The organism is Pseudomonas sp. RIT-562, from assembly GCF_026241895.1.
In the GTDB taxonomy this organism is placed as follows: Bacteria; Pseudomonadota; Gammaproteobacteria; order Pseudomonadales; family Pseudomonadaceae; genus Aquipseudomonas; species Aquipseudomonas mandelii_F.
Window position 1 is genome coordinate 1 of record NZ_JAPJIV010000011.1, and the last position, 171089, is coordinate 171089.

General features: G+C 57.6%; 164 protein-coding genes and 5 pseudogenes. 105 read left to right on the forward strand and 64 right to left on the reverse strand.

Features of this window, described 5'->3' with window-relative positions:
• Positions 1-92: 92 nt before the first annotated feature.
• Together ORL50_RS14970 and ORL50_RS14975 are read right to left on the reverse strand one after the other, a co-directional pair.
• A complete protein-coding gene (locus tag ORL50_RS14970) occupies positions 93-1313 on the reverse strand; it encodes a CaiB/BaiF CoA transferase family protein (RefSeq protein WP_266016229.1) in 1221 nt (406 codons plus the stop codon).
• A 13-nt stretch (positions 1314-1326) separates the two neighbouring features.
• A complete protein-coding gene (locus ORL50_RS14975; protein WP_247289475.1) occupies positions 1327-2508 on the reverse strand; it encodes an acyl-CoA dehydrogenase in 1182 nt (393 codons plus the stop codon).
• A gap of 157 nt (positions 2509-2665) precedes the next feature.
• Here ORL50_RS14975 and ORL50_RS14980 point away from each other — a divergent pair, with 157 nt between their 5' ends.
• The 10 genes from ORL50_RS14980 (at position 2666) to ORL50_RS15025 (ending at position 12455) form a co-directional block, all read left to right on the forward strand.
• Positions 2666-3565, forward strand: coding sequence for a LysR family transcriptional regulator (locus ORL50_RS14980; protein ID WP_266016230.1), 900 nt, complete (start codon positions 2666-2668; stop codon positions 3563-3565).
• Positions 3566-4001: 436 nt separating this feature from the next.
• Entirely contained in the window at positions 4002-5123 is a 1122-nt protein-coding gene (locus tag ORL50_RS14985; protein WP_266016231.1) for a Re/Si-specific NAD(P)(+) transhydrogenase subunit alpha, read from the forward strand.
• Positions 5124-5138: 15 nt separating this feature from the next.
• Positions 5139-5462, forward strand: a complete 324-nt coding sequence (locus tag ORL50_RS14990) for an NAD(P) transhydrogenase subunit alpha part 2 (protein WP_007947884.1) — start codon at positions 5139-5141, stop codon at positions 5460-5462.
• Positions 5462-6895 (forward strand): NAD(P)(+) transhydrogenase (Re/Si-specific) subunit beta, encoded by a 1434-nt coding sequence (locus ORL50_RS14995; protein ID WP_266016232.1) that lies wholly within the window; start codon positions 5462-5464, stop codon positions 6893-6895. Before ORL50_RS14990 ends, ORL50_RS14995 begins: the two co-directional genes overlap by 1 nt.
• Positions 6896-7085: 190 nt before the next feature.
• Positions 7086-8579, forward strand: coding sequence for a succinyl-CoA:acetate CoA-transferase ScpC (gene scpC / locus ORL50_RS15000; protein WP_266016233.1), 1494 nt, complete (start codon positions 7086-7088; stop codon positions 8577-8579).
• Positions 8580-8898: 319 nt separating this feature from the next.
• A complete protein-coding gene (locus ORL50_RS15005) occupies positions 8899-9114 on the forward strand; it encodes a DUF1127 domain-containing protein (RefSeq protein ID WP_007902752.1) in 216 nt (71 codons plus the stop codon).
• Between the two features lie 290 nt (positions 9115-9404).
• The gene (locus ORL50_RS15010; protein ID WP_045059072.1) at positions 9405-9722 is read left to right on the forward strand and encodes a DUF2388 domain-containing protein; all 318 of its coding nucleotides are present in this window, start codon (positions 9405-9407) and stop codon (positions 9720-9722) included.
• A 109-nt stretch (positions 9723-9831) separates the two neighbouring features.
• On the forward strand, positions 9832-10149 hold the full coding sequence (locus tag ORL50_RS15015; protein WP_266016234.1) for a DUF2388 domain-containing protein: 318 nt from the start codon (positions 9832-9834) through the stop codon (positions 10147-10149).
• Between the two features lie 27 nt (positions 10150-10176).
• A complete protein-coding gene (locus ORL50_RS15020) occupies positions 10177-10497 on the forward strand; it encodes a DUF2388 domain-containing protein (RefSeq protein ID WP_266016235.1) in 321 nt (106 codons plus the stop codon).
• Positions 10494-12455, forward strand: a complete 1962-nt coding sequence (locus ORL50_RS15025) for a DUF7844 domain-containing protein (RefSeq protein WP_266016236.1) — start codon at positions 10494-10496, stop codon at positions 12453-12455. The genes ORL50_RS15020 and ORL50_RS15025 overlap by 4 nt, the downstream gene beginning before the upstream one ends.
• Before the next feature lie 13 nt (positions 12456-12468).
• Here ORL50_RS15025 and trpA read toward each other — a convergent pair whose 3' ends face one another.
• Positions 12469-13278, reverse strand: coding sequence for a tryptophan synthase subunit alpha (gene trpA / locus ORL50_RS15030; RefSeq protein ID WP_266016237.1), 810 nt, complete (start codon positions 13276-13278; stop codon positions 12469-12471).
• The gene (gene trpB / locus ORL50_RS15035; protein WP_266016238.1) at positions 13278-14513 is read right to left on the reverse strand and encodes a tryptophan synthase subunit beta; all 1236 of its coding nucleotides are present in this window, start codon (positions 14511-14513) and stop codon (positions 13278-13280) included. The genes trpA and trpB overlap by 1 nt, the downstream gene beginning before the upstream one ends.
• Before the next feature lie 112 nt (positions 14514-14625).
• Here trpB and ORL50_RS15040 point away from each other — a divergent pair, with 112 nt between their 5' ends.
• The gene (locus ORL50_RS15040; RefSeq protein WP_266016239.1) at positions 14626-15519 is read left to right on the forward strand and encodes a LysR family transcriptional regulator; all 894 of its coding nucleotides are present in this window, start codon (positions 14626-14628) and stop codon (positions 15517-15519) included.
• On the opposite strand, the gene ORL50_RS15045 is transcribed toward ORL50_RS15040, so the two are convergent.
• Positions 15516-15842, reverse strand: coding sequence for an ElaB/YgaM/YqjD family protein (locus tag ORL50_RS15045; RefSeq protein ID WP_045059079.1), 327 nt, complete (start codon positions 15840-15842; stop codon positions 15516-15518). The genes ORL50_RS15040 and ORL50_RS15045 overlap by 4 nt on opposite strands.
• 157 nt (positions 15843-15999) lie before the next feature.
• Here ORL50_RS15045 and ORL50_RS15050 point away from each other — a divergent pair, with 157 nt between their 5' ends.
• Both ORL50_RS15050 and ORL50_RS15055 read left to right on the forward strand, forming a co-directional pair.
• A complete protein-coding gene (locus ORL50_RS15050; protein WP_266016240.1) occupies positions 16000-16215 on the forward strand; it encodes a dodecin in 216 nt (71 codons plus the stop codon).
• A gap of 121 nt (positions 16216-16336) precedes the next feature.
• Positions 16337-16558, forward strand: coding sequence for a DUF1161 domain-containing protein (locus ORL50_RS15055; RefSeq protein WP_266016241.1), 222 nt, complete (start codon positions 16337-16339; stop codon positions 16556-16558).
• A 68-nt stretch (positions 16559-16626) separates the two neighbouring features.
• Here the strand turns inward: ORL50_RS15055 and ORL50_RS15060 are convergent, their stop codons facing one another.
• Positions 16627-17628 (reverse strand): LLM class flavin-dependent oxidoreductase, encoded by a 1002-nt coding sequence (locus ORL50_RS15060; protein WP_266016242.1) that lies wholly within the window; start codon positions 17626-17628, stop codon positions 16627-16629.
• A gap of 245 nt (positions 17629-17873) precedes the next feature.
• Between ORL50_RS15060 and ORL50_RS15065 the strand changes: the two genes are divergently transcribed.
• On the forward strand, positions 17874-18305 hold the full coding sequence (locus ORL50_RS15065) for an OsmC family protein (protein WP_266016243.1): 432 nt from the start codon (positions 17874-17876) through the stop codon (positions 18303-18305).
• A 176-nt stretch (positions 18306-18481) separates the two neighbouring features.
• Positions 18482-18721 (forward strand): DUF1161 domain-containing protein, encoded by a 240-nt coding sequence (locus ORL50_RS15070; protein WP_266016244.1) that lies wholly within the window; start codon positions 18482-18484, stop codon positions 18719-18721.
• A gap of 6 nt (positions 18722-18727) precedes the next feature.
• Here the strand turns inward: ORL50_RS15070 and ORL50_RS15075 are convergent, their stop codons facing one another.
• On the reverse strand, positions 18728-19147 hold the full coding sequence (locus tag ORL50_RS15075) for a PA0061/PA0062 family lipoprotein (protein ID WP_266016245.1): 420 nt from the start codon (positions 19145-19147) through the stop codon (positions 18728-18730).
• A gap of 40 nt (positions 19148-19187) precedes the next feature.
• Complete coding sequence (locus ORL50_RS15080; protein WP_266016335.1) at positions 19188-19610, reverse strand: PA0061/PA0062 family lipoprotein; 423 nt, start codon at positions 19608-19610, stop codon at positions 19188-19190.
• Positions 19611-19670: 60 nt separating this feature from the next.
• Here ORL50_RS15080 and ORL50_RS15085 point away from each other — a divergent pair, with 60 nt between their 5' ends.
• Complete coding sequence (locus tag ORL50_RS15085) at positions 19671-20747, forward strand: aminopeptidase (RefSeq protein ID WP_266016246.1); 1077 nt, start codon at positions 19671-19673, stop codon at positions 20745-20747.
• Positions 20748-20855: 108 nt separating this feature from the next.
• On the opposite strand, the pseudogene ORL50_RS15090 reads toward ORL50_RS15085, so the two are convergent.
• The 3 genes and pseudogenes from ORL50_RS15090 to ORL50_RS15100 all read right to left on the reverse strand — a co-directional run bounded on the left by ORL50_RS15090 (position 20856) and on the right by ORL50_RS15100 (position 22757).
• Positions 20856-21313, reverse strand: a pseudogene (locus tag ORL50_RS15090) (REP-associated tyrosine transposase).
• A 220-nt stretch (positions 21314-21533) separates the two neighbouring features.
• On the reverse strand, positions 21534-22184 hold the full coding sequence (locus tag ORL50_RS15095) for an HAD family hydrolase (RefSeq protein ID WP_266016247.1): 651 nt from the start codon (positions 22182-22184) through the stop codon (positions 21534-21536).
• Positions 22185-22211: 27 nt separating this feature from the next.
• On the reverse strand, positions 22212-22757 hold the full coding sequence (locus tag ORL50_RS15100; RefSeq protein WP_266016248.1) for a gamma carbonic anhydrase family protein: 546 nt from the start codon (positions 22755-22757) through the stop codon (positions 22212-22214).
• A 62-nt stretch (positions 22758-22819) separates the two neighbouring features.
• Between ORL50_RS15100 and prlC the strand changes: the two genes are divergently transcribed.
• The 3 genes from prlC to ORL50_RS15115 all read left to right on the forward strand — a co-directional run bounded on the left by prlC (position 22820) and on the right by ORL50_RS15115 (position 27334).
• Positions 22820-24898, forward strand: coding sequence for an oligopeptidase A (gene prlC / locus ORL50_RS15105; RefSeq protein WP_266016249.1), 2079 nt, complete (start codon positions 22820-22822; stop codon positions 24896-24898).
• Entirely contained in the window at positions 24895-25176 is a 282-nt protein-coding gene (locus tag ORL50_RS15110; RefSeq protein WP_266016250.1) for a YheV family putative zinc ribbon protein, read from the forward strand. The genes prlC and ORL50_RS15110 overlap by 4 nt, the downstream gene beginning before the upstream one ends.
• Positions 25177-25294: 118 nt before the next feature.
• Positions 25295-27334: a M3 family metallopeptidase gene (locus ORL50_RS15115; RefSeq protein WP_266016251.1), complete on the forward strand. Its 2040-nt coding sequence runs from the start codon at positions 25295-25297 to the stop codon at positions 27332-27334.
• A 177-nt stretch (positions 27335-27511) separates the two neighbouring features.
• Here the strand turns inward: ORL50_RS15115 and ORL50_RS15120 are convergent, their stop codons facing one another.
• Entirely contained in the window at positions 27512-27817 is a 306-nt protein-coding gene (locus ORL50_RS15120) for a hypothetical protein (RefSeq protein ID WP_266016252.1), read from the reverse strand.
• A gap of 188 nt (positions 27818-28005) precedes the next feature.
• Between ORL50_RS15120 and ORL50_RS15125 the strand changes: the two genes are divergently transcribed.
• From ORL50_RS15125 to ORL50_RS15135, 3 genes are all read left to right on the forward strand, one after another.
• Positions 28006-29064: a PA0069 family radical SAM protein gene (locus ORL50_RS15125; protein ID WP_266016253.1), complete on the forward strand. Its 1059-nt coding sequence runs from the start codon at positions 28006-28008 to the stop codon at positions 29062-29064.
• A gap of 243 nt (positions 29065-29307) precedes the next feature.
• On the forward strand, positions 29308-30039 hold the full coding sequence (locus ORL50_RS15130) for a carbonic anhydrase (protein WP_266016254.1): 732 nt from the start codon (positions 29308-29310) through the stop codon (positions 30037-30039).
• An 89-nt stretch (positions 30040-30128) separates the two neighbouring features.
• On the forward strand, positions 30129-31655 hold the full coding sequence (locus tag ORL50_RS15135) for a SulP family inorganic anion transporter (protein ID WP_266016255.1): 1527 nt from the start codon (positions 30129-30131) through the stop codon (positions 31653-31655).
• 111 nt (positions 31656-31766) lie between these two features.
• Here ORL50_RS15135 and ORL50_RS15140 read toward each other — a convergent pair whose 3' ends face one another.
• Positions 31767-32417, reverse strand: coding sequence for a hypothetical protein (locus ORL50_RS15140; protein ID WP_266016256.1), 651 nt, complete (start codon positions 32415-32417; stop codon positions 31767-31769).
• Between the two features lie 368 nt (positions 32418-32785).
• Here ORL50_RS15140 and coxB point away from each other — a divergent pair, with 368 nt between their 5' ends.
• From coxB to ORL50_RS15165, 5 genes are all read left to right on the forward strand, one after another.
• Positions 32786-33913, forward strand: a complete 1128-nt coding sequence (gene coxB / locus ORL50_RS15145; protein ID WP_266016257.1) for a cytochrome c oxidase subunit II — start codon at positions 32786-32788, stop codon at positions 33911-33913.
• Between the two features lie 82 nt (positions 33914-33995).
• A complete protein-coding gene (gene ctaD, locus ORL50_RS15150; protein WP_266016258.1) occupies positions 33996-35585 on the forward strand; it encodes a cytochrome c oxidase subunit I in 1590 nt (529 codons plus the stop codon).
• Positions 35582-35719: a hypothetical protein gene (locus ORL50_RS15155; RefSeq protein WP_266016259.1), complete on the forward strand. Its 138-nt coding sequence runs from the start codon at positions 35582-35584 to the stop codon at positions 35717-35719. The genes ctaD and ORL50_RS15155 overlap by 4 nt, the downstream gene beginning before the upstream one ends.
• Positions 35712-36263, forward strand: coding sequence for a cytochrome c oxidase assembly protein (locus ORL50_RS15160; protein ID WP_266016260.1), 552 nt, complete (start codon positions 35712-35714; stop codon positions 36261-36263). The genes ORL50_RS15155 and ORL50_RS15160 overlap by 8 nt, the downstream gene beginning before the upstream one ends.
• Positions 36264-36288: 25 nt before the next feature.
• Positions 36289-37176 carry a cytochrome c oxidase subunit 3 gene (locus tag ORL50_RS15165; RefSeq protein WP_266016261.1) on the forward strand — a complete coding sequence of 296 codons (888 nt, stop codon included), beginning with the start codon at positions 36289-36291 and terminating at the stop codon, positions 37174-37176.
• Between the two features lie 4 nt (positions 37177-37180).
• Here the strand turns inward: ORL50_RS15165 and ORL50_RS15170 are convergent, their stop codons facing one another.
• Positions 37181-37384, reverse strand: a complete 204-nt coding sequence (locus tag ORL50_RS15170) for a twin transmembrane helix small protein (RefSeq protein WP_266016262.1) — start codon at positions 37382-37384, stop codon at positions 37181-37183.
• Positions 37385-37454: 70 nt separating this feature from the next.
• Between ORL50_RS15170 and ORL50_RS15175 the strand changes: the two genes are divergently transcribed.
• The 5 genes from ORL50_RS15175 to ORL50_RS15195 are packed head-to-tail and all read left to right on the forward strand — an operon-like array spanning position 37455 to position 41363.
• Complete coding sequence (locus tag ORL50_RS15175) at positions 37455-38195, forward strand: SURF1 family protein (protein ID WP_266016263.1); 741 nt, start codon at positions 37455-37457, stop codon at positions 38193-38195.
• Positions 38161-38754, forward strand: coding sequence for a PA_0111/PP_0108 family redox-active disulfide protein (locus ORL50_RS15180; protein WP_266016264.1), 594 nt, complete (start codon positions 38161-38163; stop codon positions 38752-38754). Before ORL50_RS15175 ends, ORL50_RS15180 begins: the two co-directional genes overlap by 35 nt.
• A gap of 10 nt (positions 38755-38764) precedes the next feature.
• A complete protein-coding gene (locus ORL50_RS15185) occupies positions 38765-39844 on the forward strand; it encodes a COX15/CtaA family protein (RefSeq protein ID WP_266016265.1) in 1080 nt (359 codons plus the stop codon).
• Positions 39832-40731: a heme o synthase gene (cyoE, locus tag ORL50_RS15190; RefSeq protein WP_266016266.1), complete on the forward strand. Its 900-nt coding sequence runs from the start codon at positions 39832-39834 to the stop codon at positions 40729-40731. Before ORL50_RS15185 ends, cyoE begins: the two co-directional genes overlap by 13 nt.
• Entirely contained in the window at positions 40728-41363 is a 636-nt protein-coding gene (locus tag ORL50_RS15195) for an SCO family protein (RefSeq protein ID WP_266016267.1), read from the forward strand. Before cyoE ends, ORL50_RS15195 begins: the two co-directional genes overlap by 4 nt.
• A 141-nt stretch (positions 41364-41504) precedes the next feature.
• On the opposite strand, the gene ORL50_RS15200 is transcribed toward ORL50_RS15195, so the two are convergent.
• From ORL50_RS15200 to ORL50_RS15210, 3 genes are all read right to left on the reverse strand, one after another.
• Positions 41505-42275 (reverse strand): MetQ/NlpA family ABC transporter substrate-binding protein, encoded by a 771-nt coding sequence (locus ORL50_RS15200; RefSeq protein ID WP_266016268.1) that lies wholly within the window; start codon positions 42273-42275, stop codon positions 41505-41507.
• An 80-nt stretch (positions 42276-42355) separates the two neighbouring features.
• Positions 42356-43030 (reverse strand): methionine ABC transporter permease, encoded by a 675-nt coding sequence (locus tag ORL50_RS15205; protein ID WP_266016269.1) that lies wholly within the window; start codon positions 43028-43030, stop codon positions 42356-42358.
• Positions 43030-44037, reverse strand: a complete 1008-nt coding sequence (locus ORL50_RS15210) for a methionine ABC transporter ATP-binding protein (RefSeq protein WP_266016270.1) — start codon at positions 44035-44037, stop codon at positions 43030-43032. The genes ORL50_RS15205 and ORL50_RS15210 overlap by 1 nt, the downstream gene beginning before the upstream one ends.
• A 262-nt stretch (positions 44038-44299) precedes the next feature.
• Here ORL50_RS15210 and katE point away from each other — a divergent pair, with 262 nt between their 5' ends.
• Positions 44300-46438, forward strand: coding sequence for a catalase HPII (gene katE, locus ORL50_RS15215; RefSeq protein ID WP_266016271.1), 2139 nt, complete (start codon positions 44300-44302; stop codon positions 46436-46438).
• Positions 46439-46560: 122 nt separating this feature from the next.
• On the opposite strand, the gene ORL50_RS15220 is transcribed toward katE, so the two are convergent.
• Genes ORL50_RS15220 through zur form a run of 4 tightly spaced genes read right to left on the reverse strand, consistent with a single transcriptional unit; the run spans position 46561 to position 49363 of the window.
• A complete protein-coding gene (locus tag ORL50_RS15220; protein WP_266016272.1) occupies positions 46561-47277 on the reverse strand; it encodes a PA5502 family lipoprotein in 717 nt (238 codons plus the stop codon).
• 37 nt (positions 47278-47314) lie between these two features.
• The gene (gene znuB, locus ORL50_RS15225) at positions 47315-48103 is read right to left on the reverse strand and encodes a zinc ABC transporter permease subunit ZnuB (RefSeq protein WP_247289547.1); all 789 of its coding nucleotides are present in this window, start codon (positions 48101-48103) and stop codon (positions 47315-47317) included.
• Positions 48096-48881: a zinc ABC transporter ATP-binding protein ZnuC gene (znuC, locus tag ORL50_RS15230; protein WP_266016273.1), complete on the reverse strand. Its 786-nt coding sequence runs from the start codon at positions 48879-48881 to the stop codon at positions 48096-48098. The genes znuB and znuC overlap by 8 nt, the downstream gene beginning before the upstream one ends.
• A complete protein-coding gene (zur, locus tag ORL50_RS15235; protein ID WP_266016274.1) occupies positions 48881-49363 on the reverse strand; it encodes a zinc uptake transcriptional repressor Zur in 483 nt (160 codons plus the stop codon). Before zur ends, znuC begins: the two co-directional genes overlap by 1 nt.
• A gap of 66 nt (positions 49364-49429) precedes the next feature.
• Between zur and ORL50_RS15240 the strand changes: the two genes are divergently transcribed.
• Positions 49430-50350: a zinc ABC transporter substrate-binding protein gene (locus ORL50_RS15240; protein WP_266016275.1), complete on the forward strand. Its 921-nt coding sequence runs from the start codon at positions 49430-49432 to the stop codon at positions 50348-50350.
• Between the two features lie 126 nt (positions 50351-50476).
• On the opposite strand, the gene ORL50_RS15245 is transcribed toward ORL50_RS15240, so the two are convergent.
• On the reverse strand, positions 50477-51427 hold the full coding sequence (locus tag ORL50_RS15245; RefSeq protein ID WP_266016276.1) for a homoserine kinase: 951 nt from the start codon (positions 51425-51427) through the stop codon (positions 50477-50479).
• 58 nt (positions 51428-51485) lie between these two features.
• The gene (locus ORL50_RS15250) at positions 51486-51776 is read right to left on the reverse strand and encodes a DUF2782 domain-containing protein (RefSeq protein ID WP_266016277.1); all 291 of its coding nucleotides are present in this window, start codon (positions 51774-51776) and stop codon (positions 51486-51488) included.
• Between the two features lie 74 nt (positions 51777-51850).
• On the opposite strand from ORL50_RS15250, the gene polA reads away from it, so the two are divergent.
• Positions 51851-54619 carry a DNA polymerase I gene (gene polA, locus ORL50_RS15255; RefSeq protein ID WP_266016278.1) on the forward strand — a complete coding sequence of 923 codons (2769 nt, stop codon included), beginning with the start codon at positions 51851-51853 and terminating at the stop codon, positions 54617-54619.
• 322 nt (positions 54620-54941) lie between these two features.
• Here polA and yihA read toward each other — a convergent pair whose 3' ends face one another.
• Positions 54942-55586 (reverse strand): ribosome biogenesis GTP-binding protein YihA/YsxC, encoded by a 645-nt coding sequence (gene yihA, locus ORL50_RS15260; protein ID WP_266016279.1) that lies wholly within the window; start codon positions 55584-55586, stop codon positions 54942-54944.
• A 191-nt stretch (positions 55587-55777) separates the two neighbouring features.
• On the opposite strand from yihA, the gene ORL50_RS15265 reads away from it, so the two are divergent.
• From ORL50_RS15265 to ORL50_RS15295, 7 genes are all read left to right on the forward strand, one after another.
• Positions 55778-56068, forward strand: coding sequence for a c-type cytochrome (locus tag ORL50_RS15265; protein ID WP_034149449.1), 291 nt, complete (start codon positions 55778-55780; stop codon positions 56066-56068).
• 46 nt (positions 56069-56114) lie between these two features.
• The gene (locus ORL50_RS15270) at positions 56115-56726 is read left to right on the forward strand and encodes a c-type cytochrome (RefSeq protein WP_266016280.1); all 612 of its coding nucleotides are present in this window, start codon (positions 56115-56117) and stop codon (positions 56724-56726) included.
• A gap of 199 nt (positions 56727-56925) precedes the next feature.
• Positions 56926-57567 (forward strand): thiol:disulfide interchange protein DsbA/DsbL, encoded by a 642-nt coding sequence (locus tag ORL50_RS15275; RefSeq protein ID WP_266016281.1) that lies wholly within the window; start codon positions 56926-56928, stop codon positions 57565-57567.
• A gap of 14 nt (positions 57568-57581) precedes the next feature.
• On the forward strand, positions 57582-58445 hold the full coding sequence (locus ORL50_RS15280; RefSeq protein ID WP_266016282.1) for an endonuclease/exonuclease/phosphatase family protein: 864 nt from the start codon (positions 57582-57584) through the stop codon (positions 58443-58445).
• A 12-nt stretch (positions 58446-58457) separates the two neighbouring features.
• Positions 58458-60344: a diguanylate cyclase gene (locus tag ORL50_RS15285; protein WP_266016283.1), complete on the forward strand. Its 1887-nt coding sequence runs from the start codon at positions 58458-58460 to the stop codon at positions 60342-60344.
• A 102-nt stretch (positions 60345-60446) separates the two neighbouring features.
• Positions 60447-61226 (forward strand): N-acetylmuramoyl-L-alanine amidase, encoded by a 780-nt coding sequence (locus ORL50_RS15290; protein WP_266016284.1) that lies wholly within the window; start codon positions 60447-60449, stop codon positions 61224-61226.
• Between the two features lie 76 nt (positions 61227-61302).
• A complete protein-coding gene (locus tag ORL50_RS15295; protein ID WP_266016285.1) occupies positions 61303-62916 on the forward strand; it encodes an EAL domain-containing protein in 1614 nt (537 codons plus the stop codon).
• Positions 62917-62923: 7 nt separating this feature from the next.
• Here the strand turns inward: ORL50_RS15295 and ORL50_RS15300 are convergent, their stop codons facing one another.
• Both ORL50_RS15300 and algB read right to left on the reverse strand, forming a co-directional pair.
• Positions 62924-64714 carry a KinB sensor domain-containing domain gene (locus tag ORL50_RS15300; protein WP_266016286.1) on the reverse strand — a complete coding sequence of 597 codons (1791 nt, stop codon included), beginning with the start codon at positions 64712-64714 and terminating at the stop codon, positions 62924-62926.
• 10 nt (positions 64715-64724) lie between these two features.
• Positions 64725-66071, reverse strand: coding sequence for a sigma-54-dependent response regulator transcription factor AlgB (gene algB, locus ORL50_RS15305; RefSeq protein WP_266016287.1), 1347 nt, complete (start codon positions 66069-66071; stop codon positions 64725-64727).
• Positions 66072-66504: 433 nt separating this feature from the next.
• Here algB and ORL50_RS15310 point away from each other — a divergent pair, with 433 nt between their 5' ends.
• The 5 genes from ORL50_RS15310 (at position 66505) to ORL50_RS15330 (ending at position 70984) form a co-directional block, all read left to right on the forward strand.
• Complete coding sequence (locus ORL50_RS15310; protein WP_266016288.1) at positions 66505-66792, forward strand: hypothetical protein; 288 nt, start codon at positions 66505-66507, stop codon at positions 66790-66792.
• A gap of 81 nt (positions 66793-66873) precedes the next feature.
• Positions 66874-67038 (forward strand): DUF1328 domain-containing protein, encoded by a 165-nt coding sequence (locus tag ORL50_RS15315; protein ID WP_003177151.1) that lies wholly within the window; start codon positions 66874-66876, stop codon positions 67036-67038.
• 2 nt (positions 67039-67040) lie between these two features.
• On the forward strand, positions 67041-67505 hold the full coding sequence (locus tag ORL50_RS15320; protein ID WP_266016289.1) for an inhibitor of vertebrate lysozyme family protein: 465 nt from the start codon (positions 67041-67043) through the stop codon (positions 67503-67505).
• 711 nt (positions 67506-68216) lie between these two features.
• A complete protein-coding gene (gene gltP / locus ORL50_RS15325) occupies positions 68217-69548 on the forward strand; it encodes a glutamate/aspartate:proton symporter GltP (protein ID WP_266016290.1) in 1332 nt (443 codons plus the stop codon).
• Between the two features lie 206 nt (positions 69549-69754).
• A complete protein-coding gene (locus ORL50_RS15330; RefSeq protein WP_122840888.1) occupies positions 69755-70984 on the forward strand; it encodes a nucleoside recognition domain-containing protein in 1230 nt (409 codons plus the stop codon).
• Between the two features lie 115 nt (positions 70985-71099).
• Here ORL50_RS15330 and ORL50_RS15335 read toward each other — a convergent pair whose 3' ends face one another.
• From ORL50_RS15335 to ORL50_RS15380, 10 genes are all read right to left on the reverse strand, one after another.
• Entirely contained in the window at positions 71100-71723 is a 624-nt protein-coding gene (locus ORL50_RS15335) for an ABC-type transport auxiliary lipoprotein family protein (protein WP_266016291.1), read from the reverse strand.
• Positions 71720-72658, reverse strand: a complete 939-nt coding sequence (locus ORL50_RS15340; protein WP_266016292.1) for an MlaD family protein — start codon at positions 72656-72658, stop codon at positions 71720-71722. Before ORL50_RS15340 ends, ORL50_RS15335 begins: the two co-directional genes overlap by 4 nt.
• Position 72659: 1 nt before the next feature.
• A complete protein-coding gene (locus ORL50_RS15345) occupies positions 72660-73463 on the reverse strand; it encodes an ABC transporter ATP-binding protein (protein ID WP_266016293.1) in 804 nt (267 codons plus the stop codon).
• On the reverse strand, positions 73460-74608 hold the full coding sequence (locus ORL50_RS15350) for an ABC transporter permease (protein ID WP_266016294.1): 1149 nt from the start codon (positions 74606-74608) through the stop codon (positions 73460-73462). Before ORL50_RS15350 ends, ORL50_RS15345 begins: the two co-directional genes overlap by 4 nt.
• 54 nt (positions 74609-74662) lie before the next feature.
• A complete protein-coding gene (locus tag ORL50_RS15355) occupies positions 74663-75691 on the reverse strand; it encodes a DUF5924 family protein (protein WP_266016295.1) in 1029 nt (342 codons plus the stop codon).
• A 290-nt stretch (positions 75692-75981) separates the two neighbouring features.
• Complete coding sequence (locus ORL50_RS15360; RefSeq protein ID WP_266016336.1) at positions 75982-77358, reverse strand: M16 family metallopeptidase; 1377 nt, start codon at positions 77356-77358, stop codon at positions 75982-75984.
• A gap of 176 nt (positions 77359-77534) precedes the next feature.
• On the reverse strand, positions 77535-79193 hold the full coding sequence (locus tag ORL50_RS15365; RefSeq protein WP_266016296.1) for a Na/Pi cotransporter family protein: 1659 nt from the start codon (positions 79191-79193) through the stop codon (positions 77535-77537).
• 215 nt (positions 79194-79408) lie between these two features.
• On the reverse strand, positions 79409-80176 hold the full coding sequence (locus ORL50_RS15370) for a TerC family protein (RefSeq protein ID WP_045061647.1): 768 nt from the start codon (positions 80174-80176) through the stop codon (positions 79409-79411).
• Positions 80177-80262: 86 nt separating this feature from the next.
• The gene (locus ORL50_RS15375; protein ID WP_266016297.1) at positions 80263-81570 is read right to left on the reverse strand and encodes a CitMHS family transporter; all 1308 of its coding nucleotides are present in this window, start codon (positions 81568-81570) and stop codon (positions 80263-80265) included.
• A gap of 315 nt (positions 81571-81885) precedes the next feature.
• Entirely contained in the window at positions 81886-82212 is a 327-nt protein-coding gene (locus ORL50_RS15380; RefSeq protein ID WP_266016298.1) for a DOPA 4,5-dioxygenase family protein, read from the reverse strand.
• Positions 82213-82295: 83 nt separating this feature from the next.
• Between ORL50_RS15380 and ORL50_RS15385 the strand changes: the two genes are divergently transcribed.
• Positions 82296-82961: an NAD(P)-dependent oxidoreductase gene (locus ORL50_RS15385; RefSeq protein WP_266016299.1), complete on the forward strand. Its 666-nt coding sequence runs from the start codon at positions 82296-82298 to the stop codon at positions 82959-82961.
• Between the two features lie 6 nt (positions 82962-82967).
• Here ORL50_RS15385 and ORL50_RS15390 read toward each other — a convergent pair whose 3' ends face one another.
• Complete coding sequence (locus ORL50_RS15390) at positions 82968-83918, reverse strand: choline sulfate utilization transcriptional regulator (protein ID WP_266016300.1); 951 nt, start codon at positions 83916-83918, stop codon at positions 82968-82970.
• 114 nt (positions 83919-84032) lie between these two features.
• On the opposite strand from ORL50_RS15390, the gene betC reads away from it, so the two are divergent.
• The 3 genes from betC to ORL50_RS15405 all read left to right on the forward strand — a co-directional run bounded on the left by betC (position 84033) and on the right by ORL50_RS15405 (position 88213).
• Positions 84033-85547 carry a choline-sulfatase gene (gene betC / locus ORL50_RS15395; protein WP_266016301.1) on the forward strand — a complete coding sequence of 505 codons (1515 nt, stop codon included), beginning with the start codon at positions 84033-84035 and terminating at the stop codon, positions 85545-85547.
• A gap of 16 nt (positions 85548-85563) precedes the next feature.
• Positions 85564-86484, forward strand: a complete 921-nt coding sequence (gene choX, locus ORL50_RS15400; RefSeq protein ID WP_266016302.1) for a choline ABC transporter substrate-binding protein — start codon at positions 85564-85566, stop codon at positions 86482-86484.
• Between the two features lie 160 nt (positions 86485-86644).
• Positions 86645-88213, forward strand: coding sequence for a SulP family inorganic anion transporter (locus ORL50_RS15405; protein WP_266016303.1), 1569 nt, complete (start codon positions 86645-86647; stop codon positions 88211-88213).
• 81 nt (positions 88214-88294) lie between these two features.
• Here the strand turns inward: ORL50_RS15405 and aroE are convergent, their stop codons facing one another.
• Together aroE and hemF are read right to left on the reverse strand one after the other, a co-directional pair.
• A complete protein-coding gene (aroE, locus tag ORL50_RS15410) occupies positions 88295-89116 on the reverse strand; it encodes a shikimate dehydrogenase (RefSeq protein ID WP_266016304.1) in 822 nt (273 codons plus the stop codon).
• A gap of 13 nt (positions 89117-89129) precedes the next feature.
• Positions 89130-90044, reverse strand: coding sequence for an oxygen-dependent coproporphyrinogen oxidase (gene hemF / locus ORL50_RS15415; RefSeq protein ID WP_266016305.1), 915 nt, complete (start codon positions 90042-90044; stop codon positions 89130-89132).
• A gap of 158 nt (positions 90045-90202) precedes the next feature.
• Here hemF and ORL50_RS15420 point away from each other — a divergent pair, with 158 nt between their 5' ends.
• Positions 90203-91180 carry an NADPH:quinone reductase gene (locus ORL50_RS15420; protein WP_266016306.1) on the forward strand — a complete coding sequence of 326 codons (978 nt, stop codon included), beginning with the start codon at positions 90203-90205 and terminating at the stop codon, positions 91178-91180.
• 92 nt (positions 91181-91272) lie between these two features.
• Here ORL50_RS15420 and tsaC read toward each other — a convergent pair whose 3' ends face one another.
• From tsaC to ORL50_RS15435, 3 genes are all read right to left on the reverse strand, one after another.
• Positions 91273-91830 (reverse strand): L-threonylcarbamoyladenylate synthase type 1 TsaC, encoded by a 558-nt coding sequence (tsaC, locus tag ORL50_RS15425; protein WP_266016307.1) that lies wholly within the window; start codon positions 91828-91830, stop codon positions 91273-91275.
• A 54-nt stretch (positions 91831-91884) separates the two neighbouring features.
• Positions 91885-92985 (reverse strand): DNA-processing protein DprA, encoded by a 1101-nt coding sequence (gene dprA / locus ORL50_RS15430; protein ID WP_266016308.1) that lies wholly within the window; start codon positions 92983-92985, stop codon positions 91885-91887.
• An 80-nt stretch (positions 92986-93065) separates the two neighbouring features.
• Positions 93066-94091 (reverse strand): LysM peptidoglycan-binding domain-containing protein, encoded by a 1026-nt coding sequence (locus ORL50_RS15435; protein ID WP_266016309.1) that lies wholly within the window; start codon positions 94089-94091, stop codon positions 93066-93068.
• Between the two features lie 169 nt (positions 94092-94260).
• Between ORL50_RS15435 and def the strand changes: the two genes are divergently transcribed.
• From def to ORL50_RS15460, 5 genes are read left to right on the forward strand one after another with little or no spacing between them, the layout of a single operon-like run.
• The gene (gene def, locus ORL50_RS15440) at positions 94261-94767 is read left to right on the forward strand and encodes a peptide deformylase (protein WP_017341723.1); all 507 of its coding nucleotides are present in this window, start codon (positions 94261-94263) and stop codon (positions 94765-94767) included.
• Positions 94768-94825: 58 nt separating this feature from the next.
• Positions 94826-95785 carry a methionyl-tRNA formyltransferase gene (gene fmt, locus ORL50_RS15445; protein ID WP_266016310.1) on the forward strand — a complete coding sequence of 320 codons (960 nt, stop codon included), beginning with the start codon at positions 94826-94828 and terminating at the stop codon, positions 95783-95785.
• Positions 95782-97092, forward strand: a complete 1311-nt coding sequence (rsmB, locus tag ORL50_RS15450; RefSeq protein ID WP_266016311.1) for a 16S rRNA (cytosine(967)-C(5))-methyltransferase RsmB — start codon at positions 95782-95784, stop codon at positions 97090-97092. Before fmt ends, rsmB begins: the two co-directional genes overlap by 4 nt.
• A 23-nt stretch (positions 97093-97115) precedes the next feature.
• Positions 97116-98489, forward strand: coding sequence for a Trk system potassium transporter TrkA (gene trkA, locus ORL50_RS15455; RefSeq protein ID WP_266016312.1), 1374 nt, complete (start codon positions 97116-97118; stop codon positions 98487-98489).
• 22 nt (positions 98490-98511) lie between these two features.
• Positions 98512-98820: a tetratricopeptide repeat protein gene (locus ORL50_RS15460; protein ID WP_266016313.1), complete on the forward strand. Its 309-nt coding sequence runs from the start codon at positions 98512-98514 to the stop codon at positions 98818-98820.
• 101 nt (positions 98821-98921) lie between these two features.
• Here ORL50_RS15460 and ORL50_RS15465 read toward each other — a convergent pair whose 3' ends face one another.
• Entirely contained in the window at positions 98922-99809 is an 888-nt protein-coding gene (locus ORL50_RS15465) for a lysophospholipid acyltransferase (RefSeq protein ID WP_266016314.1), read from the reverse strand.
• Positions 99810-99849: 40 nt separating this feature from the next.
• On the reverse strand, positions 99850-100407 hold the full coding sequence (tag, locus tag ORL50_RS15470; RefSeq protein ID WP_266016315.1) for a DNA-3-methyladenine glycosylase I: 558 nt from the start codon (positions 100405-100407) through the stop codon (positions 99850-99852).
• A gap of 81 nt (positions 100408-100488) precedes the next feature.
• On the opposite strand from tag, the gene glyQ reads away from it, so the two are divergent.
• The 4 genes from glyQ to ORL50_RS15490 all read left to right on the forward strand — a co-directional run bounded on the left by glyQ (position 100489) and on the right by ORL50_RS15490 (position 104899).
• Complete coding sequence (glyQ, locus tag ORL50_RS15475; protein WP_008155694.1) at positions 100489-101442, forward strand: glycine--tRNA ligase subunit alpha; 954 nt, start codon at positions 100489-100491, stop codon at positions 101440-101442.
• The gene (gene glyS, locus ORL50_RS15480; RefSeq protein ID WP_266016316.1) at positions 101439-103493 is read left to right on the forward strand and encodes a glycine--tRNA ligase subunit beta; all 2055 of its coding nucleotides are present in this window, start codon (positions 101439-101441) and stop codon (positions 103491-103493) included. The genes glyQ and glyS overlap by 4 nt, the downstream gene beginning before the upstream one ends.
• 4 nt (positions 103494-103497) lie before the next feature.
• Positions 103498-104037, forward strand: coding sequence for a D-glycero-beta-D-manno-heptose 1,7-bisphosphate 7-phosphatase (gene gmhB / locus ORL50_RS15485; RefSeq protein ID WP_266016337.1), 540 nt, complete (start codon positions 103498-103500; stop codon positions 104035-104037).
• An 82-nt stretch (positions 104038-104119) separates the two neighbouring features.
• Positions 104120-104899, forward strand: coding sequence for a lysophospholipid acyltransferase family protein (locus tag ORL50_RS15490; RefSeq protein WP_266016317.1), 780 nt, complete (start codon positions 104120-104122; stop codon positions 104897-104899).
• A gap of 180 nt (positions 104900-105079) precedes the next feature.
• Here ORL50_RS15490 and ORL50_RS15495 read toward each other — a convergent pair whose 3' ends face one another.
• Entirely contained in the window at positions 105080-106612 is a 1533-nt protein-coding gene (locus ORL50_RS15495; protein WP_266016318.1) for a sensor histidine kinase, read from the reverse strand.
• A gap of 180 nt (positions 106613-106792) precedes the next feature.
• Here ORL50_RS15495 and ORL50_RS15500 point away from each other — a divergent pair, with 180 nt between their 5' ends.
• The gene (locus tag ORL50_RS15500; protein WP_266016319.1) at positions 106793-107503 is read left to right on the forward strand and encodes a response regulator transcription factor; all 711 of its coding nucleotides are present in this window, start codon (positions 106793-106795) and stop codon (positions 107501-107503) included.
• 70 nt (positions 107504-107573) lie between these two features.
• On the opposite strand, the gene gyrB is transcribed toward ORL50_RS15500, so the two are convergent.
• Genes gyrB through dnaA form a run of 4 tightly spaced genes read right to left on the reverse strand, consistent with a single transcriptional unit; the run spans position 107574 to position 113786 of the window.
• Entirely contained in the window at positions 107574-109991 is a 2418-nt protein-coding gene (gene gyrB, locus ORL50_RS15505) for a DNA topoisomerase (ATP-hydrolyzing) subunit B (protein ID WP_266016320.1), read from the reverse strand.
• A gap of 5 nt (positions 109992-109996) precedes the next feature.
• Positions 109997-111100, reverse strand: a complete 1104-nt coding sequence (gene recF / locus ORL50_RS15510; protein ID WP_266016321.1) for a DNA replication/repair protein RecF — start codon at positions 111098-111100, stop codon at positions 109997-109999.
• A gap of 20 nt (positions 111101-111120) precedes the next feature.
• Positions 111121-112224 carry a DNA polymerase III subunit beta gene (dnaN, locus tag ORL50_RS15515; RefSeq protein ID WP_266016322.1) on the reverse strand — a complete coding sequence of 368 codons (1104 nt, stop codon included), beginning with the start codon at positions 112222-112224 and terminating at the stop codon, positions 111121-111123.
• 38 nt (positions 112225-112262) lie between these two features.
• Entirely contained in the window at positions 112263-113786 is a 1524-nt protein-coding gene (gene dnaA / locus ORL50_RS15520; protein WP_266016323.1) for a chromosomal replication initiator protein DnaA, read from the reverse strand.
• A 566-nt stretch (positions 113787-114352) separates the two neighbouring features.
• Between dnaA and rpmH the strand changes: the two genes are divergently transcribed.
• The 5 genes from rpmH (at position 114353) to mnmE (ending at position 118281) form a co-directional block, all read left to right on the forward strand.
• Positions 114353-114487 carry a 50S ribosomal protein L34 gene (gene rpmH / locus ORL50_RS15525; RefSeq protein WP_003213577.1) on the forward strand — a complete coding sequence of 45 codons (135 nt, stop codon included), beginning with the start codon at positions 114353-114355 and terminating at the stop codon, positions 114485-114487.
• Positions 114488-114503: 16 nt separating this feature from the next.
• Positions 114504-114905 carry a ribonuclease P protein component gene (rnpA, locus tag ORL50_RS15530; RefSeq protein ID WP_266016338.1) on the forward strand — a complete coding sequence of 134 codons (402 nt, stop codon included), beginning with the start codon at positions 114504-114506 and terminating at the stop codon, positions 114903-114905.
• On the forward strand, positions 114898-115143 hold the full coding sequence (gene yidD, locus ORL50_RS15535; RefSeq protein ID WP_052966011.1) for a membrane protein insertion efficiency factor YidD: 246 nt from the start codon (positions 114898-114900) through the stop codon (positions 115141-115143). The genes rnpA and yidD overlap by 8 nt, the downstream gene beginning before the upstream one ends.
• 2 nt (positions 115144-115145) lie before the next feature.
• Positions 115146-116831: a membrane protein insertase YidC gene (yidC, locus tag ORL50_RS15540; RefSeq protein ID WP_266016324.1), complete on the forward strand. Its 1686-nt coding sequence runs from the start codon at positions 115146-115148 to the stop codon at positions 116829-116831.
• 79 nt (positions 116832-116910) lie between these two features.
• A complete protein-coding gene (gene mnmE, locus ORL50_RS15545) occupies positions 116911-118281 on the forward strand; it encodes a tRNA uridine-5-carboxymethylaminomethyl(34) synthesis GTPase MnmE (RefSeq protein ID WP_266016325.1) in 1371 nt (456 codons plus the stop codon).
• A 48-nt stretch (positions 118282-118329) separates the two neighbouring features.
• Here mnmE and ORL50_RS15550 read toward each other — a convergent pair whose 3' ends face one another.
• The 3 genes from ORL50_RS15550 to ORL50_RS15560 form a co-directional block, all read right to left on the reverse strand.
• Positions 118330-120762: a TonB-dependent siderophore receptor gene (locus ORL50_RS15550; RefSeq protein ID WP_266016326.1), complete on the reverse strand. Its 2433-nt coding sequence runs from the start codon at positions 120760-120762 to the stop codon at positions 118330-118332.
• Positions 120763-120869: 107 nt separating this feature from the next.
• Positions 120870-121817 (reverse strand): FecR domain-containing protein, encoded by a 948-nt coding sequence (locus ORL50_RS15555; RefSeq protein WP_266016339.1) that lies wholly within the window; start codon positions 121815-121817, stop codon positions 120870-120872.
• Positions 121817-122323: a sigma-70 family RNA polymerase sigma factor gene (locus ORL50_RS15560; protein ID WP_266016327.1), complete on the reverse strand. Its 507-nt coding sequence runs from the start codon at positions 122321-122323 to the stop codon at positions 121817-121819. The genes ORL50_RS15555 and ORL50_RS15560 overlap by 1 nt, the downstream gene beginning before the upstream one ends.
• A 592-nt stretch (positions 122324-122915) precedes the next feature.
• Here ORL50_RS15560 and mnmG point away from each other — a divergent pair.
• The 24 genes and pseudogenes from mnmG to ORL50_RS15680 all read left to right on the forward strand — a co-directional run bounded on the left by mnmG (position 122916) and on the right by ORL50_RS15680 (position 147684).
• Entirely contained in the window at positions 122916-124814 is a 1899-nt protein-coding gene (mnmG, locus tag ORL50_RS15565; protein WP_266016328.1) for a tRNA uridine-5-carboxymethylaminomethyl(34) synthesis enzyme MnmG, read from the forward strand.
• Positions 124811-125455: a 16S rRNA (guanine(527)-N(7))-methyltransferase RsmG gene (gene rsmG / locus ORL50_RS15570; protein ID WP_266016329.1), complete on the forward strand. Its 645-nt coding sequence runs from the start codon at positions 124811-124813 to the stop codon at positions 125453-125455. The genes mnmG and rsmG overlap by 4 nt, the downstream gene beginning before the upstream one ends.
• A gap of 18 nt (positions 125456-125473) precedes the next feature.
• Positions 125474-126271, forward strand: coding sequence for a ParA family protein (locus tag ORL50_RS15575; RefSeq protein WP_266016330.1), 798 nt, complete (start codon positions 125474-125476; stop codon positions 126269-126271).
• A 9-nt stretch (positions 126272-126280) separates the two neighbouring features.
• The gene (locus ORL50_RS15580) at positions 126281-127153 is read left to right on the forward strand and encodes a ParB/RepB/Spo0J family partition protein (protein ID WP_045061243.1); all 873 of its coding nucleotides are present in this window, start codon (positions 126281-126283) and stop codon (positions 127151-127153) included.
• Between the two features lie 148 nt (positions 127154-127301).
• A complete protein-coding gene (locus ORL50_RS15585) occupies positions 127302-127709 on the forward strand; it encodes a F0F1 ATP synthase subunit I (RefSeq protein WP_010465473.1) in 408 nt (135 codons plus the stop codon).
• 16 nt (positions 127710-127725) lie between these two features.
• Positions 127726-128595, forward strand: coding sequence for a F0F1 ATP synthase subunit A (gene atpB, locus ORL50_RS15590; protein WP_010465471.1), 870 nt, complete (start codon positions 127726-127728; stop codon positions 128593-128595).
• A 133-nt stretch (positions 128596-128728) separates the two neighbouring features.
• Positions 128729-128986, forward strand: coding sequence for a F0F1 ATP synthase subunit C (atpE, locus tag ORL50_RS15595; protein ID WP_002555987.1), 258 nt, complete (start codon positions 128729-128731; stop codon positions 128984-128986).
• Between the two features lie 54 nt (positions 128987-129040).
• Complete coding sequence (locus ORL50_RS15600; RefSeq protein WP_008027535.1) at positions 129041-129511, forward strand: F0F1 ATP synthase subunit B; 471 nt, start codon at positions 129041-129043, stop codon at positions 129509-129511.
• Positions 129512-129523: 12 nt separating this feature from the next.
• Entirely contained in the window at positions 129524-130060 is a 537-nt protein-coding gene (locus ORL50_RS15605) for a F0F1 ATP synthase subunit delta (protein ID WP_008027533.1), read from the forward strand.
• Between the two features lie 21 nt (positions 130061-130081).
• Positions 130082-131626 (forward strand): F0F1 ATP synthase subunit alpha, encoded by a 1545-nt coding sequence (atpA, locus tag ORL50_RS15610; protein ID WP_028620322.1) that lies wholly within the window; start codon positions 130082-130084, stop codon positions 131624-131626.
• Between the two features lie 50 nt (positions 131627-131676).
• The gene (atpG, locus tag ORL50_RS15615; RefSeq protein WP_045061245.1) at positions 131677-132537 is read left to right on the forward strand and encodes a F0F1 ATP synthase subunit gamma; all 861 of its coding nucleotides are present in this window, start codon (positions 131677-131679) and stop codon (positions 132535-132537) included.
• A 27-nt stretch (positions 132538-132564) separates the two neighbouring features.
• Positions 132565-133944, forward strand: a complete 1380-nt coding sequence (gene atpD / locus ORL50_RS15620) for a F0F1 ATP synthase subunit beta (protein ID WP_045061246.1) — start codon at positions 132565-132567, stop codon at positions 133942-133944.
• A gap of 45 nt (positions 133945-133989) precedes the next feature.
• Positions 133990-134415 carry a F0F1 ATP synthase subunit epsilon gene (locus tag ORL50_RS15625; protein WP_007969909.1) on the forward strand — a complete coding sequence of 142 codons (426 nt, stop codon included), beginning with the start codon at positions 133990-133992 and terminating at the stop codon, positions 134413-134415.
• 117 nt (positions 134416-134532) lie between these two features.
• On the forward strand, positions 134533-135900 hold the full coding sequence (gene glmU / locus ORL50_RS15630) for a bifunctional UDP-N-acetylglucosamine diphosphorylase/glucosamine-1-phosphate N-acetyltransferase GlmU (protein WP_266016331.1): 1368 nt from the start codon (positions 134533-134535) through the stop codon (positions 135898-135900).
• 191 nt (positions 135901-136091) lie between these two features.
• On the forward strand, positions 136092-136868 hold the full coding sequence (locus ORL50_RS15635) for a DeoR/GlpR family DNA-binding transcription regulator (RefSeq protein WP_266016332.1): 777 nt from the start codon (positions 136092-136094) through the stop codon (positions 136866-136868).
• Position 136869: 1 nt separating this feature from the next.
• Positions 136870-138702, forward strand: coding sequence for a glutamine--fructose-6-phosphate transaminase (isomerizing) (glmS, locus tag ORL50_RS15640; RefSeq protein WP_266016333.1), 1833 nt, complete (start codon positions 136870-136872; stop codon positions 138700-138702).
• Between the two features lie 281 nt (positions 138703-138983).
• On the forward strand, positions 138984-139838 hold the full coding sequence (locus ORL50_RS15645) for a TnsA endonuclease N-terminal domain-containing protein (RefSeq protein ID WP_045061250.1): 855 nt from the start codon (positions 138984-138986) through the stop codon (positions 139836-139838).
• On the forward strand, positions 139835-142003 hold the full coding sequence (locus ORL50_RS15650) for a TnsB C-terminal domain-containing protein (protein WP_045061251.1): 2169 nt from the start codon (positions 139835-139837) through the stop codon (positions 142001-142003). The genes ORL50_RS15645 and ORL50_RS15650 overlap by 4 nt, the downstream gene beginning before the upstream one ends.
• Positions 142000-143459 (forward strand): annotated as a pseudogene (locus tag ORL50_RS15655) (ATP-binding protein). The gene ORL50_RS15650 and the pseudogene ORL50_RS15655 overlap by 4 nt, the downstream one beginning before the upstream one ends.
• Positions 143460-143476: 17 nt before the next feature.
• Positions 143477-143794 (forward strand): TniQ family protein, encoded by a 318-nt coding sequence (locus ORL50_RS15660; RefSeq protein WP_266016334.1) that lies wholly within the window; start codon positions 143477-143479, stop codon positions 143792-143794.
• A 13-nt stretch (positions 143795-143807) separates the two neighbouring features.
• Positions 143808-143912 (forward strand): annotated as a pseudogene (locus tag ORL50_RS15665) (hypothetical protein); the annotation flags it as partial.
• 192 nt (positions 143913-144104) lie between these two features.
• Positions 144105-145154: a TnsD family Tn7-like transposition protein gene (locus ORL50_RS15670; RefSeq protein WP_266016340.1), complete on the forward strand. Its 1050-nt coding sequence runs from the start codon at positions 144105-144107 to the stop codon at positions 145152-145154.
• A gap of 378 nt (positions 145155-145532) precedes the next feature.
• Positions 145533-147164 (forward strand): TniQ family protein, encoded by a 1632-nt coding sequence (locus ORL50_RS15675; RefSeq protein WP_225568932.1) that lies wholly within the window; start codon positions 145533-145535, stop codon positions 147162-147164.
• A 187-nt stretch (positions 147165-147351) separates the two neighbouring features.
• Positions 147352-147684 carry a DUF2790 domain-containing protein gene (locus ORL50_RS15680; RefSeq protein WP_032872197.1) on the forward strand — a complete coding sequence of 111 codons (333 nt, stop codon included), beginning with the start codon at positions 147352-147354 and terminating at the stop codon, positions 147682-147684.
• A gap of 303 nt (positions 147685-147987) precedes the next feature.
• Here ORL50_RS15680 and ORL50_RS15685 read toward each other — a convergent pair whose 3' ends face one another.
• From ORL50_RS15685 to ORL50_RS15710, 6 genes and pseudogenes are all read right to left on the reverse strand, one after another.
• Positions 147988-148455, reverse strand: a complete 468-nt coding sequence (locus ORL50_RS15685; RefSeq protein WP_032872163.1) for a DUF411 domain-containing protein — start codon at positions 148453-148455, stop codon at positions 147988-147990.
• A pseudogene (locus ORL50_RS15690) lies at positions 148445-149248 on the reverse strand (c-type cytochrome). The gene ORL50_RS15685 and the pseudogene ORL50_RS15690 overlap by 11 nt, the downstream one beginning before the upstream one ends.
• Positions 149249-149257: 9 nt before the next feature.
• Positions 149258-150232 (reverse strand): copper resistance protein B, encoded by a 975-nt coding sequence (locus ORL50_RS15695; protein ID WP_019816897.1) that lies wholly within the window; start codon positions 150230-150232, stop codon positions 149258-149260.
• Positions 150204-150452: a hypothetical protein gene (locus ORL50_RS15700; RefSeq protein ID WP_131670796.1), complete on the reverse strand. Its 249-nt coding sequence runs from the start codon at positions 150450-150452 to the stop codon at positions 150204-150206. Before ORL50_RS15700 ends, ORL50_RS15695 begins: the two co-directional genes overlap by 29 nt.
• 12 nt (positions 150453-150464) lie before the next feature.
• Positions 150465-152441 (reverse strand): copper resistance system multicopper oxidase, encoded by a 1977-nt coding sequence (locus ORL50_RS15705; protein WP_019816896.1) that lies wholly within the window; start codon positions 152439-152441, stop codon positions 150465-150467.
• 177 nt (positions 152442-152618) lie between these two features.
• Entirely contained in the window at positions 152619-152825 is a 207-nt protein-coding gene (locus ORL50_RS15710; RefSeq protein ID WP_019816895.1) for a co-regulatory protein PtrA N-terminal domain-containing protein, read from the reverse strand.
• Between the two features lie 383 nt (positions 152826-153208).
• Here ORL50_RS15710 and flgB point away from each other — a divergent pair, with 383 nt between their 5' ends.
• A complete protein-coding gene (gene flgB / locus ORL50_RS15715; RefSeq protein ID WP_019816894.1) occupies positions 153209-153622 on the forward strand; it encodes a flagellar basal body rod protein FlgB in 414 nt (137 codons plus the stop codon).
• A 110-nt stretch (positions 153623-153732) separates the two neighbouring features.
• Here the strand turns inward: flgB and ORL50_RS15720 are convergent, their stop codons facing one another.
• The gene (locus ORL50_RS15720; RefSeq protein ID WP_019816893.1) at positions 153733-153933 is read right to left on the reverse strand and encodes a heavy-metal-associated domain-containing protein; all 201 of its coding nucleotides are present in this window, start codon (positions 153931-153933) and stop codon (positions 153733-153735) included.
• Between the two features lie 361 nt (positions 153934-154294).
• Between ORL50_RS15720 and ORL50_RS15725 the strand changes: the two genes are divergently transcribed.
• The 4 genes from ORL50_RS15725 to ORL50_RS15740 are packed head-to-tail and all read left to right on the forward strand — an operon-like array spanning position 154295 to position 156137.
• Positions 154295-154570, forward strand: coding sequence for a metal/formaldehyde-sensitive transcriptional repressor (locus ORL50_RS15725; RefSeq protein WP_019816892.1), 276 nt, complete (start codon positions 154295-154297; stop codon positions 154568-154570).
• Positions 154571-154590: 20 nt separating this feature from the next.
• Complete coding sequence (gene dmeF / locus ORL50_RS15730; RefSeq protein ID WP_019816891.1) at positions 154591-155523, forward strand: CDF family Co(II)/Ni(II) efflux transporter DmeF; 933 nt, start codon at positions 154591-154593, stop codon at positions 155521-155523.
• A 39-nt stretch (positions 155524-155562) separates the two neighbouring features.
• On the forward strand, positions 155563-155934 hold the full coding sequence (locus ORL50_RS15735) for a hypothetical protein (RefSeq protein WP_045061253.1): 372 nt from the start codon (positions 155563-155565) through the stop codon (positions 155932-155934).
• Positions 155935-155936: 2 nt separating this feature from the next.
• On the forward strand, positions 155937-156137 hold the full coding sequence (locus tag ORL50_RS15740; protein WP_019816980.1) for a DUF1289 domain-containing protein: 201 nt from the start codon (positions 155937-155939) through the stop codon (positions 156135-156137).
• Positions 156138-156157: 20 nt separating this feature from the next.
• Here the strand turns inward: ORL50_RS15740 and ORL50_RS15745 are convergent, their stop codons facing one another.
• From ORL50_RS15745 to ORL50_RS15755, 3 genes are all read right to left on the reverse strand, one after another.
• Positions 156158-158515, reverse strand: coding sequence for a heavy metal translocating P-type ATPase (locus tag ORL50_RS15745; RefSeq protein ID WP_024014913.1), 2358 nt, complete (start codon positions 158513-158515; stop codon positions 156158-156160).
• Between the two features lie 180 nt (positions 158516-158695).
• Entirely contained in the window at positions 158696-159229 is a 534-nt protein-coding gene (locus ORL50_RS15750) for a cupredoxin domain-containing protein (protein ID WP_019816982.1), read from the reverse strand.
• Between the two features lie 157 nt (positions 159230-159386).
• Positions 159387-159740 carry a co-regulatory protein PtrA N-terminal domain-containing protein gene (locus ORL50_RS15755; RefSeq protein ID WP_024014911.1) on the reverse strand — a complete coding sequence of 118 codons (354 nt, stop codon included), beginning with the start codon at positions 159738-159740 and terminating at the stop codon, positions 159387-159389.
• A gap of 204 nt (positions 159741-159944) precedes the next feature.
• Here ORL50_RS15755 and ORL50_RS15760 point away from each other — a divergent pair, with 204 nt between their 5' ends.
• The 5 genes and pseudogenes from ORL50_RS15760 to ORL50_RS29130 all read left to right on the forward strand — a co-directional run.
• A complete protein-coding gene (locus ORL50_RS15760) occupies positions 159945-160631 on the forward strand; it encodes a heavy metal response regulator transcription factor (RefSeq protein ID WP_019816984.1) in 687 nt (228 codons plus the stop codon).
• Complete coding sequence (locus ORL50_RS15765; protein WP_019816985.1) at positions 160631-162019, forward strand: heavy metal sensor histidine kinase; 1389 nt, start codon at positions 160631-160633, stop codon at positions 162017-162019. Before ORL50_RS15760 ends, ORL50_RS15765 begins: the two co-directional genes overlap by 1 nt.
• A 359-nt stretch (positions 162020-162378) precedes the next feature.
• Entirely contained in the window at positions 162379-162762 is a 384-nt protein-coding gene (gene copC, locus ORL50_RS15770; RefSeq protein ID WP_024014909.1) for a copper homeostasis periplasmic binding protein CopC, read from the forward strand.
• Between the two features lie 3 nt (positions 162763-162765).
• A complete protein-coding gene (gene copD / locus ORL50_RS15775) occupies positions 162766-163704 on the forward strand; it encodes a copper homeostasis membrane protein CopD (RefSeq protein ID WP_019816987.1) in 939 nt (312 codons plus the stop codon).
• A 73-nt stretch (positions 163705-163777) separates the two neighbouring features.
• Positions 163778-164001: pseudogene (locus tag ORL50_RS29130) on the forward strand (hypothetical protein); the annotation flags it as partial.
• Between the two features lie 290 nt (positions 164002-164291).
• Here ORL50_RS29130 and ORL50_RS15780 read toward each other — a convergent pair.
• Positions 164292-164699: a MerR family transcriptional regulator gene (locus ORL50_RS15780; protein ID WP_019816989.1), complete on the reverse strand. Its 408-nt coding sequence runs from the start codon at positions 164697-164699 to the stop codon at positions 164292-164294.
• A 913-nt stretch (positions 164700-165612) separates the two neighbouring features.
• On the opposite strand from ORL50_RS15780, the gene ORL50_RS15785 reads away from it, so the two are divergent.
• The 3 genes from ORL50_RS15785 (at position 165613) to ORL50_RS15795 (ending at position 169056) form a co-directional block, all read left to right on the forward strand.
• Positions 165613-167685 (forward strand): heavy metal translocating P-type ATPase, encoded by a 2073-nt coding sequence (locus tag ORL50_RS15785; RefSeq protein WP_232392676.1) that lies wholly within the window; start codon positions 165613-165615, stop codon positions 167683-167685.
• Between the two features lie 130 nt (positions 167686-167815).
• Positions 167816-168319 (forward strand): signal peptidase II, encoded by a 504-nt coding sequence (lspA, locus tag ORL50_RS15790; protein ID WP_019816991.1) that lies wholly within the window; start codon positions 167816-167818, stop codon positions 168317-168319.
• 143 nt (positions 168320-168462) lie between these two features.
• Positions 168463-169056: a helix-turn-helix transcriptional regulator gene (locus ORL50_RS15795; RefSeq protein WP_225568928.1), complete on the forward strand. Its 594-nt coding sequence runs from the start codon at positions 168463-168465 to the stop codon at positions 169054-169056.
• Positions 169057-169112: 56 nt separating this feature from the next.
• Here the strand turns inward: ORL50_RS15795 and ORL50_RS15800 are convergent, their stop codons facing one another.
• Complete coding sequence (locus ORL50_RS15800; protein WP_032872266.1) at positions 169113-170006, reverse strand: cation efflux transmembrane domain-containing protein; 894 nt, start codon at positions 170004-170006, stop codon at positions 169113-169115.
• Between the two features lie 158 nt (positions 170007-170164).
• Between ORL50_RS15800 and ORL50_RS15805 the strand changes: the two genes are divergently transcribed.
• The gene (locus tag ORL50_RS15805; protein ID WP_019816994.1) at positions 170165-171037 is read left to right on the forward strand and encodes a sterol desaturase family protein; all 873 of its coding nucleotides are present in this window, start codon (positions 170165-170167) and stop codon (positions 171035-171037) included.
• Positions 171038-171089 lie beyond the last annotated feature (52 nt).

Consider the following 171089-nt stretch of genomic DNA (forward strand, 5'->3'; position numbering starts at 1 on the left):
CACTGATTCCGCTTTCCCATCAAATACTTACGCAAAGCCTCGAAAAGCGCCTTTTAGCTCTATAAAAGGCGCCTCTATATAGAAGCAATGGCTCAAAGCACCTCTGCCTCCTTAAAAGCAGCCACCGCATCGGCGTCTAGACCCAGCACCCGCTGCAACACCTCCAACGTGTGCTCACCCAACAAAGGCGGGGCACTACGGTATTCCACCGGGGTCTCGGACAGACGAATAGGACTCGCGACCTGCGGCACCATGCCAGCGAGCACATGAGGCATCTCGATTGCCAGCCCGCGAGCCTTTACCTGGGGATCGGCAAACATCTGCGCCAAGTCATTGATCGGCCCGCACGGCACGCCGGCCTGCTCCAGCTGCAGCACCCACTCGGAGGTGGTCTTGAATACCGTCGCCTGGCGGATCAGAGGGATCAGGACCGCACGGTTCGCCACACGTAACTTGTTGGTAGCGAAGCGCGGATCGTCTGCCCACTGCGGCTGTCCAGCCACCTCGGCAAACTTGCGGAACTGCCCGTCGTTCCCCACGGTAAGGATGAAATCACCATCCGCCGTAGGAAAGTCCTGGTAAGGCACGATGTTCGGATGGGCATTGCCCAAACGCTTGGGTGCGTTCCCGGTAGTCAGGTAGTTCATCGCCTGGTTAGCCAGGCAAGCGACCTGGACGTCCAGCAACGCCATATCAATGTGTTGACCACCACCACTGTGATCGCGATGGGCCAGCGCGGCCAGAATCGCTACAGTCGAGTAGAGCCCGGTCAATATGTCGGTCAGCGCGACGCCCACCTTCACCGGCCCCGCACCCTCATCGCCCTCGGGCCGCCCGGTCAGGCTCATCAAGCCGCCAAGCCCCTGGATCATAAAATCATAACCAGCGCGCTTGGCGTATGGACCGGTTTGACCAAACCCGGTGATCGAGCAATAGATCAGGTCGGGATTGATTGCCTTGAGCGATTCATAGTCCAGGCCATAAGCCGCGAGACCGCCGACCTTGAAATTCTCGATCAGGATGTCCGACTTCGCCGCCAGGTCGCGCACCAGCTTCTGCCCTTCAGGACGGGTGAAGTCGATAGTCACTGATTGCTTGTTGCGATTGGCAGACAGGTAATAGGCCGCCTCGCTGGTGTTCTCGCCATAGGCGTCTTTAAGAAACGGAGGCCCCCAGGCGCGCGTATCATCACCATTGCCCGGACGCTCGACCTTGATCACTTCAGCGCCAAGGTCGGCCAGGATCTGCCCGGACCAGGGCCCGGCCAGCACTCGTGATAAATCCAATACCCGCAAATGCGAAAGCGCGCCCATGGCCGTTCTCCTATTAATAGAACGCCTGGATGCCGGTCTGCGCGCGACCGAGGATCAGCGCGTGGACGTCATGCGTACCCTCATAGGTATTCACCACTTCCAGGTTCACCAGGTGCCGGGCAACGCCGAACTCGTCGGATATGCCGTTGCCGCCCAGCATGTCGCGGGCCATGCGCGCGATATCCAGGGACTTGCCGCAGGAGTTACGCTTCATCATCGAGGTGATCTCGACCGCTGCAGTGCCTTCATCCTTCATGCGACCCAGACGCAGGCAGCCTTGCAATGCCAGGGTGATCTCGGTCTGCATGTCGGCCAGTTTTTTCTGGATCAACTGGGTGGCCGCCAATGGACGCCCGAACTGCTGACGGTCCAGGGTGTATTGACGAGCGGTGTGCCAGCAGAACTCGGCTGCACCCAGCGCCCCCCAGGAAATGCCATAACGGGCGGAGTTAAGGCAGGTGAACGGGCCTTTCAAGCCGCGTACGTCGGGGAAGATGTTCTCTTCAGGAACGAATACGTTGTCCATGACAATTTCGCCAGTGATCGATGCCCGCAGGCCGACCTTGCCGTGGATCGCTGGAGCGCTCAGGCCTTTCCAGCCCTTCTCCAGCACGAAACCGCGGATGTCGCCGGCATCATCCTTGCCCCAGACCACGAACACGTCAGCGATCGGGCTGTTAGTGATCCACATCTTGCTGCCGGTCAGGCTGTAGCCACCCTCGACCTTGCGGGCACGAGTAATCATCGCTCCCGGGTCAGAGCCGTGGTTAGGCTCGGTCAGGCCAAAGCAACCGATCCACTCACCCGACGCCAGTTTCGGCAGGTACTTCTGCTTCTGCGCTTCGGTTCCGAATTCGTTGATCGGCACCATGACCAGCGAAGACTGCACGCTCATCATCGAACGGTAACCGGAGTCGACGCGCTCCACTTCACGAGCGATCAAGCCGTAGCTGACGTAGTTCAGGCCACTGCCGCCGTATTGTTCAGGGATTGTTGCACCCAACAGGCCGACTTCGCCCATTTCGCGGAAGATTGCCGGGTCGGTTTTTTCATGGCGGAAAGCTTCCAGAACACGCGGCGCAAGCTTCTGCTGAGCAAATTGCTCGGCGGTGTCGCGAATCATGCGTTCTTCTTCAGTGAGCTGTTGATCCAGCAGCAGCGGATCGATCCAGTTGAAGCTAGCTTTACCGGCCATGAGCAAGTCCTCTCGAAAGGAGTCAAATAACGTGGACTGATCCTAGGCCTGCCAAAGCCTCACGGCAATCGAGGATTTTGCATACTGTTGTGCTAAATTCTCACTCCGTAACATCGCCGAAGTCGAATCGTGCGATAGATTAGTGAGGTTGAGGTACATGCGCAGAAAAATCCCCAGCACTACCGCCCTGATCAGTTTTGAAGCGGCTGCGCGCCATGAAAGCTTTACCAAGGCTGCCCAGGAGCTTTCGCTGACCCAAGGCGCCATTTGCCGACAGATCGCCAGCCTCGAGGATTTCCTGAGCGTCGAACTGTTCCGGCGCTCTCGCCGTGGAGTGAAACTCACTGAAGCCGGACTTTCCTACAGCCGGCGAGTGGCCACTCAACTGGACGCCGTAGAGCGTGACACCCTGTCAGTGATGGGCCAGCAGGGCACAAACGTCATCGAGCTCGCCGTGGTACCGACATTTGGCACGCAGTGGCTGTTGCCGCGCTTGAAGGACTTCCAGCACAAACACCCGGAGGTGACAGTCAACCTGACTAACCGGACCCGCCCTTTCCTGTTTGCCGATACCGATTTCGATGCGGCCATCTACTTTGGCGACGCCGATTGGTCGGGTACTGAATCCCACAGGTTGATGGGAGAAAATCCTATGCCCGTGTGCAGCCCAAGCCTACTTGCAGATAACGATTCGCTGACACCTGCGGAAATCGCCGAGCTACCACTCCTGCAACAGACCACCCGCCCTTATGCCTGGCGCCAGTGGTTCAACTCGCAGCACCTGAATATCCCGCGGGACATGACAGGCCCGCGTTACGAGCTATTCTCCATGCTCGCCCAGGCGGCGATGCATGAGATGGGGATTGCGCTGATCCCGCCCTTCCTGATTCAGCGGGAGCTGGCGGAGAAACGCCTGGTGATTGCGAACCCGAATGCACTGTCGAGCATCAAGGCCTATTACCTGATGATTCCGGAGCGAAAGGTCGAATCAGCCTCTTTAAGGGCTTTTCGTGATTGGCTGGTCAATCAAGCGCAGAGCTATAGCCTAGAGTCCTAGAGGCTTACAGCGATTAGCTGACCCCGTAGTCAGCAAAATAAAAGCCCTACAGATATAAGTAATTGTCGCATTTATGCAGACTGTACTGAAAGGGTGCACAATCGTCCCACAAGCTCCTGAAGTCGTGGCTTTGCGCCGGTATTCCCAGGCAATAACTGCCCATTCACCTGACTCATGCGCAAATTTCTTATTTTCCAAAAAATTCTCTGCAGGCCACGGTTCGTAAGGGTTTATCTCGAATGCTTGCGACATTCGGTCACGGGGTGACTTGTAGTTAATTTTCCGTCACGCATCATATTCCCTTGAAGGGTGCAAAGTTCGCCTGCAAAATGCCGCGCCCCGCCCTGATTTAGCGGGATCGTGCTGATCGGCCGCCCCAGCTCGCACCATCCGCAGTGCCTGGGTTTACTCAATAAGATCACGCAGGAGATTTGACGTGCACATTGGTGTTCCTCTCGAAACCCAGACGGGTGAAACACGGGTTGCTGCAACCCCGGAAACCATCAAGAAGCTGATCGGCCAGGGTCATAAGGTCACTGTGCAAAGCGGCGCCGGCATCAATGCCAGTGTTGTCGACAGTGCCTATGAAGCGGCAGGCGCGATTATTGGCAGTGCCAACGATGCGTTTGGTGCCGAGCTGATTCTCAAGGTGGTCGCTCCCAGCGACAGCGAACTCGCTTTGATCAAGAGCGGAACCGTTGTGGTGGGCATGCTCAACCCGTTCAGCAATGAAACCATCGCCAAGCTGGCCGAGTGCGGCATTACCGCGTTTGCGCTGGAAGCGGCCCCGCGTACCTCTCGGGCCCAGAGCCTGGACGTGTTGTCCTCCCAGGCAAACATTGCCGGCTATAAAGCCGTGCTGCTGGCCGCTCACCACTATCCGCGCTTCATGCCAATGCTGATGACAGCAGCGGGCACCGTGAAAGCGGCCCGGGTGCTGATTCTCGGAGCCGGCGTCGCGGGCTTGCAGGCCATTGCCACAGCGAAACGCCTGGGTGCAGTGATCGAAGCGTCTGATGTACGTCCTGCCGTTAAAGAGCAGATCGAATCCCTCGGCGCCAAGTTCGTCGACGTTCCCTACGAAACCGATGAAGAGCGCGAATGCGCTGTCGGCGTCGGCGGCTACGCGCGGCCAATGCCTGCCAGCTGGATGCAGCGTCAGGCCCTGGCCGTTCACGAACGCGCCAAGCAAGCTGACATCGTCATCACCACCGCCCTGATCCCGGGGCGCAAAGCGCCGACGCTGTTGAGCGCGGAAACCGTGGCACAGATGAAACCAGGCTCGGTGGTCATTGACCTTGCTGCTGCCCAGGGCGGCAACTGCCCGCTGACCGTGGCGGACCAGGTGGTTGTCGAGAATGGCGTGACCATTTGCGGCCCGACCAATCTGGCCGGGGCAGTCGCGGCGGATGCTTCGGCACTGTACGCACGCAACCTGCTGGACTTCCTGAAGCTGGTCTTCAACAAGGAAGGCCAGTTCGAGATCAACCTCGAAGACGACATTGTCGCTGCGTGCCTGATGTGCCGCGACGGCCAAGTCATCCGCAAAAACGCCTAAGCAGGGATTCAGACGATGGAAGAGCTTATCTCCCCCGGTATCTACAACCTGATCATCTTCGTGCTGGCGATTTATGTCGGTTACCACGTGGTCTGGAACGTTACTCCCGCACTGCACACCCCACTGATGGCGGTGACTAACGCCATCTCGGCGATCGTGATTGTCGGCGCCATGCTGGCTGCGGCGCTCACCGTGACCCCACTGGGCAAGACCATGGGCACCCTGGCCGTGGCCCTGGCGGCGGTGAATGTGTTTGGTGGCTTCCTGGTCACCCGCAGGATGCTTGAGATGTTCAAGAAAAAAGCCCCGAAAGTCGTAAAAGAAGAGGCGCCGAAGTAATGAGCATGAACCTTGTAACGACGCTCTACCTGATCGCGTCGATCTGCTTCATCCAGGCCCTCAAAGGCTTGTCGCACCCGACCACGTCCCGTCGCGGCAACCTGTTCGGCATGCTCGGCATGGGCCTGGCAATCCTCACCACGGTCGGCTTGATTTATAAGCTGGGCGCTGAACTTGCCACCGCCGGCATCGGCTACGTCATCGTCGGTCTGTTGGTCGGCGGCACTGCCGGTTCGATCATGGCCAAGCGCGTTGAAATGACCAAGATGCCGGAACTGGTCGCCTTCATGCACAGCATGATCGGCCTGGCAGCGGTGTTCATCGCCATCGCAGCAGTGGTCGAGCCGCAGTCTTTGGGCATCGTCAAGCAGCTGGGTGATTCGATTCCTGCAGGCAACCGTCTTGAACTGTTCCTTGGCGCTGCTATTGGTGCAATCACCTTCTCCGGTTCGGTAATCGCCTTCGGCAAACTTTCCGGCAAGTACAAGTTCCGCCTGTTTCAGGGTGCACCTGTACAGTTCGGTGGTCAGCACAAGCTGAACCTGCTGCTGGGCCTGGCCACGCTGGCCTTGGGCATCACCTTCATGCTTACCGGCAACCTTGGCGCCTTCGCGCTGATGCTGGTACTGGCCTTCGTCCTGGGCGTGTTGATCATCATCCCGATCGGCGGCGCGGACATGCCTGTGGTGGTGTCGATGCTCAACAGTTACTCGGGCTGGGCTGCTGCAGGTATCGGGTTCTCGCTGAACAACTCGATGCTGATCATCGCCGGTTCGCTGGTGGGCTCTTCCGGTGCAATTCTCTCGTACATCATGTGCAAGGCGATGAACCGTTCGTTCTTCAACGTATTGCTCGGTGGTTTTGGCAACACGGCAGATGCAGGCCCTGCAGGCGCCAAGGAAGCCCGTCCGGTGAAATCCGGCTCGGCTGACGACGCGACCTTCCTGCTGACCAACGCCGACACCGTGATCATCGTGCCTGGCTACGGCCTGGCGGTGGCTCGCGCGCAGCATGCGCTGAAAGAGCTGACCGAGAAGCTCACCCATCGTGGCGTGACCGTGAAGTATGCGATCCACCCGGTGGCCGGTCGGATGCCCGGACACATGAACGTATTGCTGGCTGAGGCCGAAGTGCCATACGACCAGGTGTTCGAGATGGAAGACATCAACTCCGAGTTCGGCCAGGCCGACGTGGTGCTGGTGCTTGGGGCGAACGACGTGGTCAACCCGGCAGCCAAGAACGATCCGAAGTCGCCAATCGCCGGCATGCCGATCCTCGAAGCGTTCAAGGCCAAGACCATCATCGTTAACAAACGCTCGATGGCCAGCGGTTATGCCGGCTTGGACAACGAACTGTTCTACCTCGACAAAACCATGATGGTGTTCGGCGACGCCAAGAAAGTCATTGAAGACATGGTCAAAGCAGTCGAGTAAAACCTGCTCCAGCGCAATACCCCAAACCTCAGCCTTTAGTAGGCTGGGGTTTTTTATTGCCGGTGAAAACCCCTGCCAACCCGACCAAAGGCTCTAAATCAGCGGTCTGCATTCGACCATGGTAGCGGGAGGATTTTTTTCGAAATCACTAAACTGCACACCTTGCTTCCGTTGCCCGAGATAACAATCCATGTACCGTGATCGTATTCGCTTGCCTTCGTTGTTGGATAAGGTGATGAGCGCCGCTGACGCTGCCGCTTTGATTGAGGACGGCATGACCGTCGGCATGAGCGGCTTCACCCGCGCCGGCGAAGCCAAGGCCGTGCCCCACGCACTCGCCGAGCGCGCCAAAATCACTCCGTTGAAAATCACCTTGATGACCGGCGCCAGCCTGGGCAACGACCTCGATAAGCAGCTTACCGAAGCCGGCGTACTGTCGCGGCGCATGCCATTCCAGGTCGACAGCACACTGCGCAAGGCGATCAACGCTGGCGAGGTGATGTTCATCGACCAGCATCTTTCGGAAACCGTCGAGCAACTGCGTAATCAACAGCTCAAGCTGCCGGATATCGCCGTCATCGAAGCTGTGGCGATAACCGAACAAGGTCATATCGTTCCCACCACTTCGGTAGGCAACTCGGCCAGCTTCGCGATTTTTGCCAAACAGGTGATCGTCGAGATCAACCTGGCACACAATCCAAACCTGGAAGGTTTGCACGACATCTATATCCCGACCTACCGGCCGACCCGCACGCCCATTCCGCTGGTCAAGGTCGACGACCGCATCGGCAGCACTGCCATCCCGATCCCGCCGGAAAAGATCGTGGCGATCGTCATCACCAATCAGTCCGACTCACCCTCCACCGTCTTGCCACCCGACGTGGACACCCAGGCCATTGCTGATCACCTGATCGACTTCTTCAAGCAGGAAGTTGCTGCCGGGCGCATGACCAACAAGCTCGGCCCGCTGCAGGCAGGCATCGGCACCATTGCCAACTCGGTGATGTGCGGCCTGATCGATTCGCCGTTCGAAGACCTGACGATGTACTCCGAAGTCTTGCAGGATTCGACCTTCGACCTGATCGACGCCGGCAAGCTGAGCTTCGCATCGGGCAGCTCCATCACCTTGTCGGCCCGGCGCAACAGCGACGTGTTCGGCAATCTGGAGCGTTACAAGGACAAGCTGGTGCTGCGCCCTCAGGAAATTTCCAACCATCCGGAAGTGGTGCGTCGGCTGGGCATTATCGGAATCAATACGGCGCTTGAGTTCGATCTGTACGGCAACGTCAACTCCACTCACGTCTGCGGCACCCGGATGATGAACGGCATCGGCGGTTCCGGTGACTTTGCGCGAAATGCCCACCTGGCCATTTTCGTGACCAAGTCGATTGCCAAGGGCGGCGCGATCTCCAGCGTAGTGCCCATGGTCAGCCACGTTGACCATACCGAGCATGATGTCGACATCCTCGTCACCGAAGTTGGCCTCGCGGACCTGCGCGGCCTGGCGCCGAGAGAACGCGCGCGGGTCATCATCGACAATTGCGTGCACCCGGACTATCGCCAGGCGCTGGATGACTATTTCACAGCCGCCTGCGCCATCGGCGGCCACACGCCGCACATCCTCCGAGAGGCACTGAGCTGGCACATGAACCTGGAAGAAACCGGGCGCATGCTTGCCGTGTAAATAGTACAGATGGCCGCTGGCGCAAACACAGTTTCGCCAGCGAGCTATTGCGCAGATCCCATCTGCATAAAACTGTACTACTGTACCGGTGTTTTCCTACAGAAAAGTCCTACCCTTACCGGCGAATCCTATATAAGTGCACCAATTCAGTGCCGATAGGTACAGTTGCCTCAATTTAGACCAGTACACCCCCCATTAACAGTTAACTGGTACCTCACAATACAGGTGAACTGTATCTACAGGGACTAGCCAAACAAGAGGATCATTGGCATCAGTTAAACCACTACCTAATCCCGCCACAAGCGGAAGGATGTCAACCATGGAACGTACACTCAGTTCCGAACTGTTCTTCGAAGATACCGCTGCAAAAACCCAGGCTTCGATGCCTCTTCGCGTTATCGCCAACCTGATGTTGTGGCAGCGCCGCATCTCCAGCCGCCACCAATTGGCTCGCCTGGATTCACGTCTGCTGGCTGACGCCGGGATTAGCGAAGCACAACGCTACGAAGAGCTCAGCAAGCCGTTCTGGCGCTAAGTAGCGTCGCTGGCTCTGACCTGCAGGTCCACCGCCAGCAACCGAATTGAACAAACAAGACCCGTCGTGGGAAACCGCGACGGGTTTTGTCGTTTGAGGGCTTTAAAAAGGCAAACCAGTACAGTTTCAAGACTTCACGTTAATATCAGTACAATTGCTATATCACCAATATTGGCTGTTCGAACGCGCCCACCCGGGCCTAATATCCAACTAGTACGTGGCGAATGCTGCAAAACAGACGTCTTGTTCAATAAGCCACCTCCCATCCGGTTCATTTAAGGAGTTACACCATGTCCCGTCTTCGTCTGCTCAGCGCTGCAGCCCTGCTCGCCGTGGCTGCCAATTCCCACGCCACCAGCTTCATCGTGACCACAGATGCCGTTGTTGGCGCACTGAAAGCTACTTCCGATGCGACTTCCGACGTCACCTCCTCCTTCCGCGACGACAAAATCGTCCGCGCCGCTCGTGATGACGCTGCCAGCTTCGTTGCCAGTGAAGGCTCGATCCGTGGCGTGAAGCTGGAAAGCGCACTGGATCACATCCGCCACCAGGCGCCTCAGCTCAATGCAACCGACGCACAGCTGGCCCAGGCCATCCTGACCATCTAAAGTGGATGCCTGATATGGGGCACGCAAGTCGTGTCCCATTGTTTCAGCGCTGGCTCTAGAACAGGCATTCCGCTAGCCTTTGGACTCGCTTTTTCAACTATCGAGTCTCATGCGTTTTCTTTCAAAACTGTTGTTCACTCCGCTATTAATCACCATCGGCTGGTCTGGATCAGCCCAGGCTTACGACGCCTTCAACCTGTCCACCCAGGGCATCGTCGCCAGCGGCTATGCCACAAGCATGGTGACCTCGGCCCCCTTCGACCGTAAGCTACTGCTCGCTGCACAGGACGACGCCGCCACCTTCATCGCCACCGATGGGCAACTGCGAGGCGCGCGCCTGGAGTCCGCACTGGTTTATCTGCGCCATACCCGGCCAAAACTTCATGCAAGCGACCTTGAACTGGCGCAGGCAATTCTCGTCCAATAGTTATCTTTGTATTTCCGGAGTCGTTCCATGCGTAACCCGCTGATTGCCGCCGCCCTTGGCTTGTTTTTCTTGGCCGACATGGCCCAGGCGCAAACCCTGGTAGCCACCAGTAACATCGTGATTCGTGCCAGCCAGCGCACGCTGGATTTCACCTCGGACACCACCACATCGATCCGCGACTCGAAAATCGTCCGTGAAGCCCATGACGATGCCGCCAGTTTTGTAGCCAGTGACGGAGAAATCCGTGGTGCACACCTCGAAGCGGCTTTCGACACCTTGCGCACCCGCGTCCCGGAAGCGCGCGACGCCAGTGACCAGGTTCTCGCTGAAGCCATCCTCGCACTGTGAGGTCGGTAGGCGCCTGGCTGCTGGCCGGGGTTGTATTGCTGCTCGGCAATACGGCCCAGGCTGACCTGCAATTACGGCTCAAGACCACAGGCCTGAGCCCCGCGCAACAACAGGCCAGCCAGGCGCTCATTGATGAAGCCATGCAGGCATTACCGCCGCGGTTCATCCAGCAGCTTGACCGCCGTATCGACGTTGGCTGGACCGACGACATGCCGGCCAACGCCTACGGCCAGGCGTCACTGGTTTCCGAACTCGACCTGAACCGTAACCTGCTCGACAGCCTCACCGACGGCAGCGCCGCGAGCAAAAAAACTTACCGTCCCCACGGCACAGTGCGCCGGGAGATGCTCGCCACGGTGTTGCACGAGCTCACTCACATCTATGACCGCTCACGCCTGTGGTCAGGCTCTGAGCGCACCCTGATCCAGCGCTGCACCCGGCGTAACAGCAGTGCCGGGTTGATCGGCCTGCCCGACGAGTGTCGGGGCCAGAACGACCGGCGTTTCACCATCAGCGACGACCCACGTCTGCTCGATCTTGCAGGCTGGCAACAATATGTCGGCAGGCGTGGTGAGCGAGAACAGCACAATCGGCAGATCGCGCGCAGCCCTGACATCTACGAAACCAGTAGCCCCAAAGAGTTCGTGGCGGTCAACATGGAGTATTTCCTCCTCGACCCGAGCTACGCCTGCCGTCGCCCCGCGCTCTATCGCTACTACAAGGAGCACTTTGGCTGGGCACCTGCCGCCAAGGACACCTGCGCCAAATCTTTCGCCTTCCTCAATGCAGGCAACGATTTCGCCAAACAACCCCTTGGGCAGGTCGACCCGGAGCGTGTTTACGCAGTCGACTATTTGCTGGCCGAGGCCAACCAGAACTGGGTCAGCCGCTGGGGCCACAGCATGTTGCGCTTGGTAATTTGTGCGCCGGGTCGGCCACGGGGGCCGGATTGCCGCCTGGATCTTGATCAACACCTGGTGCTGTCATACCGCGCCTTTGTCGGCGATGTGCAGCTGTCGAGCTGGGACGGTCTGGTCGGGAAGTACCCGTCGCGCCTGTTCGTGCTGCCCCTGGCCCAGGTCATCGATGAATACACCAAGACCGAGCTGCGCAGCCTCGCCTCGATTCCGCTGACCCTGTCGCGCAACGAGATCGAGGAGGTGGTCGAGCACGCGGCCGAGATGCATTGGAGCTATGACGGCAACTACTTTTTTCTGTCCAACAACTGCGCAGTGGAAGGCCTGAAACTGTTGCGCAGTGGCACCAACAACAAGCAACTGGTCGGTCTCGACAGCATCATGCCCAATGGTTTGCTGGAAGTACTGAAGGGTCGCGGGCTGGCAGATACCAGCGTTCTCGATGATCCGCGCGAAGCCTTGCGCCTGGGCTATCGCTTCGACTCATTCCGCGACCGCTACCAAGCGATGTTTGAGGTGCTGAAAAAACATCTGCCGATCAAGCAGGAGACGGTCGAGGAGTGGCTGGCGATCAAGGCTCTAGAGCGACGCCAGTGGATCGACCAGGCAGACCTGCGCACCAGCGCCGCCCTGCTTCTGCTGGAGCAGGCAGCGTTTCGGCAGCAATTGGTACTGGCGCAGGATGAGGTCAAGCAACGGTATCTGGGCGCGCGGGAATTGAAGAACGGCGGCATGGACAAGGCCAACGCCACCCTGCAGCAGATCCTCGCTAACAGCGGCTTCCTCAGCCGGCCGGCAGAACTGCTCGGCACTGGCGGCTATGGATTACCGCAGCCAAGCGAGTGGCAGCGCCTGGAATCGGAAAGCAGCCTGCGGCAGAAACAGCTTCAGGTGCTGACGGGGGATCTGGACAAGGAGGTCAGAGCGCTGCTGGACCCGGCCCGAGCAGCAGAGATGGCGGAGAATGAAGCCAACCTGAAGCAAGTTGGCGAACATTTGCGCAAATTGCACAAGGCAGCCGGAGGACTCGAGCTGCCTTGAGCAAAAACCGCGCTTAGACTCGAGCCTTGCGCACACCTTCCGACAAGGCTGCGCAAAGGCTCAATACGCCGTCGATGGCCTGGTCAGGGGTGGTCGCATTGGCGATATGATCGATCAGTGCCGATCCCACCACTACCCCGTCAGCAAGACGCGCGATCGCTGCGGCCTGCTCTGGCGTGCGGATCCCAAAACCAATGCTGATCGGCAAGTCGGTATGTCGACGCAGGCGGGCAACGGCCTCTTCCACGTGCTCCAGAGTGGCTGCGCCAGCGCCGGTCACACCGGCCACCGACACGTAGTACACGAAACCGGAGCTGCCGTTCAGTACCGTTGGCAGACGCACATCATCGGTAGTCGGCGTGGTCAGGCGGATGAAGTCGAGGCCAGCGGCCTGGGCCGGGTCGCACAACTCACCGTTATGCTCAGGCGGCAGATCGACCACGATCAGGCCATCCACACCCGCAGCCTTGGCATCTTCAATGAAGCGCGGCACGCCATACATGTGGATCGGGTTGAAATACCCCATCAACACCAGCGGCGTATCGGTATTGCCTTCACGGAATTCGCGAACCATCTGCAGGGTTTTTGCCAGATTCTGCTTGGCACCCAAAGCACGGATGTTGGCCAGCTGGATCGCCGGGCCGTCCGCCATAGGGTCGGTGAACGGCATGCCCAGTTCGATCACGTCGGCACCGGCACCCGGCAGTCCTTTGAGGATTGCCAGCGAAGTGTCATAGCTCGGGTCGCCGGCGGTGACGAAAGTTACCAGGGCTGCGCGATTCTGTTCCTTGAGTTCGGCAAAACGCGTTTGCAGGCGGCTCATCAGTGTTTCTCCTGCTGGGATTGCTGTTGTTGGGACTGCTCCATGTGATGCATCACGGTCTGCATGTCCTTGTCGCCACGGCCGGACAGGTTGACCACCATCAAGTGATCCTTAGGCAGCGTTGGCGCACGCTTGAAGACTTCGGCCAGGGCATGGGCGCTTTCCAGTGCAGGAATGATCCCTTCCAGGCGGCAGCATTTGTGGAATGCGTCGAGGGCTTCGTCGTCGGTCACGGACGTGTACTGCACGCGGCCGATGTCATGCAACCAGGCGTGTTCCGGACCGATACCGGGATAGTCGAGGCCGGCGGAAATCGAGTGAGCGTCGATGATCTGGCCGTCATCGTCCTGCAGCAGGAAGGTACGGTTGCCGTGCAGCACACCAGGCACCCCGCCATTCAGGCTGGCAGCGTGCTTGCCGGTTTCGATACCGTGGCCGGCCGCTTCGACACCGATGATTTCGACGCTCTGGTCGTCGAGGAACGGGTGGAACAGGCCCATGGCGTTGGAACCGCCGCCGATGCATGCCACCAGGCTGTCTGGCAGGCGGCCTTCCTGGGCTTGCAGCTGGTCGCGGGTTTCCTTGCCGATGACGGCCTGGAAATCACGCACCATGGCAGGGTAAGGGTGCGGGCCCGCCACCGTACCGATGAGGTAGAACGTACTATCGACGTTGGTGACCCAGTCGCGCAGTGCCTCGTTCATCGCGTCTTTCAACGTGCCGGTGCCAGCGACGACCGGAATCACTTCGGCGCCCAGCAGCTTCATGCGAAACACGTTGGCCTGCTGACGCTCGATGTCAGTGGTGCCCATGTAGATCACGCAATCCAGACCAAAACGCGCGGCAACGGTGGCAGTCGCCACTCCGTGCATGCCGGCTCCGGTCTCGGCAATGATGCGCTTCTTGCCCATGCGCCGCGCCAGCAGGATCTGGCCGATGCAGTTGTTGATTTTGTGCGCGCCGGTGTGATTCAGCTCTTCGCGCTTGAGATAGATCTTCGCACCACCACAGAATTCAGTGAGGCGTTCGGCGTAGTAGAGCGGGCTCGGACGTCCGACGTAATCGCGCTGGAAGTAGGCCAGCTCTTCCTTGAATGCCGGATCTTCCTTGGCCAGTTCATATTCGCGGGCCAGATCGAGGATCAACGGCATCAAGGTTTCAGCGACGTAACGGCCGCCGAAGCCGCCGAACAGGCCGCTGGCATCGGGGCCATTGCGCAGATTGGTCTGGGTCATGAGTTGCTCCAGTTGAATTCGTGTGATGACAATGAGGCTCACTTTACCCCTGACGTCCCATACTGAAAACCGATAAGATCGCTACAACCTGTCAGGAAAACTCACACATCCCATGAGCCATGACCTTCCCCCGCTAAATGCCCTGCGCGCCTTCGAATCCACCGCCCGTCTGAACAGCGTGAGCCAGGCTGCCGAACAGTTGCACGTCACCCATGGCGCAGTAAGTCGGCAACTCAAGGTTCTTGAGGAGCATCTGGGAGTCAGCCTGTTCATTAAGGATGGTCGCGGCCTGAAACTCACAGATGCGGGCGTTCGACTGCGCGATGCCAGCAGTGAAGCCTTCGAGCGCCTGCGCACCGTTTGCGCGGAACTGACGCAAAGCACCGCAGATGCGCCTTTTGTGCTGGGCTGCTCGGGAAGCCTCCTGGCGCGCTGGTTCATTCCGCGTCTGGGCCGGCTCAATGCAGACCTGCCGGACCTGCGCCTGCACCTGTCAGCAGGCGAAGGCGACCTTGATCCACGGCGCCCCGGGCTGGATGCCCTGCTCGTCTTCGCCGAGCCACCCTGGCCGGCGGACATGCAGGTGTATGTCCTGGCCAGCGAAAGGATCGGCCCGGTGCTGAGCCCGCGTTTCACCGGCTTTGCCAAACTGCAGGACGCCCCGGCCAGCGCATTGCTGGGCGAGCCGTTGCTGCACACCACTTCGCGGCCACAGGCATGGCCGAGCTGGGCACAGCAAAGCGACCTCGACGCCAAGGCGCTGAAGTATGGTCAGGGGTTTGAGCATTTGTATTATTTACTGGAGGCGGCGGTAGCCGGGTTGGGTGTGGCGATTGCCCCCGAACCACTGGTAATCGAAGACTTGAAGGCGGGTCGCCTGGTTGCGCCGTGGGGTTTCAAAGAGACCCCGGCGCAACTGGCGTTGTGGTTACCCAAGCGCGCCGCGGATGGGCGCGCAAGGCAGCTGGCGCAGTGGCTTAAAAACGAGCTGCGCCAAACAGATTAGTCACCACGTTTGCACAGCAGGTAGGCTGCCAGCAAACCCAGTGCGCCTACAGCGACGCCGGCTGTGGTCCAAGGGTGTTCCTGAGCGTAGTCACGAGTGGCAATCCCGGTTTCGCGGGTTTTCACTTTGACTTCTTCGTAGGCATCGCTGAGCAGGTGGCGCGAATGTTTCAGCGCGCTCTCGGCGTTGGCTTTCAAGACTTTCAGGGTTTTGCGCGACTCGTCCGAGGCGTCGTCCTTCAGGCTTTCCAAAGACTTCAGAAGACTCTCGATCTCGGCTTCCATGCTTTGCAATGAGGCTTTACGTAAAGAGGTGTTGGCCATGGTGGCTCTCCTGCATTGGTGATGAGTGGCGTGTGTTGGTTGGGACTACAGCGGTTTGAGAAAGTGCAGTAAATCTGAACTTCTGCATCGAGTTGAGCGACAGAAGTAATACGAAAATTCACTGCTAGTCTGTATTTCATAACCCAAGGAGAACGCTATGACTGATCACCACACGTACAAGAAAGTCGAGCTGGTTGGCTCATCTGCCAGCAGCATCGAAGACGCAATCAACAACGCGCTGGCCGAAGCCAGCAAAACCATCAAGCACCTTGAATGGTTTGAAGTGACCGAGACTCGCGGCCATATTGAGAACGGCCGGGCTGCGCATTTTCAGGTAACACTTAAGGTCGGCTTCCGGATTGCCAGCAGCTGAGATTGAGCTAGTCTTCTGAACTTGCGCGCTGGCCGAATGCCATAGGGAATGGCAAAGCGCTACATGAGTGCGCCCGGTTAAATTTGGGCGCCCCTATTACTCCGACCAGAGAATGCATCAGATGAACAAGTTTATTTTGGCGGTAGGTCTGTTGAGCCTTGCCGGCACAGCATTCGCCGCGGGCAAGCCGTGCGAAGAACTCAAAGCCGAAATCGCCGCGAAGCTTGATGCCAAGGGCGTTTCCGGTTACTCGCTGGAAATCGTGGACAAAGGCACTGCGGCAGATGGCAAGGTGGTAGGCACCTGTGAAGGCGGTGCCAAAGAAATCGTCTACAAACGATAGGTTGATTCTGCGGTAACACTCAAAGCCGACGCGGTGGCGTCGGCTTTTTTATGCGCGGGGTTCAAGAATCAGCCCTTCATCACCTGCGCCAACAGTTCGTAGGAATGCACTCGGTCGGCATGCTCGTAGAGGTCGCTGGTGAAGATCAACTCGTCTGCCTGGGTCTGCTCAATCAGCACCTCCAGCTTCGCGCGAATTTTCTGCGGACTGCCGACCATCGCCAAGCCGAGGAAATCCCCCACCGCTTCCTTCTCATGAGGCAGCCACAGGCCGTCCATGGTTTTCACCGGAGGACGCTGCACCAGACTCTGCCCACGCATCAGCGCGAGGATTCGCTGGTACACCGATGTGGCCAGGTAATCAGCTTGTTCATCGGTATCGGCAGCCACCAACGGCACGCCCAGCATCACGTAAGGCTTGTCCAGAACCGCTGAAGGCTTGAAATGATTGCGATAGACGCGAATCGCCTCATGCATGAAGCGCGGTGCGAAATGGGAAGCGAAGGCGTAGGGCAAACCGCGCTCACCGGCCAGTTGCGCACTGAACAAGCTCGAACCCAGCAACCACACCGGCACGTTTGTGCCTGTGCCAGGCATGGCGATGATGCGCTGGTCCGGCGTGCGCGGGCCAAGGTAACGCACCAGCTCCGCGACATCCGCCGGGAAGTCGTCGGCACTGCCGGAGCGTTCACGCCGCAGTGCGCGGGCGGTCATCTGGTCAGAGCCGGGGGCGCGCCCCAGGCCAAGGTCAATGCGGCCTGGGTAAAGGCTTTCCAAGGTGCCGAACTGTTCGGCGATCACCAAAGGCGCGTGGTTGGGCAGCATCACCCCACCGGAACCAACACGAATGGTCGAGGTACCACCTGCCAGGTAACCCAGCAAAACCGAGGTTGCCGAACTGGCGATGCCGTCCATGTTGTGGTGTTCAGCAACCCAGAAGCGGTTGTAGCCGAATTTTTCGACATGCTGCGCCAAGTCCAGGGAATTGCGCAGAGACTGGGCCGCACTGCCGTTTTCGCGCACAGGCACCAGGTCCAGGGTGGAAAATTTTACGTCGGTCAATCGTTTCATAAACCTGCTTCTCCAATCGGGGGGGCGCAGGTTTTTTCTTGCGAACGAAAACCTGCCGAATCCATAAGCGTGTTTCATGCAATGAGGGCATATACCCGAGTTTCAATAGGCAAGGCAAAAAAACCTACGAAAATGGTAGGACTTTTCAGTTCGGGTGAACTTTGCACCTACGTCTATCCTCAGAACCCTAGCAACCGAAAACCACGAAGGCGCGGCAATTCGCGCCCGAACTTGAGGAGGCAGACATGGCTATCACTAAGAAAGCATCGGCTCACTGGGAAGGTGACCTGAAAACCGGTATCGGCTCGATTTCCACCGAAACCGGCGTACTGCGCGAGGCCCCATATGGCTTCAAGGCTCGGTTTGAAGGCGGTAAAGGTACCAACCCGGAAGAATTGATCGGCGCCGCACATGCGGGCTGTTTCTCCATGGCGTTCTCGATGATCCTCGGCGATGCCGGGCTCAAGGCTGACAGCATCGATACCAACGCCGAAGTGACCCTGGATCAGGTTGAAGGGGGTTTCGCGATCACTGCGGTCAAGCTGATCCTCAAGGCGAAGATCCCGGGCGCGTCCCAGCAGCAGTTTGAAGAATTAAGTAACAAAGCCAAAGAAGGCTGCCCGGTTTCCAAAGTGTTGAATGCGAAAATCACTCTGGACGCCACCCTGGTCAGCTAAATCTGCCTGGGCGGGACAAAGATCGCGGTCTGCGGCAGCTTCTACCCAGGTAGAAACTGTCATGGACGGCGATCTTTTTTGTCCTGAAACAAAACCCCGAAGGTCAATCTGTGGTCGAATAAATGACAGCAGCTTTAGCGCACGACCGTGCGCGCTGCCGGAAAAGGAGCTTCACCATGAAACGTTTTGCCTTGGCGATTATCTGCGGTGCACTGGCGACTTCGGCCATGGCGGCGCCCAAGGATTGCGAAGAACTCAGGAAAGAGATCGAGATCAAGATCCAGGCGAATGCCGTGCCTTCCTACACACTGGAAATCGTGTCCAAGGAAGAAGCGGACAAGCATGACGTGGCAATGGTCGTCGGTTCCTGCGAAAACGGCACCAAAGCCATCATCTACCAGAAAAACGACACCTGATCCGACTCACATCAGGCAGTTGACCTGGCGGTCTTCCGCCACGATCTCACGCTTGGCGTTGTACAGCCGGGCACTTGGGGTAAACGCCAGATTTCGGGCTTCCAGCAAGTATCGCTGGCCAGCCTCGAAATGGTCGTAGTTGATGGTCAGGTAGCACAACCGCTCTACCGGTCCAGTCATCAGGCTCCCGCCGCCGCCAAACACTTCGAAGTCAAAACGCACCAGCAGCTCATGGCTGCCTGGCGTGACCTGATAAAAGCGGCCATCCCGTAATCTCTGGTTATCCAGGCGCTCGGCCATCAGCAACTTGCCACCGGGACTCGGTGTCGCGAAGTCGACCCACGCCATCTGCGGGTTGATGGCTGGCATCGGGCTTTGGCATCCGGCGACGAAACTGGCGGCGAGCAACAGCAGCAACCTGCGCATGATAGATGTCCTGGGTTCTGGACATTCAGCATAGCGCCGATCAAGTGCGCTGGCAGCCTGCCGGTGTGGCTTGGCCGATCACCTTGCGCTGTTGATCATAAAGCTTTGCCCAGGGCCGGAAGCCGATGTTGCCCGCTTGTAGCTGATAACGTTCCCCTGCGTTGAAATCCTTGAATTTCAAATTCAGTTGGCAATCTCGCCACAGTGGTTCGGCATCAGGACCGATGTTGGTCGCGGCCACCGGGAATTGATAACGCACAGTCAACTCATGGCTACCGGGCTGAACCTCAAAATAACGCTTGTCGGTAGCAGCTTTGGCATCGACTTGCAGTGCTTGCAGGGCGCTGTCTTCCTGCTTCGAGTCGAGGTCGATCCAGGCCTGCGATGGGTCGTGATGGGGCAATCCGAATCCAGCACAGCCTGTCAGCATCAACAGGCCACCCGTCAGCATCAATTTGCGCATAGCGGAGCTCCAGTGCGGCGGGATAGTCTTGCGAGCAGACTTTCCAGGGATGATTTTATTTTGATCAGGCCTTTTCCAAGCCATGGGTTACTTGATCGCGTTTTCCGCATTTTGTTTCCGGGTGTGATGCTTTTGTTGCTCAATGGCTGCACCAGCATCAGCTATTACAGCCAGTTGGCCAGCGGACAGTTGCAGCTGTTACGTGCTCGCGAGCCAGTGTCCGAGGTAGTCGCCGATCCCGCGCGAGACCCGCAATTGCGTGCGCATTTGGCTCAGTCGCAGCAAGCCCGGTCGTTCGCCAGCGATCAACTGCACTTGCCAGACAACCAGAGTTACCGCCTGTATGCCGACATTGGCCGACCGTTTGTGGTGTGGAACGTTTTCGCCACCCCGGAGTTTTCCCTGACTGCGCAAAATCACTGCTTTCCGATCGCCGGCTGCGTGGCTTATCGCGGTTATTACAGCCAGGGTGCCGCTCGCGGCGAGGCCGCTGTGCAGCGACTGCAAGGTATGGACGTAACAATTGGCGGAGTCGAGGCCTATTCGACGCTCGGCTGGTTCAACGATCCGATTATCAGTTCCATGATGAGCTGGGGCGACGAGCGGCTGGCGACGCTGATCTTCCACGAGCTTGCCCATCAGCGTCTTTACGTGAAGGACGACACCGAGTTCAACGAGTCCTTTGCGACATTCGTGGAGCAGGAAGGCACACGGCAATGGCGCGCCTTCCGCCACCTGCCCGCAGACAATGGCTCGCAAGCGCGACAACGCGATGAATTCATTGAACTGGTCCTGGCCACCCGCGCGCGCCTCGAACTCCTCTACACCCTGCCGCTCCCACCCGAACAGATGCGTCAGCGCAAGGCGGCGGAATTTGAACGGTTACGCACGCAATACCGCAAAATCCGCGACAGCCAGTGGTCTGGGGACAAACGGTACGACGCCTGGATCAACGCCCCAATGAACAACGCCCGGCTGCTACCGTTTGGACTGTATGACCAGTGGGTGCCGGCATTCGAGGTGTTGTTTCAGCAGACAGGCGGGAACTGGCCAGCGTTTTACGCAGCGGCAGAGAAGCTTGGTGCGTTACCGGCGGAGCAGCGCAAGGCGGCGCTGAAGGCGCTGGCAGAGTCTTGATGCTTTGCTGTCGGGGCGGACGCCATCGCGGGCAAGCCTTGCTCCCACAAATTCTGTGGGAGCAAGGCTTGCCCGCGATGAGGCCGACATATACTCCCTAATTCTCGACTAAACCCAGATTGCGTCCCACAACGGATACTCACCGGCTTTCTTGACCAGACCGGCGCGCAGCGGATTGGCGACTATGTATCGCGCAACTGCCTGCAAATCCTCTTCCCGACGAATCGCCCGATCATGAAAACCCTCCTGCCACAGTGGGCCGACTCTGCCCAGAGCCCGATTGAGGGCAACCGTCGACCGCGACTTCGTGCGGCCGATTAGTTTGGATAACTCAATGTTCTGTAGCTCGATCAGCCAATGAAAATGATCTGGCATGACACGAATGCCAATGTGTTGGCAAATTGTTCCTGCTGAGCCTTTTTAAATGCATCGACGACTATTCGACCATGTCGGAACTCGGAAAAAATCGGCTGGCGATGCAATAGGACGACGGTCAGCAGGTAAATTTGTCCTGATTCCGAATATCTTCCGGCTCGTAATTGATGAGAGAGATGCTGGCTGGGCATGGCGATCCTCCTTGATCTGGTCTTGTTGAGGCTAGATCAACGGAGGAAGCATTGGCGTCGGACAGTTGGTCGGGATGTGTCCTCAAGGACGCCATCGCGGGCAAGCCTTGCTCCCACAGGATCAACGCAATTGTTGCGACATTCTGCAGGCCAAGGCTTGGCTTGGCTTGGCTTGCCTTGGCAGCTGTGGGAGCAAGGCTTGCCCGCGATGACTTAGTCACTAACGCCTCAAAAACGCCTTATGCAGCTCATCCAGCGTTTCAAAATGATAGGCCGGGGTTTCTGCGCTCAACTCTTCCCGACTGCCAAAACCATACCCCACCGCAGCCGCATCCAGCCCGTTACTGCGCGCGCCGATGAGGTCGTGCTTGCGATCGCCGATCATCAGCGTGGTCGTCGGGTCCAGCCCTTCTTCGGCCAACAGGTGAGCAATCAGCTCAACCTTATTGGTGCGGGTGCCGTCCAGTTCGCTGCCGTAAATCACCTTGAAATGCTTGGCGAAATCGAAGTGGCGGGCGATTTCCCGGGCGAAAACCCAGGGCTTGGAGGTCGCGATATATAGCTGGCGGCCCTGCCCGCCCAGGGTTTCCAGCATGGGCGCGACACCGTCGAAGACCCGGTTCTCATATAGCCCGGTGACCTTGAAACGTTCGCGGTAAAAGTTGACCGCTTCCCAGGCTTTAGGCTCATCGAAGTCGTAGAACTGCATGAACGCCTGTAACAGCGGCGGACCGATGAAGTGTTCAAGCTTGCTCAGGTCGGGCTCGTCGATCCCCAACTTGCCCAACGCAAACTGAATCGAACGGGTGATACCCTCGCGCGGGTCGGTCAAAGTGCCATCAAGGTCAAACAAGACGTTCTGGTAATGCATATCAAATCCTGAATTGAGGGTGTCCGATCAGAGCTGGTCGTAGCCTTCAGCCAAGTGCAGATCCTTGAGCTTCACGTAGTTCGCCGCGCTGTAGGTAAAAAAAGCGCGCTCCTTGTCCGTCAGCTCACGGACCTGTTTCACCGGGCTGCCCACATAGAGAAAGCCGCTCTCCAGGCGTTTTCCCGGCGGCACCAGGCTGCCGGCACCGATGATCACATCGTCGGCCACCACTGCACCGTCCATTACGATACTGCCCATGCCAATCAACACCCGGCTGCCCACGCTGCAACCGTGCAGCATGACTTTGTGCGCGATGGTCACGTCGTCGCCGATCAGCAACGGAAAGCCATCAGGATTGAACGGACCGGCATGGGTAATGTGCAGCACGCAGCCATCCTGGACACTCGTACGTGCACCAATGCGGATGCGGTGCATATCGCCCCGAATCACCGTCAGCGGCCAGACGGAACTGTCTTCGCCGATTTCGACGTCGCCGATGACCACCGCCGAACTGTCGACAAAAGCGCCCTTGCCCAGCAATGGCGCGTGGTTCTGATATTTGCGAAGCGTCACGATAGGCTCTCTCTCTGTAGCTGATAGCTGCGGTCGGCGTCGATTGTAATTAAGATGGGGCAATGTTTCTTCCAGCCAAGGTGCCAACCGTGAGCGTGAACAACCCTCTTTTGCAGTCCTATGACCTGCCGCCGTTCTCCGCGATCCGTGCCGAGCACGTGCAACCGGCCATCGAACAGATACTCGCGGATAACCGCGCAGCCATTATCGAGATCCTCAAGACCCAGGGCAAACAACCGACCTGGGCCGGCCTGGTATTGGCGATGGACGAACTGAACGACCGCCTGGGCGCCGCCTGGAGCCCGGTCAGCCATTTGAATGCCGTGTGCAACAGCGCTGAATTGCGCGAAGCTTACGAATCCTGCCTGCCAGCCCTTAGCGCCTATTCCACCGAGATGGGCCAGAATCGCGAGCTGTTCCAGGCCTTCGAAGCCTTGGCCAACAGCCCGGAAGCTGCCGGATTCGACGTTGCACAGAAAACTATCCTGGAACACTCCCTGCGCGACTTCCGCCTGTCGGGTATCGATCTGCCGGAAGCCGAGCAGAAGCGTTACGCCGATGTGCAGAGCAAGTTATCGGAGCTGGGTAGCCGCTTCTCCAATCAATTGCTCGATGCCACGCAGGCGTGGACCAAGCACGTTACCGATGAGGCCAACCTTGCTGGCCTGACCGATTCCGCCAAGGCGCAAATGGCTGCTGCTGCCCAGGCCAAAGGGCTGGATGGGTGGCTGATCTCCCTGGAATTCCCGAGTTACTACGCGGTAATGACGTATGCCCATGACCGCGCCCTGCGCGAAGAAGTCTACGCCGCCTACTGCACCCGTGCGTCGGACCAGGGGCCAAATGCCGGGCAGAACGATAACGGCCCGGTGATGGAAGAAATTCTCGACCTGCGCCAGGAGCTCGCCAAACTGCTGGGCTTCGCCAGCTTTTCGGAGTTGAGCCTGGCCACCAAGATGGCCGAGTCCAGCGACCAGGTCATCAGCTTCCTGCGCGACCTTGCCAAACGCAGCAAGCCGTTCGCAGCCCAAGACCTCGAACAGCTCAAGGCCTACGCCGCCGAGCAAGGCTGCCCGGACCTGCAAAGCTGGGACAGTGGTTTCTACGGGGAAAAACTGCGCGAACAGCGTTACAGCGTTGCCCAGGAAACACTGCGTGCCTATTTCCCGATCGACAAGGTACTCAGCGGCCTGTTCGCCATTGTTCAGCGTCTGTACGGCATCGAGATCGCCGAGCAGAAAGGCTTCGACACCTGGCACCCGGATGTCCGTCTGTTCGAGATCAAGGAAAATGGTCAGCACGTGGGCCGATTCTTCTTCGACCTGTACGCCCGCGCCAACAAGCGCGGCGGCGCCTGGATGGACGGCGCTCGCGATCGTCGCCGCACTGCTGAAGGTTTGCTGCAGAACCCGGTGGCCAACCTGGTGTGCAACTTCACCCCAGCCGACAGCGGCAAGCCGGCGCTGTTGACCCACGATGAAGTGACCACGCTGTTCCACGAATTCGGTCACGGCCTGCACCACCTGCTCACCCGTGTGGAACACGCAGGCGTATCCGGCATCAACGGCGTAGCCTGGGATGCGGTCGAACTGCCTAGCCAGTTCATGGAAAACTGGTGCTGGGAACCAGAAGGTCTGGCGCTGATTTCCGGTCACTACGAAACCGGCGAACCGCTGCCTCAGGACCTGCTGGAAAAAATGCTCGCAGCGAAAAACTTCCAGTCCGGGCTGATGATGGTCCGCCAACTCGAATTCTCGCTGTTCGACTTCGAACTCCACGCCACCCACGGCGATGGCCGCAGCGTGCTGCAAGTGCTCGAAGGCGTGCGTGACGAGGTTTCGGTAATGCGCCCACCGGCCTACAACCGTTTCCCCAACAGCTTCGCGCACATCTTTGCCGGCGGGTATGCGGCGGGTTACTACAGCTACAAATGGGCAGAAGTGTTGTCCGCAGACGCGTTCTCGAAGTTTGAAGAAGACGGCGTCCTCAATGAACAAACCGGTCGCGCCTTTCGCGAAGCGATCCTGGCTCGCGGCGGCTCTCAGGAGCCGATGGTGCTGTTCGTCGACTTCCGTGGCCGTGCGCCATCGATTGACGCACTCTTGCGCCACAGCGGCCTGAGTGAGGACGCGGCAGCATGAGCGAGGGGCCTGTGATTACCAAAAGACGCTTTATTGCCGGAGCAGTTTGTCCGGCATGCAGCGAGCCGGATAAGTTGATGATGTGGAGCGAAAACGACGTTCCGCATCGGGAATGTGTGGCCTGCGGTTATGCCGACACACTCAATGAACAAGGCTTGTCGGTGCCCAAGGAATTGGGCACTCGGGTGAATACTTCAGCACTGAAGGTCGCGGACGCGAAAGTTCAGGCTGTGCAGTTTTTCCCCAACCCGAAACTAAAGAAAAAAGCTGACGAATAACACTGAGTAAGTACCACCTTCCGCTGCTCGACCGGGTGGAAGGTGGTATCTATTTACCACCCTTCTCCTGCGCTTCGTCCTTAGGCTGAACCCTTCAGCCCAACTCAAGGAAGAAGCCATGTTTGATACCAATCCACTACTGCAACGCGGGAACCTGCCGCCGTGGACGGACATCCGTGCCGAGCACCTGGCTCCCGCCATCGACTCCCTGATTGCCGATAACCGCCAAGCCATAGCCGAAATTATCGCCAGTCAATCAGCGACCCCGAACTGGGACGATCTCGTACCCGCCGTGGACGAAATAAATGCGCGCCTGGACGAGGCCATGAGCATCATCCAGATTCTCTCATTGGTGAAGCAAGAGGATGAGGCTTGGGAGGAGGAGAGCGAAAAATGCAGCGATGCCGTTGCGCAGTACATGCCTGAAACATTGGCTAATCACGCCCTGTTCAGCGCTTATCAACGACTGGCAGAGAGTCCGCCTGCGCTGAATTATGATGAGCCGCGCAAAGCAGTTTTGAACAAGATTTTGCGCAGGTTTCGCTTGGCCGGCATAGGTTTGCCCAACGAACAACGACAGTTACTCGCCCGCCTGAACCGGAATATCGATGTGCTGCGGAACCTGTTTCTGAGCAATCTGGACAGTGCCAGTGCAGCCTGGAGCAAACGCGTCGACGATGTCACCCAACTGCGTGGTTTGTCTGCGGCGACACTGGAGCGCCTGGCGCTCAACGCGCGACAGGCGGGGCACGAAGGTTGGCTGATGCGTCTGGATCAGGACACCTGGAGCCGAGTGATGGCGTATGCCGAAGATCGATCGCTACGCGAAGAATACTTTATCGCTTACTTCACGCGAGCCTCTGATCAAGGTCCTCATGCCGGTCAGTTCGATAATGGTCCGGTGCTGGAGTTGTTGTTGTCTCTGCGTCACCAGAAAGCCAGGTTGCTGGGATTTGAGAACTTCGCGCAACTCAGCCTCGCAACGGAGATGGCCGAATCCACTGCGCAAGTCACAGGCTTCCTGCGGCAGCAAATCATGCTGACGACGCCGGCCATTGAAAAGGATGCCGATGAGTTGAACGCGTTTGCTCTCGAGCGCGGCCTGACAGAGGTCCAACCGTGGGATCTTGAGTTTCTCTGCGAACAATTACGCCAGCGAAAAATCGGTGGGGCGCTGAAGAACCTTCGGGCGTATTTTCCGCTGGATGGGACATTGCAGCGACTCTGCCTGTTCAGCGAGCACATGTTTGGCATCCAGATCGTCGAACAGAAGGTCTTCAGTCGCTGGCATCACAGCGTGCGACTGTTTCAAGTCTGCGAACATGGCTCGGTGATTGGGTATATTTACCTCGACCCTTTTCATCGGGATGAAGCGCCGGACTATGCCTGGACGGCTACGCCAAGCAATCGGCGGTTAGACGCTGAAGGTCGATTGACACTGCCGATCGCTGTGCTTTATGGCAACTTCACACCTGGGAATGCCGGTACTCCTTGCCTTCTGGCCCAGAAGGACTTGCGCGTTTTATTCCACGAGTTCGGCCATTGCCTGCAGCACGTATTGACCCGCTCGCCTCACCATCACCTGTCCGGTATTACCCAACTGGGACGCGATACGGCGGAGTTCACCGGACAATTGTTCGAGCTTTGGTGCTTATCAAGAGATTTTCTACTGTGGTTGGCCGCTCACCATCACACAGGTGAGCGCCTGACCGAAGAGCGCGTCGACGCAGCTCTGGCAGCCATTCACACCCAAACCAGTCGGCAAACTGCTGAGCTGTTAATGGCAGCACTGTTCGACTTCGAATTGCACAGGAGCCAAGGTGATGGGCGCAGTGTCGAGCAAATCTTCGACGCCGTGCAGGGCGAGATTCCCCAAATGCAACTGCCGTCCTACTGTCGGTTCGCCAACAGCTTCGACTACATGGTGACGGGGTACGCGGCTTCGGTTTACGCCTATAAATGGTCGGGCGTACTGGCGACGGAGGTATTTGAACGGTTTCAGAAAGATTGGGTGTTCAACCCGCAAACAGGAAGGGAATTTCGCGAAGCGTTTTTTTCACCGGGTGATTCGCGCTCGCTGCTGGTCGCCTTGGAAGAGTTCCTCGGACAGCCGCTCCCGGACAGTTTTTTCAACACGCCAGTGACGCCTCCCAACTAAACGGATGCTCCCTGGCAAACATCTGCACCACCTTCCCCCTGAATGTGGGAGGGTGGTATTCACTTATAAAAAAACCATTAAAAACTTTCAAATAAAAAAAGGCGCTAAACTACCGCGCCAAAGTCAGGGAATCGCTAGATACTATTGGAGGACAGTAACAAGATCATAATTCTTATATCAGGGATTAACGATTTTTGAGTACGCTTTAGCCAATGCCAGTAAAACCGCCTTGTCCTGCGGGTCGATAGTACCGTTACCGTCATAGTCGTTGAGAACCGGGTCCATCGAGAAAGTTAAACCGCCATCATTCGACACCGCCTCGCGGCAGGTGGAGTCCAGCAATGAACAGACTGCCTCACGCCTGACCGGATCATAACCCTCTTCTTTCAATGCAAATTGCATCGAAACTCGCACTTCGTTGGGATTTATGGCAGATGGCCTTAGCAGCTGGAGAAATATACCGCGCTGGTTGTAGCAAGACATTATTAAATCCTTTTAATAAGTTAGAAGTGTGCACTTCAGTGCACGAAAGAATACTGACAGAAGGGATAAATACGCCAGTCGCCAAGTATTTCTCAACATGACCTGAACGAGATACTCCGCCGAACGGCACTGTTCGATTACACCGAAGCCGTATACTGTATGCACATACAGCTAAAGAGGCCTTTCCGATGGCTACCCCACTCCCACCCCGTGGCCGCGGCACTGCCACCAACCCGCACAATCGATTCGCGCCGAATCGATCGGTAGCCGAGGACGACGGTTGGTATCAGGAAGTGCCGCTCACCCAAGGCACGGAAGTACGCTTCGAAACTGCGAAGACCATCATCACTCGCAACAACTCGCCAGACCTTCCATTCGACCGTTCGATCAACCCTTATCGCGGCTGTGAGCACGGTTGCATCTACTGTTATGCCCGGCCCAGCCATGCCTATTGGGACATGTCGCCCGGGCTCGATTTCGAAACCCGGCTGATCGCCAAGACCAATGCCGCCGACGTGCTGGAAGAACAGCTATCCAAACGCGGCTACCAATGCGCGCCAATCAACCTGGGCTCCAACACGGACCCTTACCAGCCGATCGAACGCGAACACAGGATCACCCGTAAAACCCTGGAAGTGCTGCTGCGCTACCGACATCCGGTCACCATCATCACCAAGGGCTCGCTGATTCTTCGCGATCTTGATCTGCTGACCGAGCTCGCCGAACAAAGACTGGTGGCGGTCATGATCAGCCTGACCACCCTGGACGATGAGCTCAAGCGCATCCTCGAGCCCCGGGCCGCAGCGCCAAAAGCCCGGCTGCGAGCGATCCGGGTGATGCGTGAGGCCGGAATTCCGGTGGGAGTGCTGTGTTCGCCAATGATTCCGATGATCAACGACAGCGAACTTGAGAGCCTGCTCACCGAGGCGCAGGCAGCTGGCGCCCAGAGTGCCGCATACATGATGTTGCGCCTGCCTCTGGAAGTGGCACCGCTGTTCGAAGAATGGCTGGCCGCTCACTATCCTCAACGAGCTGCGCATGTGCTGAGCCTGATCCGCCAAAGCCGCGGTGGCGAGCTGTACGACAGCCGATTCGGCGCACGAATGCGCGGTGAGGGGCCCTTCGCCGACTTGCTTGCCCAGCGCTTCGCCAAAACCATCAAGCGCCTGGGGCTGAATCGTCGGGAGGGGTTTGATCTGGACTGCAATGCCTTCTGTCCACCGGGTCGCCAAATGTCGCTGATTTGAAGACAATAGGCCTATGGTTGAGATGTTGGAACAGCACTTGGCCACTAGCCCAGTCACGTTTTTTGTGACCTGGAACACAGGTTCTAGAGCGGTTGATTCAGTTTGAGTTAAGTTTCGCGGGCTACCTTGTTCATCGAGTGACTGACGGGTCGAGATTTTTTGGCCTGGATGTTTTCAACAGCCACTGGCTTCATATCGGATACAGCGGGAAAATTCCCTGACTCCGCCCAAGAGGATGAATTCATGAGTGACAAGGATAAACAGCCGCTGGCTGCGTCGGCTTCCGCCCAACCAGAGGCGGAGTCGGCCGATGCAGCGCTGCAGCATATCGTTGACGGCTTCTTGCATTTTCATCACGACGTCTTCCCCCAGCAGGAAGAACTGTTCAAGAAACTCGCGACGGCACAAAGTCCCCGGGCGATGTTCATCGCCTGCGCCGATTCTCGCATCGTTCCTGAATTGATCACCCAGAGCGCACCAGGCGACCTGTTCGTCACCCGTAACGTCGGCAACGTGGTGCCGCCTTATGGGCAAATGAACGGCGGTGTATCCACCGCAATCGAGTACGCGGTGTTGGCGCTCGGCGTGCAGCACATCATCATTTGCGGACACTCCGATTGCGGCGCCATGCGCGCAGTGCTGAACCCCGATAGCCTGGAAAAAATGCCAACGGTCAAAGCCTGGCTGCGCCACGCAGAAGTGGCCAAGACCATGGTTCATGAAAACTGCAACTGCGCCGATGAAAACGAAAGCATGCACGTCCTCACCGAAGAGAACGTGATCGCGCAGCTCCAGCACCTGCGCACGCATCCTTCGGTGGCTTCGCGCATGGCCAACGGTCATCTCTTCATCCATGGCTGGGTCTACAACATCGAAACCAGCGAAATAAAAGCTTACGACGCGGACAAAGGTTGTTTCCTGCCATTGGATGGCAGCCATCCGATCCCGGTGGCGACGCCCAAAGCGCGCTTCTAACTCCTCCTAAACCCCTGTGTGACAAGACCAAGGCTGCTGAAAAAGCAGCCTGGCTTTGCCACGCCTGAAGAAATGTCGGGAGAATCAACATGCGTGCTGCGCAACTCAAAGCTGCACTGCCACGGGAGCTGCTCGCTTCTGTGGTCGTATTTCTGGTGGCCCTGCCCTTGTGCATGGGCATCGCCATCGCTTCCGGCCTGCCACCGGCGAAGGGCCTGATCACCGGGATCATCGGCGGGCTGGTAGTAGGCTGGCTCGCCGGGTCGCCCTTGCAAGTCAGTGGTCCTGCGGCCGGGCTCGCGGTACTCGTGTTCGAACTGGTGCGCCAGCACGGCATCGCCATGCTCGGGCCGATCCTGCTGCTGGCGGGATTCCTGCAACTGGTGGCCGGTCGGCTGAAACTGGGCTGCTGGTTTCGGGTGACGGCACCAGCAGTGGTCTACGGCATGCTCGCCGGTATTGGCGTGCTGATCGTGTTATCACAGGTCCACGTGATGCTCGACGCGGTGCCTAAACCCTCCGGCCTGGATAACCTCGCCGCCTTCCCTGCTGCAGTTGCACAAGCCTTGCCCTCGGTTGGCTGGCAGGCTGGCTTGCTGGGACTGGGAACAATTGCAGTGATGTGGTTGTGGGAAAAGTTTCGTCCACATTCGTTGCGCTTCATTCCCGGCGCCCTTTTGGGTGTAGGTCTGGCGACCGGCGCGAGTCTGCTGATGGCCCTGCAGGTGAAACGAGTGGAGGTTCCCGCCAACCTTGCAGAAGCGATCGACTGGCTGAAGCCTGCGGACTTGCTGAACCTGGCCGACCCGACGGTGCTGATCGCCGCCTTTGCCGTGGCATTCATCGCCAGCGCCGAAACCTTGCTCTCCGCTGCAGCAGTCGACCGCATGCACAGCGGGCCGCGTTCCGACTTTGATCGGGAGCTGTCGGCCCAAGGTGTCGGCAACATGCTGTGCGGCCTGCTGGGCGCGCTGCCAATGACCGGTGTGATCGTGCGCAGCTCTGCCAACGTGCAAGCGGGCGCGACCACTCGACTGTCGACGGTGTTTCACGGGCTGTGGTTGCTGGCGTTCGTGTTGTTGCTTTCAAGTGTATTGCAGAGTATTCCGATAGCGAGCCTGGCGGGTGTTCTGGTCTACACCGGGTTCAAGCTAGTGGACATCAAGGCGTTTCGCGGTCTGGGGCGTTACGGCAGGATGCCGATGTTCACCTATGCGGCGACCGCACTGGCGATCGTCTTCACCGATTTGCTGACGGGTGTGTTGATCGGCTTCGGCCTGACACTGGCGAAGCTGGCATGGAAGGCTTCGCGCCTGAAGATCAGCCTGATCGATCTGCCTGCCGATGGCGAGATGGAGTTGCGCTTGAGCGGCGCTGCGACCTTTCTCAAGGTACCGGCGCTGACGCAGGTGCTGGGCACCATTCCCCCAGGCGCGACCGTGCACGTGCCGCTCAACAACCTGAGCTACATCGATCACTCGTGCCTGGAGCTGCTTGAAGAATGGGGACGGGCCAATGCGGCGAAGGGTTCGAAGCTGCTGATCGAAGCGCGTGGGCTCAAGCGCAGACTGGAAGGACGTTTACGTACCACTAGCGGTGTCGGATCCAGCGCATAGCCCTGTAGGAGCCCGATTGCTCGCGAAGGCGGCGCATCAGTCAACGATACTGTTGAATGACACATCGCAATCGCGGGCAACCCTTGCTCCCACGGGCGGCAGGTCAAGCCATCAAGCCGCTGGTTGATCCAGGTCCAGGCCCAACCCCAGCCGGCGCGACATGCAAGGCCAGCGCTTCCAGAAGTCCCCAGTATCCGGGCTGCTGAGTTTCTCACGATAGGCATCAACCGACTCCAGCGCAAAACTCTGGTCGTCGAGCAGTTCGTCGAGCGCGTGATGCACCGCCTCATCCAGCTGGTTGGCAAACTCTTCACCGATCAACTGATGGGCAATCAGGTTGGCAACAGTCATGTCCAATGGGATCAAGGGCTGGCCGAGATGCTTGATATACAGGTCGTTGACCTCTTCGACAAAGCGATGTGCCAGATAGGCTTCATCCAGCAGGCTGTCGAGCCCGATGTGGCCGGCCATGATGGCGGGCGGCTGGAGGAAATACTGCTCGGCAATTTTCAACACCGGTTTGATCTGCGACTCGATACCCGCTTCCTGCGCCACTGCGTTGGCTGCGTCCAGCAGGTCAGGCACCTCGTCGATGTAGGCGCAGACAAAACGTGTCAGCACACCTTTGGCATCCGTCTCCGGCAGCTGGATGGAGGGGTGTAGATGTGGCAGTTTGCTTTCCAGCTGACGAGTCAGCAGGCCAGTTTCGGCTTCGTGCTGTTGGGCTTTTTGGATCTGCTCGCGCAATGCGGCGGTGTTCATGAAAACTCCAGGGAACAAGGCAAAGAAATAGGGAAGACATAACTTAGCTGGCGTAGGAAAAATCCTCAGACGCATTTGTCATAATTATTTCACTCTTAAGACATCAAAGTTATATCCATTTGCCACCACTCGTCTGCATCCTTCTCCATTCGTGCCCTTGAGCGCAAGTGCGCTCTGTCTCGGTTGTTTTACGCCATCGCATTGCGAGGTCCCAGTCGGTGTCTATACTCGGGTTGGAATGGAGTTAGCTGATGACGCCCGACTGCACACGCAGCAAGGCCCGGCAATCAAGTTCGTAGTCTGAAAAGCCGCTCCCTTGCCACTGGTGAAAGCCGGCGGGATAACAAGAACGATAAGGGGAACCCGCAATGATGCGACATCCACACGTCTGGATGGGCCTCCTGTTGTGGTCGATTTTCAGTCAGGCGCAAGCGGCCTGGACTGTGAATATGGCGCCTGGAGCGACTGAAATCAGTCACGCAGTATTTGACCTGCACATGACCATATTCTGGATCTGTGTAGTGATCGGCATCATCGTCTTCGGCGCCATGTTCTGGTCGATGATTCTCCACCGCCGCTCGACCGGGCAGGTGGCCGCGAAATTTCATGAAAGTACGACCGTAGAAATCCTTTGGACCATCGTGCCCTTCCTTATCCTGGTGGCCATGGCGGTTCCCGCGACTGCAACCCTGATCAAGATGTACGACGCCAGTGAGCCGGATATCGATATCCAGGTCACGGGCTATCAGTGGAAGTGGCACTACAAATACCTGGGTCAGGACGTCGAGTTCTTCAGCAACCTGGCCACCCCCGCCGAGCAGATCCACAACAAGGAAGCCAAGGGCGAGCACTACTTGCTCGAAGTCGACAAGCCTCTGGTGCTGCCGATTGGTGCCAAGGTGCGTTTCCTGGTGACCTCCGCCGACGTGATCCACTCCTGGTGGGTACCCGCCTTTGCGGTCAAGCGCGATGCGATTCCGGGGTTCGTCAATGAAGCCTGGACCCGCATCGACAAACCCGGCATCTACCGCGGTCAGTGCGCCGAGCTGTGCGGCAAAGACCATGGCTTCATGCCGATCGTAGTCGAGGTCAAGGAAAAGGCCGATTACGAAAAATGGTTGGGCGAACGCAAGGCTGAAGCGGCGCAACTCAAAGAGCTGACGAGCAAGGAATGGACCCTCGAAGAACTCGTAGAGCGCGGTGACAAGGTCTACCACACCACTTGCGTGGCCTGTCACCAGGCTGAAGGCCAGGGTCTGCCGCCGATGTTCCCGGCTCTCAAGGGCTCGAAAATCGCAACCGGGCCGAAAGACGCACACTTGGGCATTGTCTTCCACGGCAAACCCGGCACTGCCATGGCGGCGTTCGGCAAACAGCTGTCGGAAGTCGACATTGCAGCGGTGGTGACTTACGAACGTAACGCCTGGGGCAACAACAAAGGCGACATGGTCACTCCTAAAGAAGTGCTGGAGCTGAAACAGGCGGAAAGCAAATGACCCGGTCTATTGCGTACCCAAGGAACCGGTCGGGGCAACGTGCCTCGGCCTGCCTAGCCCATTCGTTCTCGGGAGTACGGCCATGAGCGCTGTAATCGATGACCACGGTCATGCCGCTGACCATGCCCACGGCCCCGCCAAAGGCCTGATGCGCTGGGTGCTGACCACCAACCACAAGGACATCGGCACGCTGTACCTGTGGTTCGCGTTTTCCATGTTCCTGCTCGGTGGTTCGTTCGCGATGGTGATTCGCGCCGAACTGTTCCAACCGGGCCTGCAGATCGTCCAGCCGGAGTTCTTCAACCAGATGACCACCATGCACGGCTTGGTGATGGTCTTCGGGGCGGTGATGCCGGCGTTCGTCGGCCTCGCCAACTGGATGATCCCGCTGATGATCGGCGCGCCGGACATGGCTCTGCCGCGGATGAACAACTTCAGCTTCTGGCTGTTGCCGGCCGCATTCATTCTGCTGGTATCGACCCTGTTCACCCCCGGTGGCGGGCCCAACTTCGGCTGGACGTTCTACGCCCCGCTGTCGACAACCTATGCACCGGAAAGCGTGACGTTCTTCATTTTCGCCATCCACCTGATGGGGATCAGTTCGATCATGGGCGCGATCAACGTGATCGCCACCATCCTCAACCTGCGCGCCCCTGGCATGACGTTGATGAAAATGCCGCTGTTCGTCTGGACCTGGCTGATCACCGCTTTCCTGCTGATTGCGGTGATGCCGGTACTGGCCGGGTGCGTGACGATGATGCTGATGGACATCCACTTCGGCACCAGCTTCTTCAGTGCTGCCGGCGGCGGTGACCCGGTTTTGTTCCAGCATGTGTTCTGGTTCTTCGGACACCCTGAGGTATACATCATGATCCTGCCGGCCTTCGGCGCCGTCAGCTCGATCATCCCGACCTTCTCGCGCAAGCCGCTGTTCGGCTACACCTCGATGGTCTACGCCACGGCGAGCATCGCGTTCCTGTCGTTCATCGTCTGGGCGCACCACATGTTCGTGGTCGGCATTCCGCTGGTAGGCGAGTTGTTCTTCATGTACGCCACGCTGCTGATCGCGGTGCCGACGGGGGTGAAGGTGTTCAACTGGGCCAGCACCATGTGGCAAGGCTCGCTGACCTTCGAGACGCCGATGCTGTTCGCCGTAGCGTTCGTGATCCTGTTCTCTATCGGCGGCTTCTCCGGCTTGATGCTGGCCATCGCTCCGGCGGACTTCCAGTACCAGGACACCTACTTCGTGGTCGCGCATTTCCACTACGTGCTGGTGCCAGGGGCGATCTTCGGGATCTTCGCTTCGGCCTACTACTGGCTGCCGAAATGGACCGGCCACATGTACGACGAAACCCTCGGCAAGCTGCACTTCTGGCTCTCGTTCATCGGCATGAACATGGCCTTCTTCCCGATGCACTTCGTGGGGCTGGCGGGCATGCCGCGGCGGATTCCGGACTACAACCTGCAGTTCGCCGACTTCAACATGGTGTCGTCTATTGGCGCATTCATGTTTGGCACCACGCAGCTGTTCTTCCTGTTCATCGTGATCAAAACCATTCGTGGCGGCCCGCCCGCACCGGCCAAACCGTGGGATGGCGCGGAGGGCCTGGAGTGGAGCATTCCATCACCGGCGCCGTATCACACCTTCACCACGCCGCCGGAAGTGAAATGAACGCTTTAGCTTTTGTGGGAGCGGGCTTGCTCGCGAAGAACGATGACGCGGTGTTCCTGTTAAACCGCAGCGCCTGCTTCGCGAGCAAGCCCGCTCCCACAGTGATCGGCGCCGAGGGCAGGGATCATGGCTGACTCGATTTCGATGAAAAAACTGGTCACCCGCCTGTTACTGGTGGTGGTGGCAATGTTCGTCTTCGGGTTTGCCCTGGTGCCGATCTACGACGTGATGTGCAAGGCGTTCGGTATCAATGGCAAAACGTCCGGACAGTATGAAGGTGAACAGACGGTCGACCTGTCGCGCCAGGTGCGGGTGCAGTTCCTGTCCACCAACTCCGCCGACATGTCCTGGGACTTTTATCCGAAGCACGATGAATTGACTGCCAACCCAGGCGCGGTGAACGAGATGATTTTCATCGCGCACAATCCGACTGATCGCCCAATGAGCGCCCAGGCCGTGCCGAGCATCGCGCCCAGCGCTGCAGCTGCGTACTTCCACAAGACCGAATGTTTCTGCTTCACCCAGCAAGTGCTGCAGCCCGGTCAACGGATCGAGATGCCGGTACGTTTCATCGTTGACCGTGACATGCCCAAGGATGTGAAGCACCTGACGCTGTCCTACACGCTGTTCGATATCACCGCCCGACATCCACCGGTAGCTGTAAACACTGGCGGCTGAGCGTGCCCGATAAGGAGAACAATAAATGGCAACTCATGAACACTATTACGTACCGGCCCAGAGCAAGTGGCCGATCATTGCCACGGTCGGCATGTTTGTCACCGTGTTCGGCCTGGCGACCTGGTTCAACGACCTGAAAGCAGCGCGACCGGAATCCCACGGCCCGCTGATCTTTTTCGTCGGCGGCCTGCTGGTGGCGTACATGCTGTTCGGCTGGTTCGGTACGGTAATCAAGGAAAGTCGCAGCGGCTTGTACAGCGCGCAGATGGACCGGTCGTTTCGCTGGGGCATGAGCTGGTTCATCTTTTCCGAAGTGATGTTCTTCATCGCCTTCTTCGGAGCGCTGTTCTATGTGCGGCAAGTCTCCGGGCCCGCGCTCGGCGGAGAAGGCGCCAAAGGCATAGCTCACATGCTCTGGCCCAACTTCGAATTTGTCTGGCCGTTGCTGAACAACCCTGACTCAAAACTCTTTCCACCACCCAAGGACGTCATCAGCCCATGGGGCCTGCCGTTGCTCAACACGGTGTTGTTGGTGAGCTCCAGCGTGACCGTGACCATCGCCCACCACGCCCTGAAAAAGGGCCATCGCGGCGCGCTGAAAATCTGGTTGGCGATCACCGTGCTACTGGGCTGTGCGTTTCTTGGCTTCCAGGCTGAAGAGTACATCCACGCTTACAAGGAACTGGGCCTGACCCTGGGTTCGGGCATCTACGGCGCGACGTTCTTCATGCTCACCGGGTTCCACGGCGCCCACGTCACCATGGGCACGATCATCCTTTTCGTGATGCTGATGCGGGTGATGCGCGGGCACTTCGACAACGAGCATCAGTTCGGCTTCGAGGCGGCGAGCTGGTATTGGCACTTCGTGGACGTGGTGTGGATCGGTTTGTTCGTCTTCGTTTACGTGCTTTGACGCTTCACCAAGGTGCGTGAGAAACCAACTGGCCGCTGAAGAAACCCCAGGCGATCAAGCCGACAGTGATGGCGGCCAGGGCTACACGAACACTCAAGGCAATGACGAGGCGATTCGAGTTGCTGTCGTCCTTGACCAGAAAAAACAGGCCGCTGAACAGGCTGACAACCGTGGCAATCAGCATCAGGACGATAGCTGCTTTGAGCATGGTGAGACTCCAGGGGAAATGCGATGCACTTGAGTATAGCTATCGCGACTACCGACTTTCTGGCGACGTCATGAAGCGCTTCCGGCCGGGTTTCGTGCCGACTTTGGTGGTAGCCCTGTTGCTGCCACTACTGGTCTCGCTCGGCTTCTGGCAACTGAGCCGCGGCGCCGAGAAAAGCGCGCTGCTGGACAGTTATGCCGAGCGACGGGTGGCGGAACCGATGTCCAGCACCGAACTGCCACACACAGCGGACCCGGCCTTCCGCCGAGTCGTGCTGCATGGCCAGTTCGACGCGGCGCACAGCCTGCTGCTGGATAACCGCCAACGCGGCGGCAAGGTTGGGGTCGAATTGCTGCAACCGTTTCAGGACCGAGCCAGCGGCCAGTGGCTGCTGGTCAATCGCGGCTGGCTGCCATGGCCGGACCGGCGCATCCCTGCGCAATTCGCCACGCCTGGCGAAGCGCTGACCCTTATCGCCTGGGTCTACGTATCTCCGGGCGCGACCTTCCAGCTCCACGCCGACCCCGCGACCGCCGCCTGGCCGCAACTGGTAACAGCGGTTGAACCGGCGAAGCTCTGGGCAGCACTCGAGCGCGATGGCTTCCCTTACGAATTACGTGCAGAACCCGGCCCCGGCATCTATCAGGCTGATTGGCCGGTGGTTGCCATGGGTCCGGAAAAACACATCGCTTATGCCGTGCAGTGGTTCGCCATGTCGATCGCCCTGCTCGGCCTGTATCTCTACCTCGGCTGGCACAACGCAAAGGAGAAACACCATGGGAGCGGCCATGAATCCACCCAGCATGTCTGAAGCGAAGTCGCCGGTGAGCCGGCGCAAGGGTCGTTTGCAGCTGCTGCTGATTTTGCTCGGGGTAATCGGCCCGATGATCCTTGCCACCGGCATGTACAAACTGCAGTTCTGGGTGCCAGAGGGACGCAGTTATCACGGCGAGCTCATCGGCAATGGCCAGACCCGTGCCGACCTTGGCGTGCAGGCGCAGGAGCAACGCTGGCAAATGCTGGTAACTGCGCCCAAAGACTGCTCGGTTGACTGCCAGCAACTGGTGTACCTGGCGCGCCAGGTGCAGATCGGCCTCTCTCGCGATGCGTCTCGGGCCACTCACGCCTTGGCCGCCGCGCAGCCGCTGAACAGCGAGTACGAAGCCAAGCTCGCCCGCGAATACCCACAGCTGCAACGTTATCCCATGGACTTGACCACGTTCAGCAAGACCACCGGTGACCAGGCCGTGCCGCAGCTATGGATCATCGACCCCCACGGCAACCTGGTGCTGCGCTACGACCCAACCGTCAAGGGCAAGGACCTGCTCAACGACCTGCGCCATTTGTTGAAACTGTCGAACATCGGATAAGGGCATCGTCATGGCCAAACCTGGATTTCGCCTCGCGCTGTTTGCGACCCTGCTGGCACTGATAGTGGTGCTGCTCGGCGCCTACACTCGCCTGACCCACGCCGGCCTCGGCTGTCCGGACTGGCCGGGCTGCTACGGTTTTATCAGCGTGCCAAAAAGCGAAGCCCAGCTGGCCCATGCCGAATTGCATTTCCCGGATACCCCCGTCGAAGCCCATAAAGGCTGGAACGAGATGATCCATCGTTATTTCGCTGGCACCCTCGGGCTGCTGATTGCGGTATTGGCCGGGCGTGCCTGGGTGCATCGTCGGCATCCCGGGCAACCGGTGAAGTTGCCGCTGTTTTTGTTGGCGGTGGTCATCGCGCAGGCCGCGTTCGGCATGTGGACCGTGACGCTCAAGCTCTGGCCGCAAGTGGTCACCGGGCATCTGCTCGGGGGCTTTGCCACGTTGAGTCTGTTGTTTCTGCTGACCTTGCGCCTGTCCGGAGTATTGCCGGCACTGACCGTGCCACGACGCCTGCAACACTGGGCCACCGCCGGCTTGCTGCTGGTGATCGGGCAGATCGCTCTCGGGGGCTGGGTCAGCTCGAACTATGCTGCCGTGGCCTGTATCGACTTCCCAACCTGCCATGGACAATGGCTACCACCTGCTGATTTCGCCAACGGTTTTCACCTGACCCAGCACATCGGCCCGAACTACTTGGGCGGGCAGCTGGACAGCGATGCCCGCACCGCGATCCACCTCACTCACCGTATCGGCGCGCTGCTGGTGACCCTTGTCCTGCTCGGTCTGGCCTGGCAGCTCAAGGTGGTCGGCATGAGCCGATTGGCGGGGCTGGTGCTGGTGGCGCTCGCTGCGCAGATCACTCTCGGCATCAGCAACGTGCTGTTCCACTTGCCATTGCCGGTGGCCGTCGCACACAACGCTGGCGGCGCGGCACTGTTGCTGACGTTGGTACTGGTCAATTATCACGCGCGAACCAGCCTGGTTCGGGTCAAGCAGCAATTCCCTGCACGCTGGCGGTTCACCCCGCGTAAACACTCAGCCGGGCCCATAACAATAAAAGGAGAGATGCCATGGCGACTCTGATCGGCGAACGTCCCAGCCAGGCGATCTGGCGTGACTATCTGGAGCTGACCAAGCCGAAAGTGGTGGTGCTGATGCTGATCACCTCGCTGGTCGGCATGTTCCTCGCGACCCGCGCCGGGGTGCCGTGGACGGTGTTGATCTTCGGTAACCTGGGGATCGCGCTGTGTGCCGGCGGCGCGGCGGCGGTCAACCATGTGGTGGACCGGCGCATCGATGCAGTCATGGCACGCACGCACAAACGGCCCCTGGCCGAAGGACGGGTTTCACCGGCCGCCGCGCTAACCTTCGCCCTGGCGCTGGCAGTGCTCGGCCAGGCCCTGCTGCTGACGTTCACCAACCCATTGACCGCCTGGCTGACCTTGGCCTCGTTGCTGGGTTACGCGGTGGTCTACACCGGCTTCCTGAAACGCGCGACGCCACAAAATATCGTCATCGGCGGGCTGGCTGGCGCCGCGCCTCCGCTGCTCGGCTGGACCGCTGCGACTGGCCACGTCAGCGCCGAACCGTTGCTGCTGGTACTGATCATCTTCGCCTGGACCCCTCCGCATTTCTGGGCGCTGGCGATTCACCGCAAGGAGGAATACGCCAAGGCCGATATCCCGATGCTGCCCGTCACCCACGGCGAGCACTACACCAAGGTGCACATCCTGCTTTACACCTTCGCGTTGCTGGCCGTCAGCCTGATGCCCTACGTGATCCACATGAGCGGCCTGCTCTACCTGGTCTGCGCCCTTGGACTTGGTGCGAGATTCCTGCAATGGGCCGTGGTGCTGTACCGTGGCACTCGGCCGCACGCGGCGATCAACACCTTCAAGTACTCTATCTACTACTTGTTCCTGCTGTTTATCGCGCTGCTCGTAGACCACTACTTACTGTTGAACCTATGACTCGAACTCAGAAAACCGTCTTCATCCTCGTCGCCCTGATCGCACTGGTGCTGGGCCTGACCATCAACAAAGTGCTGTCCGGCAAAGGCCAGGGCGACCCGACTGCGCTGATCGACGCCGGAATCATCCTGCTGCCGCAAAGCCGCAACATGCCGGATCTGACCATGACCGACCAGGATGGCAAGCCAGTGGCGGTCGACGAGTTGAAAGACAAGTGGTCGCTGCTGTTCTTCGGCTACACCTTCTGCCCGGACATCTGCCCGACCACCCTCGCCCAGCTGCGTCAGATCAAAAGTGAGTTGCCTGCAGATGTGCGGGACAAGCTGCAGATCATCCTGGTCAGCGTCGACCCCCATCGCGACACACCCAAACAGCTCAAACAGTACCTGGGCTACTTCGACCCGCAGTTCATCGGCCTGACGCCGACCTCGATCGAAGACCTGCAAAAATTCGCCAACGCGGTGAGCATTCCGTTTATCCCGGCAGATACCAGCAAGCCGAACTACACGGTTGATCACAGCGGCAACTTGGCGGTGATCGGCCCGGACGGCACGCAGCGCGGGTTTATTCGGGCGCCGTTGAACAACGTGAAGCTGGTGGCGCAGTTGCCGGTGATGCTTAAACGCGATTAATGACGCACCTGTAGGAGCCCGGCTTGCCGGCGATGGCGGCCTTGAAGTCGCCATCGCCGGCAAGCCGGACTCCTACAATGGCCGTATTCCAGGCAGAAAAAAGGGGCGCAGTTTGCGCCCCTTTTTCGTTGCTTCGGCCGATTAGAACGCTGGCAATACCGCGCCTTTGTACTTCTCGAGGATGAAGGCTTTCACTTCCGGGCTGTGCAGGGCTGCGACCAGTTTTTTCATGTCTTCGCTGTCCTTGTCATCCGCACGAGCTACCAGAATGTTCACGTAAGGCGAGTCGTTACCTTCGATGACCAGCGCGTCCTTGGACGGATCGAGCTTGGCTTCCAGTGCGTAGTTGGTGTTGATCAGCGCCAGGTCGACCTGGGTCAGCACGCGCGGAATGGTCGCGGCTTCCAGTTCGCGGAACTTCAGGTCCTTGGAGTTTTCGGTAATGTCCTTCACGGTCGACAGGATGTTGTTCGAGTCTTTCAACTTGATCAGGCCAGCCTTTTGCAGCAGCAACAGGGCGCGGCCACCGTTGGTGGCGTCGTTGGGAATCACCACATTGGCGCCGCCTGGCAGATCGGCCAAGGTTTTGTATTTGCTGGAGTAGGCGCCCAGAGGCTCCAAATGCACGCCGGCAACGGCAACCAGGTTGGTGCCCTTGGCCTTGTTGAACTCGTCCAGGTACGGCTGGTGCTGGAAGAAGTTGGCGTCCAGGCGTTTTTCGGCCACTTGCACGTTGGGTTGGACGTAGTCGGTGAAGACCTTGACCTTCAGGTCCACGCCGTCCTTGGCCAAGGCTGGCTTGATGAATTCGAGAATCTCAGCGTGCGGGACCGGGGTGGCAGCGACGGTCAGGGTGTCGGCCTGGGCAGAGAACGCAGCAACGGCGGCGAACGCGACGAGTAGTTTTTTCATTCAGCTAACTCCATGTGAGGCGCCAGTTTTGCGGCGCCTGCCAGCGAATGGCCGGCTCATTGGTAAAAGACGAAAAGTGTTTATTTGCGGGAAAAATGCACAACCAATTTGTCGCCGACGGTTTGCAGCACCTGGACCAGCACCAGCAGCAACACCACTGTCACCACCATCACATCGGTCTGGAAACGTTGGTAGCCGAAACGGATCGCCAGGTCACCCAAGCCACCGGCGCCGACGACACCGGCCATCGCCGTGTAGGACACCAGTGTAATCGCAGTCACCGTAATCGCCGCGAAGATGCCCGGACGGGCTTCCGGCAGCAGGGCATTGGTGATGATCTGCCGAGTGGTCGCGCCCATGGCCTGGGTCGCCTCGATGATGCCGCGATCCACTTCCCGCAAGGCGGTTTCCACCAGTCGGGCGAAGAACGGCGTGGCGCCCACTACCAGCGGTGGAATCGCACCGGCGACTCCCAGGGAGGTGCCGGTGATCAGCACAGTGAACGGAATCATCACGATCAACAGAATGATGAAGGGCAGTGAACGCAGGATGTTCACCACCAGCGACAGCATGGCGTACAGGCCTTTGGCTTCGAGCAGCTGGCGCGGGCTGCACAGGAACAACAGCACGCCCAGGGGCAGGCCCAACAGCACGGTGAACAACAGCGAACCACCGAGCATCAGCAGGGTATCGCCGGTGGCCAACCAGATTTCGAACCAGTCGATGTTGGAGAAGAAACTTGTCAGGGCTTCCATCAGCGCAGCACCTCCATGTGAACGTCAGCTGCGGTGAAGCGGGCAAACGCCGCCTCCATGTCGCCACCGGTGACGGCCAGAGTGAGTTGCCCATAAGGGACGTCTTTGATGCGGTCGATGCGACCGGCGAGGATGCTGTAGTCCACACCCGTTTCGCGGGCGACGGTACCCAGTAAAGGTGCGTAGGTCGCATCGCCCTGGAATGTCAGACGCACGATGCGGCCCGGGACATGGGCGAAGTCGTCGCGCTGTTCACTCTCATCGATCTGCTCATCTTCCTGGACAAAGCGCTTGGTGGTCGGGTGCTTGGGATGCAGGAACACCTCGGCCACCGAGCCCTGCTCGACGATCACGCCAGCATCCATTACCGCCACCTGGTCGCAGACACGGCGAATCACGTCCATCTCGTGAGTGATCAGAACGATGGTCAGTTTCAGCTCGCGGTTGATCTCTGCCAGCAGCTGCAGGACCGACGCAGTGGTTTGCGGGTCGAGGGCGCTGGTGGCTTCGTCGCACAGCAGGATTTTTGGTTTGGTGGCCAGGGCGCGCGCGATACCGACTCGCTGCTTCTGCCCACCGGACAATTGCGCCGGGTATTTTTTCGCGTGGTCAGACAGCCCGACCCGCGCCAGCAATTCAGCGACGCGCTGGTCAATCTGGCTGCGCGACAGTTCGCCGGCCAGCGTCAGGGGCAGCGCAACGTTGTCGGCCACGGTCTTGGACGCCAGCAGGTTGAAGTGCTGGAAGATCATCCCGACCTGTTGGCGGAAGCGGCGCAGGCTGTTGGCGTCGAGCGCAGTGACTTCTTCACCGTCGACGAAGATCTTGCCGCCAGTGGAATTCTCCAGCCGATTGATCAGGCGCAGCAGGGTACTTTTGCCCGCGCCGGAATGCCCGATCAGGCCAAACACCTGGCCGTTCTCAATCGTCAGACTGGTCGGGTGCAGGGCGGGAATTTCCTTACCGGCGACGCGGTAGGTTTTGTGGACGTTTTGAAACTCGATCACGTAGCGAACCTTGTGGGGCGCGTTGGAAAAGGGTCAGCGGTTAGCCGGGCGCGCATTTTAGCCTGTCCGTATGGAGGTTCTTAGCATTTATTTCGCATTCGACCAGCGATTTGGCAATAACGCGATCAAAGGTCAGAAAAAAGGAACGGCTGAAACACTCGCCAGTCACTACTTAAGCAGCTCGAGAATCACCAGGTGCCGTGCCTGGAACATTGCTCACAAGTCCGGCTAGGACGAGATCGCAACGAGGAGTTTACGACTGATGAGTACGAAAAAACCTGCCCCACCTAAAAGCGAACTGGCCGGGACCGATACCCTGGACCGAGGCAACACCAATACCAAGCTCGACAGCCTGGAAACATTCCGCTCCGATGCCACAGGCCAGGCCCTGCGCACCAACCAGGGCGTGAAGGTTTCGGACAATCAGAACACGCTGAAGGTCGGCGCGCGCGGGCCGTCGCTGCTTGAAGACTTCATCATGCGTGAAAAAATCACGCACTTTGACCATGAACGCATCCCCGAGCGCATCGTCCATGCTCGTGGCACTGGTGCTCATGGTTACTTCCAGGCCTACGAAAACCACGCTGCGTTGACCAAGGCCGGCTTCCTCCAGGACCCGGGCAAGAAGACTCCGGTATTCACCCGCTTCTCCACGGTGCAGGGCCCTCGCGGTTCCGGCGATACCGTGCGTGACGTGCGCGGATTTGCCGTGAAGTTCTTCACCGACGAAGGCAACTTCGATCTGGTGGGCAATAACATGCCGGTGTTTTTCATCCAGGATGCGATCAAGTTTCCCGACTTCGTCCACGCCGTTAAGCCTGAACCACACAACGAAATTCCTACCGGCGGCTCGGCTCACGATACCTTCTGGGACTTCGTTTCCCTGGTGCCGGAGTCGGCGCACATGGTCATCTGGGCGATGTCCGACCGTGCGATTCCGAAGAGCCTGCGCAGCATGCAGGGCTTCGGTGTACACACCTTCCGGTTGATCAACGCTGAAGGCAAATCGCGCTTCGTCAAATTCCACTGGCGACCTTCCAACGGCACCTGCTCCCTGGTCTGGGATGAGGCGCAGAAGCTTGCCGGCAAGGACACTGACTTCCACCGTCGCGACCTGTGGGAAGCGATCGAGATGGGCGACTACCCGGAATGGGAATTGGGCGTGCAGATTGTCGAAGAGGAAAACGAACATTCCTTCGACTTCGATATTCTCGACCCGACCAAGATCATCCCTGAGGAAATCGTACCCATCACGCCGCTGGGCAAGATGGTGCTGAACCGCAACCCGGACAATTTCTTCGCTGAAACCGAACAGGTCGCGTTCTGCCCGGGGCACATCGTGCCAGGGATCGACTTCTCCAACGATCCGCTGCTGCAGGGTCGGCTGTTTTCCTACACCGACACACAGATCAGCCGTCTTGGCGGCCCGAACTTCCACGAAATCCCGATCAACCGTCCGGTAGCGCCGTTCCACAACGGCCAGCGCGATGCACTGCACCGCACCACCATCGACAAGGGACGCGCGGCGTACGAGCCGAATTCCATCGACGGCGGCTGGCCGAAAGAGACACCGCCTGCGGCCCAGGACGGTGGCTTCGAGTCTTATCCAGAGCGAATCGATGCAAACAAGATCCGCCAGCGCAGCGAATCGTTCAGCGACCACTTCTCCCAGGCGCGCCTGTTCTTCAACAGCATGAGCAAGCACGAGCAGGAACACATCATCGCCGCGTACAGCTTCGAGCTGGGCAAGGTCGAGCGCGAGTTCATTCGTGCCCGGCAGGTCAACGAGATCCTGGCCAACATCGATCTCGAACTGGCCGCACGTGTTGCTGCAAACCTCGGTTTGCCAGCACCCAAGGCCGGTACGGTCGATGTGCCTAAAACCTCGCTGGACCGCTCACCTGCCCTGAGCCAGGCCAACCTGCTGCCGGGCAACATCAAATCGCGCAAGGTAGCAATCCTGGCCGCTAATGGCGTAGACGGCGCGGCGATTGATGCGCTGAAAAAAGCACTGGCCGCCGAAGGGGCGCACGCCAAGCTGCTGGGCCCGACTTCAGCACCTGTGACCACTGCTGACGGCAAGGCGCTGCCCGTGGATGCGTCAATGGAAGGCATGCCTTCCGTAGCATTCGATGCGGTGTTCGTACCGGGTGGCGCAGCGTCGATCAAGGCGTTGAGTGCTGACGGCGTTGCGTTGCATTACGTGCTCGAAGCCTACAAGCACCTGAAAGCAATCGCGCTGCACGGCGAAGCCAAGCAATTGCTGGATGTGCTGAAGCTGGAGGCTGATGCAGGGCTGATCGTGGGGGCGGATACGAAGCTGTTCAAACCGTTCATTGCCGCGATTGGGCAGCATCGGGTTTGGGATCGTGAGCCGAAAGCCAAGGCGGTTCCGGCTTAAGATTTATTAGCGATAGCAAGGACGCTATCGCGAGCAGGCTCGCTCCTACAGGGTAAAAGGTGGAACACAGAATTTGTGATCATCCCGTACCCCTGTAGGAGCGAGCCTGCTCGCGATGCTTTTTAAGGCTTACGCGGACTCAAAACAACTTGCGCCGGAATATTGCGCAAAATCTGCTTCTTCAGCTTCAAATCAAACCCCGAATCCAGCTTCTTCACCCGCTTGGTCAGCAAAGTCGCCAACCACGGATAATCCTGGGTACGCGGCGCTTGAATACTGACATCGCATTCGTAATTCACCACATCGGCAGCAATGGCGTCCAATTGGCGGCGCAGCTTTGCCATGTCCGTCAGGTTCAGTGCAACTGTGGTGCTTTCGGCCGTCGGGTCGATGACTTTGGCCGGCGGCTTGGCTTCCGCCGCCATCAACGCCGCTTCCGCTTTATCCAGTTCAGCCTTGCGCGCATTGACGATGGCGTTGTTGACCCCGCCCGTCAGCGCAGGCGCCTTGGGCATCAACGCCCGAGCGCGGCTCAGCGCAGTTGCGGCAGCATTCACATCGCCTTTTTGCAACACGATGCGGCTACGCAGCAGATAGGCCTCGGCCAGCTGACGCTGATACTGCTCCAGCGACTGATCATTCGGCGCTTCGGCCTGCAAAGCAGCCAGTTGCCCTTCGGCAGTCGCCAACTCGCTGCTGGCGAGGCTTTGTTCCAGCTGCGCGATAGCCGTAGCCCGCGCATCAGTGACCTCGGGGGTCGCCGGCGGCGTACTCTGGCAAGCGCCCAGTAGCAAAGAAAATGCGACAAGGAGCAGATAACGGGAGGTGAACAGCTTCATTCCTGCGACTCTCTATTTGCGCAAAAAACGAGCAAGTCTACACCCCTCGACGGGGCAGGACAAAACTCAGCAGAAACAGCGCGGCCGCCGTCACCACAATCGACGGGCCCGCCGGAGTGTCCTTGAACCAGGACAACGCCAGGCCGCCACATACCGCGAGCATGCCCAGCAGGCTCGCGCCCAGTGCCATCTGCTCCGGCGAGCGAGCGTGACGCTGCGCCGCGGCTGCCGGAATGATCAACAGTGAAGTGATCAGCAAAACCCCGACAATCTTCATCGCCACCGCAATGACCACAGCAATCAGCAGCATCAAGGTCAGGCGCAGCGATGCCACTGGCAACCCTTCAACCTTGGCCAACTCCTCGTGCACCGTGATGGCCAGCAAAGGTCGCCACATGGCCACCAGCACAGCCAGAACCGCCGCACTGCCGCCGAGGATCCACGCCAGATCGCCTGGACTGATGGCGAGCAGGTCGCCAAACAGATAGGCCATCAGGTCGATCCGTACTTCATGCATGAAGCTTAGTACCACCAGGCCCAGCGAGAGCGTGCTCGGTGCGAGAATTCCCAGCAGCGTGTCAGACGCCAGCGGTTGGCGCTGCTGCAGTGTTACCAGCAGCACCGCCAGCAGCAGGCAGCCCACGGTCACCGCGACGGCAGGACTGACATCCAGCAGGAATCCCAAGGCCACCCCGAGCAGAGCGGCGTGGGACAAGGTATCGCCGAAGTAGGCCATGCGTCGCCAGACCACAAAAGAACCCAGCGGGCCCGCCACCAGCGCCAGGGCCAGGCCTGCAAGCAGGGCGTAGAGCAGAAAATCAGCCATGCTTGCAGCTATCTCCGTGAACATGGGTGGAGGCCGGCGAGGCCGTAGTGACCACCGAACCATGCAGGTCATGCGCATGGTCGTGATGATGGTGGTAGATCGCCAGGCTTTGCGCGTTCTTGCCGAACAACTCGACAAACGCCGGATCGCCGCTGACCTGCTCGGGATGCCCGGAACAGCAGACGTGACGATTCAGGCAGACGACCTGGTCGGTGGTGCTCATTACCAGATGCAAGTCGTGGGACACCATCAGCACTCCGCAGCCGTGGCGGTCGCGCAAGCGGGTGATCAGGCTGTAGAGCTCGGCCTGGCCAGCGACGTCGACGCCTTGCACCGGCTCATCCAGCACCAGCAATTCAGGCTCGCGCAACAACGCCCGGGCCAACAACACCCGCTGCATCTCCCCGCCGGAAACACTCTGCACCGGGCTGTCGATCACCTGCTCGGCGCCGACCTCCTTCAAGGCGGCCAATGCCCGGGCACGGTCGACACCGGGCACCAGGCGCAGGAATCGCAGGACCGAGAGCGGCAGCGTCGGGTCGACGTGAAGTTTTTGCGGCATGTAGCCAACCCGCAGCTTCGGTTTGCGCCATACGCTGCCACTGTCTGGCTTCAGCAGGCCGAGCACGGCGCGAACCAGGGTCGTTTTACCCGCGCCGTTGGGACCGATCAGGGTGACGATCTGCCCCGGTTCGACGCTCAGTTCGATATTATCGAGAACGTTTTGCCCGGCGAACGTCACGGTCACCTGCTCAAGACGGATCAGCGCGTTGCTCATCAAGCCCCCTGGCAACCCGAACATAGGCCGACCACTTCAACGGTCTGGCCTTCGACCACAAACCCGACGTCCCTGGCGCTGTCGATGATCGCGTCGCTGATGGACTTCTGTTCAAGCTCAATGGCTGCGTGGCACTCCCGGCAGATCAGGAACTGGCCCTGATGCGCATGCTCGGGGTGATTGCAGCCGATAAACGCATTGAGGGACGAGATGCGATGCACCAGGCCGTTTTCCAGAAGGAAATCCAGCGCCCGGTAAACCGTAGGCGGCGCGGCGCGACGGCCGTCCTGCTCGCTGAGCACTGCCAGAATGTCGTACGCACCCAGTGGCTTGTGGCTCTGCCACACCAGCTCCAGCACCCGCCGCCGCAGGGCTGTCAGGCGCAGGCCTTGACGCGCGCACAGGGCGTCGGCCTCAGACAATGCGCTGTGAACGCAATGAGAGTGGTCGTGGGGACGGCTGGCTATCGGTGTTTTTGGCATGAGCGGCGACGAGTTTTGTGAGAGACGTTATTATGTTACCCGTTCTCGCCTCTTCGAGTGGTCATTGTGTCCCGACTTTTTTCTTTCTTTGTTCCCTTTCTCGCCACTTGCATGTTGATGGGCAGCGCCCATGCCGAAGTTCGGGTGCTGACCAGCATCAAGCCCCTGCAGCTGATTGCGGCGGCGGTCCAGGACGGCGTGGCGATTCCGGAAGTACTGCTGCCGCCTGGCGCTTCGCCGCATAACTATGCCCTGCGCCCATCCGACGTACGGAAGGTGCAGGCAGTCGATCTGGTTTACTGGATCGGTCCCGACATGGAAGGCTTCCTGCCTCGGGTGCTGAAAGGTCGCACGCTGCCTAGCGTCGCCGTGCAGGACCTGCCGGGCCTGAAATTGCGCCACTTTGCCGAGGACAGTCATTCCCACACCGAAGAAGCGGACGAGCATGATCACGACCATCGTCCGGGCAGCCTGGATGCGCATCTGTGGTTGTCCCCGGTCAACGCCCGGGTGATAGCCTCGAAGATGGCCGCCGACCTCAGCGCTGCGGATCCTGCCAATGCCGGGCGTTACGACAGCAACCTCAAGGCCTTCGATGAACGCCTGGACGCGCTGGACCTGCGCTTGAAAGAGCGTCTGGCGCGCATCGCCGACAAGCCGTACTTTGTGTTCCACGAGGCGTTCGACTACTTCGAAGACGCCTACGGCCTCAAGCACGCGGGCGTGTTCAGCGTTGCTGCCGAGGTGCAACCGGGCGCCCAGCACGTGGCGGCCATGCGCACGCGATTACAGGAAGTTGGCAAGACCTGCGTATTCAGCGAACCGCCGTTGCGCCCGCGCCTGGCAGAAACGCTGGTGGCTGGCCTGCCGGTGAAACTGGCGGAACTGGATGCGCTGGGCGGGTACACGCCAGCGACTGCCCAGGGTTATGAGCAGGTGTTGGAGAAATTGGGGAATGATCTGGCGGGGTGTCTGGAGTCACTTTAAGCGGCACTAACCCTTGTGGGAGCGGGCTTGCTCGCGAAGGCGGAGTATCAGACACAACAATGTGAATGACACTCCGCCTTCGCGAGCAAGCCCGCTCCCACATGGGCTACCGACGTGGCTGGTTTTTTACAAAGCAAACGGCAGCGGTGTACTAACCTTCTGCCGCTGCGCCAACCGACGCTGGAACTCCATCGGATCGTGAATCAACACATCCTGCCCGGCAAACGACTCGGCAGCGATAAATCGCGAAAGCCAAAACCGCACGCACGCCACCCGCAGCATGGTCGGCCAGAGCTCAGCCTCCGCTGCGGTGAAAGGGCGCAACCCTGCATAAGCCCCCAGCAACGCGCGCGCCCGTGGCCCGTCGATGGCCCCTTCCTCGTCCGAACACCAGTCATTCAAGGCAATCGCAACGTCGTACAGCATCGGCCCGGAACAGGCGTTGTAGAAGTCGATCAACCCGGTCAGGTGGGTGCCTTCGAACATCGCGTTATCGCGAAACAGGTCGGCGTGGATATTGGCCCTGGGCAGCGCCAGGATTTTCGTTTTCTGCCGGGTGATTTCGTCCAGCGCGTGCTTTAGCAGTTCGTTCTGCTCGGCATCCAGGTGCGACAGGAACTGCGTGCCCTCCTCCAGCATCCAGTCCAGGCCGCGATCGGTCTTGCGCTTGATCATGTTCGCCTGCGTGGCCAGGTGCAGGTGACCGAGCAGCTCACCGACTTGCGCACAATGCTGCGCGTTGGCTTCCTTGATGTGCTTGCCCGCCAGGCGCGGCTGCAACAGTGCAGGCTTGCCGGCCAGTTCGCGCAACGCTACGCCATCGGTGGTCCGCAAGGCATAGGGCACGGGCAAGTCGGCACCGTGCAGCACGTCCAGCAGTTCGATGAAGAACGGCATTTCCTGGACCGGACCACGCTCAACCAGGGTCAGGACAAACTCGCCCTGCTCCAGGCTGATGAAAAAATTGGTGTTTTCGCTACCGGCGGCGATCCCCTGGAAATCAAGCAGGCGGCCAAGCCCGTATGGGGCGAGAAAGGTTTCCAGCTCGGGCCGAGCCAGGGGAGTGAACACAGACATGTTTTAACTGCCAGTACGGGCGCCGCCGGGTAAGCCGGCGCCGATTGAAATTAAGAAACTACTTCCACTCGAAGATCTTCCACGATGGAATCAGCATATCCGGCTGATCCGAGCGAATGAAGTTTGCATCGGTCCCGTCCGCGCGCACCAGGAAATATGGCGGCGCTCCTTTTGGCGTGACCTTGATCGCATACAGGAAGCCGTTTTGGCGGTACTCCTGAATGACCTTGTCCCCTTCCGTGCGAATGGTGACATCCGGGTCAGAGGATGGCGCATCGTCCGCTGCCATGACGGCCAACGGTGTAATTGCAAACATGCCAGCCAGCAACAGGCGATTTAGTGTGCGCATGATAACCTTGTCCCTTTGTCGTCAACGGTCCCGCTATTCTAGCGCCGGACCCGCCGAAAAGGTTGATCCTGCTCATGAGCCAAGCCCCCCTCGTCCTGGTGGACGGTTCTTCTTATCTGTACCGCGCCTTTCACGCGCTGCCACCGCTGACTACCTCCAAAGGCCTGCCCACCGGTGCGGTCAAGGGCGTGTTGAACATGCTCAAGAGTCTGCGCAAGCAGTATCCGGGCAGCCCGTTCGCCGTGGTGTTCGACGCCAAAGGCGGGACATTCCGCGATGAGATGTTCGCCGAATACAAGGCCAACCGCCCGAGTATGCCCGACGACATGCGCGTGCAGATCGAACCTCTGCACCAGAGCGTCAAGGCGCTTGGCTTCCCATTGCTGTGCGTGGACGGTGTCGAGGCCGATGATGTGATCGGCACCCTGGCCCGCAGCAGTGCAGCAGCCGACCGCCCGGTGGTGATCTCTACCGGCGACAAGGACATGGCGCAGCTGGTCGACGGCCACATTACCCTGGTCAACACCATGACCGGTAGCGCGCTGGACGTAGAGGGCGTGAAGGAGAAATTCGGCGTCGCTCCCGAGCAGATAATCGATTACCTGGCGCTAATGGGCGACTCTTCCGACAACATTCCGGGTGTTCCGGGCATTGGCCCGAAAACCGCTTCCGGGCTGTTGGTCGGCGTCAACGGCGGTCTGACCGAACTGTATGCGCAGCTCGACATCGTTCCGACCTTGCCGATTCGCGGGGCCAAGACCCTGCCGGCCAAGCTCGAAGAGCACAAGGAGATGGCGTTCCTCTCCTACCGCCTGGCCACGATCAAGATCGACGTGCCTCTGGACATCGAACTCGACGACCTGCAAATGGGCCAGCCGGATCACGACAAACTCGCTGAGCTGTACACCCTGCTGGAGTTCAAGAGCTGGTTCGAAGACAACCAGCGTGAGGCCAAGCGCTCCGGCCAGGAGATTGTCGAGGTAGAACAGGAAGTGCCGGGCGCTATTGAAGCCCAGTACGAGACGATCCTTGACCAACAACGCTTTGATGTCTGGCTGGACAAACTCGACAAGGCGCCACTGATCGCCTTCGTTACCGAAACCAACGGCGGCGATGCCCAGCACTCGCAACTGGTAGGCCTGTCGTTTTCCGTGGCCGCGAACGAAGCAGCCTACATTCCGCTGACCCATTCCTACATGGGTGTGCCAGAACAGCTGGATCGCGACAGCGTTTTGCTGGCGTTGAAACCGCTGCTGGAAAACCCGAACAAGCTCAAGGTCGGCCAGCACGCCAAGTTCGAGACCAACATTCTGGCCAACTGCGCTATCGGTGGCGATCAGAGCAACGGGATCATGGTCCAGGGCATTGCCTATGACACCATGCTGGAGTCCTATGTACTCGACTCGACGGCCACCCGCCATGACATGGACAGCCTGGCGCTGAAGTACCTGGGCCAGAGCAAGACCGACATCCAGCAGATTGCCGGCAAAGGCGTTAAACAGCTTACGTTTGACCAGATCTCCCTCGAACTCGCAGGGCCGTTTGCTGCAGAGGACGCAGACGTGGTCTTCCGCCTGCACCTGGCCCTGCAGGAAAAACTCGCAGCGACGCCGAGCCTGGGCAAGGTCCTGGATGAAATCGAAATGCCGCTGATGCCGGTGCTGGCGCGCATCGAGCGCCAGGGCGCGTTGGTCGATGCCAATCTGCTGGGCATCCAGAGCGTCGAGCTGGGCGATAAACTCGTGGCCCTGGAGCGTGAGGCGTTTGCCATCGCCGGTGAAGAGTTCAACCTGGGCTCACCCAAACAATTGGGGGTGATTCTTTACGAAAAACTCGGCCTGCCAGTCCTCAGCAAAACCGCCAAGGGCCAGGCTTCCACCGCCGAAGCGGTGCTGGCTGAGCTTGCCGAACAGGACTACCCGCTGCCCAAGGTGCTGATGCAGTACCGCTCGCTGAGCAAACTGAAAAGCACCTACACCGACCGGCTGCCAGAGCAGATCAACTCACGCACCGGCCGCATCCACACGTCTTACCAGCAGGCCGTCGCCGCCACCGGACGCCTGTCGTCGATCGACCCGAACCTGCAGAATATCCCGATCCGCACCGCTGAAGGCCGGCGTATTCGCCAAGCGTTCGTTGCCCCTAAAGGCTACAAGCTGCTGGCGGCGGACTACTCGCAAATCGAACTGCGAATCATGGCGCATCTGGCCAAGGATGAGGGTTTGCTGCACGCCTTCCGCAACGACCTGGATGTGCACAGAGCGACTGCCGCCGAAGTGTTCGGGGTCGAGTTGCCTGAAGTGACCACCGACCAACGCCGCAGCGCCAAGGCGATCAACTTCGGCCTGATCTACGGAATGAGCGCGTTTGGCCTGGCCAAACAGATCGGGGTCGATCGCAAGCAGTCCCAGGCCTACATCGATCGGTATTTTGCCCGCTATCCCGGGGTACTTGAGTACATGGAGCGCACCCGCGCCCAGGCCGCCGAGCAAGGTTTCGTCGAGACTATTTTCGGCCGCCGCCTGTACCTGCCGGACATCAATGCGAAAAACCCGGCCTTGCGCAAAGGTGCCGAGCGCACGGCGATCAACGCGCCGATGCAAGGCACGGCGGCGGACATCATCAAGAAAGCCATGGTCGCGGTGGACTCCTGGCTGACCGCGTCCGGACTGGACGCCAAAGTCATCCTGCAAGTGCACGATGAATTGGTGCTGGAAGTGCGCGAGGACCTGGTAGATCAGGTTCGCGAGGAAATTCGCTCGCACATGAGCAATGCAGCGAAACTGGACGTGCCGCTGCTGGTCGAAGTTGGAGTGGGCAATAATTGGGATGAGGCGCACTAAGCGCTTCAACCTGGACCTGTAGGAGCCGGATTGCCGGCGATCCAGGCGACCCGACTCACCGGTCAGACGCCGCGGCATTTAGCCGCAGCGGGCCGGGTTAGACCGCATCGTTCTTGGGGTTATTCCAAACGCATTGGAAAAAAATCTGAACTAATCTGCCAAATCACCACTCAGAGTTACTGAATGGCTGGTGAAGCCCTTCGATGCTCCTATGTTGTGTTAAGTGTTGGCAGATATCTGGACCCCGCCCTAGCGGTCCGGAACTTGAACCCCGGAACTTCCCCCTCCCCATAAGAAGTCCGGGGTTTTTTTTGCCTGCATTTTATTGCGCGGCAGGCTCCGCGCCCTTGTCTGCCAGTTCCATCCAGCCCGCCAGTACAGTGTAGGCGTCTTCCAGGCCCATGCGCTTTGGCGCCGAGAACAGCTGGATGGAGATCGCATCACCCCAGCCCTTGCGGATGTCCGACTGCACTTTGAGCAGCACGTTTTTCGCCGCGCCGTAGGTCAGTTTGTCTGCCTTGGTCAGCAGAATGTGCATCGGCATGCCGCTGGCGACAGCCCAGTCGAGCATCAACAGATCGAAATCGGTCATTGGATGACGGATATCCATCATCAGGATCAGACCTTTCAAACTCTCGCGACCGCCCAGATAAGCTTCCAGGTGACGCTGCCAGTGCAGCTTCAACGGGATGGGTACTTTTGCGTAACCGTAACCCGGCAGGTCGACCAGACGGCGATCATCGTCTAGCTTGAAGAAGTTCAAGAGTTGCGTGCGACCCGGAGTTTTCGAGGTCCGCGCCAGGCTGGCATGCGTCAGGGTGTTCAACGCGCTGGATTTACCGGCGTTGGAACGGCCGGCAAACGCCACTTCAAAGCCTTCGTCGTCGGGACATTGATCGACTTTGGCAGCGCTGAGCATGAAGGTGGACTGTTGGCACAGGCCGAGGATGGGGTTCTTGAGTTGCATGGGATTTCCGATGTGGGCGGCGCCGGGAATGGACGCGGCGAGCAGTGTCGTTTCCGTTTCAGTGACGCCAGTATATAATGCCGCAGATTTTGTGTGCGCTTTGTCCCAGCGTAGGATGAAGTACACGAGAGCGATAGACCTTGATTGCGCATTAGAACGCAGCACGCTCTCAACCCTGAAAAGGTCGTTTTATGACGAAATGGCTGCTAGCTGCCGGTGTCTTGATGCCGCTTTACAGCGCTCAGGCTACACAGGATCCGGAAGCTGTGTACAACCGTGTTTGTGGTGCCTGTCATTCCGGCCAACTACCCATGGCGCCCAGAAAGGGCGATCAGGAAGCTTGGACGCCGAGGTTGGCGAAAGGTATGGAGACGCTGGTGCAACACGTGACCCAGGGTTTCAAGGCGATGCCGCCGCGTGGTTTGTGCATGGACTGCAGTGCCGAGGATTACCAAGCCATCATCCACTGGATGAGCGAGTGATCCCGGCCCATAACTCTTTAACCCTTAGCCGTAGTTGGATTAGCTGATGAACAAATTGATCGTGAGTCTGCTGTTGACCGTGGGGATCTCCGGCATTGCCCATGCTGCAGGTGATGCGACTGCTGGTCAGGCGAAAGCCGCAGTATGTGGCGCCTGTCATGGCCCGGATGGCAACAGCATGGCGCCTAACTTTCCGAAACTGGCAGGCCAGGGCGAACGTTATCTGAACAAGCAGTTGCACGACATCAAGTCCGGCAAGCGTGTCGTACTGGAAATGACCGGCCTGCTGACCAACCTGAGTGATCAGGACCTGGCTGATATCTCCGCCTACTTCGCCAGCCAGAAAGGCAGCGTTGGCGCCGCCGACCCGAAAGTCGTGTCTCGCGGTGAAGCCTTGTTCCGTGGTGGGGACCTGGCCAAGGGCCTGCCAGCCTGCACCGGCTGCCACGCACCCAACGGCGCGGGCAACGCAGCCGCCGGCTTCCCGCACCTGGGTGGCCAGCACGCTCAATACATCGCCAAGCAACTGACTGACTTCCGCAAGGAAGAAGGCGGACGCAGCAATGACGGCGACACCAAGACCATGCAGACCATTGCCAAGCGCCTGAGCGACGAAGATATCGCCGCGGTGTCCAGCTACATTCAGGGCCTGCACTAAGTCGACCGATAGAGCGTCAAGCGGGACGGACATCGCCTGCAATGTTAACGCTCTATTAATCCGTCGCAGCGAGTATAAAAAGGGTGGCTCTGGCCGCCCTTTTTTGTGGCCGCTGCCGTTACACTACAGAACTCAAGCCCGCCAGGACCTGTCTTAATACAGGTCGCGCGAGGCGACCAAAATTGTCCAGGAGTAAAGCATGCGTAATCTGATCATCAGCGCCGCCTTCGCCGCTGCCAGCCTGTTCGGCATGACTGCCCAGGCAGCCGAAGCACCTGCCGCACCCTACGTCGAACTGACCAGCGCTGTTCCGGTGGCTGTACCTGGCAAGATCGAAGTGGTGGAGCTGTTCTGGTATGGCTGCCCGCATTGCTACTCGTTCGAGCCGGTGATCAATCCATGGGTTGAGAAGCTGCCTTCCGACGTGAATTTCGTGCGCATCCCGGCCATGTTCGGCGGCCCATGGGATGCCCACGGCCAGATGTTCCTGACCCTGGAAGCCATGGGTGTAGAGCACAAAGTTCATGCGGCCGTTTTCGAAGCCATCCAGAAACAACACAAAAAACTGCTCACGCCTGAAGAAATGGCAGAATCCCTCGCCACCCAAGGCGTCGACAAGGACAAGTTCCTGGCCACTTTCAACTCCTTCGCCATCAAGGGCAGAGTCGTCCAGGCTAAAGAGCTGGCCAAGAAGTATGAAATCACCGGCGTTCCAACCATGATCGTCAATGGCAAGTACCGCTTTGACATCGGTTCTGCTGGCGGCGCCGAGCAAGCCCTGCAACTGGCCGATAAACTGGTCGATCAAGAGCGAGCGGCTAACAAGGCTGCTGCCAACTAAGCGCGGGGCCTGCCATGCGCCGCTGGGGAACTGAAAGGGTTGTTGGCCTGCATGATCCGCGGGTCAACGAACATCATCTGGAATCGACCGGCTTGCCCGCTGACAGCCGTCTGCGGCTACTCAGTTTTAATATCCAGGTGGGCATCAGTACCGAGCGCTATCGGCATTACCTGACCCGGGGCTGGCAACATCTGCTGCCCCATACCGGTCGCGCCACCAATCTGCAGAAGATCGGTGACCTGCTGGGCGACTTCGATCTGGTCGCCCTGCAGGAAGCCGATGGTGGCAGCATCCGCTCGGGCTACGTCAACCAGGTCGAACACCTGGCGCAGCTCGGGGCCTTCCCCTACTGGTACCAACAACTCAATCGTAATCTCGGGCGCCTCGGCCAGCACAGTAATGGTGTGCTCAGCCGCCTGCGCCCCTGGGCGATTGAAGATCATCCGCTGCCGGGGCCCAAGGGTCGCGGAGCTATCCTGGTGCGTTTCGGCGAAGGTCCGGAAGCCCTCGTCGTAGTAATGATGCACCTGGCGCTCGGGGCACGTGTGCGCAGCCTGCAATTGGCCTACATCCGCGAACTGATCGGCGGTTACAAGCACCAGGTGTTGATGGGCGACATGAACACCCACGCCAGTGACTTGCTGCAGAACTCGCCGCTGCGTGATCTCGGCCTGCTGGCACCACAGCTGGAAGCAACCTTCCCCAGCTGGCGTCCACAACGCTGCCTGGACCACATTCTGCTGAGCCCGACCCTGACCCTCGAAAAGGTCGAGGTGCTGGCGCAACCCATTTCCGATCACCTGCCGGTCGCGGTAGAAATTCGTCTGCCGGGTTCGCTCACGGCAGATGCATTCCCCGCGTTGAGTCCTGCCCTCTAGCGGATCCCCTGAATGAGCGACGAAGCACAGCGCTGGAAAGAGAAATACCTGCAAAGCATCGAACATCAGGAAAAACTCGAACGTCGCTGGGACGCCAGGCTCGACCTGCTGCGCCGTGGGCTGGTACGCAGCACGCTGGCTGCCGAGGGCACCGATCGCACTGTCGACGAATGCATGAAGGAAATGCGCGATGTGGTGCGAACCGATGATATGGACGCAGGCCTGGCCGCGCTGTTGCCGCGCCTGGAAAAAGCAGTACTTGATTCCGAGCAGCGTCGTGAAACCCGGGTCAACCAGACCAGCGCCGCGCTGACGGCCCTGGTCGCCCAGTTGCAGACGCTGCCACTGCCGAAAGAAGTGAGCCGCCCGCTCAAGCAATTTGCCAAGCAACTGGATGCCCGGGTTGGCCAGGCACGCGAGATGCCGCTGTTGCTCAGTGAATTGAGCGGGCTGCAGGGCAAAGCGCTGAGCCGCCTGGAGAACCCCGAAGAACCGGGCCGACCAGGCTTGCTGCAGCGCCTGTTTGGCAACCGTGAAGCCGATGAAACTGCGCCCACTGCGGTGCCGGTTGCGCAACCTCCCGCACCGGAGGTGCAGGCACCTGCTTGCGCGCAAATCCCTGAACCACCTGCTGCCACAGAGCAGCAAGCCCCGGCGGCTGTTGCACCAGCGGAATTACCAGAAGAACCCAGGCAACCTGAGCAGCCCATCGAAGCTACCCCGCAAGCCAGTGCCGAACCGCCCGCCGTCGAAGAACTGCCGACTGCTCCCGTTACACTCGAGGCCCCCGTCGCCGAGGCGGAACACCCCGAGCAGGACATCCTCTACGCGCTTCCAGACTCCCCGGAGCCCACCTACAGCTCGGTCGCCAGGCATATCGAAGACACGCTACTGGGCCTGCTTGACGACCTGACACTGCCCGAGCGCCATCGCCCGCAAGCTGAAGCCATGCGCCTGCGCCTGCAAAATGGCCTGAACTGGTACGAGCTGATCCCGATCCTGGATGACCTGGCCACCTTGATGCTGGCAATCACCGGTAGCGGCCAGCATGAATTCGAAACCTATCTACAGCAGCTCAACGAGCGCCTGGAGGCATTCCAGAGCAACTTGCGGGCTGCCAGCGATGGCCATGCCGACAATCGATCTGCCGCGCGCGAGATGGACTCGCAAATCCGTGAACAGGTCGATGGCCTGCAGAGCAGCATGCAGGACGCCGCGGACCTGGGTGGTCTCAAGCATGCCCTGGAAAACCATCTGGAAGGCTTGCTGGGTACCCTGGACCATTTCCAGAAGCAGCGCGACGAGCGTGAACAGGAGGTGGCGGCTCGCCTGCAAGGCTTGGCCGACCGGGTGGCTCATATGGAGCACGAAGCTCTGGGCTTTCGCGAACACCTTGAAGAACAGCGCCAGAAGGCCCTGATCGACCCGCTGACTGGCCTGCCCAACCGCGCCGCGTGGAACGAGCGCCTGGATCATGAAGTCAGCCAATGGCAGCAACAGGGCGACAGCCTGTTACTGGCCATGCTAGACCTCGACCACTTCAAACGGATCAATGACAACTACGGCCACCTGGCTGGCGACAAAGTCTTGAAAATCATTGCAACCGTGCTGCGCAAGCGCTTGCGCAGCGCGGACTTCATTGCCCGGTTTGGTGGCGAGGAATTTGTCCTGCTGATGCCCGCGACCTCACCGGCGACGGGTGCGAGCCTTCTGGAAAAATTGCGCGCAGCCATTGAAGCCTGCCCTTTTCACTTCAAGGGCGAACCGGTGACAGTGACACTTTCCGTGGGTCTCAGCGCCTTCAGACCAGGCGAACACAGTGACTCCGTGCTGAAAAGAGCCGATCAGGCGCTCTATCGGGCGAAACACGCAGGACGAAATCGCATCGAATTGGGCTGAGGGCAATTGTTCCATTTTGTTTAAATTGCCGCTTTGGCCCTCGACCCTCTCGGCATTACGTTACACTGTTGCATTATCATCTTACGTGTACTGCCACCCGCCATGAAATTTTTCGCCCTCATCGTGTCGCTCATTGTGTTGGCAGGTTGCGCCAGTGGTCCGCGCATCGACACCAGTCATCCATCAGCCAACCACGATAGCCGTATCCAGTTCGTGGTCGTGCACTACACCTCGGCATCGCTGGAACGCTCCCTGCAACTGCTGACCCACGGCGAAGTGAGCAGTCATTACCTGATCGGCGACGACAACAAGGCGACCATCTTCAAGTTGATGGATGAGAGCCTGCGCGCCTGGCACGCCGGCGAGAGCGAATGGCAAACCCGCACCTGGCTGAACTCCAGCTCCATCGGCATTGAAATCGTCAATCCGGGCTTCAAGGACACTCCGACCGGCCGCCTCTGGTACCCCTACAGCGACGCGCAAATCGAGTCCCTGGTGTTCCTGCTCAAGGACATCAGCAAACGCTACGGCATCAGCCCCCACAACATCATCGGCCACAGTGACATTGCCCCGGGACGCAAACTGGATCCCGGCCCGCTGTTTCCGTGGAAGCGCCTGGCGGAACAAGGCTTGGGCGTATGGCCAAACGAGCAAGCCGTCGCGCGCCAGCAAGCGCAGTTCAATGTGCAGCTGCCGAGCATCAGCTGGTTCCAGGGGCAACTCGCGCGCGCGGGTTACGCCACGCCACAGACCGGTGAACTCGACGTGTCGACTCGTCACGTGCTATCGGCTTTCCAGATGCATTTCCGGCCCACCCGTTTCGACGGGACGCCGGATGCGCAAACTGCGGCGCTGTTACAAGTCTTGAATCAGACAAAATAATGACGCCCGCCCGACGGTCGGGCGTTTACTTCAACCAGCAGCTATAACTCATTGGTAATTCTTAGGATGTTACCGGATGACTGCTGCTCGAGAGACACTACGTAGCTGGTTCTATCGCCCATGGTTTCTGGCGATGCTGGCGGCTGTCTTCAGTGCCTCGTTGTTGCTCACAGGCAGTTTGTTCGTTGCGGTCCACCATATTGATAAAAGCGAAAGCGCAGAAATGAATGCCCAGGGCGAGCGCTTCCTTGCGCGCCTGGAGCAGCTGTTCGGGCAATTGCGAGAAAGCCTCGACGACCTTGAAGCCCAGCCCTTGCGCACCTGTGACGATGAAATGATCGCCACCTTGCAGCAGGTCACTTTCAACTATCGCTTCGTGTATGAAGCCGCCTACATGGACTCCTCGCGGATCTGCTCCAACCGCCCTCGCCAGGAAGGCCTGTCAATGAGCCGCCCACCTGATATCAAGGGCCCCACCTACAGTTATTGGCTGAACACCACCACCGAACCGGACGAGAACCGCGCGGCGCTGATGTTGGGGCGCGGCAATTTTCGGGTGGCGACATCGCGTGGCCATCTGACCGATATGGTCGACCTGTCGCCAGGCAGCAGCCTGCTCGTTGTCCTCGACCATGGCAAACGGGCGATTCCGGTCCTTGGGGCGGAGCAGGCATGGCCGCCACTGGAAGTCTGGTCGCCTAAAAGCCGCGATGCGTTGCAGATCACTCAGACTCACCTGATCTACCGCATGCCCACCAACAATCCGGCCTATCAATTGGTGCTGATATCGCCGCGCACCGGCATTCACGTGCCGCCGGTATGGTGGTGGCTGGTGCCGGCCAGCCTGGTGCTGGGTGGGTTTGTCGGATTCCTGGTGTTCCTGCTGGTGCGTCAGCGCCAGTCAATGGACGCCGAGCTCAGCGGTGCCATCCGTCGGGGCGAGCTGCAGGTCTTGTATCAACCCATCTTCGACCTCGACAGCCGCAACTGTGTCGGCGCCGAAGCGTTGCTGCGATGGCGTCGACCGGATGGCACGCTGACCAGCCCGGATCTGTTCATCCCCATGGCCGAGAATACCGGCCAGATCCGCCAGATGACCGACTTTGTCCTCCAGCGACTGCTGGAGCAACTGGGGCAACTGCTGCGAGCCAACCCCCAGCTTTACATCTCAGTCAATCTCGCCGCGTGCGATGTCATGGTGCCGCGAGTCGGCCAGGTGATGGCCCGCTTGCTGACCCTGCATCGGGTTGCAGCGAAACAAATTGCGTTTGAGGTGACCGAGCGCGGATTGATCGATGTGGTCGTCGCCCGGGAGAACCTGCAAGCGTTGCGCGACGTCGGGCATCAGGTACTGATTGACGATTTCGGCACTGGCTATTGCAGCCTCGCCTACCTGCAAACGCTGCCGGTGGACTGCCTGAAGATCGACAAGGCGTTTATCGATGCCCTGGGACATGACGCTGCCAGCAGCGGTGTGGCACCGCACATCATTCACATGGCGCAGGCCCTGCAACTGAAGGTAATCGCTGAAGGCATCGAGCATGAAGCCCAGGCCGCGTTCCTCAGCAGCGAAGGCGTGAAGTTCGGCCAGGGTTGGCTGTTCGCTCATGCATTGAGCGCGGTGCAATTCATCGAACTGATCACTCGCGGGCGCAGGCTGGCAGGCCGACGCCTGGACGACGAAGCCTGAGACCGCCTCAGACTGCCAGGGCCATGTAGAACTGCGTGCCCTGCCCCGGTCGCGAGTAAACCCCCATTCGCCCACCATGCAGTTGCACGATTTCCTTGCACAGCGCCAGGCCCAGGCCCGCACCGCCTTTCTTGCGACCCACCTGCACGAAAGGTTCGAAAATCCGCCCTTGCTGGCCGTAGGCAATTCCCTCGCCATTGTCCTCGACGCTGATGATCACCCGCTCCCCATGGCGTCTGGCCTGCAGGCGAATCTGCCCGCCCGGGGAGGTATGGCGCAGCGCGTTGTCGATGAGGTTGTCCAGGACGCGGTCCAGCTGCGCCTGGTCGGCTTGCAGCCGGGGCAGCGGGTCCTGCACTTCCACCACCAGATCGATGTCGCTGGCCAGTGCGGCCCCGGAGAAACGAACCCGGGCTTGTTCCAGCAATTCTTCGATAGAGCATGGCGCCAACGTGAGTTTCTGCAGGCCGTTCTGGTAACGGGAGAAATTCAGCAGGTCGTTGATCAACTGCATCAGTCGCTGCATTTCTTCGTTTACGGTATCCAGCAGATCGGCTTCGCGAGAATCCTCGGGGAACTTGGCTCTTTCCCTGAACAAGCCGAACGCCATGTGCATGCCAGTGACCGGTGTCCGCAACTCATGGGAGGCCCGCAGGACGAATTCGCTGCGCACCCGTTCAAAAGCGCGCTGTTCGGTTACGTCGTGCAACACCATCACCGCGCCGAGGATATGCCCCTGGGTATGGCTGACAGGCGTCAGGCTGTAGGTGAGCAACCTCGACTCGCCGTCGACTTCGATGCTCAGGTCTTCCGGGGCGCGCTCGAGGGTACCACCGCGCAATACCAGCTGCAGTTGCCCATCAAGCTCCGGACGCTCAAGGGCTGAACCCAAGCCCTGCCCCAGACGATCAGAGTCCCAACCCAGCTGCCGCTGAGCCACCGGGTTCAAATGCTCAAGGTGTCCTTCGCGGTCGATCATCAACAAGCCGTCGTCAATGCTGTCGAGCACCGCCTGCAGGCGCTGTTGGCCGGCAAGCAGTTCGTCAACGTTGGTCGCCTGATGCTCGCGCAGGGCTTCAGCCATGATGCCGAACCGCTTGGTCAGTAGATTCATCTCTGCGGCTGACGATATCGGCAGAGTGACTTCGAAATTACCCTGGCCAATGTTGTCGGCCGCCTGGGCCAGTGCCTCGATCGGGGCGCCGAAACGCCTGGCGATAGCATGGGCAGTGACAAATCCGATAATCAGCACCGCCAGGCCGACCAACCCGATCAATCCCGCCACCAATAGTGCACGGTCGCGCGCTGCGCGTTCGGTCTCGTAAATTGTATCCAGCGCACGCTTGTGTTCGGTCAGCAGACCATTGCGTAGCTTGTTGAATTTTTCCGTGAGCTGTTCGTTTCCGCTCAGCAAATGGGTCTGGCTACGTGTTTCAGCGTAAGCCTGCAAAAACTCCTGGTAGTCCGCCTTGGCCTGCTTGAACCCGTACTTGAACCCCTCGCCTACCTGTTCGTGGGCGATGCCTTCGTCGAGCAACTGGAAGTAGTGGTCGCGGGATTTATCGAAAGCCGCGCGGTCCGGATTTTCGCTCAGCATGACAATCAGCTGATCGCCCAGGGTCTGGCGCAGCTTCAGCCCCAGATCGAGGGCAGCGAAGTTGTTGCGGACCAGCGATTGCTGGGAGCTGGCCATCTGCATCACGCTGACCAGCCCCAGCAGCAGCCCGAGCAGCGCGACGGTGATCAGCGCCGAGATGCTCAGGAACAGTCGGGTGCGCAACTTCATCGCCAGTTTCATCGGGGATGGCTCACAAGTTGTACTGCTTGCGTTTGCGATACAGCGTCGAGGCATCGATACCCAAGGTCCTCGCCGCCTGGTCCAGGGTGTCGGCAGTGGCCAGGACCGCGCCGATGTGGGCCTTCTCCAGCTCGTCCAGACTCAGTGCAGCGCCAATGCGCGGCGCATTGTTGACGGGGGTTTCGGCCATGCCCAGGTGGCTGATCTCGACTCGCTCCTGAGGACAGATAATGCTCGCACGCTCCACAACGTTACGCAGTTCGCGAATGTTGCCCGGCCAGCGATAGCCTAGCAGTGCCTCGCGAGCCTCTTCGCTGAAACCCCGCGCCGGACGTGCATATTCCTTGACGAAACGCGCCAGGAAGCGGTCTGCGAGATTGAGAATGTCCTCGCGGCGCTCGCGCAGCGGCGGCAGATGCAACGTGATGACGTTCAACCGATAGAGCAGGTCTTCACGGAAGCGGCCGTCGCGCACCATGTCCTCAAGATTGAGGTTGGTTGCAGCCAGGATTCGCACATCAGCGCGCCGGGTCACTGGATCGCCGACTCGTTCGTATTCCTTGTCCTGAATGAAACGTAGCAACTTTGGCTGCAAAGTCAGGGGAAAATCGCCGATCTCGTCAAGAAACAGCGTCCCGCCATCCGCCTGATTGACTCGACCCAGGGTACTTTCGCTAGCGCCGGTAAACGCACCGCGGCTGTGGCCGAACAATTCGCTCTCCATCAACTCGGCAGTCAAGGACGGACAGTTAATAGTGACGCAGGATTTTTTCGACCGCTTGCTCCAGCCGTGAATGGCCTGGGACAGCTCGCCTTTACCGGTCCCGGACTCACCCAGAATAAGAATGTTGGCGTCGGTGCCTGCTACCTGGCGGGCGGTTTCCAGCACGACTTTCATGGCCGGGCTATGGGAATCCAGGCCATCCTTGGGCTTGCGCACTTCACCTTCCAGCGCTTCAAGACGTGCCGATAATTGCCGCACTTCCAATTGCTTGGCGGTAGCCAGGCGCAACTGATCCGGACTGCAGGGCTTGACCAGATAGTCGGCAGCACCGGCCTGAATAGCGTCTACGGCGGTATCAACCGCTGAGTGAGCAGTGACTATGACGACCCGCATCCATGGCGCCTGGATGCGCATCTGCGCGAGAACATCGAGGCCGTTGTCTTCGCCCAGGCGCAAATCAAGAAAGCACAGGTCGAAGACCTGGCGTTGCAGCAATGCGTCTGCCTGGGCGGCGCTGTTGGCAGTGGCGACGCTGTAGCCTTCGTCTTCGAGGCAATACCGGAAAGTTCGCAGGATGGCGGATTCGTCGTCCACCAGCAGAATGCGGCCTTGATGCTCAGTGGCTGACTCCATTTTCCTACGCTCCTTTAAGAATGATCTTAGGTTAGTCCCGGAAAAATCGGGCAAGTTGCATGGTCAATTCTGTGCCTTTTCATGCCTGGTCGGGTAGCTATCTACCGAATTGTCAGACAAAGGCTTGATTTGGCAGGTTTTTTTTCAAAATAACGGGCTTTGGGCAATTGCCCACGTCCATTTCTGACATCCGCGCCCTCCTCTCAATTCAAAAAGAATGAAAGTTCCTACGGCATTATCGTGCATTACGCACGACCGTAGAGAGCTCATCGTGCAGGATGCGTTCAATGTGATTTTCAACAATATTGTAAGTTGTTGTTTTTAAAGGACTTTTTCTTCTCAAAAAGCTGGCATGCAGGCTGCAATAGTCTGGGTAATCAGGGCAAAAGATCGCCCACAACAAGATCACCACCGAAGTGGGAGGAGTTTCCGGATGAATCGCCAACGTGCCGCCCAATTGCGCATCTCGCCCCTGCACATCCAGCAAGGTCTGTTCGCTGTACTTGCGCTGTTGATCACCTTGATCGGCGGTCAGCAATTTCAGCGCTGGGAGCAGAGCCAGCAGCAGGAAGCGCCGCAGTTGTCGTTCAAATATCCGACTCAAACCCACTTCAGTGCCGCCAACAGTCAAGCGGCGGAAAGCACATCCCTGCGGATGATGGACGTCGACCAGGCACAGCCTGCGGATGAGATGCCTCGTCAGGAACGCTGGGTCTTCTGAATTACCGACTTGGCGTGCTAGTTGCGCCGGGAAAAGCACCACAAAGCATCACCTCTAAATAGAAGCGTAAGGAGAATCACCATGTTGAGCTGGGCAATCACATTCTTGATCATTGCCATCATCGCCGCCGTACTGGGCTTCGGTGGTATCGCGGGCACCGCCACGGGTATCGCCAAGATTCTCTTTGTCGTGTTCCTGGTGATGTTCATTGCGTCGTTCTTCTTTGGCCGTCGCGGTCGAGGCTGAACATGAACGTCTCGTTGAAGACACTGGCAGCCGCCCTGTTACTGGGCGGTAGTGCCATGGCGATGGCGGCCAATGATGGCCAGACGCGAGTCAACGAGTTGTTGAACTCTGACCCGCAGTATCGCGAAACGTGGCAAGGCGTGGTGAAGAAGGAAGAACGCCTGCCGGAATGGGTGATGAACCTGTCCGGCGACGCCGAGCAAATGAATGCAGTAGAAGAAGATGGCGACAAATACCTTGTAGGACCGCTCTGCGAATCGCAGGCGACCTGTCTCAGCAAGCGTTTGATCGTTGCCGTCAGCTTCGACAAGGATGACGCCTACGGAATGCTGGTTGAAGTACCAGCGGGGCTGCCGGCAGATAAGTCGCCGACGCGACATGCGACCTACCGGTTCCTCGGCAAGCCTGATGAGGGCATGCAGACTTTGTTGATGGAACAACTGAAGAAAGATCCGAAGTGGTACTGAGTTTGAAATAGAAAGAGGCCGCAAGGCGTCTTTCCAATGCACTGCCCGATGAAGGCAGATGCATGACCAGGGGGTCGGGACGTTCTGCCTGTTTCAGGGGCGGAGTGACCTACGGGTACAGGGAGTACCTGCGCAAGGGCCGGGTCAGGAAAAAGCTGCGACGCAGGTTCTCGACATTCAATTTCGAAGAACCTGCGAAGAGCTTATGCAATCGAGGCATTCGGTTCGTACTTAATCCTCGCTTGCACCCTCCGCTCTACAATTCGAATCAATTACGCCGGAAAATACATTTCCCAGTGTTTCTTGGCGACCGTACATCGAGAAAAATAACCTGATTTTTCAACGGTATTTTCTTCTCAGACCTCCCTAATTTGCGCCAAAAAAACCTTCTTGTGCCTGATCAAAAAACGCTCAACATCCGCTGTGATGGCCGGTTCACGGCACTTATGCCTGCCGAAATGTCGTATTCGAACCGGTTGGGACGCCAGTTTCAATTAAAAAAGCTCATGCCGATTCGGCATAGGGTAGGCGTTTACGGCATTAGACGCCGCTTCCTTGCATCGGAATAGTTGCGCCTTTTTTCGCCTGCCAGAGAGCTATCAACAAGCGCTCCGGGGCACCTTATACGGAGGCCGATGCACAAGACTTTTTCGCCACGAGCGTTCCTGTTCCGCGCATCTGCCTGAGTCAAACGCAAGTAAGGGTAAAGATATGAAGAAGGCAAAGCTTAGCCTCGCCTGGCAGATCCTAATCGGTCTGGTATTGGGGATTGCAATCGGTGCGCTGCTCAACCATTTCGGCGCCGAAAAAGCCTGGTGGATCAGTAATGTTCTGCAACCGGCAGGCGATATCTTTATCCGTCTGATCAAGATGATTGTGATCCCGATCGTGATCTCTTCGCTGATCGTCGGCATTGCAGGCGTCGGTGACGCGAAAAAACTGGGTAGCATCGGCCTCAAGACCATCATCTACTTCGAGATCGTCACCACGATCGCTATCGTCGTGGGTCTGGTGCTGGCCAACGTGTTCCACCCGGGCACCGGTATCGACATGAGCACCCTGGGCACTGTGGATATCTCCAAGTACCAGGCAACAGCCGCGGAGGTGCAGCATGAACACGCGTTCATCGAGACCATCCTCAACCTGATCCCGTCGAACATCTTTGCGGCTATTGCCCGCGGCGAGATGCTGCCGATCATTTTCTTCTCGGTGTTGTTCGGCCTCGGTCTGTCGAGCTTGAAGCCTGAATTGCGCGACCCGCTGGTCACCATGTTCCAGGGCGTGTCGGAGAGCATGTTCAAAGTCACCCACATGATCATGAACTACGCCCCAATCGGCGTATTTGCCCTGATCGCGGTGACCGTCGCCAACTTCGGCTTCGCCTCCCTGTTGCCACTGGCCAAACTGGTGCTGCTGGTTTACTTCGCCATCGCCTTCTTCGCCTTCATGGTGCTGGGCCTGATTGCCCGCCTGTTCGGCTTTTCGGTCATCAAGCTGATGCGCATCTTCAAGGATGAGCTGGTACTGGCCTACTCCACCGCCAGCTCTGAAACCGTGCTGCCGCGGGTTATCGAGAAGATGGAAGCCTACGGCGCGCCGAAAGCCATTTGCAGCTTCGTGGTACCCACCGGCTACTCGTTCAATCTCGACGGTTCGACGCTGTATCAAAGCATCGCGGCAATCTTCATTGCCCAGCTGTACGGCATCGATCTATCCATCAGCCAGCAATTGCTGCTGGTGCTGACCCTGATGGTCACCTCCAAAGGCATCGCCGGTGTACCAGGCGTATCCTTCGTGGTGCTGCTGGCCACCTTGGGCAGCGTAGGTATTCCACTGGAAGGCCTGGCGTTCATCGCCGGCGTCGACCGCATCATGGACATGGCGCGCACCGCATTGAACGTGATCGGCAATGCGCTGGCGGTACTGGTTATCTCCCGCTGGGAAGGCATGTACGACGACGAGAAGGGCCAGCGCTACTGGAACTCCCTGCCGCACTGGCGCAGCAAGGAAAAACTGCCGGCTGGGGAAATTTCCAAAAGCTGACGCATAACCCCTTGTGGGAGCGGGCTTGCTCGCGAAGAGGCCGGTACATTCAACATCTCTGTTGGCCGACCCACCGCCTTCGCGAGCAAGCCCGCTCCCACATTGGGCCTCTGCTAGCAGTAACAGACAAACCCCGGAGAAATCCGGGGTTTGTCGTTTCTGGCTACCCCGTTATCATTCGCCGCATTCTTTGGGGGATTTGACTGATGCTAAATGGCCTGTGGCTTGGCTTCTTCATCGTGGCCGCCGTATCGGCGCTGGCGCAGTGGTTGATCGGCGGCAATGCCGGGATCTTTGCGGCGATGGTGGAAAGCATTTTCGCCATGGCCAAGTTGTCAGTCGAGGTCATGGTCCTGCTGTTCGGCACCCTCACCCTCTGGCTGGGCTTTCTGCGCATCGCCGAGAAAGCCGGCATCGTTGATTGGCTGGCGAAAGCATTGGGGCCACTGTTCCTGCGACTGATGCCGGAAGTCCCGGCCGGTCACCCGGCGATCGGCCTGATCACCCTCAACTTCGCCGCCAATGGCCTGGGCCTGGACAACGCTGCCACGCCAATCGGCTTGAAAGCCATGAAGGCGCTGCAGGAACTCAATCCCAGCCCGACCATTGCCAGCAACGCGCAAATTCTCTTCCTGGTGCTGAATGCCTCTTCGTTGACGCTACTGCCGGTGACGATCTTCATGTACCGGGCGCAGCAAGGCGCACCCGATCCAACCCTGGTATTCCTGCCAATCCTGCTGGCCACCAGCTGTTCGACCCTGGTCGGGCTGCTGTCCGTGGCGTTCATGCAACGCCTGCGCCTGTGGGACCCGGTAGTGCTTGCCTACATGATCCCCGGTGCCCTGGCACTCGGTGGCTTCATGGCGCTGCTGGCGACGCTGTCAGCCACCGCCCTGGCCGGCCTGTCTTCGATTCTCGGCAACTTGACGCTGTTTGGCCTGATCATGCTGTTCCTGGTGATCGGCGCGCTGCGCAAAGTAAAGGTTTACGAAGCGTTCGTCGAAGGCGCAAAAGAAGGCTTCGATGTAGCGAAAAATCTGCTGCCGTATCTGGTGGCAATGCTCTGCGCGGTCGGGGTGTTGCGCGCATCCGGGGCGCTGGATTTTGGCCTGGATGGCATTCGCCATTTGGTCGAGTGGGCCGGTTGGGATACGCGCTTTGTCGATGCCTTGCCGACGGCGATGGTCAAGCCGTTTTCCGGCAGCGCAGCGCGGGCCATGCTGATCGAAACCATGAAAACATCGGGGGTCGACAGCTTCCCGGCGTTGGTGGCGGCGACGATCCAGGGCAGTACCGAGACCACGTTCTATGTGTTGGCGGTGTACTTCGGCGCGGTGGGGATTCAGCGAGCGCGGCATGCTGTTGGCTGCGCATTATTGGCGGAGTTCGCCGGAGTAGTCGGCGCAATCGCCGTTTGCTACTGGTTCTTCGGCTAATAGCGCAGTCACTGCCATAACGTAATTCTGTAGGAGCCGGCTTGCCGGCGATGGCGATCTTGAAGTCGTCATCGCTGGCAAGCCAGGCTCCCACAAGGCCGCATTTCGCCAGCTACTAATGGGCAACGGGCGCGAGTTTCTGGCCTTGCGCCACCGCCCAATTCACCACCTGCGCCGTCAGCTGATCTGTCGCCTGGCCAAACCCGGCTACCACCGCCGGCACCTGCACGTCGGTCAATGGCTGACGTACTTCAAAGCGGCGACTGGCGAGGATTCGCTGGTCATAGCCACGCACAAGCAGCGCATCCAGCCGCACCACCACACTGGCGGTCGTACCTTGGTATTCGGTCTGAAACGCCTGCAAATTGCCGCCAAGCTCCAGGTCCGCCTGGAAATTGCTGTCGTCAGTACTCAGCAGCGGCACCCGGCCGTCACGCTGGAAGCCATCCAGTAGGCGATTGCGCAATAGCACCGGCGCCGGATCGCTCCAGCGCGAGGCTTTGTAACTGCTGATCAGGTCTCCCTGAGGGATAACGGCGATGTTCGGGCTGTTCAACGCCTGGCTGGCCTGAGGCTTGGCCAGGCGCAACGACCAACGCTGCATGGCGCCAGGACTGGCCGCGACGCCGACCTGAGCGGACGGCAACCGATAGACATCGAATGGTTCGGGCTTGGGTAGGATCGAGCAGGCACTGATCAGCGCAAAACTGGAGAGGAGCAGGGCGCGGGTCAGCTTCATGGGGTGAATTCCTTGTTCTTGTCGTTGCCCAGCAGATAACCGCTGGGGTTAGCTTCCAGGCGCTGGGATATGGCGCGCAAGGAGGTCAGCGTATCGCGCAGCTCACGAACGGCGGGGGCCAGTCCGTTGAGGCCCTGCATGCCATTGTTGAGTGAGTCCTGATTGCTCGAGAGCAATGTGTTGATGGTGGCGCTGCTCTGCTCCAGGGACTTCATGGCCTGCTCGGCGCTGCCGAACATCTGCTTGCCTTGATCGTTAAGCAAGCCGTTGGCGTTGCGCATCAGCGCAGAGGTCTGTTCGAGCATGGCGCCGGCCTGTTTGCCGACCGATGCCAGTTGCTGCATGGCCTGGCGAATATCGCCACGCTGGTCGGCGATGGTGCCAGTGGTCTGCTCCAGATGCTCCAGCGTCTTGCTGATGCGTTCGACGTTCTCCGTGGAGAACATCAGGTTGGCGTTGTGCATCAGGGTGTTCACGCCGGCCATCAAGTCATTGCTGTCGTTGAGCAAGCGGGCGATGGGCGAGGGCGACGCGACGATCACCGGCAATTTGCCGTCCTTGCCCTTCAACGTCGGGCTCTGTGGGGTGCCGCCGCTCAGTTGGATGATCGAAGTGCCGGTGATCCCGGTCAGCGCCAGCTTGGCCTGGGTGTCTTCCTTGATCGGCGTATCACCGCCCAGGCGAATTCGCGCCAGCACCCGCCGCGGGTCGTTCGGGTCCAGGCGCAGGGTTACCACGTCGCCAACCTTGATCCCGCTGTACTGCACGGCGCTACCCTTGGATAGGCCACTGACCGCCTCGTTGAAGACTATTTCGTAGTCCTTGAACTCGGTGTCAACGCTGGACTTGGCCAGCCAGAGTCCGAAGAGCAGGGCGGCTGCCACCACAATTACCGTGAACAGGCCGATCAATACGTGATGGGCTCGGGTTTCCATGTCAGACCTCGTTAAGCTGTTGGGCGGCAGTCAGTGCCGCACGGCCGCGCGGGCCGTGGAAATATTCGTGAATCCACGCATCGTCGGTTTCCGAAACCTTGTCGATGGCATCCGCCACCAGGACTTTTTTCTGCGCCAGCACCGCCACTCGATCGGTGATGGTATAGAGCGTGTCCAGGTCGTGGGTGACCAGGAAAACACTCAGGCCCAGCGCGTCACGCAGGGTCAGGATCAGCTGGTCGAAAGCGGCGGCGCCAATCGGATCGAGACCGGCAGTGGGCTCGTCGAGAAACAGGATGTCCGGATCCAGTGCCAACGCCCGAGCCAGTGCGGCGCGCTTGATCATGCCGCCGGAGAGCGAGGCGGGGTACTTGTCTGCGGCAGACAGCGGCAAACCCGCCAACGCCAGCTTTACCGCAGCCAGGTGCTCGGCATCATTGCGACTCAATCCCGCGTGCTCTATGAGGGGCAGGGCGACGTTCTCGGTCACGGTCAACGAAGAGAACAGGGCGCCTTTCTGGAACAGCACGCCAAAACGACGCTCGACCAGTGAGCGCTCGTGCTCGGGCAGGGCCGGAAGGTTCTTCCCGAAAACCTTCACCATGCCTTCGCTGGGCTGGCGCAGGCCGACGATGCTACGCAACAACACCGATTTGCCGCTGCCTGAACCGCCGACCACGGCGAGGATTTCTCCTTTGTACAAGTCCAGGTCAAGATTCTCGTGCACGCTCTGGCTGCCGAAGCGATTGCACAGCCCACGGACTTCGATCACCGCCTCGGAGGGCGCTCGGGGTTGTCGACTCACCAGCCCATCTCCATGAAAAACAGCGCGGCCACGGCGTCGAGCACGATCACCACAAAAATCGACTGGACTACGCTCGACGTGGTGTGGGCGCCAACTGATTCGGCGCTGCCGCTGACCTTGAAGCCCTCGAGACACCCGATGGCGGCAATCAGGAAGGCGAAAATCGGCGCTTTGACGATCCCCACCAGGAAATGCTGGACGCCAATGTCTGATTGCAACAGCGAAAGGAACATCGCCGGCGAGATATCCAGCGACACCGCACACACCACGCCGCCGCCAATGATCCCGGAGAGCATCGCCAGGAACGTCAGCATCGGCAGTGCCACCAGCAGCGCCAGTACTCGCGGCACTACCAGCAACTCCATGGGGTCCAGGCCCAGGGTGCGGATGGCGTCGATTTCTTCGTTGGCCTTCATCGAGCCTATCTGGGCGGTGAAAGCGCTGGCGGTGCGGCCAGCCATCAGGATCGCGGTGAGCAATACACCGAATTCGCGCAGGAAAGAGAACGCCACCAGGTCCACGGTGAAGATACTTGCACCAAAACTCGCCAGCACCGTTGCCCCGAGGAAGGCCACCACGGCGCCCACCAGGAACGTCAGCAGGGCAACGATCGGCGCAGCATCCAGCCCGGTCTGTTCGATGTGCGCGACCATTGGCGTGAGGCGCCAGCGCTTGGGGCGAAACAGGTTGCGGGCGATGGTTTCCAGGATCAGGCCGACAAAGCCGAGCAGCTGCAACGTGTCTTGCCAGACCGCATCCACCGCGCGCCCGATGCGGGTCAGCAGCAGGATGCCGACGCCGACTTCCGCCTCCTTGATCGGCACGCAGAAATCGGTCATCGAGCAGTAGACGGTTTGCAGCAGTGCGCGATCAGCGCCGGACAAAGTGCAATCCGGATGTTCAGCGGACCGGCCAAGACGCTCGGAGCCCAGCAACTCCACCAGCAACGAGGCGCCGGCGGTATCGAGGGCGCCCAGGCCGTTGAGGTCGATGTGGGTGTTGTCGTCGTACTGGCCACGAATGGTTTCACTCAGGCCCTTGAGGTCGGCGTAATGGGCAAGCGTCCAGTCACCCGTAACCCGCAACTGTGCGGGAGAGTGAGAGGTGTCCAGTTGGGCATTGCCGGCCGTTGTACTGCTGGTCATAAGCTCCATGCTTGATCGGCTGAAAAACTGTGGTACGTAATATCACGAAGCGTATTACTTTTCTTTGATCGGTGTGCTGTCTGTGATCTTGAAGCGCAGCACACCAATCAACTGGCCATCCTCGGTGAGCACACGCACCTGCCAGTTGCCGGCCGGGTTGCCCGGGAAGTTCTGCTTGTGGGTCCACGCGCGATAGCCTTCCTTGCGCCCGCCGTGGATATCCAGGGGAATTCGATCCACTTCTTTGCCGTTGAACTGCCACACGTGGTAGATCCGCTCGTCCAGCCCGCGCGGCGCGTTGATTGCGGTGTAGGCATACAGCCCACCACCGCTAATCTGCTGGGCCGTCACTTCGTCCAGGCTGTCACCTGGCGTGCGGTCCTGCATTTGCGTGCTGATGGCCACTTCGGTCATCCACAGCGTCGCCGGCGGTACCCAGGAACGCAGCACCCAACCGACGCCGCCGATGCCCACGGTAATGCTCAGGATCGCTAACGCGTTGCGCACGGTGCGAATGGGGAAAATCGATGCCAGGCTGGGGAACGACAGCACCACGGAGATGCCCAGCGCCAGCTTGAAACTCTGGGCCGTGGTCAAGTGCAGGATGACGGGCAGGGCGGTCAGCAGCGCGGCAAACAATGTCAGCGTATGCAGGGCCAGGAACGCCCAGCGGCGCGGTGCCAGCCACTTGTAGTAGAGCGGGTCGATAATTGATATCAGCGCCGCGACACACAGCAGGCCGGTGAAAAACAACTGCCCGCTGTTCCAGGTCGTGGTGATGAAAAAGAATGGCAGGACGAAGAACAGGCTTTCCTGGTGGATCATCTGCGTGGCGTAGCGCAGCAACGGCTGGGGAATCTCGCGCTTGAAGATCCTGGCGAACAGCTTGGTCAGGCTGTTTTCCAGCATCAACCAGATCCAGCTGAGCACCATGATGATGGTGATCCAGGTCGCCAGGCCTTGCTGGCGATCGACCAGTATGAAGCTGCCGACCCCGGAGATGAATCCACCGAGCGCGATGACCCCGGGATAGCGCTTCATCAATTCCAGTATGCGCTGCACGTATAGGGTCAGATTTGGCATTCGGCGGTTCGCACTAGTCGTAGGAAAAATCCTCGACAGATTACCGCCCGGGGGGGCGGTGTGGCGAGGGGCTGCCTTTTAAACAAAAAACCTTTTCGAACCTGCCGGCGGCTGCAATACAACACCCTTCACGAACTCGCCGAAGACTGCAAACACACCACCTTTGTAGCAGCTGCCGAAGGCTGCGTTCGGCTGCGAAGCAGTCGTAAACCTTTCACCTCGGTACACGAGGAAAAGTGACGATACCGATTTACGACTGCTGCGCAGCCGAACGCAGCCTTCGGCAGCTGCTACGCCTTGCGGTATATGCGCCACGCCAATAAACCAAGCACCAGCAAAGCCAACACCCCGGCAATCAACCAGATCAACTCATCATCACTGATCAACGGTTTTTCTATCCGCAGATACCCCGGCTGCAACAGCAAGGCGCGCATGGCCTGGTTGGCTTCCTCCAGGGAGACACCCTGCAGGTCCCTTGCCGGGTCGGCAAAACGACCGTTCTGGAAATTTCCCAGCGCGCCCCAGTAATAATCGGCCAACGCACTATTGCCCTGCACGGCCCAGGCCTGGCGGGCAATGGCCGCCTGTTTGAGGCGGTTGAAAGTTTCGACATTGAGACCGTCCTTGAGCAGGCCGGCCTTGAGTTCTTCCAGGACCTGCTTGGCTTGGGGCAGGTCATCACGCTCCAGATCGGCGTTCAGGCTCATGAAACCAACCCCACCGAACACCTCGCGCTCGGCCGAGGGCCCGTAGGACAAACTGTGAGCCAGACGCATCTTGCGGTAGAGCGCCCAGTCCAGGTAGTCCTTGAGCAAATCGAAAGTCTCGTCGTGCTGGTCCTCCAATACCGGTTCCGGCACCAGCCAGTGCAGCTTCGCGCCGTTACCAACCAGGCCATGGCTCAAGGTGCGCTCGTGAGCCGCCGTGGCCTTGATTTCCGGTAGGGGCGGGTGGTCGGTCGGGTCGACCGCTTCGAGCTCGCCATAGGCCCGCTCCAGGTAAGCTGGCAGCAGCCGATCAAGGTCACCCACCACGATCAGCGTCATGTTGTTGGGGGCATACCAGGCGTTGCGCACATCCTCGAGCTGTTCGCGGGTGAGGTAATCAACCTGGGCGCGCTCAGGGCACTTCAGGCCCAGCTCAACCGCCAGCTGATTACTCGCCGTGTGGCCGAGGTCCTGGCGATCGAGCCAGCGCTGCAGGTGCGAGTAGTGTCCGCCGTCCTCACGCTCGACTACCTGTTTGGCCGCATTGATCGCGTTGTCGTCGAAGCGGGTTTGGGTCAACAGGGCCAGCAGCAGGTCGAGCACTTTGCGCTGGTTTTTCGCCGGAGCTTCGATGACGAAGGTGGTGTCGGCATTGCTGGTGTAGGCATTCCATTCCCCGCCCAAGGCCTGCATACGCTCTTCCAGGCCGCCTTCGCCGGTGGCGTCGATGCCACTGAACAAAAGATGCTCGAGCAGATGCGGCAGCTCTTTGTCGGCGCAACTGAAATCATCCAGCCCGACGCCCACTACCAGGCGAATCGCCACATGCCCGCGGTCCATGCCGGGCTTGAGCAGCAATTGCAGGCCATTGGGCAGCGTATATCCCTCGACCTGGAAGCGATCCAGGGCAAACGAAGGCAACGCGCCAAGCAGTAGACAGGCAAACAACAGGCAACGCATAACGAGCTTCCAGGCAACCAATCGGAGATCCATGTCGCTGTCCAGGTAGCCAGTCGCGAGCAGGCTCCCTCCCACAGGGATCCTGTGAACTCCACAAATCAACTGTAGGAGTGAGCCTGCTCGCGATTAACCATCAGGCCGAACCAATGTTACTGACTCACCACTGTGTCAGACGTTCAAGGCGAATGTGTGATGTCTGCCAAATCGTCCACCGCCAGCGCACCCGTGTCGGCGGTTTCGAGCACCGCGTAGGCGCTGCTGCAAAACAGTGAGTTCAGGCGCTTCATGTCGGCAATCAGCTCCAGATGCAAGGAACTGGTTTCGATGCTTTGGACGATCTTGCGCTGCAACCGGCTCACATGTGCATGCGCCAGGCGCCGTTCCTGCGCGCGAAAGCGACGTTTCTCACGCAATAACTGCCGCGCGCTTTCCTTGTCGGAACTGAGAAATACCGATAATCCGAGACGCAAGTTGGAAATCAGCTGGCTGTGCAGCCCCGCCAATTCTTCAAGGCCGACTTCGGAAAACGACCGGCGCTGCGAAGTCTTTTGCTGCTGAACCTTGCGCAGCATGCGCTCGATCAGGTCGCTGGCGAGTTTGAGGTTGATCGCCAACTCAATGGTCTCCGCCCAGCGTCGACTGTCCTGTTCGCTCAAGTCCTCACGGGGCATTTGCGCCAGGTACAGCTTGATGGCGCTGTAAAGCGCTTCAACATCATCGGTCAGGCGGCGCATCTCCTGAGTCACGGCAGTCTGCTTGCCGTGCAGCACATCCAGCATGGCTTCGAGCATGTTATCGATCAGGTCGCCAATGCGCAGGGTTTCCCGCGCCGCATTGGCCAGCGCCAGGCTGGGGGTGACCAACGCGGTAGGATCGAGGTGGCGCGGCTTGGCCATGCCATTGATCTCCGGGCGTTCCGGCAGCAACCAGGCACACAGCCGGGCCATCGGCCCTACGCTAGGCAGCAGGATCAGGCAACGCACGGTGTTGTAGAGCAAATGGAAACCGATGACCATTTCCTGTGGGCTGAAGTCGAGGCTGTCGATCCAGTGCACCAACGGGTCAAGTACCGGAATGATCAGCAACAGCCCGATCAATTTGTACAACAGGCTCCCGAGCGCCACCTGCCGACCTGCGGCGTTTTGCATGCTGGTGCTGAGGAAGGCCAACACACCGCTGCCGATGTTCGCGCCAATCACCAGGCCGATGGCCACTGGCAGACTGATCACTCCCGCACCGGCGAGGGTAGCGGTCAGCAAGACCGCGGCGAGGCTGGAATAGGAGATCATCGCGAACAGCGCGCCGACCAGGGCATCGAGCAGGATATCGCCGGTCAGCGAGGCGAAAATCACCTTCACGCCCTGGGCCTGGGTGATCGGCGCGGCCGATTCGACGATCAATTGCAGCGCCAGAATGATCAAGCCCAGGCCGATGCTGACCCGCCCCATCTGCCCAAGGCGCGTCTGCTTGCGGGACAGGAAGAAGATCACCCCGAGGAAAATCAACAACGGCGACAACCAGGACAGGTCGAACGTCAGCACCCGAGCCATCAGCGCTGTGCCAACGTCCGCGCCGAGCATGGTCGCCAGCGCCGGTGTCAGCGCCATCAGGCCCTGACCGACAAACGAAGTGACGAGCATGGCCGTAGCGTTACTGCTCTGGACCATGGCGGTCACAACGATGCCGGAGATAAACGCCAGCCAGCGCCTGGACATGTTCTGGCCAATCACATGGCGCAGATTGGAACCGTAGACCCGCAGGATGCCGGTTCGGACGATGTGCGTGCCCCAGATCAGCAAGGCCACGGCAGATAACAAATTGAGCAGGGTGAGCATAAGGGCCCCCTGTGGTGGTAGCGCCCCAAAGGAGCAAGTTGACGGTGCCGCGCGTTTTTCTACGTTCTGTACTTAAGCTGTAGTTGGCTAACGGTCTGCGCGCCAGCATCGCATAGCTAAAGAGGTGATTGAAACAAAAGTGTCATAAAAACAGCTGGATGGAAAATAAAATGGGGACCCTGAGGTCCCCATTCATTTCCAGCCGACTGCCGATATTACTGGCCAGGAATGTCCTTGCGCAGTTTCACCGGGTCCTGCTGCTTGCGTTTTCTTGCCATCGCGGTGCGCATCTTGATGTTGAACGCTTCGACCGCCAGCGAGAACGCCATGGCGAAGTAGACGTAGCCTTTTGGTACGTGAACTTCGAACGACTCGGCGATCAACACGGTGCCGACCACTAGCAGGAAGGACAGCGCCAGCATTTTCAACGACGGATGCTTGTCGATGAACGAGCTGATGGTGCCGGCCGCCAACATCATCACCAGTACCGCCACCACAATGGCCGCGACCATGACCGGCACATGGGAAACCATGCCGACTGCCGTGATCACCGAATCCAGGGAGAACACGATGTCGATGATCGCGATCTGGATGATGGTGTACAGGAAGTTGCCGCCCTTGCCGGTAGGCTCTTCACCGGTCTCATCTTCGCCTTCCAGCGCGTGGTACATCTCTTGCGAGCTTTTCCACAGCAGGAACAGGCCACCGAAGAACAGGATCAGGTCACGTCCGGAAATGCCCTGGCCGAAGACCTCGAACAGATCGGCAGTGAGCTGCATGACCCAGGTGATCGACAGCAACAACAGGATTCGGGTGACCATGGCCAGCGCCAGGCCGAAGATCCGGGTGCGCGCCTGCATGTGCTTGGGCATGCGGCTGACCAGGATCGAAATCATGATGATGTTATCGATACCCAGGACGATTTCCAGGGCGGTCAGGGTAAAGAAGGCAACCCAGATTTCAGGGTTGGTCAGCCATTCCATGTGTATTCCTTTGAGCGAGTGTTTAAACCACGAAGGGCCCGGGCTTCAATCAACAAAGCCTGGACCCGTCATGGTGAGTCTTGGGCTTATAGAGTGCTGAACAGCGGAAAAATCCCCATCAGCAATGCTGCAACAAGTATGCACATGCACACCAGCACTGCCCACTTCAGGGTGAAACGCTGGTGGTCACCGAAGTCGATACCGGCCAGGGCCACCAACAAATAGGTCGATGGTACCAGCGGGCTCAGCAAGTGGACGGGCTGACCGACGATCGAGGCACGTGCCATTTCAACTGCGGTTATACCGTAATGACTCGCAGCTTCGGCAAGAACTGGTAACACGCCGTAATAAAATGCATCGTTCGACATGAAAAATGTGAACGGCATGCTGACCAGCGCGGTAATCACTGCCAGGTACGGGCCAAGGAAATCCGGAATCACCGCCAGCAGGCTTTTCGACATCGCATCGACCATGCCGGTGCCCGACAGGATACCGGTGAAAATACCGGCCGCGAAGATCAAACCGACCACTGCCAGCACGCTGCCCGCATGGGCCGCGACGCGATCTTTTTGCATCTGCAGGCATGGGTAGTTGACGATCATCGCGATACTGAACGCCACCATGAACAACACAGGCAGGGGCAACAGACCACCAATCAGGGTGCACATCAGCACCAGCGTCAACGCGCCGTTGAACCAGATCAACTTCGGACGACGGGCATCCGGAAATTGCGAAACGCTGATCTCGCTGTGGTCGATCTCATCGCCAGCCAGGTGCAGCTCACCCAGCCGGGCACGCTCGCGTTTGCCGTAGAAGTAGGCAATCGCCAGGATCGCCACGACACCCGCCAGCATCGCCGGAATCATCGGCACGAAGATCGCCGAAGGGTCTACATGCAGCGCACTGGCCGCACGCGCGGTCGGGCCACCCCAGGGCGTCATGTTCATCACGCCGCCGGCAAGAATGATCAGCCCCGCCATGATTCGCGGGCTCATGCCGATGCGGCTGTAGAGCGGCAGCATGGCCGCTACGCAGATCATGTAAGTGGTCGCGCCGTCACCATCAAGGGAGACGACGAGCGCCAGTACGGCGGTGCCGACCGAAACCTTCAACGGGTCGCCCTTGACCAGCTTGAGGATCTTGCGCACGGCCGGGTCGAACAGGCCAGAGTCGATCATCAGGGCGAAGTACAAAATTGCGAACATCAGCATCACACCGGTCGGCGCGAGCTTGGTGATGCCTTCGAGCATCATCGGACCGATCTTCGGCCCGAAACCACCGAACAAGGCGAAAACGATCGGGATGATGATCAAGGCAATCAGCGCGGACAGGCGCTTGGTCATGATCAGGAACATGAACGTGATGACCATGGCGAAGCCAAGGAAAGTCAGCATGGGAATACTCCAGGCGTGGCGCGGCTAGGGGAAATGGGCGAACCGGGTGAGGTCAGCGCAGAACGGGAAGCGCGAGTCGGGCGGGCGGAGTGATAGCGGCGGGGCGGATTGAGAAAGACATCAGGATCACCATTGTTGTTGTTAAATGGGCCGTGCAAGCAGCAAAACACTCGCTTGGGCCAACCGGTCTGTTGCCGGGAGTGAGGCGATCCTAATCGGGGAAGCTTTCAGCCAGCTTTCGCCAATGAAAGCAATGACCGGATGTTTAACCGGTCGTCGGACAGCAGCGAAGTCCACAGGACGAAGTTGCGTTGATCAAAAAACACTCAGATTCAACGGCCGAACAGCACCCATCCAGATCGCATACTCGGTGTGATCCAGCAGATCGTTGCCGGTATCGGGGTGCAGGAATATCACCAAACCCTTGCGGTTGAGCACCAGCCACGGCAACACCTCGCCCAGGTATTGCGGCTCGAAGGCCAACTGGCAGCTCCAATCCGGGTGCGGTCCTACCGGACGTTCGTGCACCCGGCCCATCTTTAATGGAAACAGTTGCGCTGCCTGCTCGCATAACGCCCGCGCTTGATCAATATTGCTTGCGTCGAAGTACACGTGGGCGTGATAGCCCTTTATCCCTTGCATCTGAAACCCTCCAAACCCGGTCGAACCCTGAACGATTGCCGCGGGTCACACGCCATATACGCTGTAATCAAGGGATACCAGCCATGAAAAATGCCGAAACCCCCGTTGTGAAAGTGGTGCTTTATGGTGCCATGAGTAGCCTGGGCAGTGCGCTGATGGCTGAAATGCTGCGGCGCCAGCACGAAGTGATCACCATTCTCGATGACCTGACTGCGCTCCCGCCCCGTCCGGGACTGCGCGCCAAGACCGGCGATCTGTTCGACGCGCAGCGAGTGAAGCAAAGCGTGGCCGGCAGTTCGGCGGTGGTGTGTCTGTTAGACGCGCCAGGGTTGCCGTTCAACAGCGAATATGTGGAAAAGACCATCATCCCCGGTCCCGTGGAACAGGTGTTGGCAGTGGATGCGCTGATCGAGGGTATGCAGGCTTCGAGTATTGCCCGGCTGTTTCTGGTGGGCGATTTTGCCGTGTTGCACGATCCGGAAATAGAAGATCGCCTGCAACGCCACGCGGCGGAAGAAATTCGTGAGGCCCTGCAAAGCAGCACTTTGCAATGGACCATGGTCAATGCGCCGCGAGGTGTGCCCGGGCTGACCATCGAACATTTCAGTCAGGTCAGCAGCAGCCTCGAACCGGGCCTGGCAGAGCCGCTTGAGCGACTGCAACGGGTAGCGGTGGGGATCGCCGATGAGCTGCAGTTAAATCTGCATGTCGGAGAGCATGTGAATTTTGTTGCGGTTTCGGCACCCTAAACCTGGTCACACTGCGATTGACGGCATCGGCAGTCCATTCAATGACTGGGCACTACCCGCCTGCTCCGCCATCAGCCAGTCCACGAATTGCTGGATCAAGATTCCACGCCGCTTGCGCTGGGGTAAAACCACGTAATAACCGAGGCGGGAAATCACCGTTTCGCTAATCGGCCGACACAACAACCCCTGCGCCAGCAAGTTATCCACAAGGTGGCGCCAGCCGATCGCCACGCCCTGGCCACCAATCGCCGCCTGTATCAGCAGGGTGTAGTTATCAAAGCGCAGTTGCCCCGGCGCAGGGACCGAATTGATCCCCAGCTCGCGAAATACTCCACTCCAATCGAACCAGTTACTGCCGTTTTCGCCTCGCAGGTGTAACAACGGAAACTCCAGCAAGGCCTGGGCGGGCAAGGGCAGGGCGCGATCCTGCAACAACAGCGGACTGCAGACTGGAAACACTTCCTCGCTGAACAGCCAATGGCTTTCACCCTGCTTGAAACGACCCTCTCCAAACAACACAGCCACGTCGATATCGCTACGCAGCATGTTGTGGCTGCGCTCACTGGTCACCAGGCTGACATCAACGCTGGGGTTGGCGGCGTGGAAGCGATGCAACCTGGGCATCAGCCAGTACGCGGCAAAGGCAAAATCTGTAGCCACCTGCAAAACTTCATGCTGGTTCTGTGCGCTGATTGCGGTTAATCCTGCGTCGATATTCTGCAAACCGAGCTGAACTTGTTCGAACAGAGTTATCCCGGCCTCAGTCAGTTCGATTCCGCGATAAATGCGATCAAACAAACGAGTTGCCAGCTGCTCTTCCAGCCGTTTGATCTGCTGGCTGACCGCGGGCTGGGTAGTGCCCAGCTCTACTGCAGCAGCAGTGAAACTGCGATGACGGGCTGCAGCTTCGAAGGCTCGCAGCAGATCCAGCGACAAACCACCAAGGGCTTCATACATAAGCAGTGCTTATCCTAGTCATTGCCTGACGTGGGCTTTACCACAAGGTACCCGGACTCCATGCTCGATCGCAGCACTCTCGCATAAATATTCACTATGGAATGCCGCGATCACATGAAGCGCAAGAATATTCTTTTCATCATGGCCGATCAGATGGCCGCGCCAATGTTGCCGTTCTACGGTCTTTCGCCAATCAAATTACCCAATCTCAGCCGACTCGCCGCCGAAGGCGTGGTGTTCGACTCCGCTTATTGCAACAGCCCGCTGTGTGCACCTTCGCGATTTACCCTGGTCAGTGGCCAGCTGCCGAGCAAGATTGGCGCCTACGATAATGCGGCTGATTTCCCCGCCGACGTGCCGACTTACGCCCATTACCTGCGCCGACTGGGTTACCGCACAGCCTTGTCCGGCAAGATGCACTTTTGTGGCCCCGATCAACTGCATGGATATGAAGAGCGCCTGACCAGCGACATTTACCCGGCCGATTACGGCTGGTCTGTGAACTGGGACGAGCCTGATGTACGGCCTACCTGGTTCCACAACATGTCGTCGGTGTTGCAGGCCGGGCCTTGCGTGCGCACCAACCAGCTGGATTTTGACGAAGAAGTGGTCTTCAAGGCGCAGCAATACCTGTTTGACCACATTCGCGAAGACGGCGACCAGCCGTTTTGCCTGACCGTTTCCATGACTCATCCCCACGATCCGTACACCATCCCGAAAAAATACTGGGACATGTACCAAGACAGTGATATCCCGCTTCCGCAGACACCAGAGCAAGCCGAGCTGGACCCGCATTCACAGCGATTGCTCAAGGTTTACGACCTGTGGGACAAGCCGCTGCCTGTGGATAAGATTCGTGACGCACGCCGTGCCTATTTTGGCGCCTGCAGCTATATTGACGACAACGTCGGCAAACTCCTGCAAACACTCGAGGATACCGGGCTTATCGACGACACCATCATCGTCTTCTCGGGCGATCATGGCGACATGCTCGGCGAGCGAGGTCTCTGGTACAAAATGCATTGGTTCGAGATGGCCGCCCGGGTCCCCTTGCTGATCAGCGCACCGGGACAATTTACTGCAGGGCGAGTAAGCGCTGCAGTCTCGACTGCCGACCTCCTGCCAACGTTTGTCGAATTGGCCGGCGGCTCGCTGGAGCCAGGATTGCCGCTGGATGGGCGCTCGCTGGTGTCGCACCTGAAGGGGCAGGGTGGGCATGATGAAGTTTTTGGCGAATACATGGCCGAGGGCACCATCAGCCCGCTGATGATGATTCGCCGCGGTGCGTACAAATTCATCTACAGCGAAGACGACCCTTGCCTACTCTTCGATGTGCACAACGACCCGCGAGAACAGGAAGAGCTCAGTCAGTCGCCACTACACAGCGCACTGTTTGCAGAATTCCTCGCCGAAGCGCGGGCCAAATGGAACATTCCGGCGATCCACCAACAGGTGCTCGCCAGTCAGCGCCGTCGGCGATTTGTCGCCGAGGCCCTGACCATCGGCAAGCTGAAGAGCTGGGATCACCAGCCACTGGTAGACGCCAGTCAGCAGTACATGCGCAACCACATCGACCTGGATGATCTGGAGCGCAAAGCACGTTATCCACAACCCTGCCAAAACCAATAATGTTAAGGGGAAGTCCATGCAAAGGTTATCCACAGTACTGACGGTCGGGCTTCTGGCTCTGGGCAGCGCATCGGCGTATGCCGAACAGGGCTGCGACACGGTGAAAATGGCCGATCCGGGTTGGAGCGACATTGCGGCGACCAACGCCATCACCGGGTTTTTGCTGGACGGCATGGGCTACAAGGCCAAGGTCGACACCCTGGCAGTGCCGATTACCTTCGGTGGCCTGAAGGACGGCCAGGTCGACGTCTTCCTGGGTAACTGGATGCCAGCACAACAGGGCTTCTACGACAAGTTCGTGGCCAACGGGGATGTCACCCAGCTGGCGAAAAACCTGGATGGCACCGAATTCACCCTGGCCGTGCCGGATTATGTCTGGGACGCGGGTGTGCATAACTTTGCCGACCTGAACAAGTTCGCCGACAAGTTCGAGAAAAAAATCTACGGCATCGGCTCGGGAGCTCCGGCGAACATCTCACTGCAGGACATCATCAAGAAGAATGATTTTGACCTGGGCCAGTGGAAACTGGTGGAGTCCAGCGAACAGGCGATGCTGGCTGAGGTGTCCCGCGCGGTTAAGAAACAGAAGTTCGTGACCTTCCTCGGCTGGACTCCGCACCCGATGAACGTGCAGCTGAAGATGCATTACCTCAAGGGTGGCGAGAAGTACTTTGGCGACACCGGCGCGGTTTATACATTGACCCGCAAAGGTTATGCACAGGCCTGCCCGAATGTCGGCAAGCTGCTGACCAACCTGAGTTTCACCCAGGAGATGGAGAACAGCATCATGGCTGAGGTAGTGAACAAGAAGGTCAGTAATGCTGAAGCGGCCAAGGCATGGATCAAGGCCAACCCGGCAGTCCTGGATAAATGGCTCGACGGCGTGAAAACCGCCGATGGCAAAGATGCTTTAGCGGCAATCAAAGCCAAGTTGTAAACCTCCCTCACCGTGTAGGAGCGAGCCTGCTCGCGATCGGCGTAAACGATGATGCCGGATAGCTGATATCCCTCGGCGGCGTCGAGTTTTTCCCGAGCATGCTCCTCCTGCAATTATCTTCTCCTGATACCCTTGCGCAAAACCCTGACCGAGAGGACCCATGGCCTTCCCCAGCCGCCATTCGCTCTTCCCTTTCTTGAGCTGGTTGCCTCGGCAAACCCGCGCCACCGTCGGGCGTGACCTGATCGTCGGCCTGAGCGGTGCGATTCTCGCGTTGCCACAGTCGATTGCCTACGCCCTGATCGCCGGGCTCCCACCGGAGTACGGTTTGTATGCGGCGATCATTCCCGTGTTGATCGCGTGCCTGTGGGGTTCATCCTGGCACTTGATCTGTGGTCCTACCGCGGCGATTTCGATTGTCCTGTACGCCAGCGTCAGCCCCCTGGCGGTTCCTGCGTCCCAAGACTATGTGGCGCTGATCCTGTTACTGACGTTGCTGGCCGGGATCTTCCAGTGGCTGTTGGGCTTGCTGCGATTTGGCGCTCTGGTGAATTTTGTCTCGCACTCAGTTGTGCTGGGCTTCACCCTTGGCGCGGCAGTAGTGATTGCCCTCGGCCAGCTCCCCAATCTGTTGGGGTTGGACCTGCCCAGCCAGGCCACGGCACTCGACAGTTTCCTCATGCTGTTCCAGCACCTCAACCAAGTGGATAAACCCTCGCTGATCCTGGGGCTGGCGACCGTCGTCATGGGTGTCACCTTGAAATGGCTGTTGCCGCGCTGGCCAACTTTGTTGATCACGTTGGTGGCCGCTGGGCTGTTGGCGTGGCTTTGGCCTGCGATGTTTGGTCACGTACGGCTGGTCAGCGCTTTTGTCGGTCGGCTGCCACCTTTCAGCGCCGTACCGCTGGACCTGGATCTGATCCTGCGCCTGTTGCCCAGTGCGGTCGCGGTCGGCATGTTGGGGCTGGTGACCAGCCTGTCGATTGCTCGCTCCATATCCGCACGCTCACAGCAGCTGCTCGATGCCAACCAGGAAGTACGCGCTCAAGGCTTATCGAACATGGTCGGGGCGTTTTTTTCCGGATCGTTGTCCGCTGGCTCCTTCACTCGTTCAGGTCTGAGTTACGAAGCAGGGGCCTGTTCGCCTTTGGCCGGCGTATTCTCGGCACTGTGGGTCGCACTGTTTGCCGTATTTGGCGCGGCGCTGATTGCCCATATTCCGATTCCGGCGATGGCTGGCAGCATTCTGCTGATCGCCTGGGGACTGGTGGATCATCGCGGCATTCGCGCATTGCTGAGGGTCAGTCGCGCCGAGTTCTTGGTCATGGCGCTGACCTGTGTCGCCACGCTGCTGCTGGAGTTACAAACCGCCATCTACGCCGGGGTCCTGGCTTCACTGTTCTTCTACCTCAAGCGCACTTCGCAACCGCGTGTGCAGCACTGGCGCGAGGGCGATGAGGATGTGTTGCGGGTTGGCGGCTCGATCTTTTTCGGCGCCAGCCATTACCTCCAGGTGCGCTTGCAGCGCATGCACGGTGCCCGTGTGGTGATCGAGGCGCAGCAGATCAATTTCATCGATTATTCAGGCGTGGAGATGCTGCATCAGGAGGCGCGACGGCTGCTTAAGCAGGATCGCAGCCTGACCTTGCGGCAGGCGCGGCCGCAGGTTGTAGAGGAGTTGCGGAAGCTGGAAGGGGCGGAGAAATGCCCGATCCGTTTTGAGGATTGAGTCATGTCAGGCGGGAAACCGGCAGCGTTCCTGGGGCCAAAGCCCGCCCACAGGACTCGCCAGCAACCCAGCTCCTGCGGGTTATGCGGCAAGTTGCCGGCGCAATTCGGCCAGCACTGGCACCGTATCCGGTCGCACACCGCGCCACAGGTAAAACGCTTCCGCCGCTTGCTCGGCGAGCATCCCCAGGCCGTCCATCGCCACAGCCGCACCATGCTCGCTGGCCCAGCGGCAGAACGAAGTCGGCTCCTTGCCGTACATCATGTCGTAGCACACCGTCTTGCCCGGCTCGATCAGACTGCTGGCAATGGGTGGCACGTCGCCGGTCAGGCTCGCGGAAGTGGCGTTGATAATCAGGTCCACGGACTCCTCCAGCCAGTCGAAGCCACTGGCCGACACCGGGCCCAGGTCGGCAAACAACTCGGCCAGCAATTCGGCTTTTTCCACCGTGCGGTTGGCGATGATCACCGACGCCGGCTGCTCCGCCAACAATGGTTCCAGTGCGCCACGTACGGCGCCGCCGGCGCCCAGCAACAGGATGCGTTTGCCCTTGAGGCCGAAAGCGGCATTGACCGTCAGGTCTCGCACCAGTCCGGCGCCGTCGGTGTTATCACCTAACAGCGAGCCGTCAGCCAGCTTGCTCAAGGTATTCACTGCACCAGCCCGCTGTGCGCGCTCGGTCAGGTTGTCGGCCAGGCGATAGGCCTCTTCCTTGAAAGGCACCGTGACATTTGCGCCGCGACCTTCAAGGAAAAACGCCCGGGCGAAGTGGGAAAAGTCATCGAGCGGTGCCAGCGAAGTGCTGTAGTCCAGTTGCTGGCCCGTCTGCTCGGCAAACAGTCGATGAATCAGCGGCGACTTGCTGTGGCCAATCGGGTTGCCGAATACGACGTAACGATCCATCAGTCTTCCTCGTTCAGGCCTTGGCCAACCAATCGCGGTCTTGCAGGAAATATTCAGTCAGCCGAGCTTCTTCGCTTCCGGGCTCGGCCTTCCAGTCGTAGCCCCAGCGCACTTGCGGCGGCAGCGACATGAGGATCGATTCGGTACGCCCGCCCGACTGCAAGCCGAACAGCGTGCCACGGTCGTAGACCAGGTTGAACTCGACATAGCGGCCACGACGGAATTCCTGGAATTCCCGTTGTTGGGCGGTGAACTCATCGTTTTTGCGGCGCTGGACGATCGGCAGGTAGGCTTCGATGAACGCGTCGCCGATGGCCCGCATGAAAGCGAAGCTGGTGTCGAAATCCCATTCATTCAGGTCATCGAAGAACAGGCCGCCGATCCCACGAGGCTCGTGGCGATGCTTGATATGGAAGTAGCTGTCGCACCACGCCTTGTAGCGCGAATAGACATCCGGGCCAAACGGCGCGCAAGCCTGCTCGGCCACCCGGTGCCAATGCACGCAGTCTTCTTCATTGCCGTAGTAGGGGGTCAGGTCGAAGCCTCCGCCAAACCACCAGACCGGTTCCTCGCCCTCTTTCTCGGCGATGAAAAACCGCACATTGGCGTGTGAAGTGGGCACCTTTGGGTTGTGCGGGTGAATCACCAGGGACACGCCGAGGGCTTCAAAGCCGCGCCCGGCCAGTTCCGGTCTGTGGGCACTGGCGGAGGGTGGGAGGCCACTGCCAAACACGTGGGAAAAGTTCACGCCTCCCTTCTCGATGACAGTACCGTTCTCGATCACACGAGTGCGACCGCCGCCGCCAGCGGGTCTGGCCCAGGCATCCTCGACAAAGCGGGTACCGCCGTCTTCGGCTTCAAGGGCAGCACAAATACGGTCTTGCAGGTCGAGCAGATAGGCTTTTACGGCCTCGGTACGGGTCGTCATGGCATCACCTTGAATCGGGACAAGCTGGGCGGCGCAAGAATGGCCGTCGGCAAATTGCTGCACAGGATAACACCGCACCCTGTTGCGCCGCAGTTGACGAAGATCAAGCTTAGGAGTCCGATAGGGGGCTTATCAAACCGATCACTAGGAGAGTTCTGATGGCAAAACGTATCCAGTTCAGTGCCCATGGCGGCCCCGAAGTGCTCGAATATGTCGATTACCAACCTGCGGAGCCTGGCCCGCAGCAGGTGCGCGTGGCCAACAAGGCCATCGGCCTGAACTTCATCGACACTTATTACCGTAGCGGACTGTATGCACCTCCGGCCTTGCCATCGGGCCTGGGCTCGGAAGGCGCCGGCGTGGTCGAAGCAGTGGGCAGCGCCGTCACTCGATTTAAAGTGGGCGATCGGGTGGCCTATGGCAGCGGCCCACTGGGCGCCTACAGCGACACGCACGTGTTGCCCGAAGCCAATCTGGTACAGCTACCGGATGCGATCAGCTTCGAGCAGGCCGCCGGCGTGATGCTCAAGGGCCTGACCGTGCAGTATCTGCTGCGCCAGACCTACGAACTCAAGGGTGGCGAAACCATTTTGTTCCACGCCGCTGCGGGTGGGGTCGGTTCGCTCGCGTGCCAATGGGCCAAGGCCCTGGGTGTGAAGTTGATCGGCACGGTCAGCTCTGCGGAAAAAGCCGCGCTGGCCAAAGCCAACGGCGCCTGGGCGACGATCGATTACAGCCATGAAGACGTGGCGCAGCGAGTCCTGGAATTGACCGACGGCAAGAAAGTGCCAGTGGTTTACGACGGAGTCGGCAAGGACACCTGGCTGACGTCCCTCGACAGCGCGGCTCCGCGCGGCCTGGTAGTGAGCTTCGGCAATGCGTCGGGCGCGGTGGACGGGGTAAACCTGGGGATTTTATCGGCGAAGGGTTCGCTGTACGTGACCCGGCCAACGCTGGCGACCTACGCCAACAACGCAGAGAACCTGCAGCGCATGGCGGATGAATTGTTCGAGATGATCAGCAGTGGGAAGTTGAAAGTGGATATCAGCCAGAAGTATCCGTTGGCTGAGGCGGCGAAGGCGCAGATCGAATTGTCGGCGCGGCGCACAACTGGCTCGACTATTTTGCTGCCTTGAAGGCCTGATCGCGAGCAGGCTCACTCCTACAGATGGTGTGCGACACAAATCCTGTGGGAGCGGGCTTGCCCGCGAATAGCAACGCCGCAGTCTCAATCCGGACGAATCACATTGCCCGTCGCCAGGTCTCGAATAACACTCGGATTCCTGCGCCCACCCAAATTCCCGCCCAGAATGTAATCCACCTGCCCACGGAAATACTGTTCCACTCGAATCCGCGTGCGCGCTGCCGGCCGACCTTGCGGGTTGGCCGAGGTCGACACCAGCGGCCCTGTCAGCGCACACAATTCCCGCACCTGAGGATGATCGCTGACCCGCAACGCCACCGTCTCATGCTTGCCAGTAATCCACAGCGGCAATTGATTCTGGTGCGGCACCAGCCAGGTATTGGGCCCTGGCCAAGTGCTGGCCATGCGGTCCATCCACAACTCGGGGAAATCCTCGAACAGGAAGTCGAACTGGCGAATGTTATCGGCGACCAAGATCAGGCCCTTCTCCATGGACCGCCCCTTGATCATCAGCAAACGCTCCACTGCGTTCTGGTCCCATGGGTCGCAACCCAGGCCCCAGACCGCTTCGGTTGGATAGGCAATCACCGCGCCTGAGCGAACGGCTTGCGCGGCTTGTTGCACACGCCAACTGTTGACCATGAAAAACTCTCCGGAATAAGGCTCTGCGCAGTTTACCGATCTTCCTTATAAAACCTAGCTCACCCGCGCAAACCAGCGTCCACTTTCACAAACCGCGCGACCGTCCATTTCCAGCTCTGTCAGCGCCGCCAGCACTTTGGGCAGTGTCCAACCGCTATTGATGGCCAACGATTCACTGGTATGTGGCGCCGCGTGCAGCAATACGAGCAAGGGGTGGGTCACCACCGGCTCAGTTGTGGAAAACGACAACTGTTGCCAACCACGCAGTGCTTCGAGGATGTGCTCGATGGTTTCCACCAGCATGGCGCCATCACGAATCAGTTGGTGGCAACCCTTGGCCCCGGGATGATGAATCGATCCAGGAATTGCATACACCTCACGCCCTTGCTCCGCCGCCAGCCGGGCAGTAATCAACGAACCACTGGCCACACTCGCCTCGACTACCAATACGCCAAGGGACAACCCGCTGATGATCCGGTTGCGCCGCGGAAAGTTGCTGGGGGTCGGCGGGGCGTCCAGCGGGAACTCGGAAACCACTGCGCTACCGGAGGCAATCATGGCGTCTGCCAGACGGCGATTGCGCTGTGGATAAAACTTTTCAAGTCCCGTGCCAAGTACCCCGACCGTTCGCCCCCCCACATCCAGAGCCGCCTGGTGAGCTGCGGCGTCAATGCCGAGGGCAAGACCACTGGTGATGACAAAACCAGCACCGGCCAGGCTGCGCGAGAACGCGGCGGCCGTGTCCATCCCTGGCCGCGACGCGCGACGACTGCCAACCATCGCCAACTGCGGTTTTTCCAGGATACCGGGGTCTCCCGCGACAAATAACAAGGGTGGAGGGTCGCTGATTTCCGCCAGCAGCGCCGGGTAGTCAGGTTGGTCCCACATCAGTAAATGCTGGCCCGGACGCTCAAGCCAGGCCAATGCGTGGCAGGCGCCATCGCGCACATCCGGCTCGCGACGCGCCTCGGCGCAAGCGAAGGGCAGGCCCAGAGACTTCCAGGCGTTGGCCGGCGCGCTCAAGGCTTTTGAGGCCGAGCCGAAGGCGTCCAGCAGTTTTCTGAAGCGTGCCGGGCCCAATTCAGGCAAGCGATGCAGACGCAGACGCGCCTCCAGTTCGGCAGGCGATACCGCTGCAGTAGCAGACAATGTCATGGATCATCCTTGATCGTTATGAGGCCCGTTCAATCGGGCATAAGCTGTGGATAAGTCTGTTGGTAACTTGTGAAGCAGGCTTACGGATTTCGTACCTTGTCCATCACCGCCAACGAGCGCGAAGCATTGAGGACCAGGCCGTAACTGAGCTTGTCGTAGGTGCGGAAAACCATCAGCAGTCCAGCGCGCTCATCGGGAATCTTCAGCGGCTGACCGGTGATCCGGTCTCTCACCGTTTCACCGGTTTTCATCACCACCAGGACATTACCCTCGGCCAATCCATCACGCTGCCCCTTGTTCAACGTGACGACATCCATGGCGCCGATCTGCGTTACCCCACGTGGCACGTCGATGATCAGCCCCTTGATGTCAGTCTTTGGCGCGCTGGGCATGAAGGTAGAATTGATCGAACGCTCCTCGCTACTGAACAGGCGATCCCCCAGGCGTACCTCTTGCGTAGTGCGTTGCAGCGCCAGGGTGGCAACGTCGGCCTCAGAGGCCACAATTTCACCACCGCCGATGTCATCCGCGTTGATCCCGAGGAATTCCTTGGTCTCGGGGTCGGTGTAGACCTTGCCCTGACGGAAGATTCCATACACCGGCTGGTTCGGATCGAACTGCCCGCGAGCGAAGATTCTGTCCCCTGTACCGCTGAGTACTCGCTCGGCATCTCCGGCAACGATGTAGGGCGCCTGGTCGAAGTCTTCGACCTTATCGACGATACGGTTGCTCAGCAGGAAGCTGTTGATCGATTGCAGCGGAATGCTTGGAATGGCATCCGCCACCGGAGAACTGCGAATCCGCGGCGAGAGCTTGATGGTGCCACGGGAAGCCCCGCGATTGAGGGTCAGGCGCGGCTGGCCATTGATATAGACCAGCGACAGCGAGTCGCCGGGATAGATGAGATTGGGGTTTTCGATCTGTGGGTTGGCTTGCCACAACTCCGGCCATTTCCATGGCTCGCGCAAGAATTTTCCTGATATGTCCCAGAGTGTGTCTCCGGCAACCACCGTGTATTGCTGTGGAAAACCTTCCCTGAGTTGCACTTGCCCATGCGCTAAACCGGCTGAAGCCAGAAGGAGCAGGGCGAGTAGTGATTTCCTCATGCGGTGAATCCCTTTATTATGTGCGTTCGCGTGAAACGCCAGAGCCCTCGTGGCTCGCTCCTGACTCTTGACAGAGAAAAGGTAGCTACGCTTCACAACGGTAGCCTGCATCTTCGGACCCGCCAGGCCATCGACCCGACTTTACCTCACACGTGCAGCAAATAAGCTTATGGCCATTTTAGACATCCTCGAATTTCCCGACTCGCGCCTGCGCACTATCGCCAAACCTGTGGCTGTAGTGGACGACGAAGTGCGCCAGTTGGTCGACGACATGTTTGAAACAATGTATGAAGCGCCAGGCATCGGCCTCGCCGCGACCCAGGTCAACGTGCACAAACGTATCGTCGTGATGGACCTCTCCGAAGACCGCAGCGAACCGCGGGTGTTCATCAACCCCGAGTTCGAATCACTGACCGACGAGATGGAGCAGTATCAGGAAGGCTGCCTCTCGGTGCCGGGCTTCTACGAAAACGTCGATCGCCCGCAGAAGGTCAAGGTCAAGGCTCTGGACCGTGACGGCCAGCCTTACGAACTGATCGCCGAAGGTCTGCTCGCTGTGTGCATCCAGCACGAATGCGACCACCTTAACGGTAAATTGTTCGTCGACTACCTGTCCAACCTGAAACGTGACCGAATCAAGAAAAAACTGGAAAAGCTCCATCGCCAGAACGCTTGATGCCCTCCTTTCAAAGGCTTGCTGCGGCAAGCCTTTTTCTTTTTCAGAGATCGCTCCCATGACTGAGCCACTGCGCATCGTCTTTGCCGGCACCCCGGAATTCGCCGCCGAACACCTCAAGGCGCTGCTCGACAGCCCGTACGAGATCGTCGCGGTCTACACCCAGCCGGACCGTCCGGCGGGCCGTGGGCAAAAGCTGATGCCGAGCCCGGTCAAGCAACTCGCTCTGGAAAACCATATCCCGGTGTTGCAGCCGCCAACCCTGCGCAACGAAGAGGCCCAGGCCGAACTGGCCGCGCTAAACCCGGACCTGCTGGTGGTGGTCGCCTACGGCCTGATCCTGCCGCAAGCGGTGCTGGATATTCCACCCCTGGGCTGCATCAACAGTCACGCCTCGCTGCTTCCGCGCTGGCGCGGAGCGGCGCCAATCCAGCGAGCAGTCGAAGCCGGAGACAGCGAAAGTGGCGTCACCGTGATGCGCATGGAGCTGGGTCTCGATACCGGGCCGATGCTGCTCAAAGTCACCACGCCAATTACCGGTACCGATACCGGAGGCAGCCTTCACGACCGACTGGCTGAAATGGGGCCGCCGGCCGTGGTCCAGGCGATTGCCGGGCTTGCCGCCGGGACGCTGGAAGGCGAGGTGCAGGACGATAGTCTCGCCACCTACGCACACAAATTGAACAAAGACGAAGCGCGCATCGACTGGAGTCGCCCGGCGGTTGAGCTGGAACGCCTGGTCCGCGCCTTCAACCCGTGGCCCATCACCCACAGCACGCTCAATGGCGAAGCGCTGAAAGTCCTGGCCGCGAACCTCGCTGAAGGGCAGGGCGCCCCCGGTGAAATCCTCAGCGCCAGCAAAGAAGGCCTGGTCGTGGCGTGCGGCGAGCAGGCGTTGTGCCTGACGCGCCTGCAACTGCCCGGCGGCAAGGCGCTGAATTTCAGCGACCTGTTCAACAGCCGTCGCGAGAAATTCGCCATCGGCACTGTCCTTGGCCAAGCGGTGGATGCTCAATGAACCCGCGTCTCGCCGCCGCCAAGGCGCTCGCAGCGGTACTAAACGGCAAAGCCTCGCTGAACAGTTCACTGCCAACCCAAATGGACAAGGTCGAGGACCGCGACCGCGGCTTCACCCAGGACCTGGCGTTTGGCACTGCGCGCTGGCAGCCACGCTTGTCGGCGCTCGCGGCAAAACTGCTGCAGAAGCCGTTCAAGGCGGCGGACGCCGATGTGGAGGCGTTGTTATTGGTCGGCCTGTACCAATTGCTCTACACCCGAGTTCCCGCCCATGCCGCCATCGGTGAAACCGTCGGTTGCGCGGACAAGCTGAAAAAGCCCTGGGCCAAGGCACTGCTCAACGCTGTGCTGCGCCGCGCCCAGCGTGAAAGCGAAGCGCTGCTGGCAGAGCTGGAGCACGACCCGGTGGTGCGCACAGCCCATCCACGCTGGCTGCAAAAGTCGCTCAAGGCTTTCTGGCCCGAGCAGTGGGAAGCCATCTGCGCAGCAAACAACGCACACCCGCCAATGATTCTGCGGGTCAACCGCCGTCATCACAGCCGCGATGCCTACCTCGGACTGCTGAGTGAAGCGGGCATCGCCGCCAGCCCGTGCGTGTACAGCCCCGATGGCATCATCCTTGAGGCAGCTGCCGACGTGCGCAGCCTTCCGGGGTTCGCCGAGGGCTGGATCAGCGTTCAGGATGAGGCCGCGCAATTAGCCGCCGATCTGCTCGACCTGGCACCGGGCCAACGGGTTCTGGACGCCTGCTGCGCGCCAGGCGGCAAGACCTGCCATATCCTCGAAGCCGAGCCCAAGCTGGCAGGCGTCGTGGCTGTCGACCTGGAAGCCAAGCGCCTGGTGCGCGTGCGGGAAAACCTCGCACGCCTGGGCTTGAGCGCCGAACTGATCGCTGCCGATGGCCGCGACACGGCCACCTGGTGGGACGGTAAACCGTTCCAGCGCATCCTGCTCGATGCACCCTGCTCGGCGACCGGTGTGATCCGGCGCCACCCGGACATCAAGCTGACCCGCCAACCCGACGACATCGCCGCACTGGCAGTCCTTCAGGGCGAATTGCTGGACGCCATGTGGATCACCCTGGAAGTGGGCGGCATTCTGCTTTACGCCACCTGCTCCACCTTGCCGACCGAGAACACTGAAGTCATTGCAGCCTTCCTCGCCCGCACACCGGGCGCCCGTGAGCTTGATCTCGCCACGGCGGCCGGGATCAAGCAGCCCCACGGTCGCCAGTTGCTGGCCCAGGAAGGCGGACATGACGGGTTCTACTACGCCAAGTTGATCAAGATCGCCGCCGCGCGCGGTTAACCGGACTTCAAGGGAGTGACTGGATGAAAATCATCATCCTCGGCGCAGGGCAGGTAGGCGGTTCGCTGGCGGAACATCTGGCCAGCGAAGCCAACGACATCACCGTGGTCGACACCGACAGCGAACGCCTGCGTGACCTCGGCGACCGTCTCGACATCCGCACCGTGCAAGGTCGCGGCTCATTGCCCACGGTGCTGCGCCAAGCTGGCGCCGACGACGCCGACATGCTGGTGGCGGTGACCAACAGCGACGAGACCAACATGGTCGCGTGCCAGGTGGCCCACACCCTGTTCCACACGCCGACCAAGATCGCCCGGGTACGGGAGGCGGCGTACCTTACCCGTTCCGAACTGTTCGACAACGAAGCGATTCCGGTCGACGTGCTGATCAGCCCGGAACAAGTGGTAACCAACTACATCAAGCGCCTGATTCAGCATCCGGGCGCGCTGCAGGTCATCGACTTCGCCGAAGGCAAAGCGCAACTGGTGGCAGTGAAGGCTTATTACGGCGGCCCGCTGGTCGGCCAGCAACTGCGCCAACTGCGCGAGCACATGCCAAACGTCGAAACCCGCGTCGCGGCAATTTTCCGCCGCGACCGGCCGATCCTGCCCCAGGGCGACACGGTGATCGAGGCCGACGACGAAGTATTCTTCATCGCCGCCAAAGCGAATATTCGCGCGGTAATGAGCGAAATGCGCCGCCTGGATGAAACCTACAAACGCATCGTCATCGCCGGGGGCGGGCAGATCGGCGAGCGCCTGGCAGAGGCGATCGAAAGCCGCTATCAGGTGAAGATCATCGAGATGAATCCGACACGCTGCCGGCACCTGTCAGATACCCTGGACAGTACCGTGGTGTTGCAGGGCAGCGCTTCGGACCGCGATCTGTTGCTGGAAGAAAACATCGCCGACGCCGACCTGTTCCTGGCACTGACCAACGATGATGAGGCCAACATCATGTCGTCGCTGCTGGCCAAACGCCTGGGCGCGAAAAAAGTGATGACGATCATCAACAATCCGGCCTACGTCGATTTGATCCAGGGCGGCGACATCGACATCGCCATCAGCCCGCAACTCGCGACCATCGGCACCTTGCTCGCCCACGTACGCCGTGGCGATATCGTCAGCGTGCACTCATTGCGTCGCGGTGCGGCGGAGGCCATCGAGGCGATTGCCCATGGCGATGCGAAGTCGAGCAAAGTAATCGGCAAGGCCATCGAGAACATCGGCCTGCCTCCGGGCACTACCATTGGCGCGATCATCCGCGATGAAGAAGTGATCATTGCCCATGACGACACGGTGATCGCGGCAGGGGACCATGTGATCCTGTTCCTTGTGGATAAAAAACATATCCGGGATGTAGAGAAGCTGTTTCATGTGGGACTGAGCTTCTTCTGATATCCGAATGTGAGGCGCGACGATGATTGAGTCACTGGAAAAAATGCTCGCCAAAGGCGTGGATAATGCTCTGCTGCGCTTCGGTCTGGGCAAGGGTTATCTGGATCTTGGAGAAAACGCCAAGGCTGCCGAGCATTTTCAGCGCTGTGTAGAGTTCGATCCGAAGTATTCGGCGGCCTGGAAGCTATTGGGCAAGGCGCAGTTGGCGCAGGCTGACACTGCAGCAGCCCGACAGGCCTGGGAGTTGGGCCTGGAAGCCGCCCGCGCGCATGGCGACAAGCAGGCGGAAAAAGAGATGAGCGTATTCCTGAAGAAACTCGACCGCCTGTAGAACTTGTGTAGGCGCTGGCGCAGCCTGCGATCATTTGATTTTGTGTAAAAGATCAAAAAAACGCAGGCTGCGCCAGCTCCTACAGAGTTATCCACAGTGCATCAGTACCAACGTTCCTCGCCCGGCGGGCGCTTCTTGAAGCGCTTCATGCTCCACATGTACTGGCTCGGATACGCCGCAACGTAGCGCTCCACCACCTTGCTCATGGCCGCACAGGAAGTCTCGGTATCGGTGCTGTACATCGCATCAGGCGCCGCTTCGAGGATCACTTTGTAACCCGAGCCGTCCGGCAGCCGCAGCGCATGCAGGAACACCCCAACCGCCTTGCCGCCGGCCAGCATGTTCGGCACAAATTTGCTGGTGAGGGCCTGGGTGGCAAAAAACGGCACGAAAATTCCCGCGGACTCGGCAGGCTCGGGGTCTGCAGGAATCCCCACCTGACCGCCTTTGCGCACTTCCTTGATCACACTGAGAATGCCTTCCTTTGTCGACGCCGCGACCCGGTTGCCCAGTTGCACTCGCTGTTTGCGCAGCAAGTCGTCCACTGCCTTCAACTTTGGCGGGCGGTAGAAAATGATCGGCTTGCACTGGCTGCAATAGAAATGATTCAGCACTTCCCAGTTGCCCAGGTGACTGGTGATGCCGACCACGCCCTTGCCCGAAGCCAGGGCATCCTTGAGCACATCGAGGCCTTCGACTTCACGCACCAGGTCGATCGAACGCTGGGCCGGCCAGATCCAGGCGCAGGCACTTTCGGTCAGCGACTTGCCGATGTCCCGCAAGCTGCGGCCCACCAGCTGTTCGCGCTCAGCGGCAGGCATCTCGGGGAAACACTTGGCCAGGTTGATCCGCACCACGTCGCGGGAACGGTTGGGCGTTTTCCACATCACCCAGCCGATGGCCGAGCCGACTGCCTGCACTGCGCGCCAAGGCAGCAGGGCAAACAACCGCAGAGCGCCTACCAGCAAGGCGCCTTTCAACTTATCCACAGGTCACTCCTGATCTTGTGCTGTGTGCGAGGCGGCCATTCTAACCGGCGTTCGCCAAGGTCGCGTAACGATCGCAATCGCGGGTGTGGTCCATGACCATTCCCGAGGCCTGCATCAGTGCGTAACAAATAGTCGGCCCGACGAAGGTGAACCCGGCCTTTTTCAGGCCTTTGCTCATCTCCACTGCCACCGGCGTCACCGCCGGCACTTCGCTGCGATCCTTGAAATGATTGATCACCGGGGTACCGCCGACGAACGACCAGAGAAACTCCACCGGATCCTCCAGTGCCAGCCAGGCCTGGGCGTTGCGCCGGGCCGCGTTGAGTTTCAGGCGATTGCGGATGATGCCGGGATCGAGCATCAACTCATCGATTTCCGCGTCGCTCATCTGAGCCACTCGCTGCACATCGAAGCCGAACAGCACCTCACGATAACGCTCGCGTTTACGCAGCACGGTGATCCAGGAAAGGCCGGCCTGGAACCCTTCGAGCAAAAGCAACTCGAACAGTCCCTGCGCATCGCGAAGCGGCGTGCCCCACTCCTGATCGTGATAAGCCATGTACAGCGGATCTTCGGAACACCAAAAGCAGCGTGGCATAAGGCTCCAGGGGGCGTGCGCAGGACCGAATCGGGTATACTCCCGCTCTTTAAATCGCAGCCCAAGAAACAGGTGAATTTCGTGAGCCAGCCTACGCCAGCCGTGCGTACCTTCCAAGACTTGATCCTCGCCCTCCAGCAATACTGGGCCGAGCAAGGTTGTGTGGTACTTCAGCCCTACGATATGGAAGTAGGCGCCGGCACTTTCCACACTGCCACTTTCCTGCGCGCCATTGGCCCGGAAACCTGGAACGCCGCTTATGTGCAGCCCAGTCGTCGCCCGACTGACGGCCGCTACGGCGAAAACCCGAACCGTCTGCAGCACTACTACCAGTTCCAGGTAGTCCTGAAGCCGAACCCGGACAACTTCCAGGAACTGTACCTGGGCTCCCTCAAGCACGTCGGCCTGGACCCATTGGTCCACGACATTCGCTTCGTCGAAGACAACTGGGAGTCGCCAACACTGGGCGCCTGGGGTCTGGGCTGGGAAGTCTGGCTCAACGGCATGGAAGTGACGCAGTTCACTTACTTCCAGCAAGCGGGCGGCATCGAGTGCTACCCGGTAACCGGCGAGATCACTTACGGTCTCGAGCGCCTGGCCATGTACCTGCAGGGTGTGGACTCGGTCTACGACCTGGTCTGGGCCGACGGCCCGATGGGCAAGGTCACCTACGGCGACGTGTTCCACCAGAACGAAGTGGAGCAGTCCACCTACAACTTCGAGCACGCGAACGTCGAGAAACTGTTCGAATTGTTCGACTTCTACGAAAGCGAAGCCAAGCGCCTGATCGAACTCGACCAGCCGCTGCCATTGCCTAGCTACGAAATGGTGTTGAAGGCGTCCCACACTTTCAATCTGCTGGATGCGCGCCGGGCAATCTCGGTCACTGCACGTCAGCAATACATCCTGCGCGTGCGCACCCTGGCGCGTTCCGTTGCGCAAGCCTACCTGCTGGCCCGCGCCAAGCTGGGCTTCCCGATGGCGACCCCGGACCTGCGTGACGAAGTACTGGCCAAGCTGGAGGCTGCACAATGAGTGCTCTGGATTTCCTGGTTGAACTGGGCACCGAAGAACTGCCACCCAAAGCCCTGAACGCTTTGGCTGACGCCTTCCTCGCCGGTATCGACAAGGGCCTGCAAGCTGCCGGCCTGAACTACGAGACCAAAACCGTCTATGCCGCGCCACGTCGCCTGGCCGTACTGATCACATCGCTGGCTACTCAGCAGCCGGATCGCAGCATCAACCTCGACGGCCCGCCACGCCAGGCCGCGTTCGACGCTGAAGGCAACCCGACTCAAGCGGCACTGGGTTTTGCCAAGAAGTGCGGCGTCGACCTGAGCGAAATCGATCAGAGTGGCCCGAAACTGCGCTACAGCCAGAGCATCGCCGGCAAATCGACCGCGAGCCTGCTGCCGACCATCGTCGAAGACTCCCTGAACGACCTGCCGATTCCCAAGCGCATGCGCTGGGGTGCTCGCAAGGAAGAATTCGTGCGTCCGACCCAATGGCTGGTGATGCTGCTCGGTGACCAAGTCATCGACTGCACCATCCTCGCCCAGAAGTCCGGTCGTGACTCCCGTGGTCACCGCTTCCATCACCCGGAAAGTGTGCGTATCACCTCGCCGGCCAACTACCTGTCGGACCTGCGTGCGGCCTATGTGCTGGCCGATGCCAATGAGCGTCGCGCCCTGATCAGCAAGCGCACCGAAGAACTGGCGACCCTGCAGGAAGGCACGGCGATCGTTCCGCCAGCCCTGCTCGACGAAGTGACCGCCCTGGTTGAATGGCCGGTGCCGCTGGTGTGCTCGTTCGAGGAACGTTTCCTCGAAGTGCCGCAGGAAGCCCTGATCACCACCATGCAGGACAACCAGAAGTATTTCTGCCTGCTGGATGCCGACGGCAAGTTGCTGCCCCGTTTCATTACCGTGGCCAACATCGAAAGCAAGGACCCGCAGCAGATCATCGCCGGCAACGAGAAAGTGGTTCGTCCACGCCTGACCGACGCCGAGTTCTTCTTCAAGCAGGACAAGAAGCAAAAGCTCGAAGATTTCAACCTGCGCCTGCAGAACGTGGTCTTCCAGGAAAAGCTGGGCAGCGTCTACGACAAGGCCGAGCGCGTTTCCAAGCTGGCTGCTTTCATCGCTCAGCGCATCGGCGGCAACGCCGCATGGGCCGCCCGTGCGGGCCTGCTGTCCAAGTGCGACCTGTCGACCGAGATGGTCGGTGAGTTCCCGGAGATGCAAGGTGTTGCCGGTTACTACTACGCCCTCAACGACGGCGAGCCAGAAGAAGTCGCCCTCGCGCTGAACGAGCAGTACATGCCGCGCGGTGCCGGTGCTGAATTGCCGACGACCCTGACCGGTGCGGCCGTGGCCATCGCCGACAAGCTCGACACCCTGGTCGGCATCTTCGGTATCGGCATGCTGCCAACGGGCAGCAAAGACCCGTACGCGCTGCGTCGCGCAGCACTGGGTGTACTGCGCATCCTGATCGACAAGAAGCTCGACCTCGACCTGAACGACGCCGTGGCTTTTGCCGTGAATGCGTTCGGCACCAAGGTCAAGGTCGCGGGCCTGAATGACTCGGTGCTGGAGTTCATCTTCGATCGCCTGCGTGCCCGTTACGAAGATGAAGGCGTGGATGTCGCGACCTATCTGTCGGTTCGCGCACTGAAACCAGGCTCCGCACTGGACTTCGATCAGCGAGTGCAAGCCGTGCAGGCCTTCCGTCAGTTGCCGGAAGCCGCCGCACTGGCCGCAGTGAACAAGCGCGTCTCGAACCTGCTGAGCAAGGTCGAAGGCTCGGTCCCAACTGTCGTTGAAGCCAAGTACTTCGATAACGCCAACGAGTTTTCCCTGTATTCGGCGATCCAGCAGGCTGACCAGGCTGTCCAGCCGATGGCAGCTGCGCGTCAGTACAGCGAATCCCTGGCTCGTCTGGCCGCCTTGCGCGAGCCGGTGGATGCTTTCTTCGAAGCCGTGATGGTCAACGCGGATGACGCCAAAGTGCGTGCCAACCGTTATGCGTTGCTGGCGCGTCTGCGCGGATTGTTCCTCGGCGTTGCCGATATTTCGTTGCTGGGCTGAGGGACTGCTGTTGAAACTGCTGATTCTTGATCGGGACGGGGTGATCAACTACGACTCCGACGCTTACATCAAGTCGGTGGAGGAGTGGATTCCACTCCCCGGTTCGATCGAGGCCATCGCGCAGTTGAGCAAGGCCGGCTGGACGGTAGCAGTGGCTACCAACCAGTCGGGCATTGCACGCGGCTACTACGACATCGCTACCCTGGACGCCATGCACGAGCGCTTGCGCTCGCTCGTGGCGCAACAGGGTGGCGAGGTCGGGCTGATCGTCTATTGCCCCCACGGGCCCGACGAAGGCTGCGATTGCCGCAAGCCAAAACCCGGGATGTTGAAAAACATCGCCGCTCATTACAACGTGTCGCTGACAAATCTATGGTTCGTCGGCGATAGTCTTGGTGACCTGGAAGCCGCCAAAGCCGTCGATTCTCAGCCCGTGTTGGTAAAGACCGGGAAGGGCGAAAAAACGCTGGGCAAGACCCTGCCGGTGGGCACCTTGATTTTTGACGATCTGGCGGCGATTGCCGCAGAACTTATCCACAATTAGAGCGTTCTCGATGTTCCTGAACAAGGAGTGATCGGGAGTGCGCTTTATATAGACGGGCACAGCCCGCACGGTAAACGTCGCCATGTCGATACTGCAGGCCATCAGAACCTTTCTTTTCTATCTGTTGCTGGGCACCAGCTCCTTGCTCTGGTGCAGCCTGAGCTTTTTCATCGCGCCTTTCCTGCCGTTCAAGGCGCGTTATCGTTTCATCAACGTGTACTGGTGTCGCTGCGCGCTGTGGCTGAGCAAGGTGTTCCTCGGTATCAGCTACGAAGTGAAAGGCGCGCAGAACGTACCGGACCAGCCGTGCGTGATTCAGTCGAACCACCAGAGCACCTGGGAAACGTTTTTTCTCTCGGCTTATTTCGAGCCTTTGAGCCAGGTGCTCAAGCGCTCACTGCTGTTCGTACCGTTTTTTGGCTGGGCGATGGCCATGCTCCGGCCTATTGCGATTGATCGTGACAATCCGAAAGCAGCTCTCAAGCACGTGGCCAAGAAAGGCGACGAATTGCTCAAGGACGGGGTCTGGGTGCTGATCTTCCCTGAAGGCACTCGCGTTCCCTACGGCACCATCGGCAAGTTTTCCCGAGGTGGTACCGCCTTGGCCGTAAATGCCGCACTGCCGGTACTGCCGATTGCACACAATGCTGGAAAATTCTGGCCGAAATCTGGCTGGGCCAAGAAGCAGGGCGTGATCACCGTGATCATCGGCGAGCCGATGTACGCCGAAGGTACCGGGCCTCGTGCCATTGCCGAATTGAATGATCGGGTACAGAGCTGGAACGAGCGCATGCAGCGGGAAATGGGATCACTGCCACCAGCGCCGCAAGCACCTGCGGCCAGCGATCAACTGGTTGTCTGAGATTCTGTGGATAAGCTGTGTACGGTTTTCCCGAAACCTTCCGATATCCTCCTCTAAGCTTATGATTTATATATATATTTCTTAATGACTTATTTATCCGAAAAAGGTGCATAAGTTTTTTTTGGATGTAAAAAAACCGGCTGATATAGCCGGTTTTTTTATCGGTAAAATTCGGCCGTTTCACTCGTCCATCAGAGGGAAATGCAGACTGAAGCACGTACCTTCGCCCACGACGCTGCGGCACTCGATGCGACCGTTATGATGGTCCATTACCGCCTTTACCATCGACAGCCCCAAGCCCACTCCATCGATCCCCTGGGCGGAAGAAAACCGCCGGTACTGACTGAACAACTCCGGCAGTTCCTCTGCTGCGATGCCTTTGCCCTGGTCCTGCAAGTCGCAGATCAACCAGCCATCGACGCAGCGTACCCGCAAGCTGATCACCGTCCCTGCGGCGCTGTACTTGACGGCATTTTCCAGCAGATTAAATAGCGCTCTGGTGAGCAGGGCCTGGTCCGCCAGGATCAAACGTTCTTGTACCTGCTCCGGCAGATCGTGGATCAGCTCGATCTGCTTCAACCGCGCAATGGTCAGGGCCTGGTCAAATACATCCATGACCAGCATCCCAAACAACGTCGGCTGAAATTGATAGGCCTCGGATTCAGCCTTGGCCAGTTGAACAAAGCCATCGGTAAGATCCAGCGCCCGACGCACCTGGAGCTCGATCTGATCAAACAACTGGGTGTCGCCACCAACCTGATGCCGATGCACGTCCAGCAGCGCAAGGATGGCAGAGTGCGGAGCGCGCAAATCATGGGAAAGGAACCGCAGCAATACACTGCGCTGCTCTTGCGCCTCACGCTCAACGCTCAGGTCAGTCAGGCTCAGCAGCCAGCCTATGGGTGTTTCACCGTCCACCGGCAGCAACGCTGCACGTTCAAGGCGCAAGCTGCGATCCTTAATGTCACGGAATTCGAGCAAGGGAAGGGCAGATAACGGCGGGCGCAGGCCTGTGGACAACTCGGGGTAACCCAGCTTTGCCAACTGCTCGATGATGTCATTACCGACCAAGTCGCAGCCGAACAGGTCACGGCCTTTGCGATTACCCAGCAATATCTGCCCTTTCGGGTCGCTGATCAAAGTCGCGACCGGCAAGTATTCCAAGCCGTCGGCAATAAATCTGCGGGTGTCCCGAGTCCGACTCATGGCTTGTTCCAGCGCCATGATCTGCCCTTGCAAGCGATCATCCGTGGGAAATTGCACGCGGCGCCGCTCAGGAAAAACTTTTGGCTCGTTATCCAGCCGAGCCAGCTCCCAGCCAAAGTAGGTCAGCACCACGCTCAACCGACGCCAATTCCAGATCAGGTAACCAAACAGCATGCCGAGCTGACTTGCGACGGGTGACCACCATCCCCCGGAGCGCGATACCACATAGCTGATCAACAGTGTGGCGCCCATCCCAGCCAACGTGAACCACAGGGCCCATCGTGGACGCAGCAGCATCAGACCCAGTGCCCAGGCCACCAGCACCACCGATACAGAAGCGCCGACCGCACTCGAAAGACTGGCCTGCCCGGTCTGGGCGCCATATGACAACAGCGCGGTGAGGGGCAACAAGGTCAATGTTATCCACAACCATTCCCTGATCAGCCGACGAAACAATCCCTGCACCTGGCTCGGCTCACGACTTTCGCGTCTGCGCTCATTAGCCATGGATAAAGCCGGAGCGGGGAGGGCGGGGAATTTCAGGCATGGTCGCGGGTCTCATCGGCAGGCGGACGAGGGGAATCATAGCGGACGTCGACCAACGGAGCGCAGGTTACTTACCAGGTTAAGCGGCTCATTTTTGTAATTCACTTGAAACCACGGGCTGAGACCAAGGAATCACTCCACATGCGTGTCGCGATACTGGACGATGAACCGGCAGAACTGCGCCGGGTGGAACAGACCCTGCGTCAAATGGCCGAGCCGGGAGAACCTGCCTGGTCATTACACAGCTTCGACAATGGCGAGGACTTGCTACGCCAGTTGCGCAGGGAAACCTTCGATCTGTTGTTACTTGATTGGCAGTTGCCTGGGCTCAGTGGCCTGTCACTGTTGCGCTGGACCCGCGAACATATGGATGCGCCCCCGGCCGCCATCATGCTCACCAGCCGCGACGCCGAAAGCGATATCGTCCAGGCCCTGAACGCCGGTGCGGATGACTACGTCAGCAAGCCATTTCGCCCCAATGAACTGAAAGCTCGGGTCGCCGCAGTCTTGCGCAGGCACAGTCAGCAACGCCAGTCTGGTGAAGTGCTGAGCATCAATGACCTGCTGTTCGACGATGCCGAACTGACAGTGACCCGCGCCGGCGTCCCCATCGGCATGACCGAACGGGAGTACGGTCTGGCTCGCTGCCTGTTTACCAATCTGGGCCGTCCGCTGTCACGAGAGTACCTGTATGAGCGGTTTTGGAGTCATGAAGAGATGGTGTCTTCACGACCGCTCGACACCCACATCTACCGCCTTCGCAACAAGCTCGGTTTGACCGCCGACCGGGGTTGGCAGTTGTTGACGATCTATGGGTATGGGTATCGGTTGGAGAGTGTGTCGACTTCATAGCTATTCCAAACAAAAAAAGGCCAACGCTAGCGTTGGCCTTTTTTTGTTTGGCTGGTTGACCTACCGTGGATCAGAAGTCCAGGTTGGAAACCGCCAGTGCATTGCTCTCGATGAAGTCACGACGAGGCTCGACCGCATCACCCATCAGGGTGTTGAAGATCTGGTCCGCGCCAATGGCGTCTTCGATGGTCACTTTCAACATGCGGCGCTGCGCTGGGTCCATAGTAGTTTCCCACAGCTGATCCGGGTTCATTTCGCCCAGACCTTTGTATCGCTGAATGGTGTGACGCTTGGTGCTTTCAGTCATCAGCCATTCAAGTGCTTCCTTGAACTCGGTGACTGGCTTCTTGCGTTCGCCGCGCTGGATGTACGCGCCTTCGTCCAGCAAGGTGCTCAACTGAGCGCCAAGGGAGACAACGGTCTTGTAATCGTTGCTGCCGAAGAAGTCGCGGTTGAACGTTACGTAGTTCGACAGGCCATGGGAGATCAGTTCGACCTCCGGCAGCCAGACGTTACGTTCACGGTCTTCACGCAGGCTGGCCTTATAAACCAGACCCGACTTCTCGACGGTGCGCAGACGGACTTCGTACTTGCTCAACCATTCCTGCATGGCGGCGTGATCGGACAGTTGCTCCATGCTCACGGCAGGCAGGTAGATGAAGTGCTCGGTCAGTTCCTGAGGGTACAGGCGCGACAGGCGCTTGAGCGTCTTCATCACCAGGCGGAAGTCATTCACCAGGCGTTCGAGGGCTTCGCCCGAGATACCCGGTGCGTCTTCGTTCAAGTGCAGGCTGGCGTCTTCCAGGGCCGATTGCGTCATGTATTCTTCCATGGCGTCATCGTCTTTGATGTACTGCTCTTGCTTGCCTTTCTTGACCTTGTACAGCGGTGGCTGGGCGATGTAGATGTAGCCACGCTCGATCAGCTCCGGCAACTGACGGAAGAAGAAGGTCAGCAGCAGGGTACGGATGTGCGAACCGTCGACGTCAGCATCGGTCATGATGATGATGTTGTGGTAGCGCAGCTTCTCGATGTTGTACTCGTCACGACCGATGCCACAGCCGAGCGCGGTGATCAAGGTGCCGACTTCCTGCGAAGAGATCATCTTGTCGAAGCGGGCTTTCTCTACGTTGAGGATTTTACCCTTCAACGGCAGGATCGCCTGGGTGCGGCGGTTACGTCCCTGCTTGGCGGAGCCGCCAGCAGAGTCACCTTCCACGAGATAAAGTTCGGAGAGGGCAGGGTCTTTTTCCTGGCAGTCCGCCAGTTTGCCCGGCAGGCCGGCGATATCCAGCGCGCCCTTGCGACGAGTCATTTCACGAGCCTTACGCGCCGCTTCACGAGCACGCGCAGCGTCGATCATCTTGCCGACGACCAGCTTGGCTTCGTTCGGGTTTTCCAGCAGGAAGTCGGAGAAGTACTTGCCCATTTCCTGTTCGACCGCGGTCTTCACTTCGGAAGAAACCAGCTTGTCCTTGGTCTGGGAGCTGAACTTCGGATCCGGCACTTTTACCGAGATGATCGCGGTCAGGCCTTCACGGGCATCGTCACCGGTGGTCGCGACTTTGTGCTTCTTCGCCAGACCTTCAGCTTCGATGTAGGTGTTCAGGTTACGCGTCAGTGCGGAACGGAAACCCACCAGGTGAGTACCGCCGTCGCGCTGTGGAATGTTGTTGGTGAAGCACAACAGGTTCTCGTTGAAGCTGTCGTTCCACTGCAGGGCGATTTCCACGCCGATGCCGTCTTCACGCTGAATGTTGAAGTGGAACACCTGGTTGACCGCGGTCTTGTTGGTGTTCAGGTACTCAACGAATGCACGCAGGCCGCCTTCGTATTTGAACAGCTCTTCCTTGCCGCTGCGCTCATCCTTGAGGACGATGCCAACACCGGAGTTCAGGAAGGACAGCTCACGGATCCGCTTGGCCAGGATGTCCCAGCTGAAGTGGATGTTCTTGAAGGTCTGATCAGAAGGCTTGAAGTGAATCTGGGTGCCCGTGGTTTCACTCTCGCCGACGATTTTCATCGGCTCTTGCGGAACGCCGTGGACATAGGTCTGTTCCCAGATCTTGCCACTGCGGCGTACCGTGAGGATCAACTCTTCAGACAGGGCGTTTACAACCGATACACCTACACCGTGCAGACCGCCGGATACCTTGTAGGAGTTATCGTCGAACTTACCGCCGGCGTGCAGGACGGTCATGATGACCTCGGCCGCAGAAACGCCTTCTTCCTTGTGCACGTCTACCGGGATGCCACGGCCGTTATCGCGAACGGTGATGGATTCATCCGGGTGGATGATGATGCTGATGTCGTCGCAGTGGCCGGCCAAAGCTTCGTCGATCGAGTTATCGACCACCTCGAACACCATGTGGTGCAGACCGCTGCCATCGTCGGTGTCACCAATGTACATACCGGGACGTTTGCGTACGGCATCCAGGCCTTTCAGCACTTTAATGCTCGTTGAGTCGTACGTATTTTCTTCGCTCAATGCCTTCACTCCCGATGGTCGTGGGTCTGGGTGATACGGCCCTGTTCCACGTGGAACAAAGCGACTGGCGTTTCCGTCTGCCAGCCTTCCCTCAATAATTCGTGATCTACACAGGTGATAAATACCTGGCAGCGTAAGTCTTCCAACAAGCGGCAAAGCGCGCGACGGTGGTGCTCATCCAATTCGGACGGCAGGTCATCCACCAGATAAATACACTGGCCGCGGCGGGCCTGACTGACCAGATGCCCTTGGGCAATCCGCAGGGCACACACCACCAACTTCTGCTGTCCGCGGGACAAGATATCCGCAGCATTATGTGCGCCCAATCTGAGGCGCAAATCAGCCCGTTGTGGTCCGGCCTGGGTATGACCCATTTGCTGATCCCGCTGCACGGAACCAGCCAGCACCGCACTCAATTCGCGGTCTTTGTCCCAACCTCGGTAATAGCTGAGCGTCAAACCTTCAAGCTCAACCAGTTCGCTCAAGGTTTGTTCAAAGACTGGTTTCAAGGCTTTGATATAGGCGCGACGGTATTCATCGATTTCAGCGCTGGCCTGGCACAGTTCCCTGTCCCAAACCGCTTGCGAAACGGCGTCAAGTGTACCATGCCGCAGCCAAGAGTTTCTCTGGCGCAGGGCCTTCTGCAACCGCTGCCAGGTGGACATGAATCGTGGTTCCACGTGGAACACACCCCAATCCAGAAACTGCCGCCGAATTTTCGGCGCACCTTCAAGCAGGCGGAAGCTGTCAGGGTTGATCAATTGCAGCGGCAGGATCTCTGCCAGCTGTGCAGCGCTGCGAGCGTTCTGCCCATCTATGCGGATCTGGAACTCACCCTGACGGTCGCGAGACACACCCAGGGCACTATGACCACCTTGGGCGAGCTCGACCTGGCCGAACACTGTACAAGCCAGTTGCTCGTATTGAATAACGGGCAGCAGACGGGTGCTACGGAACGAACGAGCGAGCCCCAGCAAATGGATGGCTTCCAGCACGCTGGTTTTACCGCTGCCGTTTGCGCCGTAAAGAATGTTGATTCGGGGAGAGGGGGAGAGGGTCACCGGGTGCAGATTGCGCACCGCGGTGACCGAGACGCGACTTAATGACATCTAGCTTCTGCTGAGCATGATTACAGACGCATCGGCATGACAACGTAAGCCGAATCGTCGTTGTCGGACTCTTGGACCAGCGCGCTGCTGTTGGAGTCGGACAGGATCAGGCGAACCTGCTCAGTGGTCATGACGCCCAGCACGTCGAGCAAGTAGCTGACGTTGAAGCCGATTTCCAGGGAGCCGCCGTTGTACTCAACGCCTACCTCTTCTTCCGCCTCTTCCTGTTCAGGGTTGTTGGCCTGGATTTTCAGTTGACCATTGGCCAGCTGCAGACGGATACCGCGATACTTTTCGTTCGACAGGATCGCGGTGCGGCTAAAGGCTTCACGCAGGGCCTGACGATCGCCGAGCACCAGCTTGTCACCACCTTTAGGCAGGACGCGCTCGTAGTCCGGGAACTTGCCGTCGACCAGTTTCGAAGTGAAGGTGAACTCACCGGTAGTGGCGCGGATGTGATGCTGGCCCAGCACGATGCTGACGATACCGTCCGGCTCAGTCAGCAGACGCGCCAGTTCAAGGATGCCCTTGCGTGGCACGATGACCTGGTGACGATCCGGCTGACCGATATCGGCCTTCATCGAGCACATGGCCAGACGGTGACCGTCGGTGGCCACGGCGCGGATGATGCCTTCAGAAACTTCCAGCAGCATACCGTTCAGGTAGTAACGCACGTCCTGCTGGGCCATGGCGAAGCTGGTGCGTTCGATCAGTCGACGCAGTTTGCTTTGCTCCAGGCTGCAAGTCAGCGAACCTGGGCCTTCCTCTACAGTCGGGAAATCATTGGCTGGCAGTGTCGACAGGGTAAAGCGGCTACGACCGGCCTTCACCACGAGCTTCTGCTCGTCGACCTTGATATCGATCAGCGCGTCGTTGGGCAAGCTCTTGCAGATGTCCATCAACTTGCGCGCAGGCACAGTGATGGAGCCCGGGTCTGCCGGTTCTTCGAGCTGAACACGACCGACCAGCTCGACTTCCAGGTCGGTACCGGTCAGCGACAGTTGCTGGCCTTCGACAACCAGCAGCACGTTGGAAAGCACCGGCAAGGTCTGTCGGCGCTCAACGACGCCTGCGACCAGTTGCAGGGGTTTCAACAGGGCTTCGCGTTGAATGGTGAAATGCATGGTCTAGTCCCTTGCCTTAATAAGCTGCGCTGGTGTCATCAAGTGGTCAGTGTTCGCAGCAGGTTCTTGTAGTCCTCGCGGATGTCCGCGTCGGATTCCTTAAGTTCGTTGATCTTCCGGCAGGCGTGCAACACAGTCGTATGGTCACGGCCGCCAAACACATCGCCGATTTCCGGCAGGCTGTGGTTAGTCAGCTCCTTGGACAATGCCATAGCCACCTGGCGCGGACGTGCCACCGAGCGCGAACGACGCTTGGACAGCAGGTCGGAGATCTTGATCTTGTAGTACTCGGCGACAGTGCGCTGAATGTTATCCACAGAGACCAGTTTATCTTGTAGCGCCAACAGGTCCTTCAGGGATTCGCGGATCAACTCGATAGTGATATCGCGGCCCATGAAGTGGGAGTGGGCGATCACGCGTTTAAGCGCGCCTTCCAGCTCTCGCACGTTGGAGCGAATGCGTTGGGCAATGAAGAACGCCGCGTCGTGTGGCAGATCCACTTTGGCCTGGTCGGCCTTCTTCATCAGGATCGCGACACGGGTTTCCAGCTCTGGCGGTTCAACTGCAACCGTCAGGCCCCAGCCGAAGCGGGACTTGAGGCGTTCTTCAAGACCTTCGATTTCTTTCGGGTAGCGGTCACTGGTGAGGATGACCTGCTGGCCACCTTCGAGCAAAGCGTTGAAGGTGTGGAAAAACTCTTCCTGGGAACGCTCTTTGCGGGCGAAAAACTGAATGTCATCGATCAGCAGTGCATCCACCGAACGGTAGAAGCGCTTGAACTCGTTGATCGCGTTCAGTTGCAACGCCTTGACCATGTCGGCCACGAAACGCTCGGAATGCAGGTACACGACCTTGGCATTCGGATTCTTCTTTAATAGATGGTTACCCACAGCGTGCATCAAGTGGGTCTTACCCAAACCAACACCGCCATAAAGGAACAGCGGGTTGTAGCCGTGCTTGGGGTTATCCGCAACCTGCCAGGCCGCAGCCCGGGCCAGTTGGTTGGACTTGCCTTCGACGAAGTTCTCGAAAGTGAAGGTCCGGTTCAGGTAGCTGGTGTGCTTGAGCGCCCCTTCTACCTGCACCGTGCGCTGTTCGGCGCGAATCGGCGCCTGTTGCGAGCTGGCACCGGCCATCGGGTCAAAACTGTCCCGGGACGGTTCTTCGCTGACGTCGGCAACTTTTTGCGTCGAACGCTTCGTCTGCTGCGGTGCAGCTGGCGCAGGTGCGGATGCAGTGGCCGGAGCCTGTGCAGCCTGAGCCTGGGAAGCGGCGGCGGCGAGCGGAGCGTTGGGTGCCGCCCGCGGAGCCGAACTGCGTTTGCTGCCTATTAATAAGGACAGCGCCGGCATCGAGCCATTGCCGTGCTCATCCAGCAGCTCAAGTACGCGACTCAGATACTTTTCGTTGACCCAGTCGAGAACAAAACGATTCGGTGCGTAGACACGCAGCTCGTCGCCTTCGGCTTCGACCTGTAGTGGACGGATCCAAGTGTTGAATTGTTGGGCAGGCAGCTCATCGCGCAAAAGCTCCACGCACTGCTGCCAAAGTTCCACTGACACGGATATCCCCTAAGTTGAAAGCCGGTGAGGCAAAAACAAGCGGCCATTGTAACGATCAGCCGCCGACTTATCCACACGAAGGTTGTTCATCCCCCAAGAAGAATCAACGCTTTATGAGGAAAAAAGTCGACCAATGGTCTGTGCATAAGCTCTGTGGATAACCGGGGTTAAGGTCGTTGCACAAGTGGGGGGGAAACTCGGTGGATAACCTGCCTGTGGATAAACAGGCCTTTCACCCACAGCTTATCCGACAGCGCAGCACAGGCTGACCACCGTTTTCCACGGTAGTTGTCATTCTCTGTACATCGCGTACCGTATGGCCTCAAGGCAGTTATCCACAGATAAGTGCCTGCCTAGCTTTTATAAGCTTTACAAAAAAGCTTTAAATACTTTCCTTCTTTATTTCTATATCTACAGGTTGGTCAGGTGTGGGAAATCGCCTCCAGATCTATTTATAAGGAAACGCTGGTTGGAAATTGACCTAGAGGCTTGCTTTCTCTAGAATCCCCGGTCTCTTAAAACGGGGGCCATTCCGGCCCGTTGTGGACGAACCAGGTAACACGACAATGAAACGTACTTTCCAACCAAGCACTATCAAACGCGCTCGTACCCACGGTTTCCGTGCTCGCATGGCTACCAAGAACGGTCGTGCCGTCCTGTCGCGTCGTCGCGCCAAAGGTCGTGCGCGTCTGGCAGTTTGATAATCCGGCACTGGAGGTGAGTCAGGACTTCAGTCGGGAAAAGCGTCTGCTTACCCCCCGGCATTTCAAGGCAGTCTTTGACTCCCCTACCGGCAAGGTTCCGGGGAAAAATCTCCTGCTCCTTGCGCGCAACAACGATCTTGATCACCCCCGTCTCGGGCTGGTTATCGGGAAAAAGAGCGTAAAGCTCTCCGTCGAGCGCAATCGCCTCAAACGTCTGATGCGCGAATCGTTCCGTCTGCACCAGGAATCACTGGTCGGTTGGGATATTGTTATCGTCGCGCGCAAAGGTTTGGGTGACGTAGAGAACCCCGAATTGATTCAGCATTTCGGCAAACTCTGGAAGCGTCTGGCACGCAGCACGCCAGTACCAGCAGTCAAAGCCGAAACTGTAGGGGTAGACAGTCCCGATGCGTAAACTGGCACTCGTTCCGATCCAGTTTTATCGCTATGCCATTAGTCCTCTGATGGCCAGTCACTGTCGCTTCTACCCCAGTTGTTCCTGCTACGCGTATGAAGCCATAGAAAATCATGGCCTTCTGCGCGGTGGCTGGCTGACCTTTCGTCGTTTAGGTCGCTGTCATCCGTGGAATCCCGGTGGTTATGACCCGGTTCCATCTATCCCTACCTCCCGTTCTTCTTCGATGGCCGAGTAATCATGGATATCAAACGCACGATCCTGATCGTCGCCCTGGCAATCGTGGCCTACGTTATGGTCCTTAAATGGAACCAGGACTACGGTCAAACTGCCCTGCCGACTCAGAATGTTGCTTCCAGTACTACCGCACCGGGCTTACCGGATACGGCGACTGGCAATAATGCTTCTGTCAGTGACGACATTCCGCGCGCCGCAAGCGATACCAGTGCAACTGCTCCTGCTGAAACTCCGGTTGCAGCAAGCAAAGATCTCATCCGCATCAAAACGGATGTGCTCGACCTGGCAGTCGATCCACAGGGTGGTGACGTTGCCCAGCTGACACTGCCGCTGTATCCACGTCGCCAGGACCATCCGGAAATCCCGTTCCAGTTGTTCGATAACGGCAATGAGCGCACTTACCTGGCTCAAAGCGGTTTGATCGGCACCAACGGTCCGGACGCAAGCCCGGCCGGTCGTCCGGTTTACTCCTCGGAGAAGAAGGTTTATCAGCTGGCTGATGGCCAGGACCAAATGGTCGTAGACCTGAAGTTCAGCAAGGACGGCATCAACTACATCAAGCGTTTCACGGTGAAACGCGGCCTGTATGACGTTACCGTTTCCTATCTGATCGACAACGAAAGCACTCAACCTTGGTCTGGCGCGATGTTCGCGCAACTCAAGCGCGACGCTAGTGGTGATCCATCTTCGACTACGGCTACCGGTACTGCCACCTATCTGGGCGCTGCCCTGTGGACAAGTAACGAGCCGTACAAGAAAGTGTCCATGAAGGACATGGACAAGGCCCAGCTGAAGGAAACTGTCAGCGGTGGTTGGGTTGCTTGGTTGCAACACTACTTCGTAACGGCCTGGATTCCGGCGAAGGGCGAAAACAACATCGTCCAGACCCGTAAAGACAGCAAAGGCAACTACATCATTGGCTACACCGGCCCGGCAATCACTGTCGCGCCAGGTGCCAAGGCTGAAACCAGCGCTGTTCTTTATGCCGGCCCAAAAAGCCAGGCTGTGCTGAAAGAGTTGTCCCCAGGTCTGGAATTGACCGTCGACTACGGCATCTTGTGGTTCATTGCCCAGCCGATTTTCTGGTTGCTGCAACATATCCACGCGCTGGTCGGTAACTGGGGCTGGTCGATTATTTTCCTGACCATGCTGATCAAGGGGATCTTCTTCCCGCTGTCGGCCGCCAGCTACAAATCCATGGCTCGCATGCGTGCAGTGGCACCGAAACTGGCCGCGCTGAAAGAGCAACATGGCGACGACCGGCAGAAAATGTCGCAAGCCATGATGGAGCTGTACAAGAAAGAGAAGATCAATCCGCTGGGTGGTTGCTTGCCAATCCTCGTGCAGATGCCGGTTTTCCTCTCCCTGTACTGGGTTCTGCTGGAAAGCGTGGAAATGCGCCAAGCGCCGTTCATGCTGTGGATTACTGACCTGTCGATCAAGGATCCGTTCTTCATTCTGCCGATCATCATGGGCGCCACCATGTTCATCCAGCAGCAGTTGAACCCGACTCCACCGGATCCGATGCAGGCCAAGGTGATGAAGCTGATGCCAATCATCTTCACCTTCTTCTTCCTGTGGTTCCCGGCTGGTCTGGTGCTGTATTGGGTAGTCAACAACTGCCTGTCCATTGCCCAACAGTGGTACATCACTCGTAAAGTCGAAGCGGCTACCAAAGCAGCTGCCTGATTTACACTGTGGATAACCACTCAGAACGCCCCCTAGTGGGGCGTTTTGCTATCTGTCACTTTTGTCTGGATATCGGTTTATGAGCGTTCCTCGTGAAACCATCGCCGCCGTCGCGACTGCCCAAGGTCGCGGTGGTGTAGGCATCGTCCGCATTTCGGGGCCGCTTGCCAGTGTTGCAGCCAAAGCCTTCAGTGGTCGCGAACTGAAACCTCGATATGCCCACTACGGGCCTTTCCTCGACGGCAACGAAGAGGTGCTGGACCAAGGGCTGGCACTGTATTTCCCGGGCCCGAACTCATTCACCGGTGAGGATGTGCTGGAACTCCAGGGCCACGGCGGGCCGGTGGTCCTGGACATGTTGCTCAAGCGCTGCCTGGAATTGGGTTGCCGCCTGGCGCGCCCGGGCGAGTTCAGCGAGCGGGCATTTCTCAATGACAAACTTGACCTGGCCCAGGCTGAAGCCATCGCTGACCTGATCGAGGCGAGTTCTGCACAGGCTGCGCGAAATGCCCTGCGTTCCCTGCAGGGAGCATTTTCCCAGCGTGTGCATAACTTGACCGAGCAGTTGATTGGCCTGCGGATCTACGTCGAAGCTGCCATCGACTTCCCGGAGGAAGAAATCGACTTCCTCGCCGATGGCCACGTCCTAAGCATGCTCGATAAAGTGCGCGACGAATTATCCACAGTCATGCGCGAAGCCGGGCAGGGTGCGCTGCTGCGCGATGGCATGACGGTAGTGATCGCCGGCCGACCTAACGCCGGCAAATCCAGCCTGTTGAATGCCCTGGCGGGTCGCGAAGCAGCGATCGTTACCGAGATTGCCGGCACGACCCGAGACATTCTCCGCGAACATATCCACATTGATGGCATGCCACTGCACGTAGTCGATACCGCCGGTCTGCGGGATACCGATGATCATGTGGAAAAGATTGGGGTGGAAAGGGCGTTGAAAGCCATCGGCGAGGCGGATCGGGTACTGCTGGTAGTCGATGCCACTGCACCGGAAGCGCTGGATCCGTTTGCGCTGTGGCCGGAATTCCTCGAAGTACGCCCGGACCCGGCGAAAGTCACATTGATCCGCAACAAGGCCGACCTGACAGGCGAAGCCATTGCGCTCGAAGTCAGCGCGGATGGCCACGTCACCATCAGCTTGAGCGCAAAATCTGCCGGCGATGGCCTGGAACTGCTGCGCGATCACCTGAAAGCTTGCATGGGTTACGAACAAACCTCTGAAAGCAGCTTCAGTGCCCGCCGTCGGCACCTTGAGGCGTTGCGCCATGCCAGCGCATCCCTCGAACACGGCCGGGCGCAACTGACCCTGGCAGGTGCCGGAGAGTTGCTGGCCGAGGATTTGCGCCAGGCACAGCACTCCCTGGGTGAAATCACCGGAGCGTTCAGCTCTGATGATTTGCTCGGGCGGATATTTTCCAGTTTCTGTATCGGCAAATAAAAAAAGGGCTGCGGATAACTTATCCACAGCCCTCTTTTTTACTTTTACTTACCAGTTGTAGGATACCGAGCCCAGCAAAGTGCGGCTCTCGCCCCAATAGCAGCGGCCCGCATCATTACAGCCAGACACATATTCCTTGTCGAAAACGTTCTTCGCGTTAACGTCGACCGTCCAGTTGCGGTCGATCTGGTAGCCGATCGCCGCATCCACCAACGTGACATCACCCGCATCCAGTTTTCCGTACAAGGTCGGCGCCGTATAAGCGAACGCGCTGTCGAAGTACCGCACCCCGCCACCTACGTACAGTCCCTTCAGGCTGTTTTCGAGGAAGCGATACTTGGCCCAGACGGACGCCTGGTTACGCGGAACCCCCGTCATCTGATGATCCTTGACCAGCGAAGTGGCGGAGTCCTTGGTGATGCGCGCGTCGGTGTAGGTGTAGGCCGCTGTCACATTCAGATTGGGTGTCAGGTTGCTGTTGAGTTCCAGTTCCACCCCCTTGGCACGGCTTTCACCCACCTGGCGATAGGTGGACGTGGTGGCATCGAAGTAGGTGTCGTCTTTCTTGCGCAGGTCATACACCGACGCGGTGAAAGCCGTGTCCCAGCCGATGGGTTCGTATTTCAGACCGACTTCGTACTGGCTGCTGGTGATCGGGTCCAATGGCGCACCCGAGTTGGAGATCTGCTGCACCGGTACAAAAGCCGTTGAGTAGCTGACGTAAGGCGTCAGGCCGTTGTCGAACTGGTACATCACGCCGCCTTGGTAGGTGAATTTCCTGTCCTCGGAGCTGATGTTGCTGGCCGACGCCACTTTGTCGCGGAAATCGCTGTCGACCCAATCCTGACGACCGCCCAGAAGGAACAGCCAGTGATCGTACTTGCTCTGGATCTGCGCATAGGCACCTTTCATTTGCTGTTCCAGCAAGGTGTTCTGCACTGCGATAGGCGTCAACGGATCACGCAGGTAGACCGGGTTATAGATGTCGATCGGCCCGACAATCCCGGCGTTCCAGTCCTGATTGAAGGAAGTCCGGTCGAAACTGCCGCCAAACAGCACAGTGTTCTCCAAGCCACCCAGATCGAACTTGCCTTCCAGCTGGTTATCCAGCGAATACACCATCGACTTGTTGAAGCGGTCATAGGCAGTCACGTTCAGGCGAGTACCAAAGCCTGCATTGTTCAGGTTGCCGGGCCAGGTCTCGTGCCGGGTGATCCTTGACTGCATGTAGCGCGAGTTCTGCCGGAACTGCCAGTCGTCATTGAAGCTGTGGGTAAATTCATAGCCAGTGCTCCAGGTTTCCCGCTCGAAGGTGTTCCAGTCCGGGTCACCGAGCATGGTGTCCTTGGATAACTTGCCATTGGGATTCTTCAGCAAGGTACCGGCTGCGGGGAGTCCGAGCTCCATGTTGGTGTGATCCTTCTGGTAGTTGGCCAGCAGGGTCAGGGTGTTGTAGTCATCGAAATTAAGGGTCAGGGATGGGGCGATGTAGATCCGATCATCCGGAACGTGATCGGTTTGGGTGTCGGCATTGCGACCAAGCATGACCATCCGACCAAGAATATTGCCGCTGTCAGTGAGCGGGCCGGATACGTCGACGCCCAACTGCCGACGATTGTTCGAACCATAGCTCAACTGCACCTCGCCCTGGGGGGCGGCTGTGGGACGTTTACTCACGATATTGACCAGACCACCTGGGGCGTTTTCACCATAGAGCAATGAAGACGGCCCGCGAAATATCTCGACCCGCTCCAGTCCATAGGGTTCGGTGCTGGTGTCGTAACGATTGCCCTGTACCCGCAAGCCATCACGTAACAGGCCATATCCATAGTCTGTGGCATTAAAACCGCGAATGAAAAACAGGTCGCCGGCAAGGCTATCGCCTGCGGCAAAGGGCGGTGCAAAAATGCCCGGCACGTAACCCAACACGTCGGTGAGGGTCTGGGATTTTTGATCCTTGATTCGCTGGCTGGTGACTACGGACACCGAGCGCGGAGTTTCGGATAACGGAGTGCTGGTCTTGGTCCCGACTCGACTGCTTTTCGCGTTGTAGCCAACGTCTGCCGAGTAATCCAGGGACATTTCACTCGGTTGCACGGCATTGATGTTGGTGGCACCCAACACCAGGGACCCGTTCTCGGGTACTGGTTGAAGTATGTAACTGCCGGGAGCCTGAGGCACAGCTTGCAGCCCAGAGCCACGAAGCAACAACTGGAAGCCCTGGTCGATCGAGTAGGTGCCGGACAAACCATCGGTTCTCAACTGAGCGGTTTGCTGCGGTGAGAATGACAGGATCACATTGGCCGCCGCCGCGAACTGACTCAGAGCGCCATCCAGCGGGCCAGCGGCGATGGCAAAGCGTTGCGAAGCACTGGCTGCCATTGCGTTGGTTGCCAGCAGACAACCTGTAGCACTGGTCATCAACAAACCGTAGGCGAGGCAGTGGTGGGAAAAACGCTTTCGGAACTTAGGAAGACGCATGAGTAGATGAGCCCTGAAGGTGACGAACAGACGCGTGAGTCGCGATTACCTGTAGGGCCGTGTCAGGCTAAAAAAAGATAACCCTGAAACCACATTTTTTTTCGAGTTCAGCCGACCTGAGTGACCGACACCCAATAACGGCTGAAATAACGCACGCTGATTGGCAGAGAGGCCTGCAGATTGGCCAGCACCGCATCCGTGGAGTCGAGTCGAAAAGTGCCGGAAACCCGCAGCTGCGAGGCCCCCTCAGCACAGTGAAGAATACCGGAACGATATCGACCTAGTTCCTGCAACACCTCTCCCAGGGGAGTGTCCAGGACGATAAGCTGACCATTGATCCAAGCCGCTTGCGATGAACCATAGGGGTGAACGGCACTCAGGCTCTCACTGCTGAAATCGGCACCTTCTCCTGCTTTCAGCACACGGGAACCGGCGGAGTGACCGCCTGGTAGAACGTTCACCTGGTCCTCCAGGACGCCAACCCGCGTCACCCCTGAAAGCTGCTGCACCGAAAAACGCGTGCCCAAAGCCTGCACTCGTCCCTCGTGGGTTTCGACAAAAAAAGGCCGTTGATCGCCGAGTTTGCCAGTGCGTATGAGAATTTCCCCGCGAAGCAATCGAATCAATCGTTGCTGGCCATCGAACAGCACATCCACTGCGGAATGAGTATTGAGGTGCAGTTGTGTGCCGTCAGCCAGGTCGATTTTGCGCCGTTGACCGACCTTGGTTGAATAATCGGCCCAGACGTTTCCCAGCGCTGTGTATTTCGGGGCGTTCCAGCCGACATAGCCCGTTGCGCCGATAACCAGCAAAAATTTGAGCATCTGGCGCCGATTTTTTCCTGGAATCAGTGCGCGTCGAGCCACGTCCCTGGGCATCGCGCCCAAGTGCCTCTGCATTTGCTCCATCTGATTCCACGCGGCAAGGTGTGCTGGATTACTGTCTACCCAATGCTGCCACGCCAGTTGTTGTGTTGGCGTGGGAGGTTCGGCCTGAAATTGCACGTACCAACTCGCCGCTGCTTCAAACACTTGCCGGTCCGGTGCTATGGCCATTACACGCCCGCCATGATCAGGGAACATTCGGTGAGCGCGCGGATCATGTGCTTTTTCACCGTGGTCAGCGAAACCTTCAGCTGTGCTGCTATCTGTTGATAAGTCAGCCCCTCAATCTGCGACAGCATGAATACTCGCTGCGTACGCATCCCCAGGCAGGCTAGAGCCTTATCCACAGCCAGTAGCGTTTCGATGATGAGTGCCTTGTCTTCTTCGCTGATGGCCGAGACTTGCGGTCTGGCTGCCAGGGTTTCCAGATAAGCCGCCTCGATTGCGCTGCGGCGATAGCGGTCAATCACCAAACCCCGAGCGATGGTCGCCAGATAGTCACGGGGCTCGCGGATCTGCATGGCGTTGCGTGAGCCGAGAATGCGCACGAAGGTGTCATGCGCGACATCTGCAGCATCGCACGCATCATGCAACTTGCCCCTGAGCCATCCATACAGCCAGGAATGGTGCTGCTCGTAGATTTGCTGAACGGCTGCAGTGTGGGTGGGTAGGGACATGATGGGATCAGGCAGGTTAATGATAATGCCTATTATTAACTTCCACCGCGCCGTCCCACAATAGAGCTCGCGAAGCAAAATTCCTCCCCCGGATTTAGTTTTCCTGATTCCTGAACCCGTCCAAAGGGTTCATTGGAAGAATTCTCGCGCCTGCACTTCCACGAAATCCGCAAAAACTGTGGATTAAGCCCTGTGAGTAACTGCCACTAAGGCCAGTTGATAACAGGGTCCGAAAACTGAATATAACCACCCCTGTGGATAACCAGCCCTTTCATCCACAGGCTTAAACCGGTTATCCAAGGGCCTCATTGGCACATGAACACAGGGTTTTGAATCTCTGTACATCACGTGTTTAGAAGCCTACAGCAATCTATCCACAGAAAACTGCCTCAGTAGAAATAAACATAAAAACAAAGATTTAATAAATTTCTCTCTTTTTAATTTCTATAACCCCGACTTCTCCACAGCTGGTTAAATTTTGTGCAAAGGGTTCTTTAGGAAGGGCGAAGTCCCTATACTTGTCGACCAGGTCCAGAAACCTGAGCTCAAACCATTCCTGATTACCCAACTGAAAGCAGGCACGAGGTGCGTGGTGGATTTCCCTTCCCGTTTTGAAGTGATCGTCATCGGCGGCGGTCATGCCGGTACCGAGGCAGCACTGGCCTCAGCACGTATGGGGGCAAAAACCCTGTTGCTGACGCATAACGTGGAAACCCTCGGGGCCATGAGTTGCAATCCCGCTATTGGCGGCATTGGCAAAAGCCACCTGGTCAAGGAAATCGACGCCCTCGGCGGTGCGATGGCCATTGCTACTGACAAGGGTGGTATCCAGTTTCGCGTGTTGAACAGCCGCAAAGGCCCAGCTGTGCGGGCTACTCGCGCTCAAGCTGACCGAGTTCTGTACAAGGCAGCTGTGCGCGAAATCCTGGAAAACCAGCCGAACCTGTGGATATTTCAACAAGCTGCCGATGACGTGATTGTCGAGCAGGATCAGGTGCGTGGTGTTGTCACCCAAATGGGGCTGCGCTTCCTCGCAGACTCGGTGGTGTTGACCACTGGCACCTTCCTGGGTGGACTTATCCACATCGGGATGCAGAATTTTTCTGGCGGTCGCGCCGGTGATCCACCGTCGATCGCCCTGGCTCAACGCCTTCGTGAGTTGCCGCTGCGGGTTGGGCGTCTGAAAACCGGTACGCCACCGCGGATCGACAGTCGTTCGGTCGATTTTTCGCTGATGACCGAGCAAGCCGGCGACACGCCGATTCCGGTGATGTCGTTCATGGGGTCCAAGGAGCAACATCCGCGGCAGGTGAGCTGCTGGATTACCCATACCAACGCCCGCACCCACGAAATCATTGCCGCTAACCTCGATCGTTCGCCGATGTATTCGGCTGCCGGGATGATCGAGGGCATTGGTCCGCGTTATTGCCCGTCGATCGAAGACAAGATCCATCGCTTTGCCGACAAGGAAAGCCATCAGGTCTTCATCGAGCCCGAAGGCTTGACCACCAATGAGCTGTATCCCAACGGGATTTCCACCTCGTTGCCGTTCGACGTGCAGTTGCAGATCGTGCAATCGATCCGCGGCATGGAAAACGCGCACATTGTTCGCCCGGGTTATGCGATCGAATACGACTATTTCGATCCCCGCGACCTGAAGTACAGCCTGGAAACCAAAGTGATCGCCGGCCTGTTTTTCGCCGGGCAAATCAATGGCACTACCGGTTACGAAGAAGCCGGCGCCCAGGGTTTGCTGGCCGGCGCGAATGCCGCACTGCGTGCACAAGGCAAAGATGCCTGGTGCCCGCGCCGCGATGAGGCGTACATCGGAGTACTGGTGGACGACCTGATTACCCTGGGTACCCAGGAACCGTACCGGATGTTTACCTCCCGTGCGGAGTACCGCCTGATCCTGCGCGAAGACAATGCAGACCTGCGCCTGACCGAAAAAGGTCGCGAGCTGGGCCTGGTCGATGACGCCCGTTGGGCGGCGTTCTGCACCAAGCGCGAAAGCATCGCGCTGGAAGAGCAACGGTTGAAAAGCACCTGGGTACGCCCGGGCACTCAGCAGGGCGATGCAATTTCCGAAAAATTCGGTACCCCGCTGACACACGAATACAATCTGCTCAACCTGCTGAGCCGTCCGGAAATCGACTACGCTGGTCTGATCGCCGTGACGGGTGGGGGCGCAGAAGATCCACAGGTTGCCGAGCAGGTCGAAATCAAGACCAAGTACGCTGGCTACATCGATCGCCAACAGGATGAAATCGCTCGCCTGCGGGCCAGCGAAGACACCAAACTGCCTGTGGATATCGATTACACGAATATTTCCGGTCTCTCCAAGGAGATCCAGAGCAAGCTCGGTGCGACTCGTCCTGAAACATTGGGCCAAGCATCCCGCATCCCGGGTGTTACGCCGGCAGCCATTTCGCTGTTGATGATTCATTTGAAAAAACGCGGCGCGGGCCGTCAGTTGGAGCAAAGCGCTTGAGTTCGTTGGTCACCTCGCAACACGCCGAAGAGTTATCCACAGGTGCTCGCCAGCTCGGTGTCACACTGACCGAAACCCAGCACGCGCAGCTGTTGGGCTATCTGGCCCTGTTGATCAAATGGAACAAGGCCTACAACCTGACCGCCGTACGCGATCCGGATGAGATGGTCTCGCGTCATCTGCTCGACAGTTTGAGCGTGATGTCTTTCGTGGAAGACGGTCGCTGGCTCGACGTCGGCAGTGGCGGGGGCATGCCCGGTATACCTCTGGCCATCCTGTTTCCGCAGTCGCAAGTGACCTGCCTGGACAGCAACGGCAAGAAAACCCGGTTCCTGACCCAGGTCAAACTCGAGCTGAAACTCGAAAATCTGCAAGTTATCCACAGTCGCGTCGAAGCCTTTCAGCCTGCCGAGCCGTTCAACGGGATCATCTCCCGGGCATTCAGCAGCATGGAAAACTTCAGCAACTGGACTCGCCATCTCGGCGATAGCAACACGCGTTGGCTGGCAATGAAGGGCGTTCATCCGGCCGATGAGCTGGTAGCATTGCCGGCAGACTTCCACCTCGATAGCGAACACGCCCTGGCCGTACCTGGTTGCCAAGGCCAACGCCATCTGCTGATACTGCGCCGCACGGCATGATTGGGAACAAAAGCAAGAATGGCTAAGGTATTCGCGATTGCGAACCAGAAAGGTGGTGTGGGTAAAACCACCACCTGCATCAACCTCGCAGCATCCCTCGTGGCTACCAAGCGCCGGGTGTTGTTGATCGATCTCGATCCACAGGGCAACGCCACCATGGGTAGTGGTGTGGATAAGCACGGCCTGGAAAATTCGGTCTACGACCTGTTGATCGGTGAGTGTGACCTGGCCGAGGCCATGCACTACTCCGAACACGGTGGTTACCAGCTGCTGCCGGCCAACCGTGACCTGACGGCAGCCGAAGTGGTTCTGCTGGAAATGCAGATGAAGGAAAGTCGCCTGCGCAGCGCGCTGGCGCCGATCCGCGAGAACTACGATTACATTTTGATCGACTGCCCACCTTCGCTGTCGATGCTCACGCTCAACGCGCTGGTTGCCGCCGATGGGGTAATTATCCCCATGCAGTGCGAGTACTTTGCACTCGAAGGCCTTAGCGACCTTGTGGATAACATCAAGCGCATCGCCGAGCTGCTCAATCCGAACCTGAAGGTCGAAGGCCTGTTGCGGACCATGTATGACCCGCGCCTCAGCCTGATGAACGATGTATCGGCGCAGCTCAAAGAGCACTTCGGCGATCAGCTTTACGACACGGTCATCCCGCGCAACATCCGCCTGGCTGAAGCGCCTAGCTACGGCATGCCAGCGCTGGCGTACGACAAATCATCCCGGGGCGCCATTGCCTACCTGGCATTGGCAGGCGAGATGGTTCGTCGCCAACGCAAAAATTCACGCACAGCCGCTGCTCAGGCAACTTAAGGAATCCCCATGGCCGTCAAGAAACGAGGTCTCGGACGTGGACTGGATGCACTGCTGAGCGGTCCTACCGTCAGTTCGCTGGAAGAGCAGGCGGTCCAGGCAGATCAGCGTGAGCTACAGCACCTGCCCCTGGACCTGATCCAGCGCGGCAAGTATCAGCCGCGGCGGGACATGGATCCCCAGGCGCTGGAAGAGCTGGCGCAGTCGATCAAGGCCCAGGGCGTGATGCAGCCGATCGTGGTACGTCCGATCGGTGGCGGTCGCTTCGAAATCATTGCCGGTGAGCGCCGCTGGCGTGCGAGCCAGCAGGCCGGCCAGGAAACCATCCCGGCGATGGTCCGCGACGTTCCGGATGAAACGGCGATCGCCATGGCGCTGATCGAGAACATCCAGCGCGAAGACCTCAATCCGGTCGAGGAAGCTGTGGCCCTGCAGCGTTTGCAGCAGGAATTCCAGCTGACCCAGCAGCAGGTGGCAGAAGCCGTGGGTAAATCCCGCGTGACTGTGGCCAACCTGCTACGCTTGATCGCGTTGCCCGAAGTAATCAAGACCATGCTGTCCCACGGGGATCTGGAAATGGGCCACGCTCGTGCGTTGCTCGGTTTACCAGAGAATCAGCAGGTCGAAGGGGCGCGACATGTTGTCGCACGAGGACTGACGGTGCGCCAAACCGAGGCACTGGTTCGCCAGTGGTTGAATGGCAAACCGGAGCCTGTTGAACCGGCTAAACCAGACCCGGATATCGCCAGGCTCGAGCAGCGCCTGGCCGAGCGCCTGGGCTCTGCGGTGCAGATTCGGCACGGAAAGAAGGGCAAGGGCCAACTGGTGATTGGCTACAACTCCCTTGATGAGCTCCAGGGTGTCCTTGCACACATCCGCTGAAACATTTCCTCATGTAGCGTGCAGTCGGAAATCACTACCTGACAGTTGAATAGGGGCTGAACCGCCCCTATACTCTGCGCGCATTTTGTCGGCACAAATTATGCCAAGTTATTGAATTCTGGCAGCCGACCATTGGAGAGCAAAAGTGATGGAAAGCCGCACGCCAAACCGCTTGCCGTTCCATCGCCTGGCAGTTTTTCCGGTGTTAATGGCTCAATTTGTCGTTTTGCTGATCGCCGCTTTGGCGCTCTGGCAATGGCACGGAGTCGTTGCCGGGTACTCGGGACTTTGCGGAGGCCTGATAGCCTTGCTGCCCAATGTGTATTTCGCTCACAGGGCATTTCGGTTTTCCGGCGCCCGAGCAGCCCAAGCCATCGTCCGGTCTTTTTATGCCGGTGAGGCGGGCAAACTGATTTTGACGGCAGTGCTGTTTGCATTGACGTTCGCAGGTGTGAAGCCATTGGCGCCGCTAGCTGTATTCGGCGTCTTCGTGTTGACCCAACTGGTCAGCTGGTTCGCGCCCCTGCTGATGAGAACAAGACTTTCGAGACCTTAGGGCGTTTGAGGCAACCATGGCAGAAACAACCGCTTCGGGCTATATCCAGCACCACTTGCAAAACCTGACCTTTGGTCAGCACCCAACCGGCGGGTGGGGTTTTGCCCACACCGCAGCAGAGGCCAAGGAAATGGGCTTCTGGGCTTTCCACGTCGATACTCTCGGCTGGTCGGTCGCATTGGGTCTGATCTTCGTTCTTCTTTTCCGCATGGCGGCAAAGAAAGCGACGTCCGGACAACCTGGTGCTTTGCAGAACTTCGTTGAAGTATTGGTCGAATTCGTCGATGGCAGCGTGAAAGACAGCTTCCATGGCCGTAGCCCGGTGATTGCACCGCTGGCACTGACCATCTTCGTCTGGGTCTTCCTGATGAACGCCGTCGACCTGATCCCGGTCGACTGGATTCCTCAGCTGGCCATCCTGATCACTGGCGATGCGCACATTCCGTTCCGTGCCGTATCTACCACTGACCCGAACGCTACCCTGGGCATGGCCCTGTCGGTGTTCGCGTTGATCATTTTCTACAGCATCAAGGTCAAGGGCATCGGCGGCTTCATCGGCGAACTGACCCTGCACCCTTTCGGCAGCAAGAACATTTTCGTTCAAGCCCTGCTGATTCCGGTGAACTTCCTGCTGGAGTTCGTGACGCTGATCGCCAAGCCTATCTCCCTGGCACTGCGTCTGTTCGGCAACATGTACGCCGGCGAGCTGGTCTTCATTCTGATTGCTGTGATGTTCGGCAGCGGTCTGCTCTGGCTTAGCGGCCTGGGCGTAGTTCTGCAGTGGGCGTGGGCTGTGTTCCACATCCTGATCATCACCCTGCAGGCGTTTATCTTCATGATGCTGACCATCGTCTACCTGTCGATGGCGCACGAAGAGAACCATTAAGACCAGTCTCGACTGGTCTGATGTCCCACCCGGTGAAACGGGTGGGTGCCCTAACAGGGCTATGAAACGATTTGTTTTACCGCTTTAAAATCTAAAAAACCTAAACCATACGACGTAAAAGTCGGGAGGAAAGATGGAAACTGTAGTTGGTCTAACCGCTATCGCTGTTGCACTGTTGATCGGCCTGGGCGCACTGGGTACCGCAATTGGTTTCGGCCTGTTGGGTGGCAAGTTCCTGGAAGGCGCAGCGCGTCAGCCAGAGATGGTTCCAATGCTGCAAGTTAAAATGTTCATCGTTGCCGGTCTGCTCGACGCCGTAACCATGATCGGTGTTGGTATCGCTCTGTTCTTCACTTTCGCGAACCCATTCGTTGGTCAACTCGCTGGCTAATTACTCGCCTTCGAGTAATTGGTGTGATGTGCAACGAACGAGCGAGGTGTTGGCGTGAACATTAATGCAACCCTGATTGGCCAGTCCGTTGCGTTCTTCATTTTTGTACTGTTTTGCATGAAGTTCGTGTGGCCTCCGGTCATCGCGGCTTTGCACGAACGTCAGAAGAAGATCGCGGATGGACTGGACGCTGCCGCCCGAGCAGCTCGCGACCTGGAGCTGGCCCAAGATAAAGCGGGTCAGCAACTGCGCGAAGCGAAAGCTCAGGCAGCCGAAATCATTGAGCAAGCCAAGAAACGCGGTAACCAGATTGTTGAAGAGGCTGTTGAAAAGGCCCGTATCGACGCTGACCGTGTGAAGGTTCAGGCTCAGGCCGAGATCGAGCAGGAACTGAACAGTGTCAAAGACGCTTTGCGTGCCCAACTGGGTGCTCTGGCTGTCGGCGGCGCCGAGAAGATCCTGGGTGCCACAATCGATCAAAACGCGCACGCGGAGCTGGTAAACAAACTGGCTGCTGAAATTTAAGCGAGGGCGATCATGGCAGAATTGACCACGTTGGCCCGACCTTACGCTAAGGCAGCCTTCGAGCACGCCCAGGCCCACCAGCAACTGGCCTCTTGGTCAGCCATGCTCGGCCTGGCTGCAGCAGTGTCGCAAGACGACACCATGCAGCGCGTGCTCAAGGCCCCGCGACTGACGAGCGCAGACAAGGCCGCCACGTTTATTGACGTGTGCGGCGACAAGTTTGATGCCAAGGCACAAAACTTCATCAACGTCGTTGCCGAAAACGACCGTCTCCCGCTTTTGCCGGAGATTTCCGCTCTGTTCGACCTGTACAAGGCAGAACAAGAGAAGTCGGTAGACGTTGAAGTGACCAGTGCTTTTGCATTGAACCAAGAACAGCAAGACAAACTCGCCAAGGTTCTCAGTGCACGACTCAACCGGGAAGTGCGCCTGCAAGTCGAGGAAGACAAATCCCTTATTGGGGGCATTGTCATCCGCGCCGGCGACCTGGTTATCGATGGCTCGGTTCGCGGCAAACTCGCGAGCCTTGCCGAAGCATTGAAATCTTGAGTTTGAAGGGGCAGCAGAGCAATGCAGCAACTCAATCCTTCCGAAATAAGTGAAATTATCAAGGGCCGCATCGACAAGCTCGATGTGACCTCCCAAGCCCGTAACGAAGGCACTGTCGTCAGCGTATCTGACGGTATCGTGCGGATTCACGGTCTGGCCGACGTAATGTACGGCGAGATGATCGAGTTTCCGGGCGGCGTCTTCGGTATGGCTCTCAACCTGGAGCAAGACTCCGTAGGTGCCGTAGTTTTGGGCTCCTACCAGTCTCTGGCTGAAGGCATGAGCGCCAAGTGCACTGGCCGCATCCTCGAAGTTCCGGTTGGTAAGGAACTGCTGGGTCGCGTAGTCGACGCACTGGGTAACCCAGTTGACGGCAAAGGTCCACTGGGCAACACCGAGACCGATGCGGTCGAGAAAGTTGCTCCAGGCGTGATCTGGCGTAAGTCGGTAGACCAGCCTGTACAGACTGGCTACAAGGCTGTCGATGCCATGATTCCTGTCGGCCGTGGCCAGCGTGAGCTGATCATCGGTGACCGTCAGATCGGTAAAACCGCTCTGGCGATCGACGCGATCATCAACCAGAAAAACAGCGGTATTTTCTGCGTCTACGTAGCGATCGGTCAGAAACAATCGACCATCGCCAACGTGGTTCGCAAGCTGGAAGAAAACGGCGCGCTGGCTAACACCATCGTCGTTGCCGCGAGCGCTTCGGAATCTGCAGCACTGCAGTTCCTGGCTCCGTACTCCGGTTGCACCATGGGTGAATTCTTCCGCGACCGCGGTGAAGACGCGCTGATCGTTTATGACGATCTGTCCAAGCAAGCAGTGGCTTACCGCCAGATTTCCCTGCTGCTGCGCCGTCCACCAGGCCGTGAAGCTTACCCAGGCGACGTGTTCTATCTCCACTCCCGTCTGCTGGAGCGCGCATCCCGCGTTTCGGAAGAATACGTAGAGAAGTTCACCAACGGCGCAGTGACCGGCAAAACCGGTTCCCTGACCGCACTGCCGATCATCGAAACCCAGGCTGGCGACGTTTCCGCGTTCGTTCCGACCAACGTGATTTCCATCACCGACGGTCAGATCTTCCTGGAATCGGCCATGTTCAACTCCGGGATCCGTCCTGCAGTGAACGCCGGTGTTTCGGTATCCCGTGTGGGTGGTGCCGCTCAGACCAAGATCATCAAGAAGCTCTCCGGTGGTATCCGTACCGCTCTAGCTCAGTACCGTGAACTGGCGGCATTCGCCCAGTTCGCTTCTGACTTGGACGAAGCGACCCGTAAGCAACTTGAGCATGGTCAGCGCGTTACCGAGCTGATGAAGCAGAAGCAATACGCACCAATGTCGATCGCTGACATGGCGCTGTCGCTGTATGCCGCTGAGCGTGGGTTCCTGACTGACGTTGAAATCGCCAAGATCGGCAGCTTCGAACAAGCGCTGATTGCTTTCTTCAACCGCGATCACGCCGATTTGATGGCGAAGATCAACGTGAAGGGTGACTTCAATGACGAAATCGACGCTGGCATGAAAGCCGGTATCGAGAAGTTCAAGGCCACCCAAACCTGGTAAGCCGCAGCGGGAGCCGCGAGGCTCCCGCTTGCTAACCTGATAGGTGTTACATGGCAGGCGCAAAAGAGATTCGCAGTAAGATTGCGAGCATCAAAAGCACGCAAAAGATTACCAGCGCCATGGAAAAAGTGGCGGTCAGTAAAATGCGCAAGGCACAAATGCGCATGGCTGCTAGCCGTCCTTACGCGGAGCGCATCCGCCAGGTTATTGGCCATCTGGCCAACGCCAACCCGGAATATCGCCACCCATTCATGATCGACCGTGAAGTTAAGCGCGTCGGTTACGTCGTGGTGAGCAGTGACCGTGGTCTGTGTGGTGGCTTGAACACCAACCTGTTCAAGGCCCTGGTCAAGGACATGGCGGTAAACCGCGAAAACGGCGTCGAGATCGATCTGTGTGTAGTTGGTAGCAAGGGTGCGGCTTTCTTCCGCAACTTCGGCGGTAACGTCGTAGCCGCTATCAGCCACCTGGGTGAAGAGCCGTCGATCAATGACCTGATCGGCAGCGTCAAGGTGATGCTGGATGCCTACCTGGACGGCCGTATTGACCGCCTGTCCGTGGTGTCCAACAAGTTCATCAACACCATGACGCAACAGCCTACCGTGGAGCAGTTGATTCCTCTGGTGGCAACGCCGGAACAGGAACTCAAGCACCACTGGGATTATCTGTACGAACCGGACGCCAAAGAGCTGCTTGATGGCTTGATGGTCCGTTACGTGGAGTCGCAGGTCTACCAGGCGGTGGTCGAGAACAACGCGGCTGAACAAGCTGCGCGGATGATCGCGATGAAGAACGCTACCGACAACGCCGGTGATTTGATCAGCGATTTGCAGCTGGTCTACAACAAGGCGCGTCAGGCTGCGATCACCCAAGAGATCTCGGAAATCGTCGGCGGCGCTGCCGCGGTTTAACGGTTCAAATATTCAGAGGATCCAGCTATGAGTAGCGGACGTATCGTTCAAATCATCGGCGCCGTTATCGACGTGGAATTTCCACGCGACAGCGTACCGAGCATCTACAACGCTTTGAGTGTAAAAAGCGAAGCCGGCACCACCCTGGAAGTTCAGCAACAGCTGGGCGACGGCGTGGTACGTACCATTGCGATGGGTTCCACCGAGGGCTTGAAGCGCGGTCTGGAAGTCACCGACTCTGGCGCTGCCATCTCCGTACCAGTCGGTAAAGCGACCCTGGGCCGGATCATGGACGTTCTGGGCAACCCGATCGACGAAGCTGGCCCGATCGACACCGAAGAGCGCTGGGGCATTCACCGTCCTGCGCCAACCTTCGCTGAACAAGCTGGCGGCAACGACCTGCTGGAAACCGGCATCAAGGTTATCGACCTGGTTTGCCCGTTCGCCAAGGGTGGTAAAGTTGGTCTGTTCGGTGGTGCCGGTGTAGGCAAAACCGTAAACATGATGGAACTGATCCGTAACATCGCCATCGAGCACAGCGGTTATTCCGTGTTCGCCGGTGTGGGTGAGCGTACTCGTGAGGGTAACGACTTCTACCACGAGATGAAGGATTCCAACGTTCTGGACAAAGTGGCACTGGTTTACGGTCAGATGAACGAGCCGCCGGGTAACCGTCTGCGCGTAGCACTGACCGGCCTGACCATGGCCGAGAAGTTCCGTGACGAAGGTAACGACGTTCTGCTGTTCGTCGACAACATCTATCGTTACACCTTGGCCGGTACTGAAGTATCCGCACTGCTGGGCCGTATGCCTTCCGCAGTAGGTTACCAGCCGACCCTGGCCGAAGAGATGGGTACTCTGCAAGAGCGTATCACTTCGACCAAAAACGGTTCGATCACCTCGATCCAAGCGGTATACGTACCTGCGGATGACTTGACTGACCCGTCGCCAGCGACCACTTTCGCCCACTTGGACGCCACCGTCGTTCTGTCCCGTGACATCGCTTCCCTGGGTATCTACCCAGCGGTCGATCCACTCGACTCGACTTCGCGCCAGCTGGATCCGAACGTGATCGGCCAGGACCACTACGACACCGCTCGCGGCGTTCAGTATGTTCTGCAGCGTTACAAAGAACTGAAGGACATCATTGCGATCCTGGGTATGGACGAGCTGTCGGAAACCGACAAGCAGTTGGTAAACCGTGCTCGTAAGATCCAGCGTTTCTTGTCGCAGCCGTTCTTCGTGGCTGAAGTCTTCACCGGTGCTTCGGGTAAATACGTTTCCCTGAAAGACACCATTGCTGGCTTCAAAGGCATCCTCAACGGTGACTACGACCACCTGCCAGAACAAGCGTTCTACATGGTCGGCGGCATCGAAGAAGCGATCGAGAAAGCCAAGAAACTGTAATCCCGGCGCCCGGCAACGGGCGCTAATTTAGGTTGAGGCAATCAGATGGCTATGACAGTCCATTGCGATATCGTCAGCGCGGAAGGGGAAATCTTTTCCGGCCTGGTCGAGATGGTAATTGCGCACGGTGCACTCGGTGATCTTGGTATCGCCTTGGGTCACGCGCCGCTGATCACTAATCTCAAGCCGGGCCCGATCCGCCTGGTCAAGCAAGGCGGGGAAGAGGAGGTGTATTACATCTCCGGTGGTTTCCTCGAGGTTCAGCCGAACATGGTCAAGGTTCTTGCCGACACTGTGCAGCGTGCTGCCGACCTGGACGAAGCCTCCGCTCAGGAAGCCGTTAAGGCTGCCGAGAAGGCCCTGCATGAACGTGGCGCTGAATTCGATTACGGTTCTGCCGCTGCACGTCTGGCCGAGGCTGCAGCTCAGCTGCGCACCGTCCAGCAGATCCGCAAGAAGTTTGGCCACTAACAGGTCAGCAACTTGTTGTGCGATTGATTAAAAAGGGTAGCCTCGGCTACCCTTTTTTCTTTTCCGATATTCATCACCTGGTCGCAGCCGCTGACCACCCAGGATTGGTAGCCAGTCATGTCTCTAGAAATCGTTATCCTCGCCGCAGGCCAAGGCACGCGCATGCGCTCGGCGTTGCCGAAAGTGCTGCACCCGATCGCCGGCAATTCCATGCTTGGCCATGTTATCCACACCGCGCGCCAACTTGATCCACAACGCATTCACGTGGTCATTGGCCATGGCGCCGATGCGGTGCGTGAGCGACTGGCGGCGGATGACCTGAATTTTGTGTTGCAGGACAAACAGCTGGGCACTGGTCACGCCGTTGCCCAGGCAGTGCCGTTCATTGAGTCCGACACCGTACTGATCCTGTACGGCGACGTGCCTTTGATCGAAGTGGAAACCCTGCAGCGCCTACTGAAGAAAGTCGCCCCGCAGCAGTTGGGGTTGCTGACTGTCGAACTGGACGACCCGACCGGTTATGGCCGTATCGTGCGCGCTGCCGATGGGCAGGTCACCGCCATCGTCGAGCAAAAGGATGCCAACGAAGCTCAACGTGCGATCACCGAAGGCAACACCGGTATTCTGGCCATGCCGTTTGCCCAGTTGAGCGGCTGGATGAGCCGGCTCTCCAACAACAATGCCCAGGGCGAGTATTACCTCACCGATGTGATCGCCATGGCAGTGAGCGATGGTCTGGTGGTGGCTACCGAGCAGGCGCATGACGCCATGGAAGTGCAGGGCGCCAACGATCGCAAGCAACTGTCGGAACTGGAGCGTCACTATCAGTTGCGCGCCGGCCTGCGCTTGATGGCCCAAGGCGTCACACTGCGCGACCCAGCACGCTTTGATGTGCGTGGCGAAGTCACGGTCGGCCGCGATGTACTGATCGATATCAACGTGATTCTTGAAGGCAAGGTCGTTATTGAAGACGACGTGGTCATTGGCCCGAACTGCGTGATCAAGGACAGCACCTTGCGCAAGGGCGTAGTGATCAAAGCCAATAGCCATATCGATGGCGCGATCATGGGCGAGGGCAGCGATGCCGGTCCGTTTGCTCGGTTGCGTCCAGGCAGCGTGCTTGATGCAGGTGCGCATGTGGGTAACTTCGTCGAACTGAAAAACGCGCACTTGGGCGAAGGTGCCAAGGCAGGCCATTTGAGTTATCTGGGTGACGCTGAAATCGGTGCACGCACCAACATTGGCGCTGGCACCATCACCTGCAACTACGATGGCGCCAACAAGTGGAAAACCGTGTTGGGTGAGGATGTGTTCATCGGCTCCAACAATTCGTTGGTGGCGCCTGTGGATATCTCCAGCGGTGCTACCACTGCGGCGGGTTCGACCATTACGCAGAATGTGGATAAAGCGCAGTTGGCTGTGGGGCGTGCGCGGCAGAAAAATATTGAGGGCTGGAAGCGGCCGGTGAAGATCAAAAAGCCGTAAGTTATCCACAACTCGCTTGCCGTGCTGTAGATCGTTATCGCGGGCAAGCCTTGCTCCCACATTGTTGTGGAAGCAAGGCTTGCCCGCGATGCTTTTGATCCACAGGATATTTTTCAACCGCCCGCTTGACGAAGTTTCGCTAATAGGTTTTGATTGCTTCCGTTATCTTTCGAATCGAAACTTACCAGCCCATGTCGAAACGCAACACACCCCAACGTCGCCACAACATCCTCGCCTTGCTCAATGAGCAGGGCGAAGTCAGTGTGGACGAGTTGGCCAAGCGTTTTGAAACCTCGGAAGTTACGATCCGCAAGGATCTTGCCGCACTTGAAAGCCATGGCTTGCTACTGCGCCGTTACGGTGGAGCAATCACCATGCCCCAAGAACTGGTGGCCGATATCGGTCAGCCGGTGTCCAAGTACAAGCAGGCAATTGCTCGGGCTGCCGTGTCACGCATCCGCGAACACGCGCGCATCATCATCGACAGCGGAAGTACCACGGCATCGATGATTCCTGAACTCGGGCAACAGCCGGGCCTGGTGGTCATGACCAACTCCCTGAACGTGGCCAACGCTTTGAGCGAACTGGAGCATGAACCGGTGTTGCTGATGACCGGTGGAACCTGGGACCCGCATTCCGAGTCCTTCCAGGGCCAGGTCGCCGAGCAGGTACTACGCTCCTACGACTTCGACCAGCTGTTCATCGGTGCCGATGGCATCGACCTGGTTCGGGGTACCACCACCTTCAATGAATTGCTGGGGCTTAGCCGCGTCATGGCTGAGGTCGCGCGGGAAGTCGTGGTGATGGTCGAGTCGGACAAGATAGGTCGCAAGATTCCCAACCTGGAGCTGCCCTGGAGCAGCGTCCATACCCTTATTACCGATGATCGCCTGCCGCTCGAGGCACGGGATCAGATTCAGGCGCGCGGGATCACCCTGATCTGCGCAGCTGTCAGTCAGGAGAAATAGCATGTGTGGAATTGTCGGCGCAGTCGCAGAACGTAACATCACCCCGATCCTGCTCGAAGGCCTCAAGCGTCTTGAATACCGTGGTTACGACAGTGCCGGTGTGGCGGTCTATACCAACGACGACAAGCTTGAGCGCATGCGTCGTCCAGGCAAAGTCAGCGAGCTGGAACTGGCCCTGACCGAAGAGCCGCTGTTGGGTCGTCTGGGCATTGCCCACACCCGCTGGGCTACCCATGGCGCGCCGTGCGAACGCAATGCCCACCCACATTTCTCCGGTGACCTGGCTGTCGTGCACAACGGCATCATCGAAAACCACGAAGCCCTGCGCGATCAACTGAAAGCCCTGGGTTATGTGTTCACTTCGGACACTGACACCGAGGTAATCGCTCACCTGCTGAACCACAAGCTCAAGGACCTGACTGACCTGACCGTGGCACTCAAAGCTACTGTTAAAGAGTTGCACGGTGCTTATGGCCTGGCCGTTATCAGCGCGAATCAACCGGATCGCCTGGTTGCCGCGCGCAGTGGCAGCCCGCTGGTGATCGGCCTCGGCATGGGTGAAAACTTCCTGGCTTCGGACCAATTGGCCCTGCGTCAGGTCACTGACCGTTTCATGTACCTGGAAGAAGGCGATATCGCCGAGATTCGCCGCGATAGCGTGCAGATCTGGGACGTTAACGGTCAAAGCGTCGAGCGTGAATCGGTGCAGTACCGCGATGGAGCCGAAGCTGCCGACAAAGGTGAGTTCCGCCACTTCATGCTCAAGGAAATCCATGAGCAACCAGCGGTCGTTCAACGCACCCTCGAAGGCCGTTTGAGCCAGAATCAGGTACTGGTACAGGCGTTCGGTCCTCAGGCTGCCGAGTTGTTCGCCAAGGTGCGCAACGTGCAGATAGTCGCCTGCGGCACCAGCTACCACGCGGGGATGGTTGCTCGTTACTGGCTGGAAGAACTGGCCGGCATCCCGTGCCAGGTCGAAGTCGCCAGTGAGTTCCGCTATCGCAAGGTGGTGGTGCAGCCAGACACGCTGTTTGTGACTATCTCCCAGTCCGGCGAAACTGCCGACACCCTGGCCGCGCTGCGTAATGCCAAGGAGCTGGGTTTCCTGGCCAGCCTGGCAATCTGCAACGTGGGCATCAGCTCCCTGGTACGTGAATCCGACCTGACCCTGCTGACCCAAGCCGGTCGCGAAATCGGCGTGGCGTCCACCAAGGCCTTCACCACGCAACTGGTCGGCCTGCTGCTGCTGACCCTGTCCCTCGGTCAGGTTCGCGGCACATTGGCGGATGGCGTCGAAGCCACTCTGGTGGAAGAGCTGCGTCGTCTGCCGGCCCGCCTGGGTGAAGCACTGGCGATGGACAGCACCGTCGAGAAAATCGCCGAGCTGTTCGCCGAGAAGAACCATACCCTGTTCCTGGGTCGCGGTGCGCAGTTCCCGGTAGCCATGGAAGGAGCGCTCAAGCTCAAGGAAATCTCCTACATCCACGCCGAAGCCTATCCGGCCGGTGAGCTGAAACACGGCCCGTTGGCGCTTGTGGATAACGACATGCCGGTAGTTACCGTGGCGCCGAACAACGAGCTATTGGAAAAACTCAAATCCAACCTCCAGGAAGTGCGTGCCCGTGGCGGCGAGCTGATCGTCTTCGCTGACGAAAAAGCTGGCATGACCAACGGTGAAGGCACCCACGTCGTGCACATGCCGCACATCCACGACATCCTGTCGCCGATCCTCTACACCATTCCGCTGCAGCTGTTGTCGTACTACGTCGCCGTGCTCAAAGGCACCGACGTCGACCAGCCGCGCAACCTGGCGAAATCGGTGACTGTGGAATAAGTTATCCACAACCTGTCTGGTTGATGGTTTTTAACAATAAAGATTGACACAAAACAATAAAGTTTGACACTGGCGAACATAGATTGACACAAGGCTCAAACCCCCGTATCTACGGGGGTTTTCCTTTCCAGGCTTTCCCTTTGGTCTGGAATCATCGCTTCAACTTTCAGCGGGTGTAGTCTAGAAAACGTTTTGTATACGGCCGCTTTGCCGGTCGTGTCCTTCTACGACTTTTTCTCGGCGCGAGGTGAAGCGGTCCGCATCGACTGAGGAGGCGTGGGTTGCGAGGTCGTAAGTTTGCATCACAGCAGGACATTGAACGGCACATTGCAAATGGATTTGGCGAAGGCGCCGGGGCAAGCTACGTGCCTTGGCTGCGGGTACAAGATGTCCCGTCGATAGGTCGTTCGCACAAGATTCAAGGCGTGAAGATCGAGAGGATTCATCACCTCCTGTCAGATCTCGAGCGTTCGTACTTCCTTGTGTGTGAATTTTCTGAAGACGTCGTGGATATACGGGAGCAATACCCTTTACTACCCACAGAGCGTGCGCAAGCGATAGCGTCGGCGATCGATGTACGCTATCCAAGATACCCTAGAACAACACTGCCTTATGTGATGACAACAGACTTCCTGTTAACTGTTAAGGACCCGAGCGGAAACTTCAAATCGGTAGCTAGGACGGTGAAGTATCGTTCCGATTTAATTGGCAATGGAAGTAAAAGAACGCTTGAAAAACTTGAAATTGAAAAGCGTTTTTGGGAAAGCCAAGGTGTTGATTGGAAAATCGTAACAGACGAGTTTTTTACACGAGATTTGATTAAAAATCTTGGACTAATCAGGAGGTACTCGAAGCTCTCTCGTGATTTAATGAAAGCGCCGTTGCATTCGAGTTTTATCGAGTGCCTTGTAAACAGCCGGGAATATTCGTGGACCTTGGCCACCTGTCTAAGAAAAATAGCATCACTTCTGTCCATTTCCTATATAGACGCTCAAGCAATTTTCTTTCATCTGGTTTGGAACAAGATACTGAAAATCGATTTGGTTAACACTCCTCTCCACCTTACTGGTCTAGTTCCTGGCTTCGAAGTTTCACCGGGCCCTGTCCAAGTATCGTTGAAGGAGAAATTATCATGACTGTTCTCGTTAATGACGTTTTCGAGCCTGTAACCGATCTGTCGGTCATTGCTACGATAGCCAGGCTCCTTTACCAGGATGAAACGCATGACTTAGCAGTTTTGATGGATCTAGCTGACCCACCCCGGCAGCCGTACGCGGTTGGTCTGGATGAGCTGCGTCGCTCGATAGCGTCTGGTCACACCAAACCAGCAGCCATCACCACGCCCGAGTTTATGCTTGTGCTTGAGGAACAGTTGGATGAGAGAGCCAAGCAAGGCCGGGACGAAAAGTGGGCCGTCATCGCCCCTCTATTAGATCCTGAATACCCGGGACAAATATTTGTACGAGGTGAGTTAGGCCGGCTTGTTAGCAGACGGGCGTCAGAGCTCGGAATCCAGCGGAAAACGATCTATCGGCTTCTTTACCGATATTGGTTTTATGGTCAAGTTCGCAACTCATTGCTTAATAATTATACGGCGGTAGGTGTTGCCGATAGAAAATATGATCCGAGCAGGCCACCAGGGCGAAAGCCTAAATTTCAAGGCGTTCTTACTTCGCCTTCCAAGATGCTCAGTGCAGTTGATAAACGATGCATCCGTGTTGGATATGCTCTTTATGTAAGAGATAAGAAATCATCTATTTCGAGCGCATATGACGAAATGTTGAGACGATTCTACTCTGTTCGAGACATCTCTAAAAACAGTGAAGAAGAGCTTCGTTTGTTGCCTGGTTCAGAACTCCCCAGCTTGAGGCAGTTCCAATATTGGGGACAGATTTTTTTCGACGAGATTGAAACCGAGCGTGGCCGTAAAGGGTTGAGGAGGTGGTTAAAGGATTGCCGTCCGCTTTCAGGTACCGTTCGAGATTGGCTGCGTGGACCCTGTCATCAGTTCGAAATCGACGCAACGATTGCCGATATTTATTTGGTCAACAGCTACTCTAGACGGATGCTCATTGGTCGGCCCGTTGTTTATATCGTAGTGGATAGTTTCTCCGGAATAATTGCTGGTCTCTATGTAGGATTGGAGGGCCCTAGTTGGAATGGGGCGAGACAAGCGCTGTTCAACGCGTTTACCTCCAAAGTCGAGTTCTGCGCTCAGAACGGCGTTGACATCAATGCAGATGATTGGAATTGTCACCACCTGCCCCACCAGATTTACGCCGACCGGGGAGAGATGCTGTCACTCGCAGCAGAGGGGTTATCCTCAGGGTTGGGAATTGAGATGGGCACTGCCCCACCTTATCGGCCTGATTGGAAGCCTATGGTAGAAAGTCGGTTTGGCATTTTGAATGATTTGACGGGTATCAGGTGGCTACCTGGCGGGGTAGCTGCGCGGGACAAAGAGCGCGGCGAGCGAGATTACCGGCTCGATGCCACGCTGAACCTCAAAGAGTTCACCCAAATCCTCATCAATTGCGTGCTCCACTATAACCGTCACCATCGACAGCCTGACCGACTGACTCAAGCGATGATGAATGACGGCGTAGAACCTACGCCTAACGGTATATGGAATTGGGCCTGCGACAACGACCTGATCGAATCCAACAAACGTCCCGACGAGCTGGTTTATCTCCACCTTTTACCGCGTGAGCGCGCGACCGTTCAAAAGGGCGGAGTGATGTTTCGCGGCATGCACTACGTGTGTGATATGGCCATAGAGAAAGATTGGTTTGCCAAGGCTCGCAAAGGGGGCGTTTGGTCAATAGAGTGTTGGTTCGATCCGAACTCTGCGGCACACATTTGGATTCAAGGAGAGGCCAAGCAGTTTATCCGTTGTGATCTTCGACGATCGGATGCCGGTTACGCGAATTATCGCTCGGACGAGATTTTTGATCTGCTCGAAGCCTATCGCCAAAAACCGCCTACTCGCCGTCGAGCTGAGCTGGAAAGCCGTGTGCAGCTTAGCGATCAGGTCCACCAGATCATCAGTCACGCGCTCGCAGAACGAAAACAGGAACCTGCTCCGCCTACTAAGGCAGAGGCCACTGGAAACATCCGCGAGAACCGCGCAGAAGAACGTCTCCGCGAGCGTGAAAATGCGGTTGTTCCTGAAGGCGTCAGGGTGGAGCCAGCTTCACTTCAATCTGAAACGACACAGAAAGCGCATGATTCATATGCCGGTGAGCGCACCGCTCAGGTTATCGATTTGCTCAAAAGAATTCGGCCAGGACAGGCAAAATGAAAGGTGCACAGACGTTTGCCAATTACGTCAGACAGGACATTAGTGAGTATGCGGGTAACCCGCTTATCGAAGCTTTGCCTCCGATATTGTCGGAGGCGGCGGCTGTTGAACTGATTTCGAACTTTCCTCAGCCGGTGGATCCGAAAGAGCTGACGCTCGAAGGAGCCACTCGAATTCACTGTATCGACAGGCTGAGAACCGTCGTACAGCCGTTCTTGCTACATCTGGAACTGGAGGCCCTGTTCTCACTGCTCATCCGTCGAGGGTATGTCGGGCGTAACCCGATGTCGCCCGCTACCGTCCGGCATTTGCATTCTTTATCGGGAGCTCAGCGTTACCACGATGCGTTCAAGTCCACTGCAGAAACGTTTACGGTCGTCGGCCTGAGCGGCATTGGCAAGTCAACGGCACTCCACGCCATCTTGAGCCTTTATCCACAGACAATCCGTCATGAGCGCTATGAGGGAAAGCAGTTTGTTCATACCCAAATCACATGGCTGAAGCTTGACTGCCCTCGGGATGGATCGCTGGCTGGATTTTGCCAGCAGTTTTTTTATGCGGTTGGAGACGCTCTAGGAGACAAGGACTACCACAAGCGCTACCGGCATCGAAACATCAATGATGCGCTGCAACAGATGGAGCAGGTGGCCAGCACGTTTTTCATCGGCGCCTTGTTGATCGACGAGCTGCAAAACCTCCACCTGGCGAAAACCGGTGGTAAGGAGAGCATGCTGAATTTTTTCCTGCACTTGGTAAACAACATCGGTATCCCGGTGGTTTTCAGTGGCACGAACTCGACGATTAGCCTGTTCTCAGAAGCCATGCGGACTGCCCGCCGAGTTTGTGGTGCTGGTACGCTCGAATTCAAACGATTCGAAAAGGATGATGAGGAGTGGCGGTTGTTGGTCGAAAATCTCTGGAGCTATCAGTGGTGCAAACAGACGGCTGAGCTGACCGACGAGATTTTTGACACGCTGTATGAGCACACTCAAGGCGTCACGGATTTCCTGGTCAAGCTGCTGGTATTGAGTCAGCGTTATGCGGTCCAGAGTGGCTCGGAGTGTTTGACTGCCGAGATCCTGGTGAAGGTAAGCAACTCAAAAATGCAGATTCTAAAGCCAGCCCTTTCAGCTCTGCGTAGCCGTGATCCGAAGCGGATGCGACAGTTTGACGATTTGCTGCCGATTGAGGATCAGCTGAGCGAAATGATGGTTTTCGATGGATTGGCACGAGAGGATCGCCTCACCTTGCTTCGAAGCGTTGTATCCCGTGAGAAGCCGGTAGACCCATCTCCGACCATTTTTGCGAAGATCACCCATCGCCGATTGCTACTGCTGTGGAAAACTCAGAGGCTAAAGCGCTTAGCGAACATGACGCTCCCCTCGACGCTCTGCGCGCTGCGGGCTGGCTCAACGAGGACCTGTTTGAGTTCTCACCGATGTATCACAAAGCGTGAGTCGGAGGGGGGGTGAAGTGCAACTTAAACTCCATTTCTTCCCCGCCGCGTTTCCCGACGAGACGCTGCACAGCGTGATTTCTCGTTATGCCCGTCTTTGCGGTGTTCGTAATTGCCAAGCAGCATTTGCCGGACTGAAATCGGCGGCAGCTTTTTCGCAAAATGTGGCATTCCCGAGTCATTTAGGGGATTTTGTCGATGCGCTACCCAGCGGTACTGAGCTATCGGTAGCCGAGGTCCTCATGCGCCACACATTATTACCCTACTATGCGCCGTTTTTGAGGATGAGCCAGGTCGAACACGCTCGGACGCTGATGACCGCTGATGACCGCTGATGGGAAAGGCTTGATGTTGAAGCTGGGCGTCAACGCGAGCCGTATTGGATTCGCCTCCCGAGTGCGGTTATGCCCAGAATGTATCGCACAAGATCAGGCTCAACGGGGAGTCGCTTACTGGCACAGGGTCCACATGCTTCCAGGCGTGCTGGTATGTCCGCATCACGGTACGTCACTCAGGATCCTTGATCCTCGCTGGTCCAGCCGCAGCTCTCGACAACTCAATCTGCCCAATGATGAGAATGTGCAAGCACACACAGTACTTCTCGACACCCCGTTGCGGTGCATGCCACCGCTTCACGAAATAGCGTTGCGCTCACTTCAGGTCCTCGAGTCTGACGTCACTGCTTTGTCGGCGGAGGCGGTGCGCTTCACGCTTTTACACAGGGCAACGCAGCTCAACCTTGCTTCTGATAACCATCGCTTGCACCTGCACATGCTGGCGCAGCACATGGCCGATTTTTTTGCTGCACTCCCGCGAGAATGGGAGTTTTCTATACTCGGAGATGTTCGTGCAGGTACACCCGCCTCATGGGTCACGAAGCTGCTTCGTACGCCTATAACCTCTCACCATCCGCTCAAATACATTTTATTGGCCGGTGCTCTGGGCGTTGAAATGGTGAGCTTGCTTCATGGTCAATGCCCAGTGAAAGAGGCGGTGGCATGTGATCCGAAAGCTCACATTCGGCTTCACGCGCGCCTTTCTCCGGTGATGCCTGGTGAAGGCCTGGACTGTTCGTCAGCCGCTGTGTGGCAACATGCTCTTGAAGGAGCTGATGCCAAAAAGATCGCTGCCGTTCTAGGCGTTTCATCAGCGTATGTCTATCGTCACATCAGAAATGTACCCGGCGGGCAAGATGCTTGGAGGGAGGCACGATTTCACACTGAGCTATGCGCAAGACGCGCGGCTTTCGAGGCTGATTATCGATTTTACAAAGCACATGCATGCAGGGGGTATGCGTGGCTGTATCGCCACGATAAGCAGTGGCTTTCGGAGTCAACTGCAAACCCAAGCCCCCATCGTACGCCTCGTCTAAATAGCACCGAAATGTTCGCTGCCCTCGATGCGAGACTGGCCGGCGAAGTCCGTCAGTGTGCCGACGCGCTTTATGCTCTTGCGGGTAAGCCTGTCCGCATTTCGCGTACCAGGATAGGTCGGGAGCTTCATGTTCTTTCTCGCTTCGAAAAGCAGCTTTGCAAGCTTCCTCTGTGTGCAGCAATGCTCGAAAAAGTATGTGAACCAATCGAAGGCTTTCACGATAGGCGTCTGCGATGGGCTAGACGCCAATTGCTCTCAGAGGGCAAGGCTGTATCACGTTCTTCGCTCTACAGGGTCGCGAGCATTCGACCCATGCTGTAATCCAGCTGGGCATTCCCCCTCCATCTAAAAAGTTCTAAATCAATTCACCATAAACCCATTATTTTTCTGTTAATGAAAAAATTCCCCTCCAGAATAGGTCCGGCATACGCTGGATCATCACGATCAGCATGTAAACGTACTAACCCGCGATCAACGGAAATAGTTTTGCAACCGGCATGGGCTGACCTACGCGGGTTTATCGATACGTGTTTTGTATTCGAGGAATACGGGCGCGGCAGGATTTAGATGAATTCACTACGATTCAAAGTTGAGCGGCTTGTCATTTCAAATCCAGACCGGATGCAGAATTTTAGGGGTTGCATATATACTGCCCCCGGATGCACATTCTCTTCGAGCCCTACCTTTAATCGGTAAATGATGTCTGATCTATTATTTTTCCCCGTTTCGATGCCGGATGAAATGCTTTACTCTCGTGTCACCCGATATCACTATCTGTCAGGTAACAGAACCGCGACGGAAACCTATCGCGATTTGTTCGCATCGAAACCCTTTTGCATCGGTGGCATCGTACCCAAGCAGATCGAGAGGCTCGCGCACAGGCTGCCGGGGCAATCGGAGAGCAATCTCGCAGAGTTGATCAGAAGCAATACTACTTTTCCTGCTTACCGACCGTTTCTTGGGGTTAAGCAGGGGCCAGAGAACGACGTAGGGCCACTGGGTTATGACGGGGTGGTACGGGTGCCCCGCAGAGAAGAGTCCACCCATGGCAAGGCTAAGCTTTGTCCTACCTGCGTTCAGGAAGATTTGATTGAGCGGGGTTCTGCCTACTGGCATCGATCTCACCAGATACCCGGTGTTGCCGTCTGTTGGCGTCATGGCGACGCATTGATCCATGCCTGCCCCGAGTGCTCTCGCCCGTTCTACCGTAAATTGAAGCTGCTTCCCAATCTGACTGAGCCATGCGCATGCGGCTGGAGCCCGTTAAACAGCGCAGCAATACACAAGGGGTCAAAGATGGAACAGAAAGTCGCTCTGTTCGCACACGATATCCTGCAACGCAATATCCCTCCGATAGGCAGTACGGTATTAAGTTCGTGCTACGTCCGCCAATGCAAGAAACGCGGATTCATTTTCGGAAAAAATGCGGGTATCGCAAAACTATTCGACAGCATCCAAAGCGCTTACGGCGATGAGCTTTTGGCGCAGATTGATCCAGCCTACAACACCGGAAAGCATGAGCAATGGATCCGGCTCAAATCAGATAAAGGTCAGCTAAATATGCCGCTCGCGCGGCATTTGATCATTGCTCTTCATTTGTTTTCCAGTGCAGATGGCTTTGAAGAGGCTCTGAAGAATGAGTCTATTCTGCTGAGTGCCGCTGTTTCTCCGCGAGCGCCCAAAGTCGAAGAATCGCGTCTTAGTCAAAAAACTAGATATCGCCAAAAAATCGAGTTGCTTTTAGCGCTACGTACCGATGCCAATATCGAGTACCTCTGGAAGAAGGCGTACAAACCTACGCAATGGATTCTAGAAAATGATAACGCATGGTTAATGGCAAAACTCCATGCCCCTAAAAAAGCTACAGTTAAGGTCGAAAAGTCCGTCGACTCAAGAGACGACGCCTATGCAGCCCTTATCGAAGCGGGCGTAGATGAGCTGTATAAAGTTACGAAAGATCCGAAGAGAGTGAACATTCGGAATTTGCAATCGCTGCTCCCAGGTTCGTTACCTCATGAGCTGGATCTACGCAAGCAGAGGTTCCCTCTTACTTATCAACAGATCAAGATTCATCAGGAGTCAGTATGGCATTTTCGTCTAAGAACTTTGGTGTGGACTGTCTCTGAACTCATCAGGATGAAGCTCCCCGTGAATTACTCGACGGTAAGATTGACCTCAGCGGTATCAAGCAAGGTTTTCCTGGTTTTTTGCAGTTTCTTCGAGTGGGATCTGGAAAGCCTGGCAAGAACCGGGGTCGACGCGGAGGCCCTGCTCAGGTCTACCGGCGTATCGAGGAATTGGGAGGGACCACCGGTTCAAATAAGCTTTTGAGGGCATCTTTGTTCCGTCAGCGTCTGCCAACCTTTGGTGTTAACAAAAATCCCATCTGGCTTGAAAGCGTAAATGCGGGGTAGCGTCCACCTTTCACATTAGTAACCTTCGCGGCAGCTTTCTGAAAGCTTTCACTTGTTACTCTTTAACTCAGTAAATTGAGCTTTAGGAGAAAATCATGAAAGCAATGACAGCAGTGAAAGCGTTTTGCGCCGCTTCGATTTTGACCTTATCTTCATTAGCCATGGCTGAAGGTGGCGGTGACCGCGTGTATGGTCGAATGATGCAAGAGAACCAACAAGCAATGGAGCAATATGCCTCAAGGAACGGCAAGACTCCTCCTGAAGTTGTTCATTATGAATATGGTATGAACCTCGATATCCACAAGGTCGTCAGTGTCACGCAAGCCAATAAAACCTGTGGGGTTGCCCCTTCGCGCATGACCTATGAAGACTCTACGGGCAAGCTTAACACCGTGGAATATAAGGTCATGGCCGACAACTGCCCCCATGGAAGCTAGACAATGAAATTATTTAAGAACTGCATAATTCTCCTTTGTCCGAAACTAGCTTACTGCTCGCTGACGTAGAAGTAATTTTCAGGAAAGCCTGAAGTTATCCATTTTATGAAATCATTCCGTCAGTCGAAGGGTTTCTAACGTGCAGTAAACAATTGCTCGACCACCTGATACATCCCGCCTCCTTGTTTTTCCTTTGGTTTGGGAGGTGGTTTAGGCGCCCTAGTGGCGCCTTTTTTACGTTCGAAATGAGCTATGTCCTCTGCACGGCCATGACCTTCACCATGCAGGAGTGAGATTAGAAGATCAGTTTTCGGGGTATTCAGCAACGACGTGGTCTGTGCCTGCCTTTGACAAGCCGATTACGTTATACGCGTCATGTTTCCCGTCCACTTCCATTCCTGGGGAGCCGGCCGGCATGCCTGGAACGGCAATCCCGAGCAGGTCATCACGTTTGCTCATCGCAATGATTTGCTCGGCGGGCACGTGACCTTCAACAAACTTTCCGTTGATGGTTGCTGTGTGACAGGACGAGAGCTCAGGAGAAATCCCGAGACCGCGCTTGATCGCGCTCATGTTGGTTTCCACGTGATCAACGACGGTAAAGCCGCTGGCTTCAAGGTGCTGGACCCATTTCTTGCAGCATCCGCAATTAGCGTCGCGATGTACATCGATCGTCAATGGCTCTGCTGCGTGACTGGCTGAACTGATGAACAGAGCCACGAGAGCAGCGAGACGAAGTGCCCGTCTGCGACGAAGAGAATTATTTCGCATGGGTATGTTCCTTCCCATCAGTATGTGTATGTGATTTGGGCTGTACGGTTGGAGTCGGGGCCGCGTCATCTGAAGCTTCCCTACCCTTATGATCGGCGTGGTCCGCAGGCTCCTTTGCAGACGGCGCTGCGGAGGGGCCATGGGCATGTGCCGTGTTTTTCTCGTCATCATTAGCGCGGACTTCCGCCCTTTGGTTGGCAGCACCTGCGCCACTTTGCCCCTGGGTCGTTCCATGTTGACCCTCATGGTTGTGCATCACGCTTTCGCCACCACCGTGTTGATGGCCACCGCTACTCGTGATCAGGGCTTTGTATTGCTCTGTATCAAGTGACGGAAGCTGCTGGAGAAATGCGACCATCCCCTATATGTACGGATCGGCCATGCTTTTGCCCCACGCGGGCATGCCGGTGGATTTGATGCCGTGCTTGATGATCCAAAAAGCTGCGGCTGGGTGCCCATCGACGCCCAGTTTTGAAAGGTTCGGAGGTGCGGGGTAAAGGCTGTTACTCAGTTCGGTGCCTGTAAGGCCCGGAGCCAAATGGCAACCGACACACATCGAGTTGTAGTTGCCAGCACCTTCACGGATGAGGGCTTCTTGGCTCAGGTCGGGGACCTGAATGTCGCGCGAGCGCACTTCGATCGAGCGATCCCGAGCAATAGAAAGTAGCGCGTAGACAGGGGCAGAGTGGGGATCATCCGCCCCGACATTGATCACGCCGAAATATACCACGCCGGCAGCCGCTGCTACGGTGGCCAGACCAGCAGCTATCAGTGCCTTCAGTGTAATCTTCATGCCCGGTTCTCAGAACCACATCCGGATACCGGCGACAAAGCGTGCCTCGCTGGCATCTTCACCTTCCTCACGTGCAAAGTCTGCCGTATTGCCATAGGAACGGCTCCAACTCACCCCGATATAAGGGGCAAATTGGCGGACAATCTCATAACGCAATCGGAGCCCCACTTCGGTGTTGGCTAATCCGGACCCGATGCCGCGCTGAGGGTCATTCTTCCCATAAAAATTGACCTCGGCCGTCGGCTGCAAGATCAATCGATTCGTCAGCAGAATGTCGTAATCGCCTTCCAGTCGAGCAGCCGATTGACCGTTCTCACCGATGTAGGCAGTCGCTTCGGCCTCGAAGTTGTAGAGGGCCATGCCCTGAATGCCGAGTGCGGCCCAGGTTTGAGGAGACCCTGGTTTGAAATCCTGTCGTACACCGGTGACGACGTCCCACCACGGTCCGATGGAGTGCCCCCAGAGCGCGGATAATTCAGCACTTTCCGTCACGCCATTGGTACGTTCGCCTTCCGAGCGCAACCACAGTCGATCAATGTCACCGCCGATCCATCCTTTCGCATCCCAAGCCAACGCACTACCGTTGTCAGCATCCTGGTATTCAAACTTATCCAGCAGCATGAAAGAGTTGATTGTTTTGTCGTGGACACCATGACCAGCGACATCTGGAAAGGCGGCTGCACGGTCAGCATCGGTAAGTACGGGGACAGGGGTTCGACTGGTTGTCGTCGTCCCTTCATCCATACTTTCCATGCCGGTCATTTGACCGTCGTCCATTTTCATCTTGCTGTGGTCCATAGCCCCCATGTTGCTATGGTCCATCGCTCCCATGGAGCCATGGTTCATCTTCGAGTGATCCATCTCTTCAGCGGCGTGAGCCACGGCAAAGAAGACAGGACTCGTAGAAACTGCCAATACCATCAACGTTGGGCGTAAAAAATTCTTGGTCATGATCTCAATCCGCCTTCTTGTTTTCATGGTCATGATCCATCGACTCATGGCGCATCTTGGTATGAGGTATCGTCGCGTGATTCGGCGTTGCCTCGTTTGACGTGGTCGCAGTCTTGTTCGGCGCATCCGCAGAAGTAGCAGGTGAAGGATCACCACGTTCTTCGACTGCCAATGCTACGCAGGAGAATCCACCCATCAGGCCAAAAGCAAAGAGGCAACCGATCAGCGATTTACGATTTAGGTGTGTGCTCACAGATCGTCTCCTTTACTCATCAACCCGTACTTCACGGAACATGCCCATTTCCATATGGAAAAGCAGGTGGCAGTGATAGGCCCAGCGACCTAAAGCATCGGCGGTTACTCGATAGCTGCGCTTGGTACCCGGTGGCATGTCGATTGTGTGCTTACGTACCATGAACTTGCCGTTTTCATCTTCAAGGTCGCTCCACATTCCATGAAGGTGGATGGGGTGCGTCATCATGGTGTCGTTTACCAAGGTGATGCGAAGACGCTCCCCGTACTTGAGACGAAGGGGCTCAGCATCAGAAAATTTGATGCCGTTGAAGGACCAGGAAAACTTTTCCATGTGACCGGTCAGATGCAGCTCAATGGTGCGATTGGGCTCTCGGCCATCAGGGTCCTGGAAAGTGCTCTTCAGATCTGAGTAAGTGAGCACCCGTCGACCGTTGTTCCGCAAACCGATACCTGGATCGTTCAGTTTTGGCGTTGGGTTCATGGCCTGCATGTCAACCAACGGGTTGTTGGTTTCGGACGCTGGGTGAGATTGCATCTCGCCTCCCATACCGCCCATCCCTGCCATCTGGCTGTGGTCCATGCCGGCCATGTCGGACATGTCGCCTTTGTCCATCCCCGCCATCTTGCTGTGGTCCATGCCGGCCATGTTGGACATGTCACCTTTGTCCATACCTGCCATCTTGCTATGGTCCATGCCGGCCATGTTGGTCATGTCACCACTGCCCATGCCGGTCATCCCGGTCATGTCACCTTGGTCCATTCCCTGCATCTTGCTGTGATCCATGCCAGCCATACCTGACATGTCACCCTGTTTCATATCGCCGCCGCCCATGCCAGCCATGCTGCCATGGTCCATGCCAGCCATACCGCCCATGCCCATGTCATCCATGGTCAACAGCGGACGCGGATCGATCGCCGGTACCGGTGCTTTCAGTCCTTCACGAACTGCCAAGGTCCCCCGCGCATAGCCGGTTCTATCCATGGACTGGGCAAAGATTGTGTAAGCCTCCTCGGTGGCAGGCTCAACAATCACATCATAGGTTTCTGCCACGGCGATTCGGAATTCATCGACACTGACTGGTTGGACATATTGGCCGTCGGCCGCCACCACGGTCATTTTCAAACCAGGAATGCGAACATCGAAATAGCTCATCGCTGAGCCATTGATAAAGCGCAGGCGTAGCTTCTCGCCAGGCTTAAAAATACCGGTCCAGTTGCCGTTCGGCGCTTGGCCATTCATGAGGTAGGTGTAAGTATCCTCGCTGACGTCTGCCAGATCAGTTGGGTTCATTTTCATTTCGGCCCACATTTTCCGGTCGGCGACGGCAGCAGACCAACCTTGCTTGCTGACGTCGTCGATGAAGTCGCCCACGGTACGTTTGTGGTGGTTGTAGTAGTCCGATTGTTTCTTGAGTTTGGCCATGACGCGCCCAGGATCCTCATCGGTCCAGTCAGTCAGCATCACCACATAGTCGCGATTGTATTGAAACGGCTCAGGCTCTTTCGAATCGATGACTATTGGCCCGTAAACACCTGCCTGCTCTTGCAACCCAGAATGGCTGTGGTACCAGTACGTGCCGTTTTGATGCACCTTGAACTTGTATTCGTACATGCCGTCGGGCGCGATGCCGTGGAAGCTCAAACCCGGTACGCCATCCATGTTGGCAGGCAAAATAATGCCGTGCCAGTGGATGGAGGTGTCTTGATCCAGACGGTTCTTCACGCGCAGAGTGACCGTCTCCCCTTCGCGCCAACGCAGCAAAGGCCCCGGCAACGAGCCATTGATGGTCATGGCTGTGCGCGGCGAGCCAGTGATGTTTACCGGCGTTTCACCAATAAACAGATCAAATTCGTTGCCGGTGAGGACGCTCGGCAGGCCGGGACTGGTCACTGCCCATACAGGAGTGCGCCACAGACCAAGGCCACCAAGGATGCCGCCGGCGGCCAGGCCTTTAACGAATGTCCGTCTAGAGGTTTTGGAATGCATGCCGTTTATTTCCAATCAGTCAAAAGGGAGCCGTTCAAATCAACCCGTGAGTTGGCAAGATGAGCTTCGCGTACCGAAAAAAAGACGAATTTTTCATTGCAAGCGAGCTCAGAAATTGCCACATCTAAACCACCTTCGTGATTACATTTCTGTCAGCTTGGCCGCGTGCCTGATCGTTCAGCAGTTTTTATGGTCCATCGCTTTGGCTTTGCTTTCAGCGACAGGCGGTTGAGCGCTCTGCGTTTGAGCTACCTGGTACGATTCCATCGAATTCGTCCTGGCCACTTCCATACGTGCGAAAGTCCGGTCACCACCGCCTTCAGCCATGGCCAGAGTGGAAACAGTCAGCGCTGCGACGACGAACAAGGTTTTGATGGTGTTCATATGGGCTACCTCAGATGTGTGAAAATATCCCCTCTGAATCACATCATGGATTGGACTCTTTGGGGGTGAGCAAAAGACTCAGTTGGACTATAAGAGACACCCCCTGTCAGGAAGCTTAGGCCAATATTACAGTTGTGTCAGTTTGGAATATTTTTCTTGAAGTACACGCTATTTAATACGTATGGTCTCCATCTTTTCGCATTGCGCGACTTTTATTGAATATAAGATTGAAGTGTAATCATTGCTTTGGGTTCCATTAATTCTCACGGAGGCGATGTTCTAGGTCTCTGCATTAAAATTAATAGGAGACTTGAATGCTCTGCTGCAACAGCTGGGTGTTCAATGATCAAAGAAGATAGTAATGCCACCGAGGGTGATTAATTGTGAGTATTAATTTTGAGAAAGCATTAGGCTCCGCAGAAAGAGCGTTAGTTTATCGTGGCCAAAGAGCTGAGATCTTAAGTAACAATATCGCGAACGCTGACACTCCGAACTTCAAAGCCCAAGACTTGGATTTTTCTACTGTGCTCGCCAGCCAAACCAAAGAACCTGCTACCACTGCGTTTTCTTTGAAAACAACAAACGCAAAGCATTTTCTTAAGAAAGAATCGGCGGTGGCTATATACGGGCGCGACTTGCTTTACAGCACGCCGGCTCAGCCTGCCTTGGACCAAAATACTGTCGATCAGCAGGTCGAGGTCGCGAAATACACGGAAAACGCGATACGTTTCGATGCCGCTTTTACTCGGCTAAATGGAGCATTCAAGGGTTTGCTCAAAGCTCTGCGCGGTGACTAGCAGCATAGGCGCATGCGAGCCAACTTTGGCCGATACAGCGGCTCAGGTACTTTCGGATTCAAAGGTATTCACCATCAGACGACGCTCTACTCAGGAGCAGGCGTCTCCATTCAATGGCTGATCTTGGAAGGAAAACCAACAGCCTCCACAGCTTTACGGAGCTGTTCAGCGTTTTCGCTACTTTCAACACTCACCTTACCGGTTGATCGATCGACGGAGACCGTAGCGTTGTCGTCCAGTGCCTGGATCGCTCTGGTGATTTTGCCGACGCAGCTGCCGCAACCAATGCCTGATACATCTAAGACGACCATGTGAATTACCCTCGTGCTGAGCGGTGTCTTTTCCCCGCAGCGACAGCATCGACGTTGACACCATGGCAAGGTCAACGATTATCTAATCAAAGCCGTGAGCGCAGATTTCGAGAAGTTTTACGGGACTTGACCACTCGGCTGCTAATTAGCTCGCTACCATTTGAACGGTTTCCAGGAGTGCGCCCTATTGTTCTCGTCGGTAAAGGTCGGCTAACGGCAACATTGCGGCTCTCTCGCTTGATCCAACGATTTTGTATGCCTCTCGTTTCGTCAACGGCTTTGATCTGTCCTCCCGCGAACCTTGCATAGGTATAGGGGGGAGGCCTATCATGCGACCCTATATAGGTAGGGGGGGTATAGCGTGGGTCATATCGCATCACACAAAGACGATCTTCTTAAACGTGTAAAACGTATTGCCGGGCAAATTCAAGCTGTTGAACGAGCATTGGAATCGGACTTCGACTGCGCCAAGACACTACATCTTGTTGCGGCCACTCGGGGTGCCATCAACGGGCTGATGGAGGAGATCATCGAGGATCACGCACGAGCACATGTCGCGAACCCCGCGCTCAGCGAAGAAGAGCGTAACAAGGGCGTCGAAGAGCTTCTTGAAGCTATCCGCCGGTACTCCAAGTGAATGCATCCAGGTAAACACGTATGAGCAGGACCGACATCGATTACACACACGACCACGTGTTTCTAGGCTCAGCGCACGATGAGAATGCCAAGCGTACGCTTTGGGTTGTAGCACTCACGGTGGTAATGATGATCGGGGAGATCACCGCCGGCTATATCACGGGTTCGATGGCGTTACTGGCCGATGGCTTCCACATGGCAACCCATGCCGGCGCATTGGGCATCGCGGCGGCCGCTTACGGATACGCAAAACGCCACGCTACCAGCCAGCGCTACAGTTTCGGTACAGGAAAGGTTGGAGACTTGGGCGGGTTCGCCTCGGCGCTGATTCTTGGCATGATTTCGTTGGGCATTGGCGTTGAATCGTTCATGCGTTTGTTGCAGCCAACACCGGTTCAGTTTGGCACCGCGACCCTCATCGCCGTTGTCGGTTTGCTCGTCAACATTGTCAGTGCCCTGCTGCTGGGTCATGGGCATGGGCATGGGCATGGACATGGACATGGGCACGACCACGATCACCCTCATGCCCACAACGGAAACGACAACAACTTGAGGTCCGCCTATGTCCACGTCGTTGCAGACGCGCTGACGTCGATTCTGGCCATCGCTGCCTTGCTTGCCGGTCGATATCTGGGTTGGGTGTGGCTCGACCCGGTCATGGGTATCGTCGGCGCTATCGTTATCGCGCGTTGGGCCTGGACCTTGATGGGGGTAACTGCGGGCGTGTTGCTCGATCAGACCGACGCGCACGTTGCCGAGGAAATCCGCGAACTCGTTGAGAAACCTGGTGGCGCTACCATTACAGACTTGCACGTTTGGAGGGTGGGACCTCAAGCGTGCGCGGCGATCGTCAGCGTTCTAGGTGAAGCCACTGTGAACGCCGAGAGCATTCGTGAGCGTCTCAAAACAGTTCACGAAGTCAGCCACCTGACCGTCGAGTTCCGGCAGACATGACTCAGCGCCTGTCCAGCACAACCTCTATAGGACACACCGATGCCGCCCGGTAAACGTGAACTGGCTCGGATCGAGCGCCAGTTGATCGTCACGCTCACCGACGCGTGCGAAACAGCAAAGGACGAGATAAAGGGGTTTATTTGGCTCACTCACACCGCTGACCTAAGTGCGTTGGCTGAAACCCTGAAGGTCATCTGGGTGTTCGAAACCCTGGCTGACAGGAAGCGGGCCGAGATTGACGCGAAGGCCCGCATCTTTGAGTTGACGGCGATCGCCTTGAAAGAGGCCAATCTTGACCTGCCTGTTTCAGACCGCAATGTCCGCTTTGACTCGGAGCAAGAGTGCCAACGCACGCACATAGGCGACTGGAAACGTCGCGTGGCTCAACTACATAAAGCTAAGGGGGACTGACCATGGCAAAAGAAATCGAGAATCCTTGTATCTCGGTTTGCCAACTCAGTGGTGATCTGTGTGTGAGCTGCGGGCGGAATAAGGAAGACATCAGAAAGTGGAAGCGCATGAAGCGGCCCGAAAAAATGGCCGCTGTGCAAAGGGCGAATGCGCGCTTAAAGGGATTGAAGAAAGCACATGGATCGCCATTCCCCCCGAGTTAAAACCGCTGCAATTTTGAAGGTCAGTCAACTCGGGTATTCCTCAGCCTCAATGCATTGAAAACTACCGACGCGGAACTGACGCTCATGGCTATGGCAGCGATCATTGGCGACAGGAGGTGCCCCGTCAATGGATAGAGCAAACCAGCGGCAAGAGGTATACCCATTGAGTTGTAGAGAAAAGCAAAGCCCAAATTCTGGCGCATGTTTTTAACTGTGGCGACCGAAAGAGCTCGTGCTCGTAAGATCCCCATCAGGTCACCTTTGACCAGCGTGAGTTGCGCGCTATTCATCGCCACGTCAGTCCCCGTTCCCATGGCTATCCCCACATCTGCTCGCGCCAGGGCCGGAGCATCGTTGATACCGTCACCTGCCATGGCCACTTTTCGCCCGTGTTGCTGTAGGTCTGCCACCAGACGTTCCTTGTCTTGGGGTTTGACTTCACCGTGGACCTCTTCAATCCCCATCTCCCTGGCGACAGCCCGAGCGGTAGTAAGCCCGTCCCCAGTAGCCATGATGATTTTCACGTTGTGAGCCTTAAGCTTGGTGACGGCCTCTTTTGAGGTTGGCTTGATCGGATCTGATACGGCCAACAAACCTGCCAATGCGCCGTCGACGGCGAGGTAGATAATACTGATGCCGTCAAGTCGCAACACCTCAGCGCGCTCTTGTAGGGAGTTGGTGCTCACGCCTGCGGCTTCCATCAACGCTGTGTTCCCCAGCTGGAGCTTCTTGCCATCGACAACGCCACTGACGCCGATACCCGAATCCGACTCAAAGGATTCGGGCTTGGTGAGCTTTATGTTCTCGGCTCGGGCGTGATCGACGATCGCATGTGCTAAAGGATGCTCACTGCCCTGATCAAGGCTGGCAGCCAGGTGAAGGACGTCGTCGGGATTGAAGGTGGGAGTGGCCTCCACGCTGTGAAACACGGGCCGTCCCTCTGTCAGGGTGCCTGTCTTGTCGACAATCAGCGTGTCGATTCTGCAAAGGCTTTCAATTGCACTGGCATCTCTGAACAAAACACCCATGCTGGCTGCTTTACCTGTCGACACCATGATCGACATAGGCGTAGCAAGTCCCAACGCACAGGGACAAGCGATGATCAGCACGGCGACAGCGTTGATTAGACCAAACACCCAACTGGGCTCAGGGCCGAAAAGCCCCCAACCGATAAATGTCATTATCGCAATCGCGATAACACCCATCACGAAGTAGCCGGCAATCGAGTCGGCCATTCGTTGCATCGGCGCCTTGGAACGCTGAGCTCTCGCGACCATCTGTACGATCTGGGACAGCATGGTTTCGGCACCGACCTTCTGGGCCTCCATCACCAGGCTCCCATGCGTATTCAGCGTGGCGCCGATCAGGCTATCTCCAGCTTTCTTCATTACCGGGACTGGCTCGCCAGTGAGCATCGACTCATCCACCGCACTTTCACCCTCAAGTACCGAACCATCAACTGGCACCTTTTCACCCGGTCTGACCCGTAAGTGGTCTCCCAGGTGCACATGTGTGAGAGGAATGTCTTCCTCCTGGCCATCGGCATTGATCCGGCGTGCAGTTTTGGGCGAAAGGCCGAGAAGAGACTTAATGGCGGCGGAAGTTTGTGATCGGGCTTTGAGCTCAAGGATCTGGCCAAGCAACGTGAGCGAGATGATGACCGCTGCCGCTTCGAAGTAAACGCCGATACGTCCATCTTGCATGAAATTGGAGGGAAAACTTTGGGGGAAGAGCGTTGCTATGACGCTGTACAGATAAGCTGCGGCGGTGCCCAACCCAATCAGAGTCCACATGTTGGGACTGCGATTTTTAACCGAGGCCAGTCCCCTTACAAAAAAAGGCCATCCTGCCCATAAGGTCACGGGTGTCGCCAGAGCGAACTCGATCCAGTTTTGAGCCGAACCATGAAGAAGTTGTAACGAGTGACCCGCCATCGCGAGCACGGTTACGACCACGGTTAAGGGCAGCGACCACCAGAAGCGGCGATTGAAATCCCGGAGTTCAGGATTTTCTTCTTCATCAAGCGCCGGCATGACAGGCTCTAGTGCCATGCCACATTTAGGACAGTTACCGGGGCCGGTCTGCCGTATTTCAGGATGCATCGGGCACGTAAATTCAGTGCCCGTTTGTACCGCAGACTCCGGCGTTGTGCTGCCTGACTCGTTGCGCACCACGTGGCCACTGTAGCGCTCAGGGTCCGCTCGAAACTTCTCCTGACATTTCAGGCTACAGAACCGATACGTCTGTCCTTGGTAAGTCTCAGCAAATTTACTCGACGAAGTGACTGCCATTCCACACACCGGGTCATGTAGATCAGCATCATCCCGGGAAGCAGCATGGGTGTGATTATGGTCGTGATGGCCAGAGGTGGTAGGCATGTCTATTCCCCTTGTAAGGTGCTACTAGAAATGAGCATATTCAGTACAACGCTGATTTGCGGCTCCACAGTGGTGCGGTGATGTTTCCGCACGGACCCCGGCTGAGAAGCGTTGCTATGTTACTTGCGACTTAGCGTAGCCAACTCTTGCGTCGGGCCGGCAGAAACAGCCGACTCCGGTTTATTTCAGATCAAATTCGCCGACCATTCCCGATTGGTAATGCCCCGGCACGTTGCAGGCAAACTGAAGCCCTGCACTGTCGTTGAAGGTCCAGATCAGCTCTTGGGTTGAGCCAGGCTCAATCAGGACACTGTTAGGGTCGTCATGCTCCATTGCGACCATCTTCATTCCGCCCATGCCGTGGCTCATGCCGCTCATCTTCCCGGTACCGGTAGGGCTTAATGTTCCGTTCTTGAACATGCTTGCCATTTCTTTCTGGTGTGCTGCATGAGCAGCGGCTTTGCCGATGTTGAACTCATGCAGCAGCGAACCCTCGTTGCGAAGGACAAAGCGGATTGTTTCACCAGGTTTTACGTCGATGCTTTTAGGCTTGAAAAAAATGTCGCCCATCTCGACCTCTACAGTGCGGGTAACGTCAGAGGCCACACCAGGCTGGCCTATGTCGTCTTGTCCATGCCCAGCATTAGCCATAGCCGTAGCAGCGAAAAAAAGGGTCATTGCTGCGATGAACGGGGTAGCGAGCGTAGTTTTCATGGTGACCTCAGGAATACGTGGGAACATTGGCTATGCTAATGATGCTCAGCTGCCAGCTAACTGACTTGGGCATTACTTCTTTGTCAGTTTTCTAAATAGATACGGCGTCCAATTGACGCCGCAACAAGATGCTGACAAGTACTTATCCTGGGGGCGTTTATTGATGGTTTTCTGAAAGCATCAATTTGTGCTCGCGCTGCATCTGGCGCAAAACGTCGTCAACAATTTTGTCGTGCTTCTCCATCCAGGCTAGATGCTGTTGGGGTGACATTGAGGCATCTGGGTGATCGTTGTGGAGCTGGCTCATGATGTCGCCAAGCATCTTCATGTGTTCTGCCATGTGGACGTGACGCTCTCCTTCAGGGGCTTGTTCAGCTTTCATCAACGTGGCCTCGGCCTTGTCGCGCAAACCTTCCATACGCTCAATCACACGATCTCCGCCGCTTTCAGCCCACACAGAAGCCGAGACCAGTATCGAGCTTACAAAAAACAGCATTTTCAGGTGGTTCATCGGGGTAGCTCCTCATGAGGGAATCCGACTTCCATACGATTCATCGCTCAGAGGTCGGTCGAGCACCAATGAAGTGCTCATGTCTGAACCCTAGCCAGCACTCGCTGACATCTACCTGAAGCCAAGATTACTTTTCTGTCAGTTGCTGGTTGGCTGCCAGTTTTCGTTGCAGACTCCGCTTAACCTTTATCTGAGAACGACCTCATGAGACTTCTTGTCGCTGAAGACGAACCAAAAATAGGTATCTATTTGCAGCAAGGGCTCAACGAGGCCGGGTTCAATGTCGACCGTTTCACGAATGGAAAAGAGGCGCTTCAGCACGCTTTGAGCGAAGCCTATGATCTGCTGATTCTCGACGTCATGATGCCGGGTTTGGATGGCTGGGAAGTCCTGCAGAAGGTGCGCGCTTCCGGGAAAGACGTCCCGGTGCTTTTTCTCACCGCCAGAGACCGCGTTGAAGACCGAGTGAAGGGACTTGAACTCGGTGCGGATGACTATCTGATCAAACCCTTCGCGTTTTCTGAATTGCTTGCTCGAGTCAGAACGCTGCTGCGTCGCGGTAGCAGCGCACCTTCGCAAACCTTTATGAAACTGGCTGACCTTGAAGTGGACCTGCTCAAGCGTCGAGCCATCCGAGGAGGCAAACGCATAGACCTTACGGCCAAAGAGTTCGCGTTGCTTGAGCTTCTGCTGCGTCGTCGAGGGGAGGTGCTGCCAAAGTCTCTTATCGCCTCCCAGGTTTGGGATATGAACTTCGACAGCGATACCAACGTTATCGAGGTTGCAGTGAGACGGCTCAGGGCCAAGATAGACGACGATTTTGAGGTCAAGTTGATTCATACCTCAAGGGGAATGGGTTACATGCTCGATGCACCAGATTCGGAGTCGTGATGAACCGGATGTCCCTGACGACTCGTATGAGTCTGATGTTTATGCTCGCGGTAACGGCCGTGCTCACGGTCGCCGGACTCAGTTTCAATAACCTCAGCCGGCATCATTTCAAGATGCTGGATCAGCAGGCATTGTACGAAAAACTCCACTCGACCCAGCGGATCTTGTCCGGGCTGAGCAACATCGATCAATTCAGCGAGGCTAAACCGGAGTTAGAAGCGCTGCTGGGCGCACACCGTGATTTGACTGCGCTTATCATCGATGGCGACGGCAAGGTGCTGTTTGCGGATCCCGGCCCGGTCGACGTTCCGAAGGCGTTTCGAACAACCACAAACACAACCGTCTGGGAATGGCGGGAGCAAGAGCAGATGTTCCGTGGTGTGACTGCGCAATCCGTAGTGACGGGACAAGAAAGGCCATTAACTGTCATGTTGATTTTTGACGTTACGCAGCATATGTCCTTTTTCGAGACGCTCGAACGATGGTTTTGGATAGGGTTGGTGATCAGCGCATTGGTCAGTGCTGCACTCGGCTGGATGGTAGCTAGCAGTGGCATGCGGCCTATCCGCCAGGTCACATGGGTTGCTGCCTCCATGTCAGCAAAATCACTCAAGGAGCGTATTCCCCTGGCACCCGTTCCGAAAGAGCTTCAACAGATGGTGTTGTCGTTCAACGCCATGTTATCCAGGCTCGACGATGCATTTGTCCGGTTATCCAACTTTTCGGCAGACATTGCCCACGAACTACGGACCCCCGTGAGCAACTTGATGACCCACACTGAAGTGGTGCTTTCGAGAAAAAGAAACATCGAGGACTACGAAGACAATTTGTACTCCAATCTTGATGACTTGAAGCGCATGAGCCGGATGATTGATGACATGCTTTTTCTGGCGAAATCTGACAATGGTCTAATTACGCACGAGAGCAAGCCAATAGACCTGGTGGCTGTCGTGGAAAAATTGCTTGAGTACTACCGCCTGTTGGCTGATGAACGAGGGATCGAGCTCAAGGTTTCAGGACGGGGGAGCGTGCGAGGTGATGTTCTTATGCTCCACCGAGCGATTTCCAATCTGCTCTCAAATGCGCTGCGCTACACCTATGAAGGGACGTCAATCAGTGTCGATATTCAGCACAAGGATGCGTCGGTAACGGTTGTCGTGGAAAACTATGGTGAGCCCATTGCCCCCGAACACCTTGAAAAGCTGTTTGATCGTTTTTATCGCGTGGACCCAGCGCGGCGAGAAGGAAGTCCGAGCAACGCAGGGCTAGGTCTGTCAATTACCCGATCAATTGTCGAAGCGCACAATGGCAAGATCTGGTGTACGTCAGGCGACGGGAAAACGGCTTTTCATCTTGAGTTTCCGGCCGTCGATTCCACGGTTAGCTGAGCGACAAAACATTGGGACCAACGACGTCTTGGCGTTCTGCGTTTGCTACGCCTCTGCGGATTTTTCAAAGTGATTAAGCTCCCCTGTCCTGCGGTACGCCGTGTCTTTTCCAGGTCTTGCTACGCTCAACGATTAGATGCCAAACATCGGATCAAGCTGACTGAAATGTAATCGAACAGTTTGTGATCGTGTGGCATCGTGTTCTCGCACTGTGACGTTAGGGCTAGCGAGTTTCTCCTGTTCAACCTGGCGAAGAGGACGGGGGCTCCAAGTTAATCAACAGTGGTTTTTAAAGAAATTAAAAACTAGTTCCTCCCAAAAAACCTCGAATCAACAGCGCTTGCTGTGAGGAGTCTTGCATGTCATTCCTTAAAACTACGTCCGTGGCTGTTGCAATCACTGCTGGTTTGCTTCTGAGTGCAGTGGCCCAGGCACATCCAAAACTACTTTCTTCCACTCCGGCAGAAGGCTCGGATGCGGCGGCTCCGTCGAAAATCGAACTGCATTTTTCTGAGAATCTCACCACTCAGTTCTCCGGTGCAAAGCTGATCATGACCGACATGCCAGGCATGCCTAACTCACCCATGGGTGTAAAGGCCGCCGTCGCTGCTGGTGGTGATCCGAAAACCATGGTGATTACGCCGGCTGCACCGCTGACCACCGGCACCTACAAAGTTGAATGGCGTGCAGTGTCTTCGGACACCCACCCGATCACCGGCAACTTTTCATTCAAAGTGAAATAATCCATGAGCGACTCATTAAATATCGTGGTTCGCTTTGCTCTCTATTTTGACCTGATGTTGTTATTTGGACTGGCCATATTTGGCTTGTACAGCCTCAGGGGAAAGGAAAGGGTATCGGGCACGGTCTTGAACTTTGAGTCGCTTCTCTACGGTACTTCTGTTGCAGGTGTAGTTCTGTCCCTTGCTGCGATGTTGTTGCTTGCAAAAGCAATGAGCGGTGTATCGGAGCTTATGGAGCTACATCACCACATTTTTGAAATGGTCATCATGGGCACCGACGTTGGGCTGACCTGGATGGTTCGGATAGCCGCCTTGGTGGGGGCAATTCTGGGCGTCGCGTTGAATAAACGATATCCGACACCCAGCCTCTGGATCGTCACCGTCTGTGGAGCAATCGCGTTGGCCACGCTAGCCTGGACGGGGCATGGTGCCATGGACGAAGGCAGCCGCCGCTACTGGCATTTTCTCAGCGACATTTTCCATTTATTAGCGGCAGGTGGCTGGTTGGGTGCTCTAGCGGCCTTCGCTCTACTGCTACGGTTGAAATCGCTGAAGGGTGAGGAGGAAGCACGTATTCTTGCCCGCGTGCTGACTGGCTTTGAGTCGGCCGGCGGTGTGATTGTTGCGATCATAAGCGTTACGGGAGTAGTAAATTACCTTTTCATCGTCGGTCCCAACCTTGATGAGGTCATGCTCAGTACCTATGGCCAGTTGCTGTTTTTGAAGATCCTGCTCTTTGCCGGGATGATCGTTTTAGCGACGCTGAACCGCTTTCACTTAAGCCCGCTATTGGAGCGCTCGGTTCGCAATGGTCAATACTCTGTAGCGGTCAATGCCTTGCGCCGCAGCATGAAATTCGAATTCCTGATGGCAATCCTCATCATCTGTCTTGTCGCATGGTTAGGCACGCTAAGTCCTGAAATGGAAATGAGCGCGCAATAGAGGTTTCTGGCAGCTAACCCAGAAGCCTGGAGCGTGATTGTTAGCACCATTTCTACTGGCTACACTTCAGCCCATGACACGCTGTCTACGGCTTTGCCTGATTTTCCTGATTAGCCTGGCGCTTCCCCTCAGCGGGATGGCGGGTGTTCAAGCGCCGGAGAGCCATGTCCAATGAAACCCTTGGATGGCGGATGACAACATGGGCCAACGCTGCCGCCGTGACATGAAGTCCCCCGAACTCGGTGAACCCCGTAAGCCGAGCAAGGGTGCAAAACAGGCGGTAAGCTGCACATTTCAAAGCGGCAATGAATTTACCCTGTCGCACGGTTAAGCACTTTGCGTCAGAAATTTAATAAGCACGGAGGTGTCGGTGGTTCAATAATGATAACTGAGCACGGTTAACTTAGAGCTATTACCATCGATTTTCCCACATGTCGCCGCATGCGGTTTTAATGGGATGGCAAAATTGCGAACCACAGGACAATCCTAAGGCACGCATCCTGAAATAAACCAAGATAGCGGACTTTATTGCACAATGACGATTCTCACCTCGTACAATCTCTACGCACATGGAGTCTTTTGCCGCGTTAACTACGATTCGACAATGATTCAATGATGCGACATTGCTCTATAACACCACCGTGGCAGCAAACACTCAGTCGTGTCAGTTCGGCTTCTAAACCTCGTAAGTCCTGAATACGGATTCGAACTTGTTGGAGTTGCCCTTGCACTTTCGCATCCACAGCGGCGCAGGAAGCGTCGCGTCGGTCAGCCAGGCCGAGTAGATCGCGAATGTCATCGACGCTGAACCCAAGCGCGCGGCTGCGACGGATAAACAGCAGCCGGTTGCGCTCTTCATCTGTGTAAAAGCGATAACCCGACGGTGATCTTCCAGCAGAAGGCAGCAGCCCTGACTGCTCGTAATAGCGGATGGTTACGGCTTTGGTATCGGTCAGCTTCGCCAAGGCACCGATCGTGTACGTGGGCGCATTCATTTCTCTTGACCCTATAGTTGCTGGAATCCTCATTCTACTCGCGTCAGGCAACAAGCAAATCCTTGCTCACCGTTCTACCGATCGCCAGGCCTCTGATCGATGAAAACCCTCCCCGCCGATCTCTTCAACTCGAGTTTGGACGCTTTGCTCTGCACATGGCTGCTTACCTTCGTAGCAGAGCTTCTGTGCTGCTCGTCGGCCGCCGCATAGGGCAAGTGCCCTGTGTGCTTTGCTGTGAGGACGGGATGCCGCCTGATATTAGCGTCACGAAATAGGACGCCGTTGATGCCAACACCGTAGGCGCGAGGGGAAGCAGCATTTCCTATCTACTACCGGCCACTTACTCACTGTGATCACGTTGAACATGAATGGTCGCTGGTGGATGCCTTAAGGCATCGAAGAATCTCTTGACCTTATAGGGGCTATAAGGTGTTCACTCTCGCCATGAAAAGCGGAGAGCGTTCTCATGAAAAACTGTTGCGGTGACGAGCAAGCACCAAAAAAGCCAGCGGGCGTGGACGTTTTTGACCCTGTCGCATCCGGGAGCTGCTGTGCGACTTCCGCAACATCGGGTGAAGACGAAACCGATCGAGATCGAACTACCAGTTGCTGTTCTTCTAAGACCTCGGACGTGAATCCTGCGCTTTCAACAACCAAAAGTGCGGATGGCTGCTCTGCTGGAGGCAACGGCGGAAAGACAAGCTGCTCCACTTCATCTCCGACATCTTCTCAATATCCACCTACCGAACCGAACGAGCCCACCACCTCGGTTGTTACCGATGCATGTTGCTCTGCATCTGGAACGGATGGCCCAAGCGCGTGCGCATCCAAAGTGTCATCAGCCGTTGTCAACGACACGGCTCGCTTGAGTCGTTTCCGGATTGGGCAAATGTGCTGTCCTACCGAGCAGGCGATGATTGAGGGCAAGCTTGCAAAGATGCCTGGAATTCAGAAATTGGAATTCAACATGATGAACCGTACTCTAGGTGTCTGGCACGAATTGCCACATACCCTGGGAATCGAAGCGGCCGTGTCATCGCTTGGTATGCAGGCGGAACCGTTGAATGGCGCGGTCGACGTACCAGGCGCGGATAAGCAGCAAAGCCAGTTTGAAGCTGAATCACTGCGCAAAAGCACCTGGTGGCCGTTAGCGCTGTCTGGTATTGCTGCGGTAGGCGCGGAAATTTTGCATTTCACCCAGGCAGCCCCCGAATGGGTGATTGCTGCTGTAGCTTTAATCTCGGTAGCACTCTGCGGGCCCGCGACTTACAAGAAAGGTTGGATCTCTCTCAAAAATTTCAATCTCAACATAAACGCGTTGATGAGCATTGCGGTGACGGGAGCGGTCCTGATTGGGCAGTGGCCAGAAGCGGCGATGGTCATGTTTTTATTTACTGTTGCCGAATTGGTTGAGGCCAAGTCGTTGGATCGTGCACGCAATGCGATCAAAGGACTGATGGACTTGACCCCAAATCATGCAACGGTGCGCCAGGCAGACGGCAGTTGGCTGGACGTAGATGTCAAAACCGTCCAGATCAGCTCCTTGGTTCGAGTTCGCCCCGGCGAGCGCATTGGTCTGGATGGCAACGTGATCTCCGGCAACTCTACCGTAAACCAAGCCCCTATCACCGGGGAAAGCTTGCCCATCGAGAAAGCTGTCGGTGACCCTGTTTATGCCGGCTCGATCAATGAGTCCGGTTCCTTCGAGTACCGCGTGACGGCTGAGGCCAGCAATACGACACTGGCCCGGATTATTCATGCTGTGGAGGAAGCCCAAGGTTCACGCGCCCCGATCCAGCGGGTCGTCGATAAGTTCGCCAAGGTTTATACGCCATCGGTGTTTTTCTTCGCCCTTGCCGTTGCGATATTCCCGCCCCTGTTTATGGCCGGATTATGGGCTGACTGGATTTATCGGGCGCTGGTGCTTCTGGTAGTCGCTTGCCCTTGCGCACTGGTGATTTCGACCCCGGTGACCATTGTAAGCGGCCTCGCGGCAGCGGCGCGAAAAGGCATTTTAATCAAGGGCGGGGCGTACCTGGAAAGCGGTCGCAAGATCACCCATCTGGCCTTGGATAAAACTGGGACCATTACCCATGGCAAGCCCGTACAGACCGATTTCCTGCCTCTAGCTGATGGATTATCTAGAGATTATCGCATTGCCGCCGCGAGCCTTGCCCAACGTTCGGATCATCCGGTTTCGCGGGCTATTGCCAAACAAACGGCCCAGCAATCGCTGCGGTTGCTGGAAGTGGATAACTTCGAAGCGCTGCTGGGCCGAGGGGTCCGCGGCGAGATCGAGGGTAAGCGCTACCAGTTGGGTAACCATCGTTTGTTGGAGGAGTTGGGGTTCTGCTCACCTAATACCGAAGCCGCCCTGGGCCACCTTGAGCGGCAAGGGAAAACTGTAGTCATTCTGTCCGATGACAAACGGGCGCTGGCGTTGTTTGCAGTCGCCGATACGGTAAAAGCCACCAGCCGAGCCGCAATCGAGGAGCTTCACGCGTTAGGTGTGAAGACTGTGATGTTGACAGGGGACAACCCACATACCGCGCTGGCAATTGCCGCGCAGGTAAACATTGACGAGGCCAAGGGCAATCTCCTACCGATCGATAAGCTCAAAGCCATCGAAGCCTTGATCGATCATAAAGGCACCGTCGGCATGGTCGGTGACGGAATAAACGATGCCCCTGCGCTTGCTCGGGCTGATGTGGGCTTCGCGATGGGGGCAGCTGGCACCGATACGGCGATCGAGACTGCTGACGTAGCAATCATGGATGATGATTTGCGCAAGATTCCTGCCTTCATTCGTCTCTCCCGCCAGACCGGAGCAGTACTTACGCAAAACATTGCGCTCGCGCTGGGCGTTAAAGCCATCTTCCTAGCCGTTACGCTCACTGGTCACGCTACGATGTGGATGGCGGTATTCGCGGATATGGGGGTAAGCCTGTTGGTAGTACTGAATGGCCTGCGCTTGCTGCGCAAATGATACGGACACGATGCCTGCTTTGCTGTTCCAAGACCTGGATCCCAGTGGGTGATACCGCACGAGCAAGAGTCAGTGCTTTTCAAAAAATACCAGTTTCAGATGTACTGGAACGGTTACTACGGAATAGCCAATGAACGGTTTCCCAATGACAGCTCGTGTACAGCCGCCTACTTTGTGGTGGGGAATTGCAGCGGTCCTGGCGTTGATCGATCAAAGTCTAAAGCTTGGCGTCGAGCACCTTTATGAGCTGGGCTCATCGGTCGCCGTAGGCTCATTTTTCAACATAGTGCATGCACGCAATACCGGCGCCGCGTTCAGCTTCTTGGCTGACGCTGGAGGCTGGCAGCGTTACCTTTTCGTTGTTGTTGCGCTAGCCGTAGCATTGACGCTCGTCGCGATCCTTCAACGGGAACGTCACTGGAGCGAAGCCTTGGGCTATTGTCTCGTTTTGGGTGGGGCTGTTGGCAATCTTATCGACCGTTCTTTGCGAGGCTTTGTCGTGGACTATCTGGATTTTCACTATCAAGGCTGGCACTGGCCCGCGTTTAATCTCGCAGATATATGTATTGTCAGCGGCGCATCGTTTTTATTGGTCATAAGCGTGATTAGCCCCGCGTCGCCAAGCAAACGTTGACGATGGAGCGCCACCTTCCAGTACGTGTCCTAAGGTGGTCTGGTCGCGCATGGCTAACGCCTGGGTTAGCGGTTTTTGCTGGGCATGCTGGTCATCAAGATTGGCATCAGCATCAGGCTCACCAAATAGCTATAGGTATCGACGTGCCTGTAACAGTGGAATGCCTGCCGCGTCAGCACACCGAGTTTGCAGTGTTTATTCCAGCCGGTGTTCGGCATCGAATCAGCGGAGCCCTCATCGTTTCAATCTACTTGGACGTCTTGGCAGAAGAGGGCCAGGTTTTGCCGAAGACCATGACGCCGATTCCGATCAATATCGCCCCGGCTGACGCCGCACTAATTGCTGACTCCTTGAAGGCAGGCGCGGGAGACACTCGGTCCGCAGTGCGAAAAGCCCTACAGATAACCGATGCACCTCCAGTCGCCGATCCTCGCCTGGCAATAGTCAGCACGGCCATTTACCAGGGCATGGTACGACGTGAAGAGTTGGCAGCACTGGTACACCTGTCCCCAACTCGATTCTCGCATTGGTTCGTGGAACAAACCGGTTTGCCGCTGCGTAGCTATGCTAAATGGCTACGACTGACCCAAGCTGTTCGACATCTGGCATCCGGAGAACCTATAACCACCGCTGCGCACGCGTCAGGCTTCTCCGACTCAGCCCACTTTTCCAGAACCTTTCGCTCGCTGTTGGGTATAGATCCCTCATCGGCGCTCGCCGAAGTGAGCTTGCATTAAGCGACTAGGTTAGAGGCTTGCGGCCTTAGCTACAGGCCGCTCGCCGATTGGAATAGTTAAGCTTTTAGAGCCAGGATTCGACGTGCGCCGTTCAAAACGATCAGGCCAACGACCGTACCAATCACCAAGTCTGGGTACGGAGACCCTGTCCAAGCGACCAATGCTCCTGCAGCGATTACGCCAACGTTCGCAATCACATCGTTGGCTGAGAAAATCCAACTCGCTTTCATGTGTGCTCCTCCTTCGCGGTGGCTGTAGATCAGCCACAGGCAAGTGACGTTTGCCACCAGCGCGACGGCGCCTATCCCCATCATCAGCATCGATTCAGGTTCACTGCCATAGAGAAAGCGTCGAGCAACTTCCAAAAGCACACCCAAAGCTAGAATGATCTGAAACATACCTGCCAGGTGTGCTGCACGTACTTGCATTCCCGCGCTGCGGCCGACCGCAAAGAGGGCCAGCCCGTAAACGGCCGCATCAGCAAACATGTCCAGCGAGTCGGCAATCAGCCCCGTCGATTGGGCAATCAGGCCAGCACTCATTTCGGCGAGAAACATTGCACCATTGATGCCGAGCAATATTTTTAATGTGCTGGCTTCCTTTGAAGCGTTTTGCTCTTCATTGGCACTGTTGGCTGATACGGACTCTGGGCTGATGGGCTGCGTATCTAATAGCCTTGCCCCCAAGCCAAGTGACTCCAACTTGGTAGCGATCTGCTCTACGGCCCCTTCGTGAAAAACACTCACCTGTCTACCGGATAGGTCAAAAGAAAGTGAAGCTATTTCCTGCAAGCCATTCAGCGCGAGTCTGATCATCCGTTCTTCGGAAGGACAGTCCATTTTTGGTACTGAAAATTTGCTGATCCATGTCCCTTCATTTAATGGCTTAGCTGCTGCTTCTGGGCCTGCTGAAGCCGGGCCACAGCCACAGGATTTGTCACACGAACTCATGGGGCCGCTCCTCTAAATACACTTGATCCTGTCGATTACAAACCTTCTAGCCGCTATAAGGTCAAGCGAGGATATTCATCATTCGATTGTAGCTCTTTCGTTCAATCCAAACGCCAGCCTGTGACTTATCGTCTTCGCTTCCTAAAAGGAGGTGAGCGATGATCATTATTTTCCGATACGTCATACGTTGGATGAGCTATCCGCTCATATTTGGTGGCACCGCTGCGTTCATGGTTTGGGCGCTTTACACCGGGATTCCGCCATGGCCCACAACACTCCTGATCGCTATTGTGAGCTTGTTCACGATCGCCGCGCTGGAGCAATTCCAACCCTTTCGTCAATCCTGGCTCGAAGATCATCAAGACACCTCGACCGATTTATTGCATATGCTGGTCAACCTTTCTGTCATTCAGTTCACTGCTGAAGTCCTCGCCAAGCTTGGCGATGCGGTGCCGGCATCAGTTCGCCTTTTTCCCAGCGAGAGTCCCCTCTGGTTACAGCTGGTTCTGGTCGCAACCGTCCTCGATTTAAGCCTGTATGTCATGCATCGCATCAGCCATCGGGTGCATTGGCTGTGGCGTATGCACATGATTCATCACAGCGCTGATCGCCTTTATTGGATGAATGGGGAGCGCAGACATCCGCTGCATGCGGCGCTAATGGCCGGACCGGGGCTGGTGGTTCTGCTCGCCTCAGGTGCGCCGTCGGCCGTTATCGCGACTTGGTTCAGCATCTTGACCGTTCATTTAGCCTTCCAGCATTCGAACCTGGACTACTCGTTGGGCTGGTTACGCAACGTGATTGGAGTCGCCGAGACACATCGCTGGCACCATAAGCGAGAGTTCGAAGATGCCCAGGTCAACTTCGGAGAGTTTTTACTTATTTGGGATCACCTATTTGGAACCTTCTATGACGCAGCAAACAAGCTCGGTGATGCGCAGGTAGGGCTAAAAGAGCGAGACTTTCCAACAGGCTATCGTGCGCAGCTAATCGCGCCGTTTAGGCGCAAGCCTCAGAACCATATGATCTGAAGTTGCGTACCACGAAACGCCTATTCGCGCATTTACTGCCATGTGTTGTAGG

Coding starts and splice junctions, on each gene's coding strand:
- ORL50_RS14970 (WP_266016229.1), bottom strand. CDS start 1,313: ATGGGCGCGCTTTCGCATTTGCGGGTATTGGATTTATCACGAGTGCTG.
- ORL50_RS14975 (WP_247289475.1), bottom strand. CDS start 2,508: ATGGCCGGTAAAGCTAGCTTCAACTGGATCGATCCGCTGCTGCTGGAT.
- ORL50_RS14980 (WP_266016230.1), top strand. CDS start 2,666: ATGCGCAGAAAAATCCCCAGCACTACCGCCCTGATCAGTTTTGAAGCG.
- ORL50_RS14990 (WP_007947884.1), top strand. CDS start 5,139: ATGGAAGAGCTTATCTCCCCCGGTATCTACAACCTGATCATCTTCGTG.
- ORL50_RS14995 (WP_266016232.1), top strand. CDS start 5,462: ATGAGCATGAACCTTGTAACGACGCTCTACCTGATCGCGTCGATCTGC.
- scpC (WP_266016233.1), top strand. CDS start 7,086: ATGTACCGTGATCGTATTCGCTTGCCTTCGTTGTTGGATAAGGTGATG.
- ORL50_RS15005 (WP_007902752.1), top strand. CDS start 8,899: ATGGAACGTACACTCAGTTCCGAACTGTTCTTCGAAGATACCGCTGCA.
- ORL50_RS15010 (WP_045059072.1), top strand. CDS start 9,405: ATGTCCCGTCTTCGTCTGCTCAGCGCTGCAGCCCTGCTCGCCGTGGCT.
- ORL50_RS15015 (WP_266016234.1), top strand. CDS start 9,832: ATGCGTTTTCTTTCAAAACTGTTGTTCACTCCGCTATTAATCACCATC.
- ORL50_RS15020 (WP_266016235.1), top strand. CDS start 10,177: ATGCGTAACCCGCTGATTGCCGCCGCCCTTGGCTTGTTTTTCTTGGCC.
- trpA (WP_266016237.1), bottom strand. CDS start 13,278: ATGAGCCGCCTGCAAACGCGTTTTGCCGAACTCAAGGAACAGAATCGC.
- trpB (WP_266016238.1), bottom strand. CDS start 14,513: ATGACCCAGACCAATCTGCGCAATGGCCCCGATGCCAGCGGCCTGTTC.
- ORL50_RS15040 (WP_266016239.1), top strand. CDS start 14,626: ATGAGCCATGACCTTCCCCCGCTAAATGCCCTGCGCGCCTTCGAATCC.
- ORL50_RS15045 (WP_045059079.1), bottom strand. CDS start 15,842: ATGGCCAACACCTCTTTACGTAAAGCCTCATTGCAAAGCATGGAAGCC.
- ORL50_RS15050 (WP_266016240.1), top strand. CDS start 16,000: ATGACTGATCACCACACGTACAAGAAAGTCGAGCTGGTTGGCTCATCT.
- ORL50_RS15055 (WP_266016241.1), top strand. CDS start 16,337: ATGAACAAGTTTATTTTGGCGGTAGGTCTGTTGAGCCTTGCCGGCACA.
- ORL50_RS15060 (WP_266016242.1), bottom strand. CDS start 17,628: ATGAAACGATTGACCGACGTAAAATTTTCCACCCTGGACCTGGTGCCT.
- ORL50_RS15065 (WP_266016243.1), top strand. CDS start 17,874: ATGGCTATCACTAAGAAAGCATCGGCTCACTGGGAAGGTGACCTGAAA.
- ORL50_RS15070 (WP_266016244.1), top strand. CDS start 18,482: ATGAAACGTTTTGCCTTGGCGATTATCTGCGGTGCACTGGCGACTTCG.
- ORL50_RS15075 (WP_266016245.1), bottom strand. CDS start 19,147: ATGCGCAGGTTGCTGCTGTTGCTCGCCGCCAGTTTCGTCGCCGGATGC.
- ORL50_RS15080 (WP_266016335.1), bottom strand. CDS start 19,610: ATGCGCAAATTGATGCTGACGGGTGGCCTGTTGATGCTGACAGGCTGT.
- ORL50_RS15095 (WP_266016247.1), bottom strand. CDS start 22,184: ATGCATTACCAGAACGTCTTGTTTGACCTTGATGGCACTTTGACCGAC.
- prlC (WP_266016249.1), top strand. CDS start 22,820: ATGTTTCTTCCAGCCAAGGTGCCAACCGTGAGCGTGAACAACCCTCTT.
- ORL50_RS15110 (WP_266016250.1), top strand. CDS start 24,895: ATGAGCGAGGGGCCTGTGATTACCAAAAGACGCTTTATTGCCGGAGCA.
- ORL50_RS15115 (WP_266016251.1), top strand. CDS start 25,295: ATGTTTGATACCAATCCACTACTGCAACGCGGGAACCTGCCGCCGTGG.
- ORL50_RS15120 (WP_266016252.1), bottom strand. CDS start 27,817: ATGTCTTGCTACAACCAGCGCGGTATATTTCTCCAGCTGCTAAGGCCA.
- ORL50_RS15125 (WP_266016253.1), top strand. CDS start 28,006: ATGGCTACCCCACTCCCACCCCGTGGCCGCGGCACTGCCACCAACCCG.
- ORL50_RS15130 (WP_266016254.1), top strand. CDS start 29,308: ATGAGTGACAAGGATAAACAGCCGCTGGCTGCGTCGGCTTCCGCCCAA.
- ORL50_RS15135 (WP_266016255.1), top strand. CDS start 30,129: ATGCGTGCTGCGCAACTCAAAGCTGCACTGCCACGGGAGCTGCTCGCT.
- ORL50_RS15140 (WP_266016256.1), bottom strand. CDS start 32,417: ATGAACACCGCCGCATTGCGCGAGCAGATCCAAAAAGCCCAACAGCAC.
- coxB (WP_266016257.1), top strand. CDS start 32,786: ATGATGCGACATCCACACGTCTGGATGGGCCTCCTGTTGTGGTCGATT.
- ctaD (WP_266016258.1), top strand. CDS start 33,996: ATGAGCGCTGTAATCGATGACCACGGTCATGCCGCTGACCATGCCCAC.
- ORL50_RS15155 (WP_266016259.1), top strand. CDS start 35,582: ATGAACGCTTTAGCTTTTGTGGGAGCGGGCTTGCTCGCGAAGAACGAT.
- ORL50_RS15160 (WP_266016260.1), top strand. CDS start 35,712: ATGGCTGACTCGATTTCGATGAAAAAACTGGTCACCCGCCTGTTACTG.
- ORL50_RS15165 (WP_266016261.1), top strand. CDS start 36,289: ATGGCAACTCATGAACACTATTACGTACCGGCCCAGAGCAAGTGGCCG.
- ORL50_RS15170 (WP_266016262.1), bottom strand. CDS start 37,384: ATGCTCAAAGCAGCTATCGTCCTGATGCTGATTGCCACGGTTGTCAGC.
- ORL50_RS15175 (WP_266016263.1), top strand. CDS start 37,455: ATGAAGCGCTTCCGGCCGGGTTTCGTGCCGACTTTGGTGGTAGCCCTG.
- ORL50_RS15180 (WP_266016264.1), top strand. CDS start 38,161: ATGGGAGCGGCCATGAATCCACCCAGCATGTCTGAAGCGAAGTCGCCG.
- ORL50_RS15185 (WP_266016265.1), top strand. CDS start 38,765: ATGGCCAAACCTGGATTTCGCCTCGCGCTGTTTGCGACCCTGCTGGCA.
- cyoE (WP_266016266.1), top strand. CDS start 39,832: ATGGCGACTCTGATCGGCGAACGTCCCAGCCAGGCGATCTGGCGTGAC.
- ORL50_RS15195 (WP_266016267.1), top strand. CDS start 40,728: ATGACTCGAACTCAGAAAACCGTCTTCATCCTCGTCGCCCTGATCGCA.
- ORL50_RS15200 (WP_266016268.1), bottom strand. CDS start 42,275: ATGAAAAAACTACTCGTCGCGTTCGCCGCCGTTGCTGCGTTCTCTGCC.
- ORL50_RS15205 (WP_266016269.1), bottom strand. CDS start 43,030: ATGGAAGCCCTGACAAGTTTCTTCTCCAACATCGACTGGTTCGAAATC.
- katE (WP_266016271.1), top strand. CDS start 44,300: ATGAGTACGAAAAAACCTGCCCCACCTAAAAGCGAACTGGCCGGGACC.
- ORL50_RS15220 (WP_266016272.1), bottom strand. CDS start 47,277: ATGAAGCTGTTCACCTCCCGTTATCTGCTCCTTGTCGCATTTTCTTTG.
- znuB (WP_247289547.1), bottom strand. CDS start 48,103: ATGGCTGATTTTCTGCTCTACGCCCTGCTTGCAGGCCTGGCCCTGGCG.
- znuC (WP_266016273.1), bottom strand. CDS start 48,881: ATGAGCAACGCGCTGATCCGTCTTGAGCAGGTGACCGTGACGTTCGCC.
- zur (WP_266016274.1), bottom strand. CDS start 49,363: ATGCCAAAAACACCGATAGCCAGCCGTCCCCACGACCACTCTCATTGC.
- ORL50_RS15245 (WP_266016276.1), bottom strand. CDS start 51,427: ATGTCTGTGTTCACTCCCCTGGCTCGGCCCGAGCTGGAAACCTTTCTC.
- ORL50_RS15250 (WP_266016277.1), bottom strand. CDS start 51,776: ATGCGCACACTAAATCGCCTGTTGCTGGCTGGCATGTTTGCAATTACA.
- polA (WP_266016278.1), top strand. CDS start 51,851: ATGAGCCAAGCCCCCCTCGTCCTGGTGGACGGTTCTTCTTATCTGTAC.
- yihA (WP_266016279.1), bottom strand. CDS start 55,586: ATGCAACTCAAGAACCCCATCCTCGGCCTGTGCCAACAGTCCACCTTC.
- ORL50_RS15265 (WP_034149449.1), top strand. CDS start 55,778: ATGACGAAATGGCTGCTAGCTGCCGGTGTCTTGATGCCGCTTTACAGC.
- ORL50_RS15270 (WP_266016280.1), top strand. CDS start 56,115: ATGAACAAATTGATCGTGAGTCTGCTGTTGACCGTGGGGATCTCCGGC.
- ORL50_RS15275 (WP_266016281.1), top strand. CDS start 56,926: ATGCGTAATCTGATCATCAGCGCCGCCTTCGCCGCTGCCAGCCTGTTC.
- ORL50_RS15280 (WP_266016282.1), top strand. CDS start 57,582: ATGCGCCGCTGGGGAACTGAAAGGGTTGTTGGCCTGCATGATCCGCGG.
- ORL50_RS15285 (WP_266016283.1), top strand. CDS start 58,458: ATGAGCGACGAAGCACAGCGCTGGAAAGAGAAATACCTGCAAAGCATC.
- ORL50_RS15290 (WP_266016284.1), top strand. CDS start 60,447: ATGAAATTTTTCGCCCTCATCGTGTCGCTCATTGTGTTGGCAGGTTGC.
- ORL50_RS15295 (WP_266016285.1), top strand. CDS start 61,303: ATGACTGCTGCTCGAGAGACACTACGTAGCTGGTTCTATCGCCCATGG.
- ORL50_RS15300 (WP_266016286.1), bottom strand. CDS start 64,714: ATGAAACTGGCGATGAAGTTGCGCACCCGACTGTTCCTGAGCATCTCG.
- algB (WP_266016287.1), bottom strand. CDS start 66,071: ATGGAGTCAGCCACTGAGCATCAAGGCCGCATTCTGCTGGTGGACGAC.
- ORL50_RS15310 (WP_266016288.1), top strand. CDS start 66,505: ATGAATCGCCAACGTGCCGCCCAATTGCGCATCTCGCCCCTGCACATC.
- ORL50_RS15315 (WP_003177151.1), top strand. CDS start 66,874: ATGTTGAGCTGGGCAATCACATTCTTGATCATTGCCATCATCGCCGCC.
- ORL50_RS15320 (WP_266016289.1), top strand. CDS start 67,041: ATGAACGTCTCGTTGAAGACACTGGCAGCCGCCCTGTTACTGGGCGGT.
- gltP (WP_266016290.1), top strand. CDS start 68,217: ATGAAGAAGGCAAAGCTTAGCCTCGCCTGGCAGATCCTAATCGGTCTG.
- ORL50_RS15330 (WP_122840888.1), top strand. CDS start 69,755: ATGCTAAATGGCCTGTGGCTTGGCTTCTTCATCGTGGCCGCCGTATCG.
- ORL50_RS15335 (WP_266016291.1), bottom strand. CDS start 71,723: ATGAAGCTGACCCGCGCCCTGCTCCTCTCCAGTTTTGCGCTGATCAGT.
- ORL50_RS15340 (WP_266016292.1), bottom strand. CDS start 72,658: ATGGAAACCCGAGCCCATCACGTATTGATCGGCCTGTTCACGGTAATT.
- ORL50_RS15350 (WP_266016294.1), bottom strand. CDS start 74,608: ATGACCAGCAGTACAACGGCCGGCAATGCCCAACTGGACACCTCTCAC.
- ORL50_RS15355 (WP_266016295.1), bottom strand. CDS start 75,691: ATGCCAAATCTGACCCTATACGTGCAGCGCATACTGGAATTGATGAAG.
- ORL50_RS15360 (WP_266016336.1), bottom strand. CDS start 77,358: ATGCGTTGCCTGTTGTTTGCCTGTCTACTGCTTGGCGCGTTGCCTTCG.
- ORL50_RS15365 (WP_266016296.1), bottom strand. CDS start 79,193: ATGCTCACCCTGCTCAATTTGTTATCTGCCGTGGCCTTGCTGATCTGG.
- ORL50_RS15370 (WP_045061647.1), bottom strand. CDS start 80,176: ATGGAATGGCTGACCAACCCTGAAATCTGGGTTGCCTTCTTTACCCTG.
- ORL50_RS15375 (WP_266016297.1), bottom strand. CDS start 81,570: ATGCTGACTTTCCTTGGCTTCGCCATGGTCATCACGTTCATGTTCCTG.
- ORL50_RS15380 (WP_266016298.1), bottom strand. CDS start 82,212: ATGCAAGGGATAAAGGGCTATCACGCCCACGTGTACTTCGACGCAAGC.
- ORL50_RS15385 (WP_266016299.1), top strand. CDS start 82,296: ATGAAAAATGCCGAAACCCCCGTTGTGAAAGTGGTGCTTTATGGTGCC.
- ORL50_RS15390 (WP_266016300.1), bottom strand. CDS start 83,918: ATGTATGAAGCCCTTGGTGGTTTGTCGCTGGATCTGCTGCGAGCCTTC.
- betC (WP_266016301.1), top strand. CDS start 84,033: ATGAAGCGCAAGAATATTCTTTTCATCATGGCCGATCAGATGGCCGCG.
- choX (WP_266016302.1), top strand. CDS start 85,564: ATGCAAAGGTTATCCACAGTACTGACGGTCGGGCTTCTGGCTCTGGGC.
- ORL50_RS15405 (WP_266016303.1), top strand. CDS start 86,645: ATGGCCTTCCCCAGCCGCCATTCGCTCTTCCCTTTCTTGAGCTGGTTG.
- aroE (WP_266016304.1), bottom strand. CDS start 89,116: ATGGATCGTTACGTCGTATTCGGCAACCCGATTGGCCACAGCAAGTCG.
- hemF (WP_266016305.1), bottom strand. CDS start 90,044: ATGACGACCCGTACCGAGGCCGTAAAAGCCTATCTGCTCGACCTGCAA.
- ORL50_RS15420 (WP_266016306.1), top strand. CDS start 90,203: ATGGCAAAACGTATCCAGTTCAGTGCCCATGGCGGCCCCGAAGTGCTC.
- tsaC (WP_266016307.1), bottom strand. CDS start 91,830: ATGGTCAACAGTTGGCGTGTGCAACAAGCCGCGCAAGCCGTTCGCTCA.
- dprA (WP_266016308.1), bottom strand. CDS start 92,985: ATGACATTGTCTGCTACTGCAGCGGTATCGCCTGCCGAACTGGAGGCG.
- ORL50_RS15435 (WP_266016309.1), bottom strand. CDS start 94,091: ATGAGGAAATCACTACTCGCCCTGCTCCTTCTGGCTTCAGCCGGTTTA.
- def (WP_017341723.1), top strand. CDS start 94,261: ATGGCCATTTTAGACATCCTCGAATTTCCCGACTCGCGCCTGCGCACT.
- fmt (WP_266016310.1), top strand. CDS start 94,826: ATGACTGAGCCACTGCGCATCGTCTTTGCCGGCACCCCGGAATTCGCC.
- rsmB (WP_266016311.1), top strand. CDS start 95,782: ATGAACCCGCGTCTCGCCGCCGCCAAGGCGCTCGCAGCGGTACTAAAC.
- trkA (WP_266016312.1), top strand. CDS start 97,116: ATGAAAATCATCATCCTCGGCGCAGGGCAGGTAGGCGGTTCGCTGGCG.
- ORL50_RS15460 (WP_266016313.1), top strand. CDS start 98,512: ATGATTGAGTCACTGGAAAAAATGCTCGCCAAAGGCGTGGATAATGCT.
- tag (WP_266016315.1), bottom strand. CDS start 100,407: ATGCCACGCTGCTTTTGGTGTTCCGAAGATCCGCTGTACATGGCTTAT.
- glyS (WP_266016316.1), top strand. CDS start 101,439: ATGAGTGCTCTGGATTTCCTGGTTGAACTGGGCACCGAAGAACTGCCA.
- ORL50_RS15490 (WP_266016317.1), top strand. CDS start 104,120: ATGTCGATACTGCAGGCCATCAGAACCTTTCTTTTCTATCTGTTGCTG.
- ORL50_RS15495 (WP_266016318.1), bottom strand. CDS start 106,612: ATGGCTAATGAGCGCAGACGCGAAAGTCGTGAGCCGAGCCAGGTGCAG.
- ORL50_RS15500 (WP_266016319.1), top strand. CDS start 106,793: ATGCGTGTCGCGATACTGGACGATGAACCGGCAGAACTGCGCCGGGTG.
- recF (WP_266016321.1), bottom strand. CDS start 111,100: ATGTCATTAAGTCGCGTCTCGGTCACCGCGGTGCGCAATCTGCACCCG.
- dnaN (WP_266016322.1), bottom strand. CDS start 112,224: ATGCATTTCACCATTCAACGCGAAGCCCTGTTGAAACCCCTGCAACTG.
- rpmH (WP_003213577.1), top strand. CDS start 114,353: ATGAAACGTACTTTCCAACCAAGCACTATCAAACGCGCTCGTACCCAC.
- yidD (WP_052966011.1), top strand. CDS start 114,898: ATGCGTAAACTGGCACTCGTTCCGATCCAGTTTTATCGCTATGCCATT.
- yidC (WP_266016324.1), top strand. CDS start 115,146: ATGGATATCAAACGCACGATCCTGATCGTCGCCCTGGCAATCGTGGCC.
- mnmE (WP_266016325.1), top strand. CDS start 116,911: ATGAGCGTTCCTCGTGAAACCATCGCCGCCGTCGCGACTGCCCAAGGT.
- ORL50_RS15550 (WP_266016326.1), bottom strand. CDS start 120,762: ATGCGTCTTCCTAAGTTCCGAAAGCGTTTTTCCCACCACTGCCTCGCC.
- ORL50_RS15555 (WP_266016339.1), bottom strand. CDS start 121,817: ATGGCCATAGCACCGGACCGGCAAGTGTTTGAAGCAGCGGCGAGTTGG.
- ORL50_RS15560 (WP_266016327.1), bottom strand. CDS start 122,323: ATGTCCCTACCCACCCACACTGCAGCCGTTCAGCAAATCTACGAGCAG.
- ORL50_RS15575 (WP_266016330.1), top strand. CDS start 125,474: ATGGCTAAGGTATTCGCGATTGCGAACCAGAAAGGTGGTGTGGGTAAA.
- ORL50_RS15580 (WP_045061243.1), top strand. CDS start 126,281: ATGGCCGTCAAGAAACGAGGTCTCGGACGTGGACTGGATGCACTGCTG.
- ORL50_RS15585 (WP_010465473.1), top strand. CDS start 127,302: ATGGAAAGCCGCACGCCAAACCGCTTGCCGTTCCATCGCCTGGCAGTT.
- atpB (WP_010465471.1), top strand. CDS start 127,726: ATGGCAGAAACAACCGCTTCGGGCTATATCCAGCACCACTTGCAAAAC.
- atpE (WP_002555987.1), top strand. CDS start 128,729: ATGGAAACTGTAGTTGGTCTAACCGCTATCGCTGTTGCACTGTTGATC.
- ORL50_RS15605 (WP_008027533.1), top strand. CDS start 129,524: ATGGCAGAATTGACCACGTTGGCCCGACCTTACGCTAAGGCAGCCTTC.
- atpA (WP_028620322.1), top strand. CDS start 130,082: ATGCAGCAACTCAATCCTTCCGAAATAAGTGAAATTATCAAGGGCCGC.
- atpG (WP_045061245.1), top strand. CDS start 131,677: ATGGCAGGCGCAAAAGAGATTCGCAGTAAGATTGCGAGCATCAAAAGC.
- atpD (WP_045061246.1), top strand. CDS start 132,565: ATGAGTAGCGGACGTATCGTTCAAATCATCGGCGCCGTTATCGACGTG.
- ORL50_RS15625 (WP_007969909.1), top strand. CDS start 133,990: ATGGCTATGACAGTCCATTGCGATATCGTCAGCGCGGAAGGGGAAATC.
- glmU (WP_266016331.1), top strand. CDS start 134,533: ATGTCTCTAGAAATCGTTATCCTCGCCGCAGGCCAAGGCACGCGCATG.
- ORL50_RS15635 (WP_266016332.1), top strand. CDS start 136,092: ATGTCGAAACGCAACACACCCCAACGTCGCCACAACATCCTCGCCTTG.
- glmS (WP_266016333.1), top strand. CDS start 136,870: ATGTGTGGAATTGTCGGCGCAGTCGCAGAACGTAACATCACCCCGATC.
- ORL50_RS15650 (WP_045061251.1), top strand. CDS start 139,835: ATGACTGTTCTCGTTAATGACGTTTTCGAGCCTGTAACCGATCTGTCG.
- ORL50_RS15675 (WP_225568932.1), top strand. CDS start 145,533: ATGTCTGATCTATTATTTTTCCCCGTTTCGATGCCGGATGAAATGCTT.
- ORL50_RS15680 (WP_032872197.1), top strand. CDS start 147,352: ATGACAGCAGTGAAAGCGTTTTGCGCCGCTTCGATTTTGACCTTATCT.
- ORL50_RS15685 (WP_032872163.1), bottom strand. CDS start 148,455: ATGCGAAATAATTCTCTTCGTCGCAGACGGGCACTTCGTCTCGCTGCT.
- ORL50_RS15695 (WP_019816897.1), bottom strand. CDS start 150,232: ATGACCATGAAAACAAGAAGGCGGATTGAGATCATGACCAAGAATTTT.
- ORL50_RS15705 (WP_019816896.1), bottom strand. CDS start 152,441: ATGCATTCCAAAACCTCTAGACGGACATTCGTTAAAGGCCTGGCCGCC.
- ORL50_RS15710 (WP_019816895.1), bottom strand. CDS start 152,825: ATGAACACCATCAAAACCTTGTTCGTCGTCGCAGCGCTGACTGTTTCC.
- ORL50_RS15720 (WP_019816893.1), bottom strand. CDS start 153,933: ATGGTCGTCTTAGATGTATCAGGCATTGGTTGCGGCAGCTGCGTCGGC.
- dmeF (WP_019816891.1), top strand. CDS start 154,591: ATGAGCAGGACCGACATCGATTACACACACGACCACGTGTTTCTAGGC.
- ORL50_RS15735 (WP_045061253.1), top strand. CDS start 155,563: ATGCCGCCCGGTAAACGTGAACTGGCTCGGATCGAGCGCCAGTTGATC.
- ORL50_RS15740 (WP_019816980.1), top strand. CDS start 155,937: ATGGCAAAAGAAATCGAGAATCCTTGTATCTCGGTTTGCCAACTCAGT.
- ORL50_RS15745 (WP_024014913.1), bottom strand. CDS start 158,515: ATGCCTACCACCTCTGGCCATCACGACCATAATCACACCCATGCTGCT.
- ORL50_RS15750 (WP_019816982.1), bottom strand. CDS start 159,229: ATGAAAACTACGCTCGCTACCCCGTTCATCGCAGCAATGACCCTTTTT.
- ORL50_RS15755 (WP_024014911.1), bottom strand. CDS start 159,740: ATGAACCACCTGAAAATGCTGTTTTTTGTAAGCTCGATACTGGTCTCG.
- ORL50_RS15760 (WP_019816984.1), top strand. CDS start 159,945: ATGAGACTTCTTGTCGCTGAAGACGAACCAAAAATAGGTATCTATTTG.
- ORL50_RS15765 (WP_019816985.1), top strand. CDS start 160,631: ATGAACCGGATGTCCCTGACGACTCGTATGAGTCTGATGTTTATGCTC.
- copC (WP_024014909.1), top strand. CDS start 162,379: ATGTCATTCCTTAAAACTACGTCCGTGGCTGTTGCAATCACTGCTGGT.
- copD (WP_019816987.1), top strand. CDS start 162,766: ATGAGCGACTCATTAAATATCGTGGTTCGCTTTGCTCTCTATTTTGAC.
- ORL50_RS15780 (WP_019816989.1), bottom strand. CDS start 164,699: ATGAATGCGCCCACGTACACGATCGGTGCCTTGGCGAAGCTGACCGAT.
- ORL50_RS15785 (WP_232392676.1), top strand. CDS start 165,613: ATGATTGAGGGCAAGCTTGCAAAGATGCCTGGAATTCAGAAATTGGAA.
- lspA (WP_019816991.1), top strand. CDS start 167,816: ATGAACGGTTTCCCAATGACAGCTCGTGTACAGCCGCCTACTTTGTGG.
- ORL50_RS15800 (WP_032872266.1), bottom strand. CDS start 170,006: ATGAGTTCGTGTGACAAATCCTGTGGCTGTGGCCCGGCTTCAGCAGGC.
- ORL50_RS15805 (WP_019816994.1), top strand. CDS start 170,165: ATGATCATTATTTTCCGATACGTCATACGTTGGATGAGCTATCCGCTC.